The 229900-nt window shown below is 64.3% G+C and carries 203 protein-coding genes, 1 other RNA gene and 5 pseudogenes (2 of these 209 running past the window's edge); 103 read left to right on the forward strand and 106 right to left on the reverse strand.

What is annotated here, in order from left to right; all coding sequences use genetic code 11:
- Window positions 1-1607: the 3' portion of an acyl-CoA synthetase gene (locus QRQ56_RS21120; RefSeq protein WP_438742802.1), read on the forward strand. It extends 4 nt beyond the left edge of the window; 1607 of the gene's 1611 nt are visible here — the last part of the coding sequence; its start codon lies off the left edge, out of view; it ends in the stop codon at window positions 1605-1607.
- Between the two features lie 15 nt (window positions 1608-1622).
- Window positions 1623-2630, forward strand: a complete 1008-nt coding sequence (locus tag QRQ56_RS21125) for a zinc-dependent alcohol dehydrogenase family protein (RefSeq protein WP_438742803.1) — start codon at window positions 1623-1625, stop codon at window positions 2628-2630.
- Here QRQ56_RS21125 and QRQ56_RS21130 read toward each other — a convergent pair.
- Window positions 2627-3457: a helix-turn-helix transcriptional regulator gene (locus QRQ56_RS21130; RefSeq protein ID WP_438742804.1), complete on the reverse strand. Its 831-nt coding sequence runs from the start codon at window positions 3455-3457 to the stop codon at window positions 2627-2629. The two genes, QRQ56_RS21125 and QRQ56_RS21130, sit on opposite strands and share 4 nt — an antisense overlap.
- Window positions 3458-3858: 401 nt before the next feature.
- Between QRQ56_RS21130 and QRQ56_RS21135 the strand changes: the two genes are divergently transcribed.
- On the forward strand, window positions 3859-4710 hold the full coding sequence (locus tag QRQ56_RS21135; RefSeq protein ID WP_438742805.1) for an outer membrane protein: 852 nt from the start codon (window positions 3859-3861) through the stop codon (window positions 4708-4710).
- 21 nt (window positions 4711-4731) lie between these two features.
- Here QRQ56_RS21135 and QRQ56_RS21140 read toward each other — a convergent pair whose 3' ends face one another.
- Entirely contained in the window at window positions 4732-5934 is a 1203-nt protein-coding gene (locus QRQ56_RS21140; protein WP_438742806.1) for an MFS transporter, read from the reverse strand.
- A 169-nt stretch (window positions 5935-6103) separates the two neighbouring features.
- Between QRQ56_RS21140 and QRQ56_RS21145 the strand changes: the two genes are divergently transcribed.
- From QRQ56_RS21145 to QRQ56_RS21160, 4 genes are all read left to right on the forward strand, one after another.
- Complete coding sequence (locus tag QRQ56_RS21145) at window positions 6104-6907, forward strand: MBL fold metallo-hydrolase (RefSeq protein ID WP_438742807.1); 804 nt, start codon at window positions 6104-6106, stop codon at window positions 6905-6907.
- Between the two features lie 155 nt (window positions 6908-7062).
- Window positions 7063-8079 (forward strand): alpha/beta fold hydrolase, encoded by a 1017-nt coding sequence (locus QRQ56_RS21150; protein WP_438742808.1) that lies wholly within the window; start codon window positions 7063-7065, stop codon window positions 8077-8079.
- Window positions 8080-8094: 15 nt separating this feature from the next.
- Window positions 8095-9060, forward strand: coding sequence for a fatty acid desaturase (locus tag QRQ56_RS21155; RefSeq protein WP_438742809.1), 966 nt, complete (start codon window positions 8095-8097; stop codon window positions 9058-9060).
- 274 nt (window positions 9061-9334) lie between these two features.
- Entirely contained in the window at window positions 9335-10567 is a 1233-nt protein-coding gene (locus QRQ56_RS21160) for an EAL domain-containing protein (protein ID WP_438742810.1), read from the forward strand.
- 56 nt (window positions 10568-10623) lie between these two features.
- Here QRQ56_RS21160 and QRQ56_RS21165 read toward each other — a convergent pair whose 3' ends face one another.
- Both QRQ56_RS21165 and QRQ56_RS21170 read right to left on the reverse strand, forming a co-directional pair.
- The gene (locus QRQ56_RS21165; protein ID WP_438742811.1) at window positions 10624-10869 is read right to left on the reverse strand and encodes a hypothetical protein; all 246 of its coding nucleotides are present in this window, start codon (window positions 10867-10869) and stop codon (window positions 10624-10626) included.
- A gap of 139 nt (window positions 10870-11008) precedes the next feature.
- A complete protein-coding gene (locus QRQ56_RS21170; protein WP_438742812.1) occupies window positions 11009-11989 on the reverse strand; it encodes a helix-turn-helix transcriptional regulator in 981 nt (326 codons plus the stop codon).
- A gap of 86 nt (window positions 11990-12075) precedes the next feature.
- Here QRQ56_RS21170 and QRQ56_RS21175 point away from each other — a divergent pair, with 86 nt between their 5' ends.
- Both QRQ56_RS21175 and QRQ56_RS21180 read left to right on the forward strand, forming a co-directional pair.
- On the forward strand, window positions 12076-12720 hold the full coding sequence (locus QRQ56_RS21175) for a glutathione S-transferase family protein (protein WP_438742813.1): 645 nt from the start codon (window positions 12076-12078) through the stop codon (window positions 12718-12720).
- A 17-nt stretch (window positions 12721-12737) separates the two neighbouring features.
- Window positions 12738-13172, forward strand: coding sequence for a DUF6157 family protein (locus QRQ56_RS21180; protein ID WP_438742814.1), 435 nt, complete (start codon window positions 12738-12740; stop codon window positions 13170-13172).
- Here QRQ56_RS21180 and QRQ56_RS21185 read toward each other — a convergent pair whose 3' ends face one another.
- From QRQ56_RS21185 to QRQ56_RS21200, 4 genes are all read right to left on the reverse strand, one after another.
- Window positions 13173-13958 carry an enoyl-CoA hydratase/isomerase family protein gene (locus QRQ56_RS21185; protein ID WP_438742815.1) on the reverse strand — a complete coding sequence of 262 codons (786 nt, stop codon included), beginning with the start codon at window positions 13956-13958 and terminating at the stop codon, window positions 13173-13175. It abuts the gene before it with no gap.
- 13 nt (window positions 13959-13971) lie between these two features.
- Window positions 13972-15078, reverse strand: a complete 1107-nt coding sequence (locus QRQ56_RS21190) for a cyclic nucleotide-gated ion channel (RefSeq protein ID WP_438742816.1) — start codon at window positions 15076-15078, stop codon at window positions 13972-13974.
- Window positions 15079-15233: 155 nt separating this feature from the next.
- Complete coding sequence (locus QRQ56_RS21195; RefSeq protein WP_438742817.1) at window positions 15234-15452, reverse strand: hypothetical protein; 219 nt, start codon at window positions 15450-15452, stop codon at window positions 15234-15236.
- A gap of 114 nt (window positions 15453-15566) precedes the next feature.
- Window positions 15567-17012, reverse strand: coding sequence for a TAXI family TRAP transporter solute-binding subunit (locus tag QRQ56_RS21200; protein ID WP_438742818.1), 1446 nt, complete (start codon window positions 17010-17012; stop codon window positions 15567-15569).
- A 413-nt stretch (window positions 17013-17425) separates the two neighbouring features.
- On the opposite strand from QRQ56_RS21200, the gene QRQ56_RS21205 reads away from it, so the two are divergent.
- Window positions 17426-17773: a DUF3307 domain-containing protein gene (locus tag QRQ56_RS21205; protein WP_438743017.1), complete on the forward strand. Its 348-nt coding sequence runs from the start codon at window positions 17426-17428 to the stop codon at window positions 17771-17773.
- Window positions 17774-18086: 313 nt separating this feature from the next.
- Window positions 18087-18485 carry a hypothetical protein gene (locus QRQ56_RS21210; RefSeq protein ID WP_438742819.1) on the forward strand — a complete coding sequence of 133 codons (399 nt, stop codon included), beginning with the start codon at window positions 18087-18089 and terminating at the stop codon, window positions 18483-18485.
- On the opposite strand, the gene QRQ56_RS21215 is transcribed toward QRQ56_RS21210, so the two are convergent.
- Together QRQ56_RS21215 and QRQ56_RS21220 are read right to left on the reverse strand one after the other, a co-directional pair.
- Window positions 18482-18805, reverse strand: a complete 324-nt coding sequence (locus QRQ56_RS21215; protein ID WP_438742820.1) for a YkgJ family cysteine cluster protein — start codon at window positions 18803-18805, stop codon at window positions 18482-18484. The genes QRQ56_RS21210 and QRQ56_RS21215 overlap by 4 nt on opposite strands.
- Before the next feature lie 5 nt (window positions 18806-18810).
- Window positions 18811-19509: a helix-turn-helix transcriptional regulator gene (locus tag QRQ56_RS21220; RefSeq protein WP_438742821.1), complete on the reverse strand. Its 699-nt coding sequence runs from the start codon at window positions 19507-19509 to the stop codon at window positions 18811-18813.
- Between the two features lie 113 nt (window positions 19510-19622).
- Between QRQ56_RS21220 and QRQ56_RS21225 the strand changes: the two genes are divergently transcribed.
- Both QRQ56_RS21225 and QRQ56_RS21230 read left to right on the forward strand, forming a co-directional pair.
- On the forward strand, window positions 19623-19883 hold the full coding sequence (locus QRQ56_RS21225; protein ID WP_438742822.1) for a hypothetical protein: 261 nt from the start codon (window positions 19623-19625) through the stop codon (window positions 19881-19883).
- A 34-nt stretch (window positions 19884-19917) separates the two neighbouring features.
- Window positions 19918-20646 (forward strand): glutathione S-transferase family protein, encoded by a 729-nt coding sequence (locus QRQ56_RS21230; RefSeq protein ID WP_438742823.1) that lies wholly within the window; start codon window positions 19918-19920, stop codon window positions 20644-20646.
- Window positions 20647-20836: 190 nt separating this feature from the next.
- Here QRQ56_RS21230 and QRQ56_RS21235 read toward each other — a convergent pair whose 3' ends face one another.
- The 9 genes from QRQ56_RS21235 to QRQ56_RS21275 all read right to left on the reverse strand — a co-directional run bounded on the left by QRQ56_RS21235 (window position 20837) and on the right by QRQ56_RS21275 (window position 30009).
- On the reverse strand, window positions 20837-21988 hold the full coding sequence (locus QRQ56_RS21235; RefSeq protein WP_438742824.1) for an ABC transporter substrate-binding protein: 1152 nt from the start codon (window positions 21986-21988) through the stop codon (window positions 20837-20839).
- A 91-nt stretch (window positions 21989-22079) separates the two neighbouring features.
- Complete coding sequence (locus QRQ56_RS21240) at window positions 22080-22499, reverse strand: acyl-CoA thioesterase (RefSeq protein ID WP_094976668.1); 420 nt, start codon at window positions 22497-22499, stop codon at window positions 22080-22082.
- Window positions 22500-22522: 23 nt separating this feature from the next.
- On the reverse strand, window positions 22523-23284 hold the full coding sequence (locus tag QRQ56_RS21245; protein WP_438742825.1) for an SDR family NAD(P)-dependent oxidoreductase: 762 nt from the start codon (window positions 23282-23284) through the stop codon (window positions 22523-22525).
- Window positions 23285-23309: 25 nt separating this feature from the next.
- Window positions 23310-25193, reverse strand: a complete 1884-nt coding sequence (locus QRQ56_RS21250) for a feruloyl-CoA synthase (protein WP_438742826.1) — start codon at window positions 25191-25193, stop codon at window positions 23310-23312.
- The gene (locus QRQ56_RS21255; protein ID WP_438742827.1) at window positions 25190-25999 is read right to left on the reverse strand and encodes a crotonase/enoyl-CoA hydratase family protein; all 810 of its coding nucleotides are present in this window, start codon (window positions 25997-25999) and stop codon (window positions 25190-25192) included. The genes QRQ56_RS21250 and QRQ56_RS21255 overlap by 4 nt, the downstream gene beginning before the upstream one ends.
- Before the next feature lie 252 nt (window positions 26000-26251).
- Window positions 26252-26713, reverse strand: a complete 462-nt coding sequence (locus QRQ56_RS21260; RefSeq protein ID WP_438742828.1) for a DUF3237 domain-containing protein — start codon at window positions 26711-26713, stop codon at window positions 26252-26254.
- Window positions 26714-26932: 219 nt separating this feature from the next.
- The gene (locus QRQ56_RS21265) at window positions 26933-28252 is read right to left on the reverse strand and encodes a TRAP transporter large permease (protein ID WP_438742829.1); all 1320 of its coding nucleotides are present in this window, start codon (window positions 28250-28252) and stop codon (window positions 26933-26935) included.
- Between the two features lie 2 nt (window positions 28253-28254).
- Window positions 28255-28764 (reverse strand): TRAP transporter small permease, encoded by a 510-nt coding sequence (locus QRQ56_RS21270; protein ID WP_438743018.1) that lies wholly within the window; start codon window positions 28762-28764, stop codon window positions 28255-28257.
- A 228-nt stretch (window positions 28765-28992) separates the two neighbouring features.
- The gene (locus tag QRQ56_RS21275) at window positions 28993-30009 is read right to left on the reverse strand and encodes a TRAP transporter substrate-binding protein (RefSeq protein ID WP_438742830.1); all 1017 of its coding nucleotides are present in this window, start codon (window positions 30007-30009) and stop codon (window positions 28993-28995) included.
- A gap of 269 nt (window positions 30010-30278) precedes the next feature.
- Between QRQ56_RS21275 and pobA the strand changes: the two genes are divergently transcribed.
- Window positions 30279-31448 (forward strand): 4-hydroxybenzoate 3-monooxygenase, encoded by a 1170-nt coding sequence (pobA, locus tag QRQ56_RS21280; RefSeq protein ID WP_438742831.1) that lies wholly within the window; start codon window positions 30279-30281, stop codon window positions 31446-31448.
- Window positions 31449-31701: 253 nt separating this feature from the next.
- A complete protein-coding gene (locus QRQ56_RS21285) occupies window positions 31702-32121 on the forward strand; it encodes a PaaI family thioesterase (RefSeq protein ID WP_438742832.1) in 420 nt (139 codons plus the stop codon).
- Between the two features lie 144 nt (window positions 32122-32265).
- Here the strand turns inward: QRQ56_RS21285 and QRQ56_RS21290 are convergent, their stop codons facing one another.
- The gene (locus QRQ56_RS21290) at window positions 32266-33150 is read right to left on the reverse strand and encodes a LysR family transcriptional regulator (protein WP_438742833.1); all 885 of its coding nucleotides are present in this window, start codon (window positions 33148-33150) and stop codon (window positions 32266-32268) included.
- Window positions 33151-33272: 122 nt separating this feature from the next.
- On the opposite strand from QRQ56_RS21290, the gene QRQ56_RS21295 reads away from it, so the two are divergent.
- The gene (locus QRQ56_RS21295) at window positions 33273-33911 is read left to right on the forward strand and encodes a pyridoxamine 5'-phosphate oxidase family protein (protein ID WP_438742834.1); all 639 of its coding nucleotides are present in this window, start codon (window positions 33273-33275) and stop codon (window positions 33909-33911) included.
- Window positions 33912-34091: 180 nt separating this feature from the next.
- Here QRQ56_RS21295 and QRQ56_RS21300 read toward each other — a convergent pair whose 3' ends face one another.
- From QRQ56_RS21300 to QRQ56_RS21310, 3 genes are read right to left on the reverse strand one after another with little or no spacing between them, the layout of a single operon-like run.
- Window positions 34092-34823 (reverse strand): ABC transporter ATP-binding protein, encoded by a 732-nt coding sequence (locus tag QRQ56_RS21300; protein WP_438742835.1) that lies wholly within the window; start codon window positions 34821-34823, stop codon window positions 34092-34094.
- Window positions 34820-36589 carry a branched-chain amino acid ABC transporter ATP-binding protein/permease gene (locus QRQ56_RS21305; protein WP_438742836.1) on the reverse strand — a complete coding sequence of 590 codons (1770 nt, stop codon included), beginning with the start codon at window positions 36587-36589 and terminating at the stop codon, window positions 34820-34822. Before QRQ56_RS21305 ends, QRQ56_RS21300 begins: the two co-directional genes overlap by 4 nt.
- 5 nt (window positions 36590-36594) lie before the next feature.
- A complete protein-coding gene (locus tag QRQ56_RS21310; RefSeq protein ID WP_438742837.1) occupies window positions 36595-37635 on the reverse strand; it encodes a branched-chain amino acid ABC transporter permease in 1041 nt (346 codons plus the stop codon).
- 176 nt (window positions 37636-37811) lie between these two features.
- Here QRQ56_RS21310 and QRQ56_RS21315 point away from each other — a divergent pair, with 176 nt between their 5' ends.
- Window positions 37812-38345, forward strand: a complete 534-nt coding sequence (locus tag QRQ56_RS21315) for a MarR family winged helix-turn-helix transcriptional regulator (RefSeq protein ID WP_438742838.1) — start codon at window positions 37812-37814, stop codon at window positions 38343-38345.
- A 230-nt stretch (window positions 38346-38575) separates the two neighbouring features.
- Here QRQ56_RS21315 and QRQ56_RS21320 read toward each other — a convergent pair whose 3' ends face one another.
- The 10 genes from QRQ56_RS21320 to QRQ56_RS21365 form a co-directional block, all read right to left on the reverse strand.
- The gene (locus QRQ56_RS21320) at window positions 38576-39859 is read right to left on the reverse strand and encodes a glycerate kinase type-2 family protein (protein WP_438742839.1); all 1284 of its coding nucleotides are present in this window, start codon (window positions 39857-39859) and stop codon (window positions 38576-38578) included.
- A gap of 193 nt (window positions 39860-40052) precedes the next feature.
- On the reverse strand, window positions 40053-41282 hold the full coding sequence (locus QRQ56_RS21325; RefSeq protein ID WP_438742840.1) for an ABC transporter substrate-binding protein: 1230 nt from the start codon (window positions 41280-41282) through the stop codon (window positions 40053-40055).
- A 160-nt stretch (window positions 41283-41442) separates the two neighbouring features.
- On the reverse strand, window positions 41443-42672 hold the full coding sequence (locus QRQ56_RS21330) for an ABC transporter substrate-binding protein (protein ID WP_438742841.1): 1230 nt from the start codon (window positions 42670-42672) through the stop codon (window positions 41443-41445).
- Between the two features lie 254 nt (window positions 42673-42926).
- Window positions 42927-44153 (reverse strand): ABC transporter substrate-binding protein, encoded by a 1227-nt coding sequence (locus tag QRQ56_RS21335; RefSeq protein WP_438742842.1) that lies wholly within the window; start codon window positions 44151-44153, stop codon window positions 42927-42929.
- Between the two features lie 120 nt (window positions 44154-44273).
- Window positions 44274-45509, reverse strand: a complete 1236-nt coding sequence (locus QRQ56_RS21340; RefSeq protein ID WP_438742843.1) for an ABC transporter substrate-binding protein — start codon at window positions 45507-45509, stop codon at window positions 44274-44276.
- A 31-nt stretch (window positions 45510-45540) separates the two neighbouring features.
- Window positions 45541-46560, reverse strand: coding sequence for a branched-chain amino acid ABC transporter permease (locus QRQ56_RS21345; protein WP_438742844.1), 1020 nt, complete (start codon window positions 46558-46560; stop codon window positions 45541-45543).
- 2 nt (window positions 46561-46562) lie between these two features.
- Complete coding sequence (locus tag QRQ56_RS21350; protein ID WP_438742845.1) at window positions 46563-47441, reverse strand: branched-chain amino acid ABC transporter permease; 879 nt, start codon at window positions 47439-47441, stop codon at window positions 46563-46565.
- A 13-nt stretch (window positions 47442-47454) separates the two neighbouring features.
- The gene (locus tag QRQ56_RS21355) at window positions 47455-48168 is read right to left on the reverse strand and encodes an ABC transporter ATP-binding protein (protein ID WP_008135694.1); all 714 of its coding nucleotides are present in this window, start codon (window positions 48166-48168) and stop codon (window positions 47455-47457) included.
- Window positions 48165-48962, reverse strand: coding sequence for an ABC transporter ATP-binding protein (locus QRQ56_RS21360; protein ID WP_438742846.1), 798 nt, complete (start codon window positions 48960-48962; stop codon window positions 48165-48167). Before QRQ56_RS21360 ends, QRQ56_RS21355 begins: the two co-directional genes overlap by 4 nt.
- Window positions 48963-49028: 66 nt before the next feature.
- The gene (locus QRQ56_RS21365) at window positions 49029-49895 is read right to left on the reverse strand and encodes an IclR family transcriptional regulator (RefSeq protein ID WP_438743019.1); all 867 of its coding nucleotides are present in this window, start codon (window positions 49893-49895) and stop codon (window positions 49029-49031) included.
- 131 nt (window positions 49896-50026) lie between these two features.
- Here QRQ56_RS21365 and QRQ56_RS21370 point away from each other — a divergent pair, with 131 nt between their 5' ends.
- The 6 genes from QRQ56_RS21370 to QRQ56_RS21395 all read left to right on the forward strand — a co-directional run bounded on the left by QRQ56_RS21370 (window position 50027) and on the right by QRQ56_RS21395 (window position 58632).
- Window positions 50027-52123: a 3-hydroxyacyl-CoA dehydrogenase NAD-binding domain-containing protein gene (locus tag QRQ56_RS21370; RefSeq protein WP_438742847.1), complete on the forward strand. Its 2097-nt coding sequence runs from the start codon at window positions 50027-50029 to the stop codon at window positions 52121-52123.
- 88 nt (window positions 52124-52211) lie between these two features.
- Complete coding sequence (gene pimA / locus QRQ56_RS21375; RefSeq protein WP_438742848.1) at window positions 52212-53894, forward strand: dicarboxylate--CoA ligase PimA; 1683 nt, start codon at window positions 52212-52214, stop codon at window positions 53892-53894.
- Window positions 53891-55078, forward strand: a complete 1188-nt coding sequence (locus tag QRQ56_RS21380; RefSeq protein WP_438742849.1) for an acetyl-CoA C-acyltransferase — start codon at window positions 53891-53893, stop codon at window positions 55076-55078. The genes pimA and QRQ56_RS21380 overlap by 4 nt, the downstream gene beginning before the upstream one ends.
- Window positions 55079-55212: 134 nt before the next feature.
- Window positions 55213-56403, forward strand: coding sequence for a pimeloyl-CoA dehydrogenase large subunit (gene pimC, locus QRQ56_RS21385; protein ID WP_438742850.1), 1191 nt, complete (start codon window positions 55213-55215; stop codon window positions 56401-56403).
- Window positions 56404-56585: 182 nt separating this feature from the next.
- Complete coding sequence (gene pimD / locus QRQ56_RS21390) at window positions 56586-57728, forward strand: pimeloyl-CoA dehydrogenase small subunit (RefSeq protein ID WP_438742851.1); 1143 nt, start codon at window positions 56586-56588, stop codon at window positions 57726-57728.
- Between the two features lie 130 nt (window positions 57729-57858).
- Entirely contained in the window at window positions 57859-58632 is a 774-nt protein-coding gene (locus QRQ56_RS21395) for an SDR family NAD(P)-dependent oxidoreductase (RefSeq protein ID WP_438742852.1), read from the forward strand.
- A 3-nt stretch (window positions 58633-58635) separates the two neighbouring features.
- Here QRQ56_RS21395 and QRQ56_RS21400 read toward each other — a convergent pair whose 3' ends face one another.
- Together QRQ56_RS21400 and QRQ56_RS21405 are read right to left on the reverse strand one after the other, a co-directional pair.
- Window positions 58636-59520 carry a hypothetical protein gene (locus tag QRQ56_RS21400; RefSeq protein ID WP_438742853.1) on the reverse strand — a complete coding sequence of 295 codons (885 nt, stop codon included), beginning with the start codon at window positions 59518-59520 and terminating at the stop codon, window positions 58636-58638.
- A 2-nt stretch (window positions 59521-59522) separates the two neighbouring features.
- Window positions 59523-60881, reverse strand: a complete 1359-nt coding sequence (locus QRQ56_RS21405; RefSeq protein WP_438742854.1) for an MBOAT family O-acyltransferase — start codon at window positions 60879-60881, stop codon at window positions 59523-59525.
- 352 nt (window positions 60882-61233) lie between these two features.
- On the opposite strand from QRQ56_RS21405, the gene glpK reads away from it, so the two are divergent.
- Both glpK and QRQ56_RS21415 read left to right on the forward strand, forming a co-directional pair.
- Window positions 61234-62736, forward strand: coding sequence for a glycerol kinase GlpK (gene glpK / locus QRQ56_RS21410; protein ID WP_438742855.1), 1503 nt, complete (start codon window positions 61234-61236; stop codon window positions 62734-62736).
- 158 nt (window positions 62737-62894) lie between these two features.
- Window positions 62895-63488, forward strand: a complete 594-nt coding sequence (locus tag QRQ56_RS21415; protein ID WP_438742856.1) for a GNAT family N-acetyltransferase — start codon at window positions 62895-62897, stop codon at window positions 63486-63488.
- A 170-nt stretch (window positions 63489-63658) separates the two neighbouring features.
- Here the strand turns inward: QRQ56_RS21415 and QRQ56_RS21420 are convergent, their stop codons facing one another.
- Together QRQ56_RS21420 and QRQ56_RS21425 are read right to left on the reverse strand one after the other, a co-directional pair.
- Complete coding sequence (locus tag QRQ56_RS21420) at window positions 63659-64213, reverse strand: hypothetical protein (protein ID WP_438742857.1); 555 nt, start codon at window positions 64211-64213, stop codon at window positions 63659-63661.
- Window positions 64214-64279: 66 nt separating this feature from the next.
- On the reverse strand, window positions 64280-64693 hold the full coding sequence (locus QRQ56_RS21425; RefSeq protein WP_438742858.1) for a DUF6636 domain-containing protein: 414 nt from the start codon (window positions 64691-64693) through the stop codon (window positions 64280-64282).
- Between the two features lie 147 nt (window positions 64694-64840).
- Between QRQ56_RS21425 and QRQ56_RS21430 the strand changes: the two genes are divergently transcribed.
- Window positions 64841-65470 (forward strand): glutathione S-transferase family protein, encoded by a 630-nt coding sequence (locus QRQ56_RS21430; RefSeq protein WP_438742859.1) that lies wholly within the window; start codon window positions 64841-64843, stop codon window positions 65468-65470.
- A 123-nt stretch (window positions 65471-65593) separates the two neighbouring features.
- Here the strand turns inward: QRQ56_RS21430 and QRQ56_RS21435 are convergent, their stop codons facing one another.
- The 3 genes from QRQ56_RS21435 to metF form a co-directional block, all read right to left on the reverse strand.
- On the reverse strand, window positions 65594-66601 hold the full coding sequence (locus tag QRQ56_RS21435; protein ID WP_438742860.1) for a DUF3592 domain-containing protein: 1008 nt from the start codon (window positions 66599-66601) through the stop codon (window positions 65594-65596).
- Between the two features lie 331 nt (window positions 66602-66932).
- A complete protein-coding gene (gene metH / locus QRQ56_RS21440) occupies window positions 66933-70781 on the reverse strand; it encodes a methionine synthase (protein WP_438742861.1) in 3849 nt (1282 codons plus the stop codon).
- Between the two features lie 6 nt (window positions 70782-70787).
- Window positions 70788-71708 (reverse strand): methylenetetrahydrofolate reductase [NAD(P)H], encoded by a 921-nt coding sequence (metF, locus tag QRQ56_RS21445; RefSeq protein ID WP_438742862.1) that lies wholly within the window; start codon window positions 71706-71708, stop codon window positions 70788-70790.
- A gap of 395 nt (window positions 71709-72103) precedes the next feature.
- On the opposite strand from metF, the gene QRQ56_RS21450 reads away from it, so the two are divergent.
- Window positions 72104-73120 carry an LLM class flavin-dependent oxidoreductase gene (locus QRQ56_RS21450; protein WP_438742863.1) on the forward strand — a complete coding sequence of 339 codons (1017 nt, stop codon included), beginning with the start codon at window positions 72104-72106 and terminating at the stop codon, window positions 73118-73120.
- Between the two features lie 125 nt (window positions 73121-73245).
- Here QRQ56_RS21450 and QRQ56_RS21455 read toward each other — a convergent pair whose 3' ends face one another.
- Window positions 73246-74106, reverse strand: a complete 861-nt coding sequence (locus QRQ56_RS21455) for a prephenate dehydratase (protein WP_438742864.1) — start codon at window positions 74104-74106, stop codon at window positions 73246-73248.
- Window positions 74107-74144: 38 nt separating this feature from the next.
- Window positions 74145-74885 (reverse strand): 3-deoxy-manno-octulosonate cytidylyltransferase, encoded by a 741-nt coding sequence (locus tag QRQ56_RS21460; RefSeq protein ID WP_438742865.1) that lies wholly within the window; start codon window positions 74883-74885, stop codon window positions 74145-74147.
- Window positions 74886-75119: 234 nt separating this feature from the next.
- Between QRQ56_RS21460 and QRQ56_RS21465 the strand changes: the two genes are divergently transcribed.
- The 6 genes from QRQ56_RS21465 (at window position 75120) to QRQ56_RS21490 (ending at window position 83637) form a co-directional block, all read left to right on the forward strand.
- Complete coding sequence (locus QRQ56_RS21465) at window positions 75120-75677, forward strand: c-type cytochrome (protein WP_438742866.1); 558 nt, start codon at window positions 75120-75122, stop codon at window positions 75675-75677.
- 213 nt (window positions 75678-75890) lie between these two features.
- The gene (locus QRQ56_RS21470; protein WP_438742867.1) at window positions 75891-77792 is read left to right on the forward strand and encodes an extracellular solute-binding protein; all 1902 of its coding nucleotides are present in this window, start codon (window positions 75891-75893) and stop codon (window positions 77790-77792) included.
- A 14-nt stretch (window positions 77793-77806) separates the two neighbouring features.
- Window positions 77807-79705: an extracellular solute-binding protein gene (locus tag QRQ56_RS21475; RefSeq protein WP_438742868.1), complete on the forward strand. Its 1899-nt coding sequence runs from the start codon at window positions 77807-77809 to the stop codon at window positions 79703-79705.
- A gap of 2 nt (window positions 79706-79707) precedes the next feature.
- Window positions 79708-80817, forward strand: a complete 1110-nt coding sequence (locus tag QRQ56_RS21480; RefSeq protein WP_438742869.1) for a microcin C ABC transporter permease YejB — start codon at window positions 79708-79710, stop codon at window positions 80815-80817.
- Window positions 80817-81995, forward strand: a complete 1179-nt coding sequence (locus tag QRQ56_RS21485) for an ABC transporter permease (RefSeq protein WP_438742870.1) — start codon at window positions 80817-80819, stop codon at window positions 81993-81995. The genes QRQ56_RS21480 and QRQ56_RS21485 overlap by 1 nt, the downstream gene beginning before the upstream one ends.
- Window positions 81996-81999: 4 nt before the next feature.
- Window positions 82000-83637: an ABC transporter ATP-binding protein gene (locus tag QRQ56_RS21490; protein ID WP_438742871.1), complete on the forward strand. Its 1638-nt coding sequence runs from the start codon at window positions 82000-82002 to the stop codon at window positions 83635-83637.
- 6 nt (window positions 83638-83643) lie between these two features.
- Here the strand turns inward: QRQ56_RS21490 and QRQ56_RS21495 are convergent, their stop codons facing one another.
- Complete coding sequence (locus QRQ56_RS21495) at window positions 83644-84498, reverse strand: C40 family peptidase (protein WP_438742872.1); 855 nt, start codon at window positions 84496-84498, stop codon at window positions 83644-83646.
- Window positions 84491-85864 carry a leucyl aminopeptidase family protein gene (locus QRQ56_RS21500; protein WP_438742873.1) on the reverse strand — a complete coding sequence of 458 codons (1374 nt, stop codon included), beginning with the start codon at window positions 85862-85864 and terminating at the stop codon, window positions 84491-84493. Before QRQ56_RS21500 ends, QRQ56_RS21495 begins: the two co-directional genes overlap by 8 nt.
- A 200-nt stretch (window positions 85865-86064) precedes the next feature.
- Here QRQ56_RS21500 and QRQ56_RS21505 point away from each other — a divergent pair, with 200 nt between their 5' ends.
- From QRQ56_RS21505 to QRQ56_RS21515, 3 genes are all read left to right on the forward strand, one after another.
- Window positions 86065-86268 carry a hypothetical protein gene (locus QRQ56_RS21505; protein WP_438742874.1) on the forward strand — a complete coding sequence of 68 codons (204 nt, stop codon included), beginning with the start codon at window positions 86065-86067 and terminating at the stop codon, window positions 86266-86268.
- A 285-nt stretch (window positions 86269-86553) separates the two neighbouring features.
- A complete protein-coding gene (locus QRQ56_RS21510; protein WP_438742875.1) occupies window positions 86554-88050 on the forward strand; it encodes a metallophosphoesterase family protein in 1497 nt (498 codons plus the stop codon).
- Between the two features lie 92 nt (window positions 88051-88142).
- Window positions 88143-88973: a tetratricopeptide repeat protein gene (locus tag QRQ56_RS21515; protein WP_438742876.1), complete on the forward strand. Its 831-nt coding sequence runs from the start codon at window positions 88143-88145 to the stop codon at window positions 88971-88973.
- A gap of 62 nt (window positions 88974-89035) precedes the next feature.
- Here QRQ56_RS21515 and QRQ56_RS21520 read toward each other — a convergent pair whose 3' ends face one another.
- From QRQ56_RS21520 to QRQ56_RS21565, 10 genes are all read right to left on the reverse strand, one after another.
- Window positions 89036-90010: a type II secretion system F family protein gene (locus tag QRQ56_RS21520; RefSeq protein WP_438742877.1), complete on the reverse strand. Its 975-nt coding sequence runs from the start codon at window positions 90008-90010 to the stop codon at window positions 89036-89038.
- A gap of 9 nt (window positions 90011-90019) precedes the next feature.
- Complete coding sequence (locus QRQ56_RS21525) at window positions 90020-90997, reverse strand: type II secretion system F family protein (RefSeq protein ID WP_438742878.1); 978 nt, start codon at window positions 90995-90997, stop codon at window positions 90020-90022.
- A 10-nt stretch (window positions 90998-91007) separates the two neighbouring features.
- Window positions 91008-92480: a CpaF family protein gene (locus tag QRQ56_RS21530; RefSeq protein WP_438742879.1), complete on the reverse strand. Its 1473-nt coding sequence runs from the start codon at window positions 92478-92480 to the stop codon at window positions 91008-91010.
- Between the two features lie 20 nt (window positions 92481-92500).
- Window positions 92501-93769: an AAA family ATPase gene (locus tag QRQ56_RS21535; RefSeq protein WP_438742880.1), complete on the reverse strand. Its 1269-nt coding sequence runs from the start codon at window positions 93767-93769 to the stop codon at window positions 92501-92503.
- A complete protein-coding gene (locus tag QRQ56_RS21540) occupies window positions 93766-94500 on the reverse strand; it encodes a CpaD family pilus assembly protein (protein WP_438742881.1) in 735 nt (244 codons plus the stop codon). Before QRQ56_RS21540 ends, QRQ56_RS21535 begins: the two co-directional genes overlap by 4 nt.
- Window positions 94501-94520: 20 nt before the next feature.
- Window positions 94521-95996 (reverse strand): type II and III secretion system protein family protein, encoded by a 1476-nt coding sequence (locus QRQ56_RS21545; protein ID WP_438743020.1) that lies wholly within the window; start codon window positions 95994-95996, stop codon window positions 94521-94523.
- 11 nt (window positions 95997-96007) lie between these two features.
- A complete protein-coding gene (gene cpaB / locus QRQ56_RS21550) occupies window positions 96008-96808 on the reverse strand; it encodes a Flp pilus assembly protein CpaB (protein WP_438742882.1) in 801 nt (266 codons plus the stop codon).
- 127 nt (window positions 96809-96935) lie between these two features.
- Window positions 96936-97460: an A24 family peptidase gene (locus QRQ56_RS21555; protein ID WP_438742883.1), complete on the reverse strand. Its 525-nt coding sequence runs from the start codon at window positions 97458-97460 to the stop codon at window positions 96936-96938.
- 125 nt (window positions 97461-97585) lie between these two features.
- Complete coding sequence (locus tag QRQ56_RS21560) at window positions 97586-97723, reverse strand: hypothetical protein (protein WP_438743029.1); 138 nt, start codon at window positions 97721-97723, stop codon at window positions 97586-97588.
- Window positions 97724-97800: 77 nt separating this feature from the next.
- A complete protein-coding gene (locus tag QRQ56_RS21565; RefSeq protein WP_097660093.1) occupies window positions 97801-97965 on the reverse strand; it encodes a Flp family type IVb pilin in 165 nt (54 codons plus the stop codon).
- Window positions 97966-98233: 268 nt separating this feature from the next.
- Between QRQ56_RS21565 and QRQ56_RS21570 the strand changes: the two genes are divergently transcribed.
- The 4 genes from QRQ56_RS21570 (at window position 98234) to QRQ56_RS21585 (ending at window position 101145) form a co-directional block, all read left to right on the forward strand.
- On the forward strand, window positions 98234-99061 hold the full coding sequence (locus QRQ56_RS21570; protein WP_438742884.1) for a sterol desaturase family protein: 828 nt from the start codon (window positions 98234-98236) through the stop codon (window positions 99059-99061).
- A 155-nt stretch (window positions 99062-99216) separates the two neighbouring features.
- The gene (locus QRQ56_RS21575; RefSeq protein WP_438742885.1) at window positions 99217-99714 is read left to right on the forward strand and encodes a pilus assembly protein N-terminal domain-containing protein; all 498 of its coding nucleotides are present in this window, start codon (window positions 99217-99219) and stop codon (window positions 99712-99714) included.
- A 211-nt stretch (window positions 99715-99925) separates the two neighbouring features.
- Entirely contained in the window at window positions 99926-100507 is a 582-nt protein-coding gene (locus QRQ56_RS21580; RefSeq protein WP_438743021.1) for a TadE/TadG family type IV pilus assembly protein, read from the forward strand.
- Between the two features lie 65 nt (window positions 100508-100572).
- Window positions 100573-101145: a TadE/TadG family type IV pilus assembly protein gene (locus QRQ56_RS21585; protein WP_438742886.1), complete on the forward strand. Its 573-nt coding sequence runs from the start codon at window positions 100573-100575 to the stop codon at window positions 101143-101145.
- A gap of 92 nt (window positions 101146-101237) precedes the next feature.
- Here the strand turns inward: QRQ56_RS21585 and QRQ56_RS21590 are convergent, their stop codons facing one another.
- From QRQ56_RS21590 to QRQ56_RS21600, 3 genes are all read right to left on the reverse strand, one after another.
- Entirely contained in the window at window positions 101238-101450 is a 213-nt protein-coding gene (locus tag QRQ56_RS21590) for a cold-shock protein (RefSeq protein WP_438742887.1), read from the reverse strand.
- Window positions 101451-101717: 267 nt separating this feature from the next.
- The gene (infA, locus tag QRQ56_RS21595; protein WP_007599789.1) at window positions 101718-102005 is read right to left on the reverse strand and encodes a translation initiation factor IF-1; all 288 of its coding nucleotides are present in this window, start codon (window positions 102003-102005) and stop codon (window positions 101718-101720) included.
- Between the two features lie 24 nt (window positions 102006-102029).
- Window positions 102030-103616, reverse strand: coding sequence for a DEAD/DEAH box helicase (locus QRQ56_RS21600; RefSeq protein WP_438742888.1), 1587 nt, complete (start codon window positions 103614-103616; stop codon window positions 102030-102032).
- A 521-nt stretch (window positions 103617-104137) separates the two neighbouring features.
- On the opposite strand from QRQ56_RS21600, the gene urtA reads away from it, so the two are divergent.
- The 15 genes from urtA (at window position 104138) to QRQ56_RS21675 (ending at window position 118152) form a co-directional block, all read left to right on the forward strand.
- Window positions 104138-105460, forward strand: a complete 1323-nt coding sequence (gene urtA / locus QRQ56_RS21605; protein WP_438742889.1) for an urea ABC transporter substrate-binding protein — start codon at window positions 104138-104140, stop codon at window positions 105458-105460.
- Window positions 105461-105543: 83 nt separating this feature from the next.
- Complete coding sequence (gene urtB, locus QRQ56_RS21610) at window positions 105544-107151, forward strand: urea ABC transporter permease subunit UrtB (RefSeq protein ID WP_438742890.1); 1608 nt, start codon at window positions 105544-105546, stop codon at window positions 107149-107151.
- Entirely contained in the window at window positions 107148-108314 is a 1167-nt protein-coding gene (gene urtC / locus QRQ56_RS21615) for an urea ABC transporter permease subunit UrtC (RefSeq protein WP_438742891.1), read from the forward strand. The genes urtB and urtC overlap by 4 nt, the downstream gene beginning before the upstream one ends.
- Window positions 108315-108320: 6 nt before the next feature.
- Entirely contained in the window at window positions 108321-109082 is a 762-nt protein-coding gene (gene urtD, locus QRQ56_RS21620; RefSeq protein ID WP_194404457.1) for an urea ABC transporter ATP-binding protein UrtD, read from the forward strand.
- A 3-nt stretch (window positions 109083-109085) separates the two neighbouring features.
- A complete protein-coding gene (gene urtE, locus QRQ56_RS21625; protein WP_097659969.1) occupies window positions 109086-109781 on the forward strand; it encodes an urea ABC transporter ATP-binding subunit UrtE in 696 nt (231 codons plus the stop codon).
- Between the two features lie 36 nt (window positions 109782-109817).
- Window positions 109818-110663, forward strand: coding sequence for an urease accessory protein UreD (locus tag QRQ56_RS21630; RefSeq protein WP_438742892.1), 846 nt, complete (start codon window positions 109818-109820; stop codon window positions 110661-110663).
- A gap of 37 nt (window positions 110664-110700) precedes the next feature.
- Window positions 110701-111003 (forward strand): urease subunit gamma, encoded by a 303-nt coding sequence (locus tag QRQ56_RS21635; RefSeq protein ID WP_007605424.1) that lies wholly within the window; start codon window positions 110701-110703, stop codon window positions 111001-111003.
- A gap of 112 nt (window positions 111004-111115) precedes the next feature.
- Window positions 111116-111421, forward strand: coding sequence for an urease subunit beta (locus tag QRQ56_RS21640; RefSeq protein ID WP_438742893.1), 306 nt, complete (start codon window positions 111116-111118; stop codon window positions 111419-111421).
- Window positions 111422-111424: 3 nt separating this feature from the next.
- Window positions 111425-111964 carry an HD domain-containing protein gene (locus tag QRQ56_RS21645; RefSeq protein ID WP_438742894.1) on the forward strand — a complete coding sequence of 180 codons (540 nt, stop codon included), beginning with the start codon at window positions 111425-111427 and terminating at the stop codon, window positions 111962-111964.
- Between the two features lie 34 nt (window positions 111965-111998).
- Window positions 111999-113714 carry an urease subunit alpha gene (ureC, locus tag QRQ56_RS21650; protein WP_438742895.1) on the forward strand — a complete coding sequence of 572 codons (1716 nt, stop codon included), beginning with the start codon at window positions 111999-112001 and terminating at the stop codon, window positions 113712-113714.
- A gap of 129 nt (window positions 113715-113843) precedes the next feature.
- A complete protein-coding gene (locus QRQ56_RS21655; protein ID WP_438742896.1) occupies window positions 113844-114143 on the forward strand; it encodes a putative quinol monooxygenase in 300 nt (99 codons plus the stop codon).
- A gap of 11 nt (window positions 114144-114154) precedes the next feature.
- On the forward strand, window positions 114155-114820 hold the full coding sequence (locus tag QRQ56_RS21660) for an urease accessory protein UreE (protein WP_438742897.1): 666 nt from the start codon (window positions 114155-114157) through the stop codon (window positions 114818-114820).
- Entirely contained in the window at window positions 114801-115529 is a 729-nt protein-coding gene (locus QRQ56_RS21665) for an urease accessory protein UreF (RefSeq protein ID WP_438743023.1), read from the forward strand. Before QRQ56_RS21660 ends, QRQ56_RS21665 begins: the two co-directional genes overlap by 20 nt.
- Window positions 115530-115570: 41 nt before the next feature.
- On the forward strand, window positions 115571-116194 hold the full coding sequence (ureG, locus tag QRQ56_RS21670) for an urease accessory protein UreG (protein ID WP_008131868.1): 624 nt from the start codon (window positions 115571-115573) through the stop codon (window positions 116192-116194).
- A 296-nt stretch (window positions 116195-116490) separates the two neighbouring features.
- A complete protein-coding gene (locus tag QRQ56_RS21675; protein WP_438742898.1) occupies window positions 116491-118152 on the forward strand; it encodes a CHASE domain-containing protein in 1662 nt (553 codons plus the stop codon).
- Here QRQ56_RS21675 and QRQ56_RS21680 read toward each other — a convergent pair.
- From QRQ56_RS21680 to QRQ56_RS21700, 5 genes are all read right to left on the reverse strand, one after another.
- The gene (locus QRQ56_RS21680) at window positions 118149-118763 is read right to left on the reverse strand and encodes a TetR/AcrR family transcriptional regulator (protein ID WP_438742899.1); all 615 of its coding nucleotides are present in this window, start codon (window positions 118761-118763) and stop codon (window positions 118149-118151) included. The two genes, QRQ56_RS21675 and QRQ56_RS21680, sit on opposite strands and share 4 nt — an antisense overlap.
- 74 nt (window positions 118764-118837) lie before the next feature.
- Window positions 118838-119980, reverse strand: coding sequence for an OpgC domain-containing protein (locus tag QRQ56_RS21685; protein WP_438742900.1), 1143 nt, complete (start codon window positions 119978-119980; stop codon window positions 118838-118840).
- 177 nt (window positions 119981-120157) lie between these two features.
- Window positions 120158-120613 (reverse strand): hypothetical protein, encoded by a 456-nt coding sequence (locus QRQ56_RS21690; protein ID WP_438742901.1) that lies wholly within the window; start codon window positions 120611-120613, stop codon window positions 120158-120160.
- A 95-nt stretch (window positions 120614-120708) separates the two neighbouring features.
- Complete coding sequence (locus QRQ56_RS21695) at window positions 120709-121080, reverse strand: DUF883 family protein (RefSeq protein WP_438742902.1); 372 nt, start codon at window positions 121078-121080, stop codon at window positions 120709-120711.
- A 77-nt stretch (window positions 121081-121157) separates the two neighbouring features.
- The gene (locus tag QRQ56_RS21700) at window positions 121158-122270 is read right to left on the reverse strand and encodes an AI-2E family transporter (RefSeq protein ID WP_438742903.1); all 1113 of its coding nucleotides are present in this window, start codon (window positions 122268-122270) and stop codon (window positions 121158-121160) included.
- 208 nt (window positions 122271-122478) lie between these two features.
- Between QRQ56_RS21700 and QRQ56_RS21705 the strand changes: the two genes are divergently transcribed.
- Together QRQ56_RS21705 and QRQ56_RS21710 are read left to right on the forward strand one after the other, a co-directional pair.
- Window positions 122479-123255: a L,D-transpeptidase gene (locus QRQ56_RS21705; RefSeq protein WP_438742904.1), complete on the forward strand. Its 777-nt coding sequence runs from the start codon at window positions 122479-122481 to the stop codon at window positions 123253-123255.
- A gap of 17 nt (window positions 123256-123272) precedes the next feature.
- The gene (locus tag QRQ56_RS21710; RefSeq protein ID WP_438742905.1) at window positions 123273-123926 is read left to right on the forward strand and encodes a DUF2865 domain-containing protein; all 654 of its coding nucleotides are present in this window, start codon (window positions 123273-123275) and stop codon (window positions 123924-123926) included.
- 53 nt (window positions 123927-123979) lie between these two features.
- On the opposite strand, the gene QRQ56_RS21715 is transcribed toward QRQ56_RS21710, so the two are convergent.
- Both QRQ56_RS21715 and QRQ56_RS21720 read right to left on the reverse strand, forming a co-directional pair.
- Window positions 123980-126073: a methyl-accepting chemotaxis protein gene (locus tag QRQ56_RS21715; RefSeq protein WP_438742906.1), complete on the reverse strand. Its 2094-nt coding sequence runs from the start codon at window positions 126071-126073 to the stop codon at window positions 123980-123982.
- Between the two features lie 195 nt (window positions 126074-126268).
- Window positions 126269-128362: a methyl-accepting chemotaxis protein gene (locus tag QRQ56_RS21720; RefSeq protein ID WP_438742907.1), complete on the reverse strand. Its 2094-nt coding sequence runs from the start codon at window positions 128360-128362 to the stop codon at window positions 126269-126271.
- 266 nt (window positions 128363-128628) lie between these two features.
- Here QRQ56_RS21720 and QRQ56_RS21725 point away from each other — a divergent pair, with 266 nt between their 5' ends.
- A complete protein-coding gene (locus QRQ56_RS21725) occupies window positions 128629-128784 on the forward strand; it encodes a Thivi_2564 family membrane protein (protein ID WP_008546817.1) in 156 nt (51 codons plus the stop codon).
- Window positions 128785-128954: 170 nt separating this feature from the next.
- On the opposite strand, the gene QRQ56_RS21730 is transcribed toward QRQ56_RS21725, so the two are convergent.
- From QRQ56_RS21730 to cysD, 3 genes are all read right to left on the reverse strand, one after another.
- Window positions 128955-131120, reverse strand: coding sequence for a malate synthase G (locus tag QRQ56_RS21730; RefSeq protein WP_438742908.1), 2166 nt, complete (start codon window positions 131118-131120; stop codon window positions 128955-128957).
- Window positions 131121-131571: 451 nt separating this feature from the next.
- Window positions 131572-133488, reverse strand: a complete 1917-nt coding sequence (cysC, locus tag QRQ56_RS21735; RefSeq protein ID WP_438742909.1) for an adenylyl-sulfate kinase — start codon at window positions 133486-133488, stop codon at window positions 131572-131574.
- A 22-nt stretch (window positions 133489-133510) separates the two neighbouring features.
- Window positions 133511-134305 (reverse strand): sulfate adenylyltransferase subunit CysD, encoded by a 795-nt coding sequence (gene cysD, locus QRQ56_RS21740; protein WP_438742910.1) that lies wholly within the window; start codon window positions 134303-134305, stop codon window positions 133511-133513.
- 245 nt (window positions 134306-134550) lie between these two features.
- Between cysD and cysG the strand changes: the two genes are divergently transcribed.
- The 12 genes from cysG to QRQ56_RS21800 all read left to right on the forward strand — a co-directional run bounded on the left by cysG (window position 134551) and on the right by QRQ56_RS21800 (window position 145832).
- Window positions 134551-135975, forward strand: coding sequence for a siroheme synthase CysG (gene cysG / locus QRQ56_RS21745; protein WP_438742911.1), 1425 nt, complete (start codon window positions 134551-134553; stop codon window positions 135973-135975).
- A complete protein-coding gene (locus QRQ56_RS21750) occupies window positions 135972-136289 on the forward strand; it encodes a DUF2849 domain-containing protein (protein WP_438742912.1) in 318 nt (105 codons plus the stop codon). Before cysG ends, QRQ56_RS21750 begins: the two co-directional genes overlap by 4 nt.
- 12 nt (window positions 136290-136301) lie before the next feature.
- Window positions 136302-137957 (forward strand): nitrite/sulfite reductase, encoded by a 1656-nt coding sequence (locus tag QRQ56_RS21755; RefSeq protein WP_438742913.1) that lies wholly within the window; start codon window positions 136302-136304, stop codon window positions 137955-137957.
- The gene (locus QRQ56_RS21760; RefSeq protein WP_438742914.1) at window positions 137944-138459 is read left to right on the forward strand and encodes a DUF934 domain-containing protein; all 516 of its coding nucleotides are present in this window, start codon (window positions 137944-137946) and stop codon (window positions 138457-138459) included. Before QRQ56_RS21755 ends, QRQ56_RS21760 begins: the two co-directional genes overlap by 14 nt.
- On the forward strand, window positions 138456-139187 hold the full coding sequence (locus QRQ56_RS21765) for a phosphoadenylyl-sulfate reductase (protein ID WP_438742915.1): 732 nt from the start codon (window positions 138456-138458) through the stop codon (window positions 139185-139187). Before QRQ56_RS21760 ends, QRQ56_RS21765 begins: the two co-directional genes overlap by 4 nt.
- 112 nt (window positions 139188-139299) lie before the next feature.
- Window positions 139300-140313 (forward strand): sulfate ABC transporter substrate-binding protein, encoded by a 1014-nt coding sequence (locus QRQ56_RS21770; protein ID WP_438742916.1) that lies wholly within the window; start codon window positions 139300-139302, stop codon window positions 140311-140313.
- A 36-nt stretch (window positions 140314-140349) separates the two neighbouring features.
- Window positions 140350-141186, forward strand: coding sequence for a sulfate ABC transporter permease subunit CysT (gene cysT / locus QRQ56_RS21775; protein ID WP_438742917.1), 837 nt, complete (start codon window positions 140350-140352; stop codon window positions 141184-141186).
- Between the two features lie 9 nt (window positions 141187-141195).
- Entirely contained in the window at window positions 141196-142101 is a 906-nt protein-coding gene (gene cysW, locus QRQ56_RS21780; RefSeq protein WP_438742918.1) for a sulfate ABC transporter permease subunit CysW, read from the forward strand.
- Window positions 142091-143125 (forward strand): sulfate/molybdate ABC transporter ATP-binding protein, encoded by a 1035-nt coding sequence (locus QRQ56_RS21785; RefSeq protein ID WP_438742919.1) that lies wholly within the window; start codon window positions 142091-142093, stop codon window positions 143123-143125. The genes cysW and QRQ56_RS21785 overlap by 11 nt, the downstream gene beginning before the upstream one ends.
- A 163-nt stretch (window positions 143126-143288) precedes the next feature.
- On the forward strand, window positions 143289-143789 hold the full coding sequence (locus tag QRQ56_RS21790) for a CAP domain-containing protein (RefSeq protein WP_438742920.1): 501 nt from the start codon (window positions 143289-143291) through the stop codon (window positions 143787-143789).
- A 77-nt stretch (window positions 143790-143866) separates the two neighbouring features.
- Window positions 143867-145042 carry a DUF3734 domain-containing protein gene (locus QRQ56_RS21795; RefSeq protein WP_438742921.1) on the forward strand — a complete coding sequence of 392 codons (1176 nt, stop codon included), beginning with the start codon at window positions 143867-143869 and terminating at the stop codon, window positions 145040-145042.
- A 1-nt stretch (window position 145043) separates the two neighbouring features.
- A complete protein-coding gene (locus QRQ56_RS21800; RefSeq protein ID WP_438742922.1) occupies window positions 145044-145832 on the forward strand; it encodes a 3-hydroxybutyrate dehydrogenase in 789 nt (262 codons plus the stop codon).
- A 137-nt stretch (window positions 145833-145969) separates the two neighbouring features.
- Here QRQ56_RS21800 and QRQ56_RS21805 read toward each other — a convergent pair whose 3' ends face one another.
- The 3 genes from QRQ56_RS21805 to QRQ56_RS21815 form a co-directional block, all read right to left on the reverse strand.
- Complete coding sequence (locus QRQ56_RS21805) at window positions 145970-146794, reverse strand: sulfite exporter TauE/SafE family protein (RefSeq protein WP_438742923.1); 825 nt, start codon at window positions 146792-146794, stop codon at window positions 145970-145972.
- 196 nt (window positions 146795-146990) lie between these two features.
- Window positions 146991-148358, reverse strand: a complete 1368-nt coding sequence (locus QRQ56_RS21810) for an oligosaccharide flippase family protein (protein ID WP_438742924.1) — start codon at window positions 148356-148358, stop codon at window positions 146991-146993.
- Between the two features lie 577 nt (window positions 148359-148935).
- Window positions 148936-149775 (reverse strand): protein-disulfide reductase DsbD domain-containing protein, encoded by an 840-nt coding sequence (locus QRQ56_RS21815; RefSeq protein WP_438742925.1) that lies wholly within the window; start codon window positions 149773-149775, stop codon window positions 148936-148938.
- A 142-nt stretch (window positions 149776-149917) separates the two neighbouring features.
- Here QRQ56_RS21815 and QRQ56_RS21820 point away from each other — a divergent pair, with 142 nt between their 5' ends.
- A complete protein-coding gene (locus QRQ56_RS21820) occupies window positions 149918-150562 on the forward strand; it encodes a YqgE/AlgH family protein (RefSeq protein WP_438742926.1) in 645 nt (214 codons plus the stop codon).
- Window positions 150563-150749: 187 nt separating this feature from the next.
- Here QRQ56_RS21820 and QRQ56_RS21825 read toward each other — a convergent pair whose 3' ends face one another.
- Window positions 150750-151637, reverse strand: a complete 888-nt coding sequence (locus QRQ56_RS21825) for a TauD/TfdA dioxygenase family protein (RefSeq protein WP_438742927.1) — start codon at window positions 151635-151637, stop codon at window positions 150750-150752.
- Window positions 151638-151832: 195 nt separating this feature from the next.
- Window positions 151833-152612, reverse strand: coding sequence for an SDR family NAD(P)-dependent oxidoreductase (locus tag QRQ56_RS21830; RefSeq protein ID WP_438742928.1), 780 nt, complete (start codon window positions 152610-152612; stop codon window positions 151833-151835).
- A gap of 99 nt (window positions 152613-152711) precedes the next feature.
- On the opposite strand from QRQ56_RS21830, the gene QRQ56_RS21835 reads away from it, so the two are divergent.
- Both QRQ56_RS21835 and QRQ56_RS21840 read left to right on the forward strand, forming a co-directional pair.
- Complete coding sequence (locus QRQ56_RS21835; RefSeq protein WP_438742929.1) at window positions 152712-153449, forward strand: SDR family NAD(P)-dependent oxidoreductase; 738 nt, start codon at window positions 152712-152714, stop codon at window positions 153447-153449.
- 171 nt (window positions 153450-153620) lie between these two features.
- On the forward strand, window positions 153621-153989 hold the full coding sequence (locus QRQ56_RS21840) for a CsbD family protein (protein WP_438742930.1): 369 nt from the start codon (window positions 153621-153623) through the stop codon (window positions 153987-153989).
- 159 nt (window positions 153990-154148) lie between these two features.
- Here the strand turns inward: QRQ56_RS21840 and QRQ56_RS21845 are convergent, their stop codons facing one another.
- Together QRQ56_RS21845 and QRQ56_RS21850 are read right to left on the reverse strand one after the other, a co-directional pair.
- Window positions 154149-155867: an SGNH/GDSL hydrolase family protein gene (locus QRQ56_RS21845; RefSeq protein ID WP_438742931.1), complete on the reverse strand. Its 1719-nt coding sequence runs from the start codon at window positions 155865-155867 to the stop codon at window positions 154149-154151.
- A 170-nt stretch (window positions 155868-156037) separates the two neighbouring features.
- On the reverse strand, window positions 156038-157420 hold the full coding sequence (locus tag QRQ56_RS21850; protein WP_438743025.1) for a lytic murein transglycosylase: 1383 nt from the start codon (window positions 157418-157420) through the stop codon (window positions 156038-156040).
- Window positions 157421-157651: 231 nt separating this feature from the next.
- Between QRQ56_RS21850 and galU the strand changes: the two genes are divergently transcribed.
- Complete coding sequence (galU, locus tag QRQ56_RS21855) at window positions 157652-158527, forward strand: UTP--glucose-1-phosphate uridylyltransferase GalU (RefSeq protein ID WP_438742932.1); 876 nt, start codon at window positions 157652-157654, stop codon at window positions 158525-158527.
- A 233-nt stretch (window positions 158528-158760) separates the two neighbouring features.
- Here the strand turns inward: galU and QRQ56_RS21860 are convergent, their stop codons facing one another.
- A complete protein-coding gene (locus tag QRQ56_RS21860) occupies window positions 158761-160257 on the reverse strand; it encodes a sensor domain-containing diguanylate cyclase (protein ID WP_438742933.1) in 1497 nt (498 codons plus the stop codon).
- 154 nt (window positions 160258-160411) lie between these two features.
- Here QRQ56_RS21860 and QRQ56_RS21865 point away from each other — a divergent pair, with 154 nt between their 5' ends.
- Both QRQ56_RS21865 and QRQ56_RS21870 read left to right on the forward strand, forming a co-directional pair.
- The gene (locus QRQ56_RS21865; protein WP_438742934.1) at window positions 160412-160672 is read left to right on the forward strand and encodes a DUF7662 domain-containing protein; all 261 of its coding nucleotides are present in this window, start codon (window positions 160412-160414) and stop codon (window positions 160670-160672) included.
- Window positions 160673-160682: 10 nt separating this feature from the next.
- Window positions 160683-160925 carry a hypothetical protein gene (locus QRQ56_RS21870; RefSeq protein ID WP_438742935.1) on the forward strand — a complete coding sequence of 81 codons (243 nt, stop codon included), beginning with the start codon at window positions 160683-160685 and terminating at the stop codon, window positions 160923-160925.
- 183 nt (window positions 160926-161108) lie between these two features.
- Here QRQ56_RS21870 and QRQ56_RS21875 read toward each other — a convergent pair whose 3' ends face one another.
- Both QRQ56_RS21875 and QRQ56_RS21880 read right to left on the reverse strand, forming a co-directional pair.
- Entirely contained in the window at window positions 161109-163985 is a 2877-nt protein-coding gene (locus tag QRQ56_RS21875) for an EAL domain-containing protein (RefSeq protein WP_438742936.1), read from the reverse strand.
- Between the two features lie 151 nt (window positions 163986-164136).
- Entirely contained in the window at window positions 164137-165135 is a 999-nt protein-coding gene (locus QRQ56_RS21880; RefSeq protein ID WP_438742937.1) for an NAD(P)H-quinone oxidoreductase, read from the reverse strand.
- Between the two features lie 115 nt (window positions 165136-165250).
- Here QRQ56_RS21880 and QRQ56_RS21885 point away from each other — a divergent pair, with 115 nt between their 5' ends.
- Both QRQ56_RS21885 and rcdA read left to right on the forward strand, forming a co-directional pair.
- The gene (locus QRQ56_RS21885) at window positions 165251-165442 is read left to right on the forward strand and encodes a DUF1192 domain-containing protein (RefSeq protein WP_438742938.1); all 192 of its coding nucleotides are present in this window, start codon (window positions 165251-165253) and stop codon (window positions 165440-165442) included.
- Between the two features lie 568 nt (window positions 165443-166010).
- Entirely contained in the window at window positions 166011-166520 is a 510-nt protein-coding gene (rcdA, locus tag QRQ56_RS21890) for a protease adaptor protein RcdA (protein WP_438742939.1), read from the forward strand.
- Window positions 166521-166639: 119 nt separating this feature from the next.
- Here the strand turns inward: rcdA and rpmE are convergent, their stop codons facing one another.
- Window positions 166640-166867, reverse strand: a complete 228-nt coding sequence (gene rpmE, locus QRQ56_RS21895; protein ID WP_027530154.1) for a 50S ribosomal protein L31 — start codon at window positions 166865-166867, stop codon at window positions 166640-166642.
- 197 nt (window positions 166868-167064) lie between these two features.
- On the opposite strand from rpmE, the gene QRQ56_RS21900 reads away from it, so the two are divergent.
- A complete protein-coding gene (locus tag QRQ56_RS21900) occupies window positions 167065-168915 on the forward strand; it encodes an ABC transporter ATP-binding protein/permease (RefSeq protein ID WP_438742940.1) in 1851 nt (616 codons plus the stop codon).
- A gap of 169 nt (window positions 168916-169084) precedes the next feature.
- Here the strand turns inward: QRQ56_RS21900 and QRQ56_RS21905 are convergent, their stop codons facing one another.
- From QRQ56_RS21905 to QRQ56_RS21920, 4 genes are all read right to left on the reverse strand, one after another.
- A complete protein-coding gene (locus QRQ56_RS21905; RefSeq protein WP_438742941.1) occupies window positions 169085-169312 on the reverse strand; it encodes a hypothetical protein in 228 nt (75 codons plus the stop codon).
- A 109-nt stretch (window positions 169313-169421) separates the two neighbouring features.
- Window positions 169422-169871 carry a GNAT family N-acetyltransferase gene (locus QRQ56_RS21910; RefSeq protein ID WP_438742942.1) on the reverse strand — a complete coding sequence of 150 codons (450 nt, stop codon included), beginning with the start codon at window positions 169869-169871 and terminating at the stop codon, window positions 169422-169424.
- Window positions 169872-169977: 106 nt separating this feature from the next.
- A complete protein-coding gene (locus QRQ56_RS21915) occupies window positions 169978-171006 on the reverse strand; it encodes a peptidoglycan -binding protein (RefSeq protein WP_438742943.1) in 1029 nt (342 codons plus the stop codon).
- 146 nt (window positions 171007-171152) lie between these two features.
- Window positions 171153-172175: a flagellar motor protein MotA gene (locus tag QRQ56_RS21920; protein WP_438742944.1), complete on the reverse strand. Its 1023-nt coding sequence runs from the start codon at window positions 172173-172175 to the stop codon at window positions 171153-171155.
- A 168-nt stretch (window positions 172176-172343) separates the two neighbouring features.
- Here QRQ56_RS21920 and QRQ56_RS21925 point away from each other — a divergent pair, with 168 nt between their 5' ends.
- The 4 genes from QRQ56_RS21925 (at window position 172344) to QRQ56_RS21940 (ending at window position 179180) form a co-directional block, all read left to right on the forward strand.
- Window positions 172344-173363 (forward strand): SAM-dependent methyltransferase, encoded by a 1020-nt coding sequence (locus QRQ56_RS21925; protein ID WP_438742945.1) that lies wholly within the window; start codon window positions 172344-172346, stop codon window positions 173361-173363.
- A 232-nt stretch (window positions 173364-173595) separates the two neighbouring features.
- The gene (locus tag QRQ56_RS21930; RefSeq protein ID WP_438742946.1) at window positions 173596-174789 is read left to right on the forward strand and encodes an efflux RND transporter periplasmic adaptor subunit; all 1194 of its coding nucleotides are present in this window, start codon (window positions 173596-173598) and stop codon (window positions 174787-174789) included.
- Window positions 174790-174795: 6 nt separating this feature from the next.
- A complete protein-coding gene (locus tag QRQ56_RS21935; protein ID WP_438742947.1) occupies window positions 174796-177957 on the forward strand; it encodes a multidrug efflux RND transporter permease subunit in 3162 nt (1053 codons plus the stop codon).
- 95 nt (window positions 177958-178052) lie between these two features.
- Window positions 178053-179180 (forward strand): AAA family ATPase, encoded by a 1128-nt coding sequence (locus QRQ56_RS21940; RefSeq protein WP_438742948.1) that lies wholly within the window; start codon window positions 178053-178055, stop codon window positions 179178-179180.
- A 206-nt stretch (window positions 179181-179386) separates the two neighbouring features.
- Here the strand turns inward: QRQ56_RS21940 and QRQ56_RS21945 are convergent, their stop codons facing one another.
- From QRQ56_RS21945 to tkt, 9 genes are all read right to left on the reverse strand, one after another.
- Entirely contained in the window at window positions 179387-179953 is a 567-nt protein-coding gene (locus QRQ56_RS21945; protein ID WP_438742949.1) for a GNAT family N-acetyltransferase, read from the reverse strand.
- Window positions 179954-180069: 116 nt separating this feature from the next.
- Complete coding sequence (locus QRQ56_RS21950; RefSeq protein WP_438742950.1) at window positions 180070-180861, reverse strand: inositol monophosphatase family protein; 792 nt, start codon at window positions 180859-180861, stop codon at window positions 180070-180072.
- Between the two features lie 86 nt (window positions 180862-180947).
- Window positions 180948-182039 carry a tetratricopeptide repeat protein gene (locus tag QRQ56_RS21955; RefSeq protein ID WP_438742951.1) on the reverse strand — a complete coding sequence of 364 codons (1092 nt, stop codon included), beginning with the start codon at window positions 182037-182039 and terminating at the stop codon, window positions 180948-180950.
- Between the two features lie 8 nt (window positions 182040-182047).
- Window positions 182048-182737 (reverse strand): thiamine phosphate synthase, encoded by a 690-nt coding sequence (locus QRQ56_RS21960; protein ID WP_438742952.1) that lies wholly within the window; start codon window positions 182735-182737, stop codon window positions 182048-182050.
- A 3-nt stretch (window positions 182738-182740) separates the two neighbouring features.
- Entirely contained in the window at window positions 182741-183766 is a 1026-nt protein-coding gene (locus tag QRQ56_RS21965) for a class I fructose-bisphosphate aldolase (protein WP_438742953.1), read from the reverse strand.
- A gap of 209 nt (window positions 183767-183975) precedes the next feature.
- Entirely contained in the window at window positions 183976-185043 is a 1068-nt protein-coding gene (gene fba / locus QRQ56_RS21970) for a class II fructose-bisphosphate aldolase (protein ID WP_438742954.1), read from the reverse strand.
- Window positions 185044-185083: 40 nt separating this feature from the next.
- Window positions 185084-186280, reverse strand: coding sequence for a phosphoglycerate kinase (locus QRQ56_RS21975; RefSeq protein ID WP_438742955.1), 1197 nt, complete (start codon window positions 186278-186280; stop codon window positions 185084-185086).
- A 148-nt stretch (window positions 186281-186428) separates the two neighbouring features.
- Window positions 186429-187436 carry a type I glyceraldehyde-3-phosphate dehydrogenase gene (gap, locus tag QRQ56_RS21980; protein ID WP_438742956.1) on the reverse strand — a complete coding sequence of 336 codons (1008 nt, stop codon included), beginning with the start codon at window positions 187434-187436 and terminating at the stop codon, window positions 186429-186431.
- 148 nt (window positions 187437-187584) lie between these two features.
- On the reverse strand, window positions 187585-189570 hold the full coding sequence (gene tkt, locus QRQ56_RS21985) for a transketolase (protein WP_438742957.1): 1986 nt from the start codon (window positions 189568-189570) through the stop codon (window positions 187585-187587).
- A 375-nt stretch (window positions 189571-189945) separates the two neighbouring features.
- On the opposite strand from tkt, the gene QRQ56_RS21990 reads away from it, so the two are divergent.
- The 6 genes from QRQ56_RS21990 (at window position 189946) to QRQ56_RS22015 (ending at window position 193176) form a co-directional block, all read left to right on the forward strand.
- Window positions 189946-190266 (forward strand): DUF4164 domain-containing protein, encoded by a 321-nt coding sequence (locus QRQ56_RS21990; RefSeq protein ID WP_018318703.1) that lies wholly within the window; start codon window positions 189946-189948, stop codon window positions 190264-190266.
- Window positions 190263-190646: a cell division protein ZapA gene (locus QRQ56_RS21995; RefSeq protein ID WP_438742958.1), complete on the forward strand. Its 384-nt coding sequence runs from the start codon at window positions 190263-190265 to the stop codon at window positions 190644-190646. The genes QRQ56_RS21990 and QRQ56_RS21995 overlap by 4 nt, the downstream gene beginning before the upstream one ends.
- A 218-nt stretch (window positions 190647-190864) precedes the next feature.
- Window positions 190865-191025: non-coding RNA, 6S RNA (gene ssrS / locus QRQ56_RS22000), on the forward strand.
- A 195-nt stretch (window positions 191026-191220) separates the two neighbouring features.
- Window positions 191221-191817 carry a 5-formyltetrahydrofolate cyclo-ligase gene (locus tag QRQ56_RS22005; RefSeq protein ID WP_438742959.1) on the forward strand — a complete coding sequence of 199 codons (597 nt, stop codon included), beginning with the start codon at window positions 191221-191223 and terminating at the stop codon, window positions 191815-191817.
- Window positions 191795-192619 carry a TIGR00282 family metallophosphoesterase gene (locus QRQ56_RS22010; RefSeq protein WP_438742960.1) on the forward strand — a complete coding sequence of 275 codons (825 nt, stop codon included), beginning with the start codon at window positions 191795-191797 and terminating at the stop codon, window positions 192617-192619. Before QRQ56_RS22005 ends, QRQ56_RS22010 begins: the two co-directional genes overlap by 23 nt.
- 290 nt (window positions 192620-192909) lie before the next feature.
- The gene (locus tag QRQ56_RS22015) at window positions 192910-193176 is read left to right on the forward strand and encodes a hypothetical protein (RefSeq protein ID WP_438742961.1); all 267 of its coding nucleotides are present in this window, start codon (window positions 192910-192912) and stop codon (window positions 193174-193176) included.
- Window positions 193177-193466: 290 nt separating this feature from the next.
- Here the strand turns inward: QRQ56_RS22015 and QRQ56_RS22020 are convergent, their stop codons facing one another.
- The 4 genes from QRQ56_RS22020 to QRQ56_RS22035 all read right to left on the reverse strand — a co-directional run bounded on the left by QRQ56_RS22020 (window position 193467) and on the right by QRQ56_RS22035 (window position 199759).
- Window positions 193467-194627, reverse strand: a complete 1161-nt coding sequence (locus QRQ56_RS22020; RefSeq protein WP_438742962.1) for a GAF domain-containing sensor histidine kinase — start codon at window positions 194625-194627, stop codon at window positions 193467-193469.
- A 366-nt stretch (window positions 194628-194993) separates the two neighbouring features.
- Window positions 194994-196130 carry a DSD1 family PLP-dependent enzyme gene (locus QRQ56_RS22025; RefSeq protein ID WP_438742963.1) on the reverse strand — a complete coding sequence of 379 codons (1137 nt, stop codon included), beginning with the start codon at window positions 196128-196130 and terminating at the stop codon, window positions 194994-194996.
- Between the two features lie 303 nt (window positions 196131-196433).
- Window positions 196434-197858 (reverse strand): methyl-accepting chemotaxis protein, encoded by a 1425-nt coding sequence (locus tag QRQ56_RS22030; RefSeq protein ID WP_438742964.1) that lies wholly within the window; start codon window positions 197856-197858, stop codon window positions 196434-196436.
- Window positions 197859-198010: 152 nt separating this feature from the next.
- Window positions 198011-199759, reverse strand: a complete 1749-nt coding sequence (locus QRQ56_RS22035; protein ID WP_438742965.1) for a methyl-accepting chemotaxis protein — start codon at window positions 199757-199759, stop codon at window positions 198011-198013.
- Window positions 199760-199979: 220 nt separating this feature from the next.
- Between QRQ56_RS22035 and QRQ56_RS22040 the strand changes: the two genes are divergently transcribed.
- The 9 genes and pseudogenes from QRQ56_RS22040 to QRQ56_RS22080 form a co-directional block, all read left to right on the forward strand.
- A complete protein-coding gene (locus QRQ56_RS22040) occupies window positions 199980-200726 on the forward strand; it encodes a YebC/PmpR family DNA-binding transcriptional regulator (protein ID WP_438742966.1) in 747 nt (248 codons plus the stop codon).
- Window positions 200727-200937: 211 nt separating this feature from the next.
- On the forward strand, window positions 200938-201465 hold the full coding sequence (gene ruvC / locus QRQ56_RS22045) for a crossover junction endodeoxyribonuclease RuvC (RefSeq protein WP_438742967.1): 528 nt from the start codon (window positions 200938-200940) through the stop codon (window positions 201463-201465).
- Window positions 201466-201607: 142 nt separating this feature from the next.
- Window positions 201608-202225, forward strand: a complete 618-nt coding sequence (gene ruvA / locus QRQ56_RS22050) for a Holliday junction branch migration protein RuvA (protein WP_438742968.1) — start codon at window positions 201608-201610, stop codon at window positions 202223-202225.
- Window positions 202226-202245: 20 nt separating this feature from the next.
- Window positions 202246-203283, forward strand: coding sequence for a Holliday junction branch migration DNA helicase RuvB (ruvB, locus tag QRQ56_RS22055; protein WP_438743027.1), 1038 nt, complete (start codon window positions 202246-202248; stop codon window positions 203281-203283).
- A 97-nt stretch (window positions 203284-203380) separates the two neighbouring features.
- Window positions 203381-204250, forward strand: a complete 870-nt coding sequence (locus QRQ56_RS22060; RefSeq protein ID WP_438742969.1) for a DUF6869 domain-containing protein — start codon at window positions 203381-203383, stop codon at window positions 204248-204250.
- A gap of 106 nt (window positions 204251-204356) precedes the next feature.
- Complete coding sequence (locus QRQ56_RS22065) at window positions 204357-205274, forward strand: metallophosphoesterase (RefSeq protein ID WP_438742970.1); 918 nt, start codon at window positions 204357-204359, stop codon at window positions 205272-205274.
- A 51-nt stretch (window positions 205275-205325) separates the two neighbouring features.
- Entirely contained in the window at window positions 205326-205517 is a 192-nt protein-coding gene (locus tag QRQ56_RS22070; RefSeq protein ID WP_438742971.1) for a type II toxin-antitoxin system VapB family antitoxin, read from the forward strand.
- Complete coding sequence (locus QRQ56_RS22075; RefSeq protein ID WP_438742972.1) at window positions 205514-205885, forward strand: type II toxin-antitoxin system VapC family toxin; 372 nt, start codon at window positions 205514-205516, stop codon at window positions 205883-205885. Before QRQ56_RS22070 ends, QRQ56_RS22075 begins: the two co-directional genes overlap by 4 nt.
- Window positions 205882-205971: pseudogene (locus QRQ56_RS22080) on the forward strand (acyl-CoA thioester hydrolase); the annotation flags it as partial. The gene QRQ56_RS22075 and the pseudogene QRQ56_RS22080, both read left to right, overlap by 4 nt.
- On the opposite strand, the gene QRQ56_RS22085 reads toward QRQ56_RS22080, so the two are convergent.
- Window positions 205953-207656 carry a recombinase family protein gene (locus QRQ56_RS22085; protein ID WP_259217620.1) on the reverse strand — a complete coding sequence of 568 codons (1704 nt, stop codon included), beginning with the start codon at window positions 207654-207656 and terminating at the stop codon, window positions 205953-205955. The pseudogene QRQ56_RS22080 and the gene QRQ56_RS22085 overlap by 19 nt on opposite strands.
- Before the next feature lie 736 nt (window positions 207657-208392).
- Window positions 208393-208553: pseudogene (locus tag QRQ56_RS22090) on the reverse strand (IS256 family transposase); the annotation flags it as partial.
- 628 nt (window positions 208554-209181) lie between these two features.
- On the opposite strand from QRQ56_RS22090, the gene QRQ56_RS22095 reads away from it, so the two are divergent.
- Together QRQ56_RS22095 and QRQ56_RS22100 are read left to right on the forward strand one after the other, a co-directional pair.
- Window positions 209182-209442 carry a hypothetical protein gene (locus QRQ56_RS22095; RefSeq protein ID WP_317245410.1) on the forward strand — a complete coding sequence of 87 codons (261 nt, stop codon included), beginning with the start codon at window positions 209182-209184 and terminating at the stop codon, window positions 209440-209442.
- Window positions 209443-210030: 588 nt separating this feature from the next.
- Window positions 210031-213135 (forward strand): efflux RND transporter permease subunit, encoded by a 3105-nt coding sequence (locus QRQ56_RS22100; RefSeq protein WP_317245409.1) that lies wholly within the window; start codon window positions 210031-210033, stop codon window positions 213133-213135.
- Window positions 213136-214507: 1372 nt separating this feature from the next.
- On the opposite strand, the gene queD is transcribed toward QRQ56_RS22100, so the two are convergent.
- Window positions 214508-214870 carry a 6-carboxytetrahydropterin synthase QueD gene (queD, locus tag QRQ56_RS22105; RefSeq protein WP_085361592.1) on the reverse strand — a complete coding sequence of 121 codons (363 nt, stop codon included), beginning with the start codon at window positions 214868-214870 and terminating at the stop codon, window positions 214508-214510.
- A 706-nt stretch (window positions 214871-215576) separates the two neighbouring features.
- Here queD and QRQ56_RS22110 point away from each other — a divergent pair.
- The gene (locus QRQ56_RS22110) at window positions 215577-216995 is read left to right on the forward strand and encodes an MATE family efflux transporter (protein ID WP_317245407.1); all 1419 of its coding nucleotides are present in this window, start codon (window positions 215577-215579) and stop codon (window positions 216993-216995) included.
- Between the two features lie 86 nt (window positions 216996-217081).
- On the opposite strand, the pseudogene QRQ56_RS22115 reads toward QRQ56_RS22110, so the two are convergent.
- Window positions 217082-217485 (reverse strand): annotated as a pseudogene (locus tag QRQ56_RS22115) (transposase); the annotation flags it as partial.
- On the opposite strand from QRQ56_RS22115, the gene QRQ56_RS22120 reads away from it, so the two are divergent.
- A complete protein-coding gene (locus QRQ56_RS22120) occupies window positions 217450-217719 on the forward strand; it encodes a hypothetical protein (RefSeq protein WP_438743030.1) in 270 nt (89 codons plus the stop codon). The pseudogene QRQ56_RS22115 and the gene QRQ56_RS22120 sit on opposite strands and share 36 nt — an antisense overlap.
- 839 nt (window positions 217720-218558) lie before the next feature.
- On the opposite strand, the gene QRQ56_RS22125 is transcribed toward QRQ56_RS22120, so the two are convergent.
- The 5 genes and pseudogenes from QRQ56_RS22125 to QRQ56_RS22145 all read right to left on the reverse strand — a co-directional run bounded on the left by QRQ56_RS22125 (window position 218559) and on the right by QRQ56_RS22145 (window position 226478).
- On the reverse strand, window positions 218559-219959 hold the full coding sequence (locus tag QRQ56_RS22125) for an aspartate ammonia-lyase (RefSeq protein WP_317245406.1): 1401 nt from the start codon (window positions 219957-219959) through the stop codon (window positions 218559-218561).
- A 99-nt stretch (window positions 219960-220058) separates the two neighbouring features.
- Window positions 220059-221114, reverse strand: a complete 1056-nt coding sequence (locus QRQ56_RS22130) for a LysR family transcriptional regulator (RefSeq protein ID WP_438742973.1) — start codon at window positions 221112-221114, stop codon at window positions 220059-220061.
- 1563 nt (window positions 221115-222677) lie between these two features.
- Window positions 222678-223883 (reverse strand): MFS transporter, encoded by a 1206-nt coding sequence (locus tag QRQ56_RS22135; RefSeq protein WP_438742974.1) that lies wholly within the window; start codon window positions 223881-223883, stop codon window positions 222678-222680.
- Window positions 223884-224760: 877 nt separating this feature from the next.
- A pseudogene (locus tag QRQ56_RS22140) lies at window positions 224761-225070 on the reverse strand (transposase); the annotation flags it as partial.
- A gap of 1201 nt (window positions 225071-226271) precedes the next feature.
- Window positions 226272-226478 (reverse strand): cold-shock protein, encoded by a 207-nt coding sequence (locus tag QRQ56_RS22145; RefSeq protein ID WP_219682983.1) that lies wholly within the window; start codon window positions 226476-226478, stop codon window positions 226272-226274.
- A 415-nt stretch (window positions 226479-226893) separates the two neighbouring features.
- Here QRQ56_RS22145 and QRQ56_RS22150 point away from each other — a divergent pair, with 415 nt between their 5' ends.
- Window positions 226894-227199, forward strand: a complete 306-nt coding sequence (locus QRQ56_RS22150; protein ID WP_438742975.1) for a hypothetical protein — start codon at window positions 226894-226896, stop codon at window positions 227197-227199.
- Between the two features lie 615 nt (window positions 227200-227814).
- On the opposite strand, the pseudogene QRQ56_RS22155 reads toward QRQ56_RS22150, so the two are convergent.
- Window positions 227815-229002 (reverse strand): annotated as a pseudogene (locus QRQ56_RS22155) (IS91 family transposase).
- Window positions 229003-229059: 57 nt separating this feature from the next.
- Window positions 229060-229900, reverse strand: partial view of a tyrosine-type recombinase/integrase gene (locus QRQ56_RS22160; protein WP_438742976.1) — the 3' portion only. 23 nt of this gene lie beyond the right edge of the window; 841 of the gene's 864 nt are visible here — the last part of the coding sequence; its start codon lies beyond the right edge, outside the window; its stop codon occupies window positions 229060-229062.

The raw sequence follows: 229900 nt of genomic DNA on the forward strand, positions 1-229900 counted from the left end.
CCGAGACCGCAGCCACCATCGCCAAGGCCCGCGAGCATTCCATCGGCGATCTCTTGCGCCGCTCGGCGGGCCGCGAGCCGGACAAGCTTGCGGTGAGCTGCGGCAATGTGAGCTGGAATTTTGCCGAGATGGACGCGATCTGCAACCGGCTCGGGCGCGGCCTGCTCGGTCTCGGCGTCAGCAAGGGCGATCGTATCGCCGTGCTTTCGCGCAACTCGCACGCCTTCGCCGCGCTGCGCTTCGCGGCGGCGCGGATCGGCGCGGTGCTGGTGCCGATCAACTTCATGCTCAATCCCGACGAAATCAATTTCATCCTGAAGAGCTCCGGCGCGAAGCTGCTCGCGGCCGGGCCCGATTTCGTCGAGCCGGCAAAGGCCGCAAGCGCGAAAGATTGTGCGGTCGAGAAGATGATCTGGCTGCCGGGCGAGGATCCCGCCACGGTGCCGGCGGGGCTCACCACGTTCGACGATCTGCTTCATGCCGACGGCGCGTATCTGGACGCCTCGGTCGACAGCCGCGATCTCGCGCAGATCGTCTACACCTCAGGCACGGAATCCCTCCCCAAGGGCGCGATGCTGACCCATGAAGCGGTGATGTGGCAGTATGTCAGCTGCATCATCGATGGCGGCATGAGCGTGGACGACAAGTTCCTGCACGCGTTGCCGCTCTATCACTGCGCGCAGCTCGACGTGTTCCTGGGGCCGCAGGTTTATCTCGGCGCCTCCGGCGTGATCACGGGCAAGCCGACCGCCGACAACATCCTGGCGCTGATCCAGGCCCACAAGATCACCTCCTTCTTCGCCCCGCCGACGATCTGGATCGCGATGCTGCGCTCGCCGAACTTCGACAAGACCGATCTGTCGACGCTTGAAAAGGGGTACTACGGTGCCTCGATCATGCCGGTGGAAGTGTTGCTCGAGCTTCAGCGCCGGCTGCCGAATGTCAAATTCTGGAACTTCTACGGCCAGACCGAGATCGCGCCGCTCGCCACCGTGCTGCGGCCGGCGGACCAGCTCCGCAAGGCCGGCTCGGCCGGCAAGCCCGTGCTCAATGTCGAGACGCGCGTGGTCAATACGGCGATGGAGGACGTTAAGGTCGGCGAAGTCGGCGAGATCGTGCACCGGTCGCCGCATCTCTTGTCCGGCTATTACAACGATTCCGTCAAGACCGCGGCGGCGTTCGCGGGCGGCTGGTTTCACTCGGGCGATCTCGCCACCGTCGACGAGGAGGGTCACATCACCGTGGTCGATCGCGTCAAGGACATGATCAAGACCGGCGGCGAGAATGTCGCGAGCCGCGAGGTCGAGGAGATGGTCTATCGCATCCCCGCCGTGTCGGAGGTTGCCGTCGTCGGCCTGCCCGATCCGCGCTGGATCGAGGCGGTCACCGCCATCGTCGTCGTGAAGAGCGGCGAGAAGCTCGACGAAGACTCCGTCATCAAGCATTGCGCCGGCCAGATGGCGCATTTCAAGGTGCCCAAGCGCGTCATCTTCGTGGACGCGCTGCCGAAGAATCCGAGCGGCAAGCTGCTCAAGCGCGAGCTGCGCCAGCGCTTCGTCGGCGGCGAGACGCTGGATAAGGCCGTGCAGAAGAGCTTCGGCACCTGAGAGGGAGCGCTGCCCATGAAAGCCTGGCAGGTCGCGCGCGACTGGTCGATCGACGGGATGGAGCTGACTGACCTGCCGGAGCCCGTGCCCGGGCCGGGTCAGGTGGCGGTGCGGATGAAGGCAGCGTCGCTCAACTATCGCGATCTGCTGACCGTCCAGGGCAAGGGGGGCGTCACCCGATTGCCGCTGATCCCGTTCTCGGACGGCGCGGGCGAGGTCATAGCCGTCGGCGAGGGCGTCACGCGCGTCGCGGCCGGTGACCGCGTCTGCCCGATGTTCTTCCAGTCCTGGATCGACGGACAGGTTTCTGCGGCGAGCCGCCGCTACGCGCTCGGCGGTACGCGGCCCGGCGTGCTGCAGGAGGTGATGGTGCTCGACGCCGAGGGCGTCAGCCGCATCCCCCCGCATCTGTCGTTCAGGGAGGCCGCGACGCTGCCTTGCGCCGGGCTCACCGCCTGGCGCGCGCTGTTCGAGGAGGCGCGGGTGAAGCCCGGCGATACCGTGCTGGTGCAAGGCACCGGCGGTGTCTCGATCTTCGCGCTGCAATTCGCAAAGCTCGCCGGTGCGAGCGTGATCGTGACGTCGTCGAGCGACGAGAAGCTCGAACGCGCCAGGACGCTCGGCGCGGACCACACCATCAATTATCGTTCGGTGCCGGAGTGGGGCAAGGCCGCGGCGGAGTGGACCGGCGGAGGCGTCGATCACGTCGTCGAGGTCGGGGGCAAGGATACCTTCGCCCAATCGCTCGAGGCCGCGCGCGTCGGCGGCACGATCCTGGTGATCGGCGTTCTCACGGGCTTCTCGCAGCAGATCGCGATTCCGAGCCTGTTCGCCAAGAACCTTCATGTCATCGGGCTCTCTGTCGGAAGCCGCCGCATGTTCGAGGGCATGACCGCGGCGGTCGAGCGCAACGGCATGAAGCCGGTGATCGATCGCGTGTGCAGCTTCGATGACGTGCCGGATGCGCTGCGCCTGATGCAACAGGGCGGTCATTTCGGCAAGATCGTCGTCGACTTCCCTTAGCTCGTCTCGCCGGAAAGCCTCCTGACGTCGTCCGGCGTCTGGCCGAAGCGGCGGCGAAAGGCGCGGTGGAAGTAGGAGACGTCGTGGAATCCCGCAAGATGCGCGATCTCGATGATCTTGCGAAGGCGCATGGCGGGATTTCGCAGCAGCCGGTCGGCGCGGAGCAACCGTTGCTCCAGCACGAAGCCGCTATAGGTGATGCCGGCCTGCTCGAACAGCAACTGAACGGTGCGCGGGCTGATCCGGTGAGCGGCCGACAGGCCGGTCAGCGACAGCGCGGGGCTGTCGAGCCGGGCGAGGATGTCCGACTTGAGGGTTTCGAGGCGTGCCGCAGCAAGCCCCCGCGCGCGAGCTTCCTCCGCAACATCGCCGCGGGCTCCGATCATCAGCACGGCGAGGTCGAACAAATGCTGCGAGACCGCGTCCAGCTCCGCGGGCGCGAGCTTGTCGGCATAGACATGCGCGAGGTCGTAGTATCGGAGGAACATTGCCGTAATCGGATTGGCACCGGGGATCGACCGGGCAATCAGGTCCTCGGCATTCGGGCACACGCGCAGCAGCGCCTTGCGCGGCAGCAGCGCGGTCTGGAAATTGCCGTGCCCGATCTGGGTGATCTGGGCGCCCTTGATCGAGGGATCGCCGATCGTGACGTCGCCCGCGGCAACCTCCAGCGAACGATGTCCCATGGCTCCGCTGAGCGCCGAATTGGGCGACGTCGTAATCACCAATTCGTCGTTCGTCCCCAATGACACGAAGGACATCGGCGAGCCGAAGGAAGCCGAGAGCCTGAGACGGGGAAGGATCGCCGGCGCAATGGTCCGGTGCACGCGCCCGTCTCCCACCGGCACGAAATCGACGTTCGCCACCTGACGGCAGAACTGCTCGCGCCATCTTTCATAGGCCAGGCCATTTGGGTCGCCATCGAATGAGAGCTGAGGCTGGATCATTGACAGTGAAGTACGCTGGTTGGCGATTTCCGGCAGGTTGTATCGTCGGCTCCATGCGCCGCAACGGCAAAAGCGCGGGATTGCGTGATAAGCCACTCGCGATGGCGTGCTGCGACCGCGACCTGGTGCCGCAGCCCGGTGTGCCCGGATCGCAACAGGCTCCGTCTTTGCCGCCGTCTTTCACGTGAGTCCATTCGGCGCTTCGCTCCCCGCCACGAACACGGATCGCTTCCTGCCTATCGTCGTCGGCGAACGATCGACCGATTGGAAGGGAGTGAGCAATGACACCTCGTGCGCGCGATTGGCTGCCGGCTCTGCTGGCGCTTGGCCTCGGTGCCCTTGGCGCCGTCGATGCAACGGCCGCCGACATCGCGCTGAAGGCGCCGCCCGCGCCGTTGCCGGCCGGCTTCAGTTGGACGGGCTTCTATGCGGGCGTCCACGCCGGTTACGGCACCGGCGACGGCAACGCGGCGCGGGTCGATCCCGCTGCGCTGCTGCCGCTGTTTCCCGGCGTGAACAATCTCACCTCGACGGCATCGCCGCCGTTCACGCTGGGCGTCGGCCAATCGGGTTGGCTGGGCGGTCTTCAGGCCGGTTACAACTGGCAGAGCGGGCATCTCGTCGCCGGTGTCGAAGCGGACATCAGCGCGGCCGGGATCGGCGGGCGGGCATCGGGCTCCTATGCGTTTCGTCCCGTCTTTCTGGTCGGCGATTTCGACAATTACACCGGCACCGTGACGGTGACCCAGGACATCGACTATCTCGGCACGCTGCGCGGCCGCCTTGGTTACGCCAGCAACAACTGGCTGCTCTACGCGACGGGCGGTCTCGCCTGGGCGCATGTCAAGGCGAGCCTCGACAGCAGCCATGTCAGGTTGACCAACAACTTCCCGATCCCCGGACTTCCGGGTGCGCTGAACGGGCATGCCTCCGCAAGCAATTACAATATCGGCTATGCGGTCGGCGGCGGCAGCGAGTGGGCGTTCGCGCCGCATTGGTCGCTCAAAGCGGAATATCTGTATCTCAACCTCGGCCGCCAGCTGGCCCTGTCCATTCCCGCGACCAGCATGTCGGCGAGCGACATCGAGCTCCACACCTTCAGGATCGGCCTGAACCGGCAATTCGCGCCCTGACCTCCGCGCAGGCGGTGAAGCTCAGTATTTCTTCACCGCCGCGCCGAACGCCATCCACAACGCGATCGAGGCGAGGCCGAAGCCGCCGAGGAGCAGGAAGGTCGGCCCGTAGCCGATCCATTGTGCGATCCAGCCGCCGAGCGCGGGACTGAGGCTGGCGCCGACGCCCTGTACCGTGATCACGGCGCCCTGGCCGAGGTTGATGCGGCCCGAGCCGTTGAGCGCGCGCGCGACCATGCCGGGAACGGCGACCGTCTGCAGTCCGGTGCCGATGCCGTCGAGCACCTGCATCGGTACCACGCCCCACCATCCCGTGACGAAGAAGGCGAGCACGCCGCGGATGGGCAGGAACATGAACGAGATCAGGATGATCGGCCAGTAATTGCGCTTGCTCGCGGCCTTCATCGCGATCAGCGAGGTCACGACCATCACGCCCTGTGCGATCACCACGGTGGTTGCGACGAAGCTCGGGCCGTTGGCCTGTCCCTCGGCGACCGCCGCGAGACTATAGAGCGGAACGATCGCGGCATTGCCGAGATGGAACAGAGCGAGGGCCAGCGCCAGCACCAGCAGCGCCCGGTGCTTGAGCAGCATGGTGAACGCATCCGGGGCGCTGTCGGGGTCATCTTCCTTGCAGCCGCGCGAGGCGCGGTCGTCGATCGCCTTGGCGGGGATCATCAGCACGCAGGCGATCGCGATGGCGCCGAACACGGCCGCGAGCACGAAGACAGCGAAATAGCCGAACTTATAGCCGAGATAGCCCGACAAGGCCGCGCCGACCATGTTGCCGGCGTGGTTGTAGGCCTGGTTGCGGCCGTTGAGTGCGTTGAAGCCCTTCTGTTTGGCGATGCCGAGCGTGATGCCGGTGACCGCAGGCACAATGGCGGCGCTCGCCAGCGATTGCGCGACCTGCGAGAACGTCACTGCCCAGAAGTTTTGCGAGATCAGGATGATGGCGGAGGCGAGAACGACGCAGACGCCGGGAATGATGACCCACATCCGCTTGTTGTGGCTGGAGTCGATGAATCCGCCGATCGGCGTCGTCACCAGCATGCCCGCGACATTGCCGATCGTCATTGCGGTGCCGATCAGTCCGGTCGCCCAGCCCCGCTCCTGAAGGAAGACGCCGACAAACGGCCCGATGCCCGACTGCATGTCGGCCATGAAGAAGTTGAGCGCGAACAGAGGCCAGATACGGGTCGGGGAGGGAGGCCGCGAAGTCATCGATACCTAAACATTGCCGTTCGTGCGCCGTGATCCTCTTGGCCATTCGTTCTGGCGTTGAACGTAACGGGCGCTCGCCGCGTTGGTTCCTGCCGGCCCTGCGCTCATCGACCTTGCTGGATGCGCGTTCCAAATGCCATCCTGCGAACCTCCCGATGGAGCTTTGCTGATGCCTCTCTGGACCTGCGAAACCTGCGGCGCGCAATTCCCGAACGGCGGAAATTCGCCCGCCGCCTGCGTGATCTGCGAGGACGAGCGGCAGTTCGTGAACTGGAACGGGCAGAGCTTTGTCACGCGCGAGGCGCTCATGCAGGGACACCGGCTGGTGGGACGCGACGATCTTGGTCTCACCGGCATCGGTCTGGAGCCGAGTTTCGCCATCGGGCAGCGCGCGTTGCTGGTGCCTCAAGGCGATGGCTGCGTGATGTGGGATTGCATTCCGCTCGCAACCGACGATGCGATTCAATACGTCGCCGCCCTCGGCGGGCTGAAGGCGATCGCGATCTCGCATCCGCACTATTACGGCGCGGTCGCCGACTGGAGCGACGCCTTCGGCGGCATACCGGTGAATCTGCATGCCGACGATCGGGCCTTCGTCACACGGCCGCATCCCTCGATCGTGCACTGGACCGGCGAGAGCTTGCGCATCTCCGACGATGTGCTGCTGTTGCGTACCGGGGGGCACTTCGCCGGCGCCACCATGCTGCACTCGGCACGCAGTGCGGAGGGCCGGGGCGCTCTGCTGACTGGCGACATCGCGCAGGTGACGATGGACCGCCGCTTCGTCAGCTTCATGTACTCCTATCCGAACTACATGCCGCTCAACGCAGCCGCGGTGCGGCGGATTGCTGCCGCCGTCGAACCGCTCGCCTTCGATCGCATCTATGGCGCCTGGTGGGGCCGCAACATTGCTAAAGGCGCCAAGGCGGCCTTCGCGGCGTCAGTGGAGCGCTACATCGCGGCCATCGCCTGACGGGCGATGAAACGGATTTGTCTTGCCGGCCCTTAATAACTGTACTATAAGTACAGTTATTAAATCAGCTGCAACGATGCAGCTGCGGGCCCGGCACGATCGATGCATCGTGGAAGCTGCGGCCCGCTGCGGCCGCGTGAGCGGGAGTTGGAGACATGACGGCGTTGCGCGATGGCGAGATCTTCGAGGCCGGCGATGTCACGCTCCAGTCCGGGGCCGTGTTTCCCTCGCTGAAGCTCGTCTACAAGACCTACGGCGCGCTGAATCCTGCCAGGGACAATGTCATCCTCTACCCGACCTCGTTCAGCGCGCAGCACACCGACACCGAATGGCTGATCGGGCCCGACGGCGTGCTCGACCCCTCGCGCTATTTCATCGTCATTCCGAACCTGCTGGGCAACGGCCTGTCATCTTCGCCGTCCAACACGGCTGTGCCGTATCCCGAGGTGACCTATCACGATGCGGTCGCGGTCCAGCACCGGCTCCTCGCCGAGCGTTTCGGCATCTCGAAGCTGGCCCTGGTCTATGGCTGGTCGATGGGCGGCATGCAGGCCTATCACTGGGCGGCGCTGCATCCCGACATGGTCGAGCGGGCCGCCGTGGTCTGCGGCAGCGCGCGTTGCGCACCCTATAACTACGTCTTCCTCGAAAGCGTGAAGGCCGCGCTCACCGCCGATCCCGCCTTCCGCGACGGACGCTTCACCGAAAAGCCCGTCGCAGGCTATCGCGCCATGGGGCGCGTCTATGCCGGCTGGGCGATGTCGCACGGCTTCTATCGTGACGAGCTTTGGCGCGAAGCGGGTTTCACTTCGCTGGAGGATTATCTCGTCCGCATTTGGGACACGACGTTCGCGCGGCGCGACGCCAATGATCTGCTGGCGCAGGTCGGCATCTGGCAGCGGGGCGACATCAGCCGCTGTGAGGCATTCGGTGGCGATCTCGGGCGCGCGCTGGCAGCGATCAAGGCGCACATGCTGCTGATGCCGGGCGCGACGGATCGCTATTTCGACGCGCGCGACAATGAGGGCGAGCTCGGCCGGCTCGTGAACGCCAAATCCGCCGTGCTGCATCCGATCCCGTCCCTGCACGGCCATCGCGCCGGCAATCCCGTTGGCAATCCGCGCGACCAGGCCTTCCTCAAGGCCGAGGTCGCTGCGCTTCTCGCGAAGTAAGGCAGGCATTCGATCATGACCGACGCGACCGTCTCAGAACCCGGCCATCGCCTGAAGCCGCTGCCCCCGGCCATGCTGCGCGAATTGTCGGTCCGGTCCGATCTCAAGGGCGCAGGCCAGAGCCTCGGCCATTACGCGATGATCGTGCTGATGGGGACGCTGATCTGGATGGTGTCGTCGACATGGGGCGTGCTTTGGGCGCTGCCATTGACGGCCGTGCAAGGTTACCTGGTCGCCTTCCTGTTCATGGCGGTGCACGAGACCGCGCACAAGACGGCGTTCAGGAGCCGCGGTCTCAATCTCGGCGTCGGCTATCTCTCGGCCTTCATGATCGGATTGCCTTACGAATATTACTGCCTGTTTCACTGGGATCATCACCGCTACACCCAGGATCCCGACAAGGACCCCGAGTTGATCGTCGGCGTGAAGCCGACATCCGACACGCAGCTCGCGATCGCCTATAGCGGCCTGCTCCAGGTCGCCGGCCGTCTGCGGCTGATGCTTGGCCACGCGATCACCGGCAAGGTCGTCGTGCCCTGGATCCCCGAGGGCAAGCGCGGCGTCATCGTCAGGGAGGCGCGGGCCTATGTCGCGCTCTATGCCCTGCTGCTTGCGCTGTCGCTGTGGTTCTCCTCTGCACTGCTGCTCTTTGTGTGGATCGTCCCGCTCCTGATCGGGCAGCTCTTCCTGCGGCCCTATCTCTATGCCGAGCACACCGGCTGCGAGCGCACCCGCAGCGCTTTCCAGAACACGCGCACCACTTACACCGCCACCATCGTCAAATGGTTCGCGTGGAACATGCCCTATCACGTCGAGCACCACGCCTATCCCTCGATCCCCTTTCACGCGCTGCCGAAGCTGAACGCCATCGTCGACGGCGAGATCGTTCATCGCGGTCGCGGCTACATCAGGACCACGCGCGAGACCTGGAATTGGTTTCGGCGGCAGCTGCGGGCCGGGCCAATCGACCAGCGCCGCTGAAGACGCCCCCGTAATTCGTCGGGCATCTGCCGGCTTCCGATAGCAAGCTTTACGGCGTGTTCATCGCACTTGCGCGTGGCGCGGAGCATTCGGGTACCGCTTCGCCGCGCGTTGCATAAACGCCAGAGAATTCAATCGCTTGAGGGGCTCGAAAACGTCCCTAACGATTTCTTCCGCATCTGGAAAGTTTTAGCCGTCTTGTCTTCATACCCAGGCGAGATCGCCGCTCTAAGGTTGGTGTCATCAACGCCGCCGACGTCTGGAGAAATTGGTGATGAATGCGACGAGAGGCCGTCTTCTGGTGGTCGACGACGATCTGGTGCAGCGGGTCCTGATCGGCAAGATCGGGGCGAAGCTCGGTTACGAGACGGTGGTCGCGTCCTCCTACGAAGCCGCAACCGAGCTTCTGGGCCGTGAAGGCTTCGAGGTCATGGCGCTCGACCTGTCGCTCGGCGAGCGGGACGGGGTGGAGCTGTTGCGCTTCGTCGCCGATGCCGGTCTCCATGCGATGTCGATCGTGATCATCAGCGGCTGCGACGATCGCATCATGAAGGCCACGCGACGGCTCGCGGGCGGGCTGAAGCTGTCGCTCGGCGCATGCCTGACCAAGCCGCTCGATCTGAATCGCCTGCGCAGCGCATTGGAATTGCCGTGCCGCGCGCCGTTGGCCACATCATTTGCCGCGCCGCCGCTAGGGATCACACCGGAGCGGATCCTGCGCGGCCTCGCCGCCGACGAATTCTTCGTCGAGTTTCAGCCGAAGATTGCGCTGCAGACCGGACGGGTCATCGGCGCGGAGGCGCTCGCACGCTGGCGCACCGCCGAATTCGGCATGGTCTCCCCCTTGGTGTTCATTCCGATCGCCGAGCAGGCCGGCCTCATGCGCGAGGTGACCGATTGCATCCTGTTGTCGGCGATGTCGCAGGGCCGCAAGCTGATCGAGCGCAATCCCGGCTTCACCATCGCCGTCAACATTTCAGGCTCGTTGATGTCGGACCTGACGCTGCCCGACCGGATCGAGGAGATCCTGCGCCGTGAAAACATCTCGCCGACATCGCTGACCGTGGAGATCACCGAGACCTCGGCGATGGCCGACGTCGACCGTGCCAACGACATTCTGGTGCGGCTGCGGATCAAGAAGATCGGAACGGCCATCGACGATTTCGGCACCGGCTATTCGTCGCTCGCGGCGCTGGTGCGGCTGCCGTTCAGCGAGCTGAAGATCGACCAGTCCTTCATCAAGGGCTGCGAGTCCGACGAGGACATGATGAAGATCGTCGACGCCTCAGTCGCGCTCGCGAAGGCTTTCAACATGAAAGTGGTGGCCGAGGGCGTCGAAAGCCCGGAGGCGCTGGAGATCATTCGCCGCATCGGCTGCGACGTCGCCCAGGGCTTCCTGTTCGCGCCCTCGCTGCGGCGCTCGCGCGCCGAACGATGGATCTCCGAACGTAACTCTCTCGCGGACGAGCGGGCCGCTGCCGCGACACCGACGGCGCTTGCGAGCTGAGACGACGAACCCCGGTCGCCGAGCGGCCGGGGTTGCGCCGATCGATGCAGGCGGGCTCAGTAGATCCCGTAGGCGCAGACATTCACGACACGCACGCGCAGGCCGTGGCGGGTTTGGACGACGCGCTCCTGGTAGCAGTTGCTGACGCCGGTGTTGAGGTAGATGCCGCCGCCGTAGCCCCAGCCGTGATTCCAGTGATGATGGGGATAGAAGCCGCCGCCGGCAGACGCCGCGGTGGGCGCGAGAGCGGCGACGCCGAGCGAACCGGCAGCGATCAGACCAAGAGCAAGCTTACGAAACATTGTCATTCTCCAGTGTGGCGCTAAGGCCGTTGTTGTGTCCCTGCATCTTCGGTCGAGCCGAGATGCGAACGCGTTCACGCACGCCGGGGAGAATCGTGTTTCAGGATTGTTTCGTGGCCTGCGGCGAAACGTGCCGGGATCAGGCTTTCCGCGCCGCGCGATAGCGCGCGGCCATCGCCTGCGTCATCTCCGTCATCTTGTCGCGGAGATCGGCGGGTTCCAGCACTTCGGCTTCAGGGCCGAGCCGCAACAACTCGGCCGCGGCGTGCCAGGATGTCTTGCCGACCGGCACGCGCGCGATGCGCCAGCCGTCCGCATCGGCGCTGTCCTCGAGCTGTGTGCGCGCCCTGACATAGGGCTGGCTCAGCGCGTCGAGCAGCTTGACGCCGAACGGCGACAGCCGCACCACCGCGACGTTGGGATGCATCTCGGCCTCGAGGCGAAGCGTCGCGGCCTGCCAATAGGCGGCGAGATCGAAATCGGCGGGGCGATCGAAGCGATCGTCGAGCGCGGTGCAGTCGAGCACGCGCGCGACGCGATAGGTGCGCACGCTGGCGTCGACCTGGCCTGCGAGATACCAGCTTCCACCCTTCAGCACGAGGCCGAGCGGAGCGAGGCGACGCTGCTTCTCCGCGCGCCAGCTCTGGTAGCGGATCTTGATCTGCGTTCCGCGCAGCAGGGCGCCGGCGATCTCGCGCAGATGCTTCGGCTCCTCCGCCTCGCCGAACCAGCCCGGCGCGTCCAGGTGAAAACGTTCCTGCATCCGGCTGGCATCCTGCCGCAGGTGGACGGGCAGCGCGGCCATCAGCTTGTTCTGTGCGGCGATCATCGCCGCATCGAGCCCGAGCGCCGCGGCGGGGCCCGGGAGCCCCGCGAGAAACAGCGCGCCGGCCTCGCTTTGCGACAGGCCGTTCAGCCGCACGCGGTAGCCGTCGAGCAGGCGATAGCCGCCCTCGGCGCCGCGGTCGGCATAGACGGGGACGCCGGAGGCCGCTAGCGCATCGATGTCGCGATAGATCGTGCGCACCGAGACCTCGCAGGCCTCGGCAAGCTCGGGCGCCGTGACCTGCCCTTTGGCCTGGAGGGTGGTGAGGATCGACAGCATCCGGCTCGCGCGCATTGCCCCTTAAACCATACCTGACACAAGATGTCAGGTATGGTCGCGTAGAGATGGCGCCTCGCCAGACGGCACCCAGGAGATTTGCCATGACCGATCCGAACCGCCTCACGCTGTATTATTCGCCGCAAAGCCGCGCCACCGGCACGCGGGTGCTGCTGGAGGAGCTCGGCGCGCCCTACGATCTCCATGTCCTCAACATGAAGGCCGGCGAGCAGCGCCAGCCCGCCTATCTCGCCGTCAATCCGCTCGGCAAAGTTCCGGCGATCCGCCACAACGGAGCGCTCGTGACCGAGCAGGTCGCGATCACCATCTACCTAGCGGACCTGTTCCCTCAAGCGGGGCTCACACCTGCGCTCAACGATCCGCTTCGCGGTCCTTATCTGCGCTGGATCGCCTATTACGGTGCGTCGTTCGAGCCGGCGTTGATCGACAAATTCATGCAGCGTGAGCCGGCGCCCATCACGCAGTCGCCCTATGCCGATTACGACACCATGCTGGGTGCGCTGGAGGCGCAATTGTCGAAGGGGCCGTACCTGCTGGGCGAGCGCATGACGGCCGCGGACGTGTTGTGGGGCGTCGCCTTCAGCTGGACCATGATGTTCGGGATCGTGCCGAAAAAGGACGTCTTCGTCCGGTATGCCGAGCGCATGACCGCGCGGCCGGCGTTCCAGCGCATCAATGGCGCCGACGATGAGATGGCCGCGCAGCATGCCAAAGTTGCGGGCGCTTGAATGATCCGGGGGGGCGGATGACAAAGGCGATGCACACGACCAACTGCTTCAATACCTTCATCCAGATTGCCGAAGACTGTCCCGCACATACCGGTGAGGAGCCGCCGCTCCGCGCGGGAAAGCCGACGGTGGCGTGCCTGCAATACAGAATGATCGCCAAGGCACCGTATAAATACACGTCCGACGACGTGATCTTCGCGACGTCGGCGCCGGGTCGCGAGCTCGATGTCAAGGCGACGAAAACGGAGAAGCGTGCGGCCCGCGAAGCGTTCTTCTCGCGAGGGCAGGCCTGCATGAGAGCGTCGAGTCTCGGCAAGCGCTTCGGCTGGGGCGTTCATGCCGACAGTGAGGGCCGGATCGCGATCTACGCTGTCGACAGCAAACGCTACCAGGCGCTCGTCCGCGATTCCAAGCTCACGCAGGTGCGCGCGATGCGGTCGAAGCGGGCGTGATCAGAATCTTGGCGCCCGCTTTTCCGCGAACGCCTTGATGCCTTCCTTGATCTCGTCGCCGCGCATGCTGTCGCGGTGTCGCTGGTCGGCGGCGGCCTCGTCGAGCTCGCCGCGGGCGAATTCGTTGATCGCGCGCTTCATGCCGCGCATCGCCTGCGGCGCGTTGCCGGCGAGGATGCCGGCGAGCTTGTCGACCTCCTCGTCGAGCGTCTCCTCCGGCACCATCGCGGTGAGATAGCCGATGCGCAGCATTTCCGGCGCGCTGATCTTTTGCGCGGTCAGAAACAGTCGCTTCGCGTTGTCGAGGCCGAGCCGGGTCACGTAGCGTTTGATACCGCTGCGATAATAGTGCAGCCCGAGCCGCGCCGCCGGCATGAACATCTCGGCGGTGTCGACGCCGATGCGGAAATCGCAGGCCAGCGCGAGGTCGGTCGAGCCGCCATAGACGCCGCCGTTGAGCCGGCAGATCGTGGGCACGCCGAGGTCCTCGAGCCGGTTGACGACCACCTCGAAGGCCGAGCCCGCGCTCTGCTGCTCGTTCGCGCTCGCCGCGCGCTCGGCCACCGAATTGAGGTCATAGCCCGCGGAGAAGGCGCGGCCGATGCCGGTCAGCACCAGCACGCGGATGGCGGGATCGGCCTCGATCCGATCGAACAATTTCAGGAGCTCGCCAAGATCCTCGGCCTGCAGGCGATTGAGGTGCTTCGGCCGGTTCAGGCGGATGGTGGCGCGGGCGCCGTTGACTTCGAGTACGGGGCTGGATGCCGCGTCGGCTGTGTCCGACATTCTCGTCTCCTTCTTACCTGTTTTCGAGCGCGCGGCGTCTTGCTTCCGCGTCGATGGTCTCGGCGAGCTCCGGGTGCCGTGCCATCAGCACGCGGAAGTCGACGAGGTCGAGCACCAGAAGCCGCGATACTTTCGTGGTCGAGACGTTGGCGCCGCGCTTGTTGCTGCCGAGCAATGCCATCTCGCCGAAGAAGGCGCCTTCGCCGAGCTGCACCTTCTTGCCGGGCAGGTCGACCTCGACCTCGCCGGCGGCGATGAAATACATGCAGTCGCCTTGCGCCCCTTTGCGGATGATCATGGTGCGCGCCGGCAGCTCCATGGTGCGCAACATATGGGTGACGTCGGCAATGGCGCCCGGCCCGAGCGCCGCGAAGAACGGCACCTTGCTGACGGACTCCCATGTCCTGAGGAAATTGTCGCGCCGCGTCTCGGCGGCGAACCCGGTCGCCAGGATACCGGTCCAGAGGCCGAACACGCCGAGGCCGGAGATCATCACCCCCGCGGCCACCAGGCGTCCGAGCGGCGTGACCGGCACGGCGTCACCGTAACCGGTGGTCGTGAGCGTGACGACCGCCCACCACAGCGCGGCAGGGACGCTGCCGAAGGTCTGCGGCTGCACGTCCCGCTCCAGGAAATATTCGGCGACCGAGGCGAGGAAGACCACCATCAGGAAGATCACGAGCACGCTGACCAGCGGCCCCGATTCCAGCACCAGAACGCGGCGAAGCTGCCGCAGGCCCGGAATGCCCGGGACCACCTTCAACACCCAGAGCACGCTGAGCAGCCAGGCCGTCCGCGGCTCGGCGCCGAGAACCAGCGCAACCGGCACTGCCAGGGCCCCGATCGCGTCCACGATGCCGGCGGAAGAGGACACGTAGAGCGAAAGCCGCCCCTGCCGCGCCATGTGGCGCAGCCGCACCAGCCATTCGAACACGAAATAGCCGAGGCAAGTCCAGAGCAGGACATCGACCCAGCCGCGCGCCTCCCTGGCCCGGTTGTCCGTCAGCAACACCATGCTGAGCACGCCGACGGTCACCGCGACGTAGGCCGCCTTGGTCATGTTGCGGCCGGCCGTGGCGGCCGCGAACTGGGCCAAAGCGGAGATCAGCGGCTTGAACATGCGGGAAGGCTATTCGGTCTCGGGGCAGGTCTGGAAGCCCCGGGTGGGGACGTCGGTGGCAAAGTGCCCGTCCGGGCGGAGGCCGTCAACGACGGCAGCAGGCTGCCCCGCCGGCGCCGCGTCGCCGGTCCGTGCCGCCGTTGCCGGCCGGCGACCTACCTGAAGTGAGGCGGCTCGTCGTAGCCGCGGCGGCTGCTGAAGAACAGCAGCACCATCAGCCCGATGCCCACCACGATGGAAAACCCCGCGCCCAGCGCCAGCGCCACATAGCCTTCCGTCGGGATCGGCTCACCTTCGACCGACATTGCGGAATAAGCGAAGTATCCGGCTGCCGCCAGCATTCCCAGAAGGAGGATGATGAGGAGTGCACGCATGCTGCGGTCTCCGGTTGTAATCGGGAACCAACGGTTGCAGATCACGCCAGTTCCCGAATTAAGCGATGTCCTCGACAGGAACATCCGACAGGAACGGGGGCAGAACCCCGCGCCTCAGGCACTCTGGGCGGTCTTCACCACCACGACATTGCTGTCGTCGTGTTGGGCAGGGCCGCCGCCCTGCACCGTCTTCTCGGTCTCGCCGGCATGACGTTTCAGATAGTCGCGGCGCATGCCGATCTCGTCGCGGACGAATTCGTAGCCCAGCTTGAAGGTGTCGAGCCCGTCGGTACTGATCGTGCCGTCTCTGAGGCCGATGACGGCACCGCGCAGGATGCCTTCCAGCTCATCCTGCAGGCATTCCAGTTGATCCAGCGAGTGGGCATGTTCGATCCGCTCGCCGATGTCGAGGATGGCGGTGGAGAGCTCGCTGGCCTTCTCGGGCGCGATGCGTGTGATCTTGGCGTAGATCGCCGCGAAGATCGAGCCGATGACACTGAGCGCGGCGGCGCCCAGATACATCAGGTCGCTGTACTTCTCCATGAACGACTTGGTGTCGTCGTTGATGTAGTCGGCCGCGCCCTGGTGCGCCATCACGAAGGCGTCCTTGTCGACGGAGGCCGGCTCGATCCTGCTGGCAAAGCCGTTGTCGAGTCCGAGCGCGGATTTGTTCTCGTAGACGGTGCGTGCCAGCTCGCCTGCCGTGGACGGAGACATCCTGGATTGTGCGACCAGCAGCCATTCAAGCCCTATCGTGTCGAGATCGTCGTCGGGAATCTGCGGCGAGGTCGACAGCGTGCCTGCCGTCAGCGTCTCGCTGGAAATGCCGGGAAGCCTGCGCGCCAGTGCCTTGGCCTCGTCGATCGCGTTGAGCGTGAAGCCGCCGCGCTTGGCGACCTGCTCATAGGCCTTGTCCCGCACCGCCCTGGAGGCGTGGACGACGGCGATCACCGCGCCAAAGCTGTTCGGTGGCGCGAACAGCTTGTCGAGCGTTGCGCCCTGCGGCGCCATCTGGATCCTGGCGGCATCCGGACCGTCGGGTATGTCGAGGACGCCGCGGACGAAGGCGAGAGAGGACTCGTTCTCGGCGAAGACGGCGATCTTCTTTTTCTTCAGCTCGGCGATCGATTTGATCTTCTTGTTGCCGGGACCGAGCAGAAGCACGAGGTCGTGCTCGAGGATTGCGAGCGTGCGCGCCCGCAGCGGGACCTTGGCATCGGTGCGCAGGACGGCGAGGTCGGCCTGCTTGCGGTCGAACTGCGCGAGCGCCTTGGCATTGTCCGCGTTGTTGACGATCTTGATCCGGAAGCGCGAGGCGTTGGCCTTGAGCACGGCGGCGAGCTTGGCCGCGAACAGCGCCTCGTCGCTGTTGGAAGCGCCGACGGCGAAGGTCAGCGTTTCCGAATTGTGCAGCATGGCACGACCGCCCCAGACGGTGGCGAGCGACAGCAGCAGGGTCAGCACGACGTAGAGGAAGACCTGCTGTTGATTGGTCTTGATCACCTTGGGTCGCCGGGGCGGCGGTTCGGTCGGTGGCGAAATGGGGCCTTCAGTACTCATGGCAGCACTCGGCCTTGTCTCTGCGGTGGCGGACGGCTCGCGGATGTGATCGCGGCGAGCGCCCTGAAATTCGTAAACGCCTGAAAAAAGAACGATATTCTCTCGGCAATGATAGCGCGAAGGTCGCGGAATGCAAAATTCGAGCCGCCGGTAACCTTACGCGACATGTCCGCGGCGATCAGTCATCCTATCACCGGTTAGCCACACTTGGCGATTTTCCGGTTCCCCCCGGCTGCTTTCCGCCGCGGGAGGTGTCATAAATCGCCCGTCCCGGCGATTTGACCGGTCCAGAACCGGTCCAAGAAGAAGTTGCGCTGAACGCTCCAATCTTTCTTGTCACGTCAATGAGGGCGTCAGCCTTGTCGTTTCCACCCATGTCATCGGCGATTCCGATCGAAGCGCTCATTGGCTGGATGCTGCTGCTCACCTTCAAGCACATCATCGCCGATTTCGTCCTCCAGACCGCGTGGATGGCACACGGCAAGGACCAGAAGCACGGCTGGGCGCTGCCGCTTCTGGTGCATTGCCTGATTCACCTTGCAGTTGCGCTGCCCCTGATCCTGATCGTGGCGCCGAAATTCTGGTTCGTGGCGCTGATCGACTTCGTGATCCACATCACGATCGACCGCGCCAAAGGGTTCGTTTCGGCCAATTTCGGTGTCGACCTCCAGCATCCCTGGTTCTGGACCCTGATCGGCGTCGACCAGGCCCTGCACCACCTCACCGGCTTCGGGCTTTCCATTTTCATGGCGGCGAACTAGGGCGCGCCGTCTCCCGGCCTCCGGCGGAGGCAATCGTCATCAACACCGGCGGCCGTCATGCCCGGGCTTGTCCCGGGCATCCACGTTCTCTGTGCCGCGTGGCGGGGCCGTGGATGGCCGGGACGCGCCCGGCCATGACGCCGGACAGGCCGCGCGTCACGCTCCGGCGATGCCGTTTGCCCGGCCACTCCAAGCGCTCTCGGCGCCTCTGATTCGCGGCCTGGGCGCAACCACCCCGGGTGACTACCGGGCAGTGTGGTTAACCTTTCGTTAGAGAATTGCGCTGCATCTTCCTGGCAGAGGGAGAACTGCAATGTTTTCAAGCCGCGATACCTTTGAAAGCGATTTCTGCCCGGTCCGCGACGAACTCCTTGGCGAGATGTACCGCGCCAGCGAGAGTGGCCTGCCGAGGCTGGTTGAGAGTGTTTCCCCTGACGCACGCGCCAGGTTGGCGTTGTTTTGCTACCGCCGCAGCCATCTGCACTCGCTGGCGGTCGCGATCGCAGGAAGCTGCAACGAACGCGACCTGATCGAGAACGGCGGCCGTGTCGGCTCGACGCTCTACGCGCTCGCGCGCGAAGGGACGGCGAAATCCTCGCCGTCGCTGTCGAGCGGTCGCAAGCCGATCACGCTGTCGACCAAGCCGCTCTCGGTGCTTGCACCGCTGGATGACGAGATCGACGACGAGATCAGCGAAGCCGTTCCCGCCTAAGCGCTCGCAATCACAGGCAGTCCGAACTTCCGGCGCGCCATCGCGCATTCGTCGTCGCCGGGCATGCAGGTGCGGCACACCTCCGGCCGCACGGCGTAGATGCCGCACGCCGTCGCCTTGCCGATCTCTCCCTTCAGCGCCGAGCATCGATCGCCCTCACAGCGCATGCCGGATTGGCGCGCATTGACGAGCGTCTCCGGGATCGCCGCAAGCTCTTCGTCGCTCTCGGTCGAGAAGCGCGGCCAGTTGGCCGAGTAGCCGCAGCAGGCGCCGCAACTCTGGCAACAGTCCGACGCATCGATGGGTGAGGTCTGTACCATTCCCGTCATGTGTCCTTTGGTGGTCCCCAGACCAGGCTCTGCCGCCACCTAGCGCGTAGCACGTCGCGTCGTTCCGGATATTTCTCGTCGAGATAGTTCGCGTCCACGACGCGGTCGGTGCGGAAGCTGCGGAAGTCGCCGCGCAGCTCGCACCAGGCCGCGAGTAGGCGAACAGCTTCGAGATAGCCGACCGAAATCGGCCAGATCATGCGTTCGCTGGCGCGGCCCTGCTCGTCGCGATAGCGCAGCATGATCTTCCTGCCTTCGTGGATCTGCGTGCGGGTGCGTACCATGTCCAGCCGGTCCGGCTCCCTGTTCCAGCTCGGGCGCGCGCGGCTCGCGGGCTCCAGCACGAAGGGCCGCAGGCGCTCGGGGACCGTGTCGGCGATCTTGGCCATCAGATCTTCGGCCGCGCGCGCCAGCGCGGAATCGGCATGGCCCGCGACCCATTGCGCGCCCAGCACCGCAGCCTCGATCTCGTCGGGCGTCAGCATCAAGGGCGGCAGGTCGAATCCCTTTTCCAGGATGTAGCCCATGCCGGCTTCACCGCGGATCGGCACGCGCTGGCCAATCAGCGTGGCGATGTCGCGATAGATCGTGCGCTTCGACGTCTCGAGCTCGGCCGCGATGGCGTCCGCCGTCAGCGGCTTACGCGTGCGCCTCAGCACCTGGATGATCTGAAACAGCCGGTCCGCGCGTCTCATGACAATTCTCTTATCGGTGATCTTTTCAGAAAGCGGCGCGCGGCTGCTGACAGGATGTTGGCAGCAGGGGAGTTCTATACCGGGACAACACATCGACTGAAGAGGATTTGTCCATGATCATTCCGACCCATTTCGGCCCGGCCATTCCGATGCTGCGGGCACAGGCGTGGTCCGTATCGGCGTTCGGTCGCCTCGTTTCGCTCGATCTCATGGCCGTTGACCTCCGGTTTGCCCTTGCCAGCGTGTTGGCACGCTCACTGACCCAGGTCGCGGACGCGCTGGTGCGCCACGTGATGGGCCGCGCCTGGCGCGGGGCTCGTTTCGCAGAAGATATCACGGCTGCTGCCACCATGGTGGCAGCAGCCGGTCACTAGGTTCCCCAAACCTCTGAGCTCCAGGAGAGATCGCATGATCACGCTTTACGGCTTTGGCAGCGGCTTCGGCCTGCCGGAAATCAGCCCCTTCGTCACCAAGACCGAAGTGCAGCTCAAGATGGCGGGATTGCCCTACCGGAAGGAGCGGGCGATGCCGCCGGCCTCCCCGAAGGGGCAGCTGCCGTTCATCGACGACGGCGGCGAGGCGGTGGCCGATTCCACCTTCATCCGCGCCCATATCGAACGCCGCTACGGTTTCGATTTCGACGCCGGTCTCTCCTTGGCTGAGCGCGCGCAGGCCTGGGCGTTCGAGCGCATGATCGAGCATCACGTCTATTGGGGATTGGTCGGCGCCCGCTGGGTCGATCCGGTCAATTTCGCCAAGGGTCCCGCACATTTCTTCGACGGCGCACCGGAGCACAATCGCGAGAAGCTGCGAGAGGATGCGCAGTTTCGCGTCGCCGAAAACTATCTGCTTTCCGGCCTTGGCCGCCATGCGCCAGATGAAGACGTCGATCTTGCCGTGCGCTCGCTGTTCGCGCTGTCGGTGCAGCTCGGCGACAAGTCCTATCTGATGGGCAACAAGCCCAGCGGCGTCGACGCCACCGCCTTCGGCATGCTCGCCGGCATCCTCTCGCCGTTCTTCGAATCGACCTTTCGCGAGCGCGCCGAGGGATTCCCGAACCTCACCGCCTATGTCGACCGCATGATGGACAGCTATTATCCCGAGTTCGCCTGGACCCCGCTGCGGCAGGCGGCTTAGTGCGCGATGTCGCCACATCGTCATGGCCGGGCTTGTCCCGGCCATCCACGCCTTGCCGTACGGCACGAAGAACGCGGATGCCCGGGACAAGCCCGGGCATGACGACCTCAGAGCGGCTCGAATTAGAACCCAAAAACAAAAGAGCCGGCCCAATGGGCCGGCTCTCGTCGTCTCAGGACACTGGCTGCGCTTACTTCACCAGCAAGTATTTGCCATCCTTCACCGTCAGCAGGATGCGGGCGCGTTCGTCGACGCCGTAGCGGTCCTTTTCGGTGAAGTTGTAGACGCCCTGGCTGGCCGCGAGGTCCTTCTCCGACAGCAGCGCCTGGCGGATGGCTTCACGGAATTCCGGCGTGCCGGGCTTGGCGGTCTTCAGCGCCGCGGGAATGATGCGCTTGAGGAGCTCGAACGCATCGTAGGAATGGCCGGCGAACTGGCTGCGGCTGTTGGGGCCGTACTTGGCCTCATAGGCCGCGTTGAGCGCGAGGCCCGGCTTCTTGGTCAGCGCGCTGTCCGGCTGATCCTCCGGGTCCATCACCGGGCCTGAGGCCATTAGCACGCCTTCCGCCGCTTTGCCGGCGATGCGGATGAAGTCCATGCTGGCGGCGCCGTGGGTCTGGTAGATCAGGCCCTTGTAACCGCGCTCGCGCAGCTCGGTCTGCGGCAGCGCCGCGGCGGTGCCGGAGGCGCCGACCAGGATCGCGTCGGGATTGGCGGCAACGAGCTTCAGCACCTGGCCTGTCACCGAGGTATCGGGACGGGCGAAGCGCTCCTCGTCGACGATGGTCATGCCCATCGGCACGGCCTGGGCCTTGAGGTCGTTGAACCAGAGGTCGCCGTAGGAATCGGAGTACCCGATATAGCCGAGCGTCTTCACGCCCTTGGCCTTCATGTGGTCGTACAGCACCTTGCCGACGATCGGGATCGGCTGCGGCATCGCCACCGACCACTTCATGCGCTCGGGCGTGATCGGGAAGGGCGCGAGGCCGAAATGCGGAATGCCGGCTTCGTTGGCGACGTTGGAGACCGCGATCGTGGGCGGCGTCAGCGCCGAGCCCATGATGATGTCGGCTTTGGATTCGGTCACGAAGCGGCGAGCGTTGGTGGTCGCGGTGGTGGGATCGCCGCCGTCGTCGAGCACGATCACCTTCAGCGGCACGCCGCCGATTTCCTTCGGCACGAATTCCAGCGCGTTGCGCTCGGGAATGCCAAGCGCCGCGCCGGGGCCGGTCGTGGTGGTGGTGATGCCGATGGTGACTTCGGCGGTCTGGGCCAGCGCCGGCAGGGCCGGCAGGGCAAGCGCCGCCGCGGTGATGGCGGCGGTCAGATAAAAGCGTTTCATTGTTTCCTCCCTTACGTGTTTTCTTTGAAAGCAGAAATCGGGGGGTAATTCAGCCCCCTCTTTTGGTGATGCGGCGATTTAGCTTCGGTCCTTAGCTTCCTGTGAATTTGGCTACCATTTCCGCCGGGAATGGTGCCGATTTCAGCTTGTCGGGGTTAACGGGATCGCGACCGACCAGGACGCGGGTCTCGAACCCCTCGATCGCCAGCGCCTCGCCCTTGTAGACGTTGTGCTTCACCTCGAAGCTCGAGCGCTTGATGCTCTCGATCTTCGTTTCGATGGTGATCCAGTCGCCATAGGTCGAGGGGATGTAGAATTTGGACCGCGTATCGACCATGGGGATGCCCACCAGGCCGTATTTGCGGACCAGATCCTGCTTGGAGAAGCCGGCAACCTCGAACAGGGTCGAGGTCGAATCGTCGAACATCGCGAAATAGCGCGGATAGTAGACGATGTTGGCGGGGTCGCAGTCGCCCCACTGGATCTGGACCTCGCGCCGGTTCACGAACATGGGTCGCGCCTTGCTCTATGGGATTACTTGGGCGCCATGCGCAGCGAGCCGTCGAGGCGCACCACTTCGCCGTTCAGGTACGAATTCTCGACCATGTGCAGCGCGAGCGCGGCGAACTCGTCGGCCTGGCCGAGCCGGCGCGGGAAGGGGATCGCTGCGGCGAGCGAGTCCTGCGCTTCCTGCGGCAGGTTGGCCAGCAGCGGCGTCAGGAACAGGCCGGGCGCAATCGTCAGCACGCGGACGCCGAACTGCGCCAGCTCGCGCGCGATCGGCAGCGTCATGCCGACGATGCCGCCCTTGGAGGCCGAATAGGCCGACTGGCCGATCTGGCCGTCATAAGCCGCGACGGAAGCGGTGTTGATGATGACGCCGCGCTCGCCGGTCGCCTGCGGCTCCAGCTTGGACATCTCGGTCGCGGCAAGGCGCAGCATGTTGAAGGTGCCGATCAGATTGACCTTGATCACCTTGTCGAAATCGGCGAGCGCCATCGGGCCGTCGCGGCCGACCACGCGCTTGGCAACGCCGATGCCGGCGCAATTGACCAGCACGCGCGCCGGGCCGTGAGCCTTCGCAGCCTGCGCGACCGCAGCTTCGGCGGAGGCGGCATCGGAGACGTCGCAGGTCACGGCCACGCCCTTGATCTCGGCGGCGACCGTCTCGGCGAGCTTGGTATTGAGGTCGCAGACGGCGACCTTGGCGCCCTGCGCCGCCAGCTTTCGCGCGGTGGCAGCGCCCAGTCCCGATGCGCCGCCGGTGACGATGGCTGCCTGATCCTTCAACAACATGGCGTTCTCCTGATACGGTGATTTCTTATCCGACCGATATCACACGGTTGGATGGATTGGCAGCGTAGAGCTCCTCGATCAGCTCAAGGCGGTGCTCCAGCACGGCGCGCTGATTGATCGAGCCCTTGTCGGTGACCTCGCCCTTGTCGATCGAGAGTGGCGTGTCCATCAGGATCGCGCGCGTGATCCGCGTCGACGAGCCGGTGGCGGTGGAAAGGAAGCGCGTCAGGCGCTCGCGGAAGGCCTCGCGCACCAGCCGGTCGCGCGTCGCGACGACGAGATCGTCGGTCGGCAGCGTCGGGTTGATCAACCGGCAGCCGTCGAGGTCGAGCACGACCAGCGCGGAGACCTCGTCGCGGTTGATGCCGGCGATGACGACATCGCGCACCAGCGGGGCGCAGGCCGCGGTCAGGCGCGCGCGCAATGGGCCGACGCTGACCCAGGTGCCGCTGGCGAGCTTGAAGTCTTCACCGACACGGCCGTCGAAATCGAAGCCGGCATTGAAGTCGTCGGGATCGGACGGCTTCAGCGCGTCGCCCATCTTGTAGAATCCTTCCTCGTCGAAGGATTTCGCGCTGATCTCGGGCTGGCGCCAGTAGCCGGGCATCACGTTCGGCCCCTTGGCGCGCACCTCCAGCTTGCCGTTGTTCGGCACCAGCTTGGCGTCGTTGCCGGAGACGGGAAGGCCGACATGGCCGGAGCGGCTGGTGCGCGGATTGACCGACATGAAGAACGGCGCGGTCTCGGTGGCGCCGAGCCCGGTCAGCATCGGCACGCGATAACCCTTTTCCTTCACCGCGAGCTCGTCGAGGCTGTCCCAGATGAACGGCGAGAGCGCCGCGCCCGAGAAGAACATCGCATGGAGCCGGTCGAAGAATTTTGCGCGCAGGCCCTGGTCCTCGCGCAAATAGGGCAGCAGCGATTCATAGCCCTTCGGCACGTTGAAATAGACCGTCGGCGAGATTTCCTGGAGGTTGCGCACGGTCTCCTCGATGCCGCCGGGCATCGGCTTGCCGGCGTCCAGATACATCGAGCCGCCATTGTAGAGCGTCAGCCCGATATTGTGGTTGCCGCCGAAGGTGTGATTCCACGGCAGCCAGTCGATGATGACCGGCGGCTCGTCCTTCAGGAAGGCGAGCGTCTCGCGCAGCATCACCTGGTTGGCGCAGATCATGCGCTGGGTGTTGATGACGGCCTTGGGATTGCCGGTCGAGCCCGAGGTCAGCAGGAATTTCGCGATCGTGTCGGGGCCGATCCTGCCGTGGACCTCGTCGAGATCGCTGCGAACAGGCGTTGCCATGAGGTCGGCGAGCAGGGTGACGTCGCGCCCGGCGACGTGGCCGTAGGAAGCTGCGATCTCGGTGCCGAGCGAGACGTTGGCGGAAAGCGCGTCCGCGAACCTGTCGGCATCCTCGGCGAAGACGAGGCCGGGAGTCAGCAGCTTCATCAGATAGGACAGCTTGCCGTAGTCCTTGGACACCAGCGAATAGGCCGGCGACACCGGGCAGAACGGAATGCCGGCATAGAACGCGCCGAATGCGAGCAGCGCGTGGTCGATCGAATTGCCGGAGAGGATGACGACCGGCCGCTCCGCCGACAGGCCGCGGGCGATCAGGCCGGATGCGATGTGCCGGCTCGCGATCAGCAGCTCGGCATAGGTGATCTTGCGCCAGCCACGGCCGCCTTCGCGCTCGGCCATGAAGACGCGGTCCGGCGTGGTGCTGGCCCAGTGATGCAGGCGGTCGGTGAGGCGGACGGGATAATCGCCGAGCGGCTGCTTCGGCCGCAGGTAGATCGTGCCGTCGTCGCGCCGCTCGATGTTGACGGCGGGATCGCCGAACGAAATGGGCCGCAGCGGGAAAGTGCTCGCGCCGCGCTCCATGCTGGAAGAGGACGGCTGCGCGCTCATGATTTCGGCTTTACCTTTGCGGTCTTGTGCTCGAGGAATTCGCGGATCCTGCGCTTGGCTTCCTTGTCGCTCTGCGCGACCGTCGCCATCAGCGACTCCATCAGAAGGCCGGTCTGCGGATTGGCTTCCGCGATCATCGGCAGAGCCTGGAGCACGGCGAAATTGGTCAGCGGCGCGTTGGCGGCGACCTTGGTCGCGAGCTCCATCGCCTTGCCGAGCGCGTTGCCGGCTTCCGTGACATATTGCGCGAAGCCGTAGGAGGCGCCTTCGGTCGCGCTGTAGACGCGGCCCGTCAGCATCATGTCCATCATCCTGGCGACGCCGATCAGCCGCGGCAGCCGCACCGAGCCGCCGCCGCCGACGAAGATGCCGCGTTGTCCCTCCGGCAGCGCGAAATAGGTCGTGGGTTCGGCAACGCGGATATGCGCCGAGCAGGCAAGCTCGAGCCCGCCGCCGATCACCGCGCCCCTGAGCGCTGCGATCACGGGTACGCGGCTGTACTGGATGCGGTCGAACACCCGGTGCCACATCTGCGAATGGAGCAGGCCGCCGGTCGCGTCATGCTCGGTCAGTTCGGAGAGATCGAGGCCCGAGGAGAAATGATCGCCGATGCCGTGGATGACGACCGCACCGATGTCCTCGGGCAGGGACGCAAAACACTCGCCGATTTCCAGGATGATGCCGTCGTTCAGCGCATTGCGCTTGGCCGGTCGGTTCAGACCCACGGTCAGAACCCGGTCCGCCCTCTCGATCCGGAGCAGCCCGGAGGCACCCGCGTTCGCGGTATCGGCGTTTCCCTGTGTCATTTGCGTCCTTATCAGAATAGTTATGTTGTATAACGAATTCTGCGGGAGTCAAGGTGGAGATGGACGTTGTAGGCGCCGGTTAGGTGGGCGGGAAGCGACCTCCAAAGTCGGTGTCGTCCCCGCGAACGCAGGGACCCATAACCCCAGGAAGTGGTTTGGCGAAGACTGGTGGTCGGCACGTCTGCCGCGCACCATCGAGAGATCACGCGGTATGGGTCCCCGCGTTCGCGGGGACGACGGCGGCGTGTGCGGTCACACCACCTGGTGCACGTCGATCACCACGCGATCGGCGTGCCGCGCCGCCGAGCCGACGAAGATGTGCTCCATCAGCCAGCGATACTTCTCATGCCCGGTCTCGAACTTCGGCACGGTGCGGAAATAGATCAGCTTGGGATCGACCGGCTCGCCGCGCTTGAGCTTCTGCAACAGCTCGACCGGGCCGAAGCGCATGCCCTTGTTCTCGACATAGACGACCGCGCCGTCGTCGGTCTCGAAGGCGTATTTGGCTTCGAGATCGATCAGCTCGTTGGGGCGGATGGTCTGGAAGTCGGCGCCGAACGGCAGCACCTTGCCCGATATCGCCCCCGCCACGTCGCCGCCGAGGATCGGGATGATGCGGCGAACGCCGATCCCGGTCTCGCCGGCGGTGACGACGTCGCCGATGCGAGCGGTGATGGTGAAGACGTATTTGGTTTCGAGCGCCGGTGTGGTCATTGGTCACCTCTCAAATATCGCGCCAACGTTGCTGCCCTCTCCTTCTCCCCTTGTGGGAGAAGGTGGCGCGAAGCGCCGGATGAGGGGTTGCTTCCGCAAACGCTGGTGCGCGCGGAGAGAGACCCCTCACCCGTCTCGCCGCTATCGCGGCGAGCCACCCTCTCCCACAAGGGGAGAGGGGAAGCCGCTGCGCCGCGCGGCATTCAATCGCTTCACCTCTCAATTCGCCATCATCCGCGTCGGCAGCCAGGTCGCCAGCAGCGGGAAAGCGATCAGGATGACGAGGCGGATCAGGTCCGTGACCACGAACGGGATCACGCCCTTGAAGATCGTGGAGAAGGAGACGTCCTTCACCACGCTCTTGATGACAAAGACGTTCATGCCGACCGGCGGGTGGATCAGGCCGAGCTCGACGGTCATCACGATGATGACGCCGAACCAGATCGGATCGAAGCCGAGATGCATGATCACCGGGAAGATGATCGGCACGGTGAGGATGATCATCGCCATGGCGTCCATCAGGCAGCCGAGCACCAGATACATCACCATGATCAGCGCCAGCACGCCGTAGGGTCCAAGGCCGAGGCCGGTGAGGAACTCCGTCACCTTCTGCGGGGTCTGCGTCACCGTGAGGAAATAGCCGAAGATCAGCGCGCCGATCAGCACGGTGAAGACGGCCGCCGCCGTGCGCGTCGCCTGCAGCAGCGAGGCCAGGATCTTCTCGCGGTCGAGCCGGCCGGTAACGACGCCGATGATGAAGGCGCCCGCGGCGCCGACGCCGCCGGCCTCGGTCGGCGTGAAACGCGGCAGGAAGGGAAGGCCATAGAGGCCGCCGATCACGAACACGAACAGCAGCACCGGCGCCCAGATCTCCTTCAGGCCGGCGAAGCGCTCGCGCCACGGCGTCACCTTGCCCTTGGGCAGGAAGTCGGGCCGGAAATAGCCGATCAGGAAGATCGTGATCATGTACATGCTCATCGCCAGCAGGCCCGGGATGATGCCGGCGATGAAGAGCTTGCCGATGTCCTGCTCGGTGATGATGCCGTAGACCGCGAGCACGGTGGAGGGCGGCAGCATCGCGCCCAGCGTGCCGCCGGCCGCGATCACGCCGGTGGCGAAGGATTGCGGATAGCCGAATCGGCGCATCTCGGGATAGGCGACGGCGGAGAAGGTCGCGGCGGTCGCGACCGACGAGCCGCAGATCGCGGCAAAGCCGCCACAGGCGCCGACGGTGGCGATGCCGAGTCCGCCGCGCAAATGGCCGACGAAACCGTTGGCGGCGCGGAACAGCTCGCGGCTCATGCCGGAATTGGACACGAACGAGCCCATCAGCAGGAACATCGGGATGACGCCGAAGGTGTAATCGGTGACCGTCCGCATCGAGGTCTGGCCGACCAGCTTCAGCGCCGCATTGCCGTTGACGAGATAGGCGAAGCCGGAGACGCCGACGAGGCCCATGGCCATGCCGACGGGCACGCGGAGCAGCATCAGAAGAAATAAGGAAACGAAGCCGATTAAGGCGACGGCATCGGTGCTCATGATTACTCCGTCGCCTTCAATTTGGGGTCGTGCATCTCTTCAGGATGGAAGATCAGCCGGTAGGTGCGGATCGCGATCAGCAGCACGGCGGCTGCGTCGCCGATCCAGGCGATCGCGAAGAACGGCCAGGTCGGCATGTGCATGTCGAAGGTCTGGACGTTGTCGTTGTAGGTGCCGCGCACCTTGTCGAACAAGGTCCAGGTCTGCACCGTCACCACGAACAGCAGCACCAGGGTCGCGAACACGTCGATCCAGCGCTGATGGCGCGGCCCGACATTGCCCCAGACGAGGTCCACCGTGATGTGGGTGCCGCGATAGGAGGTCGCGGCGATGCCCCAGAAAATCAGGATGCCGAGCAGCATGCGGCCGATGTCGAAGCTGTCGGGGATCGAATAGTTCAGCGTGTTGCGCAGCAGCACCGACAGGAAGATGTCGAGCGCGACGATGCCGACGAAGCCGGCCGCGATCCATTCGATGGTGTCGATGATGCGGTCCATCCAGGAGCGCTTCATGGGAGATGTCACATCTTGTGCTGTCATCGTTCGATCTCGACTCCGGCGGCGGCTCCTCGCCTCTCCCCGCGTGCGGGGAGAGGCCGCATCGCATCGGAGATGCGATGCGGGTGAGGGGGACTCTCCGCGAGTCCATCTGTCACCATCGTTGCGGAAGCAGCCCCTCACCCCAACCCTCTCCCCGCAAGGACGGGGAGAGGGGGAGGAGAGACCGATCGCGCCGCGGCGTCACTCCGCCAGCGCGTTGTACTTCTTCAGCGAAGCCTTGAGCTCGGTCAGCGCGGCATCGGGATCGGCGCCGGCCTTCTTGGCGCCCTCGCTCCAGGTCTTCACGAGCGGCTCGGCGGCCTTCTTCCAGGCGGCGGTCTGCTCCGCCGTCAGCTTGTAGACCTCGTGGCCGGATTCCGCCTTCACCTTGTCGATGCCGGCGTCCTCGAACTTGCCCCAGTGCTCGCCGACGACGCCCGCCATCTCGATCGAGCAGTTCTTGTCGATCGCGGCCTTCTGCTTGTCGGACATCGCATTGTACTTGTCCTTGTTGATCACGAACACGAAGGTCGTGGTGTAGAGCGGCGCCTCCATGTCGTACTTGGTCACCTTGTCGATGCCGAACAGCACCAGCGAGCCCCAGGGGAAGGTGACGCCGTCGGCGACGCCGCGCTCGATGATGTCGCGCACTTCAGGAGCGGAAGACTGCACATTGGTGCCGCCGAGCGAGGTCACGAAGTTCGCCATGGTGGCGTGAGCCGGGCGGATCTTCATGCCCTTCACGTCTTCGGGCATCACGATCTTCTTGGTCTTGGAATGGAACGAGGAGGGCGAGTGGACGAAGGCGAGGCAGTATTTGACGTCCTTCATCTCCTTCTCGGCATATTTGCGATACCAGGCGTCCAGCCCCATCGAGCCGCCCTTGGCGTCGGAGATCAGGAACGGCAATTCGCCGGCGCCGATGATCGGGAAGCGGCCGGGCTGGTAGCCGGGATTGACGTAGGTAACGTCGGCGATGCCGTCGCGCGCCATGTCGTAATGGTCGAAGGCCTTGCCGAGCTGCTGGGCCGGAAACACCTTGCCCTTGATGGTGCCGCCGGAATCCTTTTCGACCGCGGCCGCCCAGTCCTCCAGCGACTTCTGCAGCGGATGCGAGGCCGGCACCCAGTGCGAGATCTTCAGGTCGAAGGTCTTGTCCTGCGCAAACGCAGGCGTCACGCTTGCTGCCAGTAGCAAAGCCAGACAGGCTTTCCTCATCACACGTCTCTCCCTGTTGTCGACGGCGGGCTTCGATGGCCCGGTCTCTTTAATTAACATGTTATCTAAATGGCCGACGTGTTCAAGCCGGAACTGGCGCGAAGCCCTATCGCATCCCAGGCCGTCAGCCCTGTCGCATTGGATTTTCCGCCGCTTGCGGCAGCCCCCGCTCCCCTTTTGCCCAACCGTTATATGGTATAATTATCCTGCGCGACATGACGCGACAAGCGGGCCGCGACGAAAGCCTACAGGATCGGGAGGAGCAAGTATTGCGGACAAAAGTCGCAATCATCGGGGCCGGACCGGCCGGATTGTTGCTTGGGCAACTGCTGCATGCCTACGGCATCGACAACGTGATTCTGGAGCGGCAGAGCCCGGATTACGTGCTCGGCCGCATCCGCGCCGGCCTTCTGGAGGAGGGAACCGTCGCGCTGCTCGACCAGATCGGCGCAGCGACCCGGGCGCATGAAGAAGGCCTGGTGCATGAGGGCATCGAGCTTGCCTTTTCCGGCCGCCGTCATCGCATCGACATGAAGGCTGCGACCGGCAAGACGGTCATGATCTACGGCCAGACCGAGGTCACCCTCGATTTGATGAATGCGCGGAAGGCGACCGGTCTCGTCTCGATCTACGAGGCCAGGGACGTGCAGCCGCACGATTTCGACGGTGGTCACCCCCGCGTAACCTGGGTCAAGGACGGCGTCACCCATACGCTCGACTGCGACTTCATCGCCGGCTGCGACGGATTCCACGGTGTCAGCCGCGCCAGCGTCCCGGCATCGGCGATCGCAGAGTTCGAGCGCGTCTATCCGTTCGGCTGGCTCGGCATCCTCTCGGAGACGCCGCCGGTCAGCCACGAGCTGATCTATTCCAACCATGCCCGCGGCTTTGCGCTTTGCACCATGCGCTCGATGAAGCGCAGCCGGTATTACGTGCAGTGCTCGCTCGACGACCATGTCGACCAGTGGCCGGACGACCGCTTCTGGGACGAGCTGAAGAGCCGGCTCGACCAGGAGGCGGCCGACAGCCTCGTCACCGGCCCGTCGATCGAGAAGAGCATCGCGCCGCTGCGCAGCTTCGTCGCCGAGCCGATGCGCTTCGGCAAGCTGTTCCTGTGCGGCGACGCCGCCCACATCGTGCCGCCGACCGGCGCCAAGGGCCTCAACCTCGCGGCCAGCGATGCGCATTATCTGTCGAGCGCCTTGCGCGAATTCTACGACGAGAAATCCAGCGCCGGCCTCGACGCCTATTCCGCCACGGCGCTTGCGCGCGTCTGGAAAGCCGTGCGCTTCTCCTGGTGGATGACCTCGATGCTGCACAAATTCCCGGACACCGGCACCATCGGCGCGCGCATCCAGCTCGCCGAGCTCGACTACGTCACGCAGTCGCAGGCCGCGATGACGTCATTGTCGGAGAATTACGTGGGGCTGCCGTTCTAGGCGGCGCTGCCGTTTTGACCAAGACTGTCATGCTCCGCGCAGGCGGGGCATCCAGTACACCGCGGCCGCTCGATTCAATCACGGCCGTCTCTGGATACTGGATCACCCGCCTTCGCGGGTGATGACAGCTGTGGTGTGGCGACGGCACCGACCATTTCAAACACCCACGCAAATCCCGTTTAAAACTTTGTAGGCGGTGAAACTGTCGTCCACATCGCGTTCAATGCGCCCGACACGGCAACGCGAGATCATCATGACCGGCACCGACATCCCCGACGGCTTCGAGCCGCTGTTCCGCAAGAGTCCTCTCACCGAGCCCTGGGAGCCGCTCTACGCGAAGAAGACCGACAAGGCCGTGATCATCGGCCTGCGGCTGGCCAAGCCGCACACCAATGGCCGCGGCCTGATCCATGGTGGTCTCATCGCGGCGCTCGCCGACAATGCCATGGGCTATAGCTGCGCGCAGGCGACGGGCTGGACCACGTCGTTCGTGACGGTCTCGCTCACGGTGGATTTCGCCGGCTCCGCCGAGATCGGCCAATGGTGCGCGATCGAGAGCGACGTGATCAAGACCGGCAAGACGATCTGCTTCGCGCAGTGCCTGGTGAAAGCCGACGACGTCGCCATCGCGCGGGCGAGCGGCACATTCCGCGTGGTGCCGAAGAAAGGGTGATGCTCTCGTGCCCCGGACGCGGTGCGGCGCGAAGTGCCGCTCCGCAGAGCCGGGGCCCATCCATCCGCAGCTTGCCCTCTGGCTTTCTGGGTCCCGGCTCTGCATCGCATCACTGCGTGCTGCGATGCGTCCGGGACACGCGCCTCACCCAAACCTCCACTCCGCCGTCTCCACCACGAGATCGATGAAAGCGCGCACCTTGGCCGAGAGCAGGCGGGAGGTCGGATAGACGATGTGGATCGGTAGGGCCGGCTGCTCGTATTTCGCCAGCACGATTCTGAGCCGTCCGCGCTTCAGCCCCTCGGCGGCCTGATAGGCCAGCACACGTGTCACGCCGCCGCCGGCCTCGGCGTATTGCAGGGCGGCGTCGGCGCTGTTGCTGGAGAAGCGCGGAGCCGTCGTCACCTCGATGTCGCGGCCGTCCTGGACGAACTGCCAATGGGCGGACGGGCCGAACGCGATGGTCTGGTGCGCGAGCAAGTCCTGCGGCGTCTTCGGCTCGCCGTGACGCCTGAGATAGCCCGGCGTCGCGACCGTGATCCGCCGCATCTCGCCGACCTGGCGCGCGACCAGCGAGGAATCGGCGAGGTGACCGATCCGGACCGCCGCATCGACGGCGTCTTCCACGAGGTTGACGAGGTGGTCCGATAGCCTGAGGTCGGCGGTGACCTCGGGATAGCGCTTGAGATAGGCGGTCATGACGGATCCGACATGCAGCCGGCCGAACCCGACCGGCGCCGACACCACGAGGCGCCCGCTCGGCCGGTTGCGCTCCTCGCGGGCGGAGCCGTCGGCCTCCTCGACATCGGCGAGGATCCGCCGGGCGCGTTCCAGATAGCGGGTGCCCACATCGGTCAACCGCACCTGCCGCGTCGTCCGCTGCAGCAGCCGGGCGCCGAGATGCTCCTCCAGCGCGGCGATCATCCGCGTCACCGCGGAGGGCGACAGTCGCAGCTTGCGCGCCGCGGGGGCAAAGCCGCGCAGATCGGCGACGGTGACGAAGACGTGCATGGCATCCAGACGGTCCATGGCATTATTGCATATATTGCAATGATGAAGTGTCAAGCGGCGTGATTGTTTTAACGGCAGAAAGGTCCATCTTGAGTCCCGAAAGACGCAGCGATGCGCCGGAATTTTCAGGAGATGTTCCGATGACCGCAGTTCAAACCTATGCCAGCGACGTGGCTTTCACCCCCGCGGTGAAGGCGATCCAGGCGCGCAAGGGCTCGCGCGAGGCCTATGGCCGCGTCGAGCAGCGCGGCTGGCGCACAGAGGTCGATGAGAACCTCGAAGCCTTCCTCGCCGACGCCAACAGCTTCTATTTCTCCACCGCCTCGGCCGACGGCCAGCCCTATATCCAGCATCGCGGCGGCCCGAAGGGCTTCCTGAAGGTGCTGGACAAGCAGACGCTGGCCTTTGCCGACTATGCCGGCAACCAGCAGTTCATTACCCAGGGCAATCTCTCGGAGAACGCCAAGGCCTATATCTTCGTGATGGACTACGCCCACCGCCGCCGCGTGAAGATCTGGGGCGAGGCGCGAATCGTCGAGGACGACGAAGCGCTGACGACCTCGCTGATGCCGAAGGGATATCGCGCAAGGCCGGAGCAGGTGATCCTGTTCAAGATCGCGGCCTGGGACACCAACTGCCCGCAGCACATCCCGCAGAAGTTCGACGCGAGTGATGTTGCAGCCGCGCTGGCGGCAAGGGATGCCAGGATCGCAGAGCTGGAAGCGGAGGTCGCGGCGTTGAAGGGGGAGAAGGCGGACTTATCTTCCAACGAAAGCTGAAACGGCGTGCGCGGTGTTCCCTCTCCCCTTGTGGGAGAGGGTGGCTCGCCGCGTAGCGGCGAGACGGGTGAGGGGTCTCTCTCCACGAAGAGTACTCTTCGTGCGGATAGAAACCCCTCATCCGGCGCTTCGCGCCACCTTCTCCCACAGGGGGAGAAGGGAAGAGGAGCCAGCCGCGAATCAGATCGCGCTGGCGCCTTCGTGCTGGAAGCCGAGATAGCTCGCCGCCACTCGCTCGTTCGCTGCGATGTCGCTGGCCTTGCCGCTCAGCACGAACTCGCCGAGCTCCATCACATAGGCCTGGTCGGCGATCTTCAGCGCGGCCTGCGCGTTCTGCTCGACCAGCAGCACGGAGACGCCGCTGGCGCGCAGCTCCGTGACGATACGGAAGATGTCGGCGACGATGATGGGGGCAAGGCCGAGGCTCGGCTCGTCCAGCATCAGCAGCTTCGGCTCGCCCATCAGCGCGCGGCCCATCGCCAGCATCTGCTGCTCGCCGCCGGAGAGCGTACCGGCGAGCTGCTTGCGTCGCTCTTTCAGCCGTGGAAACAGCGTATAGACGCGCTCGATCGAAGACCTGGCCCGGCTCCGCTCGATACGGAAGGCGCCGAGCTCGAGATTATCCTCGACATTCATGGTCACGAACAATTCGCGGTGCTCGGGGACGAGGCCGAGCCCCATCGCGACGCGGTCCTCGATATCGAGGCGCGCCAGATCCTGCCCCGCAAATGTAACGCGGCCCTTCAGCGGCAGGATGCCCATGATGGCCGAGAGCAGCGTGGTCTTGCCGGCGCCGTTGGCGCCGACGATGGTGACGATCTGGTTCGCACCGACCTCGAGCGAGACCGAGCGCACGGCCTCGACCTTGCCATATGCGACGTGGGCGTCGGTGACGGACAACAGCGCGCTCATGCCGCCACTCCGAGATAGGCCTTGATCACTTCGGGGTTGGTCTTGATCGTCGCGGGCGTGCCTTCCGCGATCTTGGTGCCGAAATCCAGCACCACGATGCGGTCGGCGAGGTTCATGACGAAGCCCATGTCGTGCTCGACCAAAAGGACGGACATGCCGCCGTCGCGCAGCTCGCGCAGCAAGGTGGCGAGCCGCTGCTTCTCCATGTGGCGGAGGCCGGCGGCCGGCTCGTCGAGCAGCAGCAGCATCGGGTCCACGCAGAGCGCACGGGCGATCTCGACGATGCGCTGCTGTCCGAGCGACAGGCTGCCGGCGAGCTGATGCATCTGCTCGGCAAGCCCGACGCGCTCGATTTGGCGCGCGGCCTCCGCGAGCAGCTTCGCCTCATCGGCGCGATCGAGCCGCAGCATCGAGGACAGGGGACCGGAATGGCCGCGCAGATGCGCGCCGATCGCGACGTTCTCCAGCACGGTCATGTCAGGGACGAGCTTGACGTGCTGGAAGGTCCTGGAGATGCCGAGCTTGACGATCTCTTGCGGCGGCGCGTTGTCGACCTTCTTGCCCAGCACCGAGATCGAGCCTGACGTCGCCGACAGCACGCCGGTGATCAGGTTGAAGGTGGTGCTCTTGCCGGCGCCGTTCGGGCCGATCAGCGCGACGATCTCGCGGGCCTGGACGTCGAACGAGACGTTGTTGACCGCGACCACGCCGCCGAACTGCTTTCGCGCTTTGTCGACCTGTAGCAGGATGCTGCTCTCGCCGGGCGAGCGGGTGCGCTGCTCGAGCTTCAGCGAGGTATCGGGCTTGCTGCCGCCGGTGCGTTCCGGCAGGAACGAGATCAGCCAGGGCCAGAGCCCGCCGGGTGCAAGCTGCAGCAGCGCCACCAGCATGATGCCGAACACGATGGTCTCGACCTGGCCGGAGCCGGGCAGGATCAGCGGCAGATAGCTCTGCAGCACCTCTTTCAGCACCACGACGATCGCAGCGCCCAGCACGCCGCCCCAGACGTAGCCGGCGCCGCCGACCACGGCGATGAAGAGAAATTCGATGCCGGCCTGCGCACCGAACGGCGTCGGGTTCACCGCGCGCTGCAGATGCGCGTAGAGCCAGCCCGAAAGGCCGGCGAGTACCGCGGCATGGATGAACACCAGGAGTTTTGCGCGCGGCGTGTGCACGCCAAAGGCTTCGGCGGCGACGTGCCCGCGGCGCAGCGCGCGGATGGCGCGGCCGGTGCGGGAGTCCAGCAGGTTCATCGTCAGCAGGGCCGAGAGGATCACGGCGACCCAGATCGCGTAATAGATCGAGCCGGGCGAGAGCATCTTGAACGTGCCGATCGATAGCGGCGGGATCGCCGAGATACCGTCGTTGCGGCCGAGGAACTCGAGCTTGCTGAACAGGTAGAATAGCCCCAGCCCCCAGGCGAGCGTGCCGAGCGGCAGATAGTGGCCGGAGAGGCGGACGGTGATCAGGCCGAGCAAGACTGCCAGCGATCCGCTGACCACCAGCGACAGCGGCAGCGTCAGCCAGGGCGACAATCCGTAGGACGTCGTCAGCACCGCCGTGGTGTAGGCGCCGAAGCCGACGAAGGCGGCCTGCCCGAACGAGGTGAGGCCACCGACGCCGGTCAGCAGCACGAGGCCCATCGCGACCAGGGCGGCGAGGCCGATATTGTCCAGCAGCACGATCCAGAACGGCGGCATGCCCGGCACAAACGGGATCGCCGCCATGACGAGCGCAAAGACGATGATGGGAAGCCGGCTCTGCATCGCCCTCAGTCCTTCTCTTCTTCGACGGCAGGCGCGGCGAGCGAGCGCAGCAGCAGCACGGGAATCAGCAGCATGAAAACGATCACCTCCTTGTAGTTGGAGGCATAGAAGGACGAGAACGCCTCGACGATGCCGACCACCAGCGCCGCGACGGCGGTGAGGGGATAGCTGACGAGGCCGCCGATGATCGCGGCGACAAAGCCCTTCAGGCCGATCAGGAAGCCCGAGTCGTAATAGAGCGTCGTGATCGGCACGATCATGATGCCCGACAGCGCGCCGATGACGGAAGCCAGCAGGAAGGCGATCTGCCCCGACAGCGTGGTGCGGATGCCGACGAGCCGAGCGCCCAGCCGGTTCACCGCGGTCGCGCGCAGCGCCTTGCCGTAGAGCGTCAGGCCGAAGAACAGCCAGAGCCCGACGATGAAGGCGACGGTGATGGCGTAGACCGTGATGCTCTGGCCGGTGAAGCGCAGCGCGCCGGCGGTGAAGGCGCCGGACAGCACGGCGGGTCCGCGCTGGCCCTCGGCGCCGAAGAACAACAGGCCGAGGCCCTGCAGCGCGAGGTGCACGCCGACGGAGGCGATCAGCAGCACCAGCACGGAGGTGTGCGCCAGCGGCTGGAACGCGACGCGGTAGAGATAGAGGCCGATCATGGCGACGATCACCAGCGACAGCGCGATCGAGACCGCCACCGGCGGCTTCTGGGCGGCGAAGTAAACGGTCAGCGCCAGCACGATGGCCGGCAGCACGACGTTGGTGACGAGGCTGCGAAGGACCAGGCGCCCGTGCAGCGCCTTGCGCGCCACGAACAGGTCGAAGGCAAAGGCGCCGATGCCGAGCGCGAGCGCCAGCTTGGCCGTGCCCGGCATCTGGCCCGCGGCCAGCGAGGCATAGGTCAGCGCGCCGTAGGTGACGAATTCGCCCTGGGGGATGAGGATCACGCGGGTGACGGCGAACACCAGCACCAGCGCCAGACCGAGCAGCGCATAGATCGCGCCATTGGTGATGCCGTCCTGCAGCAGGAACAGCATGATGGTGGTATTCAAGACCGGACGCCCCCCTCAAGATCTAAGGACCGGTCCCTCGATTGCGGTGGACGGTCCGTTCACAGCCATTGAAAAACGCTGTCGATATTTGATATGGTCCATAACAATTATCAAATATAACATCAAGGGTAACGGACGACCCGTCCCGAATTTAGCGGGATTACGAGCACGAGGCGATGACCGTTTCCAAAACCGCTGAAAAGTCTTCTGAAAAATCGACTGACCCGGCCAAAGGCCGCAAGGACGCGGCGGAGCCGCAAGGACAGGTTCACGCCGAAGCGCTCCAGCTCGGCGAGCTGTCCGAGCAGCTCGGCTACGTCCTGAAGCGGGCGCAGCTCAAGGTGTTCGAGAACTTCCTGCGCTGCATGGCCTCGCTGCAGCTCACCCCGGCGCAGTTCTCCGTGCTGCTGCTGGTCGAGAAGAATCCGGGCCGTAACCAGACCGAGATCGCCTCCACCCTCGGCATCCTCAGGCCGAACTTCGTGGCGATGCTCGACAATCTGGAAAGCCGCGACCTGTGCGCGCGGATCCGCTCCACCAACGACCGCCGCTCGCACATCCTGGTCCTGACCGACAAGGGCAAGGCCGTGCTGTCGCGGGCCAAGAAGCTGGTCGCAAGCAAGCACGAGTCGCGGCTGAATGAGCTGCTGGGGCAGGCCAACCGCGAAGCGCTGATCGAGATGCTCTCGAAGATCGCCAACGAGTTTTGACGGGATCGCCGCCGGGCCGCGAAGCAAGCCGCTTTGTGGCAGGCGCTATCCGCAAACCCCGCTGTCATCGCCCGCGAAGGCGGGCGATCCAGTACTCCGCGGCAGTCGTGATTTAGCCGAGAAGCCGCGGCGTACTGGATTCCCCGCCTTCGCGGGGAATGACGGCATCAGTGGAGCTGCTCTCTATATCCGTCGTCGTGCCCGGCCATGACGGAGGAGACGTCCGGGCCTCAATCCACCAGGATCACCCGGATATCGTTGACGTTGGTCAGCGTCGGGCCGGGCTGCAGCAGATCCCCCGTCGCCTCGAAGAAGCTGGTCGCGTCGTTGTTGTCGAGATAGGCCTGCGGCTGCAGTCCCTGCGCCTTCATCTTCGCGAAGGTCGCTGCGTCGATTAGCGCGCCTGCGGGATCGGTGGGGTGGCCGGCGCCGCCGTCGGCGCCGTCGGTGTCGCCCGCCAGCGCCGCGATATCAGGCGTGTCCTTGAGCAATGACGCCAGCGCCAGCGCGTATTCCTGGTTCGGTCCGCCGCGCCCATTGCCGCGCACGGTGACCGTGAGCTCGCCGCCGGAGAGGATCGCGAGGCGCTTGCCCTGCGCACGTGCATCCAGCGCCAGCCTGGCGTGAGCGGCGGCGACCTCGCGCGCTTCGCCCTCGAGATCGGCGCCGAGATCGATCGTCTCGTAGCCGGATTCCTTGGCGAGCTTCACGGCGGCATCGAGCGACTGCTTGGGCCGCGCGATCAATTCGAAATGCGCGCGCGCGAAGGCGGCATCGTCGGGTTTGCAGCTTTCGTTGCGGGGATCCTCGAGCGCGCGCCGCACGGCATCGTCGACGTCGAGCTTGTACTTCGCGACGATCGCGCGGGCATCGGCGAGCGTGGTCGGATCGGGCACGGTGGGACCGGAGGCGATCGCGGAGGGATCGTCATGCGGCACGTCGGAGATCGCGAGCGTGACGATCTCGGCGGCATTCTTGCCGGCGCGCGCAAGGCGTCCGCCCTTGATGCGCGAGAGGTGCTTGCGCACGACATTCATCTCGCCGATCGGCGCGCCCGAGCGCAGCAGCGCCTTGTTGACCGCCTGCTTCTGCGCGAAGCTGATGCCGTCCGCCGGCGCGATCCAGTTGGCCGAGCCGCCGCCGGTGAGCAGCACCAGCAGCAGATCATCCGGCCCGGCTTCGGCTGCGAGTGCGAGCGTGTCGGCCGCGCCCTTCAGGCCGGCCTCGTCGGGGACGGGATGGCCCGCCTCGACCACGCGGATGCGGCGCGTCGGCACGCCGTAGCCGTGGCGCGTGGTGGCGATGCCGACCAGACGCTCCGGCGCCAGTCCCAGCGTATCGAGATAATGCCGCTCGGCCGCCGCGGCCATGGCGCCCGCGCCTTTGCCGGCGGCAAGGCAGATCACGCGGCCTCTGGGGGCGGGCCGCAAGTGCGGCGCCAGCACCACATTGGGATGCGCAGCGGCGACGGCGGCGTCGTAGAGCGCGCGGAGCAGGGGACGTCGGTCGGTCATGACGATGGCCTTCGGCAGACGGAACGGAGTGGCGGCAGATGCCGCCGTTCCCCTGCCTAGCGCATCGGGCAGCAAAGCGTAAGCCGGCTTTGCCATCATTCGATTGTGCAATCGCGTGATCATAATCGGAGCGCAAGCAAAAGCCCCCCGCGACGGTCTCGCAGGGGGCTTTCGTCGTCAAATCGTCAGGCAGCTAGCCGCCGACGTCGGCGCTGATCACGTCGCCGAACAGCTCCCACTTCTCGCCCTTGAACCTCTCGAGCCGGAGCTGGCTGATGGGTGCAAAGTCGGTTGCGGAAGTATTGATCTGGATGCCCGGCAGCAGCACTTCGGTGCGGTAGTCCTTGAGACTGGCCGCCTGCTTCATGATGTTCGCGCGGGTGAGATCGTCGCCGCACTGCTTGAGCACCTGGACGAGGGTCTGCGCCACGCCATAGCCGACGATGGTGCCGTGGTCGAGCTTGTCGCCCTCCGGGAAGTACTTGGTCATGAAGGCCAGGAAGTCTTTCATGCCGGGGTCGTTGTTCCACTCGGGATCGGAGACGTCCTTGAGATAGTCGGCGGAAATGATCTCCTGGGCGTTCTCGAAGCCCGCGGGCTTGAGCACGCTGCCGACCGAGGCCGAGACGTTGTTGAGGAAGTGCAGCGGCTTCCAGCCGATCTCGGCGTTCTTCTTGATCGCCTGCGCCGCGAATTTCGGCGTCGTGATGTTCATGAAGACGTCGGCGCCGGTCGACTTCAGCTTGACGATGTGATTGTCGATGGTCGGCTCGGAGGTCTCATAGCTCTCCTCCATGACGATCATCGAGGCGGCCTTGGTGCCGAGGCCGTCCTTCAGCCCCTTCAGGTAATCCTTGCCGTAATCGTCGTTCTGAAACAGCACGGCGATCTTGGCGTCCGGCTTGTTCTTCAGGAGCCACTTCGCATAGATCTGCGTCTCGCTCTGATAGTTGGGCTGCCAGCCCATGGTCCATGGGAAGTCTTTTGCATCGTTCCACTTGGTGGCGCCGGTGGCGACGAACAGCTGCGGCACCTTCTTGGAATTCATGTATTTGTGAATCGCCGAGTTCGGCGGCGTGCCGAGCGAGTTGAAGATGAACAGCACCTCGTCGCTTTCGACCAGCTTGCGCGCTTGCTCGACGGTCTTCGGCGGCGAGTAGCCGTCGTCGTAGGAGATGAAATTGATCTTGCGGCCGTTGATGCCGCCTTCGTCGTTGATCTTCTTGAAATAGGCGGCCTCGGTCCGCCCGATGATGCCGTAGGCGGAGGCCGGTCCGCTGTAGGGCATGATGTTGCCGATCTTGATCTCGGTATCGGTCGCGCCGGTATCGTATTTCTTCTGGGCCGACGCAGTGGAGGTCGTGGCCGCAATGAGCGCGAGCGCCAGTGACGCGGCCGCAAGCTTGCCGGTGACAGCGGGCATTCCTATCTCCCTATTTTCTTGGTGTGTGTGCGTCCCTTTTCTTGAATTGATCGTTTTTGGCGACGCGGTCGCAATTCAATACGATTTGGCCGGGGCCTTCAAGGAAAAGCCCCCGCGGCCGGGCCGCGGAGGCTTGCGTCTTTAGTTGAGCGGTGACGGGTCAACCACCGACGTCGCCGCTCAGGATTTCGCCAAACCGCTCCCAGGTCTCGCCCTTGAACCGGATCAGCTGCAGTTGCGAGAGCGGGGCGAAGTCGGTGGCCGAGGTGTTGACCTTGATGCCCGGCAGCAGTCCGGCGGGTTCGTAATCCTTGATGCTGGCGGCCTGCTTCATGATGTTCTCGCGGGTCAGATCGTCGCCGCAGGCCTTGAGCACGTGCGCGAGGCCTTGGGCGACGATGTAGCCATACATCACCGAAGCGTCGGCGCGGTTGGCTTCGGGATAGTATTTGTCCAGGAATTGATTCCAGGCGACCATCGCCGGGTCGCTCTTCCACTGCGCGTCGGTCGGGTCCTTGAAGTATTGCGACGAGATGATGTCCTGCGCGTTGTCGAAGCCGGCCGGCTTGATGACGCTGCCGATCGAGCCCGAGACGTTGTTGAGGAAATGCAGCGGCTTCCAGCCGAGCTCGGCGTTCTTCTTGATCGCCTGCGCGGCGAATTTCGGCGTGGTGATGTTCATGAAGACATCGGCGCCAGAGGATTTCAGCTTCACGATATGCGAGTCGATGGTCGGCTCGGAGACCTCATAGCTGTCCTCGATGACGATCAGCGAAGCGGCCTTGGCGCCGAGGCCGTCCTTGAAGCCCTTCAGGTAATCCTTGCCGTAATCGTCGTTCTGATAGAGCACGGCGATCTTGGCATCCGGCTTGTTCTTCAGGATGTATTTTGCGTAGATGATGGTCTCGCTCTGGTAGTTGGGCTGCCAGCCCATCGTCCAGGGGAAGTTCTGCGGATCGTTCCACTTGGTGGCGCCGGTGGCGACGAACAGCTGCGGCACCTTCTTCTGGTTGAGATATTTCTGGATCGCCGTGTTCGGCGGCGTGCCCAGCGAGTTGAAGACCACCAGCACCTCGTCGCTCTCGACCAGCTTGCGCGCCTGCTCCACCGTCTTCGGCGGCGAATAGGCATCGTCATAGCTGACGTAGGTGACCTTGCGTCCGTTGATGCCGCCTTCGGCGTTGATCTTGCGGAAGTAGGCCTCTTCGGTCTTGCCGATCACGCCGTAGGCGGAGGCCGGTCCGCTGTAGGGCATGATGTTGCCGATCTTGATTTCGGTGTCGGAGGCGCCGGTGTCGTATTTCTTCTGCGCCGATACTGCCGTGGACAAGGTGGCAGCCAGCAGGAGGGCAGCCGAGAAGGCCCCCAACCGCGCGTGCATTGCAGGCATCTTGATCTCCCTGGAACAGGTTTGAATGTGTCTGTTGTTCTTGATTGGGAGCGATCGTTGCGCGCCGCTCCTTCGCACATTCAATACCCATCCATCGCGGCCAGCAAGAAAAACGCCGCGGCAGAACTGTCGCAGGGACGGGCAATCAATTTGAAGCAGTGCGGAATATTCCGGCGGATGAGATTTCGCGCGCCGTTAATCAATTGCGCCTAAGTTGCCGTTTGATGTCGTGGCGATCTTGAATTGCGCTGGGCTCAGTGGCCCATCTCGCTCGAGATGACGTCGCCGAACAGCTCCCACTTCTTGCCCTTGAAGCGCATCATCTGCAGCTGCTCGATCGGCGCGAAATTGTCCGGCGCTGTGTTGATCTTGATGCCGGGCAGCAGCGTGTCGGGCTCGAAATCCTTCAGGGAAGCCGCCTGCTTCATGACGTTCTCGCGGGTGAGGTCGTCGCCGCACATCTGCAGCACCTTCACCATGGTTTGAGCTGCGGCGTAGCCGAACACGACGCCGGCATCGAGCTTGTTGGCCTTGGAATCGTATTGCGCGACGAAGTTGTAGAACTTCTTCATGCCGTCATCGGCATTCCACTGCGGATCGGAGCCGTCCTTGGTGTAGCTCGCCGACAGGATGCCTTGCGAGATCTCGAGGCCGGCGGGCTCGATGACGCCGCCGACGGAGGCCGAGACGTTGGAGACGATGTAGACCGGATGCCAGTTGATCTCCGCCGCCTTCTTGATCGCCTGCGCGGCGAATTTCGGCGTGGTGATGCTGATGAAGACGTCGGCGCCCGAGGCCTTCAGCTTCACGATGTGCTCGTCGATGGTGGGCTCGGCGGTGTCGTAGGCCTCCTGCAGCACGATCATGGAGGCCTTGGCGCCGAAGCCGTCCTTCAGCCCCTTCAGATAGTCCTTGCCGAAATCGTCGTTCTGGTAGAGCACGCCGATCTTTCCGTCCGGCTTCTCCTTCATGACGTATTTGGCGTAGATGCGCGCCTCGCTGGCGTAGCTGGGCTGCCAGCCCATGGTCCAGGGATATTGCTTGGGGTCGTTCCATTTCGAGGCGCCGCTCGCCACGAACAATTGCGGCACCTTCTTCTCGTTCATGTATTTGCGGATGGCGCCGTTGGTGGAGGTGCCGAGCGAGCCGAAGATCAGCAGAACCCCGTCGCTCTCGACCAACTTGCGTGCCTGCTCCACCGTCTTCGACGGCGAATAGCCGTCGTCATAGGAAATGAACTTGATCTTGCGGCCGTTGATGCCGCCCTCGGCGTTGACCTTGTTGAAATAGGCTTCCTCGGCCCGGCCGATCGCGGCATAGGCCGAGGCCGGGCCGCTATAGGGCATGATGTTGCCTATTCTGATCTCGGTATCGGAAGCGCCGCTGTCGTAGTTCTTCTGCGCCCGTGCCTGGCTCGTCACTGCAGTGCACAACGCAACCGCGGTCCAGACGGCCGCAACCTGAAAACGAACAGCGGTCATTGTTCTCCTGCCCCGAGTTAAATCGGAGCTGCATTGAACAAGATTGGCGCTTGCCGTCAACAAAAAGCCCCCGCGATCGCGCGCGGGGGCTTCTCGAGGTCCGACTGTGACGTCAGCGTGTCACTCGGTGGTGACGTCGCCGCTGATGATCTCGCCGAACAGTTCCCACTTCTCGCCCTTGAAGCGCTGCATCTGGAGCTGGGCGATCGGGGCGAAGTCGGTCGCGCTGGTGTTGATCTTGACGCCGGGCAGCAGGGTGTCCGGTGCAAAATCCTTCAGGCTCGCGGCCTGCTTCATGATGTTGGCGCGGGTGAGATCGTCACCGCACATCTCCAGCACCTTGGCGAGGGTCGACGCGGCGCCGTAGCCGTAGACCATGCTGGTGTCGGACTTGTCGGCGCCGGGCATGTACTTGTCGACGAACTCGTTCCACTTCTTCATGCCGGGGTCGTTGGCCCACTGCGGATCGGTGGAGTCTTTGGCGTAGGCCGCCGACAACACGCCCTCGGAGTTCTCGAAGCCGGCCGGCTTCATCACGCTGCCGACCGAGATCGACACGTTGGTGAGGATCTGCAGCGGCTTCCAGTTGAGCTCGGCAGTCTTCTTGATGGTCTGGGCCGCGAATTTCGGCGTCGTGTAGATCAGCAGCACGTCGGGATTGGCCGCCTTGATCTTGACGATGTGACCGTCGATCGAGGGCTCGGACACCTCATAGCTCTCTTCCATGATGATCATGGACGAGGCCTTGGCGCCGAGGCCGTCCTTGGTGCCCTTGAGGTAGTCCTTGCCGAAATCGTCGTTCTGATAGAGCACCGCGACCTTGGCGTTGGGCTTCTCCTTCATCAGCCATTTGGCGTAGATCTGAGCTTCGCTCTGGTAGGAGGGCTGCCAGCCCATGGTCCAGGGGAAGTTCTTCGGGTCGTTCCACTTGGTGGCGCCGGTGGCGACGAAGAGCTGCGGGATCTTCTTGGAGTTGAGGTATTTCTGGATTGCGCTGTTCGAGGGCGTGCCGAGCGGATTGAAGACGACCAGAACCTCGTCGCTCTCGACCAGCTTGCGGACCTGCTCCACGGCCTTCGGCGGCGAATAGCCGTCGTCATAGGTGACGAAGTTGATCTTGCGGCCGTTGATGCCGCCCTTGTCGTTGATCATCTTGAAATAGGCTTCTTCGGTCTTGCCGATGACGCCATAAGCCGACGCCGGACCGCTGTACGGCATGATGTTGCCGATCTTGATCTCGGTATCGGACGCGCCGGTGTCGTACTTCTTCTGGGCCAGAGCAGCGGTCGAAGTGAGGGCAATGGCCGCCGTTGCCGTGACCAGCGCGGCGGCTCGCAGTGTTCTTCCAAAAGTCAATTCGATCTCCTTCTTTAAGTCCAACAGGTCTTCAGTTCTTCTTGAGTTTGCCGGCGAATTGCTGGCCGAGGATCGCGATCTGCCGCGCGCCGTGCGGCACGAGGTAGATGACGAGGAACAGCAGCACGCCGAACACCGCGCCGGAGAGGCCCTTGGAAATGCTCTCCGCCATGTTCGGCACGAAGATGATGAAGGCTGCACCGACGAACGAGCCGGGCAGCCAGCCGACGCCGCCGACCACCATGCCGAGGAACAGCGAGATGGCGAGCGTGATGGTGTAGCTGTCGGGAGCCACGAACTGCACCGCGATGGCGCCGAGCGAGCCGGCGACGCCGGTGACCGCCGCCGACACGCCGAAGGCCAGCGTCTTGTAGAGCGCGACGTTGACGCCCATCGAGGACGCCGCGATCTCGTTGTCGCGGATTGCCATGAAGGCGCGGCCGGACCTCGAGCGCAGCAGGTTTACCGAGAGGAGGTAGATCGCGATCGTCACGAGCAGGGTGAAGTAATACAGCCAGGTGTCCTGCGACATCGGCAGGCCGAACGGCGCGTCCGGCTTGGTGACGACGAGGCCCTGCACGCCGCCGGTCCAGTGTTCCAGGAAGTTCAGCTTCAAAAGCTGCGGCATCGCGGTGGCGAGAGCGAAGGTCGCGAGCGCGAGATAGACGCCCGACAGCCGCAGCGCCGGTTTGCCGAACAGGTACCCGAAGCCGAAGCAAACCGTGGCGGAGATCGGAATGGTCAGCGCGTAGTTGATGTTGGCGTGCTCCATCAGCACCGCGGACGTGTAGGCGCCGACGGCGTAGAAGGCGCTCTGGCCGAGCGAAAACTGGCCGGAGCCGCCGGTCAGGATGTTGAGCGCCAGCACGGCGAGCCCGTAGATCAGGAGCATCGTCATCTGGAAGATGATGAAGTTCTTGACGAACATCGGCACGATCAGGAGCGCCGCCAGCACCACAAGCGAGGTGCCGGTGCCCAGCGTCATGGCCCGCTTCGGAACCGCCTCGACCGCCTGGTGGCCTTCGGCAACGACTTCTTCTGCTGCGCTCATGATCAAACTCGCTTGACGATTTGCCGGCCGAACAGGCCAGCGGGTTTGACGACCAGGACGGAGATGATCAGCGCGAGCGCGATCGGGAGTTTCAGCTCGTTGCCGACGCCGGGGATGTAGGTTCCGGCGAGGTTCTCGAACACGCCGACCAGGAAGCCGCCGACCACGGCGCCGAACGGGCTGGACAGCCCGCCGAGCACCGCCGCGGCGAAGCCGTAGATCAGCACGCCGCCCATCATGTTGGGCTCCAGGAACACGACCGGTGCGATCAGCATGCCGGCGATCGAGCCGATCGCGGTCGCCATGCCCCAGCCGAGCGCGATCATCCAGCTGGTGTTGATGCCGACGAGACGGGCCGATTCAGGCACCGAGGCCGCGGCCCGCATCGCAAGGCCGATCCTCGTGTATTGGAAGAAGAAGTAGAGGCCGAGCAGCAGCAGAACGGTGACGCCGATCATGCCGGCCTGGTGGGTCGAGATCAGCTGGCTGCCCAGGAACGGCGAGGAGCCGAACGGGGTCGGATACTGCTTGATGGTGAAGTCCCAGATCAGGCCGGCCGAGGAGTTGATGATCGCGAACAGCGCGATGAAGCCGGCGACGTTGGTCAGCACCGGCGCTTTCGCGAGCGGCTTGAACAGGATGCGTTCGATCGCGATGCCGGCAACGAAGGAAAATGCCAGCGTGAGCACGAAGGCGGCCCAATAGGACACCCCCCATTGCATCAGCTGCCACGAGATGAAGGTCGAGAACATCGCCATCTCGCCCTGCGCGAAGTTGAGATGGTCGATGGCCTGGTAGATCATGACCACGGCGAGCGCCATGCAGGCATAGATCGCGCCCGTGGCAATGCCGGCCAGGACCTGGTTGGTGAACAGCTCCATTGTCCCGGCTCCCTCAGTAACCCAGATAGGATTTACGGATTTCTTCGTTGTTCGCGATGTCCTTGGCGTTGCCTGACATCACGATGCGGCCGGTCTCGATCACATAGGCCTGGTCGGCGAGCTCCAGCGCGAGCTGGGCGTTCTGCTCGACCACCAGGATCGACACCTTGTCCTCGCGGTTGATCTTGCCGAGGATGCCGAACAGGTCGCGCACCACCAGCGGCGCAAGGCCGAAGGAGGGCTCGTCCAGCAGCATCAGCCGCGGCCGCAGCATCAGCGCGCGTGCGACCGCGAGCATCTGCTGCTCGCCGCCGGAGAGCGTGCCGGCCTGCTGGGTGTGGCGCTGCTTCAAGACAGGGAAATGCGCGTACATGCGCTCGATGTCGGAGACGATGCCGGCGCTGTCTTTGCGGGTGATGGCCCCTAGCTGGAGGTTCTCCTCCACCGTCATGGTGGTGAAGGTGCCTCGGCCCTGCGGCACATGGGCGATGCCGAACCGCACGATGCTTTCGGTCGAGCGGTTGTTCAGCGGCTTGCCGTCGAACTCGATCCCGCCGGTGGAGCGCACCATGTTGCAGATCGCGCGCAGCGTGGTGGTCTTGCCGGCGCCGTTGGCGCCCAGCAGCGTCGTCAGCGAGCCCTCGTTGAGCGAGAAGGACAGGCCGTGGAGCGCCTGGACCTGGCCGTAATAGGCGCGCAGGTCCTTGACGTTGAGCAGCGTCGTCATTGGTCCTTGCTCCCGAGATAGGCCTTGATGACGTCGGGGTCCGCCTGCACCTGGGCGGGCGTGCCTTCTGCGAGCTTCTTGCCGAAATTCAGCGCGACGACGTGGTCGGCGATCGACATCACGAGGCCCATGTGATGCTCGACCAGCAGCACGGTCATGTGGCGTTCGTCGCGGATTTTGCGGATGAGGTCGCCGAGCACGTAGACTTCCTCGTGATTGAGGCCGCCGGCGGGCTCGTCGAGCAGCAGGATCTTCGGGTCGGCCGCGAGCGCACGCGCCAGCTCGACGCGCTTCTGCGTGCCGAACGGCAGGCCGGACACGATGGTGTGGGCGACGTCCTCGAGATTTAGATAGGCGAGGATGTCGTGCACCTTCTTGTTCACGTCGGTCTCGCTGCGGCGAATCCAGGCAAGGCGCAGCGAGTCGCTGATGATGTCGCTGGAGGTCCGGGCGTGGGTTCCGACGCGCACATTGTCCATCACCGAGAGGTTCGGAAACAGCGCCACGTTCTGGAAGGTGCGGCCGATGCCGATCTCGGCGATCCGGTGCGGCGGCCGCGTCAGGATGCTCGTGCCTTCCATCAGGATGTCGCCGGATGACGGCTGGTAGAGCCGGGACAGGCAGTTGAAGAGCGTGGTCTTGCCGGCGCCGTTGGGCCCGATCAATCCGAGGATCTGGCCCTTTTGCATGTCGAAGGACACGCCGTTGAGCGCGACGATGCCGCCGAACACGACGCTGACGTCGCGAACGGCGAGCAGGGGGGCTGTCCCCTGCGCGAGCTGTGCCTGCGTCATCTCGTCTCGCTCACGTCATTCAGTGAGCGATGGGGCGATGCGAACCGCTCCCGACGATGACAAAGGCTATCTGATCCCCTCGGCCAAACGAGCAAGTTTCCCTCCTGATTTCAGCTTTTTGCTGACGTCTTTTTTGGAATGCGGCATCAGACCCCCGAGCGCCGCTTCGATGTTCCTTACCATCGCTAAGAGACGCGGTCCAATGTCGTTGATCAAACGCTCTTCCGTGAAGCGGAATGCGGGCGCGCCGCAATTGAACGCGTAAGGTCCGGTTCCGTCGTTGAGCTTGAGCGCAACGCCGGCGGCGCCGATGTCGTCGTGCCAGTCGCCGACCGAAGTCGCGAAACCGTATTTCGCGACGGTTTCGCCGGAGCGTTCCAGCCCATCGCGCATCTTCGGCCAGCGGCTGCCATAATGTTCGCGCAACAGGCGCGACAGCTCGGTGCGGTCATCGGCGTCGAGCGCCCAGAAATAGGCACGGCCCATCGCGCTGGTTGCAATCGGCACGCGCGAGCCGACGTCAAGTTGAACGCCGACCGTCTCGCTGCCGCGGCTCTGTCCGAAATAGATCATGCTGTGTCGATCGCGGCCGCCGACTGCGACGGCGCCGCCGGTCGCGCGCATCATCTCTTCGCGGAACGGCTCGGACAAATGTCGAACGCCGAGATTGGCGAGCGCAGCGTAGCCGAGCGACATCGCCGCGGGCGTGAGCTGGTACTTTTCGAAGCGGGGAACCGGGGCGAGGTAGCCCAGCTTGGTCAACGTGTAGGTCAGCCGGGAGACCGTCGGTTTCGGCAGATTGGTGCGCGCCGCAATCTCCTGATTGCCGAGAAGGCCGTCATTGGGGTGGAATGCTCGCAATACGTCCAGTCCGCGGGAAAGCGCGACGACGAAATTCCGATCGGTCGCAGTCTTCTTTCCTGTACGCTTCATCCCTGATCTGCTTCTTGCGCGGAGTCGTTGACAAGCCACGTGCTTCAAAATAACCCTGCCGTCAAGATGCGGAATTAAATTCCGCACCGCGAAATCGAACAAAAGTTAATCCCCACCAAGGAGGGAACACCGTGAGCGAAGTGGTCAAGCTTGAGCGTCATGACGAGGTCGGTATCGTCACGGTCGACAGCCCTCCGGTCAATGCGCTGAGTGCCGCGGTCCGCGGTGGTATCCTGGAATGCGTCAAGGCCGCTGTCGCCGATCCCGCCATCAAGGGCATCGTGCTGACCTGCGCCGGCCGCACCTTCATCGCAGGCGCCGACATCACCGAATTCGGCAAGCCGCCGAAAGCGCCGGCGCTCAACGACGTGCTGTCCGAGATCGAGAATTCGCCGAAGCCCGTGGTCGCCGCGATCCATGGCACGGCGCTCGGCGGCGGCCTCGAGGTCGCGCTCGCCTGTCATTTCCGCGTAGCGGTGAAAGAGGCCAAGCTCGGCCTGCCCGAGGTGAAGCTCGGTCTGCTGCCGGGCGCCGGCGGCACCCAGCGCCTGCCGCGTGCGGTTGGCCCCGAGCTCGCCGTCAAGATGATCGTTGGCGGTGATCCCATCGGCGCTGCGGAAGCGCTGAAGAACGGCCTGATCGAGGAGATCGTCGAGGGGCCGGCCTCGGGCGGCGAGGCTTTCGTGCGCAAGCTGATCGCCGAGAAGCGTCCGCTGCGCCGCCTGCGCGACGACGACAGCAAGATCGCGGCCGCCAAGGCTGACCGCTCGATCTTCACCAATGCGGTCGCCGCCATGACCAAGAAGTCGCGTGGCCTGGAAGCGCCGTTCGCCGCGGCCGACGCCGTCGGCTACGCCATTGACCTACCTTTCGACGAAGGTCTGAAGAAGGAGCGGGAGGGTTTTCTCAAGCTCGTTTCCAGCGACCAGTCCAAGGCGCAGCGTTACGCCTTCTTCGCCGAGCGCGAAGCCGCCAAGATCGCGGGCGTGCCTGAGGGCACCAAGTCGCGTCCCGTCAACCGCGTCGCCATTCTCGGCGCAGGCACGATGGGCGGCGGCATCGCGATGTCCTTCGCCAATGCCGGCATCCCCGTCACCCTGATCGAAACGGGCGAGGAGCAGCTCAAGCGCGGCATGGGCATCATGCAGAAGAACTGGGAAGCGACCGCGGCGCGCGGCGGCATCCCGGCGGACGCGCCCGCCAAGCGCATGGCGCTGATCAACGGTGTCGTCGGCATCGAGAATGTCGGCGATGCCGACCTCGTCATCGAAGCCGTGTTCGAGACCATGGCGGTCAAGAAGGAAGTGTTCGGCAAGCTCGATCAGCACGTCAAGCCGGGCGCCGTGCTCGCCTCCAACACCTCGTATCTCAACATCGACGAGATCGCGAAGGCGACCAAGCGTCCGCAGGACGTGCTCGGCATGCACTTCTTCTCGCCGGCCAACGTCATGAAGCTGTGCGAGATCGTTCGCGCCGACAAGACCGCGCCGGACGCGCTGGTGACGGCCGTGACGATCGCGCGCAAGATCGCGAAAGTGCCGGCCGTGGTCGGCGTCTGCGACGGCTTCGTCGGCAACCGCATGCTGGCCCAGCGCGGCAAGCAGTCCGAGAAGCTGCTGTTCGAAGGCGCGCTGCCGCAGCAGGTCGATGCCGTCGTGACCAAGTTCGGCATGCCGATGGGACCGTTCGCGATGGGCGATCTCGCCGGCCTCGACATCGGCTGGCGCTCGCGGAAAGACCGCGGCATCAAGTCCGAGATCGCGGACGCGCTGTGCGAAGCCGGCCGCTTCGGCCAGAAGACCGGCAAGGGCTACTACAAGTATGAAGCCGGCTCCCGTTCGGCGCTGCCCGACCCCGAGGTCGAGAAGCTGATCGACGAGACGCTTGCCCGCCTCGGCCGCAAGAAGCGCGTCGTCAGCGACGAGGAGATCCTCGAGCGCATGATGTACCCGATGATCAACGAGGGCGCGAAGATCCTCGAAGAAGGCATCGCGGCACGTCCCAGCGACATCGACGTGGTCTGGCTCTATGGCTATGGCTGGCCGATCTACCGCGGCGGCCCGATGTTCTGGGCCGACAGCGTCGGCCTCAAGCACATCGCCGATCGCCTGGCCTTCTACGCCAAGGAGACCAACGATCCGAGCCTCGAGCCCGCGCCGCTGCTGAAGAAGCTGGCGGCCGAAGGCAAGACCTTCGCCTCGCTGGCCGCGGCATCGAAGGCGGCTTGATGGAGCCTCGCGCTCCAACGCTCAGTCATTCCGGGTTCGGCTCTTCGAGCCGCCCCGGAATGACGATCTGTGTAGCCTCAAGGAAGCAATGACCCATCCCGGTGAACAGTTTTACCCCGAGGGCGTGCGTTGGGACGACGCCATCGTCCAGGGCACGCTGCCCGACCTCCTGTCGCAAGCGGCCGCCGATTACGGTCCGCGCGGTGCGCTGGAGTTTCGCGATCGCGCGATCACCTACACGGAGCTGGCCGCGATGGCCGATCGCGCGGCCGCAGCGTTTCTCCGCGCCGGCTGCGGCAAGGGCACGTCGATCGCGCTTTTCCTCGGCAATTCGCCCGATCACCCCGTCAACTTCTTCGGTGCGCTGAAGGCCGGCGCCCGAGTCGCGCATCTGTCGCCGCTCGACGGCGAGATCGCGCTGACGCACAAGGTTTCGGATTCCGGCTCGCGCCTGCTCGTCACCTCCAATCTCGCCGCGCTGCTGCCGACCGCGCTGAAGTTTCTGGAGAAGGGCCTGATCGACAAGCTCGTCGTCTGCGAGGACGACGATTGGGGCAAGATCGGCACGCCGCAGGCGCCGATCCCTGGGGATCCCCGCATCGTCACCTTCAAAACCTTCGTCGAAGGCGCCGCGGCACCCGCGCAGTGGCCGTCGGTGACGGTCGATGACGTCGCCTTGCTGCAATATACCGGCGGCACCACCGGCCTGCCCAAGGGCGCGATGCTGACCCATGGCAATCTCACCTCCGCGGTGTCGATCTACGACGTCTGGGGCAAGCCCACGCGCGCGGCGCGTGGCGACGTGATCGAGCGCGTGATCTGCGTGCTGCCGCTGTTCCACATCTACGCGCTCACCGTGGTGCTGCTGTCCTCGCTTGCCCGCGGCAATCTGATCTCGATCCACCAGCGCTTCGACGTCGAAGCCGTCATGCGCGACATCGAAATCAAGCGCGCGACGTATTTCCCGGGCGTGCCGACGATGTGGATCGCGATCGCGGCGCTGCCCGATCTCGACAAGCGCGATTTCTCCTCGCTCAATGCCATCGGCTCCGGCGGCGCGCCGCTGCCGGTCGAGGTCGCGAGCTTCTTCGAGCGCAAGGTCGGCAAGAAGCTGAAGAGCGGCTGGGGCATGACCGAGACCTGCTCGCCCGGCACCGGCCATCCGCCGGTGGGACCGGACAAGCCGGGCTCGATCGGCCTGATGCTGCCCGGTATCGAGCTCGACGTGGTTTCGCTGGAAGACCCGACCAAGGTGCTGCCGCCGGGCGAGGTCGGAGAAATCCGTATCAAGGGCCCCAACGTCACCAAGGGTTACTGGAACAAGCCGGAGGGATCCGCGGATGCCTTCGTCGACGGCCGTTTCCTCACCGGCGACATCGGCTATGTCGATACCGACGGCTACTTCTTTCTGGTCGACCGCAAGAAGGACATGATCATCTCCGGCGGCTTCAACGTCTATCCGCAGATGATCGAGCAGGCGATCTACACCATTGCGGGCGTGCACGAGGTGATCGTGCTCGGCATTCCCGACCAGTACCGTGGTGAGGCCGCAAAGGCCTTCATCAAGCTGAAGCCCGGCGCAAAGCCGCTCTCGCTCGACGAGCTGCGCAGCCAGCTCACGGGCAAGGTCGGCAAGCACGAATTGCCGGCCGAGGTCGAGTTCGTCGACGATTTGCCGCGCACGCCGGTCGGAAAATTGTCGCGCCACGAATTGCGCCAGCAGCAGAAACCGTCACAATCCACTCGAGCCCCATCAGGAGGTCGTTCTTGACCGACGCCGTCATCGTTTCCACCGCCCGCACCCCGATCGGCAAGGCCTATCGCGGCGCGCTCAACGCCACCGAAGGCGCAACGCTGCTCGGCCACGCCATCGGCGAAGCCGTCGCGCGCGCCAAGGTCGATCCGAAGGAGATCGAGGACGTCGTGATGGGCGCGGCCCTGCAGCAGGGCGCGACCGGCGGCAACATCGCGCGCAAGGCGCTGCTCCGCGCCGGCCTTCCCGTCACCGTCGCCGGCACCACGATCGACCGGCAATGCGCCTCGGGCCTGCAGGCCATCGCGCTCGCGGCGCGTTCGGTGATCTTCGACGGTGTCGAGATCGCGGTCGGCGGCGGCGGCGAGTCCATCTCGCTGGTGCAGAACGACAAGATGAACGGCTTCCACGCCCAGGATCCGGCGCTTCTCAAGATCAAGGGCGAGGTTTACATGCCCATGATCGACACGGCCGAGATCGTCGCCAAGCGCTACGGCATCTCCCGCGAGAAGCAGGACGAATATTCGCTGGAGAGCCAGCGCCGCACCGCGGCCGCCCAGCAGGGCGGCAAGTTCAAGGAAGAGATCGCGCCGATCACGACGCAGATGGCGGTCACCGACAAGGCGACCGGCGCGGTGTCGATGAAGGACATCACGTTGTCGCAGGACGAGGGTCCCCGTCCCGAGACCACGCTCGAAGGTCTCGCCGGCCTCAAGCCCGTGCGCGGCGAAGGCTTTTCGATCACCGCCGGCAATGCCAGCCAGCTCTCCGACGGCGCCAGCGCCTCCGTGATCATGAGCGACAAGGAAGCGTCGAAGCGCGGCCTCAAGCCGCTCGGCATCTTCCGCGGCTTCGTCTCCGCCGGCTGCGAGCCGGACGAGATGGGCATCGGCCCGGTCTTCGCCGTACCGCGCCTGCTCAAGCGCCACGGCCTCACCGTCGACGACATCGGCCTCTGGGAGCTCAACGAAGCCTTCGCGGTGCAGGTGCTCTATTGCCGCGACAAGCTCGGCATCGACCCCGAGAAGATCAACGTCGACGGCGGCGCCATCGCGGTCGGCCATCCCTACGGCATGTCTGGCGCGCGCCTCACCGGCCACGCTTTGATCGAAGGCCGCCGCCGCAAAGCGAAGTACGCGGTCGTCACCATGTGCGTCGGCGGCGGCATGGGCGCTGCCGGTCTGTTCGAAGTGTTGCAGTAGTAGTTGCTGTCGTTCCGGGGCATTCGCGTTAGCGAATGAACCCGGAACCTCGATCCACAATCTCTGGATTCCGGGTTCGCGCTTCCCGCGCCCCGGAATGACGGATAGGGAATAACGTTTCACAGGAGGATCCGATGGATCTCGCATTCACGAAAGAAGAGCAGGCGTTTCGCGAGGAAGTGCGTTCGTTCTTCCGCGACAACGTGCCGCCGGATACGCGGCGCAAGCTGGTGGAAGGCCGCCACCTCTCGAAGGACGAGATGGTGACGTGGTGGCGCATCCTCAACAAGAAGGGCTGGGGCACCAGCCACTGGCCGACGCAGTATGGCGGCACCGGCTGGACGTCTGTGCAGCACTACATCTTCAACGAGGAGCTGCAGTCCTATCCGGCGCCGCAGCCGCTCGCCTTCGGCGTCAGCATGGTCGGTCCGGTCATCTACACCTTCGGCAACGAAGAGCAGAAGAAGAAGTACCTGCCGCGCATCGCCAACGTCGACGATTGGTGGTGCCAGGGCTTCTCCGAGCCCGGCTCCGGTTCGGACCTCGCCTCGCTTAAGACCAAGGCCGAGCGCCGTGGCGACAAGTGGATCATCAACGGCCAGAAAACCTGGACGACGCTGGCCCAGCACGCCGACATGATCTTCTGCCTCTGCCGCACCGACAACAACGCCAAGAAGCAGATGGGCATCTCCTTCATCGTGTTCTCGATGAAGTCGAAGGGCGTCACCGTGCGCCCGATCCAGACCATCGACGGCGGCCATGAGGTCAACGAAGTCTTCTTCGACGACGTCGAGGTGCCCTACGAGAACCTGATCGGCGAGGAGAACAAGGGCTGGGACTACGCCAAATTCCTGCTCGGCAATGAGCGCACCGGCATCGCCCGCGTCGGCGTCTCCAAGGAGCGGCTGCGGCGCATCAGGGATCTCGCTGGCAAGGTCGAATCTGCAGGCAAGCCGATCATCCAGGATGCCGCCTTCCGAGAGAAGCTGGCGGCCTGCGAGATCGAGCTGAAGGCGCTGGAGCTGACGCAGCTCCGCGTCGTCGCCGACGAAGGCAAGCACGGCAAGGGCAAGCCCAATCCGGCGTCCTCCGTGCTGAAGATCAAGGGCTCCGAGATCCAGCAGACTACCACCGAGCTGCTCATGGAAGTGATCGGCCCGTTCGCCGCGCCCTACGACGTGCACGGCGACGACGGCTCCAACGAAGCCATGGACTGGACCGCCCAGATCGCGCCGAGCTACTTCAACAACCGCAAGGTCTCGATCTACGGCGGCTCCAACGAGATCCAGCGCAACATCATCGCCAAGGCGGTGCTGGGGCTGTGATTGCAACAATGACGGTGTCGTCCCCCGCGAAGGCGGGGGACCCAGTACGCCGCGGCGGTCGTGAGTACGGCAGGCGGCTGCGTCTACTGGATCCCCGCTCCAGTGCGCAATGCGCACAAGGCGGGGATGACGTCTGAGGGTGAGGCGACGGTGGGGCAATTCCCGCCGATTTGGAGAGAAACATGGATTTTGATCTGAACGAGGAGCAGCGGCTTCTCAAGGAAAGCATCGACGGCCTGCTGACCGATTCCTACGATTTCGAGCAGCGCAAGAAGTACATGAAGGAGAAGGGCGGCTGGAGCCAAGCCGTCTGGCTCAAGCTCGCCGAGCAGGGCCTGCTCGGCCTGCCCTTCAGCGAGGCCGATGGCGGTTTCGGCGGCGGCGGCGTCGAGACCATGATCGTGATGGAAGCGCTCGGCAAGGCGCTGGTGCTGGAGCCCTATCTGGCAACGGTCGTGCTCGGCGGCGGCTTCCTGCGCCATGCCGGCAGCGACGCGCAGAAGGCTGCGCACGTGCCGGGCATCATCGACGGCAGCAAGACGCTTGCCTTTGCCCAGCTCGAGAAGAACTCGCGCTACGATCTGTTCGACGTCTCGACCACGGCGAAGAAGAAGGGCGACGGATGGGTCATCGACGGCGAGAAGTTCGTCGTGCTCAACGGCGAGAATGCCGACACGCTGGTCGTCACCGCGCGCACCAAAGGTGACCGCCGCGACAAGGCCGGCATCGGCGTGTTCCTGGTGCCCGCAAGCGCCAAGGGCGTGACGAAGAAGTCCTACCCGACCCAGGACGGCCTGCATGCCGCCGACATCACCTTCACCGGTGTCGAAGTCGGCGCTGATGCCGCGATCGGCAATCCCGACGATTCACTCGCCTTGATCGAGCGCGTGGTGGACGAAGCCCGCATCGCGCTCTGCGCCGAGGCGGTCGGCCTGATGGACGAGTCGCTGAAGACGACCGTCGAGTACATCAAGACGCGAAAGCAGTTCGGCGTCGCGATCGGCTCGTTCCAGTCGCTGCAGCACCGCGCCTCCGACATGTTCGTCGCGGCCGAGCAGGCCCGCTCGATGTCGATGTTCGCCACCATGGCGAACGATTTCGAGAACGCCAAGGAGCGTTCGAACGCCATCGCCGCGGCGAAGGTGCAGATCGGCAAGTCGCTGAAGTTCGTCGGCCAGCAGGCGATCCAGCTTCACGGCGGCATCGGCATGACCATGGAGGCGAAGATCGGCCACTACTTCAAGCGCCTCACCATGATCGAGAACTCGTTCGGCGACACCGACTACCACCAGCGCCGCGTCGCCGATGCGGGCGGGTTGATCTAGTCACGCTGTCATCCCGGGGCGCGCGCAGCGCGAACCCGGGATCCATCGTGCGGCAGCACGCGCGGTGAAATGGATTCCGGGCTCGCGACTTCGTCGCGCCCCGGAATGACCAGGAGAGGGAGCAACAACAATGAAAAACACCCCGTTCGATCTCACCGGCAAGGTCGCAATCGTCACCGGCTCCAGCCGCGGCATCGGCCGCTCCTCCGCCGAACTGCTCGCCAAGCTCGGCGCCAAGGTCGTGGTCTCCTCGCGAAAGGCCGACGCCTGCAAGGAGGTCGCCGACGGCATCAACGCTTCAGGTGGCGATGCCATCGTCATCCCCTGCAACATCGCGCGCAAGGCCGAGGTCGAGGCGCTGATCTCCGGCGCCATCAAGCATTACGGCAAGATCGACATCCTCGTCTGCAACGCCGCGGTCAATCCCTATTACGGCCCGCTGCTCGACATCACGGACGAGGCCTTCGACAAGATCATGGGCTCCAACGTCAAGAGCAACATCTGGCTCTCCGCGCTGGCGATCCCGCAGATGGCGGAGCGCGGCAACGGGTCTGTCGTCATCATCTCCTCGATCGGCGGCTTGCGCGGCTCGACCGTGATCGGCGCCTACGGCATCTCGAAAGCGGCCGACTTCGCGCTGTGCCGCTCGCTCGCCGGCGAATGGGGCCCGAAGGGCGTGCGCGTCAATTGCATCGCGCCCGGCCTCGTCAAAACCGACTTCGCCCGCGCGCTGTGGGAAGACGAAGCCATGCTGAAGCGGCGCACCGCCACCACGCCGCTGCGCCGCATCGGCGAACCCGACGAGATCGCCGGCGCCGTCGCCTATCTCGCCTCGGATGCGTCGAGCTTCATGACCGGGCAGACCATCGTCATCGACGGCGGCGTCACCACCGCGGCGGTGTAGCTCTCACCGTCCGGCGCGTTCGGCCAGCCCCGCCTCGATGGCGCGCACGACGATCAGGGCCGATCGTTCGTCGAGATGCACCCCGTCGTCCCAGCGCAGCTCGCTTCCCGGTGGATCGATCGGCAGCCAAAGCGCGCGATCCGGGAAGGCCTGCTCGACGATCTCGTCGCTGATCCGGACCAGCCGCGAGCCCTCGATCTCGGACGCGAAGGGAACGTGGATCAGGAAGACGCGGACGCCGCGCCGCTGCAGATCGTCGATCAGCTGTCGCATGCGCGCCGCGGTCGCGCGTACCGGCACGGTCGGGTCGCCGTCGTTCATCTGCTGCACCGCGCGGTCGAGATAGACCTTGTTGTCGAACGTACCCGGCGGCCGGCTGAGCAGGCGATCCTGCGCAGCGCGCGCCCGGGCGGCATCGGGGCCGGCATGATTCCAGGTCTCATAGGCCGCGACCGCCGTCCGCACCGGCCGCAGCAGCAATGGCTCGGCCCCCGCGCCATGCGAAAATGTCTCGATCAACGCGCCGTCGGCTGCGCGCGACAGCACGTTCGTTTCGATCAGGATTGTCTTCGGCAGTCTTGCCTGCCTCGCGACGATCTCGAGAGGGGTCACGGGCGAGCCACCGGCCAGGGCCAGGTTGCGGACGGAAGGAATCGAAAAATAGTCTTCCTTGAGGCGCCAGGTGACCGAGCTGCCGACCAGCACGATATCGGGCGTGGGCTCGCGAACGTAGCGGTTGAGGGTGACGAGAGTGCCGTCGCGGGTCGTGACCGCCGGCTGCTGCAGGGTCGCGCCGAACTGCACCGTAGCGAGGCCACAAGCCAGCAGCAGCGCGGCCGCTGCGACCGCGCATCTGACCAGCCATGGAAGCGTCGAGACCTGCTGCATCGTCAGAACTGGAAGTAGATGAAGGCGCTGTCGGGGCCGGCCTCGAGATAGGCCAGTGCCGCGAGCACACCATAGAGATACGGCTCCCACCGCCGCAACCGGCCCGTAGCCAGCGCGCCGATGCCGGCATGCTGGATGATTACCGGCAGGGCGTAGAGCAAGGCGAGATTGGTGAACAGCTTCGGCGGATTGGGCGCGTCGGTCGCGACGAACATGCCCTTGAGGTAGCTGAGCGCATGGTCGAAGTTCGGCAGCTTGAAGAAGATCCAGAGCATCGTGACGCAGAAGAACACGATGCCCATCCGGATCACCCGCAACGCCGGAGCCTCATTGCCGAGAAGCCTCAGGAACGGCCGTTCGACCACGAGCAGCAGCCCGTGCGCCATGCCCCACAGCGCGTAGCTCAGGCTCGCGCCGTGCCATAGCCCGCCGAGCGTCATCACGATCATCAGGTTGAGATAGGTGCGCAGCGGTCCATGCCGGTTGCCGCCGAGCGGGATGTAGAGATAGGTCCTGAGCCAGGTCGACAGGGATATGTGCCAGCGCGTCCAGAACTCGGAGAACGAGGTCGAGATATAGGGCAGGTTGAAATTCACGGGCAGGCGATAGCCGAACAGCAGGCCGAGGCCGAGCGCGATCGCCGAATAGCCGAAGAAGTCGGCGTAGATCTGGTAGCTGTAGAGGAACACGAGCAGCCAGCGGTCCTGGGTGCGCAAGGTCTCGTAGAGCGGGAAGTCCATGTAGGACGTCAGCTCGTTGAGATTGTTCGCCACGTACAGCTTGAAGAAATAGCCGACGAGAATCCACTTCGTAGCCTCGACGAAGGCGACGTCGCCGAGGCGCTTGGGCACGATCTGCGGCATGAACTGCGCCGCACGCGTGATCGGGCCGGAGACGAGCTGCGGGAAGAAGATGATGTAGAGGAACACCTCGCGCAGCCGCACGCTGCGCTTCTCGCGCGTCAGATCGACCAGCAGGCTGATGTTGTGGAACACGAAGAACGAGATGCCGATCGGCAGCGGCAGCCGCAGCAGGAAGTCGATCGGCGCGGCGCCGGTCAGATGCGCCGCGCCGGGGTCGACGAACAGGAACTTGTATTTGAAGAACGCCAGGAGGCCGAGATTGAAGACGATGCCGGCCGGCATCCAGACGGCGCGATTCTCGAACGCGAGCACCAGGCAGACATGGGTGCCGAGCACCGCGACGAGCAGCAGCGGCAGCAGCTCCGGCTGGCCGAAGCCGTAAAAGAACACGCTCGCGGCGACGAGAAGCTGGACCTGGAAGCGGCCCAAAGGCGGCAGGTAATAGGCGCCGAACACGATTGCGACGAAGACGCCGAACTGAAAGGAAGTGAATGTCATGCCGCCCCGACTGGCCCGTTCCGGCATGTAGCATTTCGGCGGCAGTGGTCCTAGTCTGGTGTTCCTGACTCTCGCTCGAGAGGGAGGGGCGACTGCGCGCGGGCGGGGTGGGGTGAGGCCACAACGGCAGTCTCACCGCATTGAAGAAGCGCTGTGCGCACACGACAAGCGGATCACTCGGGGGGGCTGTCACCCCACCCCGTCTCACATTCCGCTGCGCTCCATGTGAGCCGACCCTCCCCCTCCAGGGGAGGGTCAAGAGGCAGTCCGCCTTGACCTGTCGACGGCAATCCCGTTTTCTCTGCCCCGACATAACGACATTCTTCCGGAAACACGCCAAGGGTAAGCCGCCATGTCTTTCGTCCTCGCCATCGACCAGGGCACCACCTCTTCGCGCGCGATCGTGTTTCGCGGCGACATCTCGATTGCCGCCAAGGCGCAAGCCGAGTTCCCGCAGCATTTTCCGGCGTCGGGCTGGGTGGAGCACGAGCCGGAGGACATCTGGACCTCGACCGTGATGGTCTGCCGCGAGGCGATCGAGCAGGCCGGCATCAGCGCCAAGGACATCGCCGCGATCGGTATCACCAATCAGCGCGAGACCACCGTGGTGTGGGACCGCGCCACCGGGCAGGCCGTGCACCGCGCCATCGTCTGGCAGGACCGCCGCACCGCGGACATCTGCGCGAAATTGAAAGCAGAAGGCCGCGAGCCCGTGATCTCGCAAAAGACTGGCCTGATCATCGATCCCTATTTCTCCGGCACCAAGGTCGCCTGGATCCTCGACCACGTGCCCGGCGCCCGGGCGCGCGCCGCGCGCGGCGAATTGATGTTCGGCACGGTCGATTGCTATCTGCTCTGGCGCCTCACCGGCGGCAAGGTGCACGCCACCGACGCCACCAACGCCTCGCGTACGCTGCTGTTCAACATCCACACCGGACAGTGGGACGACGAGCTGCTGGAGATCATCGGCGTACCGCGCTCGATGCTGCCCGAGGTGAAGGATTCCTCCGCCCGCTTCGGCGAGAGCACGCCCGATCTGTTCGGCGGCGCCATCGCGATCTCGGGCATTGCCGGCGACCAGCAGGCCGCCACCATCGGCCAGGCCTGCTTCCGCCCGGGCATGATGAAGTCCACCTACGGCACCGGCTGCTTCGCCCTGCTCAACACCGGCACCACGCCTGTCGTCTCCAAGAACAAGCTGCTCACCACGGTCGCCTATCAGCTCGACGGAAAACGCACCTACGCGCTGGAAGGCTCGATCTTCGTCGCGGGCAGCGCGGTGCAATGGCTGCGCGACGGCCTCGGCATCATCAAGCACGCCGCCGAGACCGGGCCTCTCGCCGATCAATCCGACTCCATGCAGAGCGTCTATCTCGTCCCCGCCTTCGTCGGCATGGGTGCGCCCTATTGGAATCCGCGCGTGCGCGGCGCGCTGTTCGGCCTCACCCGCAACACCGGCCCCGCCGAGCTCGCCCACGCCGCGCTGGAAAGCGTCTGCTACCAGACCTTCGACCTCTGGGCCGCGATGCGCGCGGACTGGCCGAGCTCGGAGACCGCCAGCGTCGTGCTCCGCGTCGACGGCGGCATGACGGCGTCGGACTGGACCATGCAGCGCCTCGCCGATCTCCTCGACGCGCCGGTCGACCGCCCCGTGATCCAGGAGACCACGGCGCTGGGCGCCGCCTACCTCGCCGGCCTCAATGCCGGCGTCTATCCCGAGCCGACCAGATTCGCCGACAATTGGCGCCTCGAGCACCGCTTCAAGCCGAACATGAGCCAGGCCACGCGCGAGCGGAAGCTCGCCGGCTGGGCGCGGGCGGTGAAGGGCGTGCTGGCGAGCGACGAGGAGGGGTAGGGGTACACGCTCTCTCCACGTCATTGCGAGGAGCTCTCGCGACGAAGCAATCCAGACTGCCGCCGCGGAGGCAGTCTGAATTGCTTCGCTGCGCTCGCAATGACGGAGTATGGCAAGAGCGACACGGACTGACCTTGAGCGAACGAAAGCAACCAACCATGATCCTCCCCGACGGCTATTCCGACGTTCCCGCCGGCAAGATCGCCGCCGTCGTCACCCATCTGGAGATGACCGCACGGCCTGCGCGCCGTGACGATCCGCCCGGCCATTGGTCGCTGTGCAAGGTCGATGCCCCCGAAACTCCCTGGTACCGCGATCTCTTCCGCCGCGTCGGCGAAGACTGGCTGTGGTTCTCGCGCGCCCGTATGAGCGATGCGGAGCTCGCCGCGATCATCCACGCGCCAGGCATCGAGGTTTACGCTCTCGTCGTCGACGGCCGCGATGAAGGCCTCCTCGAGCTTGACTTCCGCGAGCCCGGCCAATGCGAGCTGGTCTATTTCGGTGTCACCTCCAGCCTGATCGGCACCGGCGCCGCTCGCTTCCTGATGAACCGCGCGCTGGAGCTGGCGTGGTCGCGCGACGTCCGCCGCGTCTGGGTCCACACCTGCACCCTCGACCATCCCTCCGCCGTCGCGTTCTACCAGCGCTCCGGCTTCCGTCCCTTCCGCCGCCGGATCGAAATCGCCGACGACCCGCGCCTCGACGGCACCGCCTCGCGCGATGCGGCGCGGCATGTGCCGGTTATCGAATAGCGCGCGACGGCCTCCCCCACCCTCCGCCGTCATCCTGAGGTGCGCGCTCTTGCGCGCCTCGAAGGATGGGCTGCAAGCGCCCGTGGCCCATCCTTCGAGGCTCCCCTTGCGACGCTTGCGCGCCGCAAGGCTCGCACCTCAGGATGACGATTGAGCTTGTGGCTACGCCTCTAGTTCGTCAGATCGTACGGCGCGAGCCGCCACAGGCGTTCGGGCAGCGGCTGCATCGGAGGCAGCTGCAGCTCGCCATAGCTGGAACGCAGCGGCAGGCGCGGATTCCAATAATGGATCACGAACACCACGCGATATTGCCTCGCCTCCGGCAATTTGCGCCCGCGATCGATCTCGATCACCGTCTCGCCATCTGCCGTCAGGAAGGTCTCATCCCACGCGACCTGCCATTGTTCCCAGGGGCGTGACGGATCGGCCTGAACGAAGTCAGCCATCCTAAACCCTACATCGGGGTTGGTGACCTGCACCTCGAAGACCGCGGCGTCATCCATGTGTCGTCGCAGGTCGTCCTGCCACTCCTGCCGGTCTTCGTCGGTCAGGGGCCGTATCTCGTCGCCCCTCCCGACCTTCCGCAGGAGAGCTTTCACGTCTTCGCTGAAATTGGGCGGATCGTGGAAATCGATCAGCTCCCGGATGAAGCGGGCATAGGCCGCCTTGTCTGCGCTGAACGAGTAGGCACCGAGGACACGGAGCGAGGGCTGGTCGGCTGTCACGTCAGTCTGGCTCCGGCGCCCATCGTCATCGATACCAAGCAAACGACCATGAGCACGCGAAACACCTCAAAACACCTCCTGCTTCCCTCGCGCCAGCGAAAACCCGCGCTGCATCGCGTTGAAGCATGTCAGCCCCGTCTGCTCCGACCGGCAGGTGAATCCGCCGCGCTGCCATATCTCGCCATAGGCCAGCACCGGCAATGACGGATCCATCACCGTGTCGCCGGCGCAGATGCGCCCCGCATTGCCCTTCGCGCTCATCTCGAAGGCGTGGCCATAGTCGAGCTCGCAATCGGCGGGCCGGCGCGGACGGCTCTCCATGTTCATGATGTCGCAGCGGAGCACGCCTTGTCCGTTATCGGTATAGAACTGGCAGACGATGTTCTTCGACGGCGTCAGGAAGCCGATCGGGCGGTCCTGGGCGTGGGCGAAGCCCGCGGTGGCGAGCAGGACGAGGACGATGAATGATCGCAGATGCATGGCGTGGGCCCCGGCTGGTTGTCCATTGATCCCGCTTTGTTGCGTCGCGCGCAATGCTCTTGTTCCAAGATAGCTGTTGCCGAGCCCGCGCATTGGCGATGAACTGGACGGCCCTGCCTTGTTCAACGACTGGGAAGAGCGAGAACCATGTTCCTGATCGGCCAATATGATTCCCCCTTCGTCCGCCGCGTCGCGATTGCGCTCAGGCTTTACGGGCTCGCCTTCGAGCACAAACCATGGTCGACCTTCGGCGATGCCGACAAGATCGCAGCCTACAATCCGCTGCGCCGCGTGCCGACGCTGGTGCTCGACGACGGCGAGGCGCTGATCGAAAGCATGGTCATCCTGGACTATCTCGACGAGCGCGTCGGCGAGGCCAAGGCGATGCTGCCGCGCCATGGTGCGGACCGGCGCAAACATTTGCGTATCTGCGCGCTCGCCTCCGGCCTCGGCGACAAGGCGGTGAGCCTGCTCTACGAGCGCGTGCTGCGGAAGGAGCAGCTTGCGCTGTGGGTCGAGCGCTGCCAGGCGCAGATCGGCGATGTCCTGAAGGTGCTGGAGGCCGAGCGCGCCGGGGTGACGACGCCGTACTGGCTGGGTGACCGCATCGGCCATGCCGACGTTGCCGTGGCCTGCGTCGTGCGCTTCACCCGCGAGGCACACCCGCAGCTGTTCGACGCGTCGCGCTATCCGGCCCTGAGCGCGCATGCCGAGCGCTGCGAGGCACTGGACCCGTTCCGGGAGATCGTGCAGCCGCTGGCGCCGCCGAAGGGGTGAGAGAGCGAGCGCCGCTGGACCGCCAGAGCATGATCCGGAAAGGTGCGAAGCAGTCTTCCGAAAAGATCATGCTCAAACAACAACCTGAAGCGCGATGACGATTCATCCCGATCTCATCGCGCTTTAGGCAAACCCGACCTTGATCAGGATCGTCAAAAAGACGCCGCCGACGACCGCGCAGACGGCGGCGCCGATCAGCGGAGCCAGCGCGCCTTCCCCGCTCGAGGGCTCCAGCACGGCATGGCCGGGCCGGTCGGGATCGTAATAGACCTGGACGCTCTGTCCGGGGTGATATCTTGCTGCGTCCTTTGCCGCGACCTCGTGCAGCCCGGTGATCATGGTGCCGCCCCAATTGGCTTCCGTGCCGGTGAAGTCGCGATTGCCGACCCTGTAGGCGTAGCGCAAATCGACCTGATAGCGATGCCGGAGCTTGCTGATCCCAGGCTTGTCGTCATCGTCGCTCTTCTCCTCGACGACCTCCTCGATCACGCCGCAATGGGTGATCCGCCCCGCCGCAGTCGGCCAGCGCAGGCTCGCGCTCGCCAGCCGGCGCGTCCTGACATACGCGACCACGCAGAACACGCCGCCCACGAGCAAGATGATCGGCAGCGCGAATACGAACAGCGGAACGTTGCGAGCGGCGTAGAGCACGTGACCCGCGAGCGCATGCGCGGTCAAAGTCCCGGCGATCAATCCGAACACGATCGTGAAGGCCACGAGCGCCGCGACGTTCTGCGCCGTGTCCGGCTCCAGCAGCGCCTCGGTCGGGTGCTTCGGATCGACATAGACATCGACATGGGCGCCGACCGGGTATCGTCCGGCGAGCTTTGCGGCCAGCACCCGTGTCGTCATGGCGATGCCACCGACCGCGACCTTGTCGCCTTCCAGCTCCTGGCCGCCGGCGCGATAGCGATAGCGGATGATGGGCTTGGCATCGTTCTGGTCGTCGGAAGCGTGCGCTGCCGGCCGATCGACCTCGGAGACGGTGATGATGCCCTCGACCTTGTCCCAGCCCCGCGCCGCCTGCATCCGGCCCCGCATGCGGATCAGGTTGACCAGCATCAATCCGGACAGGAGCACGAAGATGCCCGCGGCAATCTGCGTCCACATCAATTGTTGCGGGTCGAGCATCTGATTTCCCCCTGCCAGCGATGGCGACCGCCATTCGTCGCGGTGAGCGCGCGTTGCGTTCACGTTGCTGGGATCGTCTGGAAGATCGCGCCACCGAAGGAGGAGGCGCTCTCTGTAATTCCGGGTTCGCGCCAAGAGGCGTGCCCCGGAATGACAGCGCTGTGTCTGGCAAAAGTGTCAGAACGCCCACAGCGGCCGATGATGAAATACTACGGCTGTTTTGCCCGACGCCGCAAACACCGCTCCGGCGTGCCCGAAATCGTTCAATGTTTTCAACCCCATTCTACTGTGCATGGGGTTGTTTTCGCATTTTTTGTTTCGGCAGGCGGGCCTACCCCGCGCCTGCGCGCTTCTTCTGCCAGACCAGATGCACCGCGCAGGTGCAGCCCGGCGGATGTGAGGCGAGGTCCGTGGAGGCCTCGTCGTTCGCAGGCGTTGCGGCAAAGGCCTTGTCGGTCTCTCGCGACGGGATGTAGTTCAGCACCGGTGCGAGCCAGCGCTCGGTCTCGGCGACGCTCATGCCCTTGCGCGCGGCGTAGTCCTCGACCTGGTCGCGCTCGATCTTGCCGACGCCGAAATAATAGCTCTCAGGGCTGGCGAAATAGAGCCCGGACACGGAAGAGCCCGGCCACATCGCATAGCTTTCAGTCAGCTTCACGCCGCAAGTCGCCTCCGCATCGAGCAGCTCGAACAGCGTCGCCTTCTCGGTGTGGTCGGGCTGGGCGGGATAGCCCGGCGCGGGCCGGATGCCCTGATATTTCTCCAGGATCATCTCGTCGTTGGAGAGCGCCTCGTCCGGCGCATAGGCCCAGAACTCGCGGCGTACGCGGGCATGCATGCGCTCGGCAAAGGCTTCGGCGAGGCGGTCGGCCAGCGCCTTGCACAGGATCGAGGAGTAGTCGTCATTGGCCATCTTGAAGCGGTCGGCGACGGCGTCTTCGCCGATCCCGGCCGTGACGACGAAGCCGCCGACGTAGTCCGGCACGCCCGCGGGCGCGACGAAGTCGGCGAGTGCGGCGTTGAAGCGGCCCTCGCGCTTCTCGAGTTGCTGGCGCAGCGTGTGCAGCGTCGCGATCTTCTTGGTGCGGCTCTCGTCGGCATAGAGCGCGATGTCGTCGCCTTCGGCGTTCGCCGGCCAGAAGCCGATCGTCGCGCGGGCCCGGAACCATTTTTCCCTAACGATGGTGTCGAGCATCTTGCGGGCATCGTCATAGAGCGAGCGCGCGACTTCGCCGACCTTCTCGTCCTGGAGGATCGCGGGGAAGCGGCCGGCGAGCTCCCAGGTCTGGAAGAACGGCGTCCAGTCGATGCAGTCGACCAGCTCGGCGAGATCGTAATCGTCGAAGCTCTTGATGCCGAGGAAGGTCGGCTTCACCGGCTTGCTCTTGGCGAAATCCACCGGCACGCGGTTCTTGCGCGCGACCTCCAGCTTCAGCCGCTTCTTGTCGGCCTGCGCGCGCAGATGCGCGTCCGAGATCTTGGCGTATTCGGCCCGCACCTCGGCGGCATAAGCCTCGCGCCTCTCCGGCGAGAGCAGCGAGGAGGCGACGCCGACGGCGCGGCTGGCGTCGTTGACGTGAACGACGGGGCCGGCGCGATAGCTCGGGTCGATTTTCACAGCGGTGTGCACGCGGCTGGTGGTGGCGCCGCCGATCAGGAGCGGCAGCTTGAGGCCTTCGCGCTGCAGCTCGCCGGCGAAGAACGCCATCTCGTCGAGCGAGGGCGTGATCAGGCCGGAGAGCCCAACGATGTCGGCCTTCTCCGCCTTCACGGTCTCGACGATCTTGGCGGCCGGCACCATGACGCCGAGGTCGATGACCTCATAATTGTTGCACTGGAGCACGATGCCGACGATGTTCTTGCCGATGTCGTGGACGTCGCCCTTGACGGTCGCGAGCACGATCTTGCCGGCGGACGAGTTCTGGCCGGACTCGATGCCGTTCGCGGCGTTGCGGGCCTTCTCCTCCTCCATGAACGGCATCAGCCAGGCCACCGCCTGCTTCATGACGCGCGCGGACTTCACCACCTGCGGCAGGAACATCTTGCCGTCGCCGAAGAGGTCGCCGACGACGTTCATGCCGGCCATCAGCGGGCCCTCGATGACGTCGAGCGGGCGCGAGGAATTCTTGCGGGCTTCTTCGGTGTCCTGCTCGATGAACTCGGTGATCCCATGGACCAGCGAATGCGACAGCCGCTTCTCGACCGGCCATTCGCGCCAGGCGAGATCGGCTTCCCTGGTCTGGGTCTTGTTGCCGCGGAATTTCTCGGCCAGTGCCAGCAGGCGCTCGGAGGCGCCCGGATCGCGATTGAGGACGACGTCCTCGCAGACCTGGCGCAATTCAGGGTCGATGTCGTCATAGACGATCATCTGCCCGGCATTGACGATGCCCATGTCCATGCCGGCCTTGATGGCGTGATACAGGAACACCGAGTGCATCGCCTCGCGCACCGGCTCGTTGCCGCGGAACGAGAACGACAGGTTGGAGACGCCGCCGGAGATGTGCGCGCCCGGCAGGTTCTGGCGGATCCAGCGCGTCGCCTCGATGAAGTCGACGCCGTAATTGTTATGCTCCTCGATGCCGGTCGCGATCGCAAAGACGTTCGGATCGAAGATGATGTCTTCCGGCGGGAAGCCGACGCGCTCGACGAGGATGTCGTAGGCGCGCTTGCAGATCTCGGTCTTGCGCTTGAACGTGTCGGCCTGACCGACCTCGTCGAACGCCATCACCACGACGGCCGCGCCGTGGCGCCGCGCAATCTTGGCCTCGAAGATGAACTTCTCCTCGCCTTCCTTCATCGAGATCGAGTTGACGACCGGCTTGCCCTGAACGCATTTCAGGCCGGCCTCGATCACCGAGAATTTCGAGGAATCCACCATCACGGGGACGCGGGCGATGTCGGGCTCGGCGGCGACGAGGTTGAGGAACGTCACCATCGCGGCTTCGGAATCGAGCAGGCCCTCGTCCATGTTGACGTCGATGATCTGCGCGCCGTTCTCGACCTGGTCGCGCGCGACCTGCAGCGCGGCGGTGTAATCGCCGGCGGTGATCAGCTTGCGGAATTTCGCAGAGCCCGTGACGTTGGTGCGCTCGCCGACGTTCACGAACGGAATGGCGTCGGTCAGAATGAACGGCTCGAGGCCGGACAGCTTCAGGCGCGGTTCGATCTCGGGCACGATGCGCGGCTTGTGCGGGGCAACGGCGGCGGCGATCGCCGCGATATGCTCCGGCGTGGTGCCGCAGCAGCCGCCGACGATGTTGACGAGGCCGGACGCAGCGAACTCGCCGACCAGGCGCGCCATGTATTCGGGCGTTTCGTCATACTGGCCGAATTCGTTGGGCAGGCCGGCGTTCGGATAGGCGCAGACCAGCGTATCGGCGACGCGGCCGATATCGGCGATGTGCGCACGCAGATCTTCGGCGCCGAGCGCGCAGTTGAAGCCGATGGTCACGGGCCTGGCGTGCCGCACCGAATTCCAGAACGCCTCCGGCAACTGGCCGGAGAGCAGGCGGCCGGACTTGTCGGTGATGGTGCCCGACACCATCACGGGCATGTCGATGCCGCGTTCTTCCGTGATCTCGGCGATCGCATAGAGCGCCGCCTTGGCGTTCAGCGTGTCGAAGATGGTCTCGACCAGCAGGAGGTCGACGCCGCCGTCGAGCATGCCGTTGATCTGCTCGCCATAGGATTTGCGTAAGTCGTCGAAGGTGACGGCGCGGTAGCCGGGATTGGAGACGTCGGGCGAGATCGAGGCGGTGCGGTTGGTCGGGCCGATGGCGCCGGCGACGAAGCGCGGCTTGCCGTCCTCGGCCTCGACGCGGCGCGCGGCGTTGCCGGCGAGGCGGGCGCCTTCGCGCGCCATTTCATACACAATGTCGGTGAGGTCGTAATCGGCCTGCGCGATCGAGGTGGTCGAGAAGGTGTTGGTCGCGACGATGTCGGCGCCGGCGCGCAAATACGCCGCGTGGATGTCCTCGATCGCCTGGGCCTGGGTCAGGATCAACAAATCGTTGTTGCCGCGCAGGTCGCGATGGAAGTCCTTGAAGCGCTCCCCGCGGAAGGCGGCCTCGTCGAACTGCAGGTTCTGGATCATCGTGCCCATGGCGCCGTCGAGCACGAGGATGCGTTCGCGGGCGGCGTTGAGGAGGGCGGTTCGCTTGGCGGAAACGGGAACGGTCATTGTCTGTTACGCAGCCTTCTGGGCGCTCTTGGCGCGGATGCCGAGCAAATGGCTGATCGCGAACACGAGATCGGCGCGGTTCATGGTGTAGAAATGGAAGGTGTCGACGCCGCGCTTGGCGAGCTTCTGCACCTGGCCGGCGGCGACGGTCGCGGCCACCAGCTTGCGGGTCTCGGCGTCCTCATCGAGGCCTTCGAATTTCGCGGCAAACCAGTCCGGCACGGTGGTGCCCGCGCGGGTGACGAAATTGCGGGCCTGCTTGAAATTGTGCATGGGCATGATGCCCGGCACGATCGGAATGTCGATGCCGCGGGCGCGGACGCGGTCGAGATAGCGGAAGTAGAGATCGTTATCGAAGAACACCTGGGTGATCGCGCGGGTCGCGCCGGCATCCACCTTGGCCTTCAGCGTGTCGATGTCGGCGTCGAAGTCGCGGGCCTCAGGGTGCTTCTCGGGATAAGCGGACACGCTCACTTCGATATCGCCGTAGCGCTTCTTGATCCCGGCGACGAGGTCGGCCGAGCTCTGATAGCCGTCGGGATGGCTGGAATAGGGGGTGCCGATGCCGGCAACGGGATCGCCGCGCAGGCCGACGATGTGGCGGACGCCGACCTCGTGGTAGCGGTCGACGATCTCGTCGATCTCGCCGCGCGAGGCGCCGACGCAGGTCAGATGCGCCGCCGGCAGCAGCGCGGTCTCTTTCAGGATGCGGGCAATGGTCGAATGGGTGCGCTCGCGGGTCGAGCCGCCGGCGCCGTAGGTCACCGAGACGAATTTCGGGTCGAGCGGGGCGAGCCGGTTGATGGTCTCCCAGAGATTGCGCTCCATGTCTTCCGTCTTGGGCGGAAAGAACTCGAAGGAGATCGCAGGCCGCTTCAGGTGCCCGTCTTGCCCGTCTGCTCGGGCAGGAATCGTCAGATCGGTCATGGCACCACTCACTCCAGGTTGTCGCCGGGTTTCGGCGGCCGACGGTCAGGTTTCGCTTTGAAGTCCAGGATAAGCCAAAGGCTCGGCAATCGACAGCCCATCGCAGATGGGAAGTGGCCCACTTCTGCCAATTGGCGTGGAATTATCTGTCATTTTCTGGCTCGAGTGGGATATTGGCGTGGATTATAAAGATAATTAAAATCAACAGTTTATAGAAAGAGTGGACTGGGAATCGTGGCGACTACTCCGGTGGGCAGAATGGAGCGTTCGTTATCGAGACGTTAATCTGCCCATCGGCTCGCTTGGACCCACCGCGTCGGCTCGTGGCCTGCACACGTCAGACCTGCGCCGCGAGCCCGTTGTCGCCGCCGGGCTCTCCATTAGGTTAGGCCGTCATGATCCCGCTCTCCGTCCTCGACCTCTCCGTCGTCACATCAGGCACCAGGCCCGCCGCGGCGCTGCGCAACAGCATCGACCTGGCGCGCCATGTCGATGGGCTCGGCTATGTCCGCTATTGGCTCGCCGAGCACCACAACCTCGCCTCGGTCGCGAGCCCCGCGCCCGATGTCATGATCGGCCAGATCGCGGCGGTGACGAAGCACATCCGCGTCGGCTCCGGCGGGGTGATGCTGCCCAATCACGCCCCGCTGGTCGTCGCCGAGCGCTTCAAGATGCTGGAGGCACTGTTTCCCGGCCGCATCGATCTCGGTCTCGGCCGCGCCCCCGGCACCGACGGCGCGACGGCCTACGCGCTGCGCAGCCGCCTCGACCGGCGCGAGGGCGACGATTTCCTGGAGCGGCTGCATGAATTGATCCTGTGGGAGACCCGCGAATTCCCCTCGGGGCACCCCTACAACAACGTCGTCGCGATGCCCGACGACACCGCCCTGCCGCCGATCTGGCTGCTTGGCTCCAGCGACTATTCCTCGGAACTGGCCGCCCAGATCGGCATGGGCTTCGCGTTTGCCCATCATTTCGCCTCCCACGATGCGGTCGATGCGATGGTGCACTATCACAATCGCTTCCAACCCTCGGCGTGGCGTGCCACGCCGCATGCGATCCTCGCGGTTGCCGCCATCGCGGCCGATACCGACGAGGAGGCCGAGCGGCTCGCCGCGTCGTTTGACCTCAACCGGCTGCGCCGCGACCGCGGTCAATATCTGCCGCTGCCGAGCGTCGAGGAGGCGCTGGCCTATCCCTATTCCGACGCCGAGCGCACCTCGATCCTGCGCAACCGTTCGCGTCTGTTCGTCGGCAATCCCGCGACGGTGCAGAAGAAGCTGCAGCCGCTGATCGATGCGAGCAAGCCGGACGAAATCATGGTGATCACCGCGGTGTACGATCACGACGCGCGGAAGAAGTCGTACGCGCTGCTGGCGGAAGCGTTCGGGCTGATGAAGCCGGAGGCGTGAGCGAGCCTCGTGCCCCGGACGCAGCGCAGCACGCAGTGATGCGCTGCTGAGCCGGGGCCTATCGCTGCTCCGAGCCTCGCAGCTCCTGGGTCCCGGTTCGCGCTTCGCGCGTCCGGGACACGCGACTAATCTTGCCGCGCTTCGCTGAACGTCGCGCGGAACGGATGGCCCGGATACACGCCGACGATGCGGAATTCGCGCGAGAAGAACTTCAGCTCCTCGATCGCGAATGCCAGGCCCTTGTCGTCGGGATGGCCGTCGACGTCGGCATAAAACTGCGTGGCGAAGAAATTGCCGTCGACCATGTAGCTTTCGAGCTTGGTCATGTTGACGCTGTTGGTGGCAAAGCCTCCGAGCGCCTTGTAGAGCGCGGCGGGAAGGTTGCGCACGCGGAAGACGAACGTCGTGACCAGCGGGCCGGAGCCTTGCGCCGCCCATTTCGGCTCGCGCGCCAACACCACGAAACGCGTGGTGTTGTGCGACTCGTCCTCGATGTCCTCGGCGAGGATGTCGAGGCCGTAGATCTTGGCAGCGAGGCGCGAGGCGATCGCGGCCACCGTCTTGTCGTTGCGTTCGGAGATGTCACGGGCGCTGCCGGCGGTGTCGGCGTGCACGATCCCCTTGATGCCGAGCTTGCGGATGATGCGCCGGCACTGGCCCAGCGCATGGACGTGGCTCTCGACGCTCTTGATGTCCTCGAGCCTGGTCCCCTTCACCGCCATCAATTGGTGCCGGACGGGGAGAAACCATTCGCCGATGATGAAGAGACCGGAGGCCGGCAACAGATGGTGGATGTCGGCCACGCGGCCGGCCACCGAATTCTCGATCGGGATCATACCGAGATCGGCTTCGCCCGACGAGATCGCCGACAGCGCGTCCTCGAAGGTGGCGCAGGGCATCGGCTCGGCGTCGGGAAATGCCTCGACGATGGCGATGTGCGAATTGGCCCCGGGCTCGCCCTGGAACGCGATTTTCAGCTTGCTCATGTCTCAAAAGTGCTCCTGCGGCGCCTTGTAGCAGCCGCTCAGGGTTTGGAAAGGATGCTGCGCGCGGTTTCGAGATCGGGCGGGGTATCGACGCCGCGGGGCACGCTGTCGACGATCATGATGTCGATGCGCATGCCGGCTTCGACCGCCCGGAGCTGCTCGAGGCTTTCCTGGCGCTCCAGCGGCGAGGGCGGCAGCGACACGAACCGTTCCAGCGCCGCGCGCCGGTACGCGTAAAGGCCGATGTGATGGTAACGCGGTCCGTTGCCGTAAGGCGCGGTGGCGCGCGTGAAATAAAGTGCCCGCATCCGCCGCGGGGCGATCGGCGAGCCGATCGCCTTGACCACGCTCGGGGCGAGGTCTTCCTCCTCGGTGTGGATCTGCGAGGCCAGCGTCACGATATCGACCGCGGGGTCGGCAAAGGGCGGCAGAACCTCGCGGATGGTCTGTGGCGTGATGGTCGGGAAGTCGCCCTGCAGATTGATCACGATCTCGGCCTTGCCCTCCGGATCGAGCTTCTGCATGGCTTCGTGGATGCGGTCCGAGCCGGACGGGTGGTCGGATCGGGTCATCACGGCCTCGCCGCCATGGGCGGTGACAGCGGCGGCAATCTCGGTGGTATCGGTCGCGACCGCGACCCGGCCGATGCCGGCGGCCTCGGCGCGGCGCATCACGTGCACGATCATCGGCAGGCCCGCGATATCGGCGAGCGGCTTGCCGGGCAGGCGGGTGGCGGCCATGCGGGCCGGGATCAGCACCAGGATGCGGGGGTCGATCATCGGGCTCAAAGGTCTGGGGTCAAGGGCCTGGAAACGGGGCGTTTTCCGCGCCGGGAAATGGCGTGGGGACGGGCTGCAAGCGGGGTCGCTTATACGGGTTGCCAGACCCCGGGCAAACCGATATCTCAATGGCAAAACTCGGGGAAACAATAGGGAACGTTTGATTCTCCCGAGGCTCGTCCTGGCGGCCGCCCGGCCGCTCGATTCTTATTGCGGTGTGGGGCCTGGCCGGAAATGGACTCTTTCGAACTCAACAAAATTCTCGGTGCCGTGCTCGGCACCTGTCTGATCCTGCTGGTGACGAGCTTCACCGCGAGCGCGCTGTTCTCGCCCAAGATGCCGGAAAAGCCGGGCTTCGAGATCGCCGTGAAGGAAGAAGCCGGCCACGGCAAGGAAGCTGGCGGCGCCGCTGCCGCATCCGCCGAGCCGATCGAGAAGCTGCTCCAGACCGCCTCCGTCGAGAAGGGCGCGGCGGCCGCCAAGAAGTGCGGCGCCTGCCACACCTTCGAGAAGGGCGGCCCGAATCGCGTCGGTCCGAACCTCTACGGCGTCGTCGGCGAGAAGCGGGGCGAAGGCCGTAACGGCTTCAACTTCTCCGCGGCCATGAAGGGCAAGGGCGGCAGCTGGACGTTCGACGACCTCAACAAGTTCATTGCCAATCCGAAGGGCTTCATCCCGGGCACCGCGATGGGCTTCGCCGGTATCCCCAAGGATTCCGAGCGCGCCGACGTCATCGCCTATCTGAACTCGCTGTCGGAGCATCCGCAGCCGATCCCGACGGCCTCGAAGTAAGGTCGCCAAAAACCGATCTTGGAATATGCGGCCAGGCTGAGAAGCCTGGCCGTTTGCTTATCCGGGCCTCGCGGCGAGTTTATCGGGGCGTTTGGCCGCATCCGACAGGTCGCCCGGCCTTCCAAGATGAGGAAAAAGCAACATATTCGGTCGAAACCTCGCCTATATTGGGAACTTAAAGGAGTGACCCTCCTTCCAGACAGGGATGCTGATTTGGCCATTACCCGACGCGATCTCCTGCTCACCGGCACTGCTGCTGCAGCGCTTCCCGTCCTCGGTTCCGTGGCGGGCGTTCCCGCCATCGGCGCGGCGCAGGCGCAATCGGCTGGTGAGCCGCAATGGCGGCATGCGCTGTCGCTGTTCGGAAAGGTCAAGTATCCCGCCGACTTCAAGCGCTTCGACTACGTCAATCCGGACGCCCCCAAGGGCGGCATCGCGCGTCAGATCGCGGTCGGCACTTTCGACAATTTCAACATCGTGGTTTCGGGCGTGAAGGGGCAGGTCGCCGGTGCGGTCGCCTTCATCTACGAATCCCTGACGACAGCCTCGCTCGACGAGGTCTCGACCGAATACGGCGCGCTGGCCGAGGCCGTCAGCCATCCGGACGATTTCTCCTTCGTCACCTACCGCCTGCGGGCGCAAGCCAAATGGCACGACGGCAAGCCGGTCACCGCCGATGACGTGATCTTCTCGCTCGAATCCTTCAAGAAGCATCACCCGATGTACTCGGCCTATTACAGCCATGTGGTGAAGGCCGAGAAGGTCGGCGAGCGCGAGGTGAAGTTCACGTTCGACGCGCCGGGCAACCGCGAGCTGCCGCAGATCGTCGGGCAGCTCACGGTCTTGCCGAAGCATTGGTGGGAGGGGACCGACGCGCAGGGCCGCAAGCGCGACGTCTCCGCGACCACGCTCGAAGTGCCGCTCGGCTCCGGTCCCTACAAGATCAAGGACTTCGTCGCCGGGCGCTCGATCGCGCTGGAGCGCGTTAGGGATTATTGGGGACGAGATTTCGCCGCCAATGTGGGGCGCAACAATTTCGACGAGATGCGCTACGAATACTTCCGCGATGCCACCGTGGCGATCGAGGCCTTCAAAGCCGACCAGGTCGACTGGCGCACCGAGAACAGCGCGAAGAACTGGGCGACCGCCTACGACTTTCCGGCCGTGGCCGAAAAGCGGGTGATCCTCGAGGAGTTCGCCAATCGCAGCTCGGGCGTGATGCAGGCCTTCGTGCCGAACCTGCGCCGCGCCAAGTTCAGCGACCCCCGCGTGCGTCGCGCGCTCAACTACGCGTTCGACTTCGAGGAGATGAACAAGCAGATCTTCTACGGCCAGTACAAGCGCGTCAGCAGCTATTTCGACGGCATCGACGAGCTCATGGCAACCGGCTTGCCGCAGGGCAAGGAGCTCGAGATCCTTGAAACCGTCCGCGCCCAGGTCCCGCCGGAAGTCTTCACCACGGCCTACAGCAATCCGGTCGGCGGCAGTCCGGAAGCCGTGCGCGACAATCTCCGCGAGGCGCTGCGCCTGTTCAAGGAGGCCGGCTATGAGGTGCGCGACCGCAAGCTGACCGACGTCAAGACCGGCGCCCATTTCACGCTGGAATTGTTGAACTCGGATCCGAGCTTCGAGCGCATCACATTGTTCTACAAGCCGTCCCTGGAGCGGCTCGGCATCGCCGTCAGCGTGCGGACGGTCGATCCGACCCAGTACGAGAACAGGACGCGCGAGTGGGACTTCGACATCGTCACCAATTCGTGGGGCGAGTCGCAGTCGCCGGGCAACGAGCAGCGCGAGTTCTGGTCGTCCAAGACGGCCGACATTGCCGGCTCGCGCAACATTGCCGGCATCAAGAATCCCGCGATCGACAAGTTGATCGAACGGGTCATCTACGCCACCGATCGCGACGATCTCGTCGCCGCGACCAAGGCGCTCGATCGCGTGCTGCTGTGGAATCACTATGTCGTGCCGCAGTGGACCTACACGAAGGTGCGCACTGCGCGCTGGGACCGCTTCGGTCGTCCGGCGGAGCTGCCTAAATACGGACAGTCCGGCTTCCCGTTCATCTGGTGGTACGACGCAGACAAGGCGGCGCGGATCGCAAAGAAGTCGTGAAGGACATTCCCCGCATGACGCAGATGTCACGCCGCCATGTGCTGGCCCTGGGTGTCGGCGGCACCCTTGGGGTGTCGCTAGGCGCACAGCCGTGGCAAGGCGCGCATGCATCCGAAGGCGGGGGTGAGGCTCACGGCATCTCGGCGTTCGGCGATCTCAAATATCCCGCCGACTTCCATCATTTCGACTACGTGAACGTCGACGCGCCGAAGGGCGGCGCGTTCTCGCTCATCCCGTCGACGCGGTCGTACAACCAGTCCTACCAGACCTTCAACTCGTTCAACGCTTTCATCCTGAAGGGCGAAGGCGCGCAGGGGATGGACCTGACCTTCGCGACGCTGATGGCGCATGCGGGCGACGAGCCGGATGCCATGTACGGCTTTGCCGCAAGGTCCGTGCAGATCTCCGCCGACAAGCTCGCCTATCGCTACACCATTCGGCCCGAGGCGCGGTTTTACGACGGCTCGAAGCTGACCGCGCATGACGTGGCTTATTCGATCAATACGCTGAAGGCCAAGGGCCATCCGCTGATCCAGATCCAGATGCGTGACGTCAAGGGCGCGGAGGCGCTCGATGACGCCACCCTGGTCGTGCGTTTTGCCGAGAAGCGCGCGCGCGACGTGCCGCTCTACGTGGCGGGCCTGCCGATCTTTTCGAAGGCCTTTTACGCGAACCGGACATTTGACGAGACGACGACGGATACGCCGCTGGGCTGCGGCCCCTACAAGGTCGGAAAGTTCGAGATCAATCGCTTCGTCGAGTTCGAGCGGGTCAAGGACTGGTGGGGCGCCGACCTTCCGGTCTGCCGGGGCAGCAACAATTTCGACGTGATCCGCTACGAATTCTATCGCGATCGGGACGTCGCCTTCGAAGGCTTCACCAGCAAGAACTATCTATATCGCGAGGAATTCACGTCGCGGATCTGGGCGACGCGTTACGACTTTCCCGCGATCAAGGACGGCCGCGTCAAGCGCGAGCAGGTGCCGGATCAGACCCCGTCGGGCGGTCAGGGTTGGTTCATCAACACGCGGCGCGACAGGTTCAAGGACCCCAGGGTCCGCGAAGCGATCAACTGCGCGTTCGACTTCGAATGGACCAACAAGACCATCATGTACGGCGCCTATGCGCGCACCGTCTCGCCGTTCCAGAACTCCGATCTCGTCGCGCAGGGACTGCCGTCGCCGGAGGAGTTGAAGCTGCTCGAGCCCTTCCGCGGGCAAGTGCCTGACGAGGTCTTTGGCGAGCCCTTCATGCCGCCGGTGTCGGACGGTTCCGGCCAGGACCGCGCGCTGCTGCGCAAGGCGCAGCAATTGCTGCAGGAGGCGAAGCTTACGGCCAAGGACGGCAAGCGGTTCTTGCCGAATGGCGAGGCCTTCACCATCGAGTTCCTGATCGATGAGGCCTCGTTCCAGCCGCACCACGGCTCGTTCCTGAAGAACCTGAATACGCTCGGCATCGAGGCCAGCTTGCGCCTCGTCGATGCGGTGCAGTACCGCGCGCGGGTCGAAGCGTTCGACTTCGACGTCGCCATGCAGCGCCTGACCATGTCGGCGACGCCCGGTGACGGCCTGCGCACCTATTTCACCTCGCAGGCCGCGGAGACGAAGGGGTCATACAATCTGGCCGGCGCCGCCAGCCCCGCGATGGACGCCCTGGTCGAGAAGGCCATGGCAGCCGAAACGCGCAGCGACCTGACCTTTGCCTGCCGCGCGCTCGATCGCGTGTTCCGCGCCGGCCGCTACTGGATCCCGCAATGGTACAACACCAGCCATCGGCTGGCCTATTGGGACCAGTTCGGTCATCCCGCCAATCTGCCGCGCTACGCGATCTCCGATTACGCGAGTGGTGTCGGTGAGCGGACGCTGTGGTGGTACGACCCCGCCAAGGCCGCCAAACTCGAGCAGGCGAAATAATCATGAGCGCCTATATCGCCCGTCGCATCCTTCTGATGATCCCGACGCTGCTCGGAATCCTCTTCGTCTCCTTCATCGTCGTGCAGTTCGCGCCGGGCGGTCCGGTCGAGCGTGTGATCGCGCAACTTTCGGGGGCCGACACCGGCGGCACCTCGCGCATTTCGGGCGGCGGCGACTTCGCGCAGCGTGCGCCGGGGCAATTGGGGGCCGGCGGCGACGCGATCAATTCGAAATATCGCGGCGCGCAGGGGTTAGACCCTGACTTCATCAAGAAACTGGAAAAGCAGTTCGGTTTCGACAAGCCGGCACCTGAGCGCTTTGCGCTGATGGTCTGGAATTTCGCCCGCTTCGATTTCGGCAAGAGCTATTTCCGCGATGTCAGCGTGATCCAGCTCATCAAGGAGAAGCTGCCGGTCTCGATCTCGCTCGGGATCTGGCTGACGCTGATCACCTATCTGATCTCGATCCCGCTCGGCATCCGCAAGGCGGTCAAGGACGGCACGCGCTTCGACACCTGGACGTCGACCATTCTCGTGCTGGGCTATGCCATTCCCGGCTTCCTGTTCGCGATCCTCCTGATCATCCTGTTTGCCGGCGGCTCCTTCTTCAACTGGTTCCCGCTGCGCGGACTGACCTCGGACGGCTGGTCGCAATTTCCCTGGTACTGGAAGATCATCGATTATTTCTGGCATCTGACGCTGCCGCTGATCGCTATGGGACTCGGCGCCTTCACCACCATGACGTTCCTGACCAAGAACTCGTTCCTGGACGAGATCCGCAAGCAATATGTCATGACCGCGCGCGCCAAGGGCTGCAGCGAGGGCCGGGTGCTCTATGGCCATGTCTTCCGAAATGCGATGCTGATCGTGATCGCGGGCTTCCCCGGCACCTTCATCCACGCCTTCTTTTCGGGCTCGCTTCTGATCGAGACCATCTTCTCGCTGGACGGCCTCGGCCTGCTCAGCTTTGAGAGCGTGCTCAACCGTGACTATCCCGTCGTGTTCGGAACGCTCTACATCTTTTCGCTGGTCGGCCTCGTGATCAACCTGGTCTCCGATTTGACCTATATGTGGATCGATCCCCGGATCGATTTCGAGGCGCGGGAGGTCTGATGACGATCACCGCTCCGACACCGATCGAGACCACGACCCAGTCTCCGCTGGGCGAGATCGTTCCGATCACGCGCAAGCCCTTCGCGCCTTCGCCGCTGAACAAGCGGCGGTGGCAGAACTTCAAGGCGAACCGGCGCGGCTATTGGTCGTTCTGGATCTTCATCGCCCTATTCGTGATCTCGCTGTTCGCCGAGCTGATCGCCAACGACCGGCCGTTCCTGATCAAGTTCGACGGCCATCTCTACTGGCCCGCCTTCGTCACCTATTCGGAGACCACCTTCGGCGGCGACTTCGAAACCGCGGCCGACTATCGCGATCCCTATCTGCAGAAGCTGATCAAGGAGAAGAACGGCAGTATCGTCTGGCCGCTGATCCGCTATTCCTACGCGACGCACAATCTCGACCTGCCGACGCCGGCGCCGTCGCCGCCGACCTGGATGCTGACCGAGAAACAGTGCCAGCCGGTGGTGGAGAAAAAGGGGCTGAAGAGCTGCCGTGATCTCGAATATAACTGGCTCGGGACCGACGATCAGGGCCGCGACGTCGTCGCGCGGCTAATCTACGGCTTCCGCATCTCGGTGCTGTTCGGCCTTTGCCTGACCATCTTCTCATCCGTCGTCGGCATCGCGGCGGGCGCCGTGCAGGGCTATTTCGGCGGGCGGGTCGATCTCATCTTCCAGCGCTTCATCGAGATATGGACGGCGATTCCCTCGCTCTATCTTCTCCTGATCCTGTCTTCGGTGCTCGTGCCCGGCTTCTTCGTGCTGCTCGGCATCCTCCTGCTGTTCTCCTGGGTCTCGCTGGTCGGCCTGGTGAGGGCCGAATTCCTGCGCGGGCGCAATTTCGAATACATCCAGGCGGCGCGGGCGCTCGGCGTCTCCAACCCTGTCATCATGTTCCGCCATTTGCTGCCGAACGCGATGGTGGCGACCATGACGTTCCTGCCCTTCATCGTGTCGAGCTCGGTGATGACGCTGACGGCGCTGGACTTCCTGGGCTTCGGCCTGCCGCCGGGATCGCCTTCGCTCGGCGAATTGCTGTCGCAGGCCAAGGCCAATGTGCAGGCGCCCTGGCTCGGCTTCTCCGGCTTCTTCTCGGTCGCGATCATGCTGTCGCTGCTGATCTTCATCGGCGAAGCCGTGCGCGACGCCTTCGATCCGCGCAAGACGTTCAGGTAAGCCGATGGACGCGATCAACCAGCCTCTGCTTGCAGTCCGCGACCTCTCGGTGGCCTTCCACCAGGGCGGCGCCACCACGCTCGCGGTCGACAAGGTCTCGTTCCAGATCAAGCGCGGCGAGTGCCTGGCGCTGGTCGGCGAATCCGGCTCCGGCAAGTCGGTCAGCGCGCTCTCGATCCTGAAGCTGCTGCCCTATCCCAATGCCTCGCATCCCTCGGGCAGCATTCGCTTCAAGGGACAGGAGCTGATCGACCGCTCCGAGCGACAGATGCGGGAGATCAGAGGCAGCGACATCTCCATCATCTTCCAGGAGCCGATGACCTCGCTCAACCCGCTGCACACGATCGAGGCGCAGATCGGGGAGATCATCCAGCTGCACAATCCCACCAGCAATGCAGAGGCGCGCAAGCGGACGCTGGAGCTCCTGACGCAGGTCGGCATTCCCGAGCCCGAGACGCGGCTGAACAGTTATCCGCATCAGCTCTCCGGCGGCCAGCGCCAGCGCGTGATGATCGCGATGGCGCTCGCCAACGAGCCTGATTTGCTGATCGCGGACGAGCCGACCACGGCGCTCGACGTCACCGTGCAGGCGCAGATCCTGGCGCTGCTCGCCGAGATCCGGTCGCGGCTCGGCATGAGCCTGCTCTTCATCACCCACGATCTCGGCATCGTGCGCCGCATCGCCGACACCGTCTGCGTCATGAAGAGCGGCGAGATCGTCGAGCAGGGACCGGTCGAGCAGGTCTTCAGGAGCCCGAAACATCCCTATACGCGCGACCTGCTCGCGGCCGAGCCGAAGCCGGATCCCGCGCCGCCGCAGCCGGATGCGCCGGTGGTGATGTCGGCGGACGATCTGAAGGTGTGGTTTCCGATCAAGCGCGGCCTGATGCGCAAGACGGTCGGCCACATCAAGGCGGTGGACGGTGTCAGCATCGCCGTGCGCAAGGGCGAGACGCTCGGCGTCGTCGGCGAATCCGGCTCGGGCAAGACCACACTGGGCCTCGCGCTGCTGCGCCTGATCTCCTCGAACGGCCGCATCGTGTTTCTGGGCAAGGACATCCAGGGCCTGCGCTTCAAGGAGATGCGCCCGTTCCGGCGGGACATGCAGATCGTGTTCCAGGATCCGTTCGGCTCGCTCTCACCGCGCATGTCAGTCGCCGACATCATTGCCGAAGGCCTCTCCGTGCATCAGCCGAAGCTGTCGCGAGAGGAGCGCGAGGCGCGCGTCGTCAAGGCGCTGGAAGATGTCGGGCTGAAGCCGGATACCCGCGACCGCTATCCCCATGAATTCTCCGGCGGTCAGCGCCAGCGCATCAGCATCGCGCGGGCGGTGGTGCTGGAGCCGGATTTCGTCGTGCTGGACGAGCCGACCAGCGCGCTCGACATGCTGTTCCAGGCGCAGATGGTTGATCTGTTGCGTGAGCTGCAGCGCAAGCGCGAGCTCACCTACATGTTCATCTCGCACGATTTGCGCGTCGTCGCTTCGCTCGCGAGCCACCTCATCGTGATGCGCGGCGGCAAGGTGGTCGAAGAAGGACAGGCCGCGGATCTGTTCAAGAACCCGAAGACGGATTACACGCGCGCCTTGTTCGCGGCGGCGTTCCGGCTGGAGACGGCGGGCGGCGGCTCGGTCGCGACGTAGCTGCCGTTACAGCCGCTTGATCGCGATGACTTCGCTGCCGGCCGCCTTGATCCGCGCGATCGCCGGCTCGATCGGTTCGATCGCCGTCGCCATGTGATGCGCGTTGGCGTGAACCATGGTGACGCCGTCGCGGACGATCGCGACATGGCCCTTCCAGAAGATCAGATCGCCGCGTTGCAGGCGGCTTCGCTCATGCGGCTCCAGGGCACGGCCGAGGCCGGCCTGCTGCATGTCGCTGTCGCGCGGGCAGCCGATGCCTGAAGCCGTCAGCGAGACCTGGACGAGGCCGGAGCAATCGATGCCCAGGCTGCTCTTGCCGCCCCAGAGATAGGGCGTGCCGACGAAGCGTTCGGCGACCGCGACGAAATCAGGCTCGCGATGATCGAGCGGGACGAGATGCGTCTTCGGCAGATATCTGAGGTCGCGCGTCACGGCGAAGCTGCCGTCCTGGCGCGTCACGGCGAGCCGGGATCCCATCACGAGCGTCTCGGCCGGCGGCAGCTTGATCGAGGGACCGGGAAAGGCAAATGTCCTGAGGGCGCCGACCACGTGGGTTGGCGCAGCCGATGGCTTCGCCAAAGCGGCTTCGGGCAGCCAGCCGACATAGCCGTCGTCATTGAGCTGGCCCCACGCCCAGCCCTCGCCATTGCGGTCGTAGACGGTGACGCGCTCGCCGCGCAGCGCTTCCGTCATCAGCATCGCGTTCGCGGACGGCTGCTCGCGCACCGGCGCGACCGGCTCGACCACCTCGAACTCCTCGCCGGCGACGAAGCGGTCCGCCTGCACCTTGCCTTCGAGATATTTCGCGGCGAGGTCGCCCCGCGCCGGTGTCAGCCTCGGATCGTATTTTGGATCATGCATAGCGCTCGCTCAGCACTTTGTAGATGGCGCGCGCGGCCTGGCACTCGCCGCCTTCGGGGCGTGCGGGCTTGGCCGACGGCGTCCAGCCGTAGATGTCGACATGGAGCCAGCTCCCGGCGTGCTCGACGAAGCGCTGCAAGAACAGCGCGCAGGTGATCGAGCCGGCAAAGCCGCCTGATGGCGCGTTGGTGATGGTGGCGGTCTTGGAGTCCAGCCACGCATCGTAAGGCGGCCACAGCGGCATGCGCCACAACGGATCGTTCTCCTTCACCGCGCAGCGCGCGACGTCGGCGGCAAGCGTCTCATCATTGGTGTAAAAGGGCGGTAAATCCGGACCCAGCGCGACGCGCGCGGCACCGGTGAGCGTACCGAGATCGATCAGCAGATCGGGCTTCTCCTCGTCGGCCAGCGCCAGCGCATCGGCGAGCACCAGGCGGCCTTCCGCGTCGGTGTTGCCGATCTCCACCGTGATGCCCTTGCGCGAGGTGAAGACGTCGAGCGGGCGGAAGGCGTTGCCGGCTACCGCGTTCTCCACCGCCGGGATCAGCACGCGCAGCCGCACTTTCAGCTTCGCGTCCATCACCATGCGCGCCAGCGCCAGCACGTTGGCGGCGCCGCCCATGTCCTTCTTCATGATCAGCATGCCGCTCGACGGCTTCAAGTCGAGCCCGCCGGTGTCGAAGCAGACGCCCTTGCCGACCAGCGTCACCTTGGGATGATCAGGGTCGCCCCAGCCGATGTCGATGAGCCGCGGCGCGCGGCTGGAGGCCATGCCGACGGCGTGGATCAATGGAAAGTGCTGCTCCAGCTCCTCGCCTATGGTGCAGGCGAAGCTCGCCCCGAATTCGGCGGCGAGCGTTTTCGCCGCAGCGGCGAGCTCCTCCGGACCCATGTCGTTGGACGGCGTGTTGATGAGGTCGCGCGCGAGCATCGCGGCGTCGGCGATACGCTCGATCTCGGCTGCATCGACGCCGTTGGGCGGCACCAGCCGGACGTCGGGCCTATCTGCCTTGCGGTATCGCGCGAAGCGGTAGCACCCCAACGCAAAGGCGAGCGAGGCCAGCCGCACATCGTGCGGCGCATTGGCAAAGCGATAGGTGCCCGGCGGCAGCAGCCCAGGCAGGGCGCCGGGCCGGAACAGATCGCGCGATCTCGCATCCTCGTCCTCGAGGCCGAACAGCACCTGTGCCACCGCGCCGTCGGGCGCGGGCAGCGCGAGATAGGCGCCGGCCTTGGCCTTGAAGGCGCATGCGGTAGCGAACTGCCGCTGCAATGGCGGCAGCTGCTCGGCGACCTGATCCCAACGGGATTTGGTGACGAAGGTGATCGGGATGGCGGCGGATGAGGTCTCGAAGACAGATGGCATTGGCGGGTCCGGATCGTCGGATCAAACGGGTCATGCGAACGGACCAGACTTTGCAGAGTTTCGCCGCGGCTGCAATCGGCTTTGCCGTCACCGTTCAGCGAGCCGCTACTCGTGGTGAGGGGGCCATGCTAGGTTCCGGCAACGGTCGCCCGGATGGACATTCCGGCGGCCGACGACAAAGTGCGCCGGGAGGACAAGCGATGGAATTTGTGTGGAGCGTGGTCACATTCATCGGCCAGGCCATCGAGACGATTTTCGTCTATGTCGAGCATCACCACTGGATCTTCGCGCTCCTCGCCGGCGGCTACGTCTTCTATCTCCACGACCGCTCCGTTCACGCGCGGTTCGATGCACTCGACAAGCGCGTCGACGAAATCCGCAAGCGGCTTGCCATCGAATATTGATCGGGCGCGACGAAACCGCCGCCGCACGGCTCCCGTATCTTCCGCTGAGAACTGCCGTTCACGAGCGCGCGGCCGCAAGGGCTTTACTAGCGTTGCGGTTGTGGCAGTATTGCGTGATATTTGAGATTGTGTCGCATCGTCTCGCACGCATCGCGTGCAGATCGCAGGCGGCATGGATTGATATGGGCGGGCGCCGTTCTGGAGGCTGATGCCGGCTGAACCTGTTCGTGGACGCATTTCTCTCATCGTTTGGGCGGCGCAGCATTCGCATATGAGCGGCGCAAAATGGATCGATGTTTTGTCATTGCGCAGATTTCCGACCTGCATCTGGACGGATCGGGCCGGCTGCTTCCGACCATCGAGGCGTTGAGTGCCGCTCTCCGCGAGCGGATGGCCGACTTTGCCGATGTTCCCGACCGCATCCTGCTGATCACGGGCGATCTCGTGGACGAGCCGACGCCGCGCGCGCTCGACGAGGCGCTCGCCGTCATAGCCTCCTTGCGGCAGACCGGTGCGTTCACCGACATCCAGGCCGTTGCCGGCAATCACGACGTCAAGCGCCCGAGCCAGTGGGCCGGCCGTCACGACGTCTATGACTACCTGCATCTGCCGCGCACCTCGAAGAGCGTCTATTACCGGCAGGCCGGACTAGATTTGGTGCTGCTGGATTCCAATCGCGCCAGCCTGACGACGCTTGCGAGCGGCCATGTCGATGCGCGCAGTTACAAGGCGATGGTCGCGGATTCCGCCCGCTTGAGCGTCGAGCTCGCGGGCAGCATGGGATCGGCCGGGCGTGCTGATTATGCCGAGCCGGCGGACAATCTGGTGCGCGTGCTGGCGCTGCATCATCATCCGCTGCCGCAGGCGACCGGAGAAGGAAAGCGCTTCCTCGGCGTGCCCGACGAACCCTTGATGTATCTGGCTGCGCCCGGGACCTTTCTCGAAGCGGCGACATCGCTCAACGTCAATCTGGTGCTGCACGGACACCGGCACGTCGAGGGCCTCACTCGCTATTCCATCCCCGATCCACGCGCGACGGGAAGCGGCGAGGCGTTCTGGCGCACCATCTGCGTGCTCTCCTGTCCGTCCTCGACCGGGCAGGCCGGCGACGATGCCGGATTCAACATCATTCATTTCGGACCTGCCACCCGTGCCGGCGAGACCGACCATGGCTTCGCGATCACGCGCTATTCGAGGCCGCGCAACGATGCTGCCTTCAGGCCGCTCGATTCGAACCTGCCGAACGGTGTGATCAGACTGCCGGCAGGGCGAGACTTTTCCCGCGATCCGGCCGTCCAGTCGACGATCGAGATCGCTTCTAGCGCCGCGCTGAAGCGCGACCAGGTCGCCGCGATCGCCCGCCGATTGTTCGCACGCCGCAGCTTCTACGATGAAGCCGAGCCGGACTGGGCCATGGCGTGCTACGTCTACACCGTCTCCTCTCGCGCCTGGACCGACCTCGAAGGCAAGGTCGAGAGCTCCGGGCCGCGATCCGACGTCGCCACACTGGCCGCAGTGGGAACGGTGCTCTCGCGCTTGATCGGGCAGTGCGCCGACGTGCTCGGCCTCGATCGCAACGAGCTGGATGAGCTCCGCGGCAGACGCCTGGTCAACCGTGACGATTTCCTGCGCCAGCTGCGGGCGCTGCCCGGCGACCGCCTCCACCCCGAGCAAAGGGGGCCACAAAGGCGGCAATTGCTGCGGGACCTGAACGAGCACGTGATGGCGCTCGGCCTCGATCTCGGCCTTGGCGGTGCGCCGCCATCGCCGGCACCGCCGTGAAGGGAGCGGCAGCGGCGTTAACTCACCGTTAGGGTTAACAGTCTATTGCTGGCGCGTTCGGCTCGATCAATCGGCTCGAGAGTCAAAGCGTCATGCGTCAACGGTTCAGTCTTGCCCGGCTTCTTGCGTCCACCTCCGTGGTCGCAGCGTTGGCCATGGGCCTCGGCGGCTGCACGGCCATGTCGAAACTCTCCGACGTGACGGGTTCGATCGGTGGTCCCCGGGCGGAAGCGGCTCCCTCCGATCGGGCGCCCACCGATCCCGTACGCGCCGTCGAAATCTATGGCGAGCGCTATCGCGCCAATCCCAAGGATGCCGAGGCCGCGCTCGGTTATGGTCAGGCCCTGCGCGCCAACGGCCAGCGCGCCCAGGCCGTCGCCGTGCTCGAACAGGCGACCATCGCCAATCCCGGCAACAAGGCGCTGCTCGCCCAATATGGCCGCGCGCTCGCCGACAACGGCAATTTCCAGCAGGCTTACGACGTCCTGTCGAAGGCGCATTCGCCCGACAATCCGGACTGGCGCCTGCTCTCGGTGCAGGGCACTGCGCTGGACCAGATGGGTCGTCACGAGGAGGCGCGCTCCTATTACACGAGCGCGCTCAAGATCGCGCCGGGCGATCCCGGCGTGCTCTCCAATCTCGGCCTGTCCTACATGCTGTCGAGAGATCTGCCGAAGGCCGAAGAGACGCTGCGGCAGGCCTATGCCTCACCGCGCGCGAGCGGCCGGGTGCGGCAAAATCTCGGTCTGGTCGTCGGCCTTCAGGGCCGCTTCGCGGAAGCCGAGACCATCGTGAAGGCCGATCTTCCGCCGGATCAGGCTGCGGCCAATGTCGCCTATCTCAAGGAAATGCTGAACCGCAACGACGGTCACCGCGGCGGGCCGAAGCGCACGCCGGTCGCCGCGCTCAGCCAGGGCGACTGATCAAATCCGATTTTGCCGTCTCGCAGCCGCGCGGATCCCGCGCGGCGCACATGCGTTTTGCGCTACTGCATCTCGGTGATCTTGATGCCGGTCGGCCCGAGAATGACCACGAACAGCACCGGCAGGAAGAACAGGATCATCGGCACCGTCAGCTTCGGCGGCAGGGCGGCGGCCTTCTTCTCGGCCTCGGTCATGCGCATGTCGCGGTTTTCCTGCGCCATGACGCGCAAGGAATGGCCGAGCGGAGTGCCGTAGCGTTCGGCCTGCTGAAGCGCGAGACAAACCGACTTGACGCCCTCGAGCCCGGTGCGCCGGGCGAGATTTTCATAGGCGACCTTGCGATCCTGCAGATAGGACAGTTCGGCGGTGGTGAGCGCGAACTCCTCCGACAGCGCGATCGACTGGCCCACGATCTCGGTGGCGACCCGCCGGAACGCCATCTCGACCGACATGCCGGATTCGATACAGATCAGCAGCAGGTCGAGCGCATCGGGAAAGGCGCGCTTGATCGAGAGCTGGCGCTTGGAGATCGCGTTCCGCAGGAACAGCATCGGCGCCTGCAGGCCGAGATAGGCGGCGCCGACGCAGAAGCCGATCTTGACCGGCATCGACTGTTCCATATGCGCGATCAGGAACACGTACACGATCGAGCCGACGAACAGCACGATCGGAGCGACCATGCGGGCGAACAGGAAGGTGATGTACGGCGCCTGGCCGCGGTAGCCCGCCATAATGAGCTTGTCGCGCGCCGCTTCCTGCGCCAGCCATTTGGTGAGGTTGAAGTCCTCGACGACCTTGGAGACGAGCTGCTTCGGCGTCTGGCGCAGCGAGACCTTTTCGTTCTTGTGGAGGCGCTCACGTTCGCGCTGGCGGATGCGCTCGCGTTCGCTCGCGACCGCCTTCATGCGCTTGGCGAGACCTTCGCCGGCGAACAGCGGCATCACCAGCGTATAGACGGTGGCGCTGGCAGCGATCGCCGCCAGCATCATGGTCATGAAGCGGACGTCATGTAGCTTCGCAACGAGAAACTCGACCATACGGCACCGTCAAAAATCGAAATTGATCATCTTCTTCATCACCATGATGCCGACCGACATCCAGACGACGCAGCCGACCAGCATCAGCTGGCCGGTGGGGTGAGTCCAAAGCAGCGAGATATATTGAGGGGTCGTGAGATAGACGAGGAACATCACGATCGGCGGCAGCGAGCCGATGATGCCGGCCGAGGCCTTGGCTTCCATCGACATCGCCTGGATCTTCTCCCTCATCTTCTTGCGGTCGCGCAGCACCTTGGAGAGGTTGCCGAGCGCTTCGGAGAGGTTGCCGCCCGACTTCTGCTGGATCGAGACCACGATGCCGAAGAAATTGGCCTCCGGCAGCGGCATGCGTTCGTAGAGCCGCGTGCAGGCCTCGCCGAGCGGCATGCCGATCGCCTGCGTCTCGATGATGGCCAGGAACTCGCTGCGCAGCGGCTCGGGCGAATCGGCCGCGACGACCTTGATGGATTCGAACAGCGGCAGGCCCGCCTTGATGCCGCGGACGATCACGTCGACCGCGTCAGGCAGCGCCGCCAGGAACTTGTTCTCGCGCCGTTTCTTCAGGAAGCTCAGCGCCCAGCGCGGCAGGCCAAGGCCGCCGGCAAAGGCGAGGCCGGCAGCGCCGATCAGGCCGCCGCCGCCGAACAGGGCGACCGCGAAGAACACGCCGGCGACGACGGCCGACATGATCCAGAATTTCTGCGGCGTCCAGTCGAGCCCCGCCTGCGACAGGCGGACGTTGAGCGGTACGCTCTTTTCCTGCAGGCGCCGCGCCTCGAGATCCTTCAGCGTGGTCTCGACCTGCTCGCGGCGCGAGCGCTGGGTCTTCTCGGTCTGGCGGGTCGTCGGCGCCTCGGCGCGCGAGATCGAGGCGCGCCGGTTTTCCGCCTTCCGCTCGCCCGACAGCAACGGATAGAGGAAAACCCAGGCGATGCCGCCGACCGCTGCGGTGGCGAGGAATGCGAGGGCGAGGACCTGCATCTTCATGGCGACCTGCTCATGTCTTTGGCGCGACTTCCGCCGCGTCCAGCGCAGCGGCAAGGCGCTTTTCGTCGCCGTAATAGCGGGCGCGTTCCCAGAACCTGGGACGGCCGATGCCGGTCGAGCGGTGGCGGCCGATGATCTTGCCGTTGGCGTCCTCGCCGACCATGTCGAAGAGGAAGATGTCCTGGGTGATGATGGTGTCGCCTTCCATGCCCATCACCTCGGTGATGTGGGTGATGCGGCGCGAGCCGTCGCGCAAGCGCGCGGCCTGGACGATGACGTCGATCGAGGCGCAGATCATTTCGCGGATGGTGCGCGAGGGAAGCGAGAAGCCGCCCATCGTGATCATGGATTCGCAACGCGACAGGGCTTCGCGCGGGTTGTTGGCGTGCAGCGTGCCCATCGAGCCGTCATGGCCGGTGTTCATGGCCTGCAGCAGGTCGAACGCCTCGGGTCCGCGGACTTCGCCGACGATGATGCGTTCGGGGCGCATACGCAGACAGTTGCGCACGAGCTCGCGCATGGTGACCTGGCCCTCGCCCTCGATGTTGGGAGGGCGGGTTTCCAGCCGCACCACGTGGGGCTGCTGGAGCTGAAGCTCGGCCGCGTCTTCGCAGGTGATGACGCGCTCGTCGTGCTCGATATAGTTGGTCAGGCAGTTCAGCAGCGTGGTCTTGCCCGAACCGGTACCGCCGGAGATCAGGACGTTGCAGCGGACGCGGCCGATGATCTGGAGGATCTCGGCACCTTCGGGCGAGATCGCGCCGAACTTGACGAGCTGATCGAGCGTCAGCTTGTCCTTCTTGAACTTACGAATCGTGAGCGTCGGGCCGTCGATGGCCAGCGGCGGCACGATGGCGTTGACGCGGGAGCCGTCGGCGAGGCGCGCGTCGCAGATCGGCGAGGATTCATCGACGCGCCGGCCGACCTGGCTGACGATGCGCTGGCAGATGTTGAGGAGCTGCTGGTTGTCGCGGAAGCGGATGCCGGTGCGCTGGATCTTGCCGGCGACTTCGATGTAGACGGTGTTGGCGCCATTGACCATGATGTCGGCGATGTCGTCGCGCGCCAGCAGCGGCTCGAGCGGACCGTAACCCAGAACGTCGTTGCAGATGTCGTCGAGCAGCTCTTCCTGCTCGGCGATCGACATCACGATGTTCTTGATCGCGATGATCTCGTTGACGATGTCGCGGATTTCCTCGCGCGCGGATTCCGAGTCCAGCTTGGCGAGCTGGGCGAGGTCGATCGCCTCGATCAGCGCGCCGAAAATGGTCGCCTTGACCTCGTAATAATTGTCCGAGCGCCGGCTCTCCATCGCCGGGGGCGGCGGCGGAGCCTTGGCGGGGGCAAGCGGCGGCGAAGCGACGGCCGGCGGCGGCGGGGCGCGCGACACCGTCGGCGCCGGAGCCTGGGCAGGCTCGGGCGACACGGCGCCGGGCTTGGGAGCCCGAAGGTCGGTGTCTGTTCCGCTACGCTTACCGAACACTTAACAACTCCACGCGGGGGCTATTTTCCCCGCAACTTGTCAATCAGGGGTGAAAGCAGGGACGACTTTTGCTTCTTGGTCTCGCTGCGGCCGGTCAGCCGCTGGGCGATCTGAAGGAACATCTCGATCGACTTATGGTTGGCGGAGATCTCCGCGATCATCTGGCCGTTATTGGCGGCCGAACCGAAGATCTGGGGCTCGAACGGGATCGAGACGATCGGCTGGCTCTCGATCGCCTTCGCGAACTCCGCGGCGGCGATTTCCGGCCGTTTCGGCACGCCGACCTGGTTCAGGCAGTAGAGCGGCGGCCGATCGTTGGGGCGCGCGGCCTTCAGCAGGTCGAACAGGTTCTTGGCATTGCGCAGATTGGCGAGATCAGGCGCGGCCACGATCAGGATGTCGTCCGCCCCGATCAGAGCGCGCTTGGTCCAGCCCGACCATTGATGGGGAACGTCGAGCACGATGCAGGGCATGGTGGAGCGCAGCGTGTCGAACACGGCGTCGAAGGCGTCGGTGCCGAAATCATAGACCCGGTCGAGCGTTGCCGGCGCCGCCAGCAGGCTGAGATGGTCGGTGCATTTCGACAGCAGGCGGTCGACGAAGGCGGTATCGACGCGATCGGGCGAGAACACCGCGTCGGCGATGCCCTGCGGCGGATCCTGGTTGTAGTCGAGCCCGGCGGTGCCGAAGGCGAGGTCGAGATCGGCGACGACGGCGTCCATGGCGAGGTCGCGGGCGATCGCCCAGGCGACGTTGTGCGAGATGGTGGAGGCCCCGACGCCGCCCTTGGCGCCGACCACGGCGATGATGCGGCCGACCGCCTTGGCTTCCGGTGCCGAGAACAGGTTGCAGATCGAGCGCACGACGTCGATCGCGCCCACCGGCGCGAGGACGTAGTCGCTGACGCCGCGGCGGACCAGCTCGCGGTAGAGCATGACGTCATTGATGCGGCCGATCACGACCACGCGGGTACCGGCGTCGCAGACGGTGGCGAGGTGGTCGAGCCCGCTCAGGAGGTCGTTGCGGCCGTCGCTTTCGAGCACGATCACGTTCGGCGTGGGAGCCGAGCGGTAGGCTTCGATCGCGGCGGCCATTCCGCCCATCTGGATCTTCAGATGGGCCTTGCCGAGGCGGCGATCTTCGCCGGCCGACTGCACGGCGGCAGCGGTCTCCACGGTTTCGCAAAAGGCCTGGACCGAGACGCGCGGCGCGGGCGCAATATGTTCCTCGACCGGAGGAAGCGCTGCGTCCGGCTGCTCTTCGTGTGTCTGGCGAGCGTAGCTGATCATTTGCCGGTATCGCTGAGTTTGGCCTTGTCGGCTTCAGGATAGGTGACTGCCGTCGGCGTTCCCTTGCGATACTTCTCGAAGGCGGCGGTGCGCCGTACCGTGTAGGAAGGCGTCTCGGGCCGGGGCTGCTCGAGGTCCGATGGATTGTCGACCATGGCAGCGAGGTTGCGCTGATACGCGCAGCCGTAATTGTAATAGTCCTTGTTCTCGAACCAGCTCTTGTTCTTCATCGAAGGACCGATGTCCTCCGGCCACAGGCCGCAGGGACCCGCGACCGCGGCGATCTTGGAGTAGGTGAGCCGGATCGGCGGCAGGAAGCGCTTGTCGTCGGGCTGGTAGGGGCGGACGTTGACGCCGCGCGGCGGGACGCCTGCGCCGGCCAGCATCGCCTGGATCTCACGCATCGTGTCGGCCACCGGACGCGCATTCGGCGTGCCGGACGGCACGTCGATGCGGATCGCGCCCGTGCCTTCGTGCAGCCATGCCGACGCGACGCCCATCACGTCCGCGCGCTGGGCTGCGGTCAATCCGCCGCGGGCATGACCGACGAAGACGACGATCGAGCGGTTCTGCTCCTCGATCGCGATCGGATGGCGCTGCTTGTAATCGTCGGGAATGGAGGCGGTCACGGCTTCGTTGTGCTGGCAGCCGCCGAGCACGAGCGTCAGGCCGACGAGCGCGCCGCCGAGGCGGACGGCGCGTTTGCGAAGCTGGGGTGGTCTTGTAATCATCGTGAAGTCCCCGTTCCGCTTCAGTCGGTGATGAAGCCATAGGTGCCGCGGTAGTTCTTGGCCGGTTCGGTCCGGCCGGGCACGCCATAGATGCGGTTGATGTTGCCGATCAGCTGGGCCTGCGGATCCGCAGGCGGCGTGAAGCCGTCGTCGGGCCGCGACAGGTCCTTCGGCGCCACCGCGCGAACGACATAAGGCGTCACGATCACGACCAGCTCGGTCGCGTTGTTGACGAAGTCGCGGCTGCGGAACAGCGTGCCGAGGATCGGAAGCTGCATCAGCCCCGGCAGTCCGCTGACGGCCTGCTTGGTCTGCTGCTGGATCAGGCCGGCCATCGCCATCGCGCCGCCGGAGGGAATTTCCAGTGACGTCTCCGCGCGGCGGGTCCGGATCGAGGGAACCGTCAGCGAGTTCACCGAGCTCGAGGTCACGGCCTGCGACAGGGTGATCGCGTTCTCGTTCGACAGCTCGGAGACCTCGGTCATCACGCGCAGGCTGATCTTGCCCTCGCTCAGCACCATCGGGGTGAAGTTGAGCGAGATGCCGAACTTCTTGAAGCTGATCTGGGTGGTACAGACATGGGTGGTGGGGTCGCACGCATAGCCCGCGGGAACCGGGAATTCACCGCCGGCAATGAACGTCGCCGACTCGCCGGAGATCGCCGTCAGGTTCGGTTCGGCCAGCGTGCGGATCACGCCCGCGGTTTCCATTGCGCGCAGGGTGGCCTGCACCGTCGGCGCGCCGCCGAACTTGGTCGTCAGATTGTTGCCGTCGACGAGGTTCTTGCCGAGCGCCGTGAACGGATTGGAGTTGGTGAAGCTCACCACCGACGTGCCGTAGTTCAGATTGGCGGTGAGGTCGATGCCGAGCTGTTTGATGACGCTGCGCTGGACTTCCGCCACGGTCACCTTGAGCATGACCTGGTCGCGGCCGCGCACGACGATTGAGTTCAGAACCTTGTCGGAACCGCCGGCGAGGCGCGCCGCGAGGTCGTTGGCCTGCTGCGCTTCCAGGGGATTCGCCGCCGTGCCGGTGAGGACGACGCCTTCGCCCAGCCCGTCGATCTGGATGTCCGCATTGGGCAGCACCTGCTTCAGCGCTGCCCGCACGCCGTTGAGGTCGCGCTTGACCGCGATGTCATAGGCCGCAATCTGCTGGCCGGCGGAATCGAAGAACACGATGTTGGTCTGGCCGATCGCCGCGCCGATGATGTAGGCACGCTGCGCCGAGCGGACCACGGCATTGGCGATCTTGGGATCGGCGACCAGGACGTCCTTGATGTCGCGCGGCAGGTCGATCACGACGGACTTGCCGACGCCGAGCGAGAGGAAGCGCGCGTTCATCTGGCCGTCGGCCGCGGCAGGCGCCACGGGGCGGTAATCGGCGGCGACCACCGGGCTCAGCACCGGGTTGAGCGCCAGAGCGAAAGCGGCTGAAAACGACAGGGCGCGGACCATGGAGGTTCGCATCGTCGCCCAATTCGCCCTGTTTTTCATATCGACTGTCTTCATCGTACTTTCGCCGTCTGACTCGGAATGCCGTAGCGAATGATCGAAATGCCGTCCCGCTTCTGAGCGGACTCATCGAGCGTGATTTCGCTCACCTTGGCGTCGACGAGGCTGCGCAGCGCCAGCGACAGCGTGCCGCTCTGGCGCGCCGCGGAAAGCGTCGAGGTCTGCCCGGGATTGAGCTCGAGGGTCACGGTCTTGCCGACCACCGCGTTCTGGCCGTCCTTCTCCTTCGGAGCCTGGTCGATGGCGAGGACGCGGATATTGGTCAGGATGATCTCGGAGGTGACGATGTCGGGGGCGCCGCTGCTCTGGTCCGGGTTCTTCAGCCGGCGCGTGAGCAGGACGTCGACGCGATCGTTGGGCAGGATGAAGCCGCCTGCGCCGGTTTCCGGCGAGATTTCGGTCGAGATCGCCCGCATGCCGGTCGGCAGGATCGCCGCCATGAAGCCGGAACCTTCGGCCTTGACCAACTTCTGGTCGCGGATGGGCTCACCCTGAATGAAGGGGGCGCGGGCAATCGAGCCGGTAACCTGGGTCGCGCCGTCGGGGCGCTCGTTGCGGCGGATGAAGGTGGCACTGGCGGTCGCGGCCGGCCAGGTCTGCCATTGCACGTCGTCCGGCTTCACGGTCTGGCCGAGGCCGATGTCGTTCTTGGCCACGAGCACGTCGACGGTTGGAAGCTGCGCGACCGGAGCCACCGGGGGCGGCGCAGAATTGTCCGAGCCGCTCGCCAGGTACGCGGCGACACCGCCGGCGCAGATGGCGACCGTCAGGACGACAATGCGTGCCCTATTCATACGCTTCACTTTCCACAAGACGCCGCGACGCTGCCGCCGCCGTAATCGGCAGTTGACCAGCTATTCGTCAAAGCATGGTTAATGAGGCGTATCTAAATCGCCTTAACGTCGGGTTTACCCGTTGCGTTCAGCGCAGTGCGAGATGGGCAAGGTCGATCGCCTTCACCCATTCGGTCTCGGGGTAGACCATCAGCGCGCCGATCGTGAGCGCGATGCCGTAGGGGATGCCGCTCTGCTTGTCGTGCAGCCGTGCCAGCCAGGCCTGGCCCGCCAATCCGTAGGGCAGTGGCCATTGCCGGAACTGCAGCAGCAGCAGCGTCAGCGCGCCGCCGAACAGCGAGGCGTAGAGCAGGAAGTCCATCAACGGCGTAAAGCCGAACCACAGCGCGACGGAGGCCGCGACCTTGGCGTCGCCGCCGCCCATCCAGCCCATCGCAAAGCACGTGAAAGCCACGACCAGCAGGAGTGCGCCGGCACCGACATGGCTCAGCATCTCGTAAGGTGCCATGCCACCGGCGAAGGCGAGGGCGAAGAAACCTGCGACCAGCGCCAGCGAGACGCGGTTCGAGATCGTCATCGTGAAGAGATCGCTCGCGGCGGCGAACGCCATCAGGGCCGGGAAGAGCAGAAGGCGCGCAAGGTCGAGGATCATGGATTGCGTCTTGAGGCCTGGGTTTGCCGCGGGAACTGGGCGTCCGGCGATGCTAGCCGGCAGTGCTAAACAAACCGACAACGGCAGCAAAAGGTGGCGGGGAGGCCGTAGCCGGGGCGCGCGTCCTACCAGAGACTGGCAATGCGCACGGCGAGCGCGGCTGTCGCAAGCAACAGAGCAAGGCAGACCCAATAGACCGGCGAGCCGGCCTGCGCCTCTGCCTCGTTCGCCGCGACCGCGGCATCGGTTCTGTACTCGCGCAACGCCACTGGAACTCGCCGTCGTCAGAAAAACAAAGGCCCCGGAGGTCCGGGGCTTTTGCCGTCGTTCGTCGCTCTGCTTACTTCAGCGAAGAGCTGATCGAGGTGAACTTGGTGTTCAGCGTGGTGCCGAGGTTGTTGACGACGGTGATGATGGCCAGCGCGATGCCGGCGGCGATCAGACCGTATTCGATGGCGGTGGCGCCGGATTCATCCTTCGCGAAACGTGCAATCAAGTTCTTCATGAACATAACTCCATCAGGGTGGGATCGCCTCGTTCGGCGCCGTCTTTGACCCGATGACCATGAGATCCGAGCTCTTTCGGTAGAGTTAATTCGATCGCGTAAACCCGCGTCTGGCGCGATGCTTTGGCGCAGAGTGAATTTCGCCTTAAGACCGCACCTGCAATTCAATCCCGTTCCAGATGCACCGCAAGCGCGGCGGCGGCTTCATCCTCCCTTAAATTTCGCGGAGTACGCGTAAGAGCACGGAATCCGCGCAAGAGAGGCGACGATGTCGAGCCTGCCCATGCTAGTCGCCCTGATGATTGGCGAGACCATCATCAAGGTGATCCCCGTCACCTTCGTGCTCGCGGCGGTCTTTACGGTGCTCGAGCATTTCTGGGCCTGCAATCCCGGCGCGCCGTGGTGGCGCAAGCGCGAGATCATCACCGACATCTGCTACTGGTTCTTCGTTCCAGTGTTCGCCCGCACGATGCGGATCGGACTCCTGATCGTCGGCGCCAGTGTCGTCTTCAACATCCACGACGCCGACGGGCTGATCGCCTTCTACGACAATGGCCATGGTCCGCTGGCGGAGCTGCCGCTCTGGGTGCAGGGCACGCTGTTCGTGGTGCTGTCCGATTTCATGCTCTATTGGGTGCACCGGTTGTTTCACGGTGGCGGCTTCTGGAAGTATCACGCCGTCCATCATTCGTCGGTCGACATCGGCTGGATTTCCGCGGCCCGCTTCCATCCGGTCAATCTCGTGCTCGGGACGATCAGCGTCGACGTCGTGCTGCTGATGGCCGGCATCTCCCCGAACGTCATGATCTGGGTCGGCCCGTTCACCACCTTCCATTCGGCCTTCGTGCACGCCAACCTGAACTGGACCTTCGGCCCGTTCAAATATGTGCTGGCGACGCCGGTGTTCCACCGTTGGCACCACACCTCGCTCCAGGAGGGCGGCGACACCAATTTCGCCGGGACGTTCCCAATCTGGGACGTGCTGTTCGGCACCTTCCGCATGCCGGAGGGGCAGCTACCGCAGGATTACGGCAAGGACGAAGAGACCATGCCGCGGGAGTTCGGGGGCCAGCTGGCCTATCCGTTCCGCCAATAAAGCGGGAATATCGGGCGAAATCGCCAAGCCGTTCAAACAATAGTCGGCGGGTTTGCGGAACGTTCATGAATTAAGGGCAGGTTAGCGGGATCGGGCACCGGCTCCGCTGTTATCTGTTCGCTTCTGCCGGTTTGTGACGTCCCGGGGGTAAGAGTATGCGTAAAGAGTTGCTGCGCCGTCATGCGCGCGTTTGTCTCCTGGTTGCCGCCGCGGTGCTGGCGTCGCCGGCCGCCGGCCTTGCCGAGCCCACCGCCGACACCATCGCGGTCAGTGTCGACCAGGCCAAGCTGGTGCGGCTGCCCGGCAAGGTGGCGACCATCGTGGTCGGCAATCCCCTGATCGCCGACGTCACGCTGCAGCCCGGCGGCATGATCGTCGTGACCGGCAAGGGCTACGGTGCTACCAATTTCATCGCGCTCGACCGGAGCGGCGAGATCCTTGTCGACCGCCAGATCCAGGTCGAAGGCCCGAGCGAACGGCTCGTCACCGTCTATCGCGGCGTCGAGCGCGAGTCCTACAGCTGCGTGCCGATTTGCCAGCGCCGGGTGACGCTCGGCGACAGCGACGCCTACTTCAACAACACGATGAGCCAGGCCGGCTCGCTGAACAGCAACGCCAGCGGCACTGCCGGCGCGGGCACCAAGTCCAACTGAATCATCGCCTACGCCTGATCGCGCCCTGACGTTTTCGACGTCAGGGCGATTTCGCTTGCGCGCGCGCCTTGGTCCGTAGTCGCACGGCGTGCAGGGTTAACGCATTCTTAACGGTCCGGTTCGCGGAGCGTGAATCGCCTGCAACACTTAAACAATCAGTTTTAGCTATTGATCGGGGCAGATGATCGCTGCTGCCGAGGAATTTCACGCGATGCCGTCGCCTTCACCTACCAGGTTCACGCTCCGCAAGGCGCTCCGCCGGTTTTGTCGCAGCCACCGCGGCTCCGCGGCCGTCGAGTTCGCGCTGGTCGCTCCGATCTTCTTCGGGCTGCTGTTCGCCATCATCGAGACGGCGCTGGTGTTCTTCGCAGGCCAGGTGCTCGAGACCGTCACGCAGAATTCCGCGCGCGCCATTCTGACCGGCCAGGCGCAAGCGCAGGGCGGTTCGGTGGCAGCCTGCCAGACCGTGCCCAACGCGGTCTCGGCGTGCGATCAGACGTCGTTCAAGGCCTATGTCTGTACCCAGATTCCGGCGCTGTTCGATTGCAGCAAGCTCTTCGTCGACGTCGTGAGCACCACCACCTTCTCGGCTCTGAGCCTGCCCAATTACGGCGACTCCTGCAGCTTCAATGGGGCCGGCGTGCAGTACAATCCCGGCACGGCCAGCCAGGTCGTCGTGGTGCGGATGTTCTATCAGTGGCCGCTCGTCGTCACCGGTCTCGGCTACAACATCGGCTGCAGCAGCAAGCGGCTGCTGGTGGCGACCGCAGCCTTCAAGAACGAACCCTTCTGAGGCAGATGGATCTGGGCGGACCAATGCAGGCCATTGCAAATCTTTCGAGGAACGTTCGCTGCGCGATGCACGACTTCGTCGCCGACAAGCGCGCGCTCGCGGCGACCGAATTCGCGGTCATCGTCCCGCTGATGCTGGTGATGTTCTTCGGCACCGTCGAATTCTCGTCGGCCGTGGCGATCGATCGCAAGATCACGTTGATCGCGCGGACGCTGTCCGATCTGACGTCGCAGTCGACGACGCTCGCCGATTCCGACATGCAGAACTCGTTCACGGCGAGCATCTCGATCATCATGCCGTACGACGCTTCTCTCGTGAAAGGCCAGATCTCGCAGATCTATATCGATGCCAACAGCATCGCCACGGTGCAGTGGACCAAGGCCGGCACGATTGCGAGCGGTGCCGCGCAAGCGACGCTGGCGACGTCGACCCGGAAGGCCGGGGACAAGGTGACCACCGAGATTCCCGCGACGCTGCTAATCCCCTCGACCTACCTCATCCTCAGCGAGGCGAATTACACCTACAAGCCGACCGTGGGCTACGTGTTGAAGTCGAGCATCTTGCTGAGCGATTTGTCTTACACGCGGCCGCGCCAGGTCGCCTGCGTGCCTTATAACGGCGTGCCGTCCTCGTGCTGAGATCCCAGCGCAGGACCTGAAATGAAAAAGGCCGTGCGTTGCGCACGGCCTTCTTGTTTCTCGCGGACCGATCGGGCAGGCGCCCGACGGCTTCAGCCTGCAGAGCGGAGGTTGTCCGCTGCCGACTTGCCCGAGCGGCGGTCGGCCACGACCTCGTAGGAGATCTTCTGACCTTCACGCAGCGTGCCGAGGCCCGCGCGCTCGACGGCGCTGATGTGGACGAACACGTCCTGGCCGCCGTCGTCGGGCTGAATGAAGCCGAAGCCCTTGGTTGCGTTAAACCACTTCACGGTTCCCATGCTCACGGGGGTAGTCCCTTCTTAGATTCACAATGTGAGAGCCCGCTCGCGCAGGCCGGTTAGATCGAATTTTTGGAAGGGTCGTCAGCGTGTCTGAACCGGCTGTACCGGTGGATGCTAATGTCGTCCGGCCGAAAATCGATAAATTCCTTTTATCGGAATTGGGGCCTCAAAACAATCGGGGCGCGCACGAATTTTTGATCCGCCGTGGCTTCCACGGCGGATCCGAATACAGGCCGGAATTCGACGTTCTGGTGCGCTACCCGCGACTGGTTAGCGGCGACGGAACTGGCCACCGCGCTGACCCGGGCGCGGCGGGCCGCCCATACCGCTGGGACGTTCATCCTTGTGACGGAAAATCAGCCGGCCCTTTTCGAGGTCATAGGGCGACATTTCCACCGTCACGCGGTCACCCGCCAGCGTCTTAATGCGGTTCTTCTTCATCTTGCCGGCGGTATAGGCAACGATCTCGTGGCCGGCGTCGAGCTGCACGCGGTAGCGGGCGTCGGGGAGGATTTCGGTGACCAGTCCTTCGAACTGGATCAGCTCTTCCTTAGCCATGTGGGTGTCTCCAGTCGTGGACTGTTAGTTCGAATGCGGATTGCGGTTCGGTCGGCCGTTAGGGCGACTCTCGCGACGCAAAAAGGCAACGCCTTGTATTCCATCAGGCTTGCCGGCGCTATGCGCGGGACGCTGTTCCGACCGATCGGCGGGTGAGGAGTTCATCTTACCACCGGGACCACGGCGGCGGCGAGACCCCTTGGAGGCCTTGTGGCCCTCACCGGACCTGCCATCAACAGGTCTGCCGTCGAATTGGCGTCCGTCGCCATGCCTGGAGTCGGCAGACCTTCCCTCGGCATGCCTTCCTTCAGCGTGCCGTCCCTCACCCTGCCTGCCGGCACTGTGGTGCCGTCCGTCGGCATGCCTGTCGTCGCCACGCCGTCCATCGCCGTGCCGGGCGCCCTGCGGGCGCTGGCCCGGGCGGCCTCCGCGGCCCTGTCGTTGCTGCGGCGCGGGAGCACCGGCATCGCGGCGGCCGGCGTCGGTGCGGAGATCCTCGCGCGGCAGTGCCACCTTGATCAGCCGTTCGATGTCGCGGAGATAGCTGAGCTCCTCGCCGCCTGCGACCAGCGAGATCGCGGTGCCGTCGGCGCCGGCGCGCGCGGTGCGGCCGATGCGGTGGACGTAGGTCTCCGGCACGTTGGGCAGGTCGAAATTGATGACGTGGGTGATACCGTCGACATCGATGCCGCGGGCGGCGATGTCGGTGGCGACCAGCGTGCGGATCTCACCGGAGCGGAACTGCGCCAGCGTACGCTCGCGATGGTTCTGCGACTTGTTGCCGTGGATGGCGCTGGCGGGGATGCCCGACTTCTCGAGTGTCTTTACGACCTTGTCGGCGCCGTGCTTGGTGCGCGTGAAGACCAGGGCGCGGTTGACCGGCTCGTCCTTCAGCAGCTTGGCCAGGAAGGCGGGCTTGGCCGAGAAATCGACCTGGATGATGCGCTGGTTGATCCGCTCGGCGGTCGAGGAAACCGGGGTCACCGCGACACGGGCGGGGTCCCGCAGCATCGAATCCGCGAGTTCGGCGATGTCCTTCGGCATGGTGGCCGAGAAGAACAGCGTCTGGCGCTTGATCGGGAGTTTCGCGACGATTTTGCGGATGTCGTTGATGAAGCCCATGTCGAGCATGCGGTCGGCCTCGTCGAGCACGAGGAACTCGACGCTCGAGAGCTTCAGCCCGTTGCTCTGCACGAGGTCGAGCAGGCGGCCGGGGGTGGCGACCAGCACTTCGACGCCCTGCATCAGCGAGCGGACCTGACGGCCCATCGGAACGCCGCCGATGGCGAGCGTCGAGGATAGGCGGATGTGGCGGCCATAGGCGTTGAAGCTGTCGAGGATCTGGCCGGACAGCTCGCGGGTCGGCGAGAGCACCAGGACGCGGGTGGTCTTGGGCTGCGGCTTGATGCGGTGCTCGAGCAGGCGGTGCAGGATCGGCAGCGCGAAGGACGCGGTCTTGCCGGTACCAGTCTGGGCGATACCGACGACGTCGCGGCCGGTCAGCGCCGTGGGAATGGTCTGGGCCTGGATGGGGGTGGGGGTGACGTAGTTCTCTTCGTGAAGAGCGCGCGCGATGGGTTCGGCGAGGCCGAAGTCCTGAAACGAAGTCAAAAGGGGGTTCTTTCCATGTCAAAAGCGAACGCCCGGCGCATCAGCGCGGCGCGCGCAAGAGGGTGTCGTGAGGACACCTGCGTGCTTGGGGTGTCGGATGGCTTGGGAGATATGGGGCAAGCCAGAGGCCCGTAGAGGGCTTAAGAACACGCGGCTTGCTACGACCCCTTGATTCGCAAGAGGTCTCAGGCGTTCATATGGAACATCGCGAGGGCGCTTTCAAGGCAGGCGCGCACCAATTGGCGATCGCAGCGCAAAAATAGTTATGCCGGAAATTTAGCCAGACTAGGTAATTTGCCCAAAAATTGGCCCGCCTGCCGCTTTGGCATACATTTCAAATGCACAAGATTTAGGCTCAGCCGCTGCGGCGAAACTTTGTTTTCGTCGAATTACCTTATACAAATCAATGAGTTGATGGGTGCTCACTCCATGGCACGGTTCTTGCGAATCCGTTAATCGCAGGCGGCCGTGGGGCCGTTTCGCAGCGTTTTTCACGTCTGCGTCAGGGAGATGAGACACTCATGTTTAGCAAATCTACTCACGATATAGCGGCGTCATTGAGCCGCCGCGGCGTGCTCGCCGCGACCGCCGGTCTGATGCTCGGTCTGGCTTCATTCACTGGCGCGAAAGCTGCCGACGACACCATCAAGGTCGGCGTGCTGCACTCCCTTTCCGGCACCATGGCCATCAGCGAGACCACGCTGAAGGACACGATCCTCTTCCTGATCGACGAGCAGAACAAGAAGGGCGGCGTGAACGGCAAGAAGCTCGAAGCCGTCGTCGTCGACCCCGCCTCGAACTGGCCGCTGTTCGCCGAGAAGGCGCGCGAGCTCATCACCAAGGACAAGGTCTCGGTGGTGTTCGGCTGCTGGACCTCGGTGTCGCGCAAATCGGTTCTCCCCGTGTTCAAGGAGCTGAACAGCATCCTGTTCTATCCCGTGCAGTACGAGGGTGAGGAGAGCGAGCGCAACGTGTTCTACACGGGTGCCGCGCCGAACCAGCAGGCGATCCCCGCCGTCGACTATCTGATGAAGGAAGAGAAGGTGAAGCGCTGGGTGCTCGCGGGCACCGACTACGTCTATCCGCGCACCACCAACAAGATCCTGGAAGCCTATCTGAAGTCCAAGGGTGTCGCCCAGGAAGACATCATGATCAACTACACGCCGTTCGGTCACTCCGACTGGCAGACCATCGTCGCCGACATCAAGAAGTTCGGCTCGGCCGGCAAGAAGACCGCCGTGGTCTCGACCATCAACGGCGACGCCAACGTTCCCTTCTACAAGGAACTCGGCAACCAGGGCGTCAAGGCCAAGGACATCCCGGTGGTGGCGTTCTCGGTCGGTGAAGAAGAGCTCGCCGGCATCGACACCAAGCCGCTGGTCGGCCATCTCGCCGCCTGGAACTACTTCGAGTCGATCAAGAACCCGGCGAACGAGAAGTTCATCAAGGACTGGCAGGCCTACACCAAGAACCCGAAGCGCGTGACCAACGATCCGATGGAAGCGCACGTGATCGGCTTCAACATGTGGGTGAAGGCCGTCGAGAAGGTGAAGTCGACCGATCCGGACAAGGTGATCGACGCGCTTCCCGGCATCGAGGCACCGAACCTGACCGGCGGCGTGTCGAAGATGCTGCCGAACCACCACATCACCAAGCCGGTGTTCATCGGCGAGATCAAGGGCAACGGTCAGTTCGACGTGGTCTGGAAGACACCGAGCCTCGTTCCGGGCGACGCCTGGTCGAAGGAGCTTGACGGCTCCAAGGACCTGGTCGGCGACTGGGTCGGCAAGAAGTGCGGCAACTTCAACACCAAGACCAACAAGTGCCTCGGCTCGGGTTCCTGATCCGGATCTGACGCTCCATTGCACGATCGGAGAAGGCGGCGATCCCGCCGCCTTCTCCACCATTTCTGCCGGGGTCTTTCACAGTGCCAGTCCATTTGTCCGCGCGCCTCTGTGCGCTTGCGCTCTCGCTACTGCTGATCGCGTTCGCGCTGCCGGCCTTCGCCGGTCCGTTCGAGGACGGGGTCGCCAAATTTGCCAATGACGATTTCTCCGACACGGAAGAGGCGATCGGCGTGGTCGCGAGCAGCGGCAACAAGCTGGCCTTTCCCATCATCAGCGCGCTTCAGGACGGCCGCCTCATGGCCGACCCTGACAGCAAGAAGGTTTACGTCACCGGCGCCGACGGCAAGTCGATCGATGCCGCGACCGGCGAAGCGGTGGCCAGCGTTCCCGACAGTGCGAGCGCGGTTCGGCTCAACAATCGCCTGCGCCGCAGCGTCGATGCCGCGCTCGGCGGCCTGACGCTGCAGTCGCCCGATGTCGGAACGCGCCTGCAAGCCGCGCAGTCCGTGTTCAAGTCGCATGAGGAGACCGCGCTCGAGGCCGTCGATGCCGCGCTCGCCAAGGAGACCAACAGATCCGTCAAGGCCGCGCTCGGCGACGCCCGCGCCGCCATCCTGCTGTTCAAGCCCGACGCATCCGAGGTCGAGAAGCTCGAGGCGGTGGCGACGCTCAAGGCGCGCGGCGACCAGGAGGCGCTGGCGCTGTTCACCGGCATGGGCGACCAGCCGGCCTCGGTCACCAAGGCCGCCGCGAGCGCGATAAGTTCGATCCAGTCCTCGCTGGCGGTCTGGTCCGGCGTGCAGAACGCATGGTACGGCCTGTCGCTCGGCTCGGTGCTGCTGCTCGCCGCGATCGGGCTTGCGATTACCTTTGGCGTGATGGGCGTCATCAACATGGCGCATGGCGAGATGGTGATGATCGGGGCTTACACCACCTTCGTGGTGCAGGAGGTGATCCGCACCCGCTATCCCGCTCTGTTCGACTATTCGCTGCTGATCGCCGTGCCGCTCGCCTTCCTCGTCGCCGGCGCCATAGGCGTCCTGATCGAGCGCAGCATCATCCGCTTCCTCTACGGCCGTCCGCTGGAAACGCTGCTTGCGACCTGGGGCCTGTCCCTGGTGCTGCAGCAGGCGGTGCGCACCATGTTCGGCCCGACCAACCGCGAGGTCGGCAACCCCTCCTGGATGAGCGGCGCCTTCGAGCTCGGCCAGATCACCATCACCTATAACCGGCTCTGGATCCTCGTCTTCACGCTCGCCGTATTCGCGATCCTGCTCGCGATGCTGCGCTACACCGCGCTCGGCCTCGAGATGCGCGCGGTGACGCAGAACCGCCGCATGGCGGCCTCGATGGGCATCGCCACCTCGCGCGTCGACGCACTGACCTTCGGCCTCGGCTCGGGCATTGCCGGCATTGCCGGCGTGGCGCTGTCGCAGATCGACAATGTCAGCCCCAATCTCGGCCAGAGCTACATCATCGACAGCTTCATGGTCGTGGTGTTCGGCGGCGTCGGCAATCTCTGGGGTACGCTGGTCGGCGCCTTCACGCTCGGCATCGCCAACAAGTTCCTGGAGCCGGTCGCCGGCGCCGTGCTCGGCAAGATCGCCATCCTCGTTCTCATCATCCTGTTCATTCAAAAGCGCCCGCGCGGATTGTTCGCGCTCAAGGGCCGTGCGGTGGAAGCATGACCCCTCACATGCTGACGCGATCGCTGGACCGCGGCGCGACGATCTTCCTTGCCGTCGTCGCGGCCTGCGGCATCCTCATCCCGCTCTCCAACCTGCTGCTGCCCGCGGGCTCGTTCCTGCAGGTGCCGACCTATCTGGTCGCGCTCTGGGGCAAATATGTCTGCTACGCCATCCTGGCGCTCGCGATCGACCTGATCTGGGGCTATTGCGGCATTCTCTCGCTCGGCCACGGCGCCTTCTTCGCGCTCGGCGGCTACGCGATGGGCATGTACCTGATGCGGCAGATCGGCACCCGCGGCGTCTACGGCAATCCCATTCTGCCCGACTTCATGGTGTTCCTGAATTACTCGAAGCTGCCCTGGTACTGGTACGGCTTCGACATGTTCTGGTTTGCGGCGCTGATGGTGCTCGTCGTCCCCGGCCTGCTCGCCTTCTGCTTCGGCTGGCTCGCCTTCCGTTCCCGCGTCACGGGCGTGTATCTGTCGATCATCACGCAGGCGATGACCTACGCGCTGCTGCTGGCCTTTTTTCGCAACGACTTCGGCTTCGGCGGCAACAACGGCCTCACCGACTTCAAGGACATCCTCGGCTTCAACGTCCAGGCGGAGGGCACGCGCGCGGCGCTCTTCGCCTTGAGTTGTCTCGCACTGATTGTCGGCTTCCTGATCTGCCGGTCCATCGTCTCGTCCAAGCTCGGCAAGGTGCTGATCGCGGTACGCGATGCGGAATCGCGCACGCGCTTCCTCGGCTACCGCGTCGAATCCTACAAGCTGTTCGTGTTCACGGTGTCGGCCTGCATGGCCGGCGTCGCCGGCGCGCTTTACGTGCCGCAGGTCGGCATCATCAATCCATCCGAGTTCGCGCCGGGCAATTCGATCGAGGCGGTGATCTGGGTCGCGGTCGGTGGTCGCGGCACGCTGATCGGCGCGGCGCTCGGAGCCGTCGTCGTCAACTACGCCAAGACGTTCTTCACCTCGGGCATGCTGGCGCCGTACTGGCTGTTCATGCTGGGCGCATTGTTCATCCTGGTGACGTTGCTGCTGCCCAAGGGCATCGTCGGCACCTTCAACGCATGGTGGGACCAGACCAAGGAGAAGCGCGCCGCGACCTCCGCGAGCGCTGCGGCCGAAGACGGCGTCACCCAACCGAAGATGGCGGAGTAGGCGCACATGAACGTCATGGACAACCGCGCAACCTCCGCAATGCTCTATCTCGACGGTGTGCACGTCTCGTTCGACGGCTTCCACGCCATCAATAATCTGTCGCTGACGCTCGAGCCCGGCGAGATGCGGGCCATCATCGGTCCGAACGGCGCCGGCAAGACCACGATGATGGACATCATCACCGGCAAGACCAAGCCCGACGAGGGCACCGTGCTGTTCGACGGCGTCACGGATCTGACGCGCCTCGACGAGACCCGCATCGCCGAGCTCGGCATCGGCCGCAAGTTCCAGAAGCCGACCGTGTTCGAGAGCCAGACGGTGCAGGACAACCTGCTGCTCGCGCTCAATGTCGATCACTCGGTCCGCGGCACGCTGTTCTGGCGCGGCAGCAAGGCCGAGTCCGAGCGCATCGACAAGGTGTTGGAGACCATCCGTCTCACCGACGCCCGCAACCGCCTCGCCGGCAGCCTCAGCCACGGCCAGAAGCAGTGGCTCGAGATCGGCATGCTGCTGGCGCAGGACCCGAAGCTGCTGCTCGTCGACGAGCCGGTCGCGGGCATGACCGACGTCGAGACGCACCTCACCGCCGAGCTGTTGAAAGAGATCAACAAGACCCACACCGTAATGGTGGTCGAGCACGACATGACGTTCGTGCGAGAGCTCGGCGTCAAGGTCACCTGCCTGCACGAGGGCACGGTGCTCGCGGAAGGAACCATCGACCAGGTCTCGTCCAACGAGCGGGTCATCGAAGTGTATTTGGGACGCTGAGCGATGCTTGAGGTCAAGGACATCAACCTGTTCTACGGCGCGGCGCAGGCGCTGCGCGGCGTCTCGATCGCGGCCGAGCCGGGCAAGGTTACCTGCGTGCTCGGGCGCAACGGCGTCGGCAAGACCTCGCTGCTCCGCGCGATGGTCGGGCAATATCCGATCTCGTCGGGCGCCATCGTGCTCGACGGCAGCGACATCACCGGCCTCAAGCCCTATGAGCGGGCCCGCAAGGGCATCGGCTTCGTGCCGCAGGGGCGCGAGATCTTTCCGCTGCTGACGGTCGAGGAGAACCTCAAGACCGGCTTCGGCCCGCTCAAGCGCGAGGACAGGCACATCCCGGACGACGTGTTCTCGCTCTTCCCGGTGCTGCAATCCATGCTCGGCCGGCGCGGCGGCGACCTGTCCGGCGGCCAGCAGCAGCAGCTCGCGATCGGCCGCGCGCTGGTGATGCGGCCAAAATTGCTGCTGCTCGACGAGCCGACCGAGGGTATCCAGCCCTCGATCATCAAGGACATCGGTCGCGCCATCTCCTATCTGCGCAACCTCGGCAACATCGCAATCGTGCTGGTCGAACAATATCTCGACTTTGCCTGCGAACTCGGCGACAGTTTTGCGGTGATGGATCGCGGCGCGGTGAAGTTCACCTGTGACCGCGCGAATCTTGACCCGGCCGAAATCAGCCGCCAGATGGCGCTGTAATCCCGGAATTTCTGCCGCGACCGGCTGGGGAGGCGGATGCGCAGCGAACTATCAGCCAATTCTACCGACCTTGAGTCGACGGTTTTCGAGGCGAACCGCGCCCGTGGCGCGGTGCGCTTCGACGTGCACGCGCGCGATGGCGTGACGCGGCGCGGCAGCTTGCATGAGTCTGGCTCGCTGCGCGTGCGCTTTCCCTCGCCGGAAGGCGAGGGGCTATCCGGCGTGTTCGTCAATACCGCAGGCGGCGTCGCCGGCGGGGATAATTTCGATGTCGGGATCACGGCGGCCGAGGGTGCGCGCCTGACCCTGACGACGGCTGCTGCCGAAAAGGTCTACCGTGCTCCCGGCGCCGCAGCGCAGCTCAATATCGACCTGAAGGTTGCTGCGAGCGCGCATCTCGCCTGGCTGCCCCAGGAGACGATCCTGTTCGATCGCGCCCGGGTCCACCGCCGTTTCGATATCGAGCTCGATGATGCCGCCTCGCTCCTGCTTTGCGAGATAGTGGTGTTCGGCCGCACCGCCATGGGCGAGCGGATGCAGCAGGGCGAGTTCGTCGATCGCTGGCGGCTGCGCCGTGGCGGCAGGCTGGTGTTTGCCGAAACTGTTCGGCTCGACGGCAATATCGGCGCAAAGCTTTGGCGATCCGCCGTTGCCAACGGCGGTGCCGCGATCGGTACGGCGCTGATCGTGCCCGGTGACGAGGCACTGGTCGAGCGCATTCGCGAGGCCTCGGAATCGTTCTCCGGCGAGGTCGGAATCTCCGCGTGGAATGGCTTTGCAATGGCGCGGTTCTGTGCCCAAGATGCGGCGCGCTTGCGCGCCGACATGATGGCCGTGCTGGCGCGCACGGGTGCGGCGTTGCCGCGGCTGTGGCTGAACTAGTCGGCTGAATTGATGTGTTGAACGGAAGAGATGTTGCATGAACCTGTCTCCCCGCGAAAAGGACAAGCTTCTGATCTCGATGGCGGCGATCGTGGCGCGCCGACGGCTGGATCGCGGCGTCAAGCTCAACCATCCCGAGGCGATCGCGATCATCTCCGACTTCATTCTCGAGGGCGCACGCGACGGCCGCACCGTCGCCGAGTTGATGCAGTCCGGCGCGCAGGTTCTGACCCGCGACCAGGTGATGCCGGGAATCCCCGAGATGATCCACGACATCCAGGTCGAGGCGACTTTCCCGGACGGAACGAAGCTCGTCACCGTGCATGAGCCGATCCGTTAATTCAGATTCGTCATTCCGGGGCGCCCGCAGGGCGAACCCGGAATCCCGAGATTGTTGATCGAGATTCCGGGTTCTCGCTGCGCGAGCCCCGGAATGACAGAGGAAGACAGACATGATCCCCGGCGAACTCTTCATCCAGGACGGCGAGATCGAGCTCAATGCCGGCCGCAAGACCGTGACGCTGACGGTCGCCAACACCGGCGACCGCCCGATCCAGGTCGGCTCGCACTACCACTTCTTCGAGACCAACCCCGCGCTGAAATTCGACCGCAAGAAGTCCCGCGGCATGCGCCTCGACATCGCCGCCGGCACCGCCGTCCGCTTCGAGCCCGGCCAGACTCGCGACATTCAGCTCGTCGCCATGGCGGGGAAGAAGACCATCTACGGTTTTCGTGGCGAGGTGATGGGGAAGCTGTGAGTCATGCTGACTGCCGTCCGCCTGATCTCGGAAGCTGCTGAGCTGGCCGCGCGCCGGCACAATGGCATGGCGCGGAAGGGGCGCGGTAACGAGCCCTACATCAATCACCTCGCCGAGGTCGCGAACCTGCTGGCTACCGCGACCGATGGCGCCGATGCCGAGCTGGTCGCGGCCGGATGGCTGCACGATACGATCGAGGACACCGACACCACGCGCGAGGAGCTCGCGCAGAAGTTCTCCGAGCGTGTTGCTTCCCTCGTCGTCGAATGTACCGACGACATGAGTCTGCCGAAGGCAGCGCGGCGACAGAAACAGGTCGAGGATGTTCCGCACAAATCGCCGGGCGCCAAGCTGATCAAGATCGCCGACAAGATCAGCAATATCGGTGCGCGTATTCACGCCGACCCGACCACTGAGGAGCGCGGCGATCTCGCCGACTACGCCGGCTGGGCCGAGCAGGTTGTTGCCGGTTGCCGTGGCGGCAATCCGTGGCTCGATACGAAATTCGACGATGCCGTGAGAGCAGCGAGGGCTTCGCTGTGAACAGTCAGAAATTCAAACGCAAACGGGGCTTGTGATGTCCGTCAAAATCAAACGTTCCGTCTATGCCGACATGTTCGGCCCCACCACCGGCGACAGGGTGCGGCTGGCCGACACCGATCTCATCATCGAGGTGGAAAAGGATTTCACCATCTATGGCGAGGAGGTGAAGTTCGGCGGCGGCAAGGTGATCCGCGACGGCATGGGGCAGTCGCAGGTGACGAACAAGCAGGGCGCGGCCGACACGGTCATCACCAATGCGCTGATCGTCGATCACTGGGGCATCGTGAAGGCCGATGTCGCCATCAAGGACGGCATGATCGCAGGCATCGGCAAGGCCGGCAATCCCGACATCCAGCCCGGCGTCACCATCATCATTGGTCCCGGCACCGACGTGATCGCGGGCGAAGGAAAAATCCTGACCGCCGGCGGCTTCGACAGCCACATCCATTTCATCTGCCCGCAGCAGATCGAGCACGCGCTGATGTCCGGCGTCACCTCTATGCTGGGCGGCGGCACCGGCCCGTCGCACGGCACCTTCGCCACCACCTGTACGCCCGGCCCCTGGCACATGGGGCGGATGATCCAGTCGTTCGATGCTTTCCCGGTCAATCTCGGCATCTCCGGCAAGGGCAATGCCTCGCGCCCCGCTGCGCTGGTCGAGATGATCAAGGGCGGTGCCTGCGCGCTGAAGCTGCATGAGGACTGGGGCACGACGCCGGCCGCGATCGACAATTGCCTGTCCGTGGCCGACGATCACGATATCCAGGTCATGCTGCACTCCGACACGCTGAACGAATCCGGCTTCGTCGAGGACACCATCAAGGCGTTCAAGGGCCGCACCATCCACGCCTTCCACACCGAGGGTGCCGGCGGCGGTCACGCCCCTGACATCATCAAGGTCGCGGGCCTGAAGAACGTGCTGCCGTCCTCGACCAATCCGACGCGGCCCTTCACCCGCAACACCATCGACGAGCATCTGGACATGCTGATGGTGTGTCACCACCTCGATCCCTCCATTGCGGAAGATCTTGCCTTCGCCGAGAGCCGCATCCGCAAGGAGACCATCGCGGCCGAAGATATCCTGCACGACCTCGGCGCGCTCTCGATGATGTCCTCGGACTCGCAAGCCATGGGCCGTCTAGGCGAGGTCATCATCCGAACCTGGCAGACCGCCGACAAGATGAAGAAGCAGCGCGGATCGCTGCCGCAGGACAAGGGCAAGGACAACGACAATTTCCGCGTCAAGCGTTACATCGCCAAGTACACGATCAACCCCGCGATCGCCCACGGCGTCTCGAAGCTGATCGGCTCGGTGGAGAAGGGCAAGCTCGCCGATCTCGTGCTGTGGTCGCCCGCCTTCTTCGGCGTCAAGCCGGACTGCATCGTCAAGGGCGGTATGATCGTCGCGGCGCCCATGGGCGATCCCAACGCCTCGATCCCGACGCCGCAGCCGGTGCACTACCAGCCGATGTTCGGCGCCTTCGGCAAGGCGCGCACGGCATCGTCCGTCGTTTTCACCTCGAAGGCCGCGATCACCGGTGGGCTCGCGCGAAAGCTCGGCATCGAGAAGAAGCTCTACGCGGTGCAGAACACCCGCAGCAAGATCTCGAAGAAAAGCATGATCCACAACGACGCCACGCCCAATATCGAGGTCGATCCGGAGACCTACGAGGTGCGCGCCGATGGTGAGTTGCTTACCTGCGCTCCGGCGGAGGTGCTGCCCATGGCACAGCGATATTTCATGTACTGAAATAGCGCCTTGACGCATGTCCCCGGCAGGCGTCCGGGGACGGCTTTTCCGGTTTTGCGTTCGATCCCGCCTGGTCTAATGTCCCGCCGGGTATTGAACCCTTCAGAAGAAAAGCCGGGAGGATTTCTCGTGATCTACGTCGTTGCCACCCTGACCATCAAGCCCGAAACGCGCGCCGAATTCATTGCAGCGGCCACCGCCTGCATCAAGGAGACGCGGAAAGAGCCCGGCAATATCGCCTATGACATGCACGAGAGCGTCACGGACCCCGCCAAGATGGTGTTCGTCGAGCAGTGGGAGAATGCCGAGGCGCTGGTGCCGCATCGCGCCATGGAGCACATGAAGACATTCGGCCGCGTCGCGGTGAAGTGCTTCACGGCGCCTCCGAAGATCGAAGTGATCACGCCCGAGAAGGTCGAGACAAGGTAACGAGGTAAAGCATGATCCGGGCGACGCAGGTCAAGGGACAGCACCGCTTCACGGAAGCGCCGGTGGATACGGTCGTACTCGATTTCGACGACCGGCACCGCCGCCGCATGGCGATGACGGGAACGCGGGGTCTCGAATTCCTGCTCGACCTCGAGAATGCCGTCGCGCTCCGCGGCGGAGATGCGCTGGTGCTGGAGGACGGCCGGCTGGTCGAAGTGGTCGCGGCGCCAGAGCCGCTGCTCGAGATCCGCGGCCGCGATCCGCACCATCTCATCCGCGTCGGCTGGCATCTCGGCAACCGCCATCTGCCGACCCAGATCATGGCCAAGGCCCTGCGCATTCGCCGCGATCACGTCATCGAGGCCATGGTGAAGGGCCTCGGCGCGCGCGTGATCGAGATCGAGGCGCCGTTCGATCCCGAAGGCGGCGCCTATGCCGACGCCGGCCACGCGCATGGCCACGACGACCACGCGCATCACGATCACGGTCATCACGATCACGGGCATCATCACGATCATGGCCACGATCACCATGATCATGATCACCACGGCCACGATCATCAGCACCATGGCCATGCTGCACACGACCACGGGCACGATCATCACCATCACCACGACGAGCATTGCGACCATCCCGACCATCACCACGGCCACACGCATGCTCATGACCACAAATGAGCCGGTCGGCGCCGGCGGCCTCGATGAAAGCGACGCCGCGGCGCTGTACCGGCTGATGACCTGGCTGTCGCCGGCGTTTCCGGTCGGCGGCTTCTCCTATTCCAGCGGCATCGAATGGGCGGTCGAGGCGGGCGACATCGTCGACACGGTGACGTTGGCCGATTGGCTCGACGCGATGCTCGGTGACGGCTCCGGCTTTTGTGACGCCACGTTTCTGGTCCATGCCTATCGTGCCGCGGAGGCGGACGAGAAGCGGACTTTGAGCGAGATCGCCGAACTCGCCAGCGCCTTCGTGCCGTCGCGCGAGCGGCAGCTGGAGACGAGCTCGCAGGGCCGCGCCTTCATCGATATCGCCCGCGCCGCGTGGGATGCCGAGGGACTGGATGCCATGGTCGCGGCGTGCCACACGCCATTGGTATATCCGGTCGCGGTTGGCGTCGTCGCAGCCTTGCACGGCGTGCCGCTGGCGCCGACGCTGCACGCCTTCCTGCATGCTGTCGTCTCGAACTGGATTTCCGCCGCAAGCCGCCTCGTTCCGCTCGGCCAGACCGACAGCCAGCGTGTGCTGGTGAGGCTGGAAGCCGCGGTGGCCGCCACTGCGAATCGTGCGCTGAATGCGACATTGGACGATCTCGGCAGCGCGACCTTCCGCGCCGATCTCGCCAGCCTCAGGCACGAGACACAATATACGCGGCTGTTCCGCTCGTGAGAGCGGCGCGGCCCTCAACCCATCGAGAGCGAGCGAATCACATGTCGAAATCTCACGGCCCTCTACGTGTCGGCGTCGGCGGCCCGGTCGGATCGGGCAAGACCGCGCTGATGGACCTGCTCTGCAAGACCATGCGCGAGCGCTACGACATCGCCGCAATCACCAACGACATCTACACCAAATGGGATGCGGAGTTCCTGGTGCGGTCGGGCTCGCTGACGCCGGACCGCATCGCCGGCGTCGAGACCGGCGGCTGCCCGCACACCGCCATCCGCGAGGATGCCTCGATGAATCTCGCCGCGGTCGCGGACATGCGCGCCAAGTTTCCCGGGCTCGATCTCGTGCTGATCGAGTCAGGTGGCGACAATCTCGCTGCCACTTTTTCCCCGGAGCTGGCCGACCTCACCATCTATGTGATCGACGTGGCCGCCGGTGACAAGATCCCGTCCAAGGGCGGCCCGGGCATCACCCGGTCCGATCTTCTGGTCATCAACAAGATCGACCTCGCCCCCCATGTCGGCGCCTCCCTGGAGAAGATGGATACCGATGCCCGCCGCATGCGCGGCGAGCGTCCCTTCGTCATGACCAACCTGAAGAAGAGCGAGGGGCTCGACCGCATCGTCGGCTTCATCGAGGCCAAAGGCGGCCTGAAACGGGCGGGCTGACGGCGCGACGAACTGGCGCACGGGTTTTGAGCCGTTAACCCTGGCGACCGAGCCCGCGAGGACGGAACAAATTTCGGACACGGCGATTAATTACCTCCGGTGCCCGGGCCAATCATCCCGGCCTGACCATCGGCCGGGCGGATCAAGCTTTTCAGGCGAGCCACGTTGCGTACCGATGTCTCCTCCTCCATTATCACCGTCACTGAGATTCACCCTGCTTCGGCACATGGCCGTTCGAGCGGCGTTCATATGCTCTCTGTTTATTGCCGACCTCCCGCTTTCGCCTGAGTAGTCGCGTGGTCCGGCTGGGTTTCATCATCGGTTTCATTGCTCTGCTCGGAGCCTTGCTCTCCGGGCTTGCGGCCTATCGCGTCCACGACCAGGAGCTGGCGCTGGACCGGATTGCGCTCGCGCGTGCGATCGACGTTCACGCCAGCCTGGTCCAGGATCGGCTCACCGAGCGCGAGCTGCTCGCGCGTGTCGCCTCAGGCTTGTTCCGTGCGCCATCGGTGATCAAGCCGAACATGCTGGAGCCGCTGCGCTCGGCCATCTACGCCTTCAAGACGGATTTCGTGGTGGCCGGCTGGATCGCCCGGATAAAGCCGGATGAGCTGACCGCGGCGCAGGCGGCCATCGGGGGCGCGGGCTTCCCGAATCCGAAGATCCGCAGCTATGACGACAAGCCGATCAATCCGGCCGACGTCTCCGGGCCGATCGACGTGCTGCTGGATCTCGAGCCGCGCAGCGACGAGACCAAGGCGCTGCCGGGCCGCAGCTATGATCAGGACCAGGTTCGCAGCGCCATGCTGACGCGCGCCCGGACCGAGAAGAGGTCGGTGGCTTCGGATCCGATCAGGCTGCTGCGCGGAAACGGACCGGTCGGGATCATCGTGGCGGCGCCCGTCATCCCCGAGGGGGCAACCGAGCCGGCCGGGTTCGTCACGTTCTCCTACGAGCTCGCCTCGCTGATGTTGACCAATGACGACATGTCGTTGTTCTCGGTCGCGCTGAAGGATCCACGCAAGGAAGGCGGCGAGCTGATCGCCAACGACCAGGGCGTCGTCTCGACGCGCGCGCCGTCGGCGGAGGGGGCGGCCCCATCGGCGACGCGCACGGTGAGCTTCGGTGCCCGCGACTGGCAGCTCGGCTATTACGCCAAGACGAACTCGGTGCGACGCGCGGAGCAGACCGCGATCATCGTGGCGGCGATCGGCTTTGCGATCACCGCGATGGTGTGCGGCCTGTTCGGTTATGTCGCCTACAACAATCTGCGTCTCAGCCGAGAGATCCAGGTCAGGATCGGCTTCGAGCGCCGGCTCACCGCGGTCATCGACGAGCTCAATCACCGGGTCAAGAACATCCTGGCGGTGATCCAGTCGATCGTGACGCGCACCTTGCGCCACGGCTCGGATATCGACGTCGCGCGCGAGCTTCTGATTGGACGCATCCACGCCATGTCCAACGTGGTCTCGCTGCTCAGCGAGAGCCAGTGGCAGGGTGTCAAGCTGAAAGGCCTGTTCGAAGCGCGGGCCATCCCGCATGCCGACCGCATCGCCGTGACCGGTCCCGATATCGCGGTCAGTGCACGCGCAGCGCAAAGCCTCTCGCTGCTGTTCTTCGAGCTCGCCTCGCATTCCGACGAGGGCCTGTCGCTGGTTGGAAAGCATCCGCACATCACCGCCGGCTGGACGGTGACGGGCGAGGAGCCCAACGAGGTCTTCCAATTCCGCTGGGAGGAGTTGAACACCAGCGAGGCGACGCGCCGTCCCGATTCCGATTTCGGCCTGATCCTGCTCGACCGCGTCGCGCCCGAGGCGCTCGGCGGCACCGCCAAGCGCTATTTCACCGACGCATCCTACGTCTATGAGCTGACGGCGCCGATGGAGACGGTGGTCGACATGACCGAACGCGATCGCACCGACAAGATCTCGGCGCCGATACGGCCTGCGCGAGGCTAGGCCTTCGGCCGCAACACCAGGTCGACCAGATTGCGTGCGAAGGCCGGCGTGATCGGCGCGATGCCGAAGACATAGCGATAGAACAGGCCGCCATAGATTGCGTCGTAGAGATCCGTGGCGGGCCCCTCGGCCAGGATGCTGCCGTCGTGCTGGCCCGCCGCGATCATCTCCACCAGCGCGTCGCGGCGGAATTGCAGATAGCGGGCGTAGAACAGTTCGGCGGAGCCGGTCTTTGCGATGCATTCGGAGATGACGGCGAGCTGAACCTTGCCGAATTCGCCCTGGAGCGCTTCGGCATAGGCGGTGGCATGGCGGCGGGCGCGCGCCGCCGGGCTCCCGGAACTCTCGGGGGGCAGCGGCAGCATCTGCGCGGCATGCTGAAGAAAGGCGTCGATCAAAAGCGCCTCGCGCGACGGCCACCATTTGTAGATCGTCATCTTGGAGACGCCGGAATGGCGCGCGACCGCGTCGATGGTGGTGGCGGCAAGGCCCGTGGAGGCCATCAGCACATAGGCGCTTTCGAGAATGGCGTTGCTGGTCTCGATCGATCGGGGCCGGCCGCGCCGGGGGGCACTGCCGGCCCCGTCATCCCCGCCATTCGCCGTCACCACGCCCGGTCTCCTCGCGCAACTCGTCCTTTACCGGGATAGCGCAGCGGCGGCGGTCAACCTAGCGGAATCGCGCTTCAGGCCTGCTGCCGCAAGGCCGCGGGCAGGTCCTGCCATTTCGACCAGGCGATATAATAGGCCACCGCGGTCATTGCGGCGAAGCCGGCGAGGCTGACCACGATCTGCATCACCACCAGATTGGCGCTGGTGATCAGGATGAGATGGCCGGCGAAGGACAGGAACACGCCGACGCAGAACACGGCGAGCCATTCCTCGCCGCATTTGATCACCGCCTGGAGCGGCTTCAGCTGCAGGCCGGGATGATCGGCCGGGATGAGATGGGTCGCCAGCAGAGCCAGCGCGAGGAAGTGCACCACGCGGTAGGGCGCGAGGTTTTCCTTGTCGGTCGGCGCTATGCTGCCGAGCAGAACATCCGGCAGGTAAGCGGACAATGTCGGCGAATGGCGCAGCAAGGTGACGGCCATCGCGAATATGAGATAGCTCCCTGCGAGTATCCGCAGCCAGCTCATCTCGCGCAGCACGCGTCCCGATGCGCCCGTCACGGCGAACCAGCCCCCGAGCACCATCAGCATCTGCCAGCACAGCGGATTGAAGGTCCATTCCTGGTCCGGATAGACCCGAAAATTCCAGTCGAACCAGCGTGCGGCAAGATAGAGCGCGACCGATGCCGCCAGCGTCACGTTCGGCCGCCGCAACAAGCCCCACAGCGCGAAAGGGAAAAAGGCCATGAGCGGGATCATCAATTGCAGCAGGTCGAGGTTCAGCGGCTCTTCCTGGAGCACGAGTCCGCGGACCAGGATGCGCAGCGGATGCTCGAGAATTCCGGAAATATTGTACTCGTGGATGATCTCCGGGGCCATCGACTGCGAGGCGACGTAGGCGATGGTGTCGATGTAGATCACGAACAGTACGACATAGGCGGCATAGAGCCGCCAGACGCGGCGGAAAATGCGCGTCGCCGCGACGAGATAGCCGCGCTCCAGCGCGATCCGGCCGTGGATGATCGCAACGCCGTAGCCCACCACGAATACGAACAGGTCGGCGGCGCCGCTGAAGCCGAAATTGCGCAGCGTCAGCAGGTTGACGATGTTGTTCGGGATATGGTCGACGAACACCGACCAATTGGCGATGCCGAGCGTCAAATACAGCCTGGCGTCATGATGGAATGCGGCAAGGTTCGCCTGGACGGATGGCTTCATTGAGTAAAATAGCTTTGAGAATCAGGATGCTGCTTTTAGCGGCAACGGCCTGCCCGTCCGAGTAGCGTTTGCGTGAGCGGGGGGCAGGACGCTCAGATTTCGCAGCGCTGGCCAATGGATACCGCCCTGCGCCCGCTCGTGTCGTCCCAAGCAGTTTTTTCTGAAGTGACCTTGTCCTCATTCGGCCGGTTCGGCCGATACCTCGTCGGACACGCCGGCGCGGCTCGCCATGATGCCGAGGGCAACGCCGCCGATCGCCAGGATCGGCAACAGCCGCTTGATCCCGATAGCGCGCGCGATCTGGAGCCCGGTGGCGAGCAGCATGGGGTCGGCGAGCATGCTCTGCGCCGCCGACTTCGCCGCACGCTCAGCCGCGATCTGGGCTTGCTTGCGCAACTCCCGCTTGTAGGCCCAATAGCTCACCGCTGCGACCAGGGTGAGGAGAAAGAAGACGCCGGCGCCGGCGAGGCAGGCTTGCACCGGACCATATTTGTCGAGCACGGAGATGAAGGCTGCCGCGCAAAGAAAGCAGGTTGTGATGAACAAAGCGAACGCCGCGCCTGCTGCCAGGGAGGTCAGGCGGACAGTCGTGCCGGTGGATGCGCTGAGTCCGTCGATGATGCGCTGAAACATGGCCTTGCTCCTCAGATCCCCAACAAGCCGTATCGTCCGCCAGCCGGCATCGGCGGCGCCAGCAGCGCCGCCGTCTTAACCTCTATTTGCGCGTCCTACCGGCGCCAGGCGGCGCCGATCAGGAAGCCGATCCCGAGCGCGAGGCCGACCGTCGCGAGCGGCCGCTGCGTGATCGCGTCTTCGAGCGTCTCCTCGACCGATCCGTAGGCCTCGTGGGCCGCGTCCATCATCGCGCTGCCGCGGTCCGACATGTCGTCCATCGCTGTGTCCATGTTCTCGCGCGCCTGGCGGTAGCCGCGGCGGGCCTGCCGGCTCGTTGAGCTGGCGAAGGTGTTGAGCGCATCGGTGATCTGGTCGGTGAGGGCGGCGATATCGCTTTTCACGGCTGCTACATCCTTTTCGAGGCGTTCTCTGGTGGCTTTGTCGGTCCAGTCTCTCATCCCGGCTTCGGCATTCGTCGTGGACATCGGGAGCTCCGAACTGTTGCGGCTGAGATAGCCGGAAAACGTTTCGTCACCGGGGAAGTTCCGTTCATGGAAACCGCTCAGCCCTGCGGAAGCTGCGGCGCATCCGTCGGCAAAAGATGCTCCTTCAGGATCAGCGCGACGATCAGGAGCGGGGACGACAGGAAAGCGCCCATCGGGCCCCAGAGCCAGGTCCAGAACGCGAGCGCGAGCAGCACGGCGAGCGCGTTCAGCGCCAGCCGTCGTCCGATGATCGTCGGCGTGACGAAGTGTCCCTCCATGAAGGTGATGCCGCCGAAGGCGAGCGCCGCCACCAGGCCGCCGCCGAGGGTCGGGAAGGCGACTACCCCTACCACCACCAGAACCGCGAACATCGCGACCGGCCCGATGATCGGGATGAAGTTGAGGGTTGCCGCGAGCGCGCCGAGCCCTGCCGCGTTTGGCATGCCTGTGACCGCACAGACGATGCCGGTGGCAACGCCGACGCCGACATTGATGATCGTGACGGTCAGGAGGTAGTTGCCGAGATGGACCTCGATCTCGTTGAGGATCCGGAGCGTGCGCAGCCGCGCGTTGCGGTCGCTGAAGGTCATGATCAGCGCCCGGCGCAGCTCGCCCCAGCTCGCCACGAACAGGATCAGAGTCGCGAAGAACAGCAGGAATTCGGCGAAAGTCGGTGACAGGAATTCCAGCGTCGGCTGCACCCATTCGAACTTCGGCAGCTGGAAGTCCGGCAGCCCCTCCGAGCCGCCGACCATGGTTTGCAGCTCGCGCCACAATGCCAGCGGCCGGTCGAACACGTGCAGCTTCTCCTTCAATTGCCCGCCGAGCTCCGGCAGGCGCGTGCTGTATTCGATGGCGGGGGAGGCGATCAGCGCGACGACGAAGGTAACCACGGCGGTCACCGTGATCACGATCAGGATAGCGCCGAGGCTGCGCGGGACCTTCCTCCGCTCGAGGAAGCTCGCGGCGGGAGACAGCATGGTACCGGTAACGAAGGCCATCACGACAGGCAGGAAGAACGCCTTGCCGACATAGAGCACGGTGACGATGGCGATCAGCAGGAGCCCGGCCAGCGCGAAGGCCACGAACTCCGTGCGGCGGATCACCGGCGGCTGCTCGGCATGGCTGTCTGGAAGCGGGTCGCCTTCGCCGTGGCCGGGAGTCAGACGTTCACTGGGAAGGACGCGCACAATTTCTCTCCCGCACGGAAGCTGCTCCGCACGCCCATTCTACGACCGATAATGCGCGAACCGCTCTACGGGTTCCATCGCGGCTTCGTGAACGATTGCTCTCTTGACTGTGACACGGCCGCCGCGCCCTGCGCCGGAACTTGCGGTGCCCTCGCGGAGTTCATTGGGCAGCGCATCACCCTGATGCACAGATCTCATGGGGCAGCACATGACAAAGTTCTCTGCAGTCCGTCGCAGCTTTTCGCCGCGCGCCGTCACCGCCTTCGCCTTTGCAACCGCTCTGCTCGCCGTGCCGTTCGGCGGCGCCAGCGCGCAGAGCTTCGGCTATGCGCCAATGCAGCCGCAGGGCTATCCGCAGGACCCATCCTATTCGCAAGGCGCAGTCAACGAGGCGCCGCAGGCGGCCGACGAGGACGCCCAGCTGCCCGATCGCCTGCGCAAGCAGGTCGTCGGCTTCGATCGCAGCGAGCCGGCCGGCACCATCGTGATCGACACCAACAATACCTATCTCTATTACGTGCTCGGCAACGGCCGGGCCATCCGCTACGGCGTCGGCGTCGGCCGCGAGGGCTTCACCTGGTCGGGCGTGCAGAGCGTCAGCCGCAAGGCGGAGTGGCCGGACTGGCATCCGCCGGCAGAAATGATCGCACGGCAGCCCTATCTGCCGCGCTTCGTTGCCGGCGGCCCCGGCAACCCGCTCGGTGCGCGCGCGATGTATCTCGGCTCCAGCGAATACCGCATTCACGGCACCAACGATCCCTCCACGATCGGCAAGTTCGTTTCCTCCGGCTGCATCCGCATGACCAACGAGGACGTCACCGACTTGTTCGGCCGCGTCAATGTCGGCGCCAAGGTCGTGGTGCTGCCGAAGAATGCGCCGCTGATGGCCAGGGGTGGCGACCCCGCGCGCAAGCGCCCGGTCGTGACGACGCTGCCCTCGGGCCGGCAGGCCCTGAATATCTCGGCGTCGTCGGCTGTGAACTAGGAGTTCGGTGAGGTCCCATGAGTAAACGCTCGATCGGCAAACTGACCTTGGGCACGGCGGCAATGCTCGCCGTCACCGTCTCGGGTCTTGCGCTGGCGCCGTCGGCGCATGCGGAAGATTTCTTCTCGGCACTGTTCGGCGGCTTCCGGACGCGGCCGCCGCCGGAAATCCGGACGCCTTTCCCGAACGACGACATGCCGCGCTATGACATGCCGCGCCAGCGCGCGTCCTATGGCGGCGGCACGGCCTATTGCGTGCGCGGCTGCGATGGCCGCTACTTCCCGGCGCAAGGCAACGATGCCGAAAGCAAGGCGCAATCCTGCAAGAGCTTCTGCCCGACGGCAGAGACCTCGCTGGTCTATGGCGGCAACATCGACGACGCCACGACCGACAAGGGCAAGGCCTATTCCGAATTGCCCAACGCGTTTCGCTATCGCAACGAGATCGTCGCGGGCTGCACCTGCGACGGCAAGGATCCGGCCGGGCTCGCGCAGGTCAAGGTCGACGATGATCCCACCTTGCGCAAGGGCGACATCGTTGCCGGCGCCGAGGGGCTCGTGGTCGCCAACCGCAATGCCAACGATCGCCGCGGCGTCGCGATGAATTTCTCGCCGCTGCCGGAATCGGTGCGTGCCAGATTCCGCCAGGTGCCGGTGGTGGCGAAGGAGTAGCGGCACATTTCAACGAGGCGCCGCGCCGTTGCGCCGCCCTCAACCGTTGTCCCTTACGCCGCGCGGATCTTGCCCAGGAAGTCGCTGACCTGATGGCCGAGCTGGCGGCTCTGGGTCTCCAGCGTCTCCGAGGCCTGCTTGACATTGTCCGCGGCACCGGCGGCGGTGTCGGCGTCGGCCTTCACGCCCGTGATGTTGTCCGAGACGTTCTTGGTGCCCTGCGCCGCATATTGCGTGCTGCGGGTGATCTCCTGGGTCGCCGCGCCCTGTTCCTGCACGGCGGCGGCGATCGCGGTTGCGACCTCGTTGACCTCGCCGATGATGCCGCCGATCGCCTGGATCGCGTTGATGGCATCGCCGGCGACCTTCTGGATGTCGGCGATCTGCTCGGAAATCTCCTCGGTGGCCTTCGCGGTCTGGCTCGCCAGTGACTTCACCTCGGAGGCGACGACGGCAAAGCCGCGGCCGGCTTCGCCGGCGCGAGCGGCCTCGATCGTGGCGTTCAAGGCCAGCAGATTGGTCTGTGCCGCGATGGTGTTGATCAGCCCGACCACTTCGCCGATGCGTCCGGCCGACTGCGCCAGCCCCTGCACGGTGCCGTCGGTCTCGCGCGCCTGATTGACGGCGCGGCTGGCGATGCCTGCGGCGTGAGCGGCCTGCTGGCTGATGTCGTTGATCGAGGCCGAGAGCTCCTCGGCGGCGGCGGCGACGCTCTCGACGCTGGTCGAGGCCTCGTGCGAGGCCTTGCCTGCGATCTCCACGCGCTCATTGGTCTGGCGCGACACCGCGGACAAATCGCCCGAGGTCTTGCGCATTTCGCCGGATGCTTCGCTCAATTCGCCTAGCGACTTGCGCACGACGCCTTCGAACTCGCCGACATAGGCTTCCATCGCGCGCTGGCGCGCGGCAGCGCCCGCGTTGCGCTCGCGCTCCTGCTCCTCGATCTTGAGCTTGTCGATGGCCTGCTGCTTGAAGGTTTCCAGCGCGCCCGCGAGCGAGCCGATCTCGTCCTGGCGGTCGAGATAGCCGCTGTCGACGGAGAGATCGCCGCCGGCGACCTTGAGCATGGCGTCGCGGATCCGGTGCAGCGGCGTGATCACGCGGCGGCTGACCGCGAGCATGGCGGCACCCGTCAGGACGATCGCGGCGATGAGCAAGGCGGTGTTGACGATCAGCGACTGCATCGCCGCGGCCCGCTGCGCGGCGGAGTGGTCCTTGGCGGACTGCAGGGCGGCGTCGGCGAGCCTCACCGCGGTCATCATGCGGGGCACCGAATAGGGGCTCCACTGGTTGGCGGTCATGGACGGCTTCTCGCCCTTGGCGACCGTCGTGATGATGCCGTCGCGTGTGGCGGCGTATTGCGGATCGAAATAGGTCGACTTGGTTTCGGTGATCGCGGCCGCCAGCGCCGGCGGCAATTGCATGCCGGAGGCGGCGAGCTCGATCGCGGTCCAGGCGGCGTCGGTGCCGCCGACGAATTTGGTGTAGGCTAGCTGCACTTCCGGCGCGATCTTGCCGGCGTTGATCGCGTTACCGACGATCTGCGAGGACTCGCCGGCGGTGTTGCGGAGCAGCCAGGCCATCTGCTTGATGGTCAGGAGCTGGTCGATGGTCGCGTCCTGGTGGTTGACGCTGGCCGCGAGTGCGACCGCGAGCTTTTCGAGCTGCGCCATCAGGGTATCTTCGGTCGCGACATATTCCTTGGCGAGGCCTGCGCGGCGCTCCGCCTTGGGCTTGACGACTTCGGTCCAGAATTCGGCCTGGGCGGCCAGAAGCGTCTTGTTCAGCGTGCCGAGGTCGGCAAGGAACACCTCGCGCTGGGCGATATCGGTCGTGGGCAGGATCTCGAGCGTGCCAGCCAGCGCCGGCATCAGGGCGCCGCGGATCTCGCGGATGTATTTCTCGATGTCCTTGTCCATCGCGACATCGGAGGTGAGCTGGCGATTGCTGGTCGAGCGATCGGCCCGGATGTTGGCCATCGCCTTGAACACTTCGGCCGACGCGGCCGAAACCGCGACGATCCGGTTGGCTTGCTGAAGCCGGCCCCACGAGCTCCACGCGTTGATCGAGAAGCCGATGACGACGACGAACGCGGTGGAAAGAATCACCGCCTTCAGCAGCGTGGATACGGTCAAGCGGTTGAGCATCGGAACACCCCTGGGGTACGCAAGTCGAGTCGTGGCCCTGAACGGCAGCCCACGAACTTCGAAAGACCAGGGGGTGCACGCGACAGACGCGCCCGCCTGTGGCGAGCGCGTGACGCATTTGGCCCGAAAAGGGTAAAGACTTAGGCAGTGTTCCCGCCGTAAAATTACGGGGGTGAAGCCTTCCGCGATCCGCGCTTACGCCGCGCGGATCTTGCCGAGGAAGTCGCTGACCTCATTACCGAGCTGGCGGCTCTGGGTCTCCAGCGTTTCGGAGGCATGCTTCACGTTGTCGGCGGCTGCAGCGGCGGCATCCGCGTCGGCTTTGACGCCGGTAATATTGTCCGAGACGTTCCTGGTGCCCTGGGCCGCATATTGGGTGCTGCGGGTGATCTCCTGGGTCGCCGCGCCCTGCTCCTGCACGGCGGCGGCAATCGCGGTCGCGACCTCGTTCACTTCGCCGATGATGCCGCCGATGGTCTGGATCGCGTTGATGGCATCGCCCGCGACCTTCTGGATGTCGGCGATCTGCTCGGAGATTTCCTCGGTTGCCTTTGCCGTCTGGCTTGCCAGCGACTTCACCTCGGAGGCGACCACGGCAAAGCCGCGGCCGGCCTCGCCGGCGCGCGCTGCTTCGATCGTGGCGTTGAGCGCGAGCAGATTGGTCTGCTGTGCGATGGTGTTGATGAGGCCGACGACCTCGCCGATGCGTCCGGCAGATTTGGCGAGGCCCTGTACGGTCCCGTCGGTCTCGCGGGCCTGGTTGACGGCGCGGCCGGCGATGCCCGCGGCATGGGCTGCCTGCTGGCTGATGTCGTTGATCGAGGCCGAGAGCTCTTCGGCGGCGGCAGCCACGCTGTCGACGCTCATGGAGGCGTCGTTGGAGGCCTTGCCGGCGACCTGCACGCGGTCGTTGGTCTGGCGCGACACGGCCGAAAGGTCGCCCGAGGTCTTGCGCATCTCGCCGGAGGCATCGCTCAATTCGCCGAGCGTCTTGCGCACGGCGCCTTCGAACTCTCCGACATAGGCCTCGACGGCGCGCTGGCGTGCGGCAGCGCCCACATTGCGCTCGCGCTCCTGCTGCTCGATCTTGAGCTTGTCGTTTGCCTGCTGCTTGAAGGTTTCCAGCGCACCGGCGAGCGCGCCGATCTCGTCCTGGCGGTCGAGATAGCCGCTGTCGACGGCGAGGTCGCCACCGGCAACCTTGAGCATGGCGTCACGGATGGTGTTGAGGGGACGGATCACGCGGCGGCTGACCAGCACGATCGCGCCTGCGGCAAGTCCGGCAGCAAGCGCAAGCAGCACGAGCTGCACGATCAGCGCGCGCAGCGCGGCACCGCGCTGCTCCAGCGTATGGTTTCTGGCGGCGTCGAGTGCCGTTTCGGCGACGGCAACCGCGCTCGACAGGCGGCCCACCGTCACGGGGGTCCACTGGTTGGCGGTCATCTCGGGCTTTTCGCCATTGGCGAGCGCGCCGACCAGGCGATCGCGCAGGGCCAGATATTGCGGATCGAAATAGCCGGTCTTCGCCGCGGCCATGGCCGAGGACAGCGCCTGCGGCAGCTGCATGCCCGAGGTCGACAATTCCAGCGCCTTCCACGTCGCGGCCGTTCCGCCGACGAATTGGGTGTAGGCGAGACGGGCCTCCGGCGAGACGCGGCCGGCGTTGAGGCCGGTTGAGATGATCAGCGAGGCTTCGCCGCCGGTGTTGCGGAGCAGCCAGGCGTTCTGCTTGATCGACAGCAATTGGTCGATCGTGGCGTCCTGGTGATTGACGGTGGCGGCGAGGACGTTGGAGAGCTTGTCGAGCGTGTCGAGCAGGCCCTGCGTCGTCTCCATATAGTCCTTCGGCAGGCTGGCGCGCCGCTTGTCCTTCGGCTTGGCGACGTCCTCCCAGAACTGCTTCTGCTGCTCGGTCGCCGATTTGTAGAGGCGCGCGAACTCCGGCACCAGCGTAGCCGATTGCGAAAAGTCCATCGCCGGCAGCAGCTCGAGCGCGTGGGCCATCGCCGGCATCTCGGCGTCGCGGATCCCGCGAAGGTATTTCTCGATCTCGGGGTCCATCGGATCGGTCGAGTTGAGGAGCCGATTGGTGGTCGAGCGGTCGGTGCGCAGATTGTGCATCGCCTTGAACAGGTCCGCGGACGCATCCGTGGTCTGGGAGATGCGGGTGGCGGTCCTCAACCGGTCCCAGGACTCGTAGGCGGTGAGCGAGAGGGCGATCACCACGCAGGCCGACGTGATCGCGATCACCGCCTTCAGCAGCGCGGATACGGTCAGACGATTGAGCATCGAAGTCCCCCCAAGTCCCATGTCCAAAGTAAAAAGACGCCCGGCAACATCGAGACATTGGGCGCGGCAGGTCGGCAATCGCGTGCCATTCGGGGAAAAACCCGCATGGTCTCTGCATCTGAGAGCAAAAGGGTAAAGTTTTAGGCAGCCGGTTTGCCTGTAGAAATACGGAATTACCAGAAGTTGCAACGGGTTGCTTGAATGGAACCTGCGCGGGTGACGGGCGTTAGAGCAGGGATCGCAATTTGCCTGAAGGGGGTTTTCCGATGCTGGTGGGCGTACTCGTCACCTTTCTCGTTGTTATTCTCGTTCTCTATCTCATCAACATGCTGCCGATGGACGGACGCGCCAAGCAGATCGCGCGCGTGATCGTCATCATCATCGGCATCGTGTCGTTGCTGAAATATCTCGCGGTGTTCTAGCGCAGATATCGCAGGTACCGTAGCCCGGATGAGCGCAGCGATATCCGGGTCGTGCCCTCCGCCTGCCCCGGATGTCGCTGCGCTCATCCGGGCTACGGCAGCTCAACAAAAAGCCCCGGCTCTCGCCGGGGCTTTGACATTCAGGTGACCGGCTTCAGCCAAGCGCCTTGTTATCCAAGCGCCTTGGCTTCGCGGCGGCGCGCGGTGAGGATGTACTCGGTGTAGCCGTTCGGCTGCTCGCGGCCCTTGAAGATGAGGTCGCAGGCGGCCTTGAAGGCGACGCCGTCGAAGGCGGGCGCCATCGGCTTGTAGATGGCATCGCCCGCGTTCTGCTTGTCGACGACGACGGCCATGCGCTTAAGCGATTCCATCACCTGCGCTTCGGTGATCACGCCCTGATGCAGCCAGTTGGCGAGATGCTGGCTGGAGATGCGCAAGGTGGCGCGGTCTTCCATCAGGCCGACATCGTGGATGTCGGGCACCTTGGAGCAGCCGACGCCCTGGTCGATCCAGCGCACCACGTAGCCCAGAATGCCCTGGCAGTTGTTGTCGATCTCCTGCTTGACGTCGTCGGGCGCCCAGTTCGACTTCGACACCGGAATGGTGAGGATGTCCGAAAGTTTTGCGCGCGGACCGCCCTTGGTGAGCTCCTGCTGGCGCGCGGTGACGTTGACCTGATGATAATGCAGCGCGTGCAGCGTCGCAGCGGTCGGCGAGGGCACCCAGGCGGTGGTGGCGCCGGCCTGCGGATGGCCGAGCTTCTGTTGAAGCATGTCCGCCATCTTGTCGGGTGCAGCCCACATGCCCTTGCCGATCTGGGCGTGGCCGGGCAGGCCACAGGTCAGGCCCATGTCGACATTCCAGTCCTCATAGGACTTGATCCAGGCCTGCGCCTTCATCTCGTTCTTGCGGATCATCGGGCCCGCTTCCATCGAGGTGTGGATCTCGTCGCCGGTGCGGTCGAGGAAGCCGGTGTTGATGAACATGATGCGCTTGGAGGCGCGCTGGATGCAGGCCTTGAGGTTGACGGTGGTGCGGCGTTCCTCGTCCATGATGCCGACCTTGAGCGTATTCTCGGGCAGGCCCAGCATCTTCTCGACGCGGTCGAAGATCTCGCAGCTCAGCGACACCTCGTCCGGGCCGTGCATCTTCGGCTTGACGATATAGGCAGATCCCGTGCGGCTGTTCTTGACCTTAGAGTTGCCTTTCAAGTCATGAATGGCAAGAAGCCCGGAGACGGCGGCGTCGAGCAGGCCCTCGGGGACCTCTTCGCCCTTCTCGTCCAGCACCGCGTCGGTGAACATGTGGTGACCGCAATTGCGCATCAGCAGCAGGCTGCGGCCGTGCAGCTTGAGCTCGCCCTTGCCGTCGGGGGTCTTGTAGCTACGGTCGGCGTTGAGCGAGCGCGTCAACGTCTTGCCGCCCTTCTCGAAGTCGGCCGACAGCGTGCCGTTCATCAGGCCGAGGGTGTTGCGGTAGACCAGCACCTTGTCCTCGGCATCGACCGCGGCCACCGAGTCTTCCATGTCGAGAATGGTCGAGACAGCGGATTCCATGATCATGTCGGCGACGCCGGCCGGATCGTCCTTGCCGATCGCGCTGCTGCGGTCGATCTTCACCTCGACGTGCAGGCCGTTGTTGGCGAGCAGCACGGCGGAGGGCGAAGCCGCATCGCCCTGGAAGCCCGCGAACTGCGCGGCGTTCTTCAGCGCGGTGGCGTTGCCGCTCTTCAGCTTCACCGCGAGCTGGCCCGCGACGACGCTGTAGGCGGTGACGTCGGTGTGGCTGCCGGTCGCGAGCGGCGCGGCCGCATCGAGGAACGCCTTGGCTTTGGCGATCACCTTGTCGCCGCGTGCCTTGTTGTAGCCCTTGCCGCCCTCAGACGGATCGTGCGGAATCGCGTCGGTGCCGTAGAAGGCATCATAGAGCGAGCCCCAGCGCGCATTCGCGGCGTTCAGCGCATAGCGCGCATTGGTGAGAGGCACGACGAGCTGCGGGCCGCAGATCTTGCCGATCTCCTCGTCCACATCAGCGGTCTCGACCTTCTGCGTCGCCGGCTCCGGGACGAGATAGCCGATCTCCTTCAGGAAGGCGGTATAGGCGTCGAGGTCGAACGCCTTGCCTTTGCCCGCGCGGTGCCAGTCGTCGATCTTGGCCTGCAGCGTGTCGCGCACCGCCAGCAATGCGCGGTTCTTCGGCCCCAGATCCCTGATGATGCCTGCAACCCCGGCCCAGAACGCATCCGGCGCGATCCCGGTTTTCGGGGCCGCTTCCTTGGCGATGAAGTCAAACAGGACGGGGGCGATCTTCAATCCGTGGGCGTCGACGCGTTTCATGATGGGCTTTCTCGTTGGAAATGGCTGTTTTTGGCTGCTTTTGAACCCGTCAGCAGCAAAATGCGCCCACCAGGGGCAGCTTTCGGGGGCCTATTAGCCCCAAAATCGGGGCCGTGAGAAGACCTCCATAAGTTGTCAAAATGTCAAGGAGAGGTGGGGGAATGACGCTTTTTACAAGCGGTCGAGCCCAACTTCGCGCCACACGCAAAGCCGCGCTCCCTGCCCCCTTGCGGGGGACGAAATATCGGGAAAAGCGTGGAGGGAGGCTCGCCTGCGGCCATCCTTCGAGACGCCCGCCTTCGGCGGGCCCTCAGGATGAGGCCGGAGCATGAGGCAGCAATTTCAGCAAGCAAAGCTGCTGCTTAGCCTCATCCTGAGGAGACCGCGCAGCGGTCGTCTCGAAGGACGAGGCGTTCGCTCGGACCTGCCCCACAAGGGGGGTGGGGCGTCCTCAGATATTCGCGGCGAGATCCACGACTTCGTCGAACAGCACGCCTGATGTCTTAAGCATCTGCTCGATCTCGTCGGCTGCTTCCGCAACCGTCCGCGTCGAGGTGTCGATCACGAGCTCGGCCGCCTGCGGCGCTTCATAGTCGTTGCCGATGCCGGTGAACGACGCCAGCGCGCCGGCGCGTGCCTTCTTGTAGTGGCCCTTGGGATCGCGCTCCTCGCACACCTCCGCAGGCGTTGCGACGTGGATCTCGCGGAACGCGGTGTCGGCGATGCGACGTGCGATGGCGCGATCCTCGCGGGCCGGTGAGACGGCGGCGACGATGGCGATGTGGCCGTTACGCGCGAGATGCGTCGCGACTTCGGCGAGGCGGCGGATGTTCTCGCTGCGATCGGCGGCGGCGAAGCCGAGATCGCTGTTCAGCCCCGCGCGCAGCGTGTCGCCGTCGAGCAGGATCGGCGAGCCGCCATTGGTGAAAAGGCGCCGCTCCAGCGCCTTGGCGAGCGTCGACTTGCCGGACGCGGGCAGGCCGGTGAGCCAGACCACCGCGCCGTTGTGCTGATAGCGCGCCGAACGTTCGTCGGGGCGCAGTGCCGATTCCACCGGCACGATGTCGACGGGCACGGCGCGCTGGCCGGCATCGACCGACAGCACGAGGCCGCCGCCGGCGATACGCCCGGAGACTTCGATGACCAGGCGCCCGGTGCGCGGATTCTCGGTGTAGGGATCGGTCGCAATCGGGCTCGAAAGGGAAATGTCGATCTCGCCGACATGGTTGCGACCGATCGCCTTGTTCTCGCTGCTCGAGAGCTCGCCCGGATCGACCGCCTTCTCGATCGCCACCACGGTGGCGCGGCTTTCCTTCGGCCCGCAGCGCACCAGCAGCTGGTCGCCCTTGGCGAGCGGCTTGTCGTGCAGCCAGAAGATGCGCGCGCGCAGGCGTCGCGTCTCGCGCGGCGCGCTGCTCGCATGCGCGACGATATCGCCGCGCTCGATGAACAGCTCGCGGTCGAGCGTGATGCCGACCGAGCGGCCAGCGCCCTGCCGTCCAGCCAGCGGCGTCACCGGCCAGCTCTCGACCGTCTTGATCTTGGCGATCTTGCCGGCCGGCATGATCACGATCTCGTCGCCGGCAACGAGGCTGCCGGATTCGATGCGGCCCGCCACGATGCGGCGGTCGTCGAACTTGTAGATCGCCTGCACCGGCAGGCGCAGCGCCAGTGCTTCCAGCGGCCGCGCCGGCTCGAGGGCGTCGAGCGCCGCGACCACGGTCGGTCCCTTGTACCAGCCGATGCGATCGGTGTGCTCGGCGACACCGTCGCCGTCACGCGCCGAAATCGGGATCACGGCCGTAGGCGTCACGCCGAGGCCTTTGAGGTGGGCGGAAATCTCGTCGCTGATCGCCTTGAAGCGATCGGCGGAGAAATCGACGCGGTCCATCTTGTTGACGACGACGGCGACCTGCTTCACGCCGAGCAGATGCAGGAGATAACCGTGCCGCCTGGTCTGGTCACGAACCCCTTCGAGCGCGTCGATGATCAGCACCGCGCCGTCGGCCTGCGAGGCGCCCGTGATCATGTTGCGCAGGAATTCGGCATGGCCGGGCGCGTCGATCAGCACGATGTCGCGCGAATTGGTGCGGAAGCGGATCTGTGTGGTGTCGATGGTGATGCCCTGGTCGCGCTCGGTCTGCAGCGCGTCGAGCAGGAACGACCATTCGAACGGCATGCCGCGCCGCGCACTGACGGCTTTCAGCATGTCGAGCTTGCCGTCGGGCAGGCTGCCGGTCTCGTGCAAGAGGCGGCCGACCAGCGTCGACTTGCCGTGGTCGACATGGCCGACGATGACGATGCGGACCTGCGGACGGGTGGTGCCGTTCGGCGTGGCCGGCGAAGCGGGGGTGACGATCATGTTCATGGCGCGATCGCGTCCTTCGGAATCAGAGATAGCCGGCGACGCGAAGACGCTCGAAGGCGTCCTCGGTCTCGTGGTCGAGCGCACGACCCGCGCGCTCCGGCACCTTGGTCTGCTCGAGCTCGATCAGGATCTCGTCAATGGTCGATGCGGTCGAATGCACGGGGTTGGTGATATCCTGATCCCCGAGCGAGCGATAACGCTTGCCGTTCTGCGAGAGATAAAGCGGGATGATCGGGATGTTCTCGCGCTTGGTGTAGGCCCAGATGTCGGCCTCGGTCCAATGCAGGATCGGATGGATGCGCAAGTGAGCGCCTTGCGGTGGCGATGCGTTGAAATGGTCCCAGAATTCCGGCGGCTGATCGCGCACGTCCCAATTGCCTTCCAGGCCACGCGGCGAGAACACGCGCTCCTTGGCGCGGGTGGCTTCCTCGTCGCGGCGGATGCCTGCGATCAGGCCGTCGAAGCCGTATTTGGCGAGTGCCATCTTGAGGCCCTCGGTCTTGCGCGCGGCGGAGCGGGCGGCCGGCGGCAGCGTCGGGTCGACGGCATCGATGGGCGGGCAGGGCTCGACGCGCAGATCGAGATCCCACTCTTTGCCGTAGTGATCGCGGAAGCGATACATCTCCGGAAACTTCTTGCCGGTGTCGACATGCATGGCCGGGAACGGCATCTTGCCGAAGAAGGCTTTCCGCGCCAGCCAGATCATGACGTTGGAGTCCTTGCCGAGCGACCACAGCAGGGCGATCTTCTTCAGGCGGGCGAAGGCCTCGCGAAAGATGTAGATGCTCTGCGCCTCGAGCTGGTCGAGATGATCCATGCTCGGCGCAAAATCGGCAGAAAATTCTTGCGAGCCCGCGCGTGCGACGGGGGCCGGGCTGCTCACTCCGGCAGCTGCGGAATCGTCCTTGAGAAGATGCATCTCTGCCACTTTGCGTTTGGAGGCGAAAATTCTATAGTCGCGACGCGGAATAGAAGAAAAAATTTTCTCTTTGCGCGTTCGAAACGACACATATATAGAAAATAATTCCAGTCAACCCCGGATGTGGGGGAAGCGAGTATCGCATGCGGTTCTTGCCGGTGTTTCTCGATCTGAAGGCCGGTCCGGTGGTTCTCACCGGCGCGGGTGAGCTTTTGCGCGCAAAATTGCGCGTGCTCGCCGCCGCCGGCGCGCGCATCCGCGTGCATGCGATCGACGGCAATCATGATCTCGGTCTCTCCACCGAAGATGCGGCGCGCGTTGAGATCGTGAGCGGTGATCCGCTCACCGCCGATCTGTCGGGTGTCATCGCCGTTGTCTGCGCCGGCGCGGGCGATGTCGGCGTCGCCATGTCGGCGCGCGCCAAGGCGCTCGGCCTGCCCGTCAACGTCATGGACGATCTCGCGCATTCGAGCTTCATCTTTCCGGCGATCGTCGATCGCGGCGACGTCGTGGTCGCGGTCGGCACCGGCGGCACCTCGCCGGTGGTGGCGCGGCGCGTGCGCGAGAAGATCGAGGCGTTGCTGCCCGCACGCATCGGCGAGCTCGCCGAGTTCATCGGCGGCTTCCGCAAATCCATCAACGAGCGCATCGCCGAGTTTCCGCTGCGCCGCCGTTTCTGGGAGCGCGTTATTGACGGCCCGATCGGCGCCGCCGTGCTTTCGGGGCGCAAGAGCGAAGCGGATGCGGTGCTCAAGGCGATCGCCGATCCCTCCGCATTTGCGCGCGCCGACAAGCCGCAAGGCTCGGTCGCGCTGGTCGGCGCCGGTCCTGGCGACCCTGATCTTCTCACCATCAAGGCGCTGCGCGCATTGCAGGACGCCGACATCGTCTTCCATGACGAGCTGGTCTCGAACGAAATTCTCGACCGTATCCGCCGCGACACCGCGCGTGTTGCCGTCGGCCGCCGTGTCGGCAAGCCCGGCATCGGCCAGGACGCCATCAACGCGCGCATGATCGAGGCCGCACAGGCCGGCCAGCGCGTGGTGCGGCTGAAGGGCGGCGATCCCTTCGTGTTCGGCCGCGGCGGCGAAGAGGTCGAAGCGCTGCGCGCGGCGGGCGTCGCCTATTCGATCATTCCCGGCATCACCGCAGGGCTCGGCGGCGCCGCCGATTTCGAGGTGCCGCTCACCTATCGTAACGAAGCGACCCGCATCACTTTCCTCACCGCGCACAAGGCGCGCGACGCGGAAGCCGTGGACTGGTCGACGCTGACCGATACCCGAATGACCATCGTCGTCTACATGGGCGTGTCCGCTGCACCCGCCGTGCGCGCTGGCCTGCTCGCCGCGGGCCGTTCGCCGGAGACGCCAGTCGGTGTGTTTGCCCGCGTCACCCGGCCCGACGCGCAAGGCGCGATCGGCACGCTGGGTGATCTGCCCGGGCTTGCACAGCAGATCGACGGCGGTCCCGCCATTCTCATCATCGGCGAGGTGATCCGGCATGCCGGCTCGCTTCGCCGCCAGACACCCCACCAAATCATCTCTGACCTATTGGATGCAGCCGAATGACCTCCCCGCTCGAACAGAAGAAGATCAAGATCGCCGGCCCCTCGATCGTCACCGCCAACCGGACCTGGGACGGCATCGTGGTCTACCGCACCGCCGCCAAGAGCTGGGCCGCGGACCTCTCGGAAGCCGCGATCGTACGCAACTCCGACGAGGCCAAGGCGTTGCTTGCGGAGTCCGTCGCCGATGATGTCGGCGCGATCGGTCCCTATATCGCCCCGGTGCAGGTCGGCGCGGACGGCAAGATCGAACCCGGCAATCTGCGCGAACAGATCCGCCTCACCGGTGTCACCATCGGTCAGTCGGCCCAGGCTTAAGGCACTTTACCCATGTACGCTTACGACGAAATCGACCGCACGCTCGTCAACGAGCGCGTCTCGGAGTTCCGCGACCAGGTGAAGCGCCGCCTCTCCGGCGAGCTCACCGAGGACGAATTCAAGATCCTGCGACTGCAGAACGGCGTCTATCTGCAGCTGCACGCCTATATGTTCCGCGTCGCGATTCCCTATGGCACGCTGGCGACCAACCAGCTCCGGGCGCTCGCGCATGTCGCGCGAAAGTACGACCGCGGCTATGGCCATTTCACCACGCGCCAGAACATCCAGTTCAACTGGATCAAGCTCGCCGAGCTGCCCGACGCGCTGGAGGATCTCGCCAAGGTCGGCATCCATGCGATGCAGACCTCCGGCAACAACATGCGCAACGTCACCTCGGACCAGTGGGCCGGCGTCGCGCCGGGCGAGATCGAGGATCCCCGCATCTGGTCCGAGCTGATCCGCCAGCACACCACGCTGCATCCGGAATTCTCGTTCCTGCCGCGCAAGTTCAAGATCGCGATCACCGCCTCGGACCATGATCGCGCCGCGATCAAGATCCACGACATCGGTCTCCGCCTGATCAAGAACGAGAAGGGCGAGACCGGCTTCGAGGTGCTGGTCGGCGGCGGTCTCGGCCGCACGCCGTTCATCGCCAAGACCATCAAGCACTTCGTGCACGGCCGCGATATCCTCAGCTATATCGAGGCGATCCTGCGCGTCTACAATCAGTATGGCCGCCGCGACAACATCTACAAGGCGCGCATCAAGATCCTGGTGCACGAGCTTGGCATCGAGAAATTCTCGCGCGAGGTTGAGGAGGAGTGGCAGCATATCCGCAATTCCTCGCTCCAGATCGACGACGAGGTGATCGAGGACATCCGCTCGCGCTTCACCTATCCCGCTTACGAGAAGCTGCCGCACATGCCGGACGAGCTGCGGCAGGCCGCGGCCGATCCTGAATTCGAGGCGTGGCGGAAGAACTCGGTGGCTCCGCACAAGGTGCAGGGCTATTCGATCGTCACGATCTCGCTGAAGCCGATCGGCGCGCCTCCCGGCGATGCCACCGCCGAGCAGATGGATGCGCTGGCCGATCTCGCCGACAAATATTCGTTCGGCGAGATCCGCGTCGGCCACGAGCAGAACCTTGCGCTGCCGCACGTCGCCAAGCGCGACTTGCCGGCGCTGTGGAAGGCGCTGGACAAGCTCGGTCTCGCGACGCCCAACGTCAATCTGATCACCGACATCATCGCCTGCCCGGGGCTCGACTATTGCTCGCTGGCGAATGCGCGCTCGATCCCGATCGCGCAGGAGCTGACGCGGCGCTTCGCCAACCACGAGCTGGCCAATTTGATCGGCCGGCTTCACATCAACATCTCCGGCTGCATCAATGCTTGCGGCCATCACCATGTCGGCCATATCGGCATTCTCGGCGTCGAGAAGAACGGCGAGGAAGTCTACCAGATCACCATCGGCGGCCGGGCCGACGAGAATGCCGCGCTCGGCACCCTGATCGGGCCCGGCGTGAAGTTCGACGAGGTCGCGGACGTCATCGAGGACGTCGTGGAAGCTTATCTGGCGCTGCGCGAGCGGCCCGAAGAATTGTTCATGGACACGGTGAAGCGCCTCGGCGTCGAACCCTTCAAGGAGCGCGTTTATGCCACTCGTTAACGGCGGAAAAATCGCCGACGACAGTTTTGTCAAACTGGCCGTCGACACGCCGCTGCCCGAGAGCGGTGACATCCTGGTGCCGGCGGAGCGCTTTGTAAGCGAGGCCGAGGCCTTGCTCAAGCGCGCCGGCAAGATCGGTGTGATCTGGCCGAACAACCGCGACATCGACGAACTGGTGCCGTATCTCGGCAAGGTGGCAACGGTGGCGCTGGTCTTCCCGACCTTCCGAGACGGACGCGCCTATAGCCAGGCGCGGCTGTTGCGCGAGCGTTACAATTATCGCGGCGATCTGCGCGCCACCGGTCAGGTGCTGCGCGACCAGTTCGTGTTCATGCTGCGCGCGGGCTTCGATTCCTTCGAGGTCAAGAAGCAGGCCGACGCGGAAGCCTTCATGCAGACCGCAAAGCGCTATTCGGTGTTCTACCAGCCGACCGGCGATGGCCGCATCACGGCCTTGCACCGGCGCATGCAGCTCCGTCACTCCGAGGGTGTCGGCACGTGAACATCGCTGCGTCCCAGCTCGCTCCAGTATCTGTCTCTGCGTTGCCTTCGGCTGAAGAGCTCGACCGGAGCTTGCGCGATGCCTCGCCCGCGGAGGTCATCGCCGCGGCGCTGAAGACGGTCGGGCGCGAGAAGCTGGCGCTGGTGTCGTCCTTCGGCACGGAATCGGCAACGCTCCTGAAGGTCATGGCGGACGTCGATCCGGCGATCCCCGTGATCTTCCTCGACACCGGCTGGCTGTTCGAGGAAACACTCGCCTATCGCGATACGCTGATCGCGACGCTGGGTCTGAAGGACGTCCGCTCGATCAAGCCGGCCGAGGAGGCCTTGTCGCGCGAAGATCCCGACCGCGAGCTCTGGTTCTCCGATCCCGACGTCTGCTGCCGCATCCGCAAGGTGGAACCGCTGGCGCGCGCGCTGAAACCGTTCTCGGGCTGGCTCAACGGCCGCAAGCGTTTTCAGGGCAATGCGCGCGCCGACATCGCGGTGGTCGAGGACGACGGCGAGCGGCTGAAGTTCAACCCGTTCGCCAACGTCTCGCGCGAGGAACTCGAAGCGATGTTCGTCCGCGCCAAATTGCCGCGTCATCCGCTTGTGGCGTCCGGTTTTCGCTCGGTTGGGTGTATGCCTTGCACGAGCAGAACGTCCGAGAATGAGGACGAGCGTGCTGGCCGTTGGCGCGGCCGAGCCAAAACAGAATGCGGCATTCACACGATGAAGATTTCGTAGCACAGCCGCGCTGCGAGCGAGCGAACAAGAAAATCCGGTTTCGTTGACTCAAGAGCGTTTCGCCGCGAGTTTCGCCTGCATGTCTTCGCTGACATCGACGTCATCGAAGTGAATGGAGATGGACATGATGCGCCGTATCGTTCCGCTCGCTGCAGGCCTCGTCGTGACAGGTTTCTTGGCAAGCTCGGCTCTCGCCGCTGACATCAATCTGTTGAACGTGTCGTATGATCCGACGCGCGAGCTCTATGCCGAGTTCAACAAGTCATTTGCTGGTGCCTATCAGAAGGAGACCGGCAAGAGCGTCGAGATCAAGCAGTCGCATGGCGGCAGCGGCTCGCAGGCACGCAGCGTGATCGACGGATTGCAGGCCGACGTGGTGACGCTCGCGCTCGCCTACGACATCGATGCGATTGCGGCCAAGGGCCTCACGGCGGCGGACTGGCAGAAGCGGCTGCCGCAGAATGCCTCGCCCTACACGTCGACCATCGTGTTCTTGGTGCGCAAGGGCAATCCCAAGGCCGTCAAGGACTGGGACGATCTGGTCAAGCCGGGTGTTGCCGTGATCACGCCGAACCCGAAGACATCGGGCGGTGCGCGCTGGAATTATCTCGCGGCCTGGGGCTTTGCGCAGAAGAAATACGGTTCTGCCGACAAGGCCAAGGATTTCATCGGCAAGCTCTATCAGCAGGTGCCGGTTCTGGATACCGGTGCGCGCGGCGCGACCGTGACCTTCGTCGAGCGCGGCGTCGGCGACGTGCTGCTCGCCTGGGAGAACGAGGCGTTCCTCGCGCTGAAGGAGTTCGGCGCGAACAAGTTCGAGATCGTGGCGCCGCCGCAGTCGATCCTCGCCGAGCCGCCGGTTGCGATCATCGACAAGGTTGCCGATAAAAAAGGCACACGCAACGCCGCCGATGCCTACCTTCAGTATTGGTACACGAGGGAAGGTCAGGAGATCGCCGGGCGCAACTTTTATCGCCCGCGAGATGCCGAGATCGCGAAGAAATTTGAAAACGCCTTCGCCAAGGTCGAACTGTTCACGATCGACGACGTTTTCGGTGGTTGGACCAAGGCGCAGAAGGAACACTTCGCCGACGGCGGCATCTTCGACCAGATCTACAAGAATTGATCTGACGCCGTCTGAAGGAGTTTAACAGGGGGCCTGGTGAGCGCAGTTGCAGCACGACGCCGGACATTGCCGGGCTTCGGTCTCACGATGGGACTGACGCTGTCCTGGCTGTCCGTCATCATTCTCATTCCGCTCGCCGGGCTGTTCCTGAAATCGCTCGAGCTCAGCCCCGAGCAGTTCTGGAACATCCTCTCCAGCCGCCGCACCCTGAATGCGTTGCGCGTGTCGTTCGGGCTCGCCTTCGCGGCGGCCTGCGTCAATCTCGTCATGGGCAGCATCATCGTCTGGGCGCTGGTGCGCTACCGCTTTCCCGGCCGGCGCATCTTCGATGCCATCGTCGACGTGCCCTTCGCGCTGCCGACGGCGGTCGCGGGTGTCGCGTTGACCGCGCTGTTCGCCGAGAAGGGCTGGCTGGGCGCGCCGCTTGCCGCGCTCGGCATCAAGGTGGCGTTCACGCCGGTCGGCATCTTCGTCGCCATGATCTTCATCGGCATTCCCTTCGTGGTACGCACGGTGCAGCCGGTGCTGCAGGATCTCGACCCCGAGATCGAGGAGGCCGCCGGCAGCTTGGGCGCCAGCCGCTGGCAGACCATCGTCCGCGTCATCCTTCCGTCGCTGGCGCCGGCGCTGCTCACCGGGCTCGCGCTCGCCTTCGCCCGCGCGGTCGGCGAATACGGCTCGGTGATCTTCATCGCCGGCAACCTGCCGAATGTGTCCGAGATCGCGCCGCTCCTGATCGTGATCCGCCTCTCCGAGTTCCGCTATGCCGACGCGACCGCCATCGCGGTGGTCATGCTCGTCGTGTCCTTTGTCATCATCTTCGCGGTGAACCGGCTCCAGCGCTGGGCGCAGAGCCGGATCCCCGCGCGCTGAGGGCGGATCATGACGATGCAGATCGCAGAGTCCGTTCCACTGGCCTCGCCCGACGCACGCGCACACGCCGCGGCGGCGCGCGACAGTCTCCGCACCGAACCGCCTGCGATACGTATCGCCATCATCGCGCTGGCGGTGACCTTCCTCAGCGTCTTCGTCGTGCTGCCGCTGGTCCTGGTGTTTGCGCAGGCGTTTTCGCACGGCATCTTCGCCTATTTCGCAGCGCTCGCCGAGCCCGAGGCGCTGGCCGCGATCAAGCTGACGCTGCTGGTCGCCGCGATCTCGGTCGGCCTCAATCTCGTCTTTGGCCTCGTCGCGGCCTGGGCGATCGCGAAGTTCGACTTTCCCGGCAAGACCTTCCTGATCACGCTGATCGACCTGCCGTTCTCGGTGAGCCCGGTGATCTCCGGCCTCGTCTTCGTGCTGCTGTTCGGCGCGCAGGGCTATTTCGGGAGCTGGCTCAGGGATCACGACATCCAGATCCTGTTCGCGGTGCCCGGCATCGCGCTCGCCACTACTTTCGTGACCTTCCCCTTCGTGGCGCGGGCGCTGATCCCCCTGATGCAGGAGCAGGGCACGCAGGAGGAGGAGGCCGCGATCTCGCTCGGAGCCTCGGGCCTGCAGACCTTCTTCCGCGTCACGCTGCCCAACATCAAATGGGGCGTGCTCTATGGCGTCCTGCTCTGCAATGCGCGGGCGATGGGCGAGTTCGGCGCGGTTTCGGTCGTGTCCGGCCACATCCGCGGCGAGACCAACACGATGCCGCTGCTGGTCGAGATCCTCTACAACGAATACCAGTTCGTCGCTGCCTTCGCGATCGCCTCGCTGCTCGCCATGCTGGCGCTGATCACGCTGATCGCCAAGACAATCCTCGAACGTCACCTCGACGAAGGGCAGGACGTCAATGACCATTGAAGTCAGGAATCTCGTCAAGAAGTTCGGCAGCTTTGCCGCGCTCGACGGCGTCGACCTCAAGGTGAATGACGGCGAGCTGCTGGCGCTGCTCGGTCCCTCCGGCTCCGGCAAGACCACGCTGCTGCGGATCATCGCCGGCCTCGACTGGCCTGATACGGGCGAAGTCTCCTTCAACGGCGAGGACGCGCTGGCGCAGGGCGCGCGCGAGCGGCATGTCGGCTTCGTGTTCCAGCATTACGCGCTGTTCCGCCACATGAGCGTGTTCGAGAACGTCGCCTTCGGCCTGCGCGTGCAGCCGCGCGCCATCCGCAAGGACGAAGCGACCATCCGTGCGCGCGTCAAGGAGCTGCTCGATCTCGTGCAGCTCGACTGGCTGTCCGACCGCTATCCGGGCCAGCTCTCCGGCGGTCAGCGCCAGCGCATCGCGCTCGCCCGTGCGCTCGCGATCGAGCCGCGCATCCTGCTGCTCGACGAGCCCTTCGGCGCGCTCGATGCCAAGGTGCGCAAGGAGCTGCGCCGGTGGCTGCGCTCGCTGCATCACGAGATCAACGTCACCTCGATCTTCGTCACCCACGATCAGGAGGAGGCGCTCGAAGTCGCCAACCGCGTCGTCGTCATGGACAAGGGACGGATCGAGCAGATCGGCTCGCCCGACGACGTCTATGAAAGTCCGGCAAGTGCGTTCGTTCACGGCTTCATCGGCGAATCCATCGAATTGCCGGTTCAGGTCGAGGGCGGCGTGGTGAGGCTCGGCGACCGGCCGCTCGCCCTTGCAGCCGACGGGCTTGCGCCTGGCGCGTCAAAACTGTTCGTGCGGCGACATGACATGCTGGTCGGCCCGCCCGGCACCGGCACCTTCGAGGGCGCCGTGCAGCACGTCCGCAATTTCGGTCCGGTGCAGCGGGCCGAGGTCGCGCTGTCGGGCGGCACGACCATCGAGATCGACGCTCCCCGCGACAAGGAACTGCGGGCCGGCGAGACAATCGGCCTCCAGCCGCGCCGTTACCGGATATTTGCGGGGTAAGGGGCGGTCATTCCGGGATGGTCCGAAGGACCAGACCCGGAATCTCGAGATTCCGGGTTCGATGCTTCGCATCGCCCCGGAACGACTTCGTCGATTTTCTTCAAAATTCACCTTTCAGCCATTGTTGGTATGCAACAACGGCCCCTCATTCGGGGGCCCCTACATGCGCGCTGCGGCCGCAATTCTCGTCACTTTGCTGCTCGCCGGCTGCGCCGGCAACGAAGCGCCGGTCCAGCAGCCGTCGATGTATACCGACATGGCGGCCCCCGGCGCCCAGCTCGACGCGCAGGCGGCTGCGGTGATGATCTCGCAATACCGCCAGAACAACATGCTCGGCACCGTCGTGATCGACCCGGATCTGATGCGGTTGGCCGAATCCCAGTCCCAGGCCATGGCCGCCGCCAACAAGATGGACCATGACGTCCGTGCGCCACTGGCCAAGCGCCTCAGCACCGGCGGCTATCCGGCGACTGTCGCGGTCGAGAACGTCTCGGCGGGTTATCACACGCTGGCGGAAGCGTTTTCCGGCTGGCGCGACTCGCCTCCGCACCGCGCCAACATGCTCAAGAGTGGTGTCACAAAATTGGGCATCGCGGCGAGCTATGCTCCCGGCACCAAATACAAGGTGTTCTGGACCATGATCCTGGCTTCGACCGAGCGATAAGCCAGACTTGATCCCGGCGTGCATTGACGCCGCGGCGGAGTGTCGCCACGGTGGCGCGCCATTGCTATTGTTCCCCCATGACCGATCATAGTCCGGAATCCGCCAGCATCCCCGCGAATGCGCAACGCGTCCTGGTCCTCCAGGGCGGCGGCGCGCTCGGCTCCTATCAGGCCGGCGCCCATCAGGCGCTGTGCGGCCACGGCTTCGAGCCGGAATGGGTCGCCGGCATCTCGATCGGCGCGGTCAATGCCGCCATCATTGCCGGCAACGAGGGGCAGACCCGCGTCAAGCGGCTGAAAGAATTCTGGGAGATGGTGTCGGCGCCGGTGCCGTGGAAGCCGATCGGCAAGAGCGACCACAGCCGCGAGCTGTTCAACTCGACCAGTGCCGCGCTGATCGCCACCTTCGGCGTGCCCGGCTTCTTCGTCCCGCGCGTCCCGCCGGCGCCGCTCTGGCCGCCCGGCAGCCCGCAGGCCGAGAGCTATTACGACACCGCGCCGCTGAAGAAGACGCTGGAGCGCCTCGTCGATTTCGATCGCATCAACGACCTGAAGACGCGCCTGTCGGTCGGCGCGGTCGGTGTCACCTCGGGCAACTTCAGATATTTCGACAATTACGAGTTCAAGAAGCTCGGCAAGAAAATCGGCCCCGAGCACATCATGGCGTCCGGCGCGCTGCCGCCCGGCTTTCCCTCGGTGATGATCGACGGCGAGCATTATTGGGACGGCGGCATCGCCTCCAACACGCCGCTCGACTATGTGCTCGACGCCGAGGTCGATCGCGACATGCTGATCTTCCAGGTCGACCTGTTTTCCGCGCGCGGCGATCTGCCGACCTCGCTGCTCGAGGCCACCGAGCGCGAGAAGGACATCCGCTTCTCAAGCCGCACGCGGATGAACACTGACAAGAACAAGCAGCTGCACAATGCCCGCAGGGCGGTGCGCGACCTGATCGGCAAATTGCCGGACTATCTGAAGAACGATCCGTCCGTCGAATTCCTCGCGAAAGTGTCGCGTGAAAGCACCGTCACCGTGGTGCATCTGATCTACCGCAGCAAGAACTACGAATCCTCGTCGAAGGATTACGATTTCTCGCATGTCGCCATGGTCGAGCATTGGGAAGCCGGCGTGAACGACGTGCATCTGTCGATGCGCCACAAGGACTGGCTCGAGCGGCCGCAGTCCGGCGAGACCATGGTGACCTACGATCTCACGGGGGACGTCTCCGCGCCCCCGGCAAAAAGGAGCGAATAGAATGGGTAGTCTGTCAGGCAAGAACGCCGTCGTGACCGGGTCCACCAGCGGCATCGGCCTCGCTTATGCGCGTGCGTTCGCCGGCGCCGGCGCCAATGTCGTCATCAACGGCTTCGGCGCGCCCGAGGACATCGAGAAGGAGCGCGCCAAGATCGAGGCCGATTTCAAGGTGAAGGCGATCTATTCGCCGGCCGACATGACCAAGCCTGCCGAGATCGCCGGCATGATCGCGCTCGGCGAGACGACGTTCGGCTCCGTCGACATCCTCGTCAACAATGCCGGCATCCAGTTCGTCTCGCCGGTCGAGGAGTTTCCGGTCGAGAAGTGGGACCAGATCATCGCGATCAATCTGTCCTCGGCCTTCCACGGCATCCGCGCCGCCGTGCCCGGCATGAAGAAGAAGGGCTGGGGCCGCATCATCAACACGGCGTCCGCGCACTCGCTGGTCGCCTCGCCCTTCAAGTCGGCCTATGTCTCGGCCAAGCACGGCATCGCCGGCCTCACCAAGACCGTGGCGCTGGAAGTCGCGACCCACAAGATCACCTGCAACTGCATCAGCCCCGGCTATGTCTGGACGCCGCTGGTGGAGAAGCAGATCCCCGACACCATGAAGGCACGCAGCCTGACGCGCGAGCAGGTCATCAACGACGTGCTCCTTGCTGCGCAGCCGACCAAGGAGTTCGTCACCTCCGAGCAGGTCGCCTCGCTGGCGCTGTTCCTGTGCAGCGACGATGCCGCTCAGATCACCGGCACCAACCTGTCGATCGACGGCGGCTGGACCGCGGCGTAGGGCGGTGGTGCGGTAGGGCGCAGTAGGGTGGGCAAAGGCGCGTCAGCGCCGTGCCCACCATTACTCCGCGATTGAGAGAGGGCGTGGGCACGCTTCGCTTTGCCCACGCTACGAATATGAGGGCAGAGCTCCCGCGCTTAATGCCCCCAGGCCAGCGCGGTGACGAACGCCGACGACAGATTCAGCTCCGCAAACATGATCTTGCCGGCGACCACGAACAGCACGCAGGCAAGCGTCAGCCGCAGCACCGTCTCGGGCACGCGGGTCGCGCTGTAGCTGCCGATGATGATGCCGGGCAGGGAGCCCATCAGCAGCACGCCCATCAGCGCCCAGTCGACATCGCCGAGCGCCCAATGTCCGATGCCTGCGACCAGCGTCAGCGGCACCGCATGGGCGATGTCGGAGCCGACGATGGTCACCATCGGCAAGCGCGGATAGAGCAGCAGCAGCACGGTGACGCCGACCGCGCCGGCGCCGACCGACGAGATCGACACCAGCACGCCGAGCACGATCCCGGTGATCACGGTCGCAATCCCTGTGGTGCGATCGTCGACGCGCTCCAGCCTGCCGCGGTAGCGCTGCATGATCGACTTGCGGAAAATCAGCGACGTCGCAGTCAGCAGCAGCGCGAAGCACAGCACCAGATTGACGAGGCTGCGCTCGGAATCGCTCTTGAGGTCGAGCTTCCAGAGTACCAGCAGCGTCACTGCGCTGGCGGGAATGCTGCCGCAGGCGAGCCGCAGCACCGCCGGCCAGTGCACGTTGCGCGACCAGCCATGCATCACGCTGCCGCCGGTCTTGGTGGCTGCGGCATAGAGCAGGTCGGTTCCGACCGCCGTCGAGGGATGAACACCGAACAGCAGAATCAAGAGCGGCGTCATCAACGAGCCGCCGCCTACGCCGGTCATCCCGACAAGTAGGCCGACGCCAAATCCAGAGGCGACGTAGAGTGGATCGAACATGTCAGGGGAATCTTAGGTTGATCTCGTCGGTTAGGCAATACGACGTAGAATAAAGTTCCCCTAACGCGCAACTACTTGGCCAGAATAAGAAAAATTTTGCTTCAGGTTTAAAAAGGGGAGGCGTTTCGCCTCATTCCCGCAGCTATCCCGGCAGAGCCGTTCCCCGGGGTACGACACGCGTCGAGGCGCGCTGCAGCTATTTGCCGAATGCCAGCACGTGCAGGCCGAGGCGCTGCCGCACGATCCAGAACAGCAGCACCGTCTCGAAGGTGAGGGAGATCGAGGTCGCCGCGGCGGCGCCGTGGCCGCCGTAGCGTGGCACCAGCGCGATGCAGAGCACGACGTTCATCACGAAGGCCAGTGCATAGGCGAGGGCACAGATCTTCTGCTGGCCGAGCATGTTGAGCAACCGCTCGACCGGCCCGATCGCGGAGCGCACCACGAGACCGATCGCGGCGACGAACATGATGTCGTAGCCGACGGTGAATTGCGGCCCGAACAGCCAGAGCAGCGGCTTGCCGAGCGCGAGCAGTACGATGGTCGCCGCCAGCGACGGCCAGAACGTCCAGTTGATCGCATGCGCCACATAGGCCGACAGCCGCGCCTTGTCGCCGCTGGCATTGTATTCGGCGAAGCGATGCGCCGTCGTCGCTGACATTGCGTAGTGAATGAACGAGACCAGCGCCAGCGTCTTCACCACCGCAAAGTAGACGCCGACCTCGTCGGAGGGACGGAATTGCTGCAGCACCAGCACGTCGGTGTAGGACAGCAGCAGATAGAAGCTCTCGACCAGCAGGATCGGCAGCGAGACGGCGAGCCAGCCGCCGACGTCATAAGCTTTCGGCCCGGGGGCGATGTGATTGGCGAGCTTGCGGTTCAGCACCACCATCTGTCCCGTCATCGCGATCCACACGGCGCCCGCGCTCGCGGCCATCGCAGCGACCGCGCCGAGGTGATAGCCGAGCAGGAACGCAGCGCCCGTGATGCCGATGATCAGCGCCTGGCGGATGATGAATTGCGGCATCAGGCCGAGCTGCATCCAGTCATGCGAGCGCGCGATACCGTCCTGGGTGTTGGCGACGACGAAGGCGGGCAGGGTCATGCAGCCGATATAAAGCGGCAGCACCTCGGACGGATCGAGCCATGGCGACAGCAGCCTGACGATGCCGGCAAGGCCGAGCGACATCAGCGCGGACACCGCGAAAGTGAGCCAGCGGCTGCCTGCGAGGAAGCCGCGCAACAGCGCCTGCTCGCCGCTGGCGCGGTACTCCGGAATGATCTTCTGCGCCGAGGCCGAGATGCCGAAATCCATCATGCTGCCGAGCAACAGGACCCAGGTCCAGACATAGACATAGATGCCGTAGTCAGAGGTGCCCATCCAGCGCGCCAGCAGCACCTGGGAGACATAGGCCATGCCCGCGCTGATCACGCGGATGATGAAGATGGTGCCGGCGAGCTGCCGCGTCAGCGATGCCTCGCTCGACCCGCCCGTGAGCTTGGCGCGCAGGCGCGCGATCAGCCCGGCCGGTCCGGTCGTTGCGGGTTGTGCATCCATCACGGCCACGAACAGTCCCCAAGGCATCCCGCATGCCGCGGCAGCCTTGCTCCAGCAGGCTTGCCCAGCAGCCTTGGGGCTTAGCAACCATTCGTTAAGATTCGGTTGGATCGTCGTGCAGCCGCCACGGCGAGGGCCGGTACGCGGAAGCGCACCTCCCTCCTTGCGGGGTGAAGCGGCGCTGCTAGGATACCCGCATATTGGTTTGATTTGGAGTTTGCGCGACCGAACGTGCGCGCAGGGATTTTGCCCTAGTGCCGGGCCGTTCGAGGGGGTGTCTCGAACCCCTCGCAACCTTCGTTTCTCGGGTCGACGTTTGTTTGATCACGGCTTTCAAGAGGAGGGATTATGTATCGATTTCTGGCGTGTCTGACCGCTCTCGCTGCCATCACCTTTATCGATCTGTCTTCCGCGGCACCTGCGCGGGCGGACGCGTGGGGATGCTCATACGAGAAGTGCCTGGCCTACTGCACCAAGGTCGGCGGCCAGCGATGCAGCCTATATTGCACGAAGAAGTTGCAGGAAAAGCAGGCCTCGAAGGTCTGTCCCGCATCCTGATCGGCTTCGTTGCTCCGTCCGCGACGGCCTATTCCAGATTGGTATTGAACTCGTAGGACTTCTCCGGCCCGACCAGCGTGAATTTCAGCGCTGCGCCATCGGGCTTGGCGCCCGGCGGCAGACCGTCGAGCTCGAACGAGAAGCGTTTCACGCCGGCCGGGCTGTCCTTGGCCGGCTCCGGAATCGGCAATGCCCAGTCGGGCGTCGGCCCTTCCACGTACAGGTTGAGGTTGCCTCCGTCGGGCGTGACCACGTCGACCACCACATTCTTGGGACCGTCACGTTTGACGTCGCGGATGGTGAGCGGATTGGGATCGCCGATATTGGCGGGCTTGGGCACGGTATCGAGCGCCGCGCGCAGATTGGCATCCTCGGTCGAGGCGACGTTGTTGAAGCCGAGCTCGGCCTTGGCCTCGACCGGAATGCAGAGCTTCGCGCACACCGCGTAGTTGATCTCGGCACGCAAGGTCACGGGCTTGTCGGCGGCCTTGGCGACGATGCGAAGGGGCAGCACGATCTGGTCGTGATAGCCGATCGAATGGCCGCCCGCGCCGTCGTCGAATTTCAGCGGGGCAGGCCACATCACCGTCACCGCCTCGACATTGTCCGACTTCGAGAAGTCGAAGCGCGGCGGCACGCCGGAATCTCCGGGGATGCGCCAGTAGGTCTTCCATCCCTGCTGGAGCTGGATGGCGATACCGCCGAGCAGGACGGCGCCGCTGCGTGACCCCGCCAATAGCCGCACGGCGGAATGCCCGTCTCGCTGCCAGGGCGAAGTGTCATCGGCGCAGGCTGCGAAGGCCAATGACGACGCAAGCAGGGTTGTCGCGACGCCTATCGCCGCACGCAGGGGAACTCTTGTCAGCATGGCACGTCTTTACAGGGTCGCACCCGGGCAAACCATTGAATTGCTTGTGATGGATGCACCCGAATCGAGTCTCTGCAAGCCTTGATTTGACAGCCGCTAGGTCCGACATCAGGATAGGAATTGAAACCGGAGTGCTTCACCGATGGCTCCCACAGGCAAGAGGACGGGCGAAAGCACCCGCAGCGCGGGCCCTGCGCTGCCGGGTTCGGCCAGTTATCTCGACGGCCGGCTGCTGATCGCAATGCCCGTGATGGGTGATTCCCGTTTCGAGCGTTCGGTGATCTATCTCTGCGCCCATTCGGCCGAGGGCGCGATGGGCATCATCGTCAATCATCCGGCCGGCAGCATCGACTTCCCCGAGCTGTTGCAGCAGCTCGGCATCATCAAGAAGGGCGAGCACATCAAGCTGCCCGAGAATGCCGAAAGCATGAAGGTGCTGCGCGGCGGCCCGGTCGATACCGGCCGCGGCTTCGTGCTGCATTCCAGCGACTTCTACATCGAAAACGCCACGCTGCGGATCGACGACGGCGTCTGCCTCACCGCGACCGTCGACATCCTGCGCGCCATCGCCAACGGCTCCGGCCCCAAGCACGCCATTCTCGCGCTCGGCTATGCCGGCTGGGCGCCGGGTCAGCTCGAGACCGAAATCCAGAGCAACGGCTGGCTGCATTGCGACGCGGATGCGGATCTGATTTTCGGCGACGACGTCGACGACAAATACAACCGCGCCCTGCAGAAGATCGGCATCGACCCCGGCATGCTCTCCAACGAGGCCGGGCACGCGTAGCTAGACGCGTCTGTCGGTCGACATACGCCGGTGTTACGCCACCCACCGCTGTCATGCCCCGGCTTGACCGGGGCATCCAGTACGCCGCAGCCTCTCGGTTCGATCACAACCGTCTCTGGAATACTGGATCGCCCGGTCAAGCCGGGCGATGACACCATTTGCTGAGTGGCGCTGCGTCCGGCCGTCTCTACTCCGCCGCCTGCTGCTGCACCGTCGGCTCCGTCCCGGCCACCGTGGCGCGGCGCATGTCGCGGGGCTGCGACTGGTCGTAGCGGCGGACGCGGTGCATGGTCTGGCGGTTGTCCCACATCACGAGGTCATGCAGCTTCCATTTGTGGACGTAGACGAATTCTGCGTTTGTCGCGTGTTCGTTGAGGTCGCGCAGCAGCAGGCGCCCCTCCGGCACGCTCATGCCGACGATCTTGCCGGCGTGGGAGGAGAGATACAGCGACTTGCGGCGATGCACGGGGTGCGTCCGCACCAGCCGTTGCAGCACCGGCTTGAACAATTCCTTCTCCTCGTCGGTGTATTCGGTGAAGCCGAGCGATCCCCGCGAATACATCAGCGAATGCTCGCAGACGAAATCCTCGATCTCCGCCTTGGTCTCCGCGTCGAGCGCATCATAGGCCGCGCGCATGTCGGCGAACTCGGTGTTGCCGCCTTTGGGGTTCACCACGCGCGCCGACAGCAGCGAGAATTTTGCCGGGATCGGGCGGAACGAGCTGTCGGAATGCCACAGGCAATTGCCGAGATTGAACAGATTGGCGCGGCTGTCCTTCGGTAGCGGCTTGCCGTCCTTGCCGAGGTTGGAGACGTCGTTCAGGCCCGAGCTGAGGCGGTGTTCATTCGCCTTGGTGATGTTGCCGCCGCGGGCGTCTTCGCGCTGACCGAAGTTCAGGGCGAAGTCCATCTGCTGCTCGTCGGTGATGTCCTGGTCGTGGAAAACCAGCACCGCATATTTGTCCATGGCGGCCTCGATCTCGCGCGCCTCGGCCTCGGTGAGGGGCTTTCGCAAGTCGAGGCCGGAGACCTCGCCGACAAAATGTTTTTGAAGCTGCCGGATGGCGATCGTCATAACGTTCTCTCCCGCGTGCCGCGAGCGGTTGGTCCCGCTCTGTCAGTCGAAAAGGCTACTCTCGCGTTCGTCGTTGTCAACGCTTGCGGCGCATGGCTGCCCGTAGCCCGGGTGAGCGCAGCGATACCCGGGAAGCGGTGCACGCAAGATCCCGGATGTCGCTACGCTCATCCGGGCTACGCACCGCGATGCGCTTCACGCATTCCGCGCCATCAGTCCGCCGTCGACGGGGATGACCGCGCCGGTGAGAAACGACGCCGCCGGCAGGCACAGGCTCAGCGTCATGTGCGCGACCTCCTCGGGATCGCCGTAACGGCCGAGTGCGGTGCGGCGCCTGGCATAGATCGTCTTGTGCTCCTCCGAGATGCGGTCGGTGATGGCCGTGCGGATCGGGCCCGGGCAGATGCAGTTGACGGTGATGCCCTCGCGGCCGAGCTCCACGGCGAGCGAGCGGGTCAGGCTGGCAACGCCGCCCTTCGCGGCGGAATAGGGGCTGTGCAATGCGGTGGCGCCGAGCGCCTCGGTCGAGGCGATGTTGACGATGCGCGGGCTCTTCGACTTGCGCAGATGAGGCAGCGCGGCGCGGATGATGCGCGGATGCGCGGTCAGCATCACGGCGATGCCTTTGGCCCAGGCGTCTTCATAGGTCTCGTCGTCGATGGCGACGCGCACCGAGATGCCCGCATTGTTGACGACGATGTCGAGGGCGCCGAAATGCGCGGCGGCTTCGCCGACCACGCGCTTGATCTCGCTGGCCTCGGCAACGTCGAGCTTCCAGGCTTTCGCCGATCCGCCGCTGGCGGCAATCTCCTCGGCCACCGCGTGCGCGCCCTGCGCGTCGTAGTCGGTGACGGCGACGTTCGCGCCCTCGCTTGCGAACACGCGCGCGGTGGCGCGCCCCATGCCGCTGGCAGCTCCGGTGACGAGAACGGTCAGGCCCTTCACCGACCGGCTGAGCTCCCTGGACTCGGACATGCTGTTTCCTCGCGGTGTCTTGCTTGTTGTTATGAGATGGACAAGGCTGGCACCGATCCGCAGACAGGTCAAACAAGCACAACAAAAGGGGAGGCCGCGATGGCGAACGAACTGGATTTTTCGGGCAAGCAGGTTCTGGTTGTCGGAGGTTCCAGCGGTATCGGCAACGGCATCGCGCAAGCTTTTCGCACGAGAGGCGCAGAAGTCGCGGTGTGCGGCACGCGTGCTCGCGCAACGGAATATTCTGCGGAGGAAGGCTCCGATCTCACGGGGCTCGCATATGCGCAGCTCGATGTCAGCAATCCCGCCGCGGTCGAAGCCTTCAAGCCGTCCTTCGAGCGGCTCGACATCCTCGTGCTCGCGCAAGGCGCGGTGCTGTATCGCCGCGGCGAGTTCGAGATGACCGGCTTCCGCAAGGTGGTCGAAGTCAATCTGATGAGCCTGATGGCTTGCGCGACGCAGTTTCATTCCATGTTGCGGGATTCCAAGGGCGCGCTGATCATGGTGTCCTCGACCGCGGCCTATCATTCCACCATGGGCAATCCCGCCTACAACGCCTCGAAGACCGGCGCGGTCGGATTGACGCGAACGCTGGGCGAGGCCTGGGCCGAGGACGGCATCCGCGTCAACGGCATCGCGCCGGGGCTCGTCGACACCAAGATGACGAAAGTCACCACCGACAACCCGAAGCGGCTCGAAGGCGCGCTCGCACGCATCCCGCTGCGGCGATTGGGCACGCCCTCCGACATGGCGGGCGCGGCGCTGTTCCTGGCCTCTCCGCTGTCGTCCTACATCATCGGCCAGACGCTGGTCGTCGATGGCGGGCTGATCCTGTAGATCGTGTAGCCCGGATGAGCGAAGCGACATCCGGGACTTGGCTCGCACCGTCCCCGGGTATCGCTGCGCTCACCCGGGCTACGGACCTTCATCCGGAATACACTTTTCAACGGGATTGGAACCGCGCCGCGCCTGATCGGTTACTTGGGCTGACCCCCGAGGAGGAGCATCATGGATACGGATCGGATTGTTGGCGCGGCCAAGGACTACGCAGGTAAGGCGGAAAGCGCGATCGGCGACATCGCCGGCGATTCCAAGACGCAGGCCTCAGGCAAGGCGCGCGAAGCCGCAGGCACGGTGCAGAATCTCTACGGCCAGGCCAAGGATGCCGTGCGTGATGCCGCGGACACCGCGACGAGCTACGCCAAGGACGCCTACGACAACAGTGGCGACACCTTCCGCGACGGCACGCAGGCGTTGTCGAAGAAGGTGCAGGACAATCCGCTCGGCGCGCTGCTGGTGGCCGGCGGTGTCGGCTTCGCCCTTGCACTGCTGATGTCGCGCCCGGCACGCCGTCCGCCGTCGCGCTGGCGCTATTGAGGGCTGAAGGACAACAAGCATTCGTGCCCCGGACGCTGCGCATCACGCGGTGGTGCGCTGCTGAGCCGGGGCCCATTCTTTGTTGATGCAGCCGATCTGGGTCCCGGCTTTGCGCAGCAGCGTTTCACGCTGCAGCGCGTCCGGGACACGGAGCGCGGATTACCGGAACATCTCCGCCGAGCGTCCGACATTACCCGGCGGCCGCGGAGCCCCGGGATTGGGATTCGGATTGCGCGGCCCGGGCGCCGGCGCCAGTTGACGCGGCGGTGGTGGCTGCGGAGAGCCGAAGCCGAAGAAATCACGCAATGACGGGGTGGCCTGTGCGGGCTGCTGCGGCTGCGCCGGCTTCTTCGGCGCGAGCTTCGGCGGCGCAATCGCGGCGGCCGCTCCCGGTGCGCCGGGAGACGCGACGTTGCCGTCAGGCGTCGTCGCCGCCATCGGCGTATCGCCCTTGGCCTGCTCGCGGCCGACTTCGCGGCGCGGCCAGGCATAATCGTCGGCGCGGCCGGCGGGAGCTGCCAGCGGCTCGCCCTTCACCATCGTCTTCGCGGCGAGCGCATCGACGGCGGCGGGACGCGAGCCCGGGCCGCCCAGCAATTGATCGGTCGAGATCGAGGCCGCAATCAGCGGCACGATCGGTCCCGCCAACGGCCGCGGCGCGGGCTTGCCCGGCTCGGCGCTGGTGTCGGGCGTCGCAGGCTCGCTCGGCAGCGCGATCGGGCCGGAGCGGCCCGCCAGGAGGCGCGTGATCTCGCGCTCGACATAATGCGCGAGCTTGCGCGCGCCGGGCTTGGTGAAATAGACGCCGTCAGAGCTGCGGAGCTGGCGGATCTGGCCTTCGAAGTCCGGGCCCTTCTGCAGGAAGCGGCCGGCTTCGTCGACAAAACCGTCCCAGACGTCGACATAAGTTATGCCGGCCTTGGCCGCGCCTTCGCGATAGAGCGAGTCCAGGAACAGCGTGTCCGCGGTGCCCTTGGGGCCGCGAACCGCGGGCAGGCCGACCCAGAGCACCGGCACGCCCTTGGACTTCAGGACATTGGCGAGCTCCTCGATTTTCTTGCCGTAGAGTTCGACCCAGCGCTCGTCGCGGAATTCGTAGACGCCGTTCGGATTGCGGGCCGTCTTTTCCGGTGCGGCCGCAGGCGTGTCGGCATTGTCGGCGTCGTCCTGCGGCAGGTCGGCATCGGCAGGCTTGTCGTCGGGCTTGGCGGCGGTGTCGTTGCCGGGCTTGGCGTCAGCCGGCTTGCCGTCGCCTTTTCCCATCGGCTTGGCGCGCGCACCCTTGTCGTTCTTCTTGTCCTTGTCCTTGTCCACGGCCGCCTTGTCGGCAGCGGGCTCGCGGATCGCGACGCGGTCGTTGAGGCCGAGCATGACGACGATCACGTCGGGCTTCTCGGTCTCGAGGATGCCCCGTGCCGCGGCCACCCAATCCGAGGGCTCACCCTTCGGCTGGTACTTGATCAGGCCTGAAACGGTCTTGTGCTTGCGGATCACGCCCATGTCGGGCTGCTCGGCGTAGGCGTCTTCGAGGCCGTAAGCGAGCCAGTCGGCCATGGCATCGCCGAGCACCAGCACGTTCTTCTCGGGGATCGTGTCGCGCTTGGCGGGCGACGGCGCGCGCGAAAAATCCTGGCGCGGCGCCTGCGGCTGTTGCTGCTGGAATGGTGCGAAGAAGTCGCCGCCGAACCAGCCGCCACCACCACCACCCCGTTGCGGCGGCGGCGCCGAGCGCTGCGGCGGGCCGCCGAAGCCGGGGAAGTTGAAGAACTGCGCCGAAGCGGGGCCCGCCACCGAAACCAGGATCGCAAGCGCCGTCCCCAGCGCGATCAACGGGCCGGTCTCGGTCAGCGCCTTGAAGAAGGACTTTGGCTTCGACATGCGATCTCGGGCACGCGCAATGGGGTCAGGAAGTCAGTCAATATAATAACGGAATCGGGCGCCAAACGGGCAAATTCCGTTGCAGGTTCTTGGCCCATACACCGGGGAACAGCCGTCCCCGTCAAGCTCGGCCGGCAAAATCCCTGTTCAGGGTTACTTTCGGGGCGATTTTACCGTCCCCGCAGCCGGTCCAGCGCGTCGGACGAGGCAAACCCGTCCGCGGGCACTCCGATCGAGGCCTGGAAATTGCGCAGCGCCTCCCGGGTCTGGCCGCCGAACTGGCCGTCCGGGGTGCCCTTGTAGAAGCCGCGCTGGGCCAGGAGCTGCTGCAGTTCCAGCCGTTCGCTCCGCGACAGCTCGCGCTCCTGGCGCGGCCAGGGCTGCACGAAGGGCTGCCCGCCGCGCAGTCGGTCGGCGAAATGGCCAATCGCCAGCGCATAGGCCTCGGCCGGGTTGTACTTCATGATGACGCGGTAGTTCTGCAGCATCAAGAAGCCGGGACCTTGCGCGCCGGCCGGCGCCAGCAGATAGGCCTTCTCCGCCGGATGCGGGAACGGCTGATTGGTCGCGCGCTTGAGGCCGAGCTTCTCCCATTGCGCGATCGTCATCGCCTTGGCGCGGTCGGCCAGCATGTAGTTGAAGCCCTGGGGCACCACGACCTCGAAGCCCCAGGTCTGGCCGGCCTGCCAGCCGTCCTTCTTCAGATTGTTGGCGGTGGAAGCGATCAGATCGGTGGGATTGTCGACGACGTCGCGCCTTCCGTCGCCGTCGCCATCAACGGCAAAGCGCTTGAACGCCGTCGGCATGAATTGCGTCGGGCCGAACGCGCCGGCCCAGGAGCCGCGCATCTGCTCGGGCCTGAGATCGCCGCGGTTGAGGATCTCCAGCGCCGACAGAAACTCGTCCTTGAAATAAGCCTGGCGGCGCCCGATGCAGGCCAGCGTCGCGGTCGATTGCAGCACGCTGCGGTCGCCCATCTGCGTCGAGTAGTTGGACTCGATGCCCCAGATCGAGGCGATGATGTAGCGGTCGACGCCGGTGGCTTTCTCGGTGGCGTCAAACTGCGCCTTGTACTTGGCGAGCACCTCGCGGCCCTTGGCGAGGCGGTTGTCGTTCACGAGGATGTCGAGATAATCCCAGATTGATTTGGTGAACTCGGGCTGCGAGTCCATCAGGTCCATGATGCGCAGATCGGGGCTGAGCCCGGCCGTGAAGCGCTGGAAATTGTCCTGCGTGATGTTGCGGCGTGCGGCATCGGGCCACATGCCGGCGACGCAATTGTTGAAATTGGAAGCGGCCTCGCGGATCGCCGCGGCTGTCATCAGCGGATGGCCGGAGGCGCCGTCCTCGCCGCTCCAGGGCAGAGCCCCGCCGGGGCCGGGCGGGGCTTGTGGAGGCGCGGCGTTCGGGCCGGAGAAGATGCCGCCGAACAGGTTGGACAGGCCGTTCTGTGCCTGGGCTTGCGCGGTGCCGGGCAGCAGCAGCGCGGCCGCCATCATCATCGCGCCGGTCGCCGATACCGCCCGTCTTGCCTGCCCTGCTACCGATTGCATCATGTCCTGCCCGCCGGTCCAAAAATCCGTCATCAGGAGGCCTGGTTACGGTTGCCAATAGCTTAACAAAGGTGAAATTTTGGTGGCGGCCTTTTTCTTAACTCTGCGCGGATGAGGCCCCACATCCGCCTTTGTTGGCGGCTGCAAACAGGTTAGCAAGATGCCATTGCTCTATTCTTGGCTCTGTTCCCGGCTCCGTTCCCATCTGCCCCCAGGTATTCGAACAATCCCATGAAAATTCGCAAAGCCGTATTCCCCGTCGCCGGCCTCGGCACCCGCGTCCTGCCTGCCACCAAGGCGATGCCGAAGGAAATGCTGACCATCGTCGACAAGCCGCTGATCCAGTACGTCTATGACGAGGCAAGGGAGGCCGGCATCGAGCACTTCATCTTCGTCACGGGCCGCAACAAAAACGTCATCGAAGATCATTTCGACCGGATGTACGAGCTCGACGCGACGCTGGCTGCACGCGGCAAGAAGGCCGAGCAGGACATCCTGGCGCAGAACCAGCCCGAAGCCGGCGCCGTCAGCTTCACCCGCCAGCAGGCGCCGCTCGGCCTCGGTCACGCCGTCTGGTGCGCGCGCGACATCGTCGGCAACGAGCCGTTCGCCGTCGTGCTGCCCGACGAGCTCGTGCTCAATACGACCGGTTGCCTGAAGCAGATGATCGAGACCGCCGCCTCGCTCGGCGAGAAATCCAATCTGATCGCGGTCGAGGCGGTGCCCGACCATCTCACCCATCAATACGGCATCTGCGGCGTCGGCAAGCGCAACGGCAAGATGTTCGAGGTCGACGGCATGGTCGAGAAGCCGGCCAAGGGCACCGCGCCCTCCAACCTCTCGATCACCGGCCGCTACATCCTGCAGCCCGAGATCTTCAAGATCCTGGAAACCCAGGAGCGCGGCGCCGGCGGCGAGATCCAGCTCACCGACGCCATGATCGGCCTCGCCAAGTCGCAGAAATTCTACGGCGTCGAGTTCGAGGGCGAGCGCCATGATTGCGGCTCAAAACCCGGCTTCCTCCGCGCCAACATCGCCTACGGCCTGAAGCGCCCGGAGCTGCGCGAGGGACTGATCGCGGAAATGAAGAAGTATCTGGGGCAGTAGGTCGTTGGGCTAGCAGCGGAGCCACAAACACGGCTGTCGTCCCTGCGAACGCAGGGACCCATACCGCGTGATCTCTCGATCGTGTTCGGTAGCAATACCGAACGAGTCTTCGCCAAACTCTATCCTGTGGTTATGGGTCCCTGCGCCCCGTGCGCAATTGCGCACTAGGCAGGGACGACACCGATGGTGTGGCGGCGGATTGCGTCGTGTTCAACAACGGCGCGTAGGCCGCCTCACGCCACCAGCGATAGCTTCGGCAGGCTCGCAACGACCGACTGATTGCGTCCACCAGCCTTCGCGGCATAGAGCGCCTTGTCGGCGGCGGCGACCAGGACCGCCCAGTCCATGCCCGCGCTGGGAACGAGGCTGGCGACGCCGCAGGACACCGTCGAGATCACCTCCTCGTCGGACCAGCCCTGCACCTTGCTGCGGATCGCCTCGGCGACCTTGAAGGCGTCGGTGGCGGAAATGCTCGGCAGCAGCACGGCGAACTCCTCGCCGCCATAGCGCGCGGCGCAGTCGCCGGCCCGGCTCACCGAATCGGAAATGCAGATGGCGATGCCGACCAGCACCTGGTCGCCCGCCTGATGGCCGAACGTGTCGTTGTAGGCCTTGAAGTGATCGGCATCGATCATGATCAGCGCGACCGGCACCTTCTGGCGCATGGCGCGCCGCCATTCGACGTCGATGACGGAATCGAACTTGCGGCGGTTCTTCAGGCCGGTGAGCGCGTCGGTCGTCGCCATCTCCTCGAGCTTGCGCTCGGCCTCGGCGCGCCGGCCGATCTCGCGCGCCAGCACGAGCGTCGAGCCCAGCACGAACAGCGCGAGCATCATCACCACGGCGCCGATGCGGATCGCTTCCTTGCGCCAGAGCGCGAACACCGCGGCCAGCGGCTTGCCCGCCACCACGAACAGCGGTCCGCTGTCGCCGCTGCGGACATAGAGCCGCGGCGTCGGGTCGACCGGGCCCTGTCCCGAATAGGAGGCGCCAACCGGAAGATTGTCGGACTTCCAGGCTCGGCGGTCGTTCAGATTGGTGCCGATGATGTCGAGGTCGAACGGCCGCCGCATCATGATGGTGCGGTCGTGCTTGAGCACGGTGATGGTGTCTTCGGGGTCGAGATTGAGCCGCTCGAACAATTCGTGGAAATAGCTGAAGCGGATCGAGCCGGCGACGACGCCGAGGAAGCCGCCGTCGGTGTCGCTGATGCGCCGGCTCATCACGATGGAATAGGCGCCGCGGAACAGCATCGGGCGGCTGATGAACAGGCCGGTCGAGGGATTGTCGCGATGAACCTTGAAATATTCCTCTTCGCTGCGGTTCTCCGGCAGAGGATCGAGCGTGGAGGCGTCGATGGCGAGCTTGCCCTCGGAATCGAACACCTGGATGGCGCCGAAATGCTTGGCGGTGGTCGCGTGGTCGAACAGGATCAGGTGGCGGATCGCCTTGGAGACCGTCGCGAGCTCGGGCAGCAGCATGTTGCTGGCGACCGCCTTCAGCGACAAATCGTAGATTTCGACGTTGCGGCTGACGTCGGATTGAATGGTCGTCGCGAGGTTCTCCAGTGTCTGGCGGGCGAGCGCCTCCTCGCCCCGGCGCATGTCGAGCATCACGTTGACGCAAATGGCGGAAAAGCCGATCACCGTCACCACGGACGAGATGATCAGCAGCTTCGCCGAAATACGCCACGGCCGCCGGGCCGTGATGTCGCGCCATCTAGACAGCATCGTTTGCTCCGATACCTAGTGGATGCGCCCGAAAGCTTGAGTAGTGTTTAAGGAGGGACGGCGCTGCCGCAATGAGTTAAGGATTGGTTTATAACGCTCCCGGTTTTGGTCAGGCCGCACGGGAGCAGACCCGTTTTCGGACGAGAGGACGATCGTGAACGACTACGACGCGCTGCGCGACTATCTGATGCGGCACAAGCAGGCTGAATTCTTCCTGACCTTCGAGCAGATCGAGGAGATCATCGGCGCGGCCCTGCCGCGGGCCGCCAACCGTGCCTCGTGGTGGGACACCTCGCGCAGCCCCGACATCCAGATGCCGCAGCGCGAAGCCTGCCTTGCTGCGGGTTTCAAGGCGACGCGCATGCCCGATGGCCAGACCGTGCGGTTCACGAAGCTGAAGTCCCAGCGCAGGTGAACCCCAAGGCATGATCCTGCGCCGGCTGAGGGGCGTACTGGCTGCGGCCCTGATCGGCCTCGGCGTGCTGTTCGCACTCGCCTTCGAGGCCCGCTACTGGCGCTGGCGCGACTGCTTCAACGAGCTCGGCCGCTGCTACGATCCCGTCTCGCAGGATGTGTATCTCGAGCAGGCGGGAATGGTGTGGGGCGGCCTTGCGGGAATTTCGCTGCTGGCGGGGATCGGGTTGGTCATGAGTTTGCGGCGGAAGTAGCCAGCTCGACGGTGCCCTCTTCCCCTCTCCCCGTGTGGGAGAGGGTGGCTCGCCGCGCAGCGGCGAGACGGGTGAGGGGTCTCTCACCGCGAGTAACTCTCTACATTGGAATTGGATAGACGACCCCTCATCCGGCGCTTCGCGCCACCTTCTCCCACAAGGGGAGAAGGAAGAAGAGAGAGCCTAGCTCGCCGCTTCCAGCCGCACTTCCGTGAGCAGCCGCATCGCGGCGTCCGCGTCCATGGGCTCGCCGAAGGCAAAGCCTTGCGCGTATTCGCAGCCCATCTGGTAGAGCTCGACCGCGTCCGAGTCGGTCTCGGCGCCTTCGGCGACGACGTCCATGCCGAGGTCGTGCGCCAGCGCGATGATCGATTTCAGGATCACGGGCCGCGTGCCGCGGTTGGTGGTGCGCACGAAGGACTGGTCGATCTTGATGGTGTCGAACGGGAAGCGCTGCAGATAGGCCAGCGAGGAGTGGCCGGTGCCGAAATCGTCGAGCGAAAGCCCGGTGCCGAGTTCGCGGATCCGCGTCAGCATCTGCGCCGCGTGCTCCGGATTCTCCATCACCAGCGATTCCGTCAGCTCCAGCTTGAGCGTGCCGCGCGCCACCGAGGAGCGCGACAGCACGGTGCGGATGTCGTGGATCAGATCATGGCGCAGCAATTGCCGCGATGACACATTGACGCTGGCGAAGATCGGCTCGCGCGAGCGCATCGCGCGCTGCCAGATCGAGAGCTGCTTTGCGGTCTGGTCGAGCACGAACATACCGAGGTCGATGATCAGGCCGGTCTCTTCGGCGATGGTGATGAACTCCGACGGTGCCATGCGCCCGAGCTTCGGATGGTCCCAGCGCACCAGCGCTTCGAAGCCGGCGACCGAACGATCCTCCAGCCGCACGATCGGCTGGTACAGGATGGTGAGCTCCTGGCGCTCGATGGCGCGGCGCAGCTCGCTCTCCAGCGTCAGGCGGTCGGTCTTCCGCGCCCGCATCGCCGGCTTGTAGACATCGATGCGGTCGCCGCCGATGCGCTTGGAATGATACATCGCAAGCTCGGCGTCCTTGATGATCTCGTCCGTCAGCTGCGTCTGCGGGTCGGACAACGCGAGGCCGATCGACGCCGTGAGGAAGATCTCGCGGTCGTTGAAGGCGATCGGCGCGCGGATGGTCTTGCGGATCGTCTCGGCGAAGGCGGTGATGCGAGCCGGGTCCTGCTCCGACAGCAGGATCAGGCCGAACTGGTCGCCGGCCATGCGCGCCAGCGTGTCCTGCGGCTTCAGGATGCGGGTGAGGCGGCGCGCCAACGTCAGCAGGATGGAATCGCCGACCGCGATGCCGACGGAATCGTTGACCTGCTTGAAGCGGTCGAGGTCGATCACCATCAGCGTCGGCCGCAGCGTCGGCATCGATTTGGCGAAATGCGCGACGGCACTCAGCCGGTCCATGAACAGTTTTCGGTTGGGCAGGCCGGTGAGATTGTCATGCACGGAATCGTGCAGCAGGCGCTCCTCGGCATTGCGTAGCTCGGTGACGTCGGTGAGCGTGCCGACCACGCGCGAGACTTCGCCGTCGGAGCCGACCACCGGGCGCGCCTTCAGCGCGAACCACATGAAATGGCCGTCCGGTGTGCGCAGGCGGAAATCCTGGACCAGCCGCCCGCGGCGCTGGTCGAGCACGCTGTCGAGCGCGGCGCGGAAGCGGTCCTGGTCGAGCGGATGCAGCACTTCGAGCCAGGAGGCAGCCGGGCCTTCGAGCGTGCCGCGCTTGAGGCCGAGCAGGGCTTCGGTCTCGGGACTGGTAAAGACCTTGTCGGCGGAGACGTCCCAATCCCAGATCAGATCGCCCGAGCCGGCCAGTGCCAGCGCGCGCCGCTCGATGTCGGAGACGACGCCGGTGGTGGCACCGCCGCCGGCAAAGGCGTGCTGCATCACCGTGAAGCCGATCAGCATCACGATCAGCACGAGGCCGCCGAGCAGGGCAGGGCCGACGATGTCGTTGGTGACGGAGCCCGCAACCGTCATGCCGGCCGCGACCACCCAGACCACCAGGAGGAACCAGGTCGGGATCAGTAGCACCGCGCGGTCGAAGCCGTGGGTGGAGAGATAGACGATCAGCGCGAAACCCGCGAAGGCGATCAGCACCAGCGAGATGCGCGCGATGCCGGAGGCCACCGCCGGATCGAACAGCGCGAGCGCGACGAGCGAGCCCAGGAACGCCAGCCAGCCCACCGTGATGTGTGAATAGCGCACATGCCATCGGCTGAGATTGAGATAGGCGAACAGGAAAACCAGCAGCGTCGCCGCCAGGATCGCCTCACCCGCCGCGCGCCAGATGCGCTCGGCGTTGTTCGACATGTCGAGCACCTTGCCCCAGAAGCCGAAATCGACGCCGATATAGACCAGCACCGCCCAGGCCAGCGCCGCGGCGGCCGGGAACATGATGCTGCCCTTCACCACGAAGAGAATGGTGAGCACGAGGGCGAGAAGACCGGAGATGCCGATCACGATGCCCTGGTAGAGCGTGAACGAGTTGACCTTGTCCTTGTAGGCTTCCGGTTCCCACAGATAGAGCTGCGGCAGCTTGTCGGTGCGCAGCTCCGCGACGAAGGTGATGACGGCGCCGGGATCAAGCGTGACGCGGAACACGTCGGCGGTCGGGCTTTCCTGCCGCTCCGGCCGGTCGCCGGTCGAAGGCGTGATGGTGGCGATGCGCGACAGGCCGAGGTCCGGCCACAAGAGGCCCGAGGAGACGATGCGGTAATGCGGCGCGACGATCAGGCGGTCGAGCTGGTCGTCGGTGTTGTTGGCGAGCGCGAACACCACCCAGTTCTGGCCGCCTTCACGGGCGCGCACCTCGATGCGGCGGACGATGCCGTCGGTGCCGGGCGCGGTGGAGACCTGGATGCGATCGGCATCGCTGCGCTGATGCTCGAGCACGCCGGTGAGGTCGATCGCGGGCGCGTCACTGCGGACGCTGACGGCGTCGAGCGCGCGCGCTGGATACGCGGCGACGAGAATCATGAGGCCCAGCGCGATGGGCGCGAGGCACCTGATCAGACGCAAGGTCAGTTCTCCGCGTTCGACGCAAACTCTGAGTGCAAGGCGATCTGAAAGACGTTTTCAGACCGAACCGAATTGGTTCGGTGCGTCGCGATAGATGCCACGAAAGCGAGGAAAATCAAAGGGTTTCCGGCTCGCCCTGTGGGTCAGCGGCCTAGACCTCCAACACAATTTTGCCAATATGTGCACTGGTCTCCATGCGCCGGTGCGCATCGGCCGCCTTTTCCAGCGGGAAAGTGCTGTCCATCAGCGGTTTGACGCGGCCTTCGCGCAAGAGCGGCATCACTTTCGCCTCGATCGCAGCCACCATCGCCGCCTTGTCCGCATTACTACGGGGACGCAGGGTCGAGCCGGTATGGGTGAGGCGCTTGACCATGACCTTGGCGATGTTGACAGTGACCTTGGGGCCGTTCAGCGTCGCGATCTGCACGATCCGGCCGTCGACGGCTGCGGCGTCATAATTGCGGTCGACATATTCGCCCGCGACCATGTCGAGGATCAGGTTGACGCCTTCTTTGTTGGTCGCTTCCTTGACCACGGCGACGAAGTCCTCGGTCTTGTAGTTGATGGCGCGATCGGCTCCGAGCTTGAGGCAGGCATCGCACTTGTCCTGCGAACCCACGGTGACGAACACCTTCGCGCCGAACGCCTTGGCGAGCTGGATCGCCATGGTGCCGATGCCCGAGGAGCCGCCGTGGATCAGCAGCGTCTCGCCGGCCTTGAGGCCGCCGCGCTCGAACACATTGTGCCAGACCGTCATCAGGGTTTCCGGCAGCGCGCCGGCTTCCTTGATGGAGAGGGCCGGCGGCACGCTCATGGCCTGGGCGTCCTGCGCGATGCAATACTGCGCATAGCCGCCGCCGGCGACGAGCGACATCACCTTGTCGCCGATCTTGTGCCGCTTGGCGTTGCTGCCGACCGCGACCACTTCGCCCGCGATCTCGAGGCCCGGCAGGTCGCTGGCGCCGGGCGGCGGCGGATAGGCGCCGGAGCGCTGCGCGACGTCGGGCCGGTTGACGCCCGCGGCCATCACCTTGACCAGGATCTCGTCGGGACCGGGCTGCGGAACGCTGCGCTGCTCAGGAACCAGCACCTCCGGTCCGCCGGGCTTGGAGATGGCGACCACGGTCATTTGCGCGGGCAGCTTGTCCATGATGTGTCCTTGAGCAAAGGTGCGGGAGAAGACGAGGCCTTTGCTTAGCCAGCGCGGTCCGGGCTGGCAACCGCTTCGGCCCCGTTTGGCGGACACGAACGCAGGAGGAACGAGGATGGCGACGGAAGACGACGACCGCCCGCGCAAGAAGATCAGCCATGAAATCGGACAGGATCTCTCACTGTTGTCGGTCGAGGAACTGACCGAGCGCGTGACACTGCTCAAGACCGAGATCGCAAGGCTCGAGGAAGCCGCCACCAGGAAGCGCGCCTCGCGCGATGCGGCGAACAATTTTTTCAAGTCGTAGTCGCGCCGAGCATTCAACTCTCGTGTCCCGGGCGCGCTGCGGCGCGTAAGCGCTGCTGCGCAGAACCGGGACCCAGGCTTCTCCGAACTCCTCGGCCAAAGAGCTGGGCCCCGGCTCAGCAGCGCGTCACTACGTGCCGCACTGCGTCCGGGGCACGAGAGCGGCTCGGCCACTGGCCGATATGGCTAACGAACCCTCAAAAAATTCGCTCGTTTACGGTCGATTAAGCTTTCGAGTTTATGACTAGCGCTGTCCTCGTTTGGACACCGAGTGGCTCCTGTCCACTCTGTTTGACGCCTCCCTGTTATCAACTTTCAAAGCCGCCGGTCTCCGGCGGCTCTTTTTTTGCGCGTTGCGCAAGGCGTCTTTGCACGAGGCCGATACCGCTTCGCGCCGAGAAAACGCGTCAAAACAAGCGCCTATTTGCAGTTGAATGCTTACGGATGACCCGCGGAAACCATATCCGCGCTTGTCACTGGACTCGGCGTCCCGCCCGCGCAATGATTTGTTCATCATAAGCCGGCGCCTAAGCCGGACGGGTCAAACAGTTGCGTAAGAGGCGTTAACCATGGAACGTTTGCAGGCCGAGGGCGCGCTCGTTCAACTCAGCGAGCGTTTCACCAATTCTGCGGCGTTCGGCGCGCTGTTCCGCGAGGGAATGGACCTCGTCGAAGAGACCGCCGCCTATCTCGACGGCGCCGGCCGCAACGAGGCCAAGGCGCTCGACCGCGCCGTCAGCCTCACCTACGCGACCGAGAGCATGCGCCTCACCACCCGCCTGATGCAGCTCGCCTCGTGGCTGCTGCTGCACCGCGCGGTGAAGGAAGGCGAGATGACGCTGGTCCAGGCCAATCGCGAGAAGACCAAGGTCAAGCTCAGCGCCGCCGATCCCGGCCCCTCCGACACCGTCGACAAGCTGCCCTCGCAGCTGCAGGACCTGATCCATCGCTCGATGAGCCTGCAGACCCGCGTCCGCCGTCTCGACACCTCGATCCACACGCCCCCGGCCGAGCACGTCGCCATCGGGAATCCGCTGGTGCCGCAGCTCAACGCGCTCAAGGCCGCATTCGAGCGGTAGGGTCCATGCGTTGTCATTCCGGGTTCGGCTCTTCGAGCCGCCCCGGAATGACAATGAGAGAAACAAAAACGCCCCCGGCTCTCCGGGGGCGTTTTTCGTCTCCAGCCTTGCGGGCTGGATCAATCCTTTTTGAGGAAGCCCGAAAACTTCTTCTGGAAGCGCGAGACGCGGCCGCCGCGATCCATCAGCTGGGCGTTGCCGCCGGTCCAGGCCGGGTGCGACTTCGGGTCGATGTCGAGGTTCAGCGTGTCGCCTTCCTTGCCCCAGGTGGAGCGGGTCAGGTACTCGGTTCCGTCGGTCATCACGACCTTAATCGTATGATAATCCGGATGAATTTCGGCTTTCATGGCAATTCCTCGGCGCCCGGCGCCTGTTCTGGTGGCTAGCGAATGACGGATTTGGGCGCTCTATACCTCACGATATCCCGCAAAACAAGCCGGGCCGGCGCCGGTGAACCGGGGTTTGCCCCTAAGGGACTTCCCGGATTTGCCACTACCCTTGCACCGGCATATTGGGAGCGAACGAATGCAATGGGTTGGATCTCATGAGCGCAGTAGAACGGCTTGATGACCAATATGTCGATCAGCCCGGAATGAAGGCCGCAGACACTCCCTCGATCGAAGCCGAGCTGATCGAGGAGCCGGCCAAGGGCCGCGCCAAGCTGCGGCCGCTGCTGGCGCTGGCGCCCTATGTCGTCCGCTATCGCGGCCGGGCGGCGCTCGCCTTCGTCGCTCTCACAATCGCGGCGCTGACCACGCTGCTGGTGCCCGTCGCGGTGCGCCGGATGATCGATTTCGGCCTGACGCCCGAGGGCATCGAGCTGATCAACAGCTACTTCTCGGTGATGCTCGCGGTGGTCGGCGTGCTCGCGCTCGCCAGCGCCGCGCGCTACTACCTCGTGATGACGATCGGCGAGCGGATCGTTGCCGACCTCCGGCGCGACGTCTTCGCCCATCTGCTCTCGCTGTCGCCCGCCTTCTTCGATTCCGCGCGCAGCGGCGAATTGATCTCGCGCCTCACCGCCGACACCACCCAGCTCAAATCCGCCGTCGGCGCTTCCGTCTCGATCGCGCTGCGCAATATCATGATGTTTCTCGGCGCCGCGGCGATGATGGTGATCACCAGCCCGAAACTGTCGGGCTTCGTGCTGCTGGCCATCCCCCTGATCGTGCTGCCGCTGGTCGCTTTCGGACGCTGGGTGCGGCGGCTGTCGCGCAACGCGCAGGACACGCTTGCGGAAGCCTCGGCCTATGCGGGCGAGCTGGTCGGCGCGATCCGCACCGTGCAGGCCTATACCAGCGAGCAATTCGCCGAGAAGCGCTTCGGCGGCGAGGTCGAGCAGGCCTATGAAGCCGCGCGCACCTCGACCCAGGCGCGCGCCGTGCTCACCGCCATCATCATCTTCATCGTGTTCGCAAGCGTGGTCGCGATCCTCTGGATCGGATCGCATGATGTGCTCACGGGTGCTATCTCGCCGGGCCGGCTCGGACAGTTCGTGCTCTACGCGGTGTTCGCCGCGGCCGGCCTCGGCCAGCTCAGCGAAGTCTGGGGCGAGGTCTCGGCGGCATCAGGCGCGGCAGAGCGCCTGTTCGAGATCCTGCATGTGAAGCCCGATATCAAAGCCCCCGCCTCGGTGCGCGCGCTGCCGGTGCCGGCACGCGGCGAGGTCGGCTTCGATCAGGTCAGCTTTGCCTATCCGGCGCGGCGCGACGTCAATGTGCTCGATGCCGTGTCGTTCACGGTGCGACCCGGCGAGAAGGTCGCGATCGTCGGCCCGTCCGGCGCCGGCAAGAGCACGATCTTCCATCTTCTGCTGCGTTTCTACGACCCGCGCAGCGGCGCGATCTCGCTCGACGGCGTGCCGGTCAAATCCGCAGATCCCCACGATTTCCGCGCGCGCATCGCGCTGGTGCCGCAGGAATCGACCGTGTTCGCCGCGAGCGCCCGCGAGAACATCCGCTTCGGCCGGCCCGACGCCTCGGATGCCGAGGTCGAGCGCGCCGCCGAGCTCGCCCATGCGGCGGAGTTCATCCGTCGCCTGCCCGAAGGTTTCGACACCCCACTCGGCGAGCGCGGCGTGACGCTGTCCGGCGGCCAGCGCCAGCGCATCGCGATCGCACGCGCCATCCTGCGCGATGCGCCGCTGCTGCTGCTCGATGAGGCCACCTCCGCGCTCGACGCCGAGAGTGAGACGCTGGTGCAGACCGCACTGGAAGAGCTGATGCGCCACCGCACCACGCTCGTCATCGCCCATCGCCTCGCCACCGTGCTGTCCTGCGACCGCATCCTGGTGATGGACCAGGGCCGGATCGTCGAGCAGGGCACGCATGCCGAACTGGTGGCTGCGAACGGGCTCTATGCGCGGCTGGCGAGGTTGCAGTTCGAGCACGCGTGAGGGGCTGGTGTGGCCTGAGGCTCAACGGTCGTCGCCACCACCACGGTGTCATTCCCCGCGCAAGCGGGGAATCCAGTACGCCGCGGCTCCTCGGTTCTAATCTCACAGTCTCGGAGTACTGGATCACCCGCCTTCGCGGGTGATGACAGCGGAGGGTGGTGAGCTCTCTTTACCGGCACTTCGGCGACAGCGCCGGCACATTCGGCCACGGCCAGTTCTTCCAGCTGCCGTCCTCGCCGACGCAGGCCGATGGGGCGGGGCCGCTGGCCGGAGCGGAGGACGCGTGCGTCGTCTCGCGTGATGCGAAGCGCTGGTCGACATAGGTCGTCGACAGATATCCGGCGACGATGACGCCGAGAAAGACCGAGGCCCCCTGGGCCAGATCGCGCAGCTTCATCGATCGTCTCCATTCGCTTGTCATCGCCACTCCGGCACCAATGACTAGCGGACTTCCCTGGATCCAACCGTGACAGGCGTCACGTACCGCCAGGATCACGCGCGCCGGATTACGCTTGCCATGCCATCTTCAGCACCGGCCGGCCCGAGGTCGGGTTCACCTCGTCGCCGGCAGGGGCGAAGCCGCTGCGCTCGTAGAAGCGGATCGCGCGGGCATTGTCCTTGTTGACGAGCAGCGTGATGCCCGAGGGCGACAGCCGCTTGGCCTCGTCCACCAGCAGCCTTGCAGCGTCCGAGCCCCAATGATCAGGATCGACCACGAGCTGGTCGAGATAGCCCTCGCCGTCGATGGTGACGAAACCCGTGACCACGCCGTCCTGTTCGGCCACCACGATCGCAGCCTTGGGCACCAAATCCTTGCGCCAGCGCTCGCGCCACCAGTCGAGCCGCGCCGCGAAGTCGATCTGCGGATAGGCCTGCTGCCAGGTGCGATGCCAGAGGTCGATCGTGGCGGCTTCGTCGGAGGCCGCGTAGGAGCGGAGGTGGATCATGAAGGTCATTGTGAGGCTCCGTCATTCCGGGGCGCCCAGAGGGCGAACCCGGAATCTCGAGATTCCGGGTTCGATGCTTCGCATCGCCCCGGAATGACTGCCTCAGGAAACACCACTACCGCTCCGTCAGCTTCAGCTCGATGCGGCGATTGCGTTTGTAGGCCTCTTCCGTGTTGCCGGGATCGAGCGGCTGGAATTCGCCGAAGCCGGCCGCGACGAGGCGCTGGGCGGGCACGCCGAGCGAGACCAGATATTGCACCACCGAGATCGAGCGGGCCGCCGACAGGTCCCAGTTCGATTTGAAGTTCGGACCGTTGACCGGGCGCACGTCGGTATGGCCGTCGACGCGCAGCACCCAGGGGATCTCGTTCGGAATCTTCTTGTCGAGCTCGATCAGCGCGGTCGCGAGCGTGTCGAGCTCGGCGCGGCCTTCCGGCAGCAGCATCGCCTGTCCGGTGTCGAAGAACACTTCGGACTGGAACACGAAGCGGTCGCCGACGATGCGGATGTCGGGCCGGTTGCCGAGAATGGCGCGCAGGCGGCCGAAGAACTCCGAGCGGTAGCGTGACAATTCCTGCACGCGCTGCGCCAGCGCGACGTTCAGCCGCGAGCCGAGATCTGCGATGCGGTTCTGCGATTCCTTGTCACGCTTCTCGGATGCGTCGAGCGCCTCTTCGAGCGCCGCCAATTGCCGGCGCAGCGCGCTGATCTGCTGGTTCAGCACCTCGATCTGCGCCAGTGCCCGCGCCGAAACCGCCTTCTCGGAATCCAGCGCCTTGCCGAGCTCGGAGGTCTTGCCCTGCGCATCGTTGCCGGCGGCGGCGAGCCCGTCATAGAGGCCCTTGATGCGGTCGCGCTCGCCCTCGGCCGAAGCAAGGCCGGCTTTCAGCGACGAGACCTGGTCGTCGAGGGTGAGCTTGCCGAGCTTCTCCAGCGACAACAGCTCGTTGAGCTGCGCGATCTTGGCGTTGAGCTGCTCCAGCGCCTTGTCCTTGCCGGTGACCTCCTGCGACAGGAAGAACTGCACGACCAGGAAGACCGACAGCAGGAACACGATCGAGAGCACCAGCGTCGACAGCGCGTCGACGAAGCCGGGCCAGTAGTTGAAGGACGTATCGCCGCGGCGGCCGCGCGCTAGAGCCATTGTCGTCGATCTCCACTCTCGTGTCCCGGACGCGCCGCAGCGTGAAACGCTGCTGCGCAGAGCCGGGACCCATGTCTTGTTTCTCTGGGCCCCGGCTCAGCGACGCGTCATTTCATGCCGCGTCGCGTCCGGGGCAGGATACCGTCTCAGCTCTTCTCCGGCTGGCGTGCGAGGCGCTCCAGCAGGCGCCGGATCTCGCGGTTCTGCTCGCCCTGGCCATCGGCCCATTCGCGGATCATCTGCTGCTCGGTGCGCATGTGCGAGACCAGTGCCTGAATCGCTTCGGCAAGGCTCGCCATCGCCGCCGTGGTGCCGCGGCTGGCGCTGCCTTCCTCGAGCACGGACCGCAAGCGTTCGACCGCGGCCTGGAGCTCGCCGCTGGCGACCCCGCCGCCGCCCCCCGTCGCAACGGCCACCTCGCCGCTGCCATATTCGCGCACGGTGGTGGCGAGCCAGTCTTCGAGGTCGGTGTAGAAGCGGTTCTGGGCCTGGCTCGACTGCAGGTCGAGGAAGCCGAGGATCAGCGATCCCGCAAGGCCGAACAGGGAGCTCGAGAACGAGATGCCCATGCCGCCCAGCGGCGCGGCGAGGCCCTCCTTCAGCGTGTCGAACAGCGCCCCGGAATCGCCGCCGACCTTGAGGCCGTCGATCACCTTGCCGACCGAGCCGACCGTCTCGATCAGGCCCCAGAAGGTGCCGAGCAGGCCGAGGAAGACCAGGAGGCCGGTCATGTAGCGGGAGATGTCGCGGGCCTCGTCGAGGCGCGTCGCGATCGAATCGAGCAGATGCCGCATCGTGGTCTGGGTGATCGACATCCGCCCGGAGCGCTCGCCGCCGAGGATGGCGGCCATCGGCGCCAGCAGCTTGGGGTGCCGGGCGGGGGCGAGGCCGGGATCGGCGATGCGGAAATTGTTGACCCAGGCGACTTCAGGATAGAGCCGGATCACCTGCCGGAAGGCCAGGATGATGCCGATGAACAGCACGCCCCCGATCAGCGCATTGAGTCCGGGATTGGCGAAGAAGGCCTGGATGATCTGCTTGTAGAGCACAACGCCCACCAGCGTGCACAGCACCAGGAAAACCAGCATCCGCACCAGGAAGACGCTGGGCGAGGACAGTTTGGTGTACTCGATATCCATGGTGGAGCGGGGCGAATTGCCTGACGGCATGGCCGGTATCATCCATTCCAAAAAGCTTGCTTGCAGGGCGCACTATGGCACAGCGCCAGTCCAAAAAAAGCGCCGGATACGCCGATTTCGGGGTCGTTCTCGGGAACCCGGACCGGAAGCGGCGCTTTGATAGACAGGTATCTGCAGAAGTCGCCATTCGGGGGGCGCATGGGCGTCGTTTCCGCGATCATCGGGACTGCCGAACGCGTACCGTTGCCGGACGTCGTGATCCGTGCCGCGATCCAGCGCCTATGCTCCCGCACTGCAACCCGCCTCGCCACCCATGACGCGGCCACCGATTCCGCCTTCACCGGCCGGATGTTGCTGCGGCCGATCGCCGAGGACGCCGAGGTGGGGCGCGGCGAGGTGCCCGCGTCGGTCTTCGCGGACGTGCTCGGTCCCAACCGCAAACATTCCTGCGGCTTCTACAAGACCGATGCCACCACCTTGCAGGAGGCGGAGGAGGAAGCGCTGCGCCAGACCGTCGAGCATGCCGGCCTCGCCGACGGCCAGACCATCCTCGAGCTCGGCTGCGGCTGGGGCTCGCTGGCGCTGTGGATGGCGCGGCAGTTTCCGCATGCCAGGGTGACGGCGGTGTCGACCTCGCAGGCGCAGCGCACCCATGTCGAGGAGCAGGCGCAGCAGCGCGGCTTGCTGAACCTGCGCGTGGTCTGCGCCGACATGAACGTGTTCGCGCCCGACGGGCAGTTCGACCGCATCGTCTCGGTCGAGACGTTCGAGCACATGATGAACTGGCGCAAGCTGATGACGCGCCTGCGGTCATGGCTCGCGCCCGAAGGCCGCCTCTTCATGCACATCGCCACGCATCGCACCGGATCCCACCTGCTCGACCGGTCCGATCGCGAAGACTGGATCGCGCAGCACGTCTTCACGGGCGGGCTGATGCCGAGCCACCACCTCGTCAGGCAATTCGACGACATCTTCGCGATCGAGAAGGAATGGTGCTGGAGCGGCACCCATTATCAACGCACCGCCAACGATTGGCTTGCCAATTTCGACGCGCATCGGGACGCGATCGAGGCCTCCTTGCGTCAGGTCCACGGCGAGCAGGCTGCCACGTGGATGCGGCGTTGGCGCTGGTACCTGCTCGCGACCTCGGGCCTGTTCGGCTATGCCGATGGAACCGAATGGGGCGTCAGCCACTACCGGATGAAAGCTGCGGGGTAATTGCGATCTTCTGTCGCAGCACGCCATGATGGAACCGGACTCACGATCTGGTGAGCCCGGAAAATGTCCCTGAAATCAGCAGCATAGCCTGTGTGACATTGAGCCGCCCGCCACACGCGTTGCGTCGCAGCAAGTCCAGTCTATTTTGACGTCATCAGCCGCGCGGTTTCTGCCCAGAACGGGCGCCGCGCCGTGCGTGGTCAGTATCAACAATATCGGGGCACCCCACTTCATGTCAGGACTTCGCGCGCGATCGGCATGCGTTGCAATGATGCTCGCGGCCCTCGCGCCGCTGCTCGGCGCTTGCGACGAATCCAGCTCCGCCGTGTCCGCCGCCCCGCCGGCCTATCCCGACGTCAGCGTCGTCGTCGTGAAGCCGCAGCCGCGCGCCGTGGTGCGCGAGCTGCCGGGCCGCATAGCGCCGACGCGCGTGTCCGACGTGCGGCCGCGCATTTCCGGCATCGTGGTCGAGCGCCTGTTCCGTCAGGGCAGCGAGGTGAAAGCCGGCGATGCGCTCTATCGCATCGATCCGCGTCCGTTCGAGGTCGAGGTGATGGCCAACGAGGCCGCGCTTGCCAAGTCTGAGGCGGCCCTGATGCAGGCCAAGCAGCAGGCGCACCGTATCGCCACGCTGACCAGCCAGCGCGCCGCGCCCGAGGCCGAGAACGAAAAGGCCGTCGCCGGCGAGCGCCAGGCTCATGCCGAGGTCGAGGGCCGCAAGGCCGAGCTCGCGCGCGCCAAGCTCAATCTGGATTATGCCACCGTGCGCGCGCCGATCGACGGCGTGGTCGGCGCGGCCCTGGTCAGCGAGGGCGCGCTCGCGGTGCAGAACGAGACCAACCTGGCCACCATCCAGCAGCTCGATCCGATCTATGCCGACTTCACCCAGTCGGTGACCGAGCTCAACCAGCTCCGCCGCGCCTTCGAGACCGGCGACCTCGAGCGCATCGCCTCCGATGCCGCCAAGGTGCATCTGGTGCTCGACGACAACACGCTCTATTCGCTCGACGGCAAGCTGCTGTTCTCCGACGCCAAGGTCGACGCCCAGACCGGGCAGGTGACGCTGCGCGGCGAGTTCCCCAATCCCAAGCGCGAGCTGCTGCCGGGCATGTATGTGCGCGTCCGCATCGACCAGGGTCTCGATTCCGACGCGATCGCGGTGCCTCAGCAGGCGATCCAGCGCAACGGCGGCGGCGGCAGCGAGGTGTTCGTCGTCAAGGACGACAACCACATCGCGGTGCAGCCGGTGCGTACGGGATCGGTGCAGGATGGAGTCTGGTTCGTCACCGAGGGCCTGAAGGCCGGCGACAAGGTCGTGGTCGAAGGGTTCCAGAAGTTTGCGGCCGGCGACAAGGTCCAGCCGCAATCCTGGTCGGAGGCTGACGCGACCGCGGACAATCGGCACGCTCTCAAGCTCACGCGGTAACGCGCCATGGCGAGTTTCTTCATCGACAGGCCGATCTTCGCCTGGGTGGTCGCGCTGTTCATCTGCTTGATCGGCGCCATAGCCGTGCCGCTATTGCCGATCGCGCAATACCCGATCATCGCGCCGCCCTCGATCTCGATCTCCACCAGCTATCCCGGCGCCTCGCCGGAGAACCTCTACAACAGCGTCACGCGGCTGATCGAGGAGGAGCTCAACGGCGCCTCCGGCATCCTCAATTTCGAATCCACCAGCGACTCGCTCGGCCAGGTCGAGATCATCGCCAACTTCCAGCCGGGCACCAATACCAACGACGCCTCGGTGGAGGTCCAGAACCGCATCAAGCGCGTCGAGGCGCGCCTGCCGCGCGCGGTGATGCAGCAGGGCATCCTGGTCGAGGAAGCCTCCAGCGCGGTGCTCCAGATCATCACGCTGAGCTCGACCGACGGCAGCCTCGACGAGGTCGGCCTCGGCGACTTCATGATCCGCAACGTGCTCGGCGAGGTCCGGCGTATCCCGGGCGTCGGCCGCGCCACGCTCTATTCGACCGAGCGCTCGCTTCGCGTCTGGGTCGACCCGGCGAAGCTGGTCGGCTACGGGCTCACCGCCGACGACGTCAACAAGGCGATCGCGGCGCAGAACGCGCAGGTCGCCTCGGGCAGCATCGGCGCCGAGCCGTCGGCCTCGAGCCAGCGCACCTCTGCTCTGGTGCTGGTCAAGGGCCAGCTCTCCTCGCCGGACGAATTCGGCGCCATCATCCTGCGCGCCAATTCCGACGGTTCCACCGTGCGTCTGCGCGACGTCGCGCGCGTCGAGGTCGGCGGTCTCAGCTACCAGTTCAACACCCGCCTCGACGGCAAGCCGACGGCCGGTCTGTCCGTGCTGATGTCGCCGACCGGCAATGCACTCGCGACCGCGAGCGCCGTCGAAGAGAAGATGAAGGAGCTGTCGCGCTTCTTCCCGGCCAACATCACTTACGAGATTCCCTACAACATCACGCCCGTGGTCGAAGCCTCGATCAAGAAGGTGCTCACGACGCTGGTCGAGGCCGTGGTGCTGGTGTTCGTGGTGATGTTCCTGTTTCTGCAGAACATCCGCTACACCATCATCCCGACCATCGTGGTGCCGGTGGCGCTTCTGGGCGCCTGCACCACGCTGCTGCTCGCCGGCTATTCCATCAACATGCTCTCGATGTTCGGCATGGTGCTCGCGGTCGGCATCCTCGTCGACGACGCCATCGTCGTGGTCGAGAACGTCGAGCGCATCATGAGCGAGGAAGGCCTGCCGCCGAAGGAGGCGACGCGCAAGGCGATGTCGCAGATCTCGGGCGCCATCATCGGCATCACGCTGGTGCTGATGGCGGTGTTCGTGCCGATGGCGTTCTTCCCCGGCTCGGTCGGCATCATCTATCGCCAGTTCTCGGTGACCATGGTCGCCGCGATCGGCTTCTCCGCCTTCCTGGCGCTGTCGTTGACGCCGGCGCTGTGCGCGACGCTGCTCAAGCCCATCGCCAAGGGACACGGGCATTCGACGAATTTCGTGTTCAGCCGGTTCAATCACCTGCTGGAGGCCAGCCGCTTCCACTACGCGCGCACCGTCGGCTTCTCGCTGAAGCGCACCGGTCGCCTCATGCTGGTCTATGTCGCGCTGCTGGTCGGCCTGTCCTGGGCCTTCGTCAGCCTGCCCGGCGGCTTCCTGCCGATCGACGACCAGGGCTTCGTCACCACCGACGTGCAGACGCCCTCGGATTCGTCCTACGGCCGCACCGAGGCCGTGATCGAGAAGGTGGAGAAATATCTGGCGCAGCGGCCGGGCGTCAACAACGTCACCTTCCTCACCGGCTTCAGCTTCTCCGGTCAGGGCATGAACACCGCGCAGGCCTTCATCACCTTGAAGGACTGGTCGGAGCGCGGTCCGAAGGAGTCGGCCGCGGCGATCGTCAACGACATCAACCGCGATCTGGGCGCGTCGATCCGCGACGCCAAGATCTCCGCGCTGCAGCCGCCGCCGATCGACAATCTCGGCAACTCCTCGGGCTTCTCGTTCCGCCTGCAGGACCGCGGCCAGAAGGGCTATCCGGCCCTGATGCGCGCCGCCGACCAGTTGATCGCGGAAGCCAATGCGAGCTCGGTGCTGCAGAAGGTCTATGTCGAGGGCCTGCCCGAAGCGGGCGTGGTCAATCTCGCGATCGACCGCGAGAAGGCCGGCGCGTTCGGCGTCACCTTCGAGGACATCAACAACACCATCTCGACCAATCTCGGCTCGAACTACATCAACGACTTCCCGAACCGCGGCCGCATGCAGCGCGTCGTGGTGCAGGCCGATGCGCGCGACCGCATGCGGACCGAGGACATCCTCAACTACAACGTCAAGAACAGCCGCGGCCAGCTGGTGCCGTTCTCCTCGTTCGCCACGGTCGAATGGGCGCGCGGCCCGACGCAGATTGCCGGCTTCAACTATTATCCGGCGGTGCGCATCTCCGGCGAAGCCAGGCCCGGATTCACCTCGGGTGATGCGATTGCGGAGATGGAGCGGCTCGCGGGCAGGCTGCCGCGCGGCTTCGGCTATGAATGGACCGGGCAGTCGCTGCAGGAAAAGCTGTCGGGCTCGCAGGCGCCGTTCCTGCTCGCGCTGTCGGTGTTCGTGGTGTTCCTGTGTCTGGCCGCGCTCTACGAGAGCTGGACCATCCCGCTAGCGGTGTTGCTCACCGTGCCGCTCGGCATCGTCGGCGCCGTGACCGCGGCGATGCTGCGCGGCCTGCCCAACGACGTCTATTTCACCGTCGGCCTGATCACCATCATCGGCCTCGCGGCCAAGGACGCCATCCTGATCATCGAGTTCGCCAAGGATCTGCGCAAGGAAGGCAAGCCGCTGGTGGAAGCCACCATCGAAGCCTGCCGCCTGCGCTTCCGCCCGATCCTGATGACCGGCCTTGCCTTCATCTGCGGCGTGCTGCCGATGGCCATCGCCCACGGCGCCGGCGGCGCCAGCCAGCAGGCGCTCGGCTCGATCGTGATGGGCGGCATGATCGCGGTCGTGATCCTGGCGCTCCTGATGGTGCCGGTGTTCTTCGTCTCGGTGCAGCGTGTGCTGGCGGGAGACCGGGAGAAGGCGGCGGAGAAGGACGGCGAGGCGTACGGGCCGCCCGCTCCCGCAAGGGCCGGTCACTGAACTCCGGACCTCGCCACGCCAAGGCAGACGGTTCGCTTGCTTTCGCAGGAGGGCCGATCCAGACTCCATCTCTGGATTGAAAGCTGGTGCATGGGATGCGTCCGACCGACATTGCGATCTCGAGCTATCGCTCTATCAGACGGCTCTCCATACCCATCCATCCCCTGTCCGTGTTTGTCGGCGAGAATGGTGTCGGCAAGTCCAATCTCTACAAATCGCTGTCTCTGTTGCGCGACGCGGCTGCCGGGCGGATCACGCGTACGATCGCCGATGAGGGCGGATTGAATTCGGTCTGCTGGTCCGGTCTTCGCAAACGCGGCGAGGACGGGCGGCTGCGCTTGTCGGTCAGGTTCGACCGTCTCAGATATTCGATCGAGATCGGATTTCCCGGCCCCCTCGAAGCGGCGTTTTCCGGCGAGCCAATGATCAAGGCCGAGAGCATCGAGGCGACGCAGGGCAAGCGAACGGTTTTGCTGATGGAGCGCAAAAATTCCCTCGTCAGCATCCGCGACGACAATGGCGCGTGGGTCAACCACAAGGACGCGGTGCTGCCGTCCGAGCCGGCGCTAGCGGGCTTTTACAACGGCAAGGAATGCCCCGAAATCGACCTGATCAGAAACGCGATGCTGGGCTGGCGTTTCTATCACGACTTTCGCACCGATCCGGCGTCCCCGATACGAAAGCCCTGTCTTGCGATCACGACGCCCTCGCTCAGTGCTGACGGAAGCGATCTCGCTGCGGCCCTGGCGACACTCTACACTATCAGAGGAGACGCCACCGACCTTCATGAAGCCATTCAGGACGCGTTCCCGGGCGCTGAACTCCGCGCCTGGGAGCAGGGCGGCTTGTGCGAATTTGATCTGCAGCTGGAGGATATGCCGCGGCCGTTCAGGGCTCACGAATTATCCGACGGGACATTGAAATACATCTGTCTGCTCGCGGTGTTCATGGGCTATCGGCTGCCACCGTTCATCGCGCTGAACGAGCCCGAGACCAGCCTGCACCCGTCGCTGCTGGCGCCCTTGGCCCGGCTGATCGCCAAGGCATCGCGCCGCGCCGATATCTGGATCGTCACCCATTCGGAACAGCTGATGGAGGCGTTGCGAAGCGAGAGCTCCGTCCCGCTTCGCCGCGTCATCAAATCGAAAGGCGCCACCGCGATCGAGGGCCTGACCCTCGGCGGCGAATATCGCGAGGAGGAGACAGACGAGGACGAATCTTAGCCGCCGCGACAGGGGCGAGCCGAGCTACCCCAGCGAGCTCAGCACGTCCGCCCGCGCTAGAGCATGATCCGGAAAAGTGCGAAGCGGTTTTCCGAAAAGATCATGCTCAACCAATAACCTGAAGCGCGATGACGATTCGTCCCAATCTCATCGCGCTTTAGCGTCGTTCACAGCGCCTCGTCGGACACAGCGTCGGTGCATCTCACTCACATGAGCTTTTCGAACAAGAATCCTTCGCTCCCGGCCGGATCGTCGGGAACAGCGGGGTGGTTCGGATCGGTATGCTGGCTGTTGAAGAACTCGATGATCTTGAAACCACACTTGTTGACGTAGAAGTGGATGTTTCTCTTCTCGAAGTATGGAGTGTAAGTCCGCCACGCCACCGTTTTCGGGTACCGGTTTTCCAGGGCAAGCCAGGCTTTGTGGCCCAAGCCGCGCCCTTCCTCTCCAACCTTCAGAAAGAAGAGATCCAGCGAATTGCGGTGAGTTTGTTCGTTGATGGTCACCACTGCGCCGCCGACCTTTCTGCCATCGCACATGATGCGCAGCGTCACTGCTCCCTTGGCGTTGATCGATTTGTCCAGGTCGTCGTCTGAAGGAATGGGCCCGTCCGGCAGATCGTCGAATGCCTCCGTGACAGCTATCGAAAAAGCGTCCTGCAATTCCTTTTTGAAGTCGCTGATATCGGTTGCGTCGGCCTTCACCAAGCTGATCCGAGTGTCGGACATATCGTTCTCTTTGACGCGTGCTGCGAACGTGAGGCGAATGCTCACGGCAGATCGCCGGGCAGTTGTCGCGCGATCACAAAGAGCCCCCGCGCGACATCAAATAGCTGCTCTGGGCAGGCCCCGCCCTCGGACGATGAGTCCTGGGCGTCGAGCTTTTGCCCTTACGCCGGCTTCCGCAAAATCTTCACCAGCTCCCCGTGAACGTACTCATTCCCGCACACCACATGCCCGGTGACGAGCGCATCGCCCGGCGTGGCGATGTCGCTCACCGTGCCGCCGGCTTCGCGCACCATCAGTATACCGGCGGCGATGTCCCAGGATTGCAGGTCGCGCTCCCAATAGCCGTCGAGGCGGCCGGCGGCGACGAAGGCGAGGTCGAGCGAGGCGGCGCCGAAGCGGCGCAGGCCGGCGACGCGGTCCTGGATCGCGGTCATCTCGCGGCGGAACTCCTCGTGGTCGCCGCGGCCGATATGGGGCAGGCCGCAGGCCACCACGCATTCGTTGAGCTGGCGGCGGCCGGCCACCCGCAGGCGCTGGTCGTTGAGGAAGGCGCCCTTGCCGCGCTCGGCGATGTAGAGCTCGTCATTGGCGGGGTTGTAGATCACGCCCGCGATGATGGTGCCCTCGCGCACGAGGCCGATCGAGATCGCGAATTGCGGGATGCCGTGCAGGAAGTTGGTGGTGCCGTCGAGCGGGTCGACGATCCAGGTGTGGCTCTTGTCGCTGCCCTCGCGCATTCCGCCCTCTTCGCCGATGAAGCCGTAGCCGGGCCGGGCCTTGGTGAGGTCCTGGTACACGATCTCCTCGGCCCGCTTGTCGGCGAGTGAGACGAAGTTCGCCGGCCCCTTCAGCGAGACCTGGAGATGCTCGATCTCGCCGAGATCGCGCTTGAGGCTGCGGCCGGCGCGGCGCGCGGCCTTGACCATGACGTTGATAGTGGCGGAGTACAGCATGGGCTTTCGGTCTTGATTTGGGGAGAAGGGCGGAACAACGCGCCCGTTTGAAGGATTGGGTGCCCTGCACGGGCCGTCAGGTCAAGTCATTTGCTCCCGAGCCATTTCCTGGCGGCGGCCTCCGCCTTGGCCCGCTCGTCGGCCGGCAGCTCGGATAATTGCTTGTCCAGCTCGGGGTCGCCCTTGCCGGCGGTTTTGGCCACCAGGTGCCATTTGAAGCCCTCGACCTTGTCCAAGGTCACGCCGACGCCGTTGATCAGCACCCAGGCCAGCCGGTTCTGCGCGATCGCGCTGCCCTGGCGGGAGGCCTTGCGCAGCAGGGCCACGGCGGCCGGCTGGTTCTTCGGCGTGCCGGTGCCGTTGAACATGGCGATGGCATATTCGACCTCGGCATCGACATTGTCGGCGAGCGAGGCGGCCTGCAGCAACCGCACCGCGCGTTCCGGGTCCTTCGTCACGCCGGTGCCTTCCTTGTAGAAGGTCGCGAGCGCGTATTGCGCCTCGGGCAGGCCCGCATCGGCGGCCTGGCGCAGCAGCTCCGCGGAGCGCCTGACGTCCTGTGGCAGGGTCTGGCCGTCCAGGTAGAGCAGAGCGAGATTATAGGCCGCCTTGGGCTCGCCGAGCTTGGCGGCGGAGGCCATCAGCTTGACCGCCTCGCCCTTGTCGAGCGAGCCGCCGCGGCCGGAGATGCGCAGCATGGCAAGCGCAAACATCGCCTCGCGGTCGCCGGCATCCGCGGCGCGCTTGTACCATTCGGCCGCCTTGGCGTAGTCGCGCCTGATGCCCATGGCGTTTGAATAGAGCTCGCCGAGCATGGTCATCGCCTTGGGATCGCCGCCTTGGGCGCGGGCAGTAGCGAGCTCGAACGCGGTCTTGTACTGGCCGCGCTGATAGGCGCCGAACACCAGATCGACGCTGGAATTGTCGGTCGGCGGCGCCGGGATCACGGTCGCGGCCGGCTTCGGCGATGGCGATGGCTTGGGCGACGGGGAGGCCTTGGGCGAGGCCGAAGGCTTCGGCGCCGGCGCCGCTTCCTTCTTGGCGGGTGCGGGCGGCCTGGGCTTCTGCTTCTCGGGCGGCGGGCTCGGGATCGTCGCCGGCGGCGTGATCTGGAGCTGCGCGGCCGCGGGCATCGTGAGCAGCAGCGTGGCCAGCATGGTGATGCAGGGGAGCTTCATGTCGGGTGCTAACCGTGCTCGCTGCCCGCGGGATTTTGCTCGGCCGTCGCCGTCGCATGGGCCTTCTTGATCGCGGCGTCGACCTCGATCAGTGCAGCCTTGGGCCCGCGCGGATCGGCCCAGACGAAATCGCCGACCAGGACGAAATCGGCGCCGCTGAGGGCGAAGTCGTGGGCTTCTTCCAGCGACGTCGCAAAGCCGACGCATGGCGGCTCGAATAGTTCGGCCCACCAGTCCAGCCGTTCGGCGATCGCCTGCGTCTGCGGACGCTGGCCCTTCGCATCGGGCTCGCCGAACAGCACGTAATCCGCGCCCACCTCGCCCGCATCCATGGAATGGTGCCGCGTCGTCAGCCCGCCAACGCCGGCGATGCGATCGGGCTTGAGCGAGGGCATCGCCTCTTTCAGCGCGGCGATGCCGGGCAGGTGCGCACCGTCGGCGCCGCCGCGCGCGACCAGCTCGGCATGGCCGTCGACGAGCAGCGCGGCGCCTGCCTTCTGCACCGGCGGTGCGAGGGCCTTGATGCGCGAGATCATGGTGCGCTGGTCGGTCTCCTTCAGCCGCAGCAATACGGCCGCGATGTCGGCGGCGGCGAGCAGGCCCGGCAGCTCGGCGACCAGCGCGGCGGGATCATCGACGACGGGCGTCGCGAGATAGAGGCGCGGCGCGGGGCGCGGCGGAGGCGGTTTGTTCGACAAGATCTAGGCTGCTTTCTTTTCCAGGCTGCTTTGCCATTCACCCTTGGCGGCAAGGCCGTTCATGCGTGCGCGATGACTGAAGGCGGCTTGGCCGGCCGCGACGTTCTCAGGCCTCCCGGACCAGGCCTTCTGCGGGGCTGCCTGCAGCGCGCGGCCGTAGGAGAAGGTCAGGCCCCAGGGCAATGGCCCGAGCTTGTGCATGGCGTTGAGATGGGCAGTGGCTTCCTCGTCCGACTGGCCGCCGGAGAGGAAGGCGATGCCGGGCACCGCCGCGGGCACGCAGGCCCTGAGCAGGCGCACGGTCTTTTCCGCGACTTCCTCGACGGAGGCCTGCTTTGCGCATTTCTTGCCTGAGATCGCCATGTTGGGCTTGAGCACCATGCCTTCGAGCGCAACGCGCTGCAGGCGCAATTCCTGGAAGGTCTTGTTGAGCACGCGGCTCGTCACCTCATAGCAGCGGTCGATGTCGTGGTCGCCGTCCATCAGCACCTCGGGCTCCACGATCGGCACGATCTGCGCGGCCTGGCACAGCGCGGCGTAGCGGGCCAGCGCGTGGGCGTTGACGCTGATCGCGGTCATCGAGGGAATCCCGCTGCCGATGTCGATCACGGCGCGCCATTTGGCGAAGCGCGCACCGCGTTCGTAATATTTCTTCAGCCGCTCGGCGAGCTTGTCGAGCCCGACGGTGACGAGCTCACCCGGGCACATCGGCAAGGCCTGCGTGCCCTCGTCGACCTTGATGCCGGGGATGGCGCCGCTCTGTTCGATCAGCTTGACCAGCGGCGTGCCGTCCTTCGCATTCTGCCAGATCGTCTCGTCATAGAGGATCACGCCGGAGATGAACTGGCTCATGGCCTCGTTCGACCGGAACAGCATCTCGCGATAGTCGCGGCGGTTGTCTTCGGTCGAGTCCACGCCGATCGCGTCGAAGCGCTTCTTGATGGTGCCGGAGGATTCGTCGGCGGCGAGGATGCCCTTGCCTGATGCGACCAGGGCGGTCGCGACCTTGTTGAGCTCAGTCAGATTCATCGAGAGGTCCTCCCAAAACGATTCTGCCCTTGCCCGTGAAAATAGACCGTTCTCGGGCAATTGCCGAGTTAACGTTCGTCGCAGGCTTTCTGTCATTCCGGGATGCGCCGAAAGGCGCAGGCCCGGAATCCATAACCCCAGGCTGTGGTTATGGATTCCGGGCCCACGCTTCGCGTGTCCCGGAATGACCCGGGAATGGGCTCGTCGGCTTACGCCACCTTCGGATCCAGCTCGCCCTTGGCGTAGCGCTTGGCCATGTCGGCGGTGGTCAGGACGCGCTTGATCTTGGAGGCCTGGCCCGCGGTGTTGAACTCCTGCAGGCGCTGCTTGCACAGCTTGGTCATGGCTTCCATCGCCGGCTTCAAATACTTGCGCGGATCAAACTCTTCCGGGCTGTCCTTGAGGACTTTCCGGATCTGGCCGGTCATCGCCATGCGGTTGTCGGTGTCGATGTTGATCTTGCGCACGCCGTGCTTGATGCCGCGCTGGATCTCGGCGACCGGCACGCCCCAGGTCGGCTTCATCTTGCCGCCATAGGTGTTGATGATGTCCTGGAGGTCCTGAGGCACCGAGGAGGAGCCGTGCATCACCAGATGCGTGTTCGGCAGCTTGCGGTGGATCTCCTCGATCACGTTCATGGCGAGGATGTCGCCGTCCGGCTTGCGGGTGAACTTGTAGGCGCCATGGGAAGTGCCCATCGCGATCGCGAGCGCGTCGACCTTGGTTTCCTGGACGAACTTCACGGCTTCGTCCGGGTTGGTCAGGAGCTGGTCGTGGCTGAGCTTGCCCTCGGCGCCATGGCCGTCTTCCTTGTCGCCCATGCCGGTCTCGAGCGAGCCGAGCACGCCGAGCTCGCCCTCCACCGAGATGCCCCCGAGATGAGCCATGTCGGTCACGGTCTTGGTGACGCCGACATTGTAGGCCCAGTCGCCGGGCGTCTTGCCGTCGGCCTTGAGCGATCCGTCCATCATCACGGAGGTGAAGCCGGCCTGGATCGCGGTCATGCAGGTCGCGGCCTCGTTGCCGTGGTCGAGATGCACGCAGACCGGGATGTGCGGATAGATCTCGGTAACCGCGTCCATCATGTGCTTGAGCATGATGTCGTTGGCGTAGGAGCGCGCACCGCGCGAGGCCTGGATGATGACGGGCGCGTCGACCTGGTTGGCCGCGTCCATGATCGCCAGCGCTTGCTCCATGTTGTTGATGTTGAAGGCCGGTACGCCGTAATCGTTCTCAGCCGCGTGGTCGAGCAATTGACGTAACGTGATCCGAGCCATCTGTCTTCTTCTCCCGTTGGGGGCCTGAAAGGCCGCTTGATTACTTGGTCCGCAGAACCTCGACGCCGGGCAGGGGCTTGCCTTCCATCCACTCGAGGAACGCGCCGCCGGCGGTCGAGACATAGGTGAAGTCGCCGGCCACATGGGCCTGGTTGAGCGCCGCGACGGTGTCGCCGCCGCCCGCGATCGAGATCAGCTTCTTGGCCTTGGTGCGCTCGGCGGCGTGCTTGGCGGCCGCCATCGTGCCGCGATCGAACGGCTGCATCTCGAACGCACCCAGCGGTCCGTTCCAGACCAGCGTCGCCGCGTCGTCGATCGCCGCATGGACGCGGGCGATCGATTGCGGGCCGACGTCGAGGATCATGCCGTCGGCCGGGATCGCATCGAGCCCGTAGGCGTGCGACGGCGCGTTGGCGGCGAAGTGATAGGCAACCGTTGCGTCCACGGGGAGGATGATGGCGCAGTTGGCGGCTTCAGCCTTTTCCATGATGCGCAGCGCGGTCGCGGCGAGATCCTTCTCGGCCAGCGACTTGCCGACGCCGACGCCCTGGGCGTGCAGGAAGGTGTTGGCCATGCCGCCGCCGATCACCAGCGCGTCGACCTTGGTGACGAGGTTTTCCAGGAGGTCGATCTTGGTCGAGACCTTGGCGCCGCCGATGATCGCGATGACGGGCTTGGTCGGCGAGCCCAGCGCCTTCTCCAGCGCATCGAGCTCGGCCTGCATGGTGCGGCCGGCATAGGCCGGCAGCTTGTGGCCGAGGCCCTCGGTCGTGGCATGGGCACGGTGCGCCGCCGAGAACGCGTCGTTGACCCAGATGTCGCCGAGCTTTGCCAGTTCCGCGACGAAGGCGGGATCGTTCTTTTCCTCTTCCTTGTGGAAGCGGGTGTTCTCAAGGCAGAGAATGTCGCCGTCCTTCAGCGCCGCCACGGCCTTGGCCGCGGGCTCGCCGATGCAATCCTCGGCGAAGGCGACGGGCTTCTTCACCACCTTCGACAGCGCCTCGGCAACGGGCCTCAGCGAGTCCTTGGCATCGCGCCCCTTCGGCCGGCCGAAATGCGCGAGCAGGATGACCTTGCCGCCCTTGTTCGAGATTTCGGTGATGGTCGGCGCGACGCGGTCGAGCCGGGTCGTGTCGCTGACGCGGCCATTGTCCATGGGCACGTTCAGGTCGACGCGCAGCAGCACGCGCTTGCCCTTCACGTCGACGTCGTCGAGGGTGCGGAATTTGTTGGTCATCTCTCTTGTCCCGGGCGCTGCGCAGCGCGCAAGCGATGCGCTGCAGAACCGGGACCCACATCACAGCGAGTCCCGCAGTTGAATGGGTCCCGGCTCTGCGGAGCAGCGCAAGCGCGCTGCACCGCGTCCGGGACACGAGACCTGCTACTTAGATCTTCTTCGCCATCGCGACGGCGGTGTCCGCCATGCGGTTCGAGAAGCCCCACTCGTTGTCGTACCAGGACATCACGCGCACCAGGGTGCCGTTCTGCACCTTGGTCTGGTCCTCGTGGAAGGTCGAGGAGTGCGGGTCGTGGTTGAAGTCGATCGAGACGTTCGGCGCGGTGGTGTAGCCGAGGATGCCCTTGAGCTGCTGCTCGCTGGCGCGCTTCATCGCCGCGTTGATTTCCTTGGCGTCGGTCGCGCGCTTGGCGATGATCTTGAGGTCGACGACCGAGACGTTCGGGGTCGGCACGCGGATCGCGACGCCGTCGAGCTTGCCCTTCAGCTCGGGCAGCACGAGGCCGATCGCCTTGGCCGCACCGGTCGAGGTCGGGATCATCGACATCGCCGCCGCACGGCCGCGATAGAGATCCTTGTGCATGGTGTCGAGCGTCGGCTGGTCGCCGGTATAGGCGTGGATCGTGGTCATGAAGCCGGTCTCGATGCCGACGAGATCGTTCAGCACCTTGGCGACCGGCGCAAGGCAGTTGGTGGTGCAGGAGCCGTTGGAGACGACCAGGTGATCCTTGGTCAGCGTGTCGTGGTTGACGCCGTAGACGATGGTGGCGTCGGCGCCGTCGGCGGGCGCGGAAACGAGAACGCGCTTGGCGCCGGCGGTCAGATGCGCGCTGGCCTTGTCCTTCGAGGTGAAGATGCCGGTGCATTCCATCGCGATGTCGATGCCGAGGTCCTTCCACGGCAGCTTCGAGGGATCGCGCTCGGCGGTCACCTTGATCTTGGCGCCTCCGAGGCTGATCGAGTCGCCATCGACGGTGACGGTACCGGGGAAACGGCCATGGACGCTGTCGAAGCGGAGGAGGTGGGCGTTGGTCTCGACCGGGCCGAGGTCGTTGATACCGACGACCTCGATGTCCTTGCGGCCGGACTCGGCGATCGCCCGCAGGATGTTACGGCCGATGCGGCCAAAACCGTTAATTCCAACGCGGACTGCCATGTTTCGTCTCCTTCAATGACCGTTGTCATCCCGCACAACGCGCCATACGCGCCTGCGAGGGTTTTTTAGGGGCGGACGCCCGGTTCAGCCGGGCGGTGCTTGATCATATGAGAGATTACGTAGTCCTTTTTTACGGCAAGCTCAACTCTCAGGAAACGCGCTTCAGCACAGCGTTAACCGCAGCCTCGGCGGTAATACCGAAGTGCTTGTAAAGCTCCTTTGCCGGGCCGCTTTCGCCGAAGGAATGCATGCCGATGAATTCGCCATCCTGGCCGATCACGGCATCCCAGCCCCAGCGCACGGCCGCTTCGATCGCCACCTTCACCGGCGCATTTCCGATGATTGCGGCACGCTTCGCCTCTGGTTGCGCTAACAACAGCTCGAGCGAGGGAACGGAGACCACCCGTGACGCGATGCCGCGCTCGGCGAGCTGCTTCTGGGCGGCGACCGCGATCTCGACCTCGGAGCCGGAGGCGAACAGCGTCGCCTTGGCTTCGCCCTGCGCTGCGACTAATTCGTAGGCGCCGGCCGCGCAGGGAACGTCGTTTGGTGCGGTGGTGCGCAGCTGCGGCAGGTTCTGGCGCGTCAGCGCCAGCACGGTCGGACCGTCCACGCGATTGAGCGCGAGCTCCCAACACTCGGCGACCTCGATGGAATCGCACGGACGGAACACGCGCATGTTGGGAATGGCACGCAGCGCGGCGAGATGCTCGACCGGCTGATGGGTCGGGCCGTCTTCGCCGAGGCCGATGGAGTCATGGGTCATCACATAGACGACGCCGGAGCCCATCAGCGCGGCAAGGCGCATCGCAGGCCGCGCGTAATCGGTGAACACAAGGAAGGTCGCGCCGTTCGGTGCGAAGCCGCCGTGCAGGAATATGCCGTTCATCGCGGCGGCCATGCCGTGCTCGCGGATGCCGTAATGGATGAAGCGGCCCTTCGGCGTCTTGGCCGAGAAGGCGGTCGCCGACTTCGCCTTGTTGTTGTTGGAGCCGGTGAGGTCGGCGGAGCCCGCCAGGAATTCCATCGGCATCGCGCCGGCGATCACTTCGATCACCGCTTCCGACGACTTGCGGGTCGCCGCATTCATCGGCTTTTCCAGCAGCTCCTTCTTGTAGGCGCGCACGGCCTTCGCGAGCGCAGCCGGACGCTCGTGGCGCAGGCGGCGCTCGAACTCGGCGCGCTTGCGGCTGCCGAGCTCACCGAGGCGGGTTTCCCATTCCTGCCGTGCGGCGGCGCCGCGGCTGCCGGCGGTGCGCCAGGCCTTCAACACGTCGTCGGGCACCGAGAACGGCTCGAGCGAGATGCCGAGATTTTCCTTGGTGGCCTTGAGCTCGTCGGCGCCGAGCGCCTCGCCGTGCACCTTCGACGTGCCGGCCTTGTGCGGCGAGCCGAAGCCGATGGTGGTCCGGCAGGCGATCAGCGTCGGCTTGTTCGACTTCTGCGCGCGCGTGATCGCGGCGGCAATGGCAGCCTGGTCGTGGCCGTCGATCTTCTCGGCGGCCCAGCCGGCGGACTTGAAGCGCTTCACCTGGTCTACGGAATCGGCGATCGAGGTCGGGCCGTCGATCGAGATGCCGTTGTCGTCATAGAGTACGATCAGCTTGCCGAGCTTCCAGTGGCCGGCCATCGCGATCGCTTCCTGCGACACGCCTTCCATCAGGTCGCCGTCGGAGGCGAGCACATAGGTGTGGTGATCGACGATCTTCTTGCCGAACTCGGCCGCGAGCATCTTCTCGGCGAGCGCCATGCCGACCGCGGTCGAGATGCCCTGGCCGAGCGGACCGGTGGTGGTCTCGATGCCTTTGGTGCGGAAATTCTCCGGATGGCCCGGGGTCAGCGAGTCGACCTGGCGAAACTGCTTGATCTGGTCCAGCGTCATCTCGGCATTGCCGGTCAGGTACAGCAGCGAATAGAGCAGCATCGAGCCGTGGCCGGCCGAGAGCACGAAGCGGTCGCGATCTGGCCAGGCCGGCGTCGCCGCGTCGAATTTCAGGAATTGCGTGAACAGCACGGTGGCGATGTCGGCGGCGCCCATGGGCAGGCCGGGATGGCCCGATTTCGCCTTCTCGACAGCGTCCATCGCAAGGCCGCGGATCGCGTTGGCCATGCGGTTGTGATCGACCTGCGTCATGTCTGAAATCCGTCTGAAATGAGGCGCTTGAAGGCGATGTACGCCCGCGCGGGAGGAGCCTGGCGGCCACTGAAGGTCGGGGCTGGGATAGCACCTCGGTTCCGGGAGTCCAAGGCAGTCAAACGCCGATTTGGCCGTAAAAGTTGCCTGTATGGAGACCGGTTTTTCGCACCCCGCTTGTATGGGAGGGAACTGACGGATCAGGGCAGCCTTCGTCCGATCTATCGGTGCATAGTTTCGCGGCGGCGTTGCGCTGGGCTAGCTTGCCACGTAAATTTCTGCTTCTAACCGCTTGCCGAACCGAGTCTTTTGCCGGACGGCAAGCCCCAGGAAAAGGCCACTGGGCAAAGGCCGCCAGGTTCCACCGCTGACTACATGAACGATCGCGTGTCCAACAGTGCCGCCATGACGGAGTCCTCCGCGGTCGAGATCGAGATCGCGACCCGCAGGCTGATGGCGGCGCTCGACGCACTCGAAAGCGCGGTGGAGCGCCGTCGCGATGCCGATCGCGACGAGAACGAACTGGCGGCGCGGATTCAGGCGCTCGGCGCGGACCGCTCGCGGCTCGCCGACGAGCTCGACGGCGCGCTGGTGAAAGCGCGCAAGCTCGAGCGTACCAATCGCGAGATCTCCGACCGGCTGGATTCCGCAATCGTCACGATACGCTCGGTGCTCGATACCGGAGAGGACGGATGAGCCACATCAACGTCACCATCAATGGCCGGCAGTACCGCATGGCCTGCGAGGAGGGCCAGGAGGTGCGGCTGCTCAAGCTCGCCGAGACGCTGGAAACGCGCATTCAGTCGCTGCGCGGAAAATTCGGCGAGATCGGCGATGCCAGGCTCACCGTGATGGCCGCGCTGACCGTCTGCGACGAGCTGGTCGACACCACCAACCGTGTCCGGGCCCTGGAGCAGGAGCTGACCGAGCTCCGCGATTTCCGCAACGCCGCCGTCGAACGCGCCCGCATGACCCAGACCGCCGTGGTGAACGCCCTGAACGCCGCCGCCGAGCGCATCGAGAAGTCCACCCAGGTGCTGAACCGGACCGTCGGCAACGGGATTGCGATCGGGTAGGGCTTGGCGAGGCCTGAGCAAGCGCCTCGTCCTTCGAGACGACCGCTTCCAGCGGTCTCCTCAGGATGAGGCTGACTGGCAGCTTTGCCCGCGAAAATGCCTGCTAAGCACCCAGTCCTCATCCTGAGGAGCCCGCAAAGCGGGCGTCTCGAAGGATGGCGGCAGACGAGCTTCGCGCCGGGCTGGCGATTCGTCAGTATCGTTGTTACATTGCCTCCGCGAGGCTGCGACGCGCGTCAGGAGCCATATATCCCCGGGGCCTTATCGATCCTTTAGGGAACTGTCCCTGGCCGGGCCCGTGGGCCCGGACATATGGTGCCCACCTACTTTCGTAGGGAACTCCGGGATCGAGTGCTTCAACGGCGTACGCGGCTTCGCACTGTTTCTTCTTCCTTCTGGTTCGTGCCTGTCGAAATGACCGCGGCCAATTCAGTAGGTGTCATTCCCCGCGAAGGTGGGGAATCCAGTACGCTGCGGCCTTTGTGTGAATTATCACCGCCTCTGGAAAACTGGATCATCCGCCCCAGTGCGCAAGGGCGCACAAGGCGGATGATGACGTGGGGGACCAAAGCGCATGCCCAACACGAAAGCCGAACTCCGTGCCAAGGCCCTCGCGGCGCGCGATGCGCTGAGCGAAAAGAAGCGCGCCGCCGCCGCTGTAAAACTCGCCAAGCGCGGGTTGCCGTTCAACCTGCTGCCCGGCAGCATCGTGTCCGGCTACTCGCCGATCCGCAGCGAGATCGATCCGATGCCGCTGCTGAGGAAGCTCGCGGAGGAGGGCGCCAAGCTGGCGCTGCCTTGCGTCACCGCGCGCGGCCAGTCGCTGATCTTCCGCCTCTTCCATCCGAACGACCGCCTGATGCTCGGCCCGCTCGGCATTCCCGAGCCGTCGCCTGCGGCCGCCGAAGTCATCCCCGACATCATGCTGACGCCGCTCGCGGCGTTCGACCGTCTCGGCCATCGCATCGGCTATGGTGCGGGGCATTACGATTTCACCTTCGCGCATTTGCGCAAAGCCAAGAACATTCTCGGCATCGGGCTGGCTTTCGCAGCGCAGGAGATCAAGGCGGTTCCGGCACTATCGCACGACGTCGCGCTGGATTATGTGCTAACGGAATCGGACGTGTTCGATTTCCGGAGTTCTGAAGTTGCGCATTCTCTTCGTGGGTGATGTCGTCGGCCGTAGCGGACGGAGCGCCATCGCAGAATATCTCCCCGGCATGGTCCGGGACTGGTCGCTCGATCTCGTCGTCGTCAACGGCGAGAATTCGGCCGGCGGTTTCGGCATCACGGAAGCGATCTACCAGGAATTCCTCGACGCCGGCGCCGACGCGGTGACACTCGGCAATCATTCGTGGGATCAGCGCGAGGCGCTGGTGTTCATCGAGCGTGCCGACCGCCTGGTGCGCCCCGCCAACTATCCGCGCGGCACGCCCGGCCGCGGTGCCGCCCTGGTCGAGACCAAGAACGGCAAGCATGCGCTCGTCGTCAACGCGCTCGGTCGCGTCTTCATGACCCCGTTCGACGATCCCTTCGCGGCACTGGAGCGCGAGCTCGGGGCCTGTCCGCTCGGCGTTGCCGCCGACGCCGTCGTCGTCGACTTCCATTGCGAGGCGACCAGCGAGAAGCAGGGCATCGGCTTCTTCTGCGACGGCCGCGCCAGCCTCGTCGTCGGTACCCACACCCATGTGCCGACCGCCGACTACCAGATCTTGAGCGGCGGCACCGCCTACATGACCGACGCCGGCATGACCGGCGATTACGACTCCATCATCGGCATGCAGAAGGAAGAGCCGCTGCGCAGGTTCACGTCCGGCATTCCGTCAGGCCGCTTCGAGCCGGCCGCGGGCGCGGCGACGCTGAGCGGCGTCGCGGTGGAGACGGATGACGCGACGGGCCTCGCGCTGAAGGTTGCACCGGTGCGCATGGGCGGACGGCTGGAGCCGGCAACGCCGAAATTCTGGTTGAGCTGAGGAGCGAAGCCAGATCGCCCAGTGTCGTCTCCGGACGACGATATCCGCTTTGCCCTCAGCAGCGGACATCGGCGGGCAACCAAGGGACGTCCGCCTTGGGCCACAAGCGGACATAGGCCCGGTCAGGCGCACACAGCTTGCACCTAAACGACGAACTGTTGCGGCAATACGGATAGCGAGACGATCGGTTTCAGTTTGCTGTGAGAATATCTTTCCTCGCGATATCTGACGTGGAGGAACGTCGCGACCCTGCTCCCGTTGAATTTGCACAAATCAACCAAGGAGCTTTCATGAAAAAAATTATCGTCGCTACCGCCGCCCTTGCCATGATGTGCGGCTCCGCATTCGCTCAGAGCGGCCCGGCGCCGCAGTCCAACAACATGGACAAGCCCGGCATGGAAAAGAACTCCATGAACAAGGGCTCGATGAACAAAGGCACCACCGGCATGAACAAGGACGGTATGGCCAAGGGCGGCATGATGAAGCCCGACGCATCCGGCCAGGGCGGCTCAGGCCCCGGCAGCGATCAGGGTGGTACCAAGAGCAACATGAAGTAAGCCCACCTCCTTACTGTGCTTACTTCCGAGCCGCGTCGCTTCCCCACACGGCGACGCGGCCGTTCTTTGATATGTCGTGTTTCGCTCGTCAAAGAAGATAGGAACGAACCCTACGCGTTCAGCTTGTTCATCATGAGCAAGCAATCCGAACATCTCAGGGATCAAGCGCGGCGAGCCGAACGCCTCGCCTTAACTGTCAGCGGCGATGAGGCCGGCAACACTCTGAAAGCGTTGGCCCGCCAGTTTGACGAGGCCGCTGACAGACTTGAAAAGCCGGATGGGCCTTCGCCTTAGCGGGGGAATTTAGCTCTGAATGTCGTTTCGTTGGGCGAAGATTCCGCAGTAATAATCCCACCGTGCGCCCGAGCAATCTCCTGCGAGATATAAAGGCCCAGCCCCAACCCTTTTTGGTTTGGGAGAACGTCCCCCCGCTGAAACGCCGTGAAAAGGCGTGGCATCGCCTCTGCGGGTATAGGGGCGCCCCAGTTGGAGACACTGACCTCGTAGCCAGTCTCCGTTGCTCTGGCAGCCACGCGAATGGGCCGAGTAGGATCGCCGTACGACGTCGCATTGCCCAACAGATTGGATAGCAGTTGCTGCAGGCGCCCGGCGTCTACTTTGACGGTCCCCGGCACCTCGACGTTGGAAGTGATGACGCGGTCTGGATAGACATTCTCAAACTCGGAGACGACTTGTTGGACCAAGCGTTCTAGTGGTTCATCCCTGAGCCGTATCGGCATCCCAGCGCCAAGCCGTGTGCGGGCGAAATCCATGACATTGTCGATGAGGCCTGCCATTCGATTCACGCTGCCTTGAAGCATTGTGATCCAGCCCTTCCCCTCCTCGTCCACTTTCTTGTTCAGGAGTCGAAGGCCGCCCTGAATCGACGCCAGCGGATTTCTTAGATCGTGTCCCATTACTGCGATGAATTGTTCGCGCAGCTCTGCGTTTTGCTGCTCCAGCGTGAGCTTAGCTTCACTGACTTCCAACCTGTCCATCGAATCGAGGTGTGCGGCGATCAGCTCTGCGAACAGCTTGAACATACCGACGACTTCCGGGCTGCGCAGCTTGCGCGGCTTCGGGTCGATGGCGCACAAAGTTCCGAAGAAGGAACCATCAGGCAGGATGATGGGCATCGAGATGTAGCTTTGGAACCCGTACTGCTCGGGGGTGTGATGGTTGCAAAACAGGGGGTCTTCGCTGACGTTGTCGATCACGACGGCTTCACGGCTCTGCCGGATTTCGTGGCAAATCGTCGTCTCGATCTTCAACTCGTCTCCCGGCTTGAGGCCAAAGGCTAATTCATCCCGCGACGCACAAGTGATCCATCTATCCTCTGTCACTCGGGCGACAGCCGTGAAACCCATACCGGTCGTGCGGGCGACCACGTCTAAAATAGTCGTAACGGAAGCAATGCCATTTATTCTGGCGATATCTCTGTCGAAAGTCATTCTCGTCCCTGCGGTTGAGCAACTCATGCCCAACGTCAAGGACACTTTATCCCATAGCTGCACCAACTTGTTCAACGAAGATGTGCGGCGGACAAACGGCTGCTTCGGGTCATTTGCAGACGTTCCCAGTCGGCTCCGGCCACGTCTGCTCGTCCTTTGGTAACGGGCAGTCCCGAATTATGAGTGTACGCCTCGGTCCGCAATTGCGAACGAGGGGCCAGGACCCATAACGCCAGGGCGCAGTTGTTTTGCGAAGCTTGTCACCGCGTCTTCGCCAAACCAATGCTGCGGCGAAGGGATCCCTGATCTGCGCTACGCCTGTCCGGGACGACGGCGGAGATCGGTGTGCGCCAACACGCGTCAGTCTCAGGTGACTGCGCCCCGCGCTGCGATCGGCCAAAGTGTTTCGACGCGGGCATCTGGCGTATTGAAGCCGCGCACGCCGACATACCAGTCGTAGAGATTGACGGTCGGGTCGCAATGACCGGGGATCAGCGTCACCTTGTCGCCGATCGCCAGCCGCGACGAAGCGCTGTCGAAATCGAGCAGGCCATGCTCATCGGAGGGTCGATGATAGCGCAGGTCGGGCCGACCGAGCACGTCCGGGAATCCGCTGTCGTTCGACAGGGCCTTGTGACCGGCATCAATGACCGCGCGTTCGCCGGCGCCGGTGCTCATCACGGTCGCGATCACGAACAGCGCATGCTCGAACGGATTGGCGTTGCGCGCGCCCTCAGTGACGTTCCTGGCGTAGTCGGCGTCCATGAAAATATAGGAGCCCGCCTGCAATTCATTCCAGATGCCGCTCGTACCTTCGAGTTCGAAAGTCCCGGTGCCTGCACCGCCAATCGTCCGACATTGAAAGCCGGCTTCCTTGAGGACGCGCAGTGTCTCCGCGGTGGCGTTGGCGGCGCTAGTGATGGCAGCGCGCCGCTCCTCCGGCGTGCGCAAATGCTGGGCGGAGCCGTGATAGGCCTGTACGCCGCCGAACGACAGGAAGCGTGAAGCTGCCACCTGCCGTGCCAGGGTGGCGGCCGCCGGCCCCGGCCTGACGCCGCAGCGGCCGGCGCCGACATCGATTTCGACCAGGACTTCGATTTGCGCTCGGGCCCGCTCCGCGGCGTGCGCCAGTTGCTCGACCACGATGGCATCGTCGACGCACACCCCGATGCGCGCGTGGCGCGCAAGGCCTGCGAGCCGTTCCAGCTTCCGCAGGCCCACCACCTCATTGCTGACGAGCACGTCGCTCACCCCGCCCGCCACCAGGATCTCGGCCTCGGCGACCTTCTGGCAGCACATGCCGACCGCGCCCCGCGCGATCTGCTTGGCCGCAATGATCGGCGATTTGTGGGTCTTCGCATGCGGGCGCAACCGAACACCGAGCCTGCTCGCCGCCGCAGCCATCGTGTCGAGATTGCGCTCGAAGGCGTCGAGGTCGATGATCAGCGCCGGTGTGTCGATCTCGGAAAGCGGCGCGCCGATTTGGGCGGGTGGAAGGGACATTGAAAACCAGCTTGCTGTGTTCGGGTCGCGCCTCGAATGCGCGGCGGCACTTCTAGGGCAACATCGGCCGCCGCACCAGGGCAGGCGGTTCTGATGCTCGGCGGGCGGCGGGGATTCGCCCGTCTCTCACGAATTCGGAATATTAGCAATATACCCCTGGTTTGCCCGACGAGTCAAACGGCCTCGCCGAGTTTCCATCGCGAGCCGTTGGCCCCATCGCAAGTCGTTGATTCCATTAACCCCGGCTACTGTGCATGGGGTTGTTTTCGAACTTTTAATTCGAGTGCGCCGCGGCGCCGGCCCTCAGCCCTGCCGGAATCCCATCCTGAAGGCGCCCCAGTGCTTGCCGCGGACCATGATGGGTGACGACAAGTCCTTCATCAGCACGAACTGTCCGCCGCCCATGTCGCGGCGGTAGGTCTGAAGCAGGAATGGCTTGGTGCTGCCTGCGACCTTCTTCACCGTGCGGTCGTTGAACAGGCGGCGGTTGCGGCAATTGGCGTTGTTCCAGACCGGGTCCTTGCCCTGCGGCAGGCGGTAGTTGGGGTTGTGGGTCGGCAGGAAGCCGCTCCGCGCCCAGGCGACGCAATAGACGATGCGCGGATCAGATTTCTGGATCGGGTCCTGGATCGCCGGCAGCACGCGGTCGGTGAACTCGACGTAATTGGTGAGGTACTGTTTCGGATCGGAGCCGGGAATTTCGCGATAGGTCTCGTCGAGGAGCTGGTCGAGCGTGATCTCGCCGCGATCGATCGCGGCCTCGAATGCGGCCGAGATCTGCCTTGCGGTGTCCACCACGATCCGGATCAGCGGCGTGTCCGACGTATCGACGCCGCTGTCGGCGATCAGCGCGATCAGGCCTTCCGACGTGTCGAGCAGCTTCGCCACCCGCTCGTCTGCATTCTTGAGATCGCGCGAGGAGAGATCTACGCCCTTGGCGAGCTCGTTGAGCTCGCTGATGACGGTGTCGCAATGTCCGAGATTGGAGGTCGCCGCGCGCGTGACGCTGTCGATCTCCGCTTCCACGGACGCAAAGCCCTGCTGAACGCGCGAGATGATGCTCGAGATCGCTTGCGCGCCTTCGCCCGCGGTCTTGGCGCGCTGCGAGGCGTCGCTGCTCTCGCCGATCAGGCCTTCGATCTGGCCGTCGAGATCGCGCACGGTGTCGGAGATCTGATGCGTGGCCTGCCGGGTGGCTTCGGCGAGGTTCTTCACCTCGCTCGCGACCACCGCAAAGCCGCGGCCGGCATTGCCGGCGCGCGCGGCTTCGATGGTGGCGTTGAGCGCCAGCAGATTGGTCTGCTTTGCGATCGCCTCGATCGAGCCGGACACCTTCGCGACCTGCGCCAGCGCCGAGCCGACCGCGCTGAGGCGCGCCTCGATCCGCTCCACTGCCGCGACGAGCTCAGAGATGTGGCTGACCGCGGTGTCGACGGCACTGCGCGATTGCGCGATCTCGCCGACCGCAGCGGAGGTCGTGGTTTGCACCGCCTGCGAGGCATTGGCGATGTCGTGGTTGGCCGAGACCATCGTCTCCGCCGTCTCCTGCAAATGGTGGAACCGTTCCGACTGGTTCGCGACGCGATGGGCGACTTCCTGGACGTTGCCGGCGATATCGGCCAGCTCCACGCCGAGGCCGCCGATGCGGTCGGCAAGCTGGTCGATCAGCCGCTCCGCCAGCGTGCGATTGGAGCCGGTGTCCATGACGGCAAGGTGTGCGACGGACATGTTCGATGAGTCCTCCAGTCAGAGCCGCAAACCCGGCTCACGCGGCATTCCCATTCCAGATTTGAGCTTAGAGGACGATTCGCGGTCGGCGTCTTGCCTGAGCGTGCACTCAGGTGAAATTGGCGCCTTGTTTCTCTATTTCGAGCGTTGCTCTAGAGCTTGTATGCCGTGCGGAATCCACCCCAGTGCCGGCCCTGCACGCGGATCGGAACGTCGATCTCGCGCATCATCACCGTATTTCCGTTGCCCATGTCGCGCGCATAGCTCTGGACCAGATACGATCGCAGGTTGCGCGCGGCGGCGAGCCCCGCCGGATCGTTGAATATTCGCCTGTTGCGGCAGTTGGCCGTGTTCCAGGCTGCGTCGCCCGGCCGCTGCGGGTGCGAATAGATCTTGTTGTGCACCGGCAGGAAGCCGTTGCGGTCGACCATGGCGCAGAACGCCATGCGCTGGTCCTTCGCCAGGAAGACTTCCTGGAACGGCGGCAAGGCGCGGTCGGCCCAGTCGAGATATTTCGTGCGGTATTGCTGCGGATTGGTGCCGGCGATCTCGGCATAGTCGGTGTCGAAGAGGTCGTCGATCCCAACTTCGCCGCGGGCAACCGCCTGCTCGAAGATCCCGGTCAGCGCGTTGCCCGCCTCCATGGCGCGGGTGACGAACTCGGTGTTCTCCTCGTGGATCGACCAGAGCTTATCCTCGATCTTTTCGCGGAGCTCGGCATTGGGGCTGGCGAATTGCGCGCGGGCGCCGGCCTTCGATTGCTCGATCACGCGCAGGCGACAGGTGCCGACGTCTTCGAGGCTGCCCTCGATCGTGGTCTGCGCCGCGAGACGGCCCGCGTCTGCGCCGCCGATCAGCACGCCGTCCATCGAGATCTCGTAGACCGGCATCGTGCCGCGCGCGCTCTCGAATTTGAGATGGCAGGGCAGCCGCTCGGTCTTGCGGCGGTCGTCGTGCTCGCTCTGGCGGAGCAGCACCGCGCAGCGCGATTTCAGCTTCTGGGCGAAGGTGGTGACGGCCTTGCCGGCGCTGGCGACGCTCTCGCCATGAGTCTCGGCGGCCTTGGTCGCGGCATCGATCTCGGCCGCGCTCTCGCCGACCGAGACGATGAACTCCGAGGCGCTGGCGGCATTGCCGGAGACTTCGCTCGTGGTGGCGTTCTGTTCCGCGACCGCGCCGTTGACGGTCTCGAAGACCGGGCGGATCGCCTCGATCGCCTGCGAGATGCGGTGCACGGCATCAGCGGAGCCGGCGGCATCGCGCTGCAGCGCGTCGATCTTCTTGGTGATCTCTTCCGTCGCTCCCTGCGTCTGCACCGCGAGGGCCTTGACCTCGGTGGCGACGACGGCAAAGCCCCTTCCCGCGGCGCCCGCGCGCGCGGCCTCGATCGTGGAGTTGAGCGCGAGCAGCGTCGTCTGCCGCGCGATCTGCGCGATCAGATTGACGACGTTGCCGATGGCGGCGGAGGATTCGCGCAGGCGATCGACATTGGCGCGGGCTTCCTGCGCCGCGGCGCTGGCCTCGTCGGCGAGCTTGCCGGCCTCGCGAACCTGCGTCCCGATGCCCTGGGCGGATTGGGTGAACTTGTCGGCGGCATGGGCGAAGGTCGAGGCCGTCGATTGCGCCGCATTGGTCCGGCCGGTCAAGGCATCGGTGCGGTCGCGGATGGCGGCAAGCGTCGCCGCGGTCGCCTCGGCGCCGCCGGCCACCGAATTGGCGGCGCGCTCGAGCTGGCGGATCATGGCGCCGAGCTCGAGTTCCAGGAGCTCCAGGATTTCCCGGGCCGAATCAGTTTCGGCCACGGCAGCGGGCTCGGCATGGGCCGCCGGCTGCGGAGCCGCCGGGGCGGTCGCAGGCGCAGCCGGATCCGGCAGACGCTTCCGAAATAGTCCGAACGCCATCAGCTCTCTCGTGTCGGGGAACGGTCGGACGCTATTTTCGCAGCCCGGAATGAAATCAGGGTTAACAGTCCTCGACCTCTAGGCACCGGCCGCGGCGGTGGCTACCTTTACAGTGCTACCTTAGGGGTAGCAGATCTCTTTGATTCCGGCGGGTTGGCGGCCTATAAGGCCGCGCTTTCCTCGCTCACCCCTTGGCTGACGATTCCTCGAGAGACCACGCATGGCCGGACATTCCCAATTCAAGAACATCATGCACCGCAAGGGGCGGCAGGATGCCCAGAAGTCGAAGCTGTTCGGCAAGCTGGCGCGGGAAATCACCGTCGCGGCCAAGCTCGGCACGCCCGACCCCAACATGAACCCGCGCCTGCGCGCCGCCATCATCGCGGCCCGCCAGGAGAACATGCCGAAGGACAATATCGAGCGCGCCGTCAAGAAGGCGCTCGGCAATGAGGGCGAGAACTACGACGAAATCCGCTACGAGGGCTATGGCCCCGGCGGCGTCGCCGTGATCGTCGAGGCGTTGACCGACAACCGCAATCGCGCCGCCTCCGACATCCGCTCCTTCTTCACCAAATCGGGCGGCAATCTCGGCGAAACCGGCTCGGTCTCCTTCATGTTCGACCGCACCGGCGTCATCGAATACGACCGCAGCGTCGCAGACGACGACGCGGTGCTGGATGCGGCGATCGAGGCCGGCGCCGACGACGTGGTCTCCGGCGAAGGCGGCCACGAGATCTACGCCTCGACCGAAGGCTATCGCGACGTCGCCAAGGCGCTGGAAGCCAAGTTCGGCGAGCCGCGCAAGGCCGCGCTGATCTGGAAGCCGCAGAACACGGTCGCTGTCGACGACGAGACCGGCGAGAAGCTGCTCAAGCTGATGGACCTGCTCAACGAGCACGACGACGTCCAGCAGGTCTACGCCAATTTCGAGGTGTCGGACGCGCTGATCGCGAAGATGGGCGGGTAGGGCCTCGCTCGTCCCGGACGCGCTGCAGCGTGCAACGCTGCTGCGCAGAGCCGGGACCCATCATCCTCCAGGCATCTGTGCCCATATGGGCCCCGGTTCAGCGCCGCACCGCTTCGCGCTGCGTCGCGCCCGGGGCACGAAACCTCCTTTCCCCTGTTACTTCTGTTCTGTTTCTGTTTCGCTATCATGGGCCAACCGCTATCACTGGCCCATGACCGCGCTCCCGATTCGCCAGCCCATCCGCATCATCGGCATCGATCCCGGCCTGCGCCGCACCGGCTGGGGCGTGATCGAGGCTGACGGCAACCGTTTGATCTATGTGGCGTGCGGCTCGGTGGAACCGCCGAACGACCTGCCGCTGGCGAGCCGGCTGCTCGCGATCCACGAAGGTCTCGCGTCCGTGCTCGCGAGCCATCAGCCGATGGAAGCCGCGGTCGAGCAGACCTTCGTCAACAAGGACGGCGTCGCGACGCTCAAGCTCGGCCAGGCCCGCGGCATCGCCATGCTGGCGCCTGCAATGTTTGGCATCTCGGTCGCTGAATACGCGCCCAACCAGGTCAAGAAGACGGTCGTCGGCGCCGGTCACGCCGAGAAGGCCCAGATCGCGATGATGCTGAAGATTCTTCTGCCCAAGGCTGATCCGCCGTCGGCCGACGCCGCCGACGCGCTGGCCATCGCCATCACCCACGCCCATCACCGCCAGAGCACCGCGCTGCGGCTGAAGGTGGCGAACCTATGATCGTGTGCCGCGCATCATTGCCGTCATGCCCGGCCTCGTGCCGGGCATCCACGTTCTTTCTTGTTGATCGCCAAGACGTGGATGGCCGGGTCAAGCCCGGCCATGACGAAAGAGGGGTGTCTGTCGCGATCGAGGTCGTGAGATGATCGGCAAGCTCAAGGGCCTGATCGATTCCTACGGCGAGGATTTTGTCATCCTCGACGTCGGCGGTGTCGGTTACCAGGTTCATTGCTCTACGCGTACCTTGCAACATCTGCCATCGCCCGGTGAAGCCGCCGTGCTGTCAATCGAGACTTACGTCCGCGAGGACCAAATAAAACTCTTCGGCTTCCGCACCGACCAGGAGCGCGAATGGTTTCGCCTGCTGCAGACCGTGCAGGGCGTCGGCGCCAAGGTCGCGCTCGCCGTGCTCGGCACGCTGGCGCCGGCCGACCTCGCCAATGCCATCGCGCTGCGTGACAAGGCCGCGGTGGCGCGCACGCCCGGCGTCGGCCCCAAGGTGGCCGAGCGCATCGTCACGGAATTGAAGGACAAGGCGCCGGCCTTCGCCAATGTCGATCCGGCCGTCGTGCACCTTGCCGGCGCCGTCGACGACCAGCGTGCTCCGCGCCCCGTTGCGGATGCGATTTCCGCGCTGGTCAATCTCGGCTACGGCCAGCCGCAGGCGGCTGCCGCGATTGCCTCGGCCTCGCGCAGCGCAGGTGAGAATGCCGAAACCGCGCAGCTCATTCGCCTTGGCCTGAAGGAGCTGGCGAAGTGAGCGATCCCAAGGCCAACCGCATGGTTTCGCCCGAGCGCCGCAGCGACGATGTCGGCGACACCGCGCTGCGCCCGCAATCGCTGTCCGATTTCGTCGGCCAGCAGCAGGCGCGCAAGAACCTTTCGATCTTCATCGAGGCGGCGCGCAAGCGCGGCGAGGCGCTGGATCACGTGCTGTTCGTCGGTCCCCCCGGCCTCGGCAAGACTACGCTGGCGCAGATCGTGGCGAAGGAGCTCGGCGTCGGCTTTCGCGCCACCTCGGGTCCCGTCATCGCCAAGGCGGGCGATCTCGCCGCGCTCCTCACCAATCTCGAAGAGCGCGACGTGCTTTTCATCGATGAAATTCATCGCCTGAGCCCGGCGGTGGAAGAGGTGCTCTATCCCGCGATGGAGGATTTTCAGCTCGACCTCATCATCGGCGAGGGCCCCGCGGCGCGCTCGGTGAAGATCGAGCTGTCGAAATTCACTCTCGTCGGCGCCACGACGCGCGCGGGCCTGCTCACCAATCCCTTGCGCGACCGCTTCGGCATTCCGGTGCGGCTGAACTTCTACACGATCGAGGAGCTGGAGAGCATCGTCAGCCGCGGCGCCCGCGTGCTCAATGTCGGCATGAGCGCGGACGGCGCCAACGAGATCGCTCGCCGCGCCCGCGGCACGCCGCGCATCGCCGGGCGCCTGCTCAGGCGCGTGCGCGATTTCGCCTCGGCGGCCGATGCCGACAAGATCGACCGCAAGATCGCCGATCACGCGCTGAGCGCGCTCGAGGTCGATGCCGCAGGGCTCGATGCCATGGATCGCCGCTATCTCACGACCATCGCGACGAACTATGGCGGCGGCCCGGTGGGCGTCGAGACGATGGCGGCAGCCCTGTCCGAGCCGCGCGATGCGATCGAGGACATCATCGAGCCCTACCTGATCCAGTGCGGCTATCTCCAGCGCACCCCGCGCGGCCGGCTGCTCACCTCGCACGCCTTCCGCCATCTCGGCATCGCCGAGCCCTCGCGCGATGCGGCGGCCCAGTTCGGCCTGTTCGGCACCGACCAGTCCGAGGACGACTGACCACCGCGGCCGGTGAACCCTTAGGTCCAATCCCGTCACTAATCCGAACGCGCGGCGAACTGAGCGCCGCTGATGCCGATGGATTGGAGTGGAAAGAATGGAGCCGACGGAAGACGCTGGATTGCTCGAGGTGATCGCGGCCGCGCCGCAGCTGCGCACGCCCGATGACACCGAGACATTCCTCGATTCCCTGCCGGTGGGGGAGGTGGCGTCGATGTGGTGCGCGCTTCAGCGCGTCAATCGTCGCGACCAGGTCAGCAGCGTCTGGGCTCTTAAGCTGTATTTCGATCATCTGCCGCATCGCCGGCCGCAAACCGCGCTCGATCTCGTGCTGGAAGTGCTCGAGACCGAGGCCGACAAGCCGACGGTCATGCAGCTCGACGACAAGTTCCTGCCGGTGCTGCTTCAGGCGCACGATCCCCAATTGATCGCGCGCATCGAGCACGAGGCCGAATGCAATGACCGGCTGCGCTGGCTGCTTGGCGGCGTGCATGTCGCGCCAGACGATCCCTCAATGTTGCGCATTGCGGGACTTGCCAATGGCGAGGCCTGGCGGGCTGACCATAAGGCGCAGCGCACGCCGCGCGAGCCGCTCGATTGCGCCGGCATGTCGGTGGCCGCACTGGCGCGCGCCTGGGTCGAGCACTACTCCAAATCCGAGCGCGACCAGGACGACAATCTATTCGCGCTGATGGATTTCGAACGCGAGCTGCGCGAGGACGACCCCGACAAGTTGATCGATCTCGTCCTGGAGATCCTGAGGATTGAGGCCAACCCGGTGCTGCTGTCGCTCCTGGCCGCAGGTCCCCTCGAAGACGTGATCAGCACCGTCACGATCGATCGCATCGAGCGCGAGGCGCGGATCAACGAACGTTTCCGTGATCTGCTCGGCGGCGTCTGGTACTACCGCGCGCCCGACGACGTGAAGGCACGGCTGGACGCGCTGATCGGCGAGAGCCGCTGGTAGTACTCGTGCAGATCATCTGCACCTGGATGCTGGCGATCTGCACGAGCGTACCCCAATTCCGCTCCAATCCGATCTCATCGAGGTCATGTTGCAGAAGCGGGTTTCCATGATCACGCGCCGTCACTTCATTCGTTCCATCGGCGGTCTGTCCGCCCTCGGCATCTCGACCGCCGCCTATGGCGTCGGCGTCGAGCCGGTGCTGCGGCTTCGGGTCACCCGCTATCATCCGACGCCGCGACAATGGCCGGCGGATTTCCCGCTGAAGATCGCCGCCATCGCCGACATCCATGCCTGTGATCCCTGGATGTCGCTGGAGCGAATCGCGGACATCGTCGACCGCACCAATGCGCTGAAGCCCGATATCATCGTGCTGCTCGGCGACTATGTCGCCGGCCTTCACCACGTCACGCGCCTCATTCCGTCGCGCGAATGGGCGAGGGTGCTGGCCGGCCTCAAGGCGCCGCTTGGCGTCCACGCCGTCATGGGCAATCACGATTATTGGGACGACAGGACCGTGCAGCGGGCGGGGCACGGGCCGACCATCGCGCATCGCGCGCTGGAGGCGGCCGGCATTCCCGTCTACGAGAACGGCGTCGTGCGTCTGTCCAAGGACGGCCGTCCGTTCTGGCTCGCCGGGCTCGGCGATCAACTGGCCTACTATCCGTCAAAACGCTATGGCCGCGCCCACAGGCTTGGCGCAGACGATCTCGCCGGCACGCTGGCGAAGGTCACGGACGATGCGCCCATCATCCTGCTCGCGCACGAACCCAACATCGCGCCGCTGGTGCCCGCGCGCGTCGCGCTGCAACTGTCCGGCCATACCCATGGCGGCCAGGTCCGCCTGCTCGGGTGGTCGCCGGCTGTCTCGCCCAAGAACGGCCTGCGGCTCGCCTACGGCCACTTCCGCCTGAAATGCGATCTCATCGTCTCCGGCGGCCTCGGCTGCAGCATCATGCCGGTCCGCGTCGGCGTGCCGCCGGAGATCGTCGAGGTGACGCTGGGAAGGGAGCCTGTCGCAACGTAGCGCATGGAATTCTACATCAAATGATGTTATATTTGATGTAGAGGTGACGCCATGAGAACGACGATCGCGATCGACGACGAGCTATTTGCCAAGGCACAGGAGTTCGCCGGTGTCACCGAAAAGTCAGCGGTCATCAGGGAAGCCCTGAAGGCCTTTGTCGAGCGGGAGGCGGCGCGCCGTCTTGCGCGGATGGGTGGTACTGAACCGAACGCGAAAGCGCCGCCGCGCCGTCGGCCCAAATGAAGGTCCTTGCGGATACCTCGATTTGGGTCGATCACTTCCGCCGCGCAGACGCGCAACTGGCAAGTCTTCTCGATCATGGGGATATCGTCATTCATCCGTTCGTGATCGGTGAGTTGCTCCTCGGAGGCGTGCCGAAAAGCTCCGATGCTCTCGACGATCTGAACACCATCCCCAAAGCCACGCTGGCGAGCAATGACGAAGTCCTTGAATTCATCGTTAAGCGAAAGTTGTCCGGGCTTGGCATCGGATATGTCGATGCGCACTTGCTGGCATCGACGATGTTGACGATCGAGGCCTCGCTATGGACGCGTGACAAGCGATTGCTGGCTGCAGCAAGGTCGTTGAAATTGGCTGCTGATTTCCAATGAGTGCTCTCTTGTCCCACCTCGACGGCGAGATCCGCGACGGCCGCCACCACATGCAGGTGCGCGTCTATTACGAGGACACGGACTTCCCTGACTTGCCATTGTCGTAGTATGCAAACGTGCTTATCTCTCGCTCCTTGCTGCGGTTTTCGGGAAAGAGGTTCTTTCCGCAAAGCGCGGAGCTGTTCAGGTAGGGCGTATATTCGTAGGGCATCCGCTTGCGAACCGGATGCACTACTATGCATTCAATCAAGTTGCGGAAGGCAATGCGAGTTTCGATCGCCTTCGGATTGGTTTTGAGCGCGGTGATAAGCCTTCTAACCTCCGAGGAGTATCGGTCACTGAATTTCGGGCGATCGAAGCCAACTATATTTTCGCCGCCACCGCCGAGCAGCCGCAAGCGCTCTTCAACGCTTTCCCGCTCCAGGTCGCACTCATCGATCCGCTTGAGCAATTCGTCCGGCTTGCGGCGGCTATTTGCGATGGCATAAGAGAGGCGTTCGATCTCGGTAGTCAATACGCGGCGTCGACGCTCTAGCTTATTGTGTTCGCTACCATTGTTCCGATCGTTTTTGCGCTCCTCCTTCCAAGTACGCATCGCCTCTTCAATGGCTTTCGGCGAAAGCAATTTCACCTGGATTTTTTCGGAGGCATCCTCGAGCAGAACGTCCATATCAAAGCTACGGGTGTGCTCGCAGGTGCCCCGCTGATGCGCGCTCGCGCATGCCGCGCGCGGCGCACCGTTACGCGAGGATTGAGCGATTCGCATATGGCCATTGCAGACGCCACACCGGAGCACACCGGCAAGCGGGTGCTCATTGTTGCGCGGACTCACGGCGCGACGCCGCGGCTGGCCAGTCGGTCCGAACATAGACACCGCGCGCACCCTACGAACCTTCTGCGCTAGATCCCAGAGCCCTTGCGGAACGATCCGCAGCTCTGGCTTTTTGACGATAATGTGGCGTTCAGCTGGATTGCGGCGCTTCTGTTTCTTCTGCGTCTCTGGGTTAAGAATTGTCGAGCGAACGTTCCAATGTATCTCGCCGATGTAGAGTTCGTTGCCGATAATGCCGCGACCATGCCGACCGCCTGTGATGCACTGATGGTTCCAGGTGGTGCGACCCGCCTTGTTCTTGTGACGAGTTGCCCCTGGTGAGGGCACACCTTCGCGGGTGAGGTCAGCGGCGATAGTTCGGGTCGAGCGGCCCGCTGCATATTCTTTGAAGATGCGGAGCACAATCTTTGCTTCGTTCTCATCGATTACGCGCTCGCCGGGCGCGCCCGGCCTTGGCCGATAACCATAGGCGTATGAGCCCGGAATTCTTCCGTTCGCAACAGCGTTGTCATGGCCGCGCCGAACCTTTTCGGCGAGCTGCGGCTTGTAAATCGTGTTGTACAGACTTGCGATGCTAATGTCAGTGGCGGTCGCGTAGACTCCTTTCTGATCCATCAGCTCAACGCCGTTGAACTCGAAAACCTGCTTGAGACGCTGGATGGTTGCGGGATCGCGCGACAAGCGGTCGAAATGCTCAACGACGACTACGTCAAACTGCCGGCTTCGCACACCGTTGAGCAAGCGCTGATAGCCGTCCCGCGCACCTTCGGTAAGACCAGATTTTGCGGCATCCACAAACTCGCCGACGACATCGAGGTTGTTGCGCAATGCGACCTTGCGGCAGAGTAACAGCTGACCGTCAATCGAGCTCGCCTTTTGCATGTCGCTCGAATAGCGCGCGTATATTACGGCCGTTTTCTTCGATGACGGTGTCGTCATGCCGGTCCTCTATCGGCTGCCCCGAGCCATGATTTTCATCCCGTGCGATCTGACGGCCGATGGCGCGCGCCAACTCAAACCAGATTTCCTCATTGTCCGGATTATCCCAGCTCTGAGGATGGGAGGGGGCAAGCGGTCGAATGGTCGCTCGTTGTCTTCGGAAAGATCGGATGCGGGTAGGCATTTGCAAACTCGCGAGCGGAAGCTAGCGTAAATTTCCGCGCTGCGCTACGGCCAAGCCGCAGCGATTACTCGCAACGCGTCCCTCATGCTGGCTTCGGCAGCGTCGAATGAAAATGAAATTCGTCAAGTGCCGCAGCGTGCGTGAGGGCATTCCTGGCGATGAGGCGCGTAGTCCAGAGCAGAAATGCTAAGCAAAGCGGAGTAAAAATACTGGCGGCGGCGTAAGTTTGTTATCGGGTGCGGGTGCGGGTGCGGGTGCCCGGTGCGTAGGAGCCGTTCTCGGTTCCCCACATATTGTACTGGCTGCCGCAGAGCCCCGGCGAACTGTAACGTTCAGCCCAGACGCGGTGGTCCGACCCCAAGGACCCTTCGATGATTGGGTCTTTTCTTATTCCGCTTGTTCGATCTTGCGTCGAGGGTCCAAGAGCCAGCAATCGCGTCTTCGTGAGCTCCGCAGTAGGGCGCGAAAAGCACTGTCAGAAATACTCGTGTTCCTCAGCATGCTGTAACTGGCGCTCGGGCAACCGGTTGGCCGGCAAGAGGGCCGGGCCGGTCAGCTGGCGGCCGGAAGGCTGACGCTCGAATCATCGCTCAAAGGCGCGATGATTTCTAGCGTCATGTAACGGGCGCGCTGGACGGCCCATTGTCGTTCTGTTCGAGCAGGACCACTCCAATGAGGCGAACCATGGCCTCCTCGTTGGGGAACATGCCGACCATATGTCCAAACCGGTTCACAGCCTTGCTGCACCACATCGAGAAAGACGCTCTGCTTCGGGCGTTTCGACGACAAAAGCCCGCAGGCCGGCGCGGAGGTCGATGGGATAAGGGAGGCAAAGTACGAAGAGGGGCTCACGGACCAATCCGCGATCTCTGCGCACGGGTCCACACTGTCCCTACCGGCTACAGCCGGTGCGGCGCGTCTACATCCCCAACCCGACGGGGGTAGGCGGCCTCTCGGTGTGCCGGCCGCTAGAGGACAAGATCGTCCAAAGCGCGGTGGCCGAGGTGTTGAGCGCCGCCTATGAGCTCGAATTCCTCGGGTTCTCCTACGGCTCCCGGCCGGGGCGGGATCCTCAGATGGAGCTTGATGCCCTCGATCCGGCTATCATGACATATCCAGTGTCTTCGATTCGGTCGACCACGAGTGGCTGCTGCGGATGGTGGCGCACAGGATTGCCGATCCTCGTATCCTGCAGCTCATCGAGATGCGGCTGCGAACTGGCGTTCGTGAGAGCGGCGAGAAGCAAGACACACGCCGCAAAGGGCAGGATCAGTCCGCTCCTTTCCAACATCTTCCTGCATTACCTCCTCGATCGCTGGGTCGACCACTGGAGCGGTCGCCATGCAGCGCGGTCGCGTTGTGACCGTGCGCTTTGCGCACGACTTCGTCATCGGCTTCGAGAGCAAGGCAGATGCCCAGGAAATGCTCTTGGCCCTCAATGCGCGACTGGCCGGCGCTCCATGCGGACAAAACCCGTTGATCGAGTTTGGCGCGGTTCGCGGCCCTCCCGCGTCAGCCGCGCAGCGAGCGGTGGCCGAGACCTTCGCCTTCCTGGGATTCACTTACTTTGCGGGCGGACCCGAGATGGCCGGTTCATCGTGAAGCACAAGACCGAAGGGAAACGCCTGTGCTCTCGAGCAACATCACAAGTCTCGCGCGGCTCATGCGGGCGTCGCTCGTCGACAAACGTTGGTATAGGTTATGCAACCCGTTCTATATCCCCCGCTTACCTCTGTAGAGTTGAGCTGCCCGTCGGCTTGTCTGTAGTTTCAGCGTCGAAGCTGGACCGTCCGAAGGGTGGGGCGGCGCGAAATCCTAAGCTGAGTTGATAAGTGTGCTGCAAGGCATTGCTGCCATTGAAGCGTGGGACGAGGTTAAATGGAAATACGTCAGCCCACTTCCGCGTTGGAGGTCCATCAGCACATTGTGTGCTCCCTCCAGAAGCAAGACCCAGTGATCTTGGACATCGGCTGCTACGACGGAGCTGACTCTTTACATTGTCTGCGGCTTTGCCCAGAGGCTCAGCTCTACTGGTTCGAGCCGGCCCCCCCGGGGCGGTTGCTAGCTTAAGAGAAACATGGGGCTATACCCTGAGAAGGTGCCCCTAGCCACAGTCGCCGCGTTGATGACTGTTGCTGTAGCCTGGCTTACTGGCGAATTTCCGTCAGTCTCTTGAATGCGAGCATCGCGATGGCATTTACCGAGCTCTTCATCAAACGTCCTATATTGTCTATCGTCGTCAGTCTCCTGATCCTGCTGACCGGCATTGGTGCGGCCACCGTTTTGCCAATCCGGCAGTATCCTAAGCTGACCAACACGGTCGTCAATATCACTACCTCTTATCCTGGCGCCTCCGCCGACATGATCCAGGGGTTCATCACCACGCCCCTTGAGCAAGCGCTCGCTTCGGCCGAAGGCGTTGATTACATTACGTCCTCCTCGGTGCTCGGTGCCTCGACGATCCAGGTCTATATCAAGCTCAATTTCGAGCCCAACGAGGCGCTCACTGAAGTGCTCTCCAAGGTCAACTCGGTCAAATATTTAATCCCTAAGGAATCGAACGATCCGGTCGTCACCAAATCTGCCGGTCAGACCACAGCTGTCATGTATATCGCCTTCTCCAGCGAAGAACTGACGGCCAGCGCGATCTCCGACTATCTCTCGCGCGTGGTGCAACCGATTATGTCAACTGTAGACGGCGTCGCAGCGGCAGACATCCTCGGCGGCCAGAGTTTTGCGATGCGGTTATGGCTCGATCCCGCGAGAATGGCGGGCCACGGCGTGTCGCCAGCTGATGTTTCTGCTGCAATCGCGGCCAACAACTTCCAGGCTGCGGCCGGCCAGACTAAGGGCTATTTCACTCTCTCCGACGTCACGGTCAACACTGATCTGCGGAGTGTTGATGAATTCAAGCGCATGATCGTCAAAGCCAATGACGGCGGCTTTGTGCGCATGGAGGACATCGCGACAGTCGAGCTTGCGGCGCAGAGCACAAACGCCAGCGTCGCGATGAACGGCGAACACGCTATCTTCGTCGCCGTGCAGGCGAGCCCAGAAGGTAATCCACTGAACATAGCGCGAGGCGTTCGGGCACTGCTTCCAGAAATGAAGCGCAGCCTGCCGCCATCGCTGAAGATGGAAGTGGCCTACGACTCCACCAAGTTCATCCAATCATCGATAGACGAGGTGGAGAAGACGCTCCTTGAGGCGGTCGCGATCGTGGTGTTGGTGATCTTCCTGTTCCTGGCCTCCTTGCGGTCTGTCATCATTCCGGTCGTCACCATTCCGCTGTCCATTATTGGCGTCTGCAGTATGATGCTGGCGCTGGGGTTCTCATTCAATCTGCTGACCCTCCTTGCGATGGTGCTTGCGATCGGTCTTGTGGTTGATGACGCAATTGTCGTGGTGGAGAACGTTCATCGCCATATGGAAGAAGGTGCGTCGCCCGCGCAGGCCGCTACGAACGGCGCGGGCGAGATCGTCGGCCCCGTCCTCTCCATGACGATTACGTTGGCCGCCGTGTACGCGCCCATCGGCTTTCTCGGCGGCCTCACCGGCGCGCTGTTCCGCGAATTCGCGTTTACACTGGCGGGTTCGGTGATCGTGTCGGGCGTGATCGCGTTGACGCTGTCGCCCATGATGTGCGCGGTCTTCCTGAAGAGCGCTGAAGAGGGGCGGTTTGCAAAGTTTGTGAATCGTGTGTTCAGCGCCATGACGCGCTGGTACGGCCGCAAGCTCGACCGCTCGCTCGACTATCGCCCGATTACCGGGCTGTTTGCGCTGACCATGCTGGGCCTCGTCGCCTTTCTGTATATGCACACTTCCAAGGAACTCGCACCCGAGGAGGATCAGGGCATCGTATTCGCACTGACAAAAGCGCCGAAATACGCCAATATTGATTACCTGGATTATTACGGCGCCAAGCTCGACAAGGCACTCCAGAAGTTTCCCGAGACGGATTTTCGCTTCGTGCTCAACGGCATCAGCGGTCCGCAGGGCGGCATGGCCGGGATGTTGCTTAAGCCTTGGGCCGAGCGCAAGCGCTCATCGATCGCGCTGAAATCGCTGGTCCAGGCCGAGCTGTCCAAACTGGAAGGCATCAACGCATTTGCCTTTAGCTTGCCGCCGCTTCCGGGCGGTTCGGGCGGCTTACCAGTGCAGATGGTGATCAAGTCGACGCTCGGTTTCCAGTACATCTACGAGCAGATGTCGGAGCTGAAGGATGCCGCGCGCAAGAGCGGTCTGTTCATGGTCAGCGACTCTGACCTTGAGTTCAACCAGCCGGGGGTGCGAATCAAGGTCGATCGATCCAAGGCGAGCGACCTTGGCATCACCATGCAGAACGTCGGTAGCGCGCTCGCGACCCTCCTTGGCGGAAACTACGTCAATCGCTTCAACCTGCAGGGCCGCTCCTACGAAGTGATCCCGCAGGTGCCGCGCGAGAAACGCCTGACGCCGGAATCACTTGGGAGCTATTATGTCAAGACAGCGGCGGGCTCGATGCTGCCGCTATCGACCGTGGTCTCCATCGAGACTGCGACCAATCCGAACGCACTCACCCACTACAACCAGCTCAACTCCGCGACCTTCCAAGCCGTACCGATGCCCGGCGTCACGATCGGTCAGGCTGTGGACTTCCTCGACGTCGAGGCAATGAAACTGCCCGCAGAGTTCAGTCACGACTTCCTCGGGGACGCCCGTCAATATGTGCAGGAGGGTAACAAACTAGTCATCACCTTTGCGTTTGCACTCATCGTCATTTTCTTGGTGCTTGCGGCGCAGTTCGAAAGTCTGCGCGATCCCCTCATCATTATGTTCAGCGTTCCCATGGCAATCGCCGGCGCCTTAATCCCGCTATTCTTTGGCTTGGCGACGATGAACATCTACACCCAAATCGGACTGTTGACATTGGCTGGGCTGATATCCAAGCACGGTATTCTGATGGTCCAGTTCGCCAATCAGCTGCAGCTCAAGGAGAGACTCGATTCCCGCTCGGCCATCGAGATGGCGGCGCGCGTCCGCCTCCGCCCAATCTTGATGACCACCGCGGCGATGGTCACGGGCCTCTTACCTTTGTTGACCGCAACGGGTGCTGGCGCCGCGAGCCGCTTCTCGATCGGGCTCGTGGTCGTCGCGGGCATGTCCATCGGCACGCTGTTCACGCTTTTCGTGCTGCCGGCGCTCTATGTCGCGATCGCGTCGGATCACCGCGCCGACGCGAGTTCCGATCACGTCCAGAACGCCGCCGAGCTCGCCTTCATCGGAGCATCCGATGCCCACCTGGCCAAGCGATGATCCTAACGATCAACTCGGGTTTGCTCGATCGCGCCGCTAGCGTAGCGGCGCTGCTCGCCGACCGCGGTAACTTGATCGCACTGGGTGCCTGCAGTTCATGGCGGCGGACAGGAAGGATGATCCGCGGCTGCTGCGCTTCGTCTCAATCTACTGCTTGCCCGAGGTGAAGGACTACATCGCGACCAAATACGGCCGCTTCATTGTGCAGATGTGGTGAGCGACGGATGCCTGGGAGGGTTTCACGGTCCCTTGCGCGTCCGGAGCTTCAAACCGGTGGTGCGAAGCTTGGGGGAATCATGTGTTCGGCGAAGAGCGCGTCGCGGATCCGTTTCTGCTCCGACAGGCGGATGCTGTTGTTACCTGACCGAGCAGGCCACCGCACGTGAGTTGCCGGACATCACGGCAGCATAACTCGCAGGATTGACGTCGCCCGGGACAGGGACAGAATCCATGTTCCCCGAATGGGTGGCGTACCCATTTTTCAATTGGTTCTTGGTGGAGAATTATTCACTTCCTGACCGCGCTGCAATTGCTGTCTGAAAAGAGACCGCTGATTTGCTGCAGGCTTAGATAGTTGCCAAGAAATTCAATCCCCGCCAATTTTGGGCGCGAAACGAGCCGGCCAAGACGCGATAGTCCGGCGATTACTCGAGCGCGGCCGCCATTTCGGCTAAGGTTTGGGGATCGGAGGCTCCCGGGATGAACCCGCGGTCGGTGCGGGCCTGACTGCACTCTATCGGATGCGGCGGGGCGAGGCATCGGTTCCTGTGGACAGCTGTTCGCCCGGTTTACGTCCGCAGCTATTGGTTGGGTGGAAATAACCAGTCGGCCAAGGGATGCATCCGTGACCAGTCAGCGCGGACGCTCGAGTCCGGCACCTCGCCAGCTTCAATTGAGGCTTCGCCCGTCGAAGTGTCGAACGGGGGGTATTGACGGCGATGTCTATGGCACGCTCGCGCACATGCGGGCTTGCGCGATCTTGCATCAACCCGTGCTCCTCGCATTGGCGGCTAGCGCCGACCTGCTGCAGCACCAAGTCGCCCAACCGCAGCGTCCGGAATGGCGGGTCGTCTCGCCGGTACAATCAGCATCGAATTCGCTCCTGAGGACGAATCGCTCTGATCGTTCCGCGGTTAGCACAACGCGAGATTCCGAATCGTTTGGCCGGAAGCTTTTCGAATGCGATCACGTGATGGGTGTCCTCATAGCCAAACCGGGCGCTCCGGTCGGATCCAAGGGCTCTTCTGTGAGCGCGGAAATCTGGCCGCGGGCGTGGCGGATGAAGAGCCGAATCGCAGATCGAGCAAGTCCGCTTCTGAGCCGAAGAACGACAGGCGCGCCGCATCGACACAGTCCCAAATCAGCGCTGAATTCAGCGATCGGGCCCGTCATATTCCGCCCAACTATCCGTCGTCTCGTACACCCTCACGCTCGAGAGTTGGGCGAGGCGCGGTTTCGCGTGCTCCCAGATCCAGATGGCGATATTTTCCGCCGTCGGATTTTCCAGTCCCGGGACGTCGTTCAGGCAATGGTGATCGAGCTTCTTTATAAGAAGGCCAAACGCTTCCTCCATGTTGAAGAAATCCATTACGAATCCGGTGTGCGGATCGACGGCCCCGTTCAGCACGACCTCGACGCGATAGGAATGACCATGCACCCGATGACAGCGATGTGTCTGCGGGACGTTTGGAAGTCGGTGCGCTGCCTCGAACTTAAATGCTTGGGATATCTTCATGTGATGCCGAGTGTTTGTGGGACTGCACGCTGAGCCGCCATTTCGGCTGAGCCAGGCAGTCCGAGATAGCCCGCCGCTCGACGGCGTCAGGGCGGTCTTTCGATCGAAGCAGAAATTGTTCAAGCCACGCTCATCGAACCGGTCTGGCAGGCTGCCGGTTGCGGCCACACGAATTTTCAGTTCGTGTCCGCGAGTGACGGCCAGCGCGGCGCTATTTACTGACGCAAATCCAGTCACCACGCTGGCCGGGGCCGGCAGCCTGCCGTTCGTCTCGATCGCGCTGAGGAACCCGATATCGTGTAAAGATTGCAGGACATCATCGAACCACCACAGTGGTTCTGAGCACGTTCATTGCTTGTGCCATGCAGATGATGGAGCGTCTACTACAAGATCCGGTAGATGCCAAAACCAACTTGAGGCTCTAGGGTCTGGCCGCGTTTCCCCGCCGATCATCATCCCGAGAAGTGAACGCAACCGGCACGATGCTCAACCAAAGGGCGGAACGGCACAATATGACTAGCAGAACCTGGGGGCTACCCTCGAACACCTCAGTCAGTATTCGCTACAACTGACGGGAGGCGTATGCCCAGGCAAAAATCAGCTTTGAAAACGTCAATCTATCCAGGCGATCACGGCGTGCCAGAGCAGATCCAGAGAGGATTGCGCTGAGTACGCCATCGTCGAATTTGGAAAAATTCACTCGTCCGTGAATGGACCGAATACAGAATTCGCCCTCGACAGCAAGCGTAATGTGATGCCAAAGAAAAAACAGCACGTCGATCTATCGGACCAGAATCTCTTGAGTCTTATCCTGCGGCTCGCCATTCCGTCTGTTGTTGGATTATCGATCCATGCGCTGCAGCAGGTCGTCAACGCGATCTTTGTTGGCGCCCTAGGCGCGCAGGCGATCGCAGCTGTTAGCATGACCTTGCCGATCGTGGTCCTGCTCGCCGCAGCCGGACAGGGGATCGGTGTTGGAGCAGCGTCGTTCATATCTCGTCATCTGGGCGCTCGTGAGTACCTAGAAGCGAGTCGAGGCGCAAGCACGGCACTTGCGCTCGCCGCTCCGATCGGTATCATAGTCACCCTCACTCTGCTTCCAAATCTGCCAGGGATATTTGCAACGCTCGGAGCAACCCCAACCATCATGCCCGTGGCGCTCGACTACGCGGGAACGGTTTTGTTGGGGTGCACCCCGATGCTACTAAATACCGTCAGCGGGTTCATTGTAAGAGCCGAAGGCTATACACGATTTAGCATGTGGGTGATGATGACCGCGTTTATCCTGAACGCTGTGCTTGATCCCGTCTTCATATTTTCACTTGACCTTGGCGTGCGAGGCGCAGCCCTCGCAACGCTGGTGTCTCAGATCTCTGCTGTCGGACTGTATATCGCGTATTTTACGAAGCTTGGCGGGACGGTTCTCGTCAGGATATCTCACATATCATTGCGAGCAGACCGCATCAGACAGCTCGCGTTGGTAGGCGCGCCGGCGACAATGACGAGTATCTTATCTGCTCTTGCCGTTATGCTCTTGTACGGAGCTGCTGCGCCGTTCGGCGACGATTCCATCGCCGCGGTTGGAATAGCTGTGCGTATCTTGATGGTCGGCGCACTGCCTATCACCGGGTTCTGTATTGGCGCTCAAGCTATCCTGGGTTTCGGTTGGGGCGCACGCGACTATGCTCATATATTGAGGGCTGCGAAGTTCATGCTCTTCGTGACGATCGCATTCTCGGTGCTGTATTCTGCGGCCGTTGTGATTTTTGCAAGGCCTTTAGTGAGCCTATTTAGCGATAACGAGTACGTCACCGAAATTGCCGTCTCGACCTGCATCGTGTTCCATCTCTTCTTTGGACTGTTTGGGGTGCAGAGTTTCGTGACGGCAATGCTTCAGTCATTTGGGAGAGCGCGCCTCAGTGCAATTGTGTCCTTGGCCAGGCAGGGGTATCTCTTCATACCGGCCGTACTGTTATTCCCGCTGGTAGCGGGCTTTAACGGACTGTTAGCCAGTCAAGCGCTCGCAGAGCTTGGCGCCGGGATAATCGCTCTCATCGTCATGTTCAACCAGTTCGGCGAGCTCAGACGAGCGCTCCGCCACGGTCCTCAAGAGCGATCGGGATAGCGGGTTGAGCTGAGAACGGATATGATCGAGGCACAGATCATTGGGCGCTAGCCTCCTGGGAGGCTCGCCGTTAAAGCGTGATGGGACTAGCTTCGATAGCCTGAGTTTTTGAGGTAGTTGGCGCATTCTTCGGGTGTAAATGCATAAAGGAGTTCGCCGATGGCGGCGCAGACCGCATCGACGGTTCGTGCGGCTGCCTTGCGGAGCAGATGCTTGAGTTTGGCAAAGACTCGTTCGATGGGGTTCAGGTCGGGTGAGTATTTTGGCAGGAAGAAGAGCTTTGCTCCGGCGAAGCCGATGAGCTGGCGCACGGCTTTGCTTTTGTGGCTGCCGAGATTGTCCGGGACGACGATGTCGCCGGGCCGAAGGGTCGGCAGGAGAACCTTCTCCACATAGATCCGGAAGCTCACGCCATGATTGGTCCCTCGATGAACCATGGCGCATAGATCCGGTCATGGCGCAGGGCCGCCAGAAAGGTAATGGTTTTCCAACCCATCTGGCCCCGAGCAACGCTGCCGGTCTCATCGACCCGCTTCATCCAGCCGATCGCCGTGCTGATCGCCACTCCAAACTGCTTGGCGGCCCGATTGCGCGCCCTAACGGCCAAATTAAGGGCGTCAGCTCTTACGGCATTGATATCGGCGAAAGGCTGGAAGTCGAAGCGCCCCAAGGCAGTGGCAATGTGGTCGGCCGTGAAGCGGGGGTGATCTCAATCGAGAGCTGACTATCACACCAGTAACATGCGGTGTTTCCGAATTGGTGAATGGAAATGCGAACCCCCTTTGCGCTTTGCTACTCTATGGCAAGCAGCTAAATGCAATGGCGCCAATACAAAAGGTGATGCTAACTTTTGCTACAAACCAGGTAAACACTGGCACGGTCATCGACAAGGCCTACAGCCAGAGCATCTTGATTGACCTTACCTTATACTCAAACCGAATGTCGCATACGACATAAACAACGTCTAGGAGTGGGGAAACTTCAGCTGGGCCCAGTCGATACGACGGATGAGATTCTGACGCGCGCAGCTGCCTCTCGGCATCGGATGGATTTCGCGTGCCTCAGTGCCGTCTTGAATACGGCAGCGAACGAACGAAAAAATGTTGGGCCAGTGTTCACCTGCGGGACTCGATCACGCCTCGTGAATGTATCATCAGGTGAATCAGGCCGTAACCAGCTATCGGAGAACTTGCACATCTTGATCGGGCTACCGGCCGAACAGGATGTGAAGATTGGCGGAGGCCAGGACGGCCCCACGCGAATGGTTAGAATACGTTATCGACGATGTCTTACGTGTTTGCTGACTTTGCCGATCACTGCCCCTGGCACTACGGCCGGGCGCGTCCGTATAAGCACGACTTGAAGAGAGGCCGGAGCACTGACCTATGGACAAGCGGCCTCTCGATCGTGGCGCATCGTCTCATCCGCCGCATCGGGTTGGAGACAGGGCGATGGCGAGTTGGCTGTGGCATGACCTTCGTAGGTTGATCCTCTGGCGTTGTGCATCGACTCGCGGCATGCTCGTGAGCCCTTCGCGTACAAGGGCAAGTGCAGAATCGCGGCTCATGCGGCATTCTCGCGATAACGGGTGCTCTCGTGCAGCATCTGCAAAACCGCGCTACGGTTCAGAAGTCCGCGGTCGATCGCGATTTCGATGAAGGGCCGCATTTGCTCAGCGGCTGTAAGCACAAGTGTCGATACCTGTTCATAACCAAGGCGCGGTACGAACACGGTCGCAAGAGCCGAAGATTGCATCAAGTTGCTGAGCGACCGTTCCCGGTCTGCCCGGATCCCCGAGATGCATTGGTCGGCAAATATTCTGGCCGATCGCGTCAAAAGCTCGATCGAATCGAAGAGGCGCGAGGCGATGACTGGCTCGAAGTGATTGATTTCGAGTTGGCCGCTCAACGCTGAGAGAGATACTGCGGCGTCGTTGCCCACGATAGCGAACGCAACTTGCTGGATCATCATCGGCAGGACTGGATTGAGTTTACCTGGCATGATCGAAGAACCGGGCTGGAGAGCGGGCAACCGCAATTCGCCAAGCCCCGTATTTGGCCCAGAGGAAAGGATGATCAGGTCAGAGGCGATTTTCGCCATTACCTCTGCTGCGATGCGGATTTCCGACGACACGCGTGCGAAGGCGTCGGCGTTCTGCATGGCATCGAACATGTCGTCGCCTGGGCGTACCGCGTGGCCCAAGATTGCCGCAAGATGTCCATAAACGGCACGGCGATAGCCCGGCACTGCTCCGAGCCCGGTGCCAATCGCAGTGCCTCCGAGGGGAAGCACCATCAATTCCTGGCGCGCCACGGACAGCTTCAAGGAGAGCCGCTTGATCGCTGATGCGTAACCGCCGAACGCCTGACCGAGCGTCATCGGCTGGGCGGCCTGCATGCATGTGCGGCCGACGCGCAATACGTCAGCGAATACAATGGCCCGCTCCGAAAGAGCGGCCGCCACCTGGTCCAGCGCACCCACCAGATCGCCGGACTTTTCGTGCGCCGCCAACTTGAGCGCCGAGGGCAGCACATCGTTCGTCGACTGGCATAGGTTCACGTGATCATTTGGATGGATCACGTCGTACCGACCGGGCTTTTCACCGACAATTTGCAGGGCCCGGTTCGCCAGAACCTCGTTCATGTTCATGTTGATCGATGTACCGCCGGAGCCTTCGAGCAAATCGATGATAAACTGCCCATCGTGTTTACCAGCAATGACCTCGTCCGCAGCTGCGATTAGTGCTCCTGCTACTTTGGCGTCGAGGGCTCCGAGCTCACGGTTCGCCGCCGCGGCAGCGCGCTTGATGCGCGCTAGTGCCCGAAGAAGTGCCGGCTGATCACCGAGCTTCTGGAGTGAGATGTCGAAGTTCTCGCTCCCACGCAGGGAGGCCAAGCCGTACAGGGCGCGCAGCGGCAGCTCGCGCGTTCCTAGACTGTCTATTTCGGTGCGAGTCGCTGACATCTCTGATCCCGGGTTCGGACGCTACGCAAACAACTCTCTCCGAAGACGGGTGAGAGTTAAAGCTAAGATCGGAGATGTTATGAAGGCTAATAAGTATGATTAATTAGGGTTATACTGTTCGTCGAGAGTCCGGGTGGAGCCACCCGCAACGCACCGGCAGGCGGCGTCCTCGTGAGCGAGCGGATCCAACACGATGCTGCCGACGGAACGAGCCATCCAGGGAATTTGAGCCGCGATCTGGGGCAAGGTCCAGTTCCGCAGGAGCACACAAGTATCATCCGCTATTCGCGCAGCCAACGTGCCTAATCCGCCTTGCTTAGTCACCAACGCGATCGTGCGCGAGAGGCCGGTCGCCGGCAATGGCATGACTTCGAGCGCCGGTCGATGGACGGCAGCCTGCAATATGCACAGGGGTGTTGTAATCGCCACGCCTATGCCATTGGCGACCATCGAGAGCAGCGAGTCCGACGTGTCGAACGACATCGTCTGCGGATGCTCTATCCTTAGACGCCGGAGATGACGTTCAATTTGCGTTCCCATGTGCGAACGCGCGGTGTAGCGGATAAGTCGGTGCTCGAGTAGTAGGTCGTCCAGTGGACGATCGCGAAGAGTATCCGCCCAGGCAATCGGTGCTACCAGGAGGAATGGCTCGCGCAATAGGGGTAAGCGGGTAACTTCGTCAACGCCCTCCATTGGATCCGATGTGACAGCTGCATCGATCTCGTTGCGCATCAATGCCTCGGCGTGCGCGGGTACCAGCCCCGAATACGCGCTCACGCGAAGCGCGATTGAACCCGCCATGAGGCTGCGGACCAACAGTGGTCCCACTGTGGACGCGAACGTGTCGATCATCCCGAGCCGAAGGTCCTCGCGTTCGGGACGCGCTGCGGCGGCCCGCATTTCCTCGACAGCTCGTCCGACGCGCAGGGTTATCTCGCGCATGTGGGTGAGCAGAGCTTGCCCCGCCTCCGTGGGCCCAAGGGGACGACGATCGCGACGGACGAGGGATGCGCCAATATGCGCTTCCGCGCGCTTCATCGCTTGTGAAACGGCCGATTGAGTGATGCCAAGTCTGAGGCCGGCCGCGCTCATGCTGCCCTCTTCGATGACGACGGCCGCGACTTCCAGTACACGCAAATCAGGCAAACTAAACATAGGAAGCCTACGCTAATGGATTTTTATCGGGTGTGCCACTAGTCCGTTTTCTCAGTTGCGGCGAGTCAATCTACTCGACAGGTTGGCGCACCGGAAACTCGCGCTTACTGCGCAAACAGCCGATTCCAAAGCCGCAGCGGTGGAACTGTTCGATGACACTTCATTTATCGACATTTCCAACCGCTCCAATTTCGGCGCAGAGTTCGATCCGGTGTGTCTGGAGAGTCCGCGCCAAATGACAACATTTCCGGGTGGCGGATCGGCGGCCCTGGCCAGGTCGCCACCCAATTGTGCAAGTTCGGTCAAGTAGAATGCGGGGTTCCAAGGCGACCTCGTCGAATGCCGACGTCCTTGATGAGTTCATCGGGCAATACGATCTCGGTGTCCGTGGAGGCGATCTTCGTGATGCGTCCGGGCCGTACGATTGAGCATGATGAGCCAGAGGACGCGCCAGCTGAGAGGGCAGACGACCGCCATCAAACTAGCGAGCCGCTCTGCGGTCCGCAGTTTTGAGTCCTCCGCCCTGCAGCCCGATTTTAGGAGCTTCTGGAACAGCTCGATTTTCGTGCACGCACCTATTGGATCATGGACGTAGCCGCGCCTCTCTCTTGTCAACGATGAGTGCGCCGCCTTTGTCCACGAGGTCAGAAGTTGACGCGATGGCCGCCGCGCATGAGCTCCCTCTTGAGCCTTTTGGCCGACGCGGGCATCGATGTGTAGGTGCCTGCGAGTTCGCGGATATGGGTATCCGCAGACACGTCCGACCACCGGCCGATGATCCAATGCGACGGCCATCCCGAAAGGAGTGAAGCCACCTGCCACAATGCGCTCAAGAGCGTAAACTTGATCTAGAGGCCGCGCCGATCTTGCGTCTCGTCTTCGGCACCATCATGCGAGTTCATTGACAGTAAGCCCAGTTCTAGACCATGGCTTTGAGATCCCAGTGGGTCTAAGGACGCAATTGATCGAAGTCGCTGGTTGGAGTGCCATTGTGATGCTGGTGAGCGCTCAATCAGGAAAGCACGCAAGTAGACGTCATCAGCTTGCTGTTCCGCGCAGGAAGGCGATGATGGCTCAGCTGCTCGGCAGCGCCTCGGAAGAGCCAGCAAAGAGCGCCTTCGGTTGAGCGCGATAGGACCGATCATCGAGAAGCGCGTCACACGCCACCGTGAGGACGCTCACGGGATGAAGAAGGCGAGCTTGCCCGTCTGTCGGGTAGCGCCAATTATGATGCTAGAATGCCGGGTAATCTCAGGACAGAGACATTGTTGTGTGGAAAGAATGCAAAAGTGTTCCGCAGTGCGGTAGACCGCTCGACCGAATGCTCCTCGCAATGCCGCAACGGCGCAATCGCCCGAGATGTTCGCGTACATCGCCAGAAACCTCGATGCCGAGTTCCTCAACGAGTTCTCGGGCAAGGCCTGGCGTGGTGTTTCACCCCCTTCGACCGGTCCGCTTGGCTGCACGAACATTTTGGTCCAACGCTCGCGTACCAGCGGAAGGTTTCGTGCGACATTCGTGGTAGGGCACGCGGCGATCCGCGCGGTGCGCACGGCTGCGGCGTTATCCATCAAGCAACGCCCCCTTTTTTAGATCACCCTCTGGGGCTGCTTGCGGGAGAACTATCAGCAGAGGGATGATGACGACCATACCAGCTGCCAGCATCACTCCTGATGGGCCGGCTACAGTCAACATCTGGGCGCCAAGGACGGCTCCGAAGCCGATGGCCGAATTGATGACCGCCGAGTGCATCGCGGCAGCAGTCATCACTGTCGAACCGGCGGCGCGCAGGATCCAGGTCTGGAGTCCCGCGAACAGCGCCGCGACGGCAGCGCCCCAGATGACCAGCAAGACAAGGACCCGGCCTGTCCCCAAGTGGGGACCAAACCATCCAAGGCCAACGAGCGCCAGACACAGAGCAAGCAGCCCCGCAGTGATGATGGGCTTCATGAAGCGGTCGATGAGGACGCCCGCCAGGATGTTCCCCAGGAATCCTGCTCCGCCAAAGCCGAACAACAGCGCGCCGATCATGACTTGGGCAACGTTTGGAATCTCGCTGAGGAATGGTTCTATAAATGTGTACGCCCCGAAATGCGCCGCCGCCATGAATGTCGTTACGGCATAGATCCCCAACAGGTCATGCCTGCGGCAGACTGATCCAAGCTCTCTCCATCCCGCTGGCGTCCCGGCCTGCATTTTCGGAAGAACTGCCACCATCAGGGCTGAGGTGATCAGTCCGATGGCGCCAATTAATCTGAACGCTGCACGCCATCCGCTCACCTGACCGACGAAGTTCGCGAGCGGCACGCCAACAACGGTCGCCATCGAGATCCCGCCGAATACGATTGCCATCGCAACACCCATACTGCGGGACGGCGCAATCTTAGACGCAACCGCAGCCGCCATGGCCCAATAGAAACCGTGAACGACAGCGCCCACCGTGCGTGCCAGCAACAACCCTTCGAAAGTGTGAGACATCGTCGCCGCAAACGTTGTTGCGGAAAGGATAAGAGTCAAGGCGATGAGTAGCGGCTTGCGAGGAAACTTCTGAAGCAGAACGGGTGACAACAGACCGCTGGCAGCACCGATCCAGGCATAGAGGGCCACCGTGAGCCCGACCCCTGCCTGATCTCGTCCGAGGTCGCGAGCGATCTGAGACAACAGCCCGATAGGTGCTATCTCTGCCAAGACGATGTGAAACGAGGCGATGCCTAGCACGATGACGGCGAGCCAGATGCGGAGCGAAGATTCTGTGCCGTCACTCGTCATTATTAAACATCACTGTACGAAGGATCCGCCCGTTTGATTTGTCGATGATCAGCCGCTGCTTGTACGCATTTGTCCCATGGACGTGGCGCCGCATGGCACGGGCGTCTCTCCGGATGTTAATCGACCTGCACCGGTGGTATCCGATCGTTACGGTTGCATGGGTCGTTCTCTCCATCAACTGCGAGAGTTGATAGTTGACACACGACAAACGGCACTCGGTGTCCTCGACTGGCGTCCTGAGTGGGACTGTCGTTCCGGCCGGCGTCGTGAAAGAGGGCCTGACCTTACTCGAAGAGCTGCGTCGCTCGCCACCAGGCGCTGCGCTTCGCCAACCCCGCCAAACGAACGGTGCAATAGCATCGTGATGCCTTTCGTGCGTTCGGACGGCCTGCAGATTGCCGAGCTGCCAACACCGAGGAGGAGGTCTCACTCACGATGTCCCGGCACTGCTTCGGCAGCTTTAGCAGGGCGCTCGCGGATCATGATCTCCGGGGAGCCGCGATTGCCTCGCCTGCGTACGCGCGCGCTGGGTGTCAATCGGCCCTTTAATTGCGGTTTGTTGTCAAACTTACATTTCTGAACTCGCCCACGGCACGGTGGTAGTGCTCGCGCCGTCGGAGCTGGTCCGGATTGCGGAGACGGCGCGGGCCGGCTGATACGTGCATTGGATCGCCGGGGCTGGTTGAGGTCTTCGCTGGGATCATGGTCCTTTCCAAGTCGCGCAGCGCCTCATGATGATGTCGGGGTCGGGCGCCTCAACGTTTGCAGCGGAGTGCGGACGAGCCGCCACCGCCTGATTAACCGAGGCCGCCACAACACCGTCCCAGCGAGACATCGCCAGTCCGGCAGACCGGACCAGGAACTCTACAAGATCGGATCAGGCTTCCTTCCCCTGGCCCCAGTCGAACGATGTGCCGTAGACCCAGATACAGTGAAGAAGGATGGCGAGTTTGCGCGCGATGGCGACCTTTGCCTTTCGCATGCCAATCCGCTTAGCGAGCTTCATGCCCCAAGCCCTAAGAGAGGACCATTTCTTCGTTCGATGAAGCAGGACGATCGCCGCCTCGTACAGGTAGGTTGGGAGAAGACGGTCGCCCCATCGTGATATCTTGCCCAGTTTCGCCAGAGTGGTTGCGTCGAGGCGTAAGACCCAGATAGGCGCCGACGCTTGATGCCGATCGGAAGCGCGATGTTTCAAGGTGCCGTCGCATGCGCTGGTTCATTAGGAGGACGGATCGAGCTTTAGCACTGATGCTAGCAGCCGCTCCGGCTTTGAATCCTCAAGTGGGCTTTAACGCGCGATGCCAACGGGCCGTATGTTGGTCCGTGCGAAGCCCTAATGATGGACGGAAGCGTTCCGCGGTTACATAAATTAGACTACGAGGGGCGCGGATCGGTGGTGGACGCCCGAAATGTCCCGGCTCAGCAAAATCCCCTTGGAATTCCGATAGGTGAGTTCGGCATTGCCTTCGTGCATCTCAAAATTCGATTTTCAGTTCTAGCCGGTTCGCTGCGCCAAGAGGATTGCCAACCTCCACGACGAGAGGCTCTAGGGCGGAGAGCGATCCCATAATGGCGTAGCGACTCGACGAGCACTCAACCAAAGATGGCCCCGCCCAATTAAGGTAAATTCAATCCAGCCCTGCCCCGACACTTATTGATGTGAAGGTAAACGATCATCGCCGCTGCGTATCATTTCTCGGCGAGATCATCCAGCACTTGAAGGGCGACTACGCGGTTGCAGCTTCAGCGTACGCGCCAGGCGTGTGGCTGAGCAAAGAACGCGGCGACCGCATGCACAACCGCGGCCGCAGGTGCGGCGTCGTGCTCCCCGAGATCCCCGAAGGCTCCTGATGGAGGGCGTTGAGGAGCCTGCCCACAATCTACGAATTGCCTGCTTGTGAGCCCTCGAGGCTGGCGACCTTGACCGGATCCAACGTCCGGCGAAGGGAGCTCGCGCAGCAATAGCCTGATATCGTAGCCCTCTCGAACGCTCGAGAGTCCTTGCTTAGGTTTTCCATCCCTTCGTTGGTCCACACTGTTGAACTCGCGCCGCAGCACGGTATCGGGTTTGATCAGCGCCGGCGCCACCACCTCCGGTCCAGGATGATCGGCGAGGATGACCTTCCGACCAATAAGCCGCTCGCGAGCGCCTTCAAATCGCGCTATGACGAGCGGGCGGACTGACTGTTACCCGTCTACCAAACGGGACAAAGAGGCGATGCGGCTAGCGAGCATCGCTAGCTACGTTCTTTTGTATTCGGACCCGCGAAACGTCGAAAATTGGCGAGAAATGAAACGACCCCAGTGCTTAAAGAGGCTGGGGTCGTTCCGAGGTAAGCGCCAGACTTGGGCGGGGGGCTGAGGCCAGACGCCTACGACATGAAATCAGACACGCAGATTTTCCGCACTGCTTTTACCGCGCCTCGGGTCGACTTTAAGCTCGTAAGAGACTGCCTGCCCTTCCCGCAGGTCAGAGAGGCCAGCGCGCTCCAGGGCGCTTATGTGTACAAAAACATCTTGGCCGCCCCCATCCGGCTGAATGAAGCCGAAACCCTTCGTCGCGTTAAACCATTTCACAACACCCCTCGCCACTCCCATCTCCCATTTGAGCAATACTGTAGAGTAGTTCTGGTCGGACCATTCGGGCGGCACCGATTCGCGCATTGACGCACAATCTCCGCTGCTTCGGCGTCAGCGTAGTTCGCTTGAGGAGTTCGAGTATGGTGAGCCTGGGCGATCATGCTTTCATGCCAGAGACCAGGCACAGCCGACGGGTTTGACCCAGGTCGCATCGTTCTGATCTTCCAGGCTGTTGCGTCACTTGGGTGACGAAGGTCACGTGGGTGGGTTCTCCTAGCAGGGAAGCCGCGAATTTCATCGGCCCAAATGGCTCATCGGCCACTATTTTGCGGACAAGCAGCGGCCTCGCAACTACCAAAAGGGGTAGCTGGACGAGCGTACCGCACCAAATTAGCATGCTCCCATGACTGTTCGGAGAACATGGAAGATGAACTGGAAGAAGGAACTGGAGGCGCTGGTTCAACAATCCGCGGCACTCGTAGAACGCGCACGGAGCGTAGCGCCTATTCCAAAGCTGGTAGCACCCATCGCGCCAATCGCAAAAGCTTCCCCGCCCGATTCTCCCCGGCGGTTGAGCTGGGACATCTCCGAGCGAGAGCACATCAGCAAACGAGTTGCGAATTTCAGAGCGCATCAAGAGCGCGTGCGCCGCGAGCGCGACGAATATTTTTCCCGCACGATGCAACGGACACGAGATCTCGCGAGAGGCCACGGCTCCGACGAACAGATGTAGGCGGTCGGACAGTCGCGCAACTTTGCTAACAATCCGCCAAATCGCGCCAGAAGAGTCGACTGCGGCCGACCACCGGCTGGGAACGGCGAGTAGCCGTGAGAGTCGTACGAGTCTCCAAAAGACGCCCGTCACAGCCCATCTGAGGATTGCCGCGCGCTGAGGATTGCCGCGTGGTGTCCTCACGCCATAGGTTGCCGTCGTACTGGATGCGCTGGGGGGCAACCACGCGATCTTCGTAGTGGCGCCGCCGACGCCCACACGAATCTGGCGCATGGATTTTGCACCGCCGAGGAAGGCGTGGGTGTTGACCCTGCCCCTCGGGCTTAATCCAGTTTGAAGTTCGTTCTGGCCGAAGACGAGGACCAGAGCATGCAGCACGTTCGAGATCGGAAGGCCCGATCTGCTGGCTCGGCGCGTGAGGCAGAGACACGAGATGTGCGCGTCGGGGAAGAGTTGAGATCAGACGCGCTTCACTGGAGATCGCGATAGGCATTTTGCTGCATGGGACCGTTGTTGTCGCGCAGTGTGAAAGCACGGAGTCGACATCGTCCGCGATGATCGAGACGCTGGGAGCGAAATGACGAATGATGATCGTCGTGCACGGCATGACTTGGCTCACGATGTGTCGCATCGAAACGGTGATGTTCGAGGGCTGGAGCGTCTGAAGCTGTGTCGAAAGCGCTCAATGATGCGCATGACGCCACCACAATCCGGACAGGCAGGAACTTCGGCCCAGGTTTGAGCTTCCGAATCCACAGGCGGCGGCTGGCTTTCGTTTGGGGCTGTCCCATGATCGAGAAGTTCGCGGCAAAGGGCGAGCTTGGCAGCGCGATTGGTTGGCCATGAAGCCGAAGTGGCGGATGCGATGGAAACCGTCGGGCAGCGTATGAAGCAGGAAGCGGCGAATGAACTCGTCGGGCTTGAGCTTCATGATCCTTGTCGCGCCGTCCTGGCGGTAATCCTTCCATGTGAAGGCAACATGATCGTTGTCGGGTGCGACGAGCCGGCTGTTGGCGATCGCGACGCGATGGGTATAGCGGCCGAGATAGGCCAGCACCTGTGCGGGTCCGCCGAAGGGCCGCTTGGCGTAAGCAACCCAGTTGACGCGCTGCCTGGCTTTGATGCGACCAGCGAAAGCGTCGAGTTCGGCAAGAGGAGCAAGATCGCCGAAGAAGCGCAAGGCGCCGGCGTTGAAGGCCCTGATCAGGCGTTTGAGAAAAAGCCAGCGAAAGAGCCGGGACAGCGGTTTGACAGCAAGGAAGAAGTTCGGTCGGCTGGCGATCCAGCGTGTTCCATCAGGTGACGGGCCGCCGCCCGGCACGACACAGTGAATGTGGGGATGATGCGTTAGCGCTTTTCCACAGGGTGTGCAGGACCGCGACGCCGCCGATCTCCGCGCCGAGCCGGCGCGGATTGCCAGCAAGCGTCGGTGATCGCCTCGGCGGCGGCCTTAAACAGGATGGCATAGACGACCGCCTTGTTTTGGAAAGCAATCGTGGCGATCGGTGCAGGAAGCGTAAAGACGACGTGGAAGTAGGGAACCGGCAGCAGGTCGGCTTCTCGCGCGGCACGGCACGCGGCTCGGGCTGGCCCCTGACACCTCGGACAATGCCGATTCCGGCAGGAATTATAGGCGATCCGCGTCATGCCGCAGTCATTGCGGGCCTCGACGTGGCCGCCGAGCGCGTCGGTTCGGCACCCAACAATGGCGCTCACCACCCGCCGCTCGACGCGACCGTGATGACCGGCATGGTCACGACGATAGGCGTCGCCATGCCGGCGCAAGATATCGGCAATGTCGATGGCGGGTCGGTGCGGGCGGACGTCGGGGGGGTCATAAGCCGGATCCCGGAGCCGTTGTCATGCCGGTGGCGTCACCTCCAGCGATAGGCGGTCGAGCGGGCTCTGGGGCGGCCGGATCGTATGGGTGGCGACCTGCGTGTAGCGCGCCCTCGACGACGGATTATTGTGCCCGAGCAGAACCTGGATGATCCGGATGTCGATTCCGTTCTCCAGAAGATGTGTCGCGAAGCTGTGGCGTAGCGTGTGCAGCGTGACGCGCTTGGTCAGGCCCGCAGCCTTGACCGCCGAGCGGCAGGCGGCATGCAACACGGTCGGATCAATCGGGTGACCTTCGTCACGCCCAGGGAACAGATAAAACCGCGGCCGGGCGAGCCGCCAGTAGGTGCGCAGGATGCCGAGCAGTCGGGACGACAGCATCACGTTGCGATCCTTCGCGCCTTTGCCGTGGCGCACCTGGATGACACCGCGGGTGCTGTCGATGTCCTCGATCCGCAGTCCCGCGACCTCGGAGGCCCTGGGGCCGGCCGCATAGGCGGTGGTGAGCGCGGCGCGGCTCTTCAGGCTCGACACCGCCTCGAGGAACTGCACCACTTCGTCGGCGCTGAGAACGACCGGCAGCTTGCGGGGCTCTCGCGCATAGGGAATGCGCTTCGGGATGAGCGCCTCGCCGAGCGTGACGCCGTAGAAAAACCGTAGCGCACAGACGATGATCTGGTTCAGCGCCGGCCATGAGATGTCGGTCGAGACCAGATGCACCTGGAAGGCCCGGACGTCTTCCAGCTCCAACCGCTCAGGCGATCGGCCGAAATAGCGGCTGAACTTCGAAACCGCGCTGATGTAGGATCGCTGCGTCGCCGGCGACAGATTGCGGACTGTCATATCCTCGATCATGCGGCGG

The sequence above is a fragment of the Bradyrhizobium sp. U531 genome (assembly GCF_051710265.1).
Classification (GTDB): domain Bacteria; phylum Pseudomonadota; class Alphaproteobacteria; order Rhizobiales; family Xanthobacteraceae; genus Bradyrhizobium.

Coding starts and splice junctions, on each gene's coding strand:
- QRQ56_RS21125 (WP_438742803.1), top strand. CDS start 1,623: ATGAAAGCCTGGCAGGTCGCGCGCGACTGGTCGATCGACGGGATGGAG.
- QRQ56_RS21135 (WP_438742805.1), top strand. CDS start 3,859: ATGACACCTCGTGCGCGCGATTGGCTGCCGGCTCTGCTGGCGCTTGGC.
- QRQ56_RS21140 (WP_438742806.1), bottom strand. CDS start 5,934: ATGACTTCGCGGCCTCCCTCCCCGACCCGTATCTGGCCTCTGTTCGCG.
- QRQ56_RS21145 (WP_438742807.1), top strand. CDS start 6,104: ATGCCTCTCTGGACCTGCGAAACCTGCGGCGCGCAATTCCCGAACGGC.
- QRQ56_RS21150 (WP_438742808.1), top strand. CDS start 7,063: ATGACGGCGTTGCGCGATGGCGAGATCTTCGAGGCCGGCGATGTCACG.
- QRQ56_RS21155 (WP_438742809.1), top strand. CDS start 8,095: ATGACCGACGCGACCGTCTCAGAACCCGGCCATCGCCTGAAGCCGCTG.
- QRQ56_RS21160 (WP_438742810.1), top strand. CDS start 9,335: ATGAATGCGACGAGAGGCCGTCTTCTGGTGGTCGACGACGATCTGGTG.
- QRQ56_RS21165 (WP_438742811.1), bottom strand. CDS start 10,869: ATGTTTCGTAAGCTTGCTCTTGGTCTGATCGCTGCCGGTTCGCTCGGC.
- QRQ56_RS21170 (WP_438742812.1), bottom strand. CDS start 11,989: ATGCGCGCGAGCCGGATGCTGTCGATCCTCACCACCCTCCAGGCCAAA.
- QRQ56_RS21175 (WP_438742813.1), top strand. CDS start 12,076: ATGACCGATCCGAACCGCCTCACGCTGTATTATTCGCCGCAAAGCCGC.
- QRQ56_RS21180 (WP_438742814.1), top strand. CDS start 12,738: ATGACAAAGGCGATGCACACGACCAACTGCTTCAATACCTTCATCCAG.
- QRQ56_RS21185 (WP_438742815.1), bottom strand. CDS start 13,958: ATGTCGGACACAGCCGACGCGGCATCCAGCCCCGTACTCGAAGTCAAC.
- QRQ56_RS21190 (WP_438742816.1), bottom strand. CDS start 15,078: ATGTTCAAGCCGCTGATCTCCGCTTTGGCCCAGTTCGCGGCCGCCACG.
- QRQ56_RS21195 (WP_438742817.1), bottom strand. CDS start 15,452: ATGCGTGCACTCCTCATCATCCTCCTTCTGGGAATGCTGGCGGCAGCC.
- QRQ56_RS21200 (WP_438742818.1), bottom strand. CDS start 17,012: ATGAGTACTGAAGGCCCCATTTCGCCACCGACCGAACCGCCGCCCCGG.
- QRQ56_RS21205 (WP_438743017.1), top strand. CDS start 17,426: ATGCTGCTGCTCACCTTCAAGCACATCATCGCCGATTTCGTCCTCCAG.
- QRQ56_RS21210 (WP_438742819.1), top strand. CDS start 18,087: ATGTTTTCAAGCCGCGATACCTTTGAAAGCGATTTCTGCCCGGTCCGC.
- QRQ56_RS21215 (WP_438742820.1), bottom strand. CDS start 18,805: ATGGTACAGACCTCACCCATCGATGCGTCGGACTGTTGCCAGAGTTGC.
- QRQ56_RS21220 (WP_438742821.1), bottom strand. CDS start 19,509: ATGAGACGCGCGGACCGGCTGTTTCAGATCATCCAGGTGCTGAGGCGC.
- QRQ56_RS21225 (WP_438742822.1), top strand. CDS start 19,623: ATGATCATTCCGACCCATTTCGGCCCGGCCATTCCGATGCTGCGGGCA.
- QRQ56_RS21230 (WP_438742823.1), top strand. CDS start 19,918: ATGATCACGCTTTACGGCTTTGGCAGCGGCTTCGGCCTGCCGGAAATC.
- QRQ56_RS21235 (WP_438742824.1), bottom strand. CDS start 21,988: ATGAAACGCTTTTATCTGACCGCCGCCATCACCGCGGCGGCGCTTGCC.
- QRQ56_RS21240 (WP_094976668.1), bottom strand. CDS start 22,499: ATGTTCGTGAACCGGCGCGAGGTCCAGATCCAGTGGGGCGACTGCGAC.
- QRQ56_RS21245 (WP_438742825.1), bottom strand. CDS start 23,284: ATGTTGTTGAAGGATCAGGCAGCCATCGTCACCGGCGGCGCATCGGGA.
- QRQ56_RS21250 (WP_438742826.1), bottom strand. CDS start 25,193: ATGAGCGCGCAGCCGTCCTCTTCCAGCATGGAGCGCGGCGCGAGCACT.
- QRQ56_RS21255 (WP_438742827.1), bottom strand. CDS start 25,999: ATGACACAGGGAAACGCCGATACCGCGAACGCGGGTGCCTCCGGGCTG.
- QRQ56_RS21260 (WP_438742828.1), bottom strand. CDS start 26,713: ATGACCACACCGGCGCTCGAAACCAAATACGTCTTCACCATCACCGCT.
- QRQ56_RS21265 (WP_438742829.1), bottom strand. CDS start 28,252: ATGAGCACCGATGCCGTCGCCTTAATCGGCTTCGTTTCCTTATTTCTT.
- QRQ56_RS21270 (WP_438743018.1), bottom strand. CDS start 28,764: ATGAAGCGCTCCTGGATGGACCGCATCATCGACACCATCGAATGGATC.
- QRQ56_RS21275 (WP_438742830.1), bottom strand. CDS start 30,009: ATGAGGAAAGCCTGTCTGGCTTTGCTACTGGCAGCAAGCGTGACGCCT.
- QRQ56_RS21285 (WP_438742832.1), top strand. CDS start 31,702: ATGACCGGCACCGACATCCCCGACGGCTTCGAGCCGCTGTTCCGCAAG.
- QRQ56_RS21290 (WP_438742833.1), bottom strand. CDS start 33,150: ATGGACCGTCTGGATGCCATGCACGTCTTCGTCACCGTCGCCGATCTG.
- QRQ56_RS21295 (WP_438742834.1), top strand. CDS start 33,273: ATGACCGCAGTTCAAACCTATGCCAGCGACGTGGCTTTCACCCCCGCG.
- QRQ56_RS21300 (WP_438742835.1), bottom strand. CDS start 34,823: ATGAGCGCGCTGTTGTCCGTCACCGACGCCCACGTCGCATATGGCAAG.
- QRQ56_RS21305 (WP_438742836.1), bottom strand. CDS start 36,589: ATGCAGAGCCGGCTTCCCATCATCGTCTTTGCGCTCGTCATGGCGGCG.
- QRQ56_RS21315 (WP_438742838.1), top strand. CDS start 37,812: ATGACCGTTTCCAAAACCGCTGAAAAGTCTTCTGAAAAATCGACTGAC.
- QRQ56_RS21320 (WP_438742839.1), bottom strand. CDS start 39,859: ATGACCGACCGACGTCCCCTGCTCCGCGCGCTCTACGACGCCGCCGTC.
- QRQ56_RS21325 (WP_438742840.1), bottom strand. CDS start 41,282: ATGCCCGCTGTCACCGGCAAGCTTGCGGCCGCGTCACTGGCGCTCGCG.
- QRQ56_RS21330 (WP_438742841.1), bottom strand. CDS start 42,672: ATGCCTGCAATGCACGCGCGGTTGGGGGCCTTCTCGGCTGCCCTCCTG.
- QRQ56_RS21335 (WP_438742842.1), bottom strand. CDS start 44,153: ATGACCGCTGTTCGTTTTCAGGTTGCGGCCGTCTGGACCGCGGTTGCG.
- QRQ56_RS21345 (WP_438742844.1), bottom strand. CDS start 46,560: ATGAGCGCAGCAGAAGAAGTCGTTGCCGAAGGCCACCAGGCGGTCGAG.
- QRQ56_RS21350 (WP_438742845.1), bottom strand. CDS start 47,441: ATGGAGCTGTTCACCAACCAGGTCCTGGCCGGCATTGCCACGGGCGCG.
- QRQ56_RS21355 (WP_008135694.1), bottom strand. CDS start 48,168: ATGACGACGCTGCTCAACGTCAAGGACCTGCGCGCCTATTACGGCCAG.
- QRQ56_RS21360 (WP_438742846.1), bottom strand. CDS start 48,962: ATGACGCAGGCACAGCTCGCGCAGGGGACAGCCCCCCTGCTCGCCGTT.
- QRQ56_RS21365 (WP_438743019.1), bottom strand. CDS start 49,895: ATGAAGCGTACAGGAAAGAAGACTGCGACCGATCGGAATTTCGTCGTC.
- pimA (WP_438742848.1), top strand. CDS start 52,212: ATGACCCATCCCGGTGAACAGTTTTACCCCGAGGGCGTGCGTTGGGAC.
- pimC (WP_438742850.1), top strand. CDS start 55,213: ATGGATCTCGCATTCACGAAAGAAGAGCAGGCGTTTCGCGAGGAAGTG.
- pimD (WP_438742851.1), top strand. CDS start 56,586: ATGGATTTTGATCTGAACGAGGAGCAGCGGCTTCTCAAGGAAAGCATC.
- QRQ56_RS21395 (WP_438742852.1), top strand. CDS start 57,859: ATGAAAAACACCCCGTTCGATCTCACCGGCAAGGTCGCAATCGTCACC.
- QRQ56_RS21400 (WP_438742853.1), bottom strand. CDS start 59,520: ATGCAGCAGGTCTCGACGCTTCCATGGCTGGTCAGATGCGCGGTCGCA.
- QRQ56_RS21405 (WP_438742854.1), bottom strand. CDS start 60,881: ATGACATTCACTTCCTTTCAGTTCGGCGTCTTCGTCGCAATCGTGTTC.
- glpK (WP_438742855.1), top strand. CDS start 61,234: ATGTCTTTCGTCCTCGCCATCGACCAGGGCACCACCTCTTCGCGCGCG.
- QRQ56_RS21415 (WP_438742856.1), top strand. CDS start 62,895: ATGATCCTCCCCGACGGCTATTCCGACGTTCCCGCCGGCAAGATCGCC.
- QRQ56_RS21425 (WP_438742858.1), bottom strand. CDS start 64,693: ATGCATCTGCGATCATTCATCGTCCTCGTCCTGCTCGCCACCGCGGGC.
- QRQ56_RS21430 (WP_438742859.1), top strand. CDS start 64,841: ATGTTCCTGATCGGCCAATATGATTCCCCCTTCGTCCGCCGCGTCGCG.
- QRQ56_RS21435 (WP_438742860.1), bottom strand. CDS start 66,601: ATGCTCGACCCGCAACAATTGATGTGGACGCAGATTGCCGCGGGCATC.
- metH (WP_438742861.1), bottom strand. CDS start 70,781: ATGACCGTTCCCGTTTCCGCCAAGCGAACCGCCCTCCTCAACGCCGCC.
- metF (WP_438742862.1), bottom strand. CDS start 71,708: ATGACCGATCTGACGATTCCTGCCCGAGCAGACGGGCAAGACGGGCAC.
- QRQ56_RS21450 (WP_438742863.1), top strand. CDS start 72,104: ATGATCCCGCTCTCCGTCCTCGACCTCTCCGTCGTCACATCAGGCACC.
- QRQ56_RS21455 (WP_438742864.1), bottom strand. CDS start 74,106: ATGAGCAAGCTGAAAATCGCGTTCCAGGGCGAGCCCGGGGCCAATTCG.
- QRQ56_RS21460 (WP_438742865.1), bottom strand. CDS start 74,885: ATGATCGACCCCCGCATCCTGGTGCTGATCCCGGCCCGCATGGCCGCC.
- QRQ56_RS21465 (WP_438742866.1), top strand. CDS start 75,120: ATGGACTCTTTCGAACTCAACAAAATTCTCGGTGCCGTGCTCGGCACC.
- QRQ56_RS21475 (WP_438742868.1), top strand. CDS start 77,807: ATGACGCAGATGTCACGCCGCCATGTGCTGGCCCTGGGTGTCGGCGGC.
- QRQ56_RS21480 (WP_438742869.1), top strand. CDS start 79,708: ATGAGCGCCTATATCGCCCGTCGCATCCTTCTGATGATCCCGACGCTG.
- QRQ56_RS21485 (WP_438742870.1), top strand. CDS start 80,817: ATGACGATCACCGCTCCGACACCGATCGAGACCACGACCCAGTCTCCG.
- QRQ56_RS21490 (WP_438742871.1), top strand. CDS start 82,000: ATGGACGCGATCAACCAGCCTCTGCTTGCAGTCCGCGACCTCTCGGTG.
- QRQ56_RS21495 (WP_438742872.1), bottom strand. CDS start 84,498: ATGCATGATCCAAAATACGATCCGAGGCTGACACCGGCGCGGGGCGAC.
- QRQ56_RS21500 (WP_438742873.1), bottom strand. CDS start 85,864: ATGCCATCTGTCTTCGAGACCTCATCCGCCGCCATCCCGATCACCTTC.
- QRQ56_RS21505 (WP_438742874.1), top strand. CDS start 86,065: ATGGAATTTGTGTGGAGCGTGGTCACATTCATCGGCCAGGCCATCGAG.
- QRQ56_RS21510 (WP_438742875.1), top strand. CDS start 86,554: ATGGATCGATGTTTTGTCATTGCGCAGATTTCCGACCTGCATCTGGAC.
- QRQ56_RS21515 (WP_438742876.1), top strand. CDS start 88,143: ATGCGTCAACGGTTCAGTCTTGCCCGGCTTCTTGCGTCCACCTCCGTG.
- QRQ56_RS21520 (WP_438742877.1), bottom strand. CDS start 90,010: ATGGTCGAGTTTCTCGTTGCGAAGCTACATGACGTCCGCTTCATGACC.
- QRQ56_RS21525 (WP_438742878.1), bottom strand. CDS start 90,997: ATGAAGATGCAGGTCCTCGCCCTCGCATTCCTCGCCACCGCAGCGGTC.
- QRQ56_RS21535 (WP_438742880.1), bottom strand. CDS start 93,769: ATGATCAGCTACGCTCGCCAGACACACGAAGAGCAGCCGGACGCAGCG.
- QRQ56_RS21540 (WP_438742881.1), bottom strand. CDS start 94,500: ATGATTACAAGACCACCCCAGCTTCGCAAACGCGCCGTCCGCCTCGGC.
- QRQ56_RS21545 (WP_438743020.1), bottom strand. CDS start 95,996: ATGAAAAACAGGGCGAATTGGGCGACGATGCGAACCTCCATGGTCCGC.
- cpaB (WP_438742882.1), bottom strand. CDS start 96,808: ATGAATAGGGCACGCATTGTCGTCCTGACGGTCGCCATCTGCGCCGGC.
- QRQ56_RS21555 (WP_438742883.1), bottom strand. CDS start 97,460: ATGATCCTCGACCTTGCGCGCCTTCTGCTCTTCCCGGCCCTGATGGCG.
- QRQ56_RS21565 (WP_097660093.1), bottom strand. CDS start 97,965: ATGAAGAACTTGATTGCACGTTTCGCGAAGGATGAATCCGGCGCCACC.
- QRQ56_RS21570 (WP_438742884.1), top strand. CDS start 98,234: ATGTCGAGCCTGCCCATGCTAGTCGCCCTGATGATTGGCGAGACCATC.
- QRQ56_RS21575 (WP_438742885.1), top strand. CDS start 99,217: ATGCGTAAAGAGTTGCTGCGCCGTCATGCGCGCGTTTGTCTCCTGGTT.
- QRQ56_RS21580 (WP_438743021.1), top strand. CDS start 99,926: ATGCCGTCGCCTTCACCTACCAGGTTCACGCTCCGCAAGGCGCTCCGC.
- QRQ56_RS21585 (WP_438742886.1), top strand. CDS start 100,573: ATGCACGACTTCGTCGCCGACAAGCGCGCGCTCGCGGCGACCGAATTC.
- infA (WP_007599789.1), bottom strand. CDS start 102,005: ATGGCTAAGGAAGAGCTGATCCAGTTCGAAGGACTGGTCACCGAAATC.
- urtA (WP_438742889.1), top strand. CDS start 104,138: ATGTTTAGCAAATCTACTCACGATATAGCGGCGTCATTGAGCCGCCGC.
- urtC (WP_438742891.1), top strand. CDS start 107,148: ATGACCCCTCACATGCTGACGCGATCGCTGGACCGCGGCGCGACGATC.
- urtD (WP_194404457.1), top strand. CDS start 108,321: ATGAACGTCATGGACAACCGCGCAACCTCCGCAATGCTCTATCTCGAC.
- urtE (WP_097659969.1), top strand. CDS start 109,086: ATGCTTGAGGTCAAGGACATCAACCTGTTCTACGGCGCGGCGCAGGCG.
- QRQ56_RS21630 (WP_438742892.1), top strand. CDS start 109,818: ATGCGCAGCGAACTATCAGCCAATTCTACCGACCTTGAGTCGACGGTT.
- QRQ56_RS21635 (WP_007605424.1), top strand. CDS start 110,701: ATGAACCTGTCTCCCCGCGAAAAGGACAAGCTTCTGATCTCGATGGCG.
- QRQ56_RS21640 (WP_438742893.1), top strand. CDS start 111,116: ATGATCCCCGGCGAACTCTTCATCCAGGACGGCGAGATCGAGCTCAAT.
- QRQ56_RS21645 (WP_438742894.1), top strand. CDS start 111,425: ATGCTGACTGCCGTCCGCCTGATCTCGGAAGCTGCTGAGCTGGCCGCG.
- ureC (WP_438742895.1), top strand. CDS start 111,999: ATGTCCGTCAAAATCAAACGTTCCGTCTATGCCGACATGTTCGGCCCC.
- QRQ56_RS21660 (WP_438742897.1), top strand. CDS start 114,155: ATGATCCGGGCGACGCAGGTCAAGGGACAGCACCGCTTCACGGAAGCG.
- QRQ56_RS21665 (WP_438743023.1), top strand. CDS start 114,801: ATGCTCATGACCACAAATGAGCCGGTCGGCGCCGGCGGCCTCGATGAA.
- ureG (WP_008131868.1), top strand. CDS start 115,571: ATGTCGAAATCTCACGGCCCTCTACGTGTCGGCGTCGGCGGCCCGGTC.
- QRQ56_RS21685 (WP_438742900.1), bottom strand. CDS start 119,980: ATGAAGCCATCCGTCCAGGCGAACCTTGCCGCATTCCATCATGACGCC.
- QRQ56_RS21690 (WP_438742901.1), bottom strand. CDS start 120,613: ATGTTTCAGCGCATCATCGACGGACTCAGCGCATCCACCGGCACGACT.
- QRQ56_RS21695 (WP_438742902.1), bottom strand. CDS start 121,080: ATGTCCACGACGAATGCCGAAGCCGGGATGAGAGACTGGACCGACAAA.
- QRQ56_RS21705 (WP_438742904.1), top strand. CDS start 122,479: ATGACAAAGTTCTCTGCAGTCCGTCGCAGCTTTTCGCCGCGCGCCGTC.
- QRQ56_RS21710 (WP_438742905.1), top strand. CDS start 123,273: ATGAGTAAACGCTCGATCGGCAAACTGACCTTGGGCACGGCGGCAATG.
- QRQ56_RS21715 (WP_438742906.1), bottom strand. CDS start 126,073: ATGCTCAACCGCTTGACCGTATCCACGCTGCTGAAGGCGGTGATTCTT.
- QRQ56_RS21720 (WP_438742907.1), bottom strand. CDS start 128,362: ATGCTCAATCGTCTGACCGTATCCGCGCTGCTGAAGGCGGTGATCGCG.
- QRQ56_RS21725 (WP_008546817.1), top strand. CDS start 128,629: ATGCTGGTGGGCGTACTCGTCACCTTTCTCGTTGTTATTCTCGTTCTC.
- QRQ56_RS21730 (WP_438742908.1), bottom strand. CDS start 131,120: ATGAAACGCGTCGACGCCCACGGATTGAAGATCGCCCCCGTCCTGTTT.
- cysC (WP_438742909.1), bottom strand. CDS start 133,488: ATGAACATGATCGTCACCCCCGCTTCGCCGGCCACGCCGAACGGCACC.
- cysD (WP_438742910.1), bottom strand. CDS start 134,305: ATGGATCATCTCGACCAGCTCGAGGCGCAGAGCATCTACATCTTTCGC.
- cysG (WP_438742911.1), top strand. CDS start 134,551: ATGCGGTTCTTGCCGGTGTTTCTCGATCTGAAGGCCGGTCCGGTGGTT.
- QRQ56_RS21750 (WP_438742912.1), top strand. CDS start 135,972: ATGACCTCCCCGCTCGAACAGAAGAAGATCAAGATCGCCGGCCCCTCG.
- QRQ56_RS21755 (WP_438742913.1), top strand. CDS start 136,302: ATGTACGCTTACGACGAAATCGACCGCACGCTCGTCAACGAGCGCGTC.
- QRQ56_RS21760 (WP_438742914.1), top strand. CDS start 137,944: ATGCCACTCGTTAACGGCGGAAAAATCGCCGACGACAGTTTTGTCAAA.
- QRQ56_RS21770 (WP_438742916.1), top strand. CDS start 139,300: ATGGAGATGGACATGATGCGCCGTATCGTTCCGCTCGCTGCAGGCCTC.
- cysW (WP_438742918.1), top strand. CDS start 141,196: ATGACGATGCAGATCGCAGAGTCCGTTCCACTGGCCTCGCCCGACGCA.
- QRQ56_RS21785 (WP_438742919.1), top strand. CDS start 142,091: ATGACCATTGAAGTCAGGAATCTCGTCAAGAAGTTCGGCAGCTTTGCC.
- QRQ56_RS21790 (WP_438742920.1), top strand. CDS start 143,289: ATGCGCGCTGCGGCCGCAATTCTCGTCACTTTGCTGCTCGCCGGCTGC.
- QRQ56_RS21795 (WP_438742921.1), top strand. CDS start 143,867: ATGACCGATCATAGTCCGGAATCCGCCAGCATCCCCGCGAATGCGCAA.
- QRQ56_RS21800 (WP_438742922.1), top strand. CDS start 145,044: ATGGGTAGTCTGTCAGGCAAGAACGCCGTCGTGACCGGGTCCACCAGC.
- QRQ56_RS21805 (WP_438742923.1), bottom strand. CDS start 146,794: ATGTTCGATCCACTCTACGTCGCCTCTGGATTTGGCGTCGGCCTACTT.
- QRQ56_RS21815 (WP_438742925.1), bottom strand. CDS start 149,775: ATGCTGACAAGAGTTCCCCTGCGTGCGGCGATAGGCGTCGCGACAACC.
- QRQ56_RS21820 (WP_438742926.1), top strand. CDS start 149,918: ATGGCTCCCACAGGCAAGAGGACGGGCGAAAGCACCCGCAGCGCGGGC.
- QRQ56_RS21825 (WP_438742927.1), bottom strand. CDS start 151,637: ATGACGATCGCCATCCGGCAGCTTCAAAAACATTTTGTCGGCGAGGTC.
- QRQ56_RS21830 (WP_438742928.1), bottom strand. CDS start 152,612: ATGTCCGAGTCCAGGGAGCTCAGCCGGTCGGTGAAGGGCCTGACCGTT.
- QRQ56_RS21835 (WP_438742929.1), top strand. CDS start 152,712: ATGGCGAACGAACTGGATTTTTCGGGCAAGCAGGTTCTGGTTGTCGGA.
- QRQ56_RS21840 (WP_438742930.1), top strand. CDS start 153,621: ATGGATACGGATCGGATTGTTGGCGCGGCCAAGGACTACGCAGGTAAG.
- QRQ56_RS21845 (WP_438742931.1), bottom strand. CDS start 155,867: ATGTCGAAGCCAAAGTCCTTCTTCAAGGCGCTGACCGAGACCGGCCCG.
- QRQ56_RS21850 (WP_438743025.1), bottom strand. CDS start 157,420: ATGCAATCGGTAGCAGGGCAGGCAAGACGGGCGGTATCGGCGACCGGC.
- galU (WP_438742932.1), top strand. CDS start 157,652: ATGAAAATTCGCAAAGCCGTATTCCCCGTCGCCGGCCTCGGCACCCGC.
- QRQ56_RS21860 (WP_438742933.1), bottom strand. CDS start 160,257: ATGCTGTCTAGATGGCGCGACATCACGGCCCGGCGGCCGTGGCGTATT.
- QRQ56_RS21870 (WP_438742935.1), top strand. CDS start 160,683: ATGATCCTGCGCCGGCTGAGGGGCGTACTGGCTGCGGCCCTGATCGGC.
- QRQ56_RS21880 (WP_438742937.1), bottom strand. CDS start 165,135: ATGGACAAGCTGCCCGCGCAAATGACCGTGGTCGCCATCTCCAAGCCC.
- QRQ56_RS21885 (WP_438742938.1), top strand. CDS start 165,251: ATGGCGACGGAAGACGACGACCGCCCGCGCAAGAAGATCAGCCATGAA.
- rcdA (WP_438742939.1), top strand. CDS start 166,011: ATGGAACGTTTGCAGGCCGAGGGCGCGCTCGTTCAACTCAGCGAGCGT.
- rpmE (WP_027530154.1), bottom strand. CDS start 166,867: ATGAAAGCCGAAATTCATCCGGATTATCATACGATTAAGGTCGTGATG.
- QRQ56_RS21900 (WP_438742940.1), top strand. CDS start 167,065: ATGAGCGCAGTAGAACGGCTTGATGACCAATATGTCGATCAGCCCGGA.
- QRQ56_RS21905 (WP_438742941.1), bottom strand. CDS start 169,312: ATGAAGCTGCGCGATCTGGCCCAGGGGGCCTCGGTCTTTCTCGGCGTC.
- QRQ56_RS21910 (WP_438742942.1), bottom strand. CDS start 169,871: ATGACCTTCATGATCCACCTCCGCTCCTACGCGGCCTCCGACGAAGCC.
- QRQ56_RS21915 (WP_438742943.1), bottom strand. CDS start 171,006: ATGGCTCTAGCGCGCGGCCGCCGCGGCGATACGTCCTTCAACTACTGG.
- QRQ56_RS21920 (WP_438742944.1), bottom strand. CDS start 172,175: ATGCCGTCAGGCAATTCGCCCCGCTCCACCATGGATATCGAGTACACC.
- QRQ56_RS21925 (WP_438742945.1), top strand. CDS start 172,344: ATGGGCGTCGTTTCCGCGATCATCGGGACTGCCGAACGCGTACCGTTG.
- QRQ56_RS21930 (WP_438742946.1), top strand. CDS start 173,596: ATGTCAGGACTTCGCGCGCGATCGGCATGCGTTGCAATGATGCTCGCG.
- QRQ56_RS21935 (WP_438742947.1), top strand. CDS start 174,796: ATGGCGAGTTTCTTCATCGACAGGCCGATCTTCGCCTGGGTGGTCGCG.
- QRQ56_RS21940 (WP_438742948.1), top strand. CDS start 178,053: ATGCGTCCGACCGACATTGCGATCTCGAGCTATCGCTCTATCAGACGG.
- QRQ56_RS21950 (WP_438742950.1), bottom strand. CDS start 180,861: ATGCTGTACTCCGCCACTATCAACGTCATGGTCAAGGCCGCGCGCCGC.
- QRQ56_RS21955 (WP_438742951.1), bottom strand. CDS start 182,039: ATGAAGCTCCCCTGCATCACCATGCTGGCCACGCTGCTGCTCACGATG.
- QRQ56_RS21965 (WP_438742953.1), bottom strand. CDS start 183,766: ATGAATCTGACTGAGCTCAACAAGGTCGCGACCGCCCTGGTCGCATCA.
- fba (WP_438742954.1), bottom strand. CDS start 185,043: ATGGCTCGGATCACGTTACGTCAATTGCTCGACCACGCGGCTGAGAAC.
- QRQ56_RS21975 (WP_438742955.1), bottom strand. CDS start 186,280: ATGACCAACAAATTCCGCACCCTCGACGACGTCGACGTGAAGGGCAAG.
- gap (WP_438742956.1), bottom strand. CDS start 187,436: ATGGCAGTCCGCGTTGGAATTAACGGTTTTGGCCGCATCGGCCGTAAC.
- tkt (WP_438742957.1), bottom strand. CDS start 189,570: ATGACGCAGGTCGATCACAACCGCATGGCCAACGCGATCCGCGGCCTT.
- QRQ56_RS21990 (WP_018318703.1), top strand. CDS start 189,946: ATGAACGATCGCGTGTCCAACAGTGCCGCCATGACGGAGTCCTCCGCG.
- QRQ56_RS21995 (WP_438742958.1), top strand. CDS start 190,263: ATGAGCCACATCAACGTCACCATCAATGGCCGGCAGTACCGCATGGCC.
- QRQ56_RS22005 (WP_438742959.1), top strand. CDS start 191,221: ATGCCCAACACGAAAGCCGAACTCCGTGCCAAGGCCCTCGCGGCGCGC.
- QRQ56_RS22015 (WP_438742961.1), top strand. CDS start 192,910: ATGAAAAAAATTATCGTCGCTACCGCCGCCCTTGCCATGATGTGCGGC.
- QRQ56_RS22020 (WP_438742962.1), bottom strand. CDS start 194,627: ATGACTTTCGACAGAGATATCGCCAGAATAAATGGCATTGCTTCCGTT.
- QRQ56_RS22025 (WP_438742963.1), bottom strand. CDS start 196,130: ATGTCCCTTCCACCCGCCCAAATCGGCGCGCCGCTTTCCGAGATCGAC.
- QRQ56_RS22030 (WP_438742964.1), bottom strand. CDS start 197,858: ATGTCCGTCGCACACCTTGCCGTCATGGACACCGGCTCCAATCGCACG.
- QRQ56_RS22035 (WP_438742965.1), bottom strand. CDS start 199,759: ATGGCGTTCGGACTATTTCGGAAGCGTCTGCCGGATCCGGCTGCGCCT.
- QRQ56_RS22040 (WP_438742966.1), top strand. CDS start 199,980: ATGGCCGGACATTCCCAATTCAAGAACATCATGCACCGCAAGGGGCGG.
- ruvC (WP_438742967.1), top strand. CDS start 200,938: ATGACCGCGCTCCCGATTCGCCAGCCCATCCGCATCATCGGCATCGAT.
- ruvA (WP_438742968.1), top strand. CDS start 201,608: ATGATCGGCAAGCTCAAGGGCCTGATCGATTCCTACGGCGAGGATTTT.
- ruvB (WP_438743027.1), top strand. CDS start 202,246: ATGGTTTCGCCCGAGCGCCGCAGCGACGATGTCGGCGACACCGCGCTG.
- QRQ56_RS22060 (WP_438742969.1), top strand. CDS start 203,381: ATGGAGCCGACGGAAGACGCTGGATTGCTCGAGGTGATCGCGGCCGCG.
- QRQ56_RS22065 (WP_438742970.1), top strand. CDS start 204,357: ATGATCACGCGCCGTCACTTCATTCGTTCCATCGGCGGTCTGTCCGCC.
- QRQ56_RS22070 (WP_438742971.1), top strand. CDS start 205,326: ATGAGAACGACGATCGCGATCGACGACGAGCTATTTGCCAAGGCACAG.
- QRQ56_RS22075 (WP_438742972.1), top strand. CDS start 205,514: ATGAAGGTCCTTGCGGATACCTCGATTTGGGTCGATCACTTCCGCCGC.
- QRQ56_RS22085 (WP_259217620.1), bottom strand. CDS start 207,656: ATGACGACACCGTCATCGAAGAAAACGGCCGTAATATACGCGCGCTAT.
- QRQ56_RS22095 (WP_317245410.1), top strand. CDS start 209,182: ATGCAGCGCGGTCGCGTTGTGACCGTGCGCTTTGCGCACGACTTCGTC.
- QRQ56_RS22100 (WP_317245409.1), top strand. CDS start 210,031: ATGGCATTTACCGAGCTCTTCATCAAACGTCCTATATTGTCTATCGTC.
- queD (WP_085361592.1), bottom strand. CDS start 214,870: ATGAAGATATCCCAAGCATTTAAGTTCGAGGCAGCGCACCGACTTCCA.
- QRQ56_RS22120 (WP_438743030.1), top strand. CDS start 217,450: ATGGCGCAGGGCCGCCAGAAAGGTAATGGTTTTCCAACCCATCTGGCC.
- QRQ56_RS22125 (WP_317245406.1), bottom strand. CDS start 219,959: ATGTCAGCGACTCGCACCGAAATAGACAGTCTAGGAACGCGCGAGCTG.
- QRQ56_RS22130 (WP_438742973.1), bottom strand. CDS start 221,114: ATGTTTAGTTTGCCTGATTTGCGTGTACTGGAAGTCGCGGCCGTCGTC.
- QRQ56_RS22135 (WP_438742974.1), bottom strand. CDS start 223,883: ATGACGAGTGACGGCACAGAATCTTCGCTCCGCATCTGGCTCGCCGTC.
- QRQ56_RS22150 (WP_438742975.1), top strand. CDS start 226,894: ATGAACTGGAAGAAGGAACTGGAGGCGCTGGTTCAACAATCCGCGGCA.